Origin of the sequence: Pseudomonas sp. MPC6 (assembly GCF_006094435.1) — a bacterium.
Taxonomy (GTDB): Bacteria; Pseudomonadota; Gammaproteobacteria; order Pseudomonadales; family Pseudomonadaceae; genus Aquipseudomonas.
Genome location: NZ_CP034783.1, coordinates 5,823,434 through 6,054,119 on the forward strand (window position 1 = coordinate 5,823,434; position 230,686 = coordinate 6,054,119).

At 60.2% G+C, this 230,686-nt stretch carries 206 protein-coding genes, 3 tRNA genes and 6 pseudogenes (2 of these 215 cut by a window edge); 95 read left to right on the plus strand and 120 right to left on the minus strand.

Translation table 11 applies throughout. The features are described from left to right. From cyoE to ELQ88_RS29080, 6 genes are all read right to left on the minus strand, one after another. A protein-coding gene (cyoE, locus tag ELQ88_RS29050; RefSeq protein WP_128869974.1) for a heme o synthase crosses the window boundary here: on the minus strand, window positions 1-242 show its 5' end (the start). The gene continues 646 nt to the left of window position 1, outside the view; only the first 242 of its 888 coding nucleotides appear in the window; its start codon is at window positions 240-242; its stop codon lies off the left edge, out of view. 11 nt (window positions 243-253) lie between these two features. Beyond that, on the minus strand, window positions 254-589 hold the full coding sequence (gene cyoD / locus ELQ88_RS29055) for a cytochrome o ubiquinol oxidase subunit IV (RefSeq protein ID WP_128869975.1): 336 nt from the start codon (window positions 587-589) through the stop codon (window positions 254-256). Then, window positions 590-1,216, minus strand: a complete 627-nt coding sequence (locus ELQ88_RS29060; protein ID WP_128869976.1) for a cytochrome o ubiquinol oxidase subunit III — start codon at window positions 1,214-1,216, stop codon at window positions 590-592. 3 nt (window positions 1,217-1,219) lie between these two features. Next, on the minus strand, window positions 1,220-3,250 hold the full coding sequence (cyoB, locus tag ELQ88_RS29065) for a cytochrome o ubiquinol oxidase subunit I (RefSeq protein WP_138969053.1): 2,031 nt from the start codon (window positions 3,248-3,250) through the stop codon (window positions 1,220-1,222). 3 nt (window positions 3,251-3,253) lie between these two features. Then, on the minus strand, window positions 3,254-4,201 hold the full coding sequence (cyoA, locus tag ELQ88_RS29070) for a ubiquinol oxidase subunit II (RefSeq protein WP_128869977.1): 948 nt from the start codon (window positions 4,199-4,201) through the stop codon (window positions 3,254-3,256). Between the two features lie 826 nt (window positions 4,202-5,027). Further along, window positions 5,028-5,537, minus strand: a complete 510-nt coding sequence (locus tag ELQ88_RS29080) for a disulfide bond formation protein B (RefSeq protein ID WP_138969054.1) — start codon at window positions 5,535-5,537, stop codon at window positions 5,028-5,030. Between the two features lie 687 nt (window positions 5,538-6,224). Here ELQ88_RS29080 and ELQ88_RS29100 point away from each other — a divergent pair. Further along, window positions 6,225-7,579 (plus strand): IS3 family transposase gene (locus ELQ88_RS29100; protein WP_228761575.1). Its coding sequence is split into 2 segments (ribosomal slippage): window positions 6,225-6,695 and window positions 6,698-7,579, totalling 1,353 coding nucleotides; the frame shifts between segments, so codons are not numbered across the junction. A gap of 456 nt (window positions 7,580-8,035) precedes the next feature. On the opposite strand, the gene ELQ88_RS29115 is transcribed toward ELQ88_RS29100, so the two are convergent. The 8 genes from ELQ88_RS29115 to ELQ88_RS29170 form a co-directional block, all read right to left on the minus strand. After that, window positions 8,036-8,998 (minus strand): IS110 family transposase, encoded by a 963-nt coding sequence (locus ELQ88_RS29115; protein ID WP_138963519.1) that lies wholly within the window; start codon window positions 8,996-8,998, stop codon window positions 8,036-8,038. 179 nt (window positions 8,999-9,177) lie between these two features. Beyond that, window positions 9,178-10,077 (minus strand): hypothetical protein, encoded by a 900-nt coding sequence (locus ELQ88_RS34230; protein WP_161599994.1) that lies wholly within the window; start codon window positions 10,075-10,077, stop codon window positions 9,178-9,180. 91 nt (window positions 10,078-10,168) lie between these two features. Then, window positions 10,169-10,945 (minus strand): ABC transporter substrate-binding protein, encoded by a 777-nt coding sequence (locus tag ELQ88_RS29135; RefSeq protein WP_128869979.1) that lies wholly within the window; start codon window positions 10,943-10,945, stop codon window positions 10,169-10,171. Between the two features lie 320 nt (window positions 10,946-11,265). Next, window positions 11,266-11,718 (minus strand): molybdopterin synthase catalytic subunit MoaE, encoded by a 453-nt coding sequence (gene moaE / locus ELQ88_RS29145; protein WP_128869980.1) that lies wholly within the window; start codon window positions 11,716-11,718, stop codon window positions 11,266-11,268. Between the two features lie 3 nt (window positions 11,719-11,721). Then, entirely contained in the window at window positions 11,722-11,964 is a 243-nt protein-coding gene (locus ELQ88_RS29150) for a MoaD family protein (RefSeq protein ID WP_128869981.1), read from the minus strand. Further along, window positions 11,961-12,434 carry a cyclic pyranopterin monophosphate synthase MoaC gene (moaC, locus tag ELQ88_RS29155; RefSeq protein WP_064679623.1) on the minus strand — a complete coding sequence of 158 codons (474 nt, stop codon included), beginning with the start codon at window positions 12,432-12,434 and terminating at the stop codon, window positions 11,961-11,963. The genes ELQ88_RS29150 and moaC overlap by 4 nt, the downstream gene beginning before the upstream one ends. Window positions 12,435-12,675: 241 nt before the next feature. Continuing rightward, the gene (locus tag ELQ88_RS29165; protein WP_128870169.1) at window positions 12,676-14,070 is read right to left on the minus strand and encodes a PhoH family protein; all 1,395 of its coding nucleotides are present in this window, start codon (window positions 14,068-14,070) and stop codon (window positions 12,676-12,678) included. Window positions 14,071-14,406: 336 nt separating this feature from the next. Beyond that, window positions 14,407-15,531, minus strand: coding sequence for a polysaccharide deacetylase family protein (locus ELQ88_RS29170; RefSeq protein ID WP_138969056.1), 1,125 nt, complete (start codon window positions 15,529-15,531; stop codon window positions 14,407-14,409). 254 nt (window positions 15,532-15,785) lie between these two features. Between ELQ88_RS29170 and yaaA the strand changes: the two genes are divergently transcribed. The 16 genes from yaaA (at window position 15,786) to ELQ88_RS29260 (ending at window position 36,248) form a co-directional block, all read left to right on the plus strand. Next, on the plus strand, window positions 15,786-16,565 hold the full coding sequence (gene yaaA, locus ELQ88_RS29180) for a peroxide stress protein YaaA (protein WP_138969057.1): 780 nt from the start codon (window positions 15,786-15,788) through the stop codon (window positions 16,563-16,565). A gap of 821 nt (window positions 16,566-17,386) precedes the next feature. Next, window positions 17,387-18,703 carry a nucleotide sugar dehydrogenase gene (locus ELQ88_RS29185; protein ID WP_128870166.1) on the plus strand — a complete coding sequence of 439 codons (1,317 nt, stop codon included), beginning with the start codon at window positions 17,387-17,389 and terminating at the stop codon, window positions 18,701-18,703. Between the two features lie 166 nt (window positions 18,704-18,869). Next, entirely contained in the window at window positions 18,870-20,354 is a 1,485-nt protein-coding gene (gene alg8, locus ELQ88_RS29190; protein ID WP_168187316.1) for a mannuronan synthase, read from the plus strand. A gap of 35 nt (window positions 20,355-20,389) precedes the next feature. Further along, window positions 20,390-21,559, plus strand: a complete 1,170-nt coding sequence (locus ELQ88_RS29195; protein ID WP_128870164.1) for an alginate biosynthesis protein Alg44 — start codon at window positions 20,390-20,392, stop codon at window positions 21,557-21,559. Between the two features lie 9 nt (window positions 21,560-21,568). After that, window positions 21,569-23,080, plus strand: coding sequence for an alginate biosynthesis TPR repeat lipoprotein AlgK (gene algK / locus ELQ88_RS29205; protein ID WP_224790922.1), 1,512 nt, complete (start codon window positions 21,569-21,571; stop codon window positions 23,078-23,080). Then, entirely contained in the window at window positions 23,077-24,564 is a 1,488-nt protein-coding gene (locus tag ELQ88_RS29210) for an alginate export family protein (RefSeq protein WP_138969058.1), read from the plus strand. The genes algK and ELQ88_RS29210 overlap by 4 nt, the downstream gene beginning before the upstream one ends. Window positions 24,565-24,590: 26 nt before the next feature. After that, on the plus strand, window positions 24,591-26,177 hold the full coding sequence (gene algG / locus ELQ88_RS29215) for a mannuronan 5-epimerase AlgG (protein WP_128870161.1): 1,587 nt from the start codon (window positions 24,591-24,593) through the stop codon (window positions 26,175-26,177). A 10-nt stretch (window positions 26,178-26,187) separates the two neighbouring features. Next, window positions 26,188-27,636, plus strand: a complete 1,449-nt coding sequence (locus tag ELQ88_RS29220; RefSeq protein WP_138969059.1) for an alginate O-acetyltransferase — start codon at window positions 26,188-26,190, stop codon at window positions 27,634-27,636. An 11-nt stretch (window positions 27,637-27,647) separates the two neighbouring features. Further along, complete coding sequence (locus tag ELQ88_RS29225) at window positions 27,648-28,778, plus strand: mannuronate-specific alginate lyase (protein ID WP_138969060.1); 1,131 nt, start codon at window positions 27,648-27,650, stop codon at window positions 28,776-28,778. A gap of 212 nt (window positions 28,779-28,990) precedes the next feature. Next, window positions 28,991-30,556: an MBOAT family protein gene (locus ELQ88_RS29230; protein WP_128870158.1), complete on the plus strand. Its 1,566-nt coding sequence runs from the start codon at window positions 28,991-28,993 to the stop codon at window positions 30,554-30,556. 11 nt (window positions 30,557-30,567) lie between these two features. After that, window positions 30,568-31,743: an alginate O-acetyltransferase gene (locus ELQ88_RS29235; RefSeq protein WP_138969061.1), complete on the plus strand. Its 1,176-nt coding sequence runs from the start codon at window positions 30,568-30,570 to the stop codon at window positions 31,741-31,743. A 14-nt stretch (window positions 31,744-31,757) separates the two neighbouring features. Further along, entirely contained in the window at window positions 31,758-32,411 is a 654-nt protein-coding gene (locus ELQ88_RS29240) for an alginate O-acetyltransferase AlgF (RefSeq protein ID WP_128870156.1), read from the plus strand. Window positions 32,412-32,628: 217 nt separating this feature from the next. Beyond that, window positions 32,629-34,080 carry a mannose-1-phosphate guanylyltransferase/mannose-6-phosphate isomerase gene (locus ELQ88_RS29245; RefSeq protein ID WP_128870155.1) on the plus strand — a complete coding sequence of 484 codons (1,452 nt, stop codon included), beginning with the start codon at window positions 32,629-32,631 and terminating at the stop codon, window positions 34,078-34,080. Window positions 34,081-34,363: 283 nt separating this feature from the next. Then, entirely contained in the window at window positions 34,364-34,828 is a 465-nt protein-coding gene (locus tag ELQ88_RS29250) for a multidrug transporter (RefSeq protein ID WP_128870154.1), read from the plus strand. 78 nt (window positions 34,829-34,906) lie between these two features. Further along, window positions 34,907-35,731, plus strand: coding sequence for an SDR family oxidoreductase (locus ELQ88_RS29255; RefSeq protein ID WP_128870153.1), 825 nt, complete (start codon window positions 34,907-34,909; stop codon window positions 35,729-35,731). Between the two features lie 118 nt (window positions 35,732-35,849). Further along, entirely contained in the window at window positions 35,850-36,248 is a 399-nt protein-coding gene (locus tag ELQ88_RS29260; protein ID WP_128870152.1) for a DUF4440 domain-containing protein, read from the plus strand. Between the two features lie 42 nt (window positions 36,249-36,290). Here ELQ88_RS29260 and ELQ88_RS29265 read toward each other — a convergent pair whose 3' ends face one another. The 4 genes from ELQ88_RS29265 to ELQ88_RS29280 all read right to left on the minus strand — a co-directional run bounded on the left by ELQ88_RS29265 (window position 36,291) and on the right by ELQ88_RS29280 (window position 41,203). Further along, complete coding sequence (locus tag ELQ88_RS29265) at window positions 36,291-37,139, minus strand: HlyD family secretion protein (protein WP_128870151.1); 849 nt, start codon at window positions 37,137-37,139, stop codon at window positions 36,291-36,293. 25 nt (window positions 37,140-37,164) lie between these two features. Next, window positions 37,165-37,365: a DUF1656 domain-containing protein gene (locus ELQ88_RS29270; protein ID WP_128870150.1), complete on the minus strand. Its 201-nt coding sequence runs from the start codon at window positions 37,363-37,365 to the stop codon at window positions 37,165-37,167. Beyond that, the gene (locus ELQ88_RS29275; protein WP_128870149.1) at window positions 37,355-39,544 is read right to left on the minus strand and encodes an FUSC family protein; all 2,190 of its coding nucleotides are present in this window, start codon (window positions 39,542-39,544) and stop codon (window positions 37,355-37,357) included. Before ELQ88_RS29275 ends, ELQ88_RS29270 begins: the two co-directional genes overlap by 11 nt. Before the next feature lie 147 nt (window positions 39,545-39,691). Further along, the gene (locus tag ELQ88_RS29280) at window positions 39,692-41,203 is read right to left on the minus strand and encodes an efflux transporter outer membrane subunit (RefSeq protein ID WP_138969062.1); all 1,512 of its coding nucleotides are present in this window, start codon (window positions 41,201-41,203) and stop codon (window positions 39,692-39,694) included. A gap of 263 nt (window positions 41,204-41,466) precedes the next feature. Between ELQ88_RS29280 and ELQ88_RS29285 the strand changes: the two genes are divergently transcribed. The 4 genes from ELQ88_RS29285 (at window position 41,467) to ELQ88_RS29300 (ending at window position 45,211) form a co-directional block, all read left to right on the plus strand. Further along, window positions 41,467-42,435: a LysR family transcriptional regulator gene (locus ELQ88_RS29285; protein WP_138969063.1), complete on the plus strand. Its 969-nt coding sequence runs from the start codon at window positions 41,467-41,469 to the stop codon at window positions 42,433-42,435. A gap of 441 nt (window positions 42,436-42,876) precedes the next feature. Continuing rightward, on the plus strand, window positions 42,877-43,182 hold the full coding sequence (locus ELQ88_RS29290; RefSeq protein WP_128872941.1) for a DUF6124 family protein: 306 nt from the start codon (window positions 42,877-42,879) through the stop codon (window positions 43,180-43,182). 325 nt (window positions 43,183-43,507) lie between these two features. Further along, a complete protein-coding gene (locus ELQ88_RS29295) occupies window positions 43,508-44,482 on the plus strand; it encodes a D-glycerate dehydrogenase (RefSeq protein ID WP_128872942.1) in 975 nt (324 codons plus the stop codon). Between the two features lie 219 nt (window positions 44,483-44,701). Then, complete coding sequence (locus ELQ88_RS29300) at window positions 44,702-45,211, plus strand: DUF2165 family protein (RefSeq protein WP_138969064.1); 510 nt, start codon at window positions 44,702-44,704, stop codon at window positions 45,209-45,211. A gap of 9 nt (window positions 45,212-45,220) precedes the next feature. Here ELQ88_RS29300 and ELQ88_RS29305 read toward each other — a convergent pair whose 3' ends face one another. After that, the gene (locus tag ELQ88_RS29305; protein ID WP_138969065.1) at window positions 45,221-46,123 is read right to left on the minus strand and encodes a DMT family transporter; all 903 of its coding nucleotides are present in this window, start codon (window positions 46,121-46,123) and stop codon (window positions 45,221-45,223) included. 138 nt (window positions 46,124-46,261) lie between these two features. Here ELQ88_RS29305 and ELQ88_RS29310 point away from each other — a divergent pair, with 138 nt between their 5' ends. Continuing rightward, entirely contained in the window at window positions 46,262-47,152 is an 891-nt protein-coding gene (locus ELQ88_RS29310; protein WP_128872945.1) for an AraC family transcriptional regulator, read from the plus strand. A 128-nt stretch (window positions 47,153-47,280) separates the two neighbouring features. Here ELQ88_RS29310 and ELQ88_RS29315 read toward each other — a convergent pair whose 3' ends face one another. The 8 genes from ELQ88_RS29315 to ELQ88_RS29350 all read right to left on the minus strand — a co-directional run bounded on the left by ELQ88_RS29315 (window position 47,281) and on the right by ELQ88_RS29350 (window position 55,528). Further along, window positions 47,281-49,710 carry a TonB-dependent receptor gene (locus ELQ88_RS29315; protein WP_138969066.1) on the minus strand — a complete coding sequence of 810 codons (2,430 nt, stop codon included), beginning with the start codon at window positions 49,708-49,710 and terminating at the stop codon, window positions 47,281-47,283. A 277-nt stretch (window positions 49,711-49,987) separates the two neighbouring features. Further along, window positions 49,988-50,959 carry a FecR family protein gene (locus ELQ88_RS29320; protein ID WP_138969067.1) on the minus strand — a complete coding sequence of 324 codons (972 nt, stop codon included), beginning with the start codon at window positions 50,957-50,959 and terminating at the stop codon, window positions 49,988-49,990. After that, entirely contained in the window at window positions 50,956-51,519 is a 564-nt protein-coding gene (locus ELQ88_RS29325; RefSeq protein ID WP_128872948.1) for an RNA polymerase sigma factor, read from the minus strand. Before ELQ88_RS29325 ends, ELQ88_RS29320 begins: the two co-directional genes overlap by 4 nt. Before the next feature lie 4 nt (window positions 51,520-51,523). Beyond that, window positions 51,524-51,850 carry a DUF3325 domain-containing protein gene (locus ELQ88_RS29330; RefSeq protein ID WP_138969068.1) on the minus strand — a complete coding sequence of 109 codons (327 nt, stop codon included), beginning with the start codon at window positions 51,848-51,850 and terminating at the stop codon, window positions 51,524-51,526. After that, on the minus strand, window positions 51,850-53,433 hold the full coding sequence (locus ELQ88_RS29335; protein WP_138969069.1) for a PepSY-associated TM helix domain-containing protein: 1,584 nt from the start codon (window positions 53,431-53,433) through the stop codon (window positions 51,850-51,852). Before ELQ88_RS29335 ends, ELQ88_RS29330 begins: the two co-directional genes overlap by 1 nt. Next, window positions 53,433-53,729 (minus strand): DUF3649 domain-containing protein, encoded by a 297-nt coding sequence (locus ELQ88_RS29340; RefSeq protein WP_138969070.1) that lies wholly within the window; start codon window positions 53,727-53,729, stop codon window positions 53,433-53,435. The genes ELQ88_RS29335 and ELQ88_RS29340 overlap by 1 nt, the downstream gene beginning before the upstream one ends. Before the next feature lie 229 nt (window positions 53,730-53,958). After that, a complete protein-coding gene (locus tag ELQ88_RS29345; protein ID WP_128872950.1) occupies window positions 53,959-54,366 on the minus strand; it encodes an HPF/RaiA family ribosome-associated protein in 408 nt (135 codons plus the stop codon). Between the two features lie 214 nt (window positions 54,367-54,580). After that, window positions 54,581-55,528, minus strand: a complete 948-nt coding sequence (locus tag ELQ88_RS29350; protein WP_128872951.1) for a LysR substrate-binding domain-containing protein — start codon at window positions 55,526-55,528, stop codon at window positions 54,581-54,583. Window positions 55,529-55,663: 135 nt separating this feature from the next. Between ELQ88_RS29350 and ELQ88_RS29355 the strand changes: the two genes are divergently transcribed. The 3 genes from ELQ88_RS29355 to ELQ88_RS29365 all read left to right on the plus strand — a co-directional run bounded on the left by ELQ88_RS29355 (window position 55,664) and on the right by ELQ88_RS29365 (window position 59,033). Further along, entirely contained in the window at window positions 55,664-57,040 is a 1,377-nt protein-coding gene (locus tag ELQ88_RS29355) for an L-serine ammonia-lyase (protein ID WP_138969071.1), read from the plus strand. Between the two features lie 63 nt (window positions 57,041-57,103). Continuing rightward, window positions 57,104-58,405, plus strand: a complete 1,302-nt coding sequence (locus tag ELQ88_RS29360) for a serine/threonine transporter (protein ID WP_128872953.1) — start codon at window positions 57,104-57,106, stop codon at window positions 58,403-58,405. 310 nt (window positions 58,406-58,715) lie between these two features. Then, entirely contained in the window at window positions 58,716-59,033 is a 318-nt protein-coding gene (locus ELQ88_RS29365) for a DUF3509 domain-containing protein (protein WP_138969072.1), read from the plus strand. Here ELQ88_RS29365 and ELQ88_RS29370 read toward each other — a convergent pair. Then, a complete protein-coding gene (locus ELQ88_RS29370) occupies window positions 59,030-59,530 on the minus strand; it encodes a phosphate-starvation-inducible PsiE family protein (RefSeq protein ID WP_138969073.1) in 501 nt (166 codons plus the stop codon). The two genes, ELQ88_RS29365 and ELQ88_RS29370, sit on opposite strands and share 4 nt — an antisense overlap. Before the next feature lie 228 nt (window positions 59,531-59,758). Between ELQ88_RS29370 and ELQ88_RS34885 the strand changes: the two are divergent. After that, a pseudogene (locus ELQ88_RS34885) lies at window positions 59,759-59,998 on the plus strand (YebG family protein); the annotation flags it as partial. Window positions 59,999-60,318: 320 nt separating this feature from the next. Here ELQ88_RS34885 and ELQ88_RS29380 read toward each other — a convergent pair. After that, complete coding sequence (locus tag ELQ88_RS29380) at window positions 60,319-61,338, minus strand: Glu/Leu/Phe/Val dehydrogenase dimerization domain-containing protein (protein ID WP_138969074.1); 1,020 nt, start codon at window positions 61,336-61,338, stop codon at window positions 60,319-60,321. A gap of 183 nt (window positions 61,339-61,521) precedes the next feature. On the opposite strand from ELQ88_RS29380, the gene ELQ88_RS29385 reads away from it, so the two are divergent. Beyond that, window positions 61,522-62,325, plus strand: a complete 804-nt coding sequence (locus ELQ88_RS29385) for a transglutaminase family protein (protein WP_138969075.1) — start codon at window positions 61,522-61,524, stop codon at window positions 62,323-62,325. Window positions 62,326-62,441: 116 nt separating this feature from the next. Here the strand turns inward: ELQ88_RS29385 and maiA are convergent, their stop codons facing one another. The 3 genes from maiA to hmgA are packed head-to-tail and all read right to left on the minus strand — an operon-like array spanning window position 62,442 to window position 65,702. Next, on the minus strand, window positions 62,442-63,077 hold the full coding sequence (gene maiA, locus ELQ88_RS29390; RefSeq protein ID WP_138969076.1) for a maleylacetoacetate isomerase: 636 nt from the start codon (window positions 63,075-63,077) through the stop codon (window positions 62,442-62,444). Between the two features lie 12 nt (window positions 63,078-63,089). After that, complete coding sequence (fahA, locus tag ELQ88_RS29395; RefSeq protein ID WP_138969077.1) at window positions 63,090-64,394, minus strand: fumarylacetoacetase; 1,305 nt, start codon at window positions 64,392-64,394, stop codon at window positions 63,090-63,092. A gap of 3 nt (window positions 64,395-64,397) precedes the next feature. Then, window positions 64,398-65,702, minus strand: coding sequence for a homogentisate 1,2-dioxygenase (gene hmgA / locus ELQ88_RS29400; protein WP_128872960.1), 1,305 nt, complete (start codon window positions 65,700-65,702; stop codon window positions 64,398-64,400). A 163-nt stretch (window positions 65,703-65,865) separates the two neighbouring features. Between hmgA and ELQ88_RS29405 the strand changes: the two genes are divergently transcribed. Then, a complete protein-coding gene (locus tag ELQ88_RS29405) occupies window positions 65,866-66,657 on the plus strand; it encodes an IclR family transcriptional regulator (protein ID WP_138969078.1) in 792 nt (263 codons plus the stop codon). Here ELQ88_RS29405 and ELQ88_RS29410 read toward each other — a convergent pair. The 3 genes from ELQ88_RS29410 to ELQ88_RS29420 form a co-directional block, all read right to left on the minus strand. Further along, on the minus strand, window positions 66,650-69,205 hold the full coding sequence (locus tag ELQ88_RS29410) for a LuxR C-terminal-related transcriptional regulator (RefSeq protein WP_138969079.1): 2,556 nt from the start codon (window positions 69,203-69,205) through the stop codon (window positions 66,650-66,652). The genes ELQ88_RS29405 and ELQ88_RS29410 overlap by 8 nt on opposite strands. Window positions 69,206-69,345: 140 nt before the next feature. After that, entirely contained in the window at window positions 69,346-70,722 is a 1,377-nt protein-coding gene (locus tag ELQ88_RS29415) for a DUF1329 domain-containing protein (protein ID WP_178084718.1), read from the minus strand. Window positions 70,723-70,735: 13 nt separating this feature from the next. Continuing rightward, a complete protein-coding gene (locus ELQ88_RS29420; protein ID WP_138969081.1) occupies window positions 70,736-72,529 on the minus strand; it encodes a DUF1302 domain-containing protein in 1,794 nt (597 codons plus the stop codon). A 146-nt stretch (window positions 72,530-72,675) separates the two neighbouring features. On the opposite strand from ELQ88_RS29420, the gene ELQ88_RS34235 reads away from it, so the two are divergent. Both ELQ88_RS34235 and ELQ88_RS29425 read left to right on the plus strand, forming a co-directional pair. Further along, window positions 72,676-72,879 carry a hypothetical protein gene (locus tag ELQ88_RS34235; RefSeq protein ID WP_161599995.1) on the plus strand — a complete coding sequence of 68 codons (204 nt, stop codon included), beginning with the start codon at window positions 72,676-72,678 and terminating at the stop codon, window positions 72,877-72,879. A gap of 264 nt (window positions 72,880-73,143) precedes the next feature. Next, window positions 73,144-73,695: pseudogene (locus tag ELQ88_RS29425) on the plus strand (N-acetylmuramoyl-L-alanine amidase); the annotation flags it as partial. Window positions 73,696-73,790: 95 nt separating this feature from the next. Here ELQ88_RS29425 and ELQ88_RS29430 read toward each other — a convergent pair. The 3 genes from ELQ88_RS29430 to ELQ88_RS29440 form a co-directional block, all read right to left on the minus strand. Continuing rightward, entirely contained in the window at window positions 73,791-74,702 is a 912-nt protein-coding gene (locus ELQ88_RS29430; RefSeq protein ID WP_138969082.1) for an SDR family oxidoreductase, read from the minus strand. Between the two features lie 262 nt (window positions 74,703-74,964). Next, window positions 74,965-75,867, minus strand: coding sequence for an alpha/beta hydrolase (locus ELQ88_RS29435; protein WP_138969595.1), 903 nt, complete (start codon window positions 75,865-75,867; stop codon window positions 74,965-74,967). 260 nt (window positions 75,868-76,127) lie between these two features. Beyond that, window positions 76,128-76,583 (minus strand): flavodoxin, encoded by a 456-nt coding sequence (locus ELQ88_RS29440; protein WP_128872969.1) that lies wholly within the window; start codon window positions 76,581-76,583, stop codon window positions 76,128-76,130. 144 nt (window positions 76,584-76,727) lie between these two features. Between ELQ88_RS29440 and ELQ88_RS29445 the strand changes: the two genes are divergently transcribed. Further along, complete coding sequence (locus tag ELQ88_RS29445) at window positions 76,728-77,204, plus strand: PAS domain-containing protein (protein WP_138969083.1); 477 nt, start codon at window positions 76,728-76,730, stop codon at window positions 77,202-77,204. A gap of 54 nt (window positions 77,205-77,258) precedes the next feature. After that, complete coding sequence (locus tag ELQ88_RS29450; RefSeq protein WP_128872971.1) at window positions 77,259-77,864, plus strand: hypothetical protein; 606 nt, start codon at window positions 77,259-77,261, stop codon at window positions 77,862-77,864. A gap of 1 nt (window position 77,865) precedes the next feature. Here ELQ88_RS29450 and ELQ88_RS29455 read toward each other — a convergent pair whose 3' ends face one another. After that, window positions 77,866-78,843 (minus strand): MerR family transcriptional regulator, encoded by a 978-nt coding sequence (locus ELQ88_RS29455; protein ID WP_138969084.1) that lies wholly within the window; start codon window positions 78,841-78,843, stop codon window positions 77,866-77,868. Window positions 78,844-78,971: 128 nt separating this feature from the next. Here ELQ88_RS29455 and folM point away from each other — a divergent pair, with 128 nt between their 5' ends. The 10 genes from folM (at window position 78,972) to ELQ88_RS29505 (ending at window position 87,172) form a co-directional block, all read left to right on the plus strand. Continuing rightward, window positions 78,972-79,682, plus strand: coding sequence for a dihydromonapterin reductase (gene folM / locus ELQ88_RS29460; RefSeq protein WP_128872973.1), 711 nt, complete (start codon window positions 78,972-78,974; stop codon window positions 79,680-79,682). 21 nt (window positions 79,683-79,703) lie between these two features. Continuing rightward, window positions 79,704-80,264 carry a GTP cyclohydrolase I FolE gene (gene folE / locus ELQ88_RS29465; protein ID WP_128872974.1) on the plus strand — a complete coding sequence of 187 codons (561 nt, stop codon included), beginning with the start codon at window positions 79,704-79,706 and terminating at the stop codon, window positions 80,262-80,264. A 2-nt stretch (window positions 80,265-80,266) separates the two neighbouring features. Continuing rightward, on the plus strand, window positions 80,267-80,638 hold the full coding sequence (gene folX / locus ELQ88_RS29470) for a dihydroneopterin triphosphate 2'-epimerase (RefSeq protein WP_008026970.1): 372 nt from the start codon (window positions 80,267-80,269) through the stop codon (window positions 80,636-80,638). A 97-nt stretch (window positions 80,639-80,735) separates the two neighbouring features. Beyond that, a complete protein-coding gene (locus tag ELQ88_RS29475) occupies window positions 80,736-81,032 on the plus strand; it encodes a DUF1244 domain-containing protein (RefSeq protein ID WP_017336573.1) in 297 nt (98 codons plus the stop codon). Next, a complete protein-coding gene (locus ELQ88_RS29480; protein WP_128872975.1) occupies window positions 81,025-81,363 on the plus strand; it encodes a HopJ type III effector protein in 339 nt (112 codons plus the stop codon). Before ELQ88_RS29475 ends, ELQ88_RS29480 begins: the two co-directional genes overlap by 8 nt. A 236-nt stretch (window positions 81,364-81,599) precedes the next feature. Continuing rightward, window positions 81,600-82,850 (plus strand): aspartate aminotransferase family protein, encoded by a 1,251-nt coding sequence (locus ELQ88_RS29485; protein WP_138969085.1) that lies wholly within the window; start codon window positions 81,600-81,602, stop codon window positions 82,848-82,850. 252 nt (window positions 82,851-83,102) lie between these two features. After that, entirely contained in the window at window positions 83,103-84,077 is a 975-nt protein-coding gene (locus tag ELQ88_RS29490) for an amino acid ABC transporter permease (RefSeq protein WP_064679683.1), read from the plus strand. 7 nt (window positions 84,078-84,084) lie between these two features. Further along, on the plus strand, window positions 84,085-84,876 hold the full coding sequence (locus ELQ88_RS29495) for an amino acid ABC transporter ATP-binding protein (protein ID WP_275938799.1): 792 nt from the start codon (window positions 84,085-84,087) through the stop codon (window positions 84,874-84,876). 46 nt (window positions 84,877-84,922) lie between these two features. Continuing rightward, window positions 84,923-85,750 carry a transporter substrate-binding domain-containing protein gene (locus tag ELQ88_RS29500; RefSeq protein WP_128872977.1) on the plus strand — a complete coding sequence of 276 codons (828 nt, stop codon included), beginning with the start codon at window positions 84,923-84,925 and terminating at the stop codon, window positions 85,748-85,750. 138 nt (window positions 85,751-85,888) lie between these two features. Continuing rightward, a complete protein-coding gene (locus tag ELQ88_RS29505; protein WP_138969086.1) occupies window positions 85,889-87,172 on the plus strand; it encodes an FAD-binding oxidoreductase in 1,284 nt (427 codons plus the stop codon). Between the two features lie 207 nt (window positions 87,173-87,379). Here ELQ88_RS29505 and trxB read toward each other — a convergent pair whose 3' ends face one another. Continuing rightward, window positions 87,380-88,342: a thioredoxin-disulfide reductase gene (trxB, locus tag ELQ88_RS29510; RefSeq protein ID WP_138969087.1), complete on the minus strand. Its 963-nt coding sequence runs from the start codon at window positions 88,340-88,342 to the stop codon at window positions 87,380-87,382. Window positions 88,343-88,656: 314 nt separating this feature from the next. Here trxB and cysZ point away from each other — a divergent pair, with 314 nt between their 5' ends. Together cysZ and ELQ88_RS29525 are read left to right on the plus strand one after the other, a co-directional pair. After that, window positions 88,657-89,409 (plus strand): sulfate transporter CysZ, encoded by a 753-nt coding sequence (gene cysZ / locus ELQ88_RS29520; protein WP_138969088.1) that lies wholly within the window; start codon window positions 88,657-88,659, stop codon window positions 89,407-89,409. 40 nt (window positions 89,410-89,449) lie between these two features. Beyond that, window positions 89,450-90,649: a glycosyltransferase family 1 protein gene (locus ELQ88_RS29525; RefSeq protein WP_138969089.1), complete on the plus strand. Its 1,200-nt coding sequence runs from the start codon at window positions 89,450-89,452 to the stop codon at window positions 90,647-90,649. A 131-nt stretch (window positions 90,650-90,780) separates the two neighbouring features. Here ELQ88_RS29525 and ELQ88_RS29530 read toward each other — a convergent pair whose 3' ends face one another. From ELQ88_RS29530 to ELQ88_RS29545, 3 genes are all read right to left on the minus strand, one after another. Beyond that, the gene (locus tag ELQ88_RS29530; RefSeq protein ID WP_138969090.1) at window positions 90,781-91,884 is read right to left on the minus strand and encodes an NADH:flavin oxidoreductase; all 1,104 of its coding nucleotides are present in this window, start codon (window positions 91,882-91,884) and stop codon (window positions 90,781-90,783) included. 378 nt (window positions 91,885-92,262) lie between these two features. Further along, complete coding sequence (locus ELQ88_RS29540) at window positions 92,263-92,745, minus strand: glutathione peroxidase (RefSeq protein ID WP_138969091.1); 483 nt, start codon at window positions 92,743-92,745, stop codon at window positions 92,263-92,265. 121 nt (window positions 92,746-92,866) lie between these two features. Next, the gene (locus ELQ88_RS29545; protein ID WP_138969092.1) at window positions 92,867-93,352 is read right to left on the minus strand and encodes a peptidylprolyl isomerase; all 486 of its coding nucleotides are present in this window, start codon (window positions 93,350-93,352) and stop codon (window positions 92,867-92,869) included. Here ELQ88_RS29545 and ELQ88_RS29550 point away from each other — a divergent pair. Genes ELQ88_RS29550 through ELQ88_RS29560 form a run of 3 tightly spaced genes read left to right on the plus strand, consistent with a single transcriptional unit; the run spans window position 93,321 to window position 96,725 of the window. After that, window positions 93,321-93,659: a DUF3565 domain-containing protein gene (locus ELQ88_RS29550; RefSeq protein ID WP_128872984.1), complete on the plus strand. Its 339-nt coding sequence runs from the start codon at window positions 93,321-93,323 to the stop codon at window positions 93,657-93,659. The genes ELQ88_RS29545 and ELQ88_RS29550 overlap by 32 nt on opposite strands. Before the next feature lie 60 nt (window positions 93,660-93,719). Continuing rightward, window positions 93,720-95,819 (plus strand): phosphate acetyltransferase, encoded by a 2,100-nt coding sequence (pta, locus tag ELQ88_RS29555; RefSeq protein ID WP_128872985.1) that lies wholly within the window; start codon window positions 93,720-93,722, stop codon window positions 95,817-95,819. Further along, the gene (locus tag ELQ88_RS29560; RefSeq protein WP_138969093.1) at window positions 95,820-96,725 is read left to right on the plus strand and encodes an acyltransferase; all 906 of its coding nucleotides are present in this window, start codon (window positions 95,820-95,822) and stop codon (window positions 96,723-96,725) included. 105 nt (window positions 96,726-96,830) lie between these two features. On the opposite strand, the gene ELQ88_RS29565 is transcribed toward ELQ88_RS29560, so the two are convergent. The 5 genes from ELQ88_RS29565 to ELQ88_RS29585 all read right to left on the minus strand — a co-directional run bounded on the left by ELQ88_RS29565 (window position 96,831) and on the right by ELQ88_RS29585 (window position 102,472). Next, a complete protein-coding gene (locus ELQ88_RS29565) occupies window positions 96,831-97,412 on the minus strand; it encodes a hypothetical protein (RefSeq protein WP_138969094.1) in 582 nt (193 codons plus the stop codon). A gap of 79 nt (window positions 97,413-97,491) precedes the next feature. Beyond that, window positions 97,492-98,175, minus strand: a complete 684-nt coding sequence (locus ELQ88_RS29570; protein WP_138969095.1) for a hypothetical protein — start codon at window positions 98,173-98,175, stop codon at window positions 97,492-97,494. Between the two features lie 457 nt (window positions 98,176-98,632). Beyond that, window positions 98,633-100,531 (minus strand): sulfate adenylyltransferase subunit CysN, encoded by a 1,899-nt coding sequence (gene cysN, locus ELQ88_RS29575; RefSeq protein WP_128872990.1) that lies wholly within the window; start codon window positions 100,529-100,531, stop codon window positions 98,633-98,635. A gap of 9 nt (window positions 100,532-100,540) precedes the next feature. Next, the gene (gene cysD / locus ELQ88_RS29580) at window positions 100,541-101,458 is read right to left on the minus strand and encodes a sulfate adenylyltransferase subunit CysD (protein ID WP_064679702.1); all 918 of its coding nucleotides are present in this window, start codon (window positions 101,456-101,458) and stop codon (window positions 100,541-100,543) included. Window positions 101,459-101,713: 255 nt separating this feature from the next. Then, complete coding sequence (locus tag ELQ88_RS29585; RefSeq protein ID WP_128872991.1) at window positions 101,714-102,472, minus strand: Nif3-like dinuclear metal center hexameric protein; 759 nt, start codon at window positions 102,470-102,472, stop codon at window positions 101,714-101,716. A gap of 102 nt (window positions 102,473-102,574) precedes the next feature. Between ELQ88_RS29585 and algW the strand changes: the two genes are divergently transcribed. Continuing rightward, complete coding sequence (gene algW, locus ELQ88_RS29590; protein ID WP_138969096.1) at window positions 102,575-103,741, plus strand: Do family serine endopeptidase AlgW; 1,167 nt, start codon at window positions 102,575-102,577, stop codon at window positions 103,739-103,741. A gap of 124 nt (window positions 103,742-103,865) precedes the next feature. Here the strand turns inward: algW and hisC are convergent, their stop codons facing one another. From hisC to ELQ88_RS29640, 10 genes are all read right to left on the minus strand, one after another. After that, window positions 103,866-104,918 (minus strand): histidinol-phosphate transaminase, encoded by a 1,053-nt coding sequence (gene hisC / locus ELQ88_RS29595; RefSeq protein WP_128872993.1) that lies wholly within the window; start codon window positions 104,916-104,918, stop codon window positions 103,866-103,868. A 2-nt stretch (window positions 104,919-104,920) separates the two neighbouring features. Further along, window positions 104,921-106,258, minus strand: coding sequence for a histidinol dehydrogenase (gene hisD / locus ELQ88_RS29600; protein WP_128872994.1), 1,338 nt, complete (start codon window positions 106,256-106,258; stop codon window positions 104,921-104,923). Between the two features lie 124 nt (window positions 106,259-106,382). Next, a complete protein-coding gene (gene hisG, locus ELQ88_RS29605; protein WP_007901570.1) occupies window positions 106,383-107,018 on the minus strand; it encodes an ATP phosphoribosyltransferase in 636 nt (211 codons plus the stop codon). A gap of 128 nt (window positions 107,019-107,146) precedes the next feature. Continuing rightward, window positions 107,147-108,412: a UDP-N-acetylglucosamine 1-carboxyvinyltransferase gene (gene murA / locus ELQ88_RS29610; RefSeq protein ID WP_128872995.1), complete on the minus strand. Its 1,266-nt coding sequence runs from the start codon at window positions 108,410-108,412 to the stop codon at window positions 107,147-107,149. A 22-nt stretch (window positions 108,413-108,434) separates the two neighbouring features. Beyond that, entirely contained in the window at window positions 108,435-108,674 is a 240-nt protein-coding gene (locus ELQ88_RS29615; RefSeq protein ID WP_128872996.1) for a BolA family protein, read from the minus strand. Between the two features lie 114 nt (window positions 108,675-108,788). Next, a complete protein-coding gene (locus tag ELQ88_RS29620; RefSeq protein WP_128872997.1) occupies window positions 108,789-109,094 on the minus strand; it encodes an STAS domain-containing protein in 306 nt (101 codons plus the stop codon). Then, window positions 109,091-109,747, minus strand: a complete 657-nt coding sequence (locus ELQ88_RS29625) for an ABC transporter substrate-binding protein (protein WP_128872998.1) — start codon at window positions 109,745-109,747, stop codon at window positions 109,091-109,093. The genes ELQ88_RS29620 and ELQ88_RS29625 overlap by 4 nt, the downstream gene beginning before the upstream one ends. An 11-nt stretch (window positions 109,748-109,758) precedes the next feature. After that, a complete protein-coding gene (gene mlaD / locus ELQ88_RS29630; RefSeq protein ID WP_128872999.1) occupies window positions 109,759-110,226 on the minus strand; it encodes an outer membrane lipid asymmetry maintenance protein MlaD in 468 nt (155 codons plus the stop codon). Then, window positions 110,226-111,023 carry a lipid asymmetry maintenance ABC transporter permease subunit MlaE gene (gene mlaE / locus ELQ88_RS29635; protein WP_128873000.1) on the minus strand — a complete coding sequence of 266 codons (798 nt, stop codon included), beginning with the start codon at window positions 111,021-111,023 and terminating at the stop codon, window positions 110,226-110,228. The genes mlaD and mlaE overlap by 1 nt, the downstream gene beginning before the upstream one ends. Next, window positions 111,023-111,832: an ATP-binding cassette domain-containing protein gene (locus tag ELQ88_RS29640; protein ID WP_128873001.1), complete on the minus strand. Its 810-nt coding sequence runs from the start codon at window positions 111,830-111,832 to the stop codon at window positions 111,023-111,025. Before ELQ88_RS29640 ends, mlaE begins: the two co-directional genes overlap by 1 nt. Before the next feature lie 278 nt (window positions 111,833-112,110). On the opposite strand from ELQ88_RS29640, the gene ELQ88_RS29645 reads away from it, so the two are divergent. The 10 genes from ELQ88_RS29645 to ELQ88_RS29690 all read left to right on the plus strand — a co-directional run bounded on the left by ELQ88_RS29645 (window position 112,111) and on the right by ELQ88_RS29690 (window position 119,137). After that, on the plus strand, window positions 112,111-113,085 hold the full coding sequence (locus ELQ88_RS29645) for a KpsF/GutQ family sugar-phosphate isomerase (RefSeq protein ID WP_128873002.1): 975 nt from the start codon (window positions 112,111-112,113) through the stop codon (window positions 113,083-113,085). Continuing rightward, the gene (locus ELQ88_RS29650; RefSeq protein WP_128873003.1) at window positions 113,085-113,609 is read left to right on the plus strand and encodes an HAD family hydrolase; all 525 of its coding nucleotides are present in this window, start codon (window positions 113,085-113,087) and stop codon (window positions 113,607-113,609) included. The genes ELQ88_RS29645 and ELQ88_RS29650 overlap by 1 nt, the downstream gene beginning before the upstream one ends. A gap of 7 nt (window positions 113,610-113,616) precedes the next feature. Next, window positions 113,617-114,189 (plus strand): LPS export ABC transporter periplasmic protein LptC, encoded by a 573-nt coding sequence (gene lptC / locus ELQ88_RS29655; RefSeq protein ID WP_128873004.1) that lies wholly within the window; start codon window positions 113,617-113,619, stop codon window positions 114,187-114,189. Continuing rightward, the gene (gene lptA, locus ELQ88_RS29660; protein ID WP_128873005.1) at window positions 114,176-114,724 is read left to right on the plus strand and encodes a lipopolysaccharide transport periplasmic protein LptA; all 549 of its coding nucleotides are present in this window, start codon (window positions 114,176-114,178) and stop codon (window positions 114,722-114,724) included. Before lptC ends, lptA begins: the two co-directional genes overlap by 14 nt. Beyond that, the gene (lptB, locus tag ELQ88_RS29665) at window positions 114,724-115,449 is read left to right on the plus strand and encodes an LPS export ABC transporter ATP-binding protein (RefSeq protein ID WP_128873006.1); all 726 of its coding nucleotides are present in this window, start codon (window positions 114,724-114,726) and stop codon (window positions 115,447-115,449) included. The genes lptA and lptB overlap by 1 nt, the downstream gene beginning before the upstream one ends. Window positions 115,450-115,632: 183 nt before the next feature. Beyond that, window positions 115,633-117,126 (plus strand): RNA polymerase factor sigma-54, encoded by a 1,494-nt coding sequence (locus ELQ88_RS29670; protein WP_128873007.1) that lies wholly within the window; start codon window positions 115,633-115,635, stop codon window positions 117,124-117,126. Window positions 117,127-117,200: 74 nt separating this feature from the next. Beyond that, window positions 117,201-117,509, plus strand: a complete 309-nt coding sequence (gene raiA / locus ELQ88_RS29675) for a ribosome-associated translation inhibitor RaiA (RefSeq protein WP_007941242.1) — start codon at window positions 117,201-117,203, stop codon at window positions 117,507-117,509. Between the two features lie 12 nt (window positions 117,510-117,521). Continuing rightward, window positions 117,522-117,986 (plus strand): PTS IIA-like nitrogen regulatory protein PtsN, encoded by a 465-nt coding sequence (ptsN, locus tag ELQ88_RS29680; protein ID WP_128873008.1) that lies wholly within the window; start codon window positions 117,522-117,524, stop codon window positions 117,984-117,986. 2 nt (window positions 117,987-117,988) lie between these two features. After that, window positions 117,989-118,846, plus strand: coding sequence for an RNase adapter RapZ (rapZ, locus tag ELQ88_RS29685; RefSeq protein WP_128873009.1), 858 nt, complete (start codon window positions 117,989-117,991; stop codon window positions 118,844-118,846). Between the two features lie 15 nt (window positions 118,847-118,861). After that, the gene (locus ELQ88_RS29690) at window positions 118,862-119,137 is read left to right on the plus strand and encodes an HPr family phosphocarrier protein (RefSeq protein ID WP_128873010.1); all 276 of its coding nucleotides are present in this window, start codon (window positions 118,862-118,864) and stop codon (window positions 119,135-119,137) included. Window positions 119,138-119,219: 82 nt separating this feature from the next. Here the strand turns inward: ELQ88_RS29690 and ELQ88_RS29695 are convergent. The 6 genes and pseudogenes from ELQ88_RS29695 to pmbA all read right to left on the minus strand — a co-directional run bounded on the left by ELQ88_RS29695 (window position 119,220) and on the right by pmbA (window position 124,271). Continuing rightward, a pseudogene (locus ELQ88_RS29695) lies at window positions 119,220-119,950 on the minus strand (ZIP family metal transporter). 30 nt (window positions 119,951-119,980) lie between these two features. After that, on the minus strand, window positions 119,981-120,592 hold the full coding sequence (locus tag ELQ88_RS29700; RefSeq protein ID WP_138969097.1) for a superoxide dismutase: 612 nt from the start codon (window positions 120,590-120,592) through the stop codon (window positions 119,981-119,983). A 2-nt stretch (window positions 120,593-120,594) separates the two neighbouring features. Beyond that, window positions 120,595-120,881: pseudogene (locus ELQ88_RS29705) on the minus strand (hypothetical protein). Between the two features lie 26 nt (window positions 120,882-120,907). Then, window positions 120,908-122,284, minus strand: a complete 1,377-nt coding sequence (locus tag ELQ88_RS29710) for a class II fumarate hydratase (protein WP_138969098.1) — start codon at window positions 122,282-122,284, stop codon at window positions 120,908-120,910. Next, window positions 122,265-122,672 carry a FagA protein gene (locus tag ELQ88_RS29715; protein WP_138969099.1) on the minus strand — a complete coding sequence of 136 codons (408 nt, stop codon included), beginning with the start codon at window positions 122,670-122,672 and terminating at the stop codon, window positions 122,265-122,267. The genes ELQ88_RS29710 and ELQ88_RS29715 overlap by 20 nt, the downstream gene beginning before the upstream one ends. Before the next feature lie 252 nt (window positions 122,673-122,924). Beyond that, window positions 122,925-124,271, minus strand: a complete 1,347-nt coding sequence (pmbA, locus tag ELQ88_RS29725; protein WP_128873016.1) for a metalloprotease PmbA — start codon at window positions 124,269-124,271, stop codon at window positions 122,925-122,927. A 107-nt stretch (window positions 124,272-124,378) separates the two neighbouring features. Between pmbA and yjgA the strand changes: the two genes are divergently transcribed. After that, the gene (gene yjgA / locus ELQ88_RS29730) at window positions 124,379-124,903 is read left to right on the plus strand and encodes a ribosome biogenesis factor YjgA (RefSeq protein ID WP_128873017.1); all 525 of its coding nucleotides are present in this window, start codon (window positions 124,379-124,381) and stop codon (window positions 124,901-124,903) included. Window positions 124,904-124,962: 59 nt separating this feature from the next. On the opposite strand, the gene tldD is transcribed toward yjgA, so the two are convergent. From tldD to mreB, 8 genes are all read right to left on the minus strand, one after another. After that, window positions 124,963-126,405, minus strand: coding sequence for a metalloprotease TldD (tldD, locus tag ELQ88_RS29735; RefSeq protein ID WP_128873018.1), 1,443 nt, complete (start codon window positions 126,403-126,405; stop codon window positions 124,963-124,965). A 5-nt stretch (window positions 126,406-126,410) separates the two neighbouring features. Beyond that, the gene (locus ELQ88_RS29740; RefSeq protein ID WP_128873019.1) at window positions 126,411-127,271 is read right to left on the minus strand and encodes a carbon-nitrogen hydrolase family protein; all 861 of its coding nucleotides are present in this window, start codon (window positions 127,269-127,271) and stop codon (window positions 126,411-126,413) included. Window positions 127,272-127,439: 168 nt separating this feature from the next. Further along, complete coding sequence (locus ELQ88_RS29745) at window positions 127,440-131,243, minus strand: YhdP family protein (RefSeq protein ID WP_138969100.1); 3,804 nt, start codon at window positions 131,241-131,243, stop codon at window positions 127,440-127,442. Window positions 131,244-131,318: 75 nt separating this feature from the next. Then, complete coding sequence (gene rng / locus ELQ88_RS29750) at window positions 131,319-132,776, minus strand: ribonuclease G (RefSeq protein WP_064679733.1); 1,458 nt, start codon at window positions 132,774-132,776, stop codon at window positions 131,319-131,321. A gap of 57 nt (window positions 132,777-132,833) precedes the next feature. Then, complete coding sequence (locus tag ELQ88_RS29755; protein ID WP_138969101.1) at window positions 132,834-133,430, minus strand: nucleoside triphosphate pyrophosphatase; 597 nt, start codon at window positions 133,428-133,430, stop codon at window positions 132,834-132,836. An 82-nt stretch (window positions 133,431-133,512) separates the two neighbouring features. Further along, window positions 133,513-134,004, minus strand: a complete 492-nt coding sequence (gene mreD / locus ELQ88_RS29760) for a rod shape-determining protein MreD (RefSeq protein WP_064679735.1) — start codon at window positions 134,002-134,004, stop codon at window positions 133,513-133,515. Beyond that, window positions 134,004-135,125: a rod shape-determining protein MreC gene (gene mreC / locus ELQ88_RS29765; RefSeq protein WP_138969102.1), complete on the minus strand. Its 1,122-nt coding sequence runs from the start codon at window positions 135,123-135,125 to the stop codon at window positions 134,004-134,006. Before mreC ends, mreD begins: the two co-directional genes overlap by 1 nt. 137 nt (window positions 135,126-135,262) lie before the next feature. Next, window positions 135,263-136,300 (minus strand): rod shape-determining protein MreB, encoded by a 1,038-nt coding sequence (gene mreB, locus ELQ88_RS29770; protein ID WP_002555108.1) that lies wholly within the window; start codon window positions 136,298-136,300, stop codon window positions 135,263-135,265. Between the two features lie 211 nt (window positions 136,301-136,511). Here mreB and gatC point away from each other — a divergent pair, with 211 nt between their 5' ends. The 6 genes from gatC (at window position 136,512) to ELQ88_RS29800 (ending at window position 141,726) form a co-directional block, all read left to right on the plus strand. Further along, a complete protein-coding gene (gatC, locus tag ELQ88_RS29775; protein ID WP_045061473.1) occupies window positions 136,512-136,799 on the plus strand; it encodes an Asp-tRNA(Asn)/Glu-tRNA(Gln) amidotransferase subunit GatC in 288 nt (95 codons plus the stop codon). Between the two features lie 16 nt (window positions 136,800-136,815). Continuing rightward, a complete protein-coding gene (gatA, locus tag ELQ88_RS29780) occupies window positions 136,816-138,267 on the plus strand; it encodes an Asp-tRNA(Asn)/Glu-tRNA(Gln) amidotransferase subunit GatA (protein WP_128873022.1) in 1,452 nt (483 codons plus the stop codon). A 10-nt stretch (window positions 138,268-138,277) separates the two neighbouring features. Continuing rightward, window positions 138,278-139,723, plus strand: a complete 1,446-nt coding sequence (gene gatB, locus ELQ88_RS29785; RefSeq protein WP_138969103.1) for an Asp-tRNA(Asn)/Glu-tRNA(Gln) amidotransferase subunit GatB — start codon at window positions 138,278-138,280, stop codon at window positions 139,721-139,723. Window positions 139,724-139,865: 142 nt separating this feature from the next. Beyond that, window positions 139,866-140,237, plus strand: a complete 372-nt coding sequence (locus ELQ88_RS29790; protein ID WP_128873024.1) for a septal ring lytic transglycosylase RlpA family protein — start codon at window positions 139,866-139,868, stop codon at window positions 140,235-140,237. A 50-nt stretch (window positions 140,238-140,287) separates the two neighbouring features. Beyond that, window positions 140,288-141,349: a calcium/sodium antiporter gene (locus ELQ88_RS29795; protein WP_128873025.1), complete on the plus strand. Its 1,062-nt coding sequence runs from the start codon at window positions 140,288-140,290 to the stop codon at window positions 141,347-141,349. Further along, a complete protein-coding gene (locus tag ELQ88_RS29800; protein WP_128873026.1) occupies window positions 141,346-141,726 on the plus strand; it encodes a carboxymuconolactone decarboxylase family protein in 381 nt (126 codons plus the stop codon). The genes ELQ88_RS29795 and ELQ88_RS29800 overlap by 4 nt, the downstream gene beginning before the upstream one ends. A gap of 154 nt (window positions 141,727-141,880) precedes the next feature. Here the strand turns inward: ELQ88_RS29800 and ELQ88_RS29805 are convergent, their stop codons facing one another. The 9 genes from ELQ88_RS29805 to ELQ88_RS29845 all read right to left on the minus strand — a co-directional run bounded on the left by ELQ88_RS29805 (window position 141,881) and on the right by ELQ88_RS29845 (window position 153,566). Then, window positions 141,881-142,822, minus strand: a complete 942-nt coding sequence (locus tag ELQ88_RS29805; RefSeq protein WP_128873027.1) for an AEC family transporter — start codon at window positions 142,820-142,822, stop codon at window positions 141,881-141,883. Between the two features lie 181 nt (window positions 142,823-143,003). Continuing rightward, a complete protein-coding gene (gene garD, locus ELQ88_RS29810; protein ID WP_128873028.1) occupies window positions 143,004-144,557 on the minus strand; it encodes a galactarate dehydratase in 1,554 nt (517 codons plus the stop codon). 11 nt (window positions 144,558-144,568) lie between these two features. Further along, entirely contained in the window at window positions 144,569-145,942 is a 1,374-nt protein-coding gene (locus ELQ88_RS29815; RefSeq protein WP_346342827.1) for an MFS transporter, read from the minus strand. 179 nt (window positions 145,943-146,121) lie between these two features. Next, window positions 146,122-147,567: an aldehyde dehydrogenase family protein gene (locus tag ELQ88_RS29820; protein ID WP_138969105.1), complete on the minus strand. Its 1,446-nt coding sequence runs from the start codon at window positions 147,565-147,567 to the stop codon at window positions 146,122-146,124. A 75-nt stretch (window positions 147,568-147,642) separates the two neighbouring features. Then, on the minus strand, window positions 147,643-148,554 hold the full coding sequence (kdgD, locus tag ELQ88_RS29825; protein ID WP_128873031.1) for a 5-dehydro-4-deoxyglucarate dehydratase: 912 nt from the start codon (window positions 148,552-148,554) through the stop codon (window positions 147,643-147,645). A 438-nt stretch (window positions 148,555-148,992) separates the two neighbouring features. Then, a complete protein-coding gene (locus ELQ88_RS29830) occupies window positions 148,993-149,742 on the minus strand; it encodes a FadR/GntR family transcriptional regulator (RefSeq protein ID WP_178084719.1) in 750 nt (249 codons plus the stop codon). 178 nt (window positions 149,743-149,920) lie between these two features. Then, window positions 149,921-151,648: an ABC transporter ATP-binding protein/permease gene (locus ELQ88_RS29835; RefSeq protein ID WP_138969106.1), complete on the minus strand. Its 1,728-nt coding sequence runs from the start codon at window positions 151,646-151,648 to the stop codon at window positions 149,921-149,923. A gap of 96 nt (window positions 151,649-151,744) precedes the next feature. Beyond that, on the minus strand, window positions 151,745-152,311 hold the full coding sequence (locus ELQ88_RS29840) for a response regulator transcription factor (RefSeq protein ID WP_128873033.1): 567 nt from the start codon (window positions 152,309-152,311) through the stop codon (window positions 151,745-151,747). Next, window positions 152,304-153,566: an ATP-binding protein gene (locus ELQ88_RS29845; RefSeq protein ID WP_128873034.1), complete on the minus strand. Its 1,263-nt coding sequence runs from the start codon at window positions 153,564-153,566 to the stop codon at window positions 152,304-152,306. The genes ELQ88_RS29840 and ELQ88_RS29845 overlap by 8 nt, the downstream gene beginning before the upstream one ends. A 360-nt stretch (window positions 153,567-153,926) precedes the next feature. Between ELQ88_RS29845 and ELQ88_RS29850 the strand changes: the two genes are divergently transcribed. The 9 genes from ELQ88_RS29850 (at window position 153,927) to ELQ88_RS29890 (ending at window position 165,792) form a co-directional block, all read left to right on the plus strand. After that, the gene (locus tag ELQ88_RS29850; RefSeq protein ID WP_128873035.1) at window positions 153,927-154,643 is read left to right on the plus strand and encodes an SIMPL domain-containing protein; all 717 of its coding nucleotides are present in this window, start codon (window positions 153,927-153,929) and stop codon (window positions 154,641-154,643) included. Window positions 154,644-155,006: 363 nt separating this feature from the next. Further along, a complete protein-coding gene (locus tag ELQ88_RS29855) occupies window positions 155,007-156,632 on the plus strand; it encodes an ABC transporter substrate-binding protein (RefSeq protein ID WP_128873036.1) in 1,626 nt (541 codons plus the stop codon). Window positions 156,633-156,933: 301 nt separating this feature from the next. Next, window positions 156,934-158,535: an ABC transporter substrate-binding protein gene (locus tag ELQ88_RS29860; protein ID WP_138969107.1), complete on the plus strand. Its 1,602-nt coding sequence runs from the start codon at window positions 156,934-156,936 to the stop codon at window positions 158,533-158,535. Between the two features lie 170 nt (window positions 158,536-158,705). Further along, window positions 158,706-160,139, plus strand: a complete 1,434-nt coding sequence (locus ELQ88_RS29865) for an OprD family porin (protein WP_128873038.1) — start codon at window positions 158,706-158,708, stop codon at window positions 160,137-160,139. A gap of 76 nt (window positions 160,140-160,215) precedes the next feature. Next, on the plus strand, window positions 160,216-161,811 hold the full coding sequence (locus ELQ88_RS29870; RefSeq protein ID WP_138969108.1) for an ABC transporter substrate-binding protein: 1,596 nt from the start codon (window positions 160,216-160,218) through the stop codon (window positions 161,809-161,811). Window positions 161,812-161,885: 74 nt separating this feature from the next. Beyond that, the gene (locus tag ELQ88_RS29875) at window positions 161,886-162,896 is read left to right on the plus strand and encodes an ABC transporter permease subunit (protein WP_128873040.1); all 1,011 of its coding nucleotides are present in this window, start codon (window positions 161,886-161,888) and stop codon (window positions 162,894-162,896) included. A 13-nt stretch (window positions 162,897-162,909) separates the two neighbouring features. Further along, the gene (locus ELQ88_RS29880; RefSeq protein WP_138969597.1) at window positions 162,910-163,833 is read left to right on the plus strand and encodes an ABC transporter permease subunit; all 924 of its coding nucleotides are present in this window, start codon (window positions 162,910-162,912) and stop codon (window positions 163,831-163,833) included. A 10-nt stretch (window positions 163,834-163,843) separates the two neighbouring features. Then, window positions 163,844-164,812 carry an ABC transporter ATP-binding protein gene (locus ELQ88_RS29885; protein ID WP_128873041.1) on the plus strand — a complete coding sequence of 323 codons (969 nt, stop codon included), beginning with the start codon at window positions 163,844-163,846 and terminating at the stop codon, window positions 164,810-164,812. After that, the gene (locus tag ELQ88_RS29890; RefSeq protein WP_064679758.1) at window positions 164,812-165,792 is read left to right on the plus strand and encodes a peptide ABC transporter ATP-binding protein; all 981 of its coding nucleotides are present in this window, start codon (window positions 164,812-164,814) and stop codon (window positions 165,790-165,792) included. The genes ELQ88_RS29885 and ELQ88_RS29890 overlap by 1 nt, the downstream gene beginning before the upstream one ends. A gap of 214 nt (window positions 165,793-166,006) precedes the next feature. On the opposite strand, the gene ELQ88_RS29895 is transcribed toward ELQ88_RS29890, so the two are convergent. Beyond that, a complete protein-coding gene (locus ELQ88_RS29895) occupies window positions 166,007-166,249 on the minus strand; it encodes a hypothetical protein (RefSeq protein WP_138969109.1) in 243 nt (80 codons plus the stop codon). A 378-nt stretch (window positions 166,250-166,627) separates the two neighbouring features. Then, the gene (locus ELQ88_RS29900; RefSeq protein WP_131062973.1) at window positions 166,628-168,211 is read right to left on the minus strand and encodes a peptide chain release factor 3; all 1,584 of its coding nucleotides are present in this window, start codon (window positions 168,209-168,211) and stop codon (window positions 166,628-166,630) included. 446 nt (window positions 168,212-168,657) lie between these two features. Here ELQ88_RS29900 and ELQ88_RS29910 point away from each other — a divergent pair, with 446 nt between their 5' ends. From ELQ88_RS29910 to ELQ88_RS29930, 5 genes are all read left to right on the plus strand, one after another. Then, window positions 168,658-169,374, plus strand: coding sequence for an ABC transporter permease (locus tag ELQ88_RS29910; RefSeq protein WP_128871943.1), 717 nt, complete (start codon window positions 168,658-168,660; stop codon window positions 169,372-169,374). Window positions 169,375-169,394: 20 nt separating this feature from the next. Further along, a complete protein-coding gene (locus ELQ88_RS29915) occupies window positions 169,395-170,288 on the plus strand; it encodes a glycine betaine ABC transporter substrate-binding protein (protein ID WP_138969110.1) in 894 nt (297 codons plus the stop codon). Window positions 170,289-170,300: 12 nt separating this feature from the next. After that, window positions 170,301-170,954, plus strand: a complete 654-nt coding sequence (locus ELQ88_RS29920; protein ID WP_064679765.1) for an ABC transporter permease — start codon at window positions 170,301-170,303, stop codon at window positions 170,952-170,954. Then, on the plus strand, window positions 170,951-172,108 hold the full coding sequence (locus ELQ88_RS29925) for an ABC transporter ATP-binding protein (protein WP_138969111.1): 1,158 nt from the start codon (window positions 170,951-170,953) through the stop codon (window positions 172,106-172,108). Before ELQ88_RS29920 ends, ELQ88_RS29925 begins: the two co-directional genes overlap by 4 nt. 466 nt (window positions 172,109-172,574) lie before the next feature. Further along, window positions 172,575-173,738, plus strand: a complete 1,164-nt coding sequence (locus ELQ88_RS29930; RefSeq protein ID WP_064679767.1) for a type III PLP-dependent enzyme — start codon at window positions 172,575-172,577, stop codon at window positions 173,736-173,738. Between the two features lie 152 nt (window positions 173,739-173,890). Here the strand turns inward: ELQ88_RS29930 and ELQ88_RS29935 are convergent, their stop codons facing one another. Together ELQ88_RS29935 and ELQ88_RS29940 are read right to left on the minus strand one after the other, a co-directional pair. After that, window positions 173,891-174,658, minus strand: a complete 768-nt coding sequence (locus tag ELQ88_RS29935; RefSeq protein WP_138969112.1) for a tetratricopeptide repeat protein — start codon at window positions 174,656-174,658, stop codon at window positions 173,891-173,893. A gap of 3 nt (window positions 174,659-174,661) precedes the next feature. Next, the gene (locus ELQ88_RS29940; protein ID WP_138969113.1) at window positions 174,662-175,342 is read right to left on the minus strand and encodes a Fe2+-dependent dioxygenase; all 681 of its coding nucleotides are present in this window, start codon (window positions 175,340-175,342) and stop codon (window positions 174,662-174,664) included. A gap of 207 nt (window positions 175,343-175,549) precedes the next feature. Here ELQ88_RS29940 and ELQ88_RS29945 point away from each other — a divergent pair, with 207 nt between their 5' ends. Together ELQ88_RS29945 and ELQ88_RS29955 are read left to right on the plus strand one after the other, a co-directional pair. Continuing rightward, window positions 175,550-177,874: a TonB-dependent siderophore receptor gene (locus tag ELQ88_RS29945; RefSeq protein WP_138969114.1), complete on the plus strand. Its 2,325-nt coding sequence runs from the start codon at window positions 175,550-175,552 to the stop codon at window positions 177,872-177,874. Between the two features lie 239 nt (window positions 177,875-178,113). Then, window positions 178,114-180,642, plus strand: coding sequence for a sulfite reductase flavoprotein subunit alpha (locus ELQ88_RS29955; RefSeq protein WP_138969116.1), 2,529 nt, complete (start codon window positions 178,114-178,116; stop codon window positions 180,640-180,642). Window positions 180,643-180,770: 128 nt separating this feature from the next. Here ELQ88_RS29955 and ELQ88_RS29965 read toward each other — a convergent pair whose 3' ends face one another. Together ELQ88_RS29965 and ELQ88_RS29970 are read right to left on the minus strand one after the other, a co-directional pair. Then, a complete protein-coding gene (locus ELQ88_RS29965) occupies window positions 180,771-182,312 on the minus strand; it encodes an alkaline phosphatase D family protein (RefSeq protein WP_138969117.1) in 1,542 nt (513 codons plus the stop codon). A gap of 228 nt (window positions 182,313-182,540) precedes the next feature. Beyond that, the gene (locus ELQ88_RS29970) at window positions 182,541-182,900 is read right to left on the minus strand and encodes a DUF6124 family protein (protein WP_138969118.1); all 360 of its coding nucleotides are present in this window, start codon (window positions 182,898-182,900) and stop codon (window positions 182,541-182,543) included. A gap of 537 nt (window positions 182,901-183,437) precedes the next feature. Here ELQ88_RS29970 and ELQ88_RS29975 point away from each other — a divergent pair. From ELQ88_RS29975 to ELQ88_RS30010, 8 genes and pseudogenes are all read left to right on the plus strand, one after another. After that, on the plus strand, window positions 183,438-184,760 hold the full coding sequence (locus ELQ88_RS29975; protein ID WP_138969119.1) for an S-type pyocin domain-containing protein: 1,323 nt from the start codon (window positions 183,438-183,440) through the stop codon (window positions 184,758-184,760). After that, window positions 184,761-185,018, plus strand: coding sequence for a bacteriocin immunity protein (locus ELQ88_RS29980; RefSeq protein WP_138969120.1), 258 nt, complete (start codon window positions 184,761-184,763; stop codon window positions 185,016-185,018). Between the two features lie 276 nt (window positions 185,019-185,294). Further along, on the plus strand, window positions 185,295-185,465 hold the full coding sequence (locus tag ELQ88_RS35080) for an HNH endonuclease (RefSeq protein ID WP_138969121.1): 171 nt from the start codon (window positions 185,295-185,297) through the stop codon (window positions 185,463-185,465). Next, window positions 185,465-185,716 (plus strand): bacteriocin immunity protein, encoded by a 252-nt coding sequence (locus ELQ88_RS29990; RefSeq protein ID WP_138969122.1) that lies wholly within the window; start codon window positions 185,465-185,467, stop codon window positions 185,714-185,716. Before ELQ88_RS35080 ends, ELQ88_RS29990 begins: the two co-directional genes overlap by 1 nt. Continuing rightward, entirely contained in the window at window positions 185,673-185,978 is a 306-nt protein-coding gene (locus ELQ88_RS29995; RefSeq protein ID WP_138969123.1) for a bacteriocin immunity protein, read from the plus strand. Before ELQ88_RS29990 ends, ELQ88_RS29995 begins: the two co-directional genes overlap by 44 nt. A gap of 25 nt (window positions 185,979-186,003) precedes the next feature. Next, window positions 186,004-187,125 (plus strand): annotated as a pseudogene (locus ELQ88_RS30000) (S-type pyocin domain-containing protein); the annotation flags it as partial. Next, entirely contained in the window at window positions 187,122-187,373 is a 252-nt protein-coding gene (locus ELQ88_RS30005) for a bacteriocin immunity protein (protein WP_138969125.1), read from the plus strand. The pseudogene ELQ88_RS30000 and the gene ELQ88_RS30005, both read left to right, overlap by 4 nt. A gap of 8 nt (window positions 187,374-187,381) precedes the next feature. Further along, on the plus strand, window positions 187,382-187,477 hold the full coding sequence (locus tag ELQ88_RS30010) for a colicin E3/pyocin S6 family cytotoxin (protein ID WP_228761577.1): 96 nt from the start codon (window positions 187,382-187,384) through the stop codon (window positions 187,475-187,477). 231 nt (window positions 187,478-187,708) lie between these two features. On the opposite strand, the pseudogene ELQ88_RS30020 reads toward ELQ88_RS30010, so the two are convergent. From ELQ88_RS30020 to ptsP, 4 genes and pseudogenes are all read right to left on the minus strand, one after another. Further along, a pseudogene (locus ELQ88_RS30020) lies at window positions 187,709-187,909 on the minus strand (alkaline phosphatase); the annotation flags it as partial. 211 nt (window positions 187,910-188,120) lie between these two features. Then, complete coding sequence (locus ELQ88_RS30025) at window positions 188,121-189,860, minus strand: PTS fructose-like transporter subunit IIB (RefSeq protein WP_138969128.1); 1,740 nt, start codon at window positions 189,858-189,860, stop codon at window positions 188,121-188,123. An 11-nt stretch (window positions 189,861-189,871) separates the two neighbouring features. Then, the gene (pfkB, locus tag ELQ88_RS30030) at window positions 189,872-190,813 is read right to left on the minus strand and encodes a 1-phosphofructokinase (protein WP_138969129.1); all 942 of its coding nucleotides are present in this window, start codon (window positions 190,811-190,813) and stop codon (window positions 189,872-189,874) included. Beyond that, window positions 190,813-193,674: a phosphoenolpyruvate--protein phosphotransferase gene (gene ptsP, locus ELQ88_RS30035; protein ID WP_138969130.1), complete on the minus strand. Its 2,862-nt coding sequence runs from the start codon at window positions 193,672-193,674 to the stop codon at window positions 190,813-190,815. Before ptsP ends, pfkB begins: the two co-directional genes overlap by 1 nt. A 299-nt stretch (window positions 193,675-193,973) precedes the next feature. On the opposite strand from ptsP, the gene cra reads away from it, so the two are divergent. Both cra and ELQ88_RS30045 read left to right on the plus strand, forming a co-directional pair. Then, window positions 193,974-194,969 carry a catabolite repressor/activator gene (gene cra, locus ELQ88_RS30040; protein ID WP_128871932.1) on the plus strand — a complete coding sequence of 332 codons (996 nt, stop codon included), beginning with the start codon at window positions 193,974-193,976 and terminating at the stop codon, window positions 194,967-194,969. A 3-nt stretch (window positions 194,970-194,972) separates the two neighbouring features. Then, window positions 194,973-195,749, plus strand: a complete 777-nt coding sequence (locus ELQ88_RS30045; RefSeq protein WP_128871931.1) for a TatD family hydrolase — start codon at window positions 194,973-194,975, stop codon at window positions 195,747-195,749. A gap of 132 nt (window positions 195,750-195,881) precedes the next feature. Here ELQ88_RS30045 and ELQ88_RS30050 read toward each other — a convergent pair whose 3' ends face one another. The 3 genes from ELQ88_RS30050 to ampD all read right to left on the minus strand — a co-directional run bounded on the left by ELQ88_RS30050 (window position 195,882) and on the right by ampD (window position 199,633). Further along, a complete protein-coding gene (locus tag ELQ88_RS30050) occupies window positions 195,882-197,912 on the minus strand; it encodes a methyl-accepting chemotaxis protein (protein WP_138969131.1) in 2,031 nt (676 codons plus the stop codon). Between the two features lie 327 nt (window positions 197,913-198,239). Further along, complete coding sequence (ampE, locus tag ELQ88_RS30060) at window positions 198,240-199,076, minus strand: regulatory signaling modulator protein AmpE (protein WP_128871929.1); 837 nt, start codon at window positions 199,074-199,076, stop codon at window positions 198,240-198,242. Continuing rightward, window positions 199,073-199,633, minus strand: coding sequence for a 1,6-anhydro-N-acetylmuramyl-L-alanine amidase AmpD (ampD, locus tag ELQ88_RS30065; RefSeq protein ID WP_128871928.1), 561 nt, complete (start codon window positions 199,631-199,633; stop codon window positions 199,073-199,075). Before ampD ends, ampE begins: the two co-directional genes overlap by 4 nt. 232 nt (window positions 199,634-199,865) lie before the next feature. On the opposite strand from ampD, the gene nadC reads away from it, so the two are divergent. After that, window positions 199,866-200,714, plus strand: coding sequence for a carboxylating nicotinate-nucleotide diphosphorylase (nadC, locus tag ELQ88_RS30070; protein ID WP_128871927.1), 849 nt, complete (start codon window positions 199,866-199,868; stop codon window positions 200,712-200,714). A gap of 118 nt (window positions 200,715-200,832) precedes the next feature. Here nadC and ELQ88_RS30075 read toward each other — a convergent pair whose 3' ends face one another. From ELQ88_RS30075 to rlmE, 17 genes are all read right to left on the minus strand, one after another. Continuing rightward, window positions 200,833-201,138: a DUF6388 family protein gene (locus tag ELQ88_RS30075; RefSeq protein ID WP_128871926.1), complete on the minus strand. Its 306-nt coding sequence runs from the start codon at window positions 201,136-201,138 to the stop codon at window positions 200,833-200,835. Window positions 201,139-201,271: 133 nt separating this feature from the next. Next, window positions 201,272-201,347: transfer RNA gene (locus ELQ88_RS30080), tRNA-Thr, on the minus strand. Window positions 201,348-201,519: 172 nt separating this feature from the next. Further along, window positions 201,520-203,625: a polyribonucleotide nucleotidyltransferase gene (pnp, locus tag ELQ88_RS30085; protein WP_123365224.1), complete on the minus strand. Its 2,106-nt coding sequence runs from the start codon at window positions 203,623-203,625 to the stop codon at window positions 201,520-201,522. Between the two features lie 209 nt (window positions 203,626-203,834). Next, a complete protein-coding gene (rpsO, locus tag ELQ88_RS30090) occupies window positions 203,835-204,104 on the minus strand; it encodes a 30S ribosomal protein S15 (protein ID WP_003176135.1) in 270 nt (89 codons plus the stop codon). Between the two features lie 117 nt (window positions 204,105-204,221). Further along, the gene (gene truB, locus ELQ88_RS30095) at window positions 204,222-205,139 is read right to left on the minus strand and encodes a tRNA pseudouridine(55) synthase TruB (RefSeq protein ID WP_064679784.1); all 918 of its coding nucleotides are present in this window, start codon (window positions 205,137-205,139) and stop codon (window positions 204,222-204,224) included. Between the two features lie 3 nt (window positions 205,140-205,142). Then, a complete protein-coding gene (gene rbfA / locus ELQ88_RS30100; RefSeq protein WP_045060039.1) occupies window positions 205,143-205,544 on the minus strand; it encodes a 30S ribosome-binding factor RbfA in 402 nt (133 codons plus the stop codon). A gap of 159 nt (window positions 205,545-205,703) precedes the next feature. Beyond that, window positions 205,704-208,232 (minus strand): translation initiation factor IF-2, encoded by a 2,529-nt coding sequence (gene infB / locus ELQ88_RS30105; RefSeq protein ID WP_128871924.1) that lies wholly within the window; start codon window positions 208,230-208,232, stop codon window positions 205,704-205,706. Between the two features lie 27 nt (window positions 208,233-208,259). Beyond that, window positions 208,260-209,741 (minus strand): transcription termination factor NusA, encoded by a 1,482-nt coding sequence (nusA, locus tag ELQ88_RS30110; RefSeq protein WP_008024459.1) that lies wholly within the window; start codon window positions 209,739-209,741, stop codon window positions 208,260-208,262. A gap of 47 nt (window positions 209,742-209,788) precedes the next feature. Beyond that, entirely contained in the window at window positions 209,789-210,247 is a 459-nt protein-coding gene (gene rimP / locus ELQ88_RS30115) for a ribosome maturation factor RimP (protein ID WP_010463487.1), read from the minus strand. Between the two features lie 138 nt (window positions 210,248-210,385). Then, window positions 210,386-210,462, minus strand: a tRNA-Met gene (locus tag ELQ88_RS30120). Window positions 210,463-210,558: 96 nt separating this feature from the next. Then, window positions 210,559-210,644, minus strand: a tRNA-Leu gene (locus ELQ88_RS30125). Window positions 210,645-210,666: 22 nt separating this feature from the next. Then, window positions 210,667-211,050, minus strand: a complete 384-nt coding sequence (gene secG / locus ELQ88_RS30130; protein WP_017336473.1) for a preprotein translocase subunit SecG — start codon at window positions 211,048-211,050, stop codon at window positions 210,667-210,669. A gap of 4 nt (window positions 211,051-211,054) precedes the next feature. Continuing rightward, a complete protein-coding gene (gene tpiA / locus ELQ88_RS30135; RefSeq protein WP_138969132.1) occupies window positions 211,055-211,810 on the minus strand; it encodes a triose-phosphate isomerase in 756 nt (251 codons plus the stop codon). 66 nt (window positions 211,811-211,876) lie between these two features. Next, on the minus strand, window positions 211,877-213,214 hold the full coding sequence (glmM, locus tag ELQ88_RS30140; RefSeq protein ID WP_128871922.1) for a phosphoglucosamine mutase: 1,338 nt from the start codon (window positions 213,212-213,214) through the stop codon (window positions 211,877-211,879). A gap of 15 nt (window positions 213,215-213,229) precedes the next feature. Then, the gene (gene folP / locus ELQ88_RS30145; RefSeq protein WP_138969133.1) at window positions 213,230-214,081 is read right to left on the minus strand and encodes a dihydropteroate synthase; all 852 of its coding nucleotides are present in this window, start codon (window positions 214,079-214,081) and stop codon (window positions 213,230-213,232) included. An 8-nt stretch (window positions 214,082-214,089) separates the two neighbouring features. Then, on the minus strand, window positions 214,090-216,000 hold the full coding sequence (ftsH, locus tag ELQ88_RS30150) for an ATP-dependent zinc metalloprotease FtsH (protein ID WP_138969134.1): 1,911 nt from the start codon (window positions 215,998-216,000) through the stop codon (window positions 214,090-214,092). A 202-nt stretch (window positions 216,001-216,202) separates the two neighbouring features. After that, window positions 216,203-216,832: a 23S rRNA (uridine(2552)-2'-O)-methyltransferase RlmE gene (gene rlmE / locus ELQ88_RS30155; RefSeq protein WP_138969135.1), complete on the minus strand. Its 630-nt coding sequence runs from the start codon at window positions 216,830-216,832 to the stop codon at window positions 216,203-216,205. Between the two features lie 105 nt (window positions 216,833-216,937). On the opposite strand from rlmE, the gene ELQ88_RS30160 reads away from it, so the two are divergent. Further along, a complete protein-coding gene (locus ELQ88_RS30160; protein WP_008057408.1) occupies window positions 216,938-217,246 on the plus strand; it encodes a YhbY family RNA-binding protein in 309 nt (102 codons plus the stop codon). A gap of 9 nt (window positions 217,247-217,255) precedes the next feature. On the opposite strand, the gene ELQ88_RS30165 is transcribed toward ELQ88_RS30160, so the two are convergent. The 8 genes from ELQ88_RS30165 to grpE form a co-directional block, all read right to left on the minus strand. Next, complete coding sequence (locus ELQ88_RS30165) at window positions 217,256-217,660, minus strand: MFS transporter (RefSeq protein ID WP_138969598.1); 405 nt, start codon at window positions 217,658-217,660, stop codon at window positions 217,256-217,258. Between the two features lie 28 nt (window positions 217,661-217,688). Continuing rightward, window positions 217,689-218,165, minus strand: a complete 477-nt coding sequence (greA, locus tag ELQ88_RS30170) for a transcription elongation factor GreA (RefSeq protein WP_128871919.1) — start codon at window positions 218,163-218,165, stop codon at window positions 217,689-217,691. Next, window positions 218,162-221,383: a carbamoyl-phosphate synthase large subunit gene (gene carB / locus ELQ88_RS30175; RefSeq protein ID WP_128871918.1), complete on the minus strand. Its 3,222-nt coding sequence runs from the start codon at window positions 221,381-221,383 to the stop codon at window positions 218,162-218,164. The genes greA and carB overlap by 4 nt, the downstream gene beginning before the upstream one ends. 117 nt (window positions 221,384-221,500) lie before the next feature. Beyond that, complete coding sequence (carA, locus tag ELQ88_RS30180) at window positions 221,501-222,637, minus strand: glutamine-hydrolyzing carbamoyl-phosphate synthase small subunit (RefSeq protein WP_128871917.1); 1,137 nt, start codon at window positions 222,635-222,637, stop codon at window positions 221,501-221,503. A gap of 259 nt (window positions 222,638-222,896) precedes the next feature. Further along, the gene (dapB, locus tag ELQ88_RS30185) at window positions 222,897-223,700 is read right to left on the minus strand and encodes a 4-hydroxy-tetrahydrodipicolinate reductase (protein WP_138969136.1); all 804 of its coding nucleotides are present in this window, start codon (window positions 223,698-223,700) and stop codon (window positions 222,897-222,899) included. 10 nt (window positions 223,701-223,710) lie between these two features. Continuing rightward, the gene (gene dnaJ, locus ELQ88_RS30190; protein WP_128871915.1) at window positions 223,711-224,835 is read right to left on the minus strand and encodes a molecular chaperone DnaJ; all 1,125 of its coding nucleotides are present in this window, start codon (window positions 224,833-224,835) and stop codon (window positions 223,711-223,713) included. Window positions 224,836-225,132: 297 nt separating this feature from the next. Beyond that, window positions 225,133-227,049, minus strand: a complete 1,917-nt coding sequence (gene dnaK, locus ELQ88_RS30195; RefSeq protein WP_138969137.1) for a molecular chaperone DnaK — start codon at window positions 227,047-227,049, stop codon at window positions 225,133-225,135. A gap of 102 nt (window positions 227,050-227,151) precedes the next feature. Further along, window positions 227,152-227,715, minus strand: a complete 564-nt coding sequence (gene grpE, locus ELQ88_RS30200; protein WP_128871914.1) for a nucleotide exchange factor GrpE — start codon at window positions 227,713-227,715, stop codon at window positions 227,152-227,154. Between the two features lie 241 nt (window positions 227,716-227,956). On the opposite strand from grpE, the gene recN reads away from it, so the two are divergent. Further along, window positions 227,957-229,630 (plus strand): DNA repair protein RecN, encoded by a 1,674-nt coding sequence (recN, locus tag ELQ88_RS30205; RefSeq protein WP_128871913.1) that lies wholly within the window; start codon window positions 227,957-227,959, stop codon window positions 229,628-229,630. A gap of 75 nt (window positions 229,631-229,705) precedes the next feature. Here recN and fur read toward each other — a convergent pair whose 3' ends face one another. Further along, on the minus strand, window positions 229,706-230,110 hold the full coding sequence (fur, locus tag ELQ88_RS30210) for a ferric iron uptake transcriptional regulator (protein ID WP_138969138.1): 405 nt from the start codon (window positions 230,108-230,110) through the stop codon (window positions 229,706-229,708). Between the two features lie 97 nt (window positions 230,111-230,207). On the opposite strand from fur, the gene ELQ88_RS30215 reads away from it, so the two are divergent. Then, window positions 230,208-230,686 carry the 5' portion of an outer membrane protein assembly factor BamE gene (locus ELQ88_RS30215; protein WP_128871912.1) on the plus strand. 49 nt of this gene lie beyond the right edge of the window, so the window shows 479 of its 528 coding nt (coding positions 1-479); its start codon is at window positions 230,208-230,210; the stop codon falls past the right edge of the window.

Consider the following 230,686-nt stretch of genomic DNA (forward strand, 5'->3'; position numbering starts at 1 on the left):
ATCAAGCCCTGGACCAGCGCCCGGTTCTTGGTGCGTTCCATCTTCAGGTCGATGTCGCGGTCGATGCAGTTGTTGAACACGCAACCGGAAGCCACTACCAGGGACGTGCCGATCATCGCAGCCAGGAAGATGGCCAGATCGACATGCCCTTTGGAGGCCAGGAAAAATCCGCCTGCCACTGAAAGCACGTTACCGAAAATGATCCCCGGCTTGGTGATTTGGATAAAGTGCTTCAAGGACATCCGGACTTACCTCAGTGCGCCATCATGTTGGTGTGGATGCTGAACATGATCCACAGCGACAGGCCTACCAACAGGACGATTACCAATGCTGCGAAAACAAACGCGATCACGTTGTTACGCTGGGCGGCGGAGCGGTCCAGGTGGAGGAAGTACACCAGGTGCACCAGCACCTGGATGACTGCGAAAGCCAGCACGATCCACAGGGTCATGGCTTTCGGCAGCGACGGGTACATCACCAGGCCGAAAGGAATGACGGTCAGGATCACCGACAGGATGAAGCCGATCGCGTAGGACTTGACGCTGCCGTGGCTGGCGTCATGGGCGTCATGGGCGTGTGCGTTAGCCATTTACATAGTCCCCATCAGATAAACAACGGTGAATACGCAGATCCACACCACGTCCAGGAAGTGCCAGAACAGGCTCAGGCAGCTCAGACGGGTCTTGTTGGTGGCCGTCAGGCCGTTTTTCTGCACCTGGTACATCATGATCGCCATCCAGATCAGACCGCTGGTCACGTGCAGACCGTGGGTGCCGACCAGGGTGAAGAACCCGGACAGGAAGCCGGAACGACTAGGGCCGAAGCCTTCGGAGATCAGCAGGTGGAACTCGTTGATCTCCATGGCGATAAAGCCGGCGCCCAACAGGAAGGTCATGCCCAGCCAAGCCAGCACCTGATTCTTCTTGCCCTTGAACAACGCCAGCATGGCGAAGCCGTAGGTGATCGAACTGAACAACAGCAGAGCGGTTTCGCCCAGCACGTATGGCAGCTCGAAAATGTCGGCGCCCGACGGGCCGCCCGCTACGTTGTTAACCAGTACCGCGTACACCGCGAAGATCGACGCAAACAGAATGCAGTCGGTCATCAGGTAGAGCCAGAAACCGAATACGGTCATCTCGCCCGAGTCGTGGTGATGGTCATCATGCCCATGTCCATCGACATGGGTGTGTCCAGCATTGGTCACTAAGTTCGACATGGTTTAAGCCTGTTCCAACGAGGTTTCAACACGGGTGGCGGTGGCTGGGACTTTCCCGGCCGCTACCAGACGTTTGTGCTGCTCGGCTTCGATGCGCTCGATGACATCCACCGGCACCATGTAGCCCTGATCGTCTCGGGCGGCATGGATGGTGAAATACACCACGGTGCCAACCAGACCGACGATGGCCAGCCACCAGATGTGCCAGATCATCGCGAAACCGAACACGGTCAACAGCGCGCCCATGACCACACCGGTCGCGGTGTTGTTAGGCATGTGGATCGGCTCGTACTTGGCCGGAGCCTTGTACGCGGTGCCGTCTTCCTTGGCCTCGGTGAACGGGTCGATGCAGTCGGCTTTCGGCAGCACGGCAAAGTTGTAGAACGGTGGTGGCGACGAGGTCGACCATTCCAGGGTATGGGCATTCCACGGGTCACCGTGTTCGCACATGTTCTCTGGCTTGTTGCGGTCACGCACACTGACGTAGAGCTGGATCAGCTGGCAGGCGATACCGACGGCGATCATCACCGCACCGAACATGGCAACGTACAGGTACGGTACCCACTCAGGGTTGGTGGTGGCGTTCAGACGACGGGTCATGCCCATGAAGCCCAGGACATAGAGCGGCATGAACGCGACGAAGAAGCCGGTGATCCAGAACCAGAATGCAGCCTTGCCCCAGCCTTCGTGCAGCTTGAAGCCGAACGCTTTCGGGAAGTAGAACGCAAAGCCTGCGATGTAGCCGAATACCGCGCCGCCGATGATCACGTTATGGAAGTGCGCGATCACGAACAGGCTGTTGTGCAGCACGAAGTCAGCACCCGGGATGGCCAGCAGTACGCCGGTCATGCCGCCGATGGCGAAGGTCACCATGAAGCCCAGGGTCCACAGCACCTGGCTGGTGAAACGCAGACGGCCCTGGTAGATGGTGAACAGCCAGTTGAATAGCTTCACCCCCGTCGGGATCGAAATCAGCATCGTCGCCAGACCGAAGAAGGCGTTGACGCTGGCACCCGACCCCATGGTGAAGAAGTGGTGCAGCCAGACCATGAAGCCCAGGATCGAGATTGCGCCCGACGCGTAGACCATCGAGTGGTGGCCGAACAGTTTCTTGCCGGTGAAGGTCGAGATGACTTCCGAGAAAATGCCGAACGCCGGCAGGATCAGGATGTACACCTCGGGGTGACCCCAGGCCCAGAACAGGTTGACGTACATCATTGGATTGCCACCAAGTTCATTGGTGAAAATGTGGAAATCCATGTAACGGTCAAGCGTCAGCAGCGCCAGGGTAGCGGTCAGGATCGGGAACGAGGCTACGATCAGGACGTTGGCCCAGGTGCAGGTCCAGGTGAAGATCGGCATGTCCATCAGCTTCATGCCAGGGGTACGCATTTTCAGCACGGTGGCCAGGAAGTTGACCCCCGTCAGCGTCGTACCCAACCCGGATAGCTGGAGCGCCCAGATGTAGTAATCCATCCCCACGCCCGGACTGTATTGCAGCCCCGACAGCGGCGGATAGGCAACCCAACCGGTCTTGGCGAATTCGCCGACGCCCAGGGACAGGTTGATCAGCACCACGCCGGACACCAGCAGCCAGAAGCTCAGGGAGTTCAGGAACGGGTACGCAACGTCACGCGCGCCGATCTGCAGCGGCACTGCCAGGTTCATCAGGCCGGTGAAGAATGGCATCGCCATGAAGATGATCATGATCACACCGTGGGCGGTGAAGATCTGGTCATAGTGTTCAGGCGGCAGGTAGCCAGGCGAACCCTCGGTGGCCATGGCCAACTGGGTACGCATCATGATGGCGTCGGCAAAACCGCGCAGCAGCATGACCATGGCGACGATGATGTACATCACGCCGATTTTCTTGTGGTCGACCGACGTCAGCCACTCGGTCCACAGGTAGGTCCACTTCTTGAAGTAGGTGATTGCAGCGAACAGCGCCAGACCACCGAGCGCGATCATGGCGATGGTTATCATCACGATCGGTTCATGGAACGGGACCGCTTCCCAACTTAATTTACCAAACATCGTTTACTCCTCTGCCCCGGCAGCTGAATGCGAACTCATGTCCATCCCTTCCATGTTGTGGGCCACTTCTTTCTCTTTCTTCTCGTGGTGCATCGGCTTGCCCGGATTCATGCCTTCGTACTTGTCGACGATGATCTGGAACAGGTTCGGCGTGACCGAGGAGTAGAGTTCGACTGGGTTGTTCTGGCTTGGCTTGGAAAGGGCTTCGTATTCAGCTTTTTCCAGCTGTTTAGGTGCCTTTTTGACTTCGCTTACCCAGGCGTCGAAATTTTCCTGAGAAGTTGAGATCGCTTTGAATTTCATGCCGGTGAAACCTGCGCCGCTGTAGTTGGCGGAGATGCCTTCCATTTCAGCGTCACGGTTGGCAATCAGGTGCAACTTGGTCTGCATGCCGGCCATCGCGTAGATCTGGCCGCCCAGGCCCGGAATGAAGAACGAGTTCATTACCGAGTCCGACGTCACCTTGAAGTTGACCGGGGTATTCGTCGGGAACACGATCTTGTTGACCGTGGCGATGCCCTGCTCCGGGTAGATGAACACCCACTTCCAGTCCAGCGCGACCACTTCAATGGTGATCGGCTTGACGTCGGATTCCAGCGGCTTGTAAGGGTCCAGAGCGTGGGTCGACACGTAGGTGACGTAACCCAGGGCAATGATGATCAGCACTGGAACAGCCCACACCGCGATCTCGATCTTGGTGGAGTGCGACCACTTCGGCGTGTACACCGCGTCAGTGTTGGTCGCGCGGTATTTCCAGGCGAACAGGAAGGTCATGACGATGACCGGGACCACGACCAACAGCATCAGCAACGTTGCGGTGATGATCAGGTTGCGCTGCTCCAGGCCAACCTGGCCTGTTGGATTGAGCAAGGTCATGTTGCAGCCTGACAGCAGCAACGCGCCGATCAGCGGCAATAAGCCTAGTAGTCTGGGGTACCTGTTTTTACTCATCTCACGACCTCTAAAGCAGCTTGCGCAATGCAGTTGGGTTTTGATCGCCAACACTTCACCCTGCCAAGGGTTGGCATTTTTCTTGGATTGAATAAGGGCTGCCCGTCGCGCGTCAGACGCTGCTCGACAAATCCTGGGACAGCGGTGAGTTCTTATTCGAATTCGTGGTCAAAGGCCTTGTTACAGACCAATTCCATTTGGTGCGGATAGTGGAAGGCACCGACACCTGGGAGTCGCATGAAGCCATCCGGCCTCTCGACGCCCTATTCCTGCTCGTGCACCTGTGTAAGGGTGAGCAGTGCCGGGAATTCAGTGCGGGCGATTGTAGTGACGTAGCGATTCATAAACCATGTCTCATCCCGAAATAATTTTTATCCATTTCAGCAACAATCATTCACGAATTTCGCAAAAGTCCGGCATGTTATCGAAATTGATTCGCAACAAAAACACCAAAAATAGTAGGTCTACCGCGCTCAGTTCAGACAGTATCGAAGGCTCTACGTCGTCCTTCGACCCGCCCCTAACCCCTATGCGACAAGGGCTCCGGCAATTCGCCGAGCCCTGTTAAAACTGCCTGTTCGGGCGTTTCAAGGTCGCAGCCGCCGGCTGTTGAAAAACCGGCTTTTTGTTTCGTAGACTGGCGCGAATTCACGGTCTGGAAATGTCCTGCGACACTTGCGCTGTGACAACATGTCGCACACATGCCGCCGCCCGACTTGTCGCGCATCAAGGTCTTTTCGCCTGCCCTCTGCCATGCAAAACGCCCCGGCGCTCTTGACGAGGACCGGGGCGTTTTTGGCTTTTTACGCAGTAGGCGCAGCAGGGCTTAGCGCAACCCTCTGCGGTTACGCGAAGTGAGCAGCGGCACAAGAATGACCACCAGTACAAAGGCGACCAGCGCCCATTGGGCGAGGGACAGGCCGAGAATCGGCGGGTACGGCGTCGAGCAGAAGCCGTCGACCTGGAAGCCCAGCGGGAAAAGCTTCGCCAGCGGCAAACCGTCGACAATCGGTTGCAGCACATCGATGCCGCAGCTGACGGTCGGATAGAACTGGGTGTAGACGTGATGCCCGGCCACCCCGACGCCCGCCAGGGCGCTGATCACCACCAGGGTTTCGAACCCCGTGATGCTGCGGCGGGTGCGCATGGCCGCGCCGATGAAGGCGAAGATCGCAATCAGCAGCAAGGCGTAGCGTTGCAGGATGCACAGCGGGCACGGCGCCTCGCCCAGGACGATTTGCATGTACAGCGCGCCGCCGATCAGCGCCAGGCAGATGGCGCCGAGTAACACCAGATAGCGCCGTTCCCGGCCCAACCGCATTGTTTCCTCGCTCATTGCGTTTCCCTTCTGAATATCGATTGCCCAAAGTCTACACGCTGGCCCCGACCTTTGAGAGTCTGGCGCGCACGGGTGGGTATCGGGGAATAGACGACAGGCCGGTTAAGCAGGGATTAAAATTTCGGTGATGTCCTGAATTTTGAATAAGCCAAAGGCCTCTTCGCCGGAACGCCGCCCGGAGCCGGCTCACGCATTTTCTATTGGCTGTGTGTGCGTCGCAGCCCCCCCTGCAGGAGCTGGCTTGCCAGCGAAAGCGGTCTGTCAGCCAACACCTCTACTGAATGTACCGCCGTCTTCGCCAGCAAGCCGGCTCCTACACGGAATCCGCGTCGTTCAGCAACTTGGCGTTCCCTGAAGATCCCCTGTAGGAGCTGGCTTGCCAGCGAAAGCGGTCTGTCAGCCAACACCTCTACTGAATGTACCGCCGTCTTCGCCAGCAAGCCGGCTCCTACACGGAATCCGCGTCGTTCAGCAACTTGGCGCTCACTGAAGATCCCCTGTAGGAGCTGGCTTGCCAGCGAAAGCGGTCTGTCAGCCAACACCTCTACTGAATGTACCGCCGTCTTCGCCAGCAAGCCGGCTCCTACACGGAATCCGCGTCGTTCAGCAACTTGGCGCTCACTGAAGATCCCCTGAACTGCCCCCCAAAAGTTGGACACAGATCCTGACTTTTGGGGTGTTCCAATGGGCAAGTATTCCGTGCAGTTCAAAATCACAGCCGTTGAGGCCTACATCAACGGCGACGATGGGTTTCGAAAAATCGCCAATCGCTACTCGATTGATTGCAGTCTTCTGCGACGTTGGGTTGCCGCTTTTCAAGCCCGTGGCAGCGCGGGTCTGCGAGCGAATGGTCACCACTACAGTGCGGTGTTCAAGCTTTCGGTTGTTGAATGTATGCACAAAGAACGACTTTCCTGTCGCGAGGCCGCCACCCGGTTTGGGCTCGGACAGTCTTCGCAGGTGGGCATTTGGGAGCGCCAGTATTACAGTGGCGGTCTAGATGTACCCAAGAGAAAAAAGACTGTCTCCATGCCAAAAAAATCGCCTGTCCCACCCCAGTCCCCGTTTGTAGATGATGATTCGAAAAGTCGGGAACAATTCAAGGCTGAGCTTGAATACCTGCGCATGGAGAACGCCTATCTAAAAAAGCTCGAGGAAATAAGGGAGGCTCCGAACAGGAGCCGTCCCCCCAAGAAAAAACGCTCACCGTGATAGCGCTGCGCTCGAGGTTTCCTTTGGATGGTCTGCTCAAACTGGCCAATCTCGCGCGCAGTACCTTTTATTACCAAGTCGGCGCCCTCCAGAAACCTGACAAGCATGCTGACCTGAAAGCCACCATTCAGGGGCTCTATCATGAGCATGAGGGCCGTTACGGTTATAGACGCATTACCTTGGCGATCCGCAAAAAAGAGCCCGTCAACGAAAAAAGGGTACAGCGTTTGATGGAAGACATGAATCTGAAGTCGCTCGTGCGACCAAAAAGGTATCGTTCTTACAAAGGCCTGGTCGGCAAAATAGCGCCGAATCTGCTGGAGCGTAACTTTCTCGCGCAACGGCCCAACCAGAAGTGGGTGACCGATGTTACGGAATTTAAGGTCGGGCTGAAGAAGCTCTATTTGTCGCCCGTCATGGATCTCTACAACGGCGAGATCCTGGCCTACCAGATCGATACGCGACCGAGTTTTGCCTTGGTAACCGAGATGCTGGATAAGGCTATTGAGCAGCTGCAAGGCCCGGTCAATTTAGTGATCCACTCCGACCAGGGCTGGCAATACCAACAGCCCCGATACCGGCATGCACTGAAGGATCGAGGAATAAAGCAAAGCATGTCGAGAAAGGGGAACTGCTTGGACAATGCTGTGATCGAGAGCTTTTTCGGAACACTGAAGTCCGAGTTTTTCTACCTCAACCGTTTTGAAAGCATAGAAGAACTCCAGGCAGGCCTGGACAAATACATCCGTTACTACAACCATGACCGCATCAAATCGAAGCTCGGCGGACTGAGCCCTGTGGAATACAGAACACAATCCGCTGGCTAGCGACAAAAGACCGTCCAACATTTTGGGGTCAGTTCACCCCTGTAGGAGCTGGCTTGCCAGCGAAAGCGGTCTGTCAGCCAACACCTCTACTGAATGTACCGCCGTCTTCGCCAGCAAGCCGGCTCCTACACGGAATCCGCGTCGTTCAGCAACTTGGCGCTCACTGAAGATCCCCTGTAGGAGCTGGCTTGCCAGCGAAAGCGGTCTGTCAGTCACCACTTCTATCGACTGTGCCGCCGTCTTCGCCAGCAAGCCGGCTCCTACACGGAATCCGCGTCGTTCAGCAACTTGGCGTTCACTGAAGATCCCCTGTAGGAGCTGGCTTGCCAGCGAAAGCGGTCTGTCAGTCACCACCTCTACTGACTGTACCGCCGTCTTCGCCAGCAAGCCGGCTCCTACACGGAATCCGCGTCGTTCAGCAACTTGGCGTTCACTGAAGATCCCCTGTAGGAGATTCTATGTTTGGGGGGAAGCCCCAAAAACTGGATTTGGCTGATATTCGCTCTGGTTCTTCATCAGGGCGAATGCCACCCGTGCCAGCTTGCGAGCCAGGATGACCAGCACTTGAGTCGTCTTTAATCCCCGCTCCAGATAGCGTTCGTAAAACGGCTTCCAGGTCTTTGAGCGACTGGCAGCCATCGCCGCGTTATGCAGCAGGCGCCGTATCTCTGAGTCACCTTTCTTGGTCAGCTTTCGACGTCCGTTCATCTGCCCCGAATCAGAGACTCTCAAATCCATTCCAAGAAACGCGATATAGGCGTCACCACTGGCGAAATCGCCGCGTTGAAATGCCATCGTCAGTGCGGTGGCGGTAAGAAAACCGACCCCCTCTACGGCCTGGCAGCGTTTGACTTGCTCGAGCAGACCCGCCTCTTTTACGACGTCCAACAGCTTCTTCTGGATGAGTAAATCCAATCGGCCCATGGCAGCGATCTGTTGTTTGAATGCCGCTTTCAGCAGCGGTTCGTCGTTCCAGCTTTGAGTCAAACTGACACGCGCCTGGACCAATGTCGCTCGTCTTCGAAGCAGGCTTTGAAGCTTGGTATAGACCTTCGGCGGCGGGCTCCAAGGACGTAGCTCTTCCTCTTCGTTCTTCAAGTAACGCGCCAGTAAACGGGCGTCGCTGGCATCTGTTTTGGCGCGGCCACCCACTCCTTTGCGGTAATTACTCAAACGGAAGCCGTCGATGACATAGACGGTATGTCCCATTGCATGAGCCAGCTCAACCGTATCCAGGTGATAGATATTGGTGGCTTCAATAGCGATGGCGCTGTTTGCAGGTAACGTTTTCAGCCACTTTGTAAGAGACGGTTTATCGTTTGACACGGCCAACAGCAGATCCGTGTCGGCCTGATAGACCACCACTTCGGCCTTGGCGACATCCACTCCGACTACAGAACGCGAGACACTCATTGCCACAAAGAAAGCTCCGGGTTAGGGTTTAAAGGCTTGTCGGGGCTTCACCATTGCGCTGGCTTGCTTCTATCGTCGGTCATGGCCGATGCATTCCTTATCGGCGCTTTGGTGAAGGGGTGGGGCGAAGTCTCCCACGGTCTGTACTGGCTAGAGTCAGATGCTGGCTTTTAGTCCCACCACCCCTACAAGTCTAAACATACAAGCTGGCTTGCCAGCGAAAGCGGTCTGTCAGTCACCACTTCTATCGACTGTACCGCCGTCTTCGCCAGCAAGCCGGCTCCTACACGGAATCCGCGTCGTTCAGCAACTTGGCGTTCACTGAAGATCCCCTGTAGGAGCTGGCTTGCCAGCGAAAGCGGTCTGTCAGCCAACACCTCTACTGAATGTACCGCCGTCTTCGCCAGCAAGCCGGCTCCTACACGGAATCCGCGTCGTTCAGCAACTTGGCGCTCACTGAAGATCCCCTGTAGGAGCTGGCTTGCCAGCGAAAGCGGTCTGTCAGCCAACACCTCTACTGAATGTACCGCCGTCTTCGCCAGCAAGCCGGCTCCTACACGGAATCCGCGTCGTTCAGCAACTTGGCGTTCCCTGAAGATCCCCTGTAGGAGCTGGCTTGCCAGCGAAAGCGGTCTGTCAGTCACCACTTCTATCGACTGTGCCGCCGTCTTCGCCAGCAAGCCGGCTCCTACACGGAATCCGCGTCGTTCAGCAACTTGGCGCTCACTGAAGATCCCCTGTAGGAGCTGGCTTGCCAGCGAAAGCGGTCTGTCAGCCAACACCTCTACTGAATGTACCGCCGTCTTCGCCAGCAAGCCGGCTCCTACACGGAATCCGCGTCGTTCAGCAACTTGGCGCTCACTGAAGATCCCCTGTAGGAGCTGGCTTGCCAGCGAAAGCGGTCTGTCAGTCACCACTTCTATCGACTGTGCCGCCGTCTTCGCCAGCAAGCCGGCTCCTACACGGAATCCGCGTCGTTCAGCAACTTGGCGCTCACTGAAGATCCCCTGTAGGAGCTGGCTTGCCAGCGAAAGCGGTCTGTCAGTCACCACTTCTATCGACTGTACCGCCGTCTTCGCCAGCAAGCCGGCTCCTACACGGAATCCGCGTCGTTCAGCAACTTGGCGTTCACTGAAGATCCCCTGTAGGAGCCGGCTTGCTGGCGAAGGCGGTCTATCAGTCGCCGTAGATATCAGACTTGAAGTACTTCTCGGAAATCTTCTGGTATTCACCACTGGCGCGAATACCGTCGATGGCCGTGTTCAGTTGGGTGACCAATTCGGCGTTGCCTTTGCGCACCGCAATCCCGGCGCCCTCGCCCACGTATTTCGGATCCTTGAGCTCCGGCCCGACAAACGCATAGCCTTTGCCACGGGGCATCGTCAGGAAGTCATTCAGCGGAATGGTGTCGGCGAAAATCGCGTCGAGGCGACCGGCCGCCAGGTCCATGTAGATCTCTTCGTTGTTGCTGTAACGCTTGACGTTGACGCCTTTGGGCTCAAACACCTCGGTGGCGTAACGATCGGTGGTGGTTGCGCGTTGCACGCCGATTGTCTTGCCTTTGAGGCTGGCGTACTGGTCATCCACCACCGCCCCTTCCTTCATCACCAGGCGCGATGAGGTGAAGTAGTACTTGTGGGTGAAATCCACCGACTTCTTGCGGTCTTCGTTGATGGTCATGGACGACAGCGCCATGTCGATCTTCTTCACCTTCAAGGAAGGAATCAGGCCATCGAACTCGCCTTCGACCCACTGGCACTTGACCTGCATCTGCGCGCACAGGGCATTGCCGATGTCATAGTCGAAACCGACGATCTTGCCTTCGGCGTTTTTCGATGCGAACGGTGGATAGGCCGCCTCGATACCGATGCGCAGGGTTTTCTCGGCGGCAAACAGCGTGCTGCACGCCAACAGGCTCAGGGCCAGACCGGTGATGAGGGGGAATTTCTTCATGTTCGTTCTCTCGCGGGTTGTTGTTGGTTTGGCAAGACAGAAGAAAGAGCAGAAACGGGGGGGAGGCCTTTTTTGTACTTATAAATCCATACTGGACTTTTATGTATTAGGCGTCAATTGGGGGGAGTAAAGATGTGCCGGCCGGTGGTCGGGAGGTGGTCGGGAGGTGGGTCAGGCGGAAATCGGGTGTTGCGGATGGCCTCTTCGCTGGCAAGCCAGCTCCTACAGGTAGGGTGTCAATCGCATGATAGGTGGTGCACGACACAAAACCTGTAGGAGCTGGCTTGCCAGCGAAGGCGTACTGGAAAGCGCCACAGAACTTACTGCTTCCAGCGATCCGCCGCCGCATGATCACTGTCACGCCCTTCCACCCAACGCGCGCCATCGCTGGTGTGTTCCTTCTTCCAGAACGGCGCGCGGGTTTTCAGGTAGTCCATGACAAAGGCGCAGGCGTCGAATGCCGCCTGGCGGTGGGCGCTGGCGGCGCCGACGAAGACGATCGGCTCGCCCGGTTCCAGGGCGCCGATACGATGCAGCACTTCCAGCTTGAGCAACGGCCAGCGCTGCTGCGCCTCAACCGCGATCTTGCCGAGGGCTTTTTCGGTCATGCCGGGGTAGTGCTCCAGAAACATCCCGGCCACATCCAGCCCCTCATTGAAGTCGCGCACGTAGCCGACAAAACTCACCACCGCACCGACGCCGACATTGGCGGCATGCATGGCGTTGACTTCAGCACCCGGATCGAACGCCGTGGACTGCACGCGAATCGCCATGACTCAGCCTCCGGTTACCGTCGGGAAAAACGCCACTTCGTCGCCATCGCTCACCGGCTCGTCGAGCTGGCACAGGTCTTCGTTGCGCGCGCACATCAGGTTCTGCTCGCTCAGCACTTCGGCACCGTCACGCTGGACCAGCAGTGCGCGCACGTCATCAACGGTGGCGAAGTCGCCTTCAACCCTCACAGAGTCGACGCCCAGCGCTTCTCTATAACGAGCGAAAAACTTCACGGTGACGTTCATGGCTGATCCGCCTGGAAATGGCCGCTCTTGCCGCCGAGTTTCTCCAGCAAACGTACGCTTTCGATGGTCATGCCGCGATCCACGGCCTTGCACATGTCATAGATCGTCAGCGCCGCCACACTGGCGGCGGTCAGGGCTTCCATCTCGACGCCGGTCTGCCCGGACAACTTGCAGCGCGCGACGATGCGCACCGTATCGTCGCCTTCGGCACTGAGTTCGACCTTGACGCCGGTGAGCAGCAACGGATGACACAGGGGGATCAGATCGCTGGTTTTCTTCGCCGCCTGAATGCCGGCGATGCGCGCCACGGCAAACACATCACCCTTGGGATGACCGCCGCTGACGATCATTTGCAGGGTGTCGGGCAGCATGCGCACCAGCGCCTGGGCCGTGGCTTCGCGGAACGTCACGGCTTTTTCGGTGACGTCGACCATGTTGGCGCGACCTTGGGAATCGAGATGAGTCAGCACAGGGATACTCCTGATCAGGAGTCCCGATTGTAAACCTGTGGGTCAGATTTCCGCACCTTTGATTATCAGAGTCACCACCCCCCCTGTGGGAGCGGGCTTGCTCGCGAATGCGGTGTGTCAGTCGCCACAGATAGAGACTGTCACCCCGCATTCGCGAGCAAGCCCGCTCCCCCATTTCGATTTGAGTAAGGCATAAAAAAACCGGACGACCTGGAAGTCGCCCGGTTTTCGGGTTACGTGGTTACAAATGCGATTCGGCGTATTCGGCCAGAATCGAACGCGGCACCCCTTGCAGGGTGATGTGCACACCATTCGGGAAATCTTTGAAACGTTCGGTCAAGTACGTCAGCCCGGAGCTGGTCGCGGACAGGTAAGGGGTGTCGATCTGCGCCAGGTTGCCCAGGCACACCACTTTGGAACCGGCGCCGGCACGGGTGATGATGGTTTTCATCTGGTGCGGCGTGAGGTTCTGGCATTCATCGATCAGGATCAGGCTCTGCTGGAAGCTGCGACCCCGAATGTAGTTGAGGGATTTGAACTGCAGCGGCACCTTGCTGAGGATGTAGTCGACGCTGCCATGGGTGTTTTCGTCATCCATGTGCAAGGCTTCGAGGTTGTCGGTGATGGCGCCCAGCCAGGGCTCCATTTTTTCCGCTTCGGTGCCGGGCAGGAAACCGATCTCCTGGTCCAGGCCCTGCACGCTACGGGTCGCGATGATCCGGCGGTAGCGTTTGCTGACCATGGTCTGCTCGATCGCCGCCGCCAGGGCCAGGATGGTTTTACCCGAGCCGGCGGCCCCGGTCAGGTTGACCAGGTGGATATCCGGATCGAGCAAGGCGTACAGCGCCAGGCTCTGATAGATGTCACGCGGTTTCAGGCCCCAGGCTTCCTGGTGCAACAGGGGTTCCTGGTGCAGGTCGAGAATCAGCAGCCGGTCTTCCTCGATCTCCTTGATCCAGCCGACAAAGCCCTGTTCGTCGATGATGAACTCATTGATGTGCACCGCCGGCAGGTTGTCGATCAACTGCACCTGGTGCCAGGTGCGACCGTGGTCCTGACGGGTTTCGACATTCTTCACGCGGTCCCAGAACGAGCCGTCCATGTTGTGATAACCATTGGGCAGCAGCGAGACGTCGTCAACCAGTTGGTCGGTGCTGTAGTCCTCGGCCGCGATCCCGCACGCCCGGGCCTTGAGGCGCATGTTGATGTCTTTGGTGACCAGCACCACGGGCAGCTTGGGCTCGCGCGCGTGCAGGTCGATCAGCTGGTTGATGATGATGTTGTCGTTCAGGTGCTCGGGCAGAATGATGTTCGGTTCGGCGCGCTTGCTCATCAGGATCGACAGCAAACCCTTGGGCCCGCTTTTGCCCCGCTGGATCGGCACACCGAGCTCGACGTCTTCAGGGCTGGCGTCGCCCAGGGTCTTGTCGATCAGCCGAATGGCCTGGCGGCATTCCGCGGCCACGCTGTGATGCCCGCTCTTGAGCTTGTCCAGCTCTTCAAGCACGGTCATGGGGATGGCAACGTGGTGTTCTTCGAAATTAAGCAGGGCGTTTGGATCGTGGATCAATACGTTGGTATCGAGTACATAAAGGATTGGCTGGTTGGAGGAAAAACTACGTCCGTGATCATCCATACTCGGTCACCTTTGTGGGAGCCAGTCGACGCAATACCGTGACAGTGCTGCGCCTCGAAGTGGCCACCGAATTCACCTGCGAGGGTTCAAGTGAACTGCGAACAAGCTGGGTCTTGGAAGACGCCACCTGTGTTGCAGGTTTCGGCGGTCTGTCTTCGTAATACTCCAAAACCTGTGACAGTAAAAAGTACTTTGACGCTTTTTTGAAGTTTATTTTTCAGAGTGACGAATAGCCCTTGGCGTGCAGGCAATGTGCCGTTAAAGTCGGAAGTCCGCCTGCACCGAATTCCCTCCTGAAATCGCCCTCCGCCCAATGTTTACGGGATTTTGCCGTTTTCAGCGAAACCCGTCCTGACAGTCTTCCCAACCGATCCCGCTCTGCGCCGTTTGCGTGACGAGCCAGGGCATCGCTGTTTTCACGCCATCTTGCTTGACGTTGAAATTGATCACGCCGTGGCGCCACAACAGCATCAGGGTCAACACCCGTTGCGCGCTCTGGTCGGGCTTGAGCTTGCCCGCGCCGTCCTGGGCATCGATGTCCCACAGCGCCACTTGCAGGCCCTGGGCGTTGAAGAAGGTTTCGGCGTCCGCACGACGCTGACCGTCAGGCGGGCGGAACAGCGGCAGGTAATTCTCCGGCAGTTTGCCTTTGACCAGTTCGACGCTGCGTCGTACCGAGTCCTGCCAGTCCTGCCAGTGGCTGTGGGAACGGAACTCCCAGCCTTGCACGCCGATGCATTGCATTGAATAAGTGGCTTGCAGGCTGGCGACCGAACGCTCGGCCAGGCGCGCCTGGATGTCCTTGCCGAGGACGAAGAAGGTGCCGCTGATGTTCGACTTGCGCAGGTACTCGGTGACCCAGGCGGTGTTGTCCGGGGTGGCATTGGCGGCGCTGTCGAAGGTCAGCAGGAACAGCCGGTCATTCATCTGCTCGCCGTTGCGCTCATGCTCGCCAAAACGATCGACTTCGCTGCTGGTCTGAGGAAACAGTGCAGCCTTGCGCAATTGCTCGTCCAGGTAGCGGGCATGGAACAACCGACTCGGCTCGGCCCACTTGATGTAGTAGCTGTCGTCACTGACCTGAAACTTGGCCGCCTGCTGGCGCAAGGTGTCCAGGTCCTCGACCAGGAAACAGAAGGAGGCATCCTGATCGCAGCTTTGCTGGGCGAAGTTGTAGTTGCCCAGCAAGCGTTGCCACAGGCGCTGACGCAGGTGGTTGACCGACGCCAGGTTGATCGTGCGCAGGCCCAGGCGCTGGGCCAGGCTCGGTTCGTCCAGGGATTCGCTGGCCAGCAGGACGCTGGCGAACATCAGAATCTCGGCGCGCGAGGCGACGTCGAACAGGGTCGGGTTGTTGAGCTGTTCGGGCCAGGTAGTGCGATCCAGCGTCGCCGCCTCGCCCGGTGCCGCCAGGGCGCTGAAGCTCAAGAGCCAGGCCGAGAATAGAAAAGCGATGCGCAATGGGATGTCTCCATAACAAAACCCGGGCGGCACTATAGCTGATGCCGAGGGTGCCACGGCCTCCTGTGGGAGCGGGCTCGCTCGCGAAGGCGGCGTGTCAGTCGGCATCATCGGAAACTGACACACCGCCTTCGCGAGCAAGCCCGCTCCCACAAGGGGATAGCGGATAGCCACCGATCACCTATCACACCCATAGCTGGAGTCAACACGAACAACCCCCTAGAATCGCCCCCACGATTAAAGGAGACGACTTCATGCTGATGGTGATTTCCCCCGCCAAGACCCTCGACTACGAAACACCGCCGGCAACCCAGCGCTTCACCCAGCCGCAATACCTCGACCATTCCCAGGAGCTGATCCTGCAGTTGCGCGAGCTGAGCCCGATGCAGATCAGCGAGTTGATGCATGTCTCCGACAAGATCGGCGGGCTCAACGCCGCGCGTTTCGGCAGCTGGACGCCGGCCTTTACCCCCGCCAACGCCAAACAGGCACTGCTGGCATTCAAGGGTGACGTGTACACCGGGCTGAACGCGCAAACCTTCAGCGAAGCCGATTTCGATTATGCCCAGCAGCACCTGCGCATGCTGTCGGGCCTCTACGGCTTGTTGCGTCCACTCGACCTGATGCAACCGTATCGCCTGGAAATGGGCACCAAACTGGCCAATGCCCGCGGCAAGGACCTGTATGCGTTCTGGGGGACGCGGATCAGCGAATGGTTGAACGAAGCCCTGGCGGATCAAGGCGACGACGTGCTGCTGAACCTGGCCTCCAATGAGTATTTCAGCGCGGTCAAGCGCAACGCGCTGAACGCGCGCATCATCAATACCGAGTTCAAGGACCTGAAAAACGGCCAGTACAAGATCATCAGCTTCTACGCAAAAAAAGCCCGCGGAATGATGAGCCGGTTTGTCATTGAAGAGCGGGTCAACGACCCGGCTGCCCTCAAACAGTTCGACGTGCAGGGCTATCGCTACAGCGCCGAGCAGTCCTCAGCGAACAAGCTGGTCTTTCTGCGCGATCACGCGCCAGAGTAGTCACCCGGTCGGCGCACGACACTTCATGAGCCGTCATGCGCCGACGTCTGATCGTCGAACAATCCCCCGCCCACTTCGACGTCTTATTGACGTCAGAAATCCAGCGCTCATTTCTCTAACTTTAGTTTCACTCGACTTCGCCGATTTTTTTCCGTAGTGGCACCGAAAATTTTCAGCGGTAGTGGCACATTCCTATCTATTGCGCTCATAGCCCTATGTATCAAGGGTGAAACAGACGTTGCTAGCAATATGAAAGCAGTGCCATCTCAGTCAATATTTCAAGAAATTTCAGGATTCGCGATGAGCGGGCCGGAACTATGTCCAGATGCGTAGTTCATACCACCGGTAACGATTCTCACGGTGCATGTACGAGATAACTTACGCAGAACAGTGATTCACCCAGCGAAGTTGTCACATTAACTTCCGCGACTAATCCCTGATTTGCGCAATACCTGAAGGACAGGAGATAACGCATCAACACTATCCACTGTCAGGCCAAGGCCACGCCCCTATAAACGTGCTCGCCTGAGCACCCAACCGCTTGATTTACGGGCTATTTGCCTGGCATTGAGCGCGCAAGACCTTTGCACCCGTGACTTCCGCAGAGAAGCTCGGCTGCATGACAGGGCATATCATAATAACAAGGCCTAGTTCGCACATCCTGAGTGTACTTATTTAGACACTCGGAACTTATTTTGCCTGAGCGCTGCAGTATGGCGCCGATAAGGCCGCACTTGCGAGTGCACTACCGCTTAACACCATTAATTCCGGCCATGTAATGGCTTGATGAAACAGACTTGATTAACTGAGAGGTAAATGCGATGCGCATCAGCATATTTGGTTTGGGTTACGTCGGTGCAGTCTGTGCCGGATGCCTGTCTGCACGGGGCCATGACGTCGTTGGCGTCGATGTCGCCAAAGACAAGATCGATATGATCAATGCCGGCAAATCGCCGATCGTTGAACCGGGTCTGGGCGAATTGCTGCAGAAGGGTATCGAGACGGGCCGCCTGCGCGGCACGACCAACTTCGCCGAAGCGATTCGCGACACCGACTTGTCGATGATTTGCGTCGGCACGCCGAGCAAGAAGAACGGCGACCTGGAACTGAACTACATCGAAGCCGTGTGCCGCGAGATCGGTTTTGTCCTGCGTGACAAGACCACCCGCCACACCATCGTGGTTCGCAGCACCGTACTGCCGGGCACCGTGGCCAACGTCGTGATCCCGATCCTGGAAGACTGCTCCGGCAAGAAAGCCGGTGTCGATTTCGGTGTCGCGGTGAACCCTGAATTCCTGCGTGAAAGCACCGCGATCGCCGACTACGACCTGCCACCGATGACCGTCATCGGCGAGTTCGACAAAGCGTCGGGCGATGTCCTGCAATCGCTGTACGAAGAACTCGACGCACCGATCATCCGCAAGGACATCGCTGTCGCCGAGATGATCAAGTACACCTGCAACGTGTGGCACGCCACCAAGGTGACCTTCGCCAACGAAATCGGCAACATCGCCAAGGCTGTCGGCGTCGATGGTCGTGAAGTGATGGAAGTGGTCTGCCAGGACAAGACGCTGAACCTGTCCCAGTACTACATGCGCCCTGGCTTCGCGTTCGGCGGCTCCTGCCTGCCGAAAGACGTGCGCGCCCTGACCTACCGCGCCGGTTCCCTGGACGTGGAAGCGCCGCTGCTCAACTCGCTGATGCGCAGCAACGTGTCCCAGGTGCAGAACGCCTTCGACATCGTCTCCAGCCACGGCAAACGCAAAGTCGCCCTGCTGGGCCTGAGCTTCAAGGCCGGCACCGACGACCTGCGCGAAAGCCCGCTGGTTGACCTGGCGGAAATGCTGATCGGCAAGGGCTACGACCTGAGCATCTACGACAGCAACGTCGAATACGCCCGTGTTCACGGCGCGAACAAGGACTACATCGAGTCGAAGATCCCTCACGTCTCGTCCTTGCTCAACGCCGATTTCGACAGCGTGATCGACAACTGCGACGTGATCATCCTCGGCAACCGTGACGAGAAATTCCGCGCACTGGCGCAACAAGCGCCACAGGGCAAGCAAGTGATCGACCTGGTCGGTTTCATGTCCCAAGCCACCAGCGTCAGTGGCCGCACCGAAGGCATCTGCTGGTAACCGGCGGGTTGTAAGCGCTTCGCGCTGATCGCCAGCAAGCCGGCTCCTACGGGGGCCGGCTTACCCGCGAACGCGTTATCACGGGCGCCGCAACCTTCGGCATTTACGCCTGCCTTAACCCCATCGGGCCACCCCACAGGCTCGCCCGAGATCGAGACGGATGCAGATTATGCACAGGCTAAAGCACGGCCTACTTCAGGCCGCCGGTTGGCTGTTTTACCTAAGTTTATTGATGGGCATCGCCATGGCGTTGCCTGCGTCCACATTCGACTCCGAGTCGAGGGACTTTATCTTCCTGATCGGTATCGTCGGTATCTGGCGCTACTCGATGGGTGCCACGCACTTTCTGCGCGGCATGCTGTTTCTGTACGTGGTCTACCCGCACCTGCGGCGCAAAGTGCGCAAGCTGGGTAAAGCGGCAGACCCGTCCCATGTGTTCCTGATGGTCACCAGTTTTCGAATCGACGCGCTGACCACCGCCCAGGTCTACGCCTCGGTGATTCGCGAAGCGATCGACTGCGGCCTGCCGACCACCATGGTCTGCTCCATCGTGGAAATGTCCGATGAGAAGCTGGTGAAAAGCCTGTGGTCGCGGATGAACCCACCGGACCGCGTCAAGCTCGACTTCGTGCGCATTCCCGGCACCGGCAAGCGCGACGGCCTGGCCTACGGTTTCCGCGCCATCTCCCGCCACTTGCCGGACGACCGCGCCGTGGTTGCAGTGATCGATGGCGACACCGTGCTGGCCGAAGGCGTCGTGCTCAAGACCGTGCCGTGGTTCCAGCTGTTCGGCAATGTCGGCGGCCTGACCACCAACGAGTTCTGCGAAGTGCGCGGCGGCTACATCATGAGCGAATGGCACAAACTGCGCTTCGCCCAGCGCCACATCAACATGTGCTCGATGGCCTTGTCCAAGCGCGTACTGACCATGACCGGCCGGATGTCGGTATTCCGCGCCTCCGTGGTCACCAACCCGGACTTCATCGCCGACGTCGAAAGCGATTCGCTGCAACACTGGCGCCTGGGTCGCTTCAAGTTCCTCACCGGTGATGACAAGTCGAGCTGGTTCAGCCTGATGCGCCTGGGCTACGACACGTTCTACGTGCCGGATGCCGCGATCCACACCGTGGAACACCCGCCGGAAAAAAGCTTCATCAAGGCCAGCCGCAAACTGATGTTCCGCTGGTACGGCAACAACCTGCGCCAAAACTCCCGCGCCCTGGGCCTGGGGATGAAACGCCTCGGCCTGTTCACGTCGGTGGTGCTGTTCGACCAGCGTGTGTCGATGTGGACGTCGCTGCTTGGCCTGACGGTCGCGCTCATCGCCACCGTCAAGTACGGCGCCGCGTTCATCCTGGTTTACCTGCTGTGGATCGGCATTACCCGCCTGATCCTGACCGTGCTGCTGTCGTTGTCCGGTCACACGATCGGCCCGGCCTACCCGGCGATTCTCTATTACAACCAGATCGTCGGCGCACTGGTGAAGATCTACGTGTTCTTCCGCCTCGACCGACAGTCCTGGAGTCGCCAGCCCACTTCCCTGACCCGTGATCTCGCCAGCTTTCAAGGTTGGTTCAACACTTGGTCGTCTCGGACCATGACCTTCTCCGCCGGCAGCATTTTTGTTGCCGTGCTGCTGATGATGGTCTGACCGAACTCGCCTGAATTAACTAGGAAATCGTCTATATGAATACCGCCGTCAACGCCAACGTAGTGCATGAATCAGAAGCCCAGCGCCAACACGCCCGAGTGAAAATCCCGGCCAAGCTGCGTTTCTTCGGTCCTGACCGGACTCCGGTTGAAGCCCGGGTCATCGACCTCTCCGCTGGCGGCCTGGCCTTCAACGCCGGTCAGTTGCCACTCAAGGTCGGCGAGGTTTACAAGGCTCGCCTGCAATTCGTCATCGATAACCTCGGCCTGGCCATGGACGTGGAGCTGCAAGTGCGCTCCTTCGATCGCGAGACCGGCCGCGTCGGTTGCCAGTTCCAGAACCTGGAGCAGCAGGACATTTCCACCCTGCGCCACCTGATCACCTCGCACCTGGCCGGCGACATCGTCAGCGTCGGTGAGATGCTGGCGACCCTGCAGCGCGACAACTTCACCAAGGCGCGCAAGGTCAAGGATGGCGGCCACGGCATGACCCCGTTCGGCCGTCTGCGCGCAGTGACCTTCAGCCTGGCGATTTTCCTCGTCGGCCTGACGGCCTTCGGTTTCATCTTCAAGTCGGTGTACGGCATGTACTTCGTCAGCCACGCCCAGGCCGGCCTGGTCAGCGTGCCGGCGATGAACATCACCATGCCGCGCGACGGCACCGTGCAGAGCCTGGTCAAAGACGACGGCGTTGCTGCAAAAGGCGCCCCGCTGGCGACCTTCAGCACCAGCATGCTCGACGTGCTCAAGGGCCATCTGGACGACAACCAACTGCAGCCGGCCAAGGTTGAAGAGCTGTTCGGCAAGCAGATGACCGGCACCCTGACCTCGCCATGCGATTGCACCGTGGCGCAGCAACTGGTTGCCGACGGCCAGTACGCCAGCAAGGGTGACGTGATCTTCCAACTGGTGCCGCGTAACAGCGAAGCCAACGTCGAAGCGCGCTTCTCCTATCGCCAGTTCGGCGACGTGTTGCCAGGCAGCACTGTCAGCTTCCAGATCGCCGGCGAAGACAAAGTTCGCAGCGGCAAAATCGTCAGCAGCACCAGCCTGAACAGCGCCGACCTGTCGTCCGACATCCGCGTCCAGATCAAGCCTGACGAGCCGTTGAACAGTGCTTTCGCCGGTCGCCCGGTCGAAGTGAACAGCACCCGTGGTCCGAACCTGAACTGGCTGATCGACAAAGCCATGGCCGCCGGTCTTTAAGTCGAGGACATGCCTGTGATGACTCCAAACCTCAGAACACCGCAACCCCTGTGGGAGCGGGCTTGCTCGCGAATGCGGTTTAACATTCAGAATCAATGCTGGCTGACACACCGCTTTCGCGAGCAAGCCCGCTCCCACACTGGTTATGCGTTGTGCGCAATCGCGTTGGCAGTCAGCCTCAGCGGTTGCGCCGGCCTGCCCGACCAGCGCCTGGCCAACGAAGCCCTCAAGCGCGGCGATACCGCGCTGGCGGCGCAGAACTACAAGCAACTGGCAGACCTGGGCTACAGCGAAGCCCAGGTCGGCCTGGCTGATATCCAGGTCGACAGCCATGACCCGGCGCAGATGAAACAGGCCGAGGCGACTTACCGCGCCGCGGCCAGCGTCTCGCCGCGGGCCCAGGCGCGCCTGGGTCGTCTGTTGGTGGCCAAGCCCGGTGCCACCGAAGCCGAACAGCAGGAAGCCGAAGGCCTGTTGAAAAAAGCGTCCGCCGCCGGGGAACGCAATACCCTGATCCCGTTGGCGATGCTGTACCTGCAATTCCCCCACAGTTTCCCCAACGTCAATGCACAGCAGCAGATCAGCCAGTGGCGCGCCGAAGGCAAGCCGGAAGCGGGCCTGGCCCAGGTGCTGCTGTATCGCACCCAGGGCACTTACGACCAGCATCTGGACGAAGTGGAAAGCATCTGCAAGGCCGCGTTGGCCACCACCGACATCTGCTACGTCGAACTGGCCACGGTCTATCAGAAAAAAGCCGCGCCCGAGCAACAGGCCGAGCTGATCAAGCAGATGCAAGCCGCCCAGGCGCGCGGTGCAGTGTCCGCTCAGCGCGTGGACAGCGTCGCTCGCGTACTGGGTGATGCAACCCTGGGCGCGACCGACGAGAAAACCGCGCAGTCGCTGCTCGAAGGCATCGCACCCGGCTACCCCGCTTCCTGGGTCAGCCTGGCGCAATTGCTCTACGACTTCCCGGAACTCGGCGACGTCGACACCCTGATGAAGTACCTGGACAACGGCCGTGCCGCCGACCAGCCCCGCGCCGAACTGTTGCTGGGCAAGCTCTACTACGAAGGCAAGATAGTCCCGGCCGACGCCAAGGTCGCCGAAGAGCACTTCAAGAAAGCCGTCGGCCGTGAAGTGGCCGCCGACTACTACCTCGGCCAGATCTACCGCCGTGGCTACCTGGGCAAGGTTTACTCGCAAAAAGCGCTGGACCACCTGCTGACCGCTGCGCGCAACGGCCAGAACAGCGCGGACTTCGCCATCGCCCAATTGTTCTCCCAAGGCAAGGGCACCAAGCCCGACCCGCTTAACGCCTACGTCTTCAGCCAATTGGCCAAGGCCCAGAACACCCCGCAAGCCACCGAGCTTGCGCAAACACTCGAAGCCCAGCTGCCGCCTGCCCAGCTTGCCGAGGCCCAACGCCTGTTGAAACAAGAACAGGCCGTTCGTGGTGCCTTGAGCCAGAACACGCTGGAACTGCATGCCCTGGAAGAAGAAGACGGCGAGGAATCCCTATGAAGTTGAATCCATTCGTTAAGGCCGGTATCGGCCTGTCATTCGCCCTGTTGTGGTCGTGCCCGACCCTGGCGGCCCTGACCGAAAGCAAGAACTACGGCCTTGACGTAAAAATCACCGCCCAGTCCGAAGACGATACCGACCTGGGTACGGCGAGCGGCGGCGACGTCAATGGCGTCGGCCTTGACCTGCGTCCATGGATCTATGGCGAAAGCGGCGCGTGGAGCGGCTACGCCATGGGTCAGGCCGTGACGTCCACCGACATCATCGAGACCGACACCCTGCAGCAGTCCGACAGCGACGGCACCCTGGCCACCGAAAACGGTGATCGCAAGAGCAAGAAGAACTACCTGGCGATGCGTGAGTTCTGGGTCGGCTACAGCGGTCTGACGCCCTACCCCGGCGAGATCCTCAAGCTCGGTCGCCAGCGCCTGCGCAATGACGACGGCCAATGGCGCGACACCAACATCGAAGCCCTGAACTGGACCTTCGACACCACCCTGTTGCGCGCCAACGCCGGTGTGGCCGAACGCTTCAGCGAATACCGCACCGACCTCACCGAACTCGCGCCCAAGGACAAGGATCGCCTGCACGCCTACGCCGATGCGGCGTATCAGTGGAACCCGGGCAACTGGGTCGGCATTCGCGGGCATCACACCCACGATGACGGCAAGCTGGACTACGCGCAGCCGGGTGTGGCCGCCGATTCCCTGGACAAGAAAGAAAACGGCGACATCAGCTGGATCGGCCTCACCGCCGACAGCGATGCCTATAACTGGCGCAACACCAACACCGTCAATTACTGGGGCAGCATCACCGGCATGAGCGGCGACCGCGACCGGGTCAACCCGCTGAACGCCGACGGCACAGCGCCCGCACAAGCCAAGAACAGTGGCGATGTCGATGGCTGGGCCACTGACCTGGGCGTGCGCCTGCGCCTCGATCCGCAATGGCAAGTCGGTGCAGCCTATGCCCGTGCCAGCGCCGATTACGAACAGAACGGCCTGCAAAGCAACCGCTCGAACTACACCGGTACCCGCTCGCGGGTTCACCGTTATGGCGAGGCGTTCCGTGGCGAAATGAACAACATGCAGAGCGCTTCCCTGTTCGGCTCGTGGATGCTCAACGACGAATACGACGCCAGCGTGATCTACCACAAGTTCTGGCGCGTCGACGGCAACAAGCCGGTCGGCAGCAACGGCATCAACGCCGTGCAGAACGACACCGATGACGTGACCGGCGCCGTGCTCTCCAGCACCTCGCTGCCGCTGGAAGATGGCAACAAGGACCTCGGCCAGGAAATGGACGTGGTCGTCACCAAGTACTTCAAGCAGGGCCTGCTGCCCGCAGCCTTGAGTCAATCGATCGATGAGCCTTCGGCCCTGGTGCGTTTGCGTGGCGGTGTGTTCAAGCCGGGCGATGCCTACGGCAAAGGCGTCGACTCGTACATGCACCGTGCATTCATCGACGTGATCTGGCGCTTCTGATGCGAACAGCGAAGGGAGTTCCTTACATGAACAGTCCGAAGAGAGGCTCGATCACCTTGCTGGCCGGCGCGATGCTGCTGGCAAGCTCGGCGGCCTTCGCCAGCGTGGCACCGGCAACCCCTCAAACAGGGAAGCCGGCCACCGTGGCCAAGGAACTGCAACAGGCCAAGACCTATACCGTCAGCAGCGCACCCACCGCGCCCCTGGAGTTGGAAAAGCCGAAACTGCCGGACACCTCCGGCTACACCGCCGAAGCCATCGCCGCGAAAATCGTGCGCACCAAGCCCGGCAAAGTCAGCGTGCGCCGGATGATGCAGGAAGACGCCCTGAAGGACTTCATCGGCGGTGACAACAAGATGGCCGAATGGGTGGTGCGTCAGCACGGCATCCCGCAGGCGATCTTCATCGACGACGGCTACATGAACCTCAAGGACCTGGTCAAGAAGGTGCCCAAGCAGTACTTCAGCGAAACCTCGCCGGGCGTGTTCCTGGCGAAGTTGCCGATCGTGGTCGGGCACAAGGGCATCCTGGAAATCGACAAGCAGACCCAGGAATTGCGCCTGTCCCAGGAGGCCGGTTCGTTCCTGGTCAACGACGGCCAGCTGTTTGTGCGCGATACCAAGATCACCGGCTGGCGCGAGAAGGAAAACGGTCCGGCAACCTTTAAGTCGGCCAAGGAATTCCGTCCATTCCTGCTGTCCTGGGGCGGTACCGAGACCTATATCGCCAACAGCAAGATCGCCAGTTTCGGCTATGCCAACAGTAAGTCCTACGGCGTGAGTATTTCCCAGTACACGCCGAACATGGCCAAGGTGCTCAAGCGCCCGGAACCGACTGGCTGGATCGTCGGTTCCGAGTTCTCGGACATGTGGTACGGCTTCTACTGTTACGAAGCCGAAGACTTCGTGGTCAAGGGCAACACCTACAAAGACAACATCGTCTACGGCATCGACCCCCATGACCGTTCCCACGGCCTGATCATTGCCGACAACACGGTGTTCGGGACCAAGAAGAAGCACGGGATCATCATTTCCCGTGAGGTCAACGACAGCTTCATCTTCAACAACCGCAGCTACGACAACAAGCTCTCGGGCCTGGTGATCGACCGTAACAGCGTGAACAACGTGGTCGCCTACAACGAGATCTACAAGAACCACACCGACGGCATCACCCTCTACGAGAGTGGCAACAACCTGCTGTGGGGCAACAAGGTGATCAGCAACCGCCGCCACGGCATCCGGATTCGTAACAGCGTGAACATCCGCCTGTACGAAAACCTGGCCATGGCCAACGGCCTGACCGGTGTCTACGGCCACATCAAGGACCTGACCGACACCGACCGGGACATCGACCTCGATCCGTTCGACGCACAGGTTTCCCTGATCATCGTCGGTGGCGAACTGGCCGGCAACGGCAGCGGACCGCTGTCCATCGACTCGCCGCTGAGCGTCGAGTTGTATCGCGTGTCCATGCTCGCGCCGACCAAATCCAGCGGCATCAGCTTCAACGGGATTCTTGGCGAGCGCCAGGATGAAATTCTCGACCTGCTGGTGCGCCAGCAGAAAGCCGTGCTGATCGACCCGGTCGAACGCCAGACCGAAATGCAGGACTGAGGATAATTTTATGCGCCCACACTTGATCAAATTACTCAGCCTGTCGGCCCTGGCCGCCGGCATTCTCGCGGCCAGCGGCGGCGCTCGCGCGGACGAAGCCAAGGCGCCCTCTTTCAGCGCCGAGCCGTGCTGCAACCTGTGCCCCGAAGCCCACGACGCCAAGAACTACACCACGCGCTACCAGCAGAACTTCACCACGCTGGTACAGGCCCAGGGTGACTGGCTGTTCCGGACCCAGGAAGACTTGCGCACCGAATTCGATACCACCCCCGCCGGCTACAAACGCATGAAAGAGCTGCACGATGCGTTCAAGAGCAAAGGCGTGGAGCTCGTTGTTGTTTATCAACCCACTCGTGGCCTGGTGAACCGCAACAAGCTGAACCCGGAAGAAAAAGCCCAATTCGATTTCGACAAGGCGCTGAAGAACTACAAGACCATGCTCGGCCGTTTCGCGCAGATGGGTTACGTCGTTCCAGACCTGTCGCCACTGACCAACGAATCGCTGCCTGACACCCTGCCCGCCCACGACTTCTACTTCCGCGGCGACCAGCACTGGACACCGTATGGCGCCCAGCGCACGGCGAAGATCGTGGCCGAGAAGGTCAAGCAGATTCCGGGCTTCGCCGACATTCCCAAGCGTGAATTCGAGACCCATAAGTCGGGTCGCATGGGCAAGACCGGAACATTACACAATATGGCCGGTCAACTCTGTGGCACCAGCTACGCGATCCAGTACATGGATCAATTCACCACCGAGCCTAAAGGCGAAGCCGGCGATGGCGATCTGTTCAGTGATGCCGGGAATCCGGAGATCACCCTGGTCGGCACCAGCCACAGTGGCAAGAACTATAACTTCGCCGGTTTCCTCCAGGAGGCCATCGGCGCCGACATCCTCAACGTGGCGTTCCCCGGCGGTGGCCTGGAAGGTTCGATGCTGCAGTACCTGGGCAGCGAAGAGTTCCAGACCAAGCCGCCGAAGATTCTGATCTGGGAATTCTCGCCGCTCTATCGCCTCGACCAGGAAACCACCTACCGCCAGATGATGGCGCTGCTGGACAACGGTTGCGAAGGAAAGGATGCACAGATGACCGGCAGCACCACGTTGAAACCGGGCAAGAACGAATTGATGGTCAACAGCAAGAACCTGAACCTGCAGAACAGCAGCCACCAGGTTGATATCCGCTTCGCCGATCCGTCGGTGAAAACCCTGCAAGCCACCCTCTGGTACATGAACGGTCGCCACGAGGACATCAAGATCGAAAAACCGGAAACCTCCGACACCGACGGGCGTTTCGCCTTTGAGTTGCGCACGGACGAAGACTGGGGCTCGCAGAATCTGCTGGCCGTCGAAGTCCAGGGCCCTGAAGCAGGTGCCGCGCCGCAGAAAGTCGAAGCGAAAATCTGCAAACGCAACGTGTTCCCTGGCGTTGGGCAGCGTACCGCTCAAGCCGGGCAATGAGGCAACCTCTTATGAGATGCATGCAAACCCGAACTTTGAAAAGATTGATCGCACCGTCCCTGTTGACCCTGGCCATGTTTGCCGGGGCGACTCAGGCCGCCGCGCCCCTGCGTCCACCCCAGGGTTATTTCGCGCCGATCGAAAAAGTCAAAACCGGTGACAAGAGCGAAGGCTGTGACGCAATGCCGACGCCCTACACCGGCTCGCTGCAATTTCGCAGCAAGTACGAAGGCTCCGACAAGGCCCGTTCGACCCTGAACGAGGCCTCGGAAAAAGCCTTCCGCGAGACCACTGCCGACATCACCAAGATCGAGCGCGCCACCAGCAAGCACGTGATGCAGTACATGCGTGACGGTCGCCCGGAACAGCTGGAATGCACCCTGAACTGGTTGACCGCCTGGGCCAAGGCCGATGCCTTGATGTCCAAGGATTTCAACCACACCGGCAAGTCCATGCGCAAATGGGCGCTGGGCAGCATGGCATCGTCCTACGTCCGCCTGAAGTTCTCCGACTCTCATCCGTTGGCGAACCATCAGCAGGAATCGCAACTGATCGAAGCATGGTTCAGCAAGATGGCTGATCAAGTGGTCAGCGATTGGGACAACCTGCCGCTGGAAAAAACCAACAACCACTCGTACTGGTCCGCCTGGTCGGTGATGGCAACCTCCATCGCCACCAACCGCCGCGACTTGTTCGATTGGTCGGTGAAGGAATTCAAGGTCGGCGCCAATCAAATCGACGCCGAGGGTTTCCTGCCCAACGAGCTCAAGCGCAAGCAACGTGCCCTCGCCTACCACAACTATGCCCTGCCGCCGCTGGCGATGATCGCCAGTTTCGCCCAGGTCAACGGTGTGGATTTGCGCCAGGAAAACAACGGCGCGTTGAAACGTTTGGGTGACCGCGTGCTCGCCGGCGTTGAAGACCAGGACGAGTTCGAAGAGAAGAGCGGCAAGGAACAGGACATGACCGACCTCAAGGTCGACTCGAAATTCGCCTGGCTTGAACCGTTCTGCTCGCTCTACACCTGCTCGCCGGATGTGCTGGAGAAGAAGCACGAGATGCAGCCGTTCAAGACTTTCCGCCTCGGGGGTGACCTGACCAAGGTCTACGACCCGGCTTACGAGAAAGGCAAAGGCTCCTAGGACAAACGCAAAACCCCTGTAGGAGCTGGCTTGCCAGCGAAAGCGTCTGCACATCCGATAAAGATGTCGACTGACACACCGCTTTCGCGAGCAAGCCCGCTCCCACAGGGTCAGTGCAAGATTTGAGTTGAGTGATATTCCCCCGTTTTTTGGGTGGGGGGTTTGGGGGGGCCGTTGGCCTCTGACTGTTGGTTAAACACGGAGAGATCGGGATGGTATTTTCGTCCAATGTATTCCTGTTTTTGTTCTTGCCGATCTTTCTCGGCCTGTACTACCTGAGCGGAATACGTTATCGCAACCTGCTGCTGCTGCTCGCCAGCTATATGTTCTACGCCTGGTGGCGTGTGGACTTCCTGGCGCTGTTCGCCGCCGTCACGCTGTGGAACTACTGGATCGGCCTCAAAGTCGGTGCGGCAGGCGTCAGGACCAAACCGGCGCAGCGCTGGTTGCTCCTGGGCGTGGGCGTCGACCTGTGCATTCTCGGCTACTTCAAGTACGCCAACTTCGGCGTCGACAGCATCAACGCGATGATGACCTCGGTCGGCCTGTCGCCGTTCATCCTGACCCACGTGCTGTTGCCGATCGGGATCTCGTTCTACATCTTCGAGTCCATCAGCTACATCATCGACGTCTACCGCGGCGACACCCCGGCGACCCGCAACCTGATCGACTTTGCGGCATTCGTGGCGATCTTCCCGCACCTGATCGCCGGCCCGGTATTGCGTTTTCGCGACCTCGCCGATCAGTTCAACAACCGCACCCACACCCTCGACAAGTTCTCCGAGGGCTGCACGCGGTTCATGCAGGGTTTCATCAAGAAAGTCTTCATCGCCGACACCCTGGCGGTGGTGGCCGACCATTGCTTCGCCCTGCAGAACCCGACCACGGGCGATGCCTGGCTCGGGGCCCTGGCCTACACCGCGCAGCTGTATTTCGACTTCTCCGGTTACAGCGACATGGCCATCGGCCTGGGCTTGATGATGGGTTTCCGCTTCATGGAAAACTTCAAGCAGCCGTACATCAGCCAGTCGATCACCGAGTTCTGGCGGCGCTGGCACATCAGCCTGTCCACCTGGCTGCGTGACTACCTGTACATCACCCTCGGCGGTAACCGCAAGGGCACGCTGATGACCTATCGCAACCTGTTCCTGACCATGCTGCTCGGTGGCCTGTGGCACGGTGCGAACATCACCTACATCATCTGGGGTGCGTGGCACGGCATGTGGCTGGCGATCGAAAAGGCCCTGGGCCTGAACACTTCGCCACGCAGCATCAACCCGATCCGCTGGGCGCTGACCTTCCTGCTGGTGGTGATGGGCTGGGTGATCTTCCGCTCGGAAAACCTGCACGTCGCCGGCCGTATGTACGGCGCAATGTTCAGCTTCGGCGAATGGTCGCTGTCGGAACTCAACCAGGCCAGCCTGACCGGCCTGCAAGTGGCGACTCTGGTGGTGGCGTACGCAACCCTGGCGTTCTTCGGCATCCGCGATTTCTACAGCAACCTGCCACCGGAAAAAACCAAGCCTGCGGCGAACGTCGAGGCCAATGGCCCGGCCACTGCACAGCCAGGAATGATCAAGGCCGTACCGGGCGACGACCCGGCCAGCATCCATGAACCGGGCTACACCGTCGGCGTTGAAGCGACCGTGCAACCGGCCTACTGGACCGCCAACTGGTCGCGTTATGTGATGCGCGCCCTGGTACTGCTGCTGTTCATTGCCTCGATCCTGAAACTCTCGGCGCAAAGCTTCTCGCCGTTCCTTTACTTCCAGTTCTGAGGGATCTGACCATGACCCGCTCATTACGCATCTTCTACATCGCCCTGTTCATGCTGACCCTGACGGCATTGGGCCTGTGGTCTACGCGCAGCTTCCTCGGCTTCAGTACCAATGCCGATACGACGGTGCTCAACGGCCGCTGGTCCAAGGCCGTGGAAACGCACTACGACGAAGAGTTCCCGATCAAGCGCCTGGGCACCAACCTCTGGGCCGCGCTGGATTTCAAGCTGTTCAACGAAGGTCGTCCGGGCGTCGTGCTCGGTCGCGACCAGTGGTTGTACAGCGATGAGGAATTCAATCCGATCGTCAACGAAGAGCTGAACCTGCAAGGCAACTACGCGCTGGTCGAAGGCGTGCGCCAGACCCTGAAAGAGAAAGGCGTGAAACTGGTGATGGCGATCGTGCCGGCCAAGACTCGCCTGTACCCGGAACACCTGGGTGACGTGAAGCCTTCGAGCATCCACGCCAATCTCTATCAGGACTTCCACGCCCAGGTCGCGGCCAACAAGGTGATTGCCCCCGACCTGCTCGGCCCGATGCTCAAGGGCAAGCTGGACGGTCAGCAAGTGTTCTTGCGCACCGACACCCACTGGACTCCGGAAGGCGCGCAAATCGCTGCCCAGACCCTGGCCAAGACCATTGCCGACAAGACGCCGCTGAGCGGTGAGCCGCAAAACTTCGTGACCGAACCTGCGGAAAAGGTCACGCACAAGGGCGACTTGCGTCTGTTCCTGCCGCTGGATCCGCTGTTCGAAAACCTGATGCCGGCCACCGAGCCGTTGCAGAAGCGCAACACCGTGGTTGCTGATGGCCAGGCTGGCGGTGATGACGCGCTGTTTGCCAACACCGAAGTACCGGTAGCCCTGATCGGCACCAGCTACAGCGCCAACCCTAACTGGAACTTCGTCGGTGCGCTCAAAGAAGCGCTGCACAGCGACGTGGTCAATTACGCCGAAGACGGCCACGGCCCGATTCTGCCGATGCTCAGCTATCTGCAAAGCGATGCTTTCAAGAACAGCCCGCCACAGGTGCTGATCTGGGAGTTTCCTGAACGTTATCTGCCTGTGAACAACGAAATCGGTGACGCCGACCCGCAGTGGGTCGCAGAGCTCAAAGAAGCTGGCGTTCGCCAACAAAACGTAGCCGCAAACACTAAATCCGAGACGCCCGACCGGGCGCAAAACTGAAAGAGAGGTACACCATGACTTTCACTACTACTCCTCGCCGTCTCGCTAAGACTTTGGCTCTTGTTGCTGGCATGAGCGTGTTGTCCATGCAAGCCTTCGCCGGCGACGCCGCGCTCTACGGCCCGACCGCTCCAAAAGGCTCGAGCTTCGTGCGGGTCTACAACGCCGGTAACGCTGAAGTCAGCGCCACGGTTGGCACCACCAACCTGGCCGAAGTCGCGCCGCTGTCCAGCACCGACTTCAGCTTCATGCCCGGCGGCGACTACAGCGCCAAGGTCGGCAGCCAGTCCCTGCCGGTGAAACTGGCCGGTGATCACTATTACACCCTGGTCAACAACGCCAGCGGCGCGCCGCAACTGATCGAAGAGCCGCCGTTCAAGAACAAGCAGAAATCCCTGGTTCGCGTACAGAACCTGAGCGACAAGGCCCTGACCCTGAAAACCGCCGACGGCAAGACCGAAGTGGTGCCGAACGTGGCCGCCAAGGGCCGTGGCGAGCGTGAAATCAACCCAGTCAAAGTCAGCCTGGCGCTATACGATGGCGACAAGAAAGTCGGCGACGTGAAACCGGTTGCCCTGGAACGCGGTGAAGCCGCCGTGCTGTACGTCACCGGCAACGGCAGCAGCCTGTCGCCAGTCTGGGTAAAACGCCCGGTTTCGACGCGCTAAAACATTTGCCTGATTGCCGGGATTTCACCCACAGGACCGCTGAGTAAACGCGGTCCCCTGTAGGAGCTGGCTTGCCAGCGAAGGCGCCCTCAAGGACGCCATCGCCAGCAAGCCGGCTCCTACACAGGGCGAAGGCAATCCGGACACGAAACAAGAAAAAGAGTGAAACGACAGAACGCAGTAGCTCTGACCCATACGATTTTCAAGGAGTAACAAAATGATTCCGGTGATCTTGTCAGGTGGTAGCGGCTCACGTCTTTGGCCGCTTTCGCGCAAGCAGTTCCCCAAGCAATTCCTCGCCCTGACCGGCGAACACACGCTGTTCCAGCAAACCCTGGAACGCCTGGTGTTCGAAGGCATGGACACCCCGATCGTGGTCTGCAACAAGGACCATCGCTTTATCGTCAACGAGCAGCTGCTGGCCCGTAACCTGGACACCCAGCGCATCCTGATGGAACCTTTCGGTCGCAACACTGCGCCGGCGGTGGCCCTGACCGCGATGATGCTGGTCAATGAAGGTCGCGATGAATTGATGCTGGTCCTGCCGGCCGACCACGTGCTCGAAGACCAGAAAGCCCTGCAACGCGCCCTGGCCCTGGCCACCGTCGCCGCCGAAAACGGCGAAATGGTGCTGTTCGGCGTACCGGCCACCAAACCGGAAACCGGCTACGGCTACATCAAGTCGACCAACGACTCGCTGCTGCCCGAAGGCGTCAGCCGTGTGTCGCAGTTCGTCGAAAAACCGGACGTGAAACGCGCCACCGAGTTCGTCCAGTCCGGCGGTTACTTCTGGAACAGCGGCATGTTCCTGTTCCGCGCCAGCCGCTTCCTCGAAGAGCTGAAAAAACACGATCCGGACATCTACGACACCTGCGTCCTGACCCTGGAACGCAGCGAACAGGATGCCGACACCGTCGACATCGATTCTGCGACCTTCGCCTGCTGCCCGGACAACTCCATCGACTATTCGGTGATGGAAAAAACCCAGCGCGCCTGTGTCGTGCCACTGACTGCGGGCTGGAGCGATGTCGGCTGCTGGTCGTCGTTGTGGGAAGTGAACAAGAAAGATGCCAACGGCAACGTCACCAAAGGCGACGTGGTCATCCAGGACAGCAAGAACTGCATGATCCACGGCAACGGCAAGCTGGTGTCGGTGATCGGCCTGGAAAACATCGTGGTCGTCGAAACCAAGGACGCCATGATGATCGCCCACAAGGACTCGGTCCAGGGCGTGAAACAGATGGTCAACACCCTCAACGCGCAGGGCCGCAGCGAAACCCAGACCCACTGCGAAGTCTATCGTCCGTGGGGCTCCTACGACTCGGTGGACATGGGCGGCCGCTTCCAGGTCAAGCGCATCTCGGTCAAGCCGGGCGCCTGCCTGTCCTTGCAGATGCACCACCACCGCGCCGAACACTGGATCGTGGTCAGCGGCACCGCCGAAGTGACCTGCGACGAGAACGTGTTCCTGCTGACTGAAAACCAGTCGACCTACATCCCGATCGCTTCGGTTCACCGCTTGCGCAACCCGGGCAAGATTTCACTCGAGATCATCGAAGTGCAATCGGGCAGCTATTTGGGCGAAGACGATATCGAGCGGTTTGAAGATATCTACGGTCGTTCCAACCCGATCGAACGCGGCGTGTCGGTGAAAACCATCGCGCAGTAACGCTCGGTAATACAAAAGCCCCCATGCTATTCACTGCGTCCGCAGTGGGTTGGATGGGGGCTTTTTTTTGCCTGGATTTTTGTTGCCCCGGCTGGCCCCTTCGCGAGCAAGCCCGCTCACACAGGGGATGGGTGTTGCCACATGATTTATGATCGACGCAAATCCCTGTGGGAGCGAGCTAGCTCGCGAAGAGGCCCGTGAATCCACCGCCGAAATCAAGCCCATCGCCAATCCCCCTTGCGCTTAGGTAGGATGACCCTCTCTTCTCCCGAGGTTTCACGTCATGTTCATCGGCGTCCTGCTGGTCATCACCTGGCTGATCCTGTTGCTGCGTTACCCGGCCAAGGCCCTGCCCGTCTCCGTGGCGGCCGCCATAGGGTTGGGCGTGGTAGCCACCTGGGTGATCTGGATGGACAACCGCGAGGTCAAGCAACTGGCGCGCCTGGAGCTGCGCATCTCCTATGCGCCTGAACAATGCCCGGCGGACCGTCCGCTGAAGTTGACCATGAACAATGGCAACGACGTGCCGCTGACCGAGTTGCGCTGGCGTGTCGCGGCGTACGCACCGGGCGATACGGTGAACCTGGCCGACAATCAATACGCCGCGCCCCGCTATCGCGGCCCGGGCGAACTGCAGCCGGGTGCGAACTGGGACGACTGTTTACCGATGCCGCCGTTGCGCCCCGGTTATCGCCCGCAAACCCTGGAGTTTCGCGCCGAGCGCTTGCAGGGTAGTTTCTCTGACTGACCGCGTTATCGTTCATCGCGGGCAAGTCGTATCGCCCGCTCCTGCCATCACACCTTTTTATTGCACAAGGACCGCGCCATGCCCGTTGCGCTGATTACCGGATGTTCCAGCGGCATTGGCCGCGCCCTGGCCGATGCCTTTAAAAAGGCCGGTTACGACGTCTGGGCCAGCGCCCGCAGAACTGAAGACGTAGCGACGCTGGCGGCTGCCGGGTTCACCGCCGTGCAACTGGACGTCAACGATGGCGTGGCACTCGAACAGTTGAGCAAGCGAATCGACCAGCAACCGGGCGGTCTCGATGTACTCATCAACAACGCCGGTTATGGCGCGATGGGCCCACTGCTCGACGGTGGTGTGCCGGCCATGCAGCGCCAGTTCGAAACCAATGTGTTCGCCATCGTTGGCGTGACCCGGGCGCTGTTCCCGGCGTTGCGCCGGGCCAAAGGATTAGTCGTGAACATTGGCAGTGTGTCCGGGGTTCTGGTGACGCCATTCGCCGGTGCTTACTGTGCGTCGAAAGCCGCCGTGCACGCCTTGAGCGATGCCCTGCGCATGGAACTGGCGCCCTTCGGTATTCGCGTCATGGAAGTTCAGCCGGGGGCGATCGCCTCCAGTTTCGCCAGGAATGCCGGGCATGAGGCCGAGCAGTTGATCAGCGAACAATCGCCGTGGTGGCCGCTGCGTGAAGGCATTCGGGCGCGGGCCAAGGCGTCCCAGGACAACCCGACCCCGACCGGTGAATTTGCCGCCGGTTTGCTGAAAGCTGTGCAGCAAAGCAAACCGCCACGGTTGATCCGCCTGGGCAATGGCAGCCGGGCGTTGCCGTTGCTGGCGGGATTGTTACCCAAGGGATTGCTGGAGTCGGGGTTGATGAAGCGGTTCGGGTTGCGTGGGCAGCTCTAGGACCGGATCGACCCCATCGCGGGCAAGCCCACAGGGAAATGCATTTCAACTGTGAGCGCGAGACCGGCTTGCCGGCGCAGGCGTCTAAACTAACTCTGCAAAAATCTCAGGAAACAACATGACCGACTACAGCGAATACTTCGACGAAGTGATCCAGGCCCACATTGCCATCGAACAGTGGCTGGCCGAGCAACGGGATGCGTCCGAACTCCAACACCTGCTGACCCGTTTTTCCCCGCAGTTTTCCATGGTCTCGCCATTGGGCCGGGTGCTGGATTTCGACGGGTTGAACGAGTTGTTCCTGCTGGCGGGTGGCAGGAAACTCGGGTTCCGCATCGAGCTCAGCGAGTTGCGCGGCATCGCCCTGCACGACACTGGCGCCACGGTGAGTTACCGCGAGCAACAGACCGATGCGACCGGCCTGCACTCGGATCGACGCTCGACCGTGGTGTTCGAGAAACAGGCTGGCGGCAAGGTGGTGTGGCGGCATTTGCAGGAGACGTTTTGCCAGGCGTGAACCTTTGTCTTACTTCTGATAGACCGAGTCGCGGCCTTACGGTCAGTTAACAACCACCGTACAAGTAATCCCCGCCGCCAACAGCACCCCCTCCGGCACTTCATCGATGTGAATCCGCACCGGCACCCGTTGCGCCAGGCGCACCCAGTTAAAGGTCGGGTTCACATCCGCGATCAGTTCACGGCTCTCGGGGTTATCACGGTCATAGATACCGCGGGAAATACTCTCCACGTGCCCCTTGAGCACTTCGCCACTCATCAATTGCATGTCGGCCTTGTCGCCAACCCGCACATGGGGCAGTTTGGTTTCTTCGAAGAAGCCGTAGACCCAGAACGAGTTCATGTCGACCACGGCCATTTTCGCTTCGCCGATGCGCGCATAGTCGCCGCGATGCACGTTGAGGTTGGTCACGTAGCCATCCACCGCTGACCGTACTTCGGTGCGTTTGAGGTTCAGTTCGGCCGCTTCCAGCTGGGCCTGGGCATGCTGGTAATCGGCCAGGGCCGAGTCGGCGATGTTGCTGGCGTCGTCGCGGTTTTCCCTGGAGATCACCAGGTTGTCCATGTCGGCGCGGCGATGGGCGTTGACCTTGCGCATCTCCCATGTCGACTTGCGCGAGGCGACCAACGACTGCGCCTGCTTGACTGCAATACGATAGTGCTCGGGGTCGATGCGCATCAGCAGATCGCCCTTCTTCACCAGTTGGTTATCGCGCACCGGCACGTCCACCACTTCCCCGGTGACGTCGGCGGCGACGTTGATGATATCGGCGCGCACCCGGCCATCGCGGGTCCACGGCGTGTTCATGTAATGCACCCACAGGGTCCGTCCGATCCATAGCGCGAGGGCCAGTACCAGCAGGGTGGCGAGCAGGCTGAAAAGCTTTTTCATCAGGGCCTTCTTCAGTGATAGAGAGTCAGTGATAGACGGTCAGCGCCAGGGCGCCGAACAGACAGGTAAACAAACTCAGGCGCAGCAACGCCGGGTGCCAGAAGAAGCGGTACAGATCGTACCCGGACATAAATCGGTCAAGTGCCCAGGCCAGCGCCGCGGCAATGAAAAACATCAGCGTCATGGTCGGCATGTACACGCCGTGGAAGGCGATTTCACGGGGCATGTTCAAGTCCTTGAGGCTGCGTAGCGTAGGCCGCGAGTGGTGATTGCGGATCGAGCAGAGAGGTGCGGATGAAGTGCAGGTAGCTCTTCACCCGGCGCAATGCCGAGGTATCGAAGTGCGGGGCGAAGGGTTCATCGGTGGCTTGCACGCGACTGATGGCGTGATCCACGGCGATCAGCCCGCGCTGCAGATTGCTCTGGCTCGGCTGCAGAAACAGTCGCACCAGCGAGCGGCCCATCACCCGGATCGCCTGGCGCCACGGCTGCGATTCGGCGTAGGCCGGATGCACCGGCAGGATCGCCTGTTCCTTGCGCAACTCGATGATCGCGTGGCCGACTTCCAGCACCACGAACATCCAGCGCAGCAGGTCCCGCTGCACCTGCGGCTGGCCCGCGGCGAGACCGTAGGCCTGGTGCAGCAAATCCCGCGTGCGGCTTTCGAAACTCGATGCCAGGCCCTTGAGTTTGCCGCTGATGGCGTAGACCACCTGACCACGCAAGTCCTGCTCCAGCCGCCGCCATAACCAGCGGCTGTTGGGCGGCAGGATGATCGCCCCGGCCGCCGCGCACACCAGCATGCCGAGCACCATGGCGATGTAGTCGTTGATGAAGGCGTAGGGGTTGTAGACGGTGAGGTTGTCCGGCACCGAACCGGTGCTGAAGAAAATCAGCAAGCCAAGGCCGACCCCGGCGTATTGCGGGCGTGAGCTGAGGAACGAGCCGAGCACGATCACCGGCGCGAGCATCACGCAGAGCAATGGAAAGCCATCGATCCACGGGAAGATGAAAAACATCTCGACGAAGCCGATCAAGGCGCCCAGCAGGGTGCCGCAGGCCATCTGGAACGCCATGCGTTTCGGGTTCGGCGTGGCGGCTGAAAGGCCCACGGTGGCCGCGGCAATCAGGGTCATGGTCGCCCCGCTCGGCCATGCCGTGGCGACCCAATAGCTGCCCAGCGCCAGCAGAATGAACGCGGCACGAATCCCCGAGGCGGCTGATGCCAGCCAGTTGGTCTGCGGGGTGAACGGCTCGTCCCAGCGTTCCCGCTCGTGGCTGTGATCGGCCAGGGAGGCATGGGTCTGTGCATAACTGTGCAAGTCGTCGACGAAGCGATAGAGCAATTCGTAGGCGGTGTGGAAATCCAGCTGTTCGGCGTCGCTCGGATCGCTCTCTTCAAACGTCGCCCGCAGGTGGCGGACTGTCGCCGGCAAGTTGGCCTTATAAAGCGTCAATGCAGCTGTCAGCCGTGCGGCGTCGGGACTGGTCAGGGCGCGGCCGCTGAAACCGTCGAGCAATTCGGCAAGGTCCTGCAGCCCCGGCTTGATCGCCGCGACAACGTGATCGGTGCCATGGCTGCGCAAGCGTTCGAGCAATTGGTGCAAGGCGTTGAACCGCGTGGTGATGCCCATGAACTCGCTGTTCAGGCGACTGAGCCGACCGTTGCGCCGGCGCATGTGCGGGTCTTCGAACACCGTGACGCTGCGCAAGCCTTCCAGCCCCACGGCTTCAGCGATAAAGCGCACGTTGCTCGCTTCGAACGCATCGCGTTTGCTGCGGCCGCGCAACCCATCGGTGACGAACAACGCGAACACGCCGAAGCGCTGATACAGGGCGTTGCGCATCGCGGCGCTGGCGGTTTGCGGCAGGATCGCGGCGCTGACCACCGTGGCGCAAAGAATCCCCAAAGAGATTTCCAGCACCCGCCACACCGCGGCCATGAATGCGCCGTCCGGGTGAGCCAATGCAGGCAAGCCGACCATGGCGGCGGTGTACCCGGCGAGCACAAAACCATAAGCGCGAAAGTTGCGATAACGCGCCGCGCCAGCCGAACAAATGCCCACCCAGATCGCCAGCGAGCCGAGGAACAACTCGGTGTTCTGCGCGAACAAGGCAATCAGCGCAACCATCACCGCCGACCCGGTCAGGGTGCCGAGGAAGCGATAGAAACTCTTGGCGAACACCTGGCCGCTTTGCGGCTGCATGACGATGAACACGGTGATCATCGCCGTGCGCGGTTGCGGCAATTCCAGGCGCATCGCCAGCCACAAGGTCAGGAACGCGGCGAACAGCACTTTGAAAATGTAGACCCAGGTCACGCCGTCACTGCGTGCCCAGTCGAAAAAACCCCGGCGCCATTCCAGGGAATACAGCCAGCGCAAAGGTGCGGGCAAGGGAGTCATCAGATCCTGCTCAATTGTCGAAGGTGGTGCGGCGAAAACTGATCCCCTGTAGGAGCTGGCTTGCCAGCGAAGGCGGTGTGTCAGCTAATACATGTGTCGCCTGACACACCGCTTTCGCTGGCAAGCCAGCTCCTACAGGAGCGGTGTTCAATTCGAGAGGCTCGTGAGAATGGCCGGGGTTTTCGGTGCCTGGATCTGGCTGTCTGTCGGCACATCGTTGCCCGCGCCAAGTCCACCGCCGAGCGCCGTCACCAGTTCGGCATGAGCGCTCAGCCGCGCGGCCTGCACCTGTTGCTGCACTTGCTGCTGCTTGAACAACAGGGTCTGGGCGTTGAGCACGTTGAGGTAGTCGGTGAGGCCGCGCTGGTAGGCGATCATCGCGATGTCGTAGGTTTTCTGCGCGGTGGCGACGGACTCGGCGGCGAAGTGTTGCTGCTTGTCCATGGACTCGCGGCGGATCAACTGGTCGGAGATGTTTTTCAGCGCGTTGACCAGCGTCTGGTTGTACCTGGCCACGGCGATGTCATAACCGGCGGAGGCTTCGCCCAGTTCGGCACGCAAGCGACCGCCGTCGAAGATCGGCAAGGAGATCGCCGGGCCGACGTTGTAGTTGAGCTTCTTGCCAGTCAAAAACTCCAGCGCACCGCCGCCGGTGGCCATGTAGCCGAGGCTGCCGACCAGATCGACGTTGGGATAGAAGCCCGCGTGAGCGACATCGATTCCCCGCGCCAGCGCCGCCACTTGCCAGCGGCTGGCGACCACGTCCGGGCGTTGACCGAGCAGTTGCGCCGGCAGCGACGACGGCAATTTCAGCGCCGTGCCCAACGACAATGTCGGCCGTTGCAACTGCGCGCCCTCCCCCGGCCCCTTGCCGGCCAGCGCGGCGAGCTGGTTGCGACTCAGCGCGATCTCCTCGTCCAGCGCATCGATCTGGCGATGGGTTTCCGGCAAGGGCGTCTCGGCCTGGCTGACTTCGAAATGCGTGCCGATTCCGCCGTCGAGGCGCTTTTGCGCCAGGTCGAGAATTTGCTGTTGCTGCTTCAGGGTCGCGGCGACGATGTCCCGTTGCGCGTAGTGCAGCGAGAGCTCGATGTAGGCGCGCACCACGTTGTTCTGCAATTCGAGCTGGGCCAGGCGCGCTTCGGCGGCGCTCATGTGGGCCAGGTCCACGGCGCGTTCGGTGCTGTTGCTTTCGCGGCCCCAGAGGTCGAGGGCGTAGCTGAAGCCCAGCGCCGCATTGTTGTCCCAGGTGGTGGTGTTGGCCAGATCGCCAGGGCCGTAGAACGGGTCGGTGGGCCAGTTGTGGCGCTTGAGCGTGGACTCGGCATTGATCTGCAGTGACTCGGCGGATTGCGCGATGCCCGCCATGGATCTGGCCTGACGCACCCGGGCGGCGGCCATGGCGATGGTCGGGCTGCCTTGCACGGCGAGGTCGATCCAGCGGTTCAGTTGCGGGTCGCCATACGCCTGCCACCATTGAGCGGCGGGCCAGTGAGCGTCCTGCGCAGCGCTCTGGATGGCTTCGTCGGTGGCCAGTGAATCGGCCTCCAGTGCCTTGCCCTGTGGGGCAATGCCTGCGGTTCCGATGCAGCCGCTGATTGCCAGGGTTAAAACCAAAACACTGAGCGTCTTTAGCGCTCTGTTGATGCGACGCGGCACTGCTGAAAATTCCTTAAGGAAGGGGGCTGTAGGAGCCGGCTTGCCCGCGAACCAGACGCCGCGGTGCATCTGTTGCACCGCGTCATCGTTCTTCGCCGGCAAGCCTGGCTCCTACAGGGGTGCCAATTCTAGGGGTGAGCTTTGATGGCGATAAGCTGGGATTCCTGTGAATCTTTGTTACCGTTAACGCGATAATCCCTTCGTCGGGGTCACCGCCTCCGTAACTTCGTGTCACAATTTGCCATCGCCCTCGAGAGCACCCCATGGACACTTTGCAAAACATGCGCGCCTTCAGTTACGTGGCCGAGGCCGGCAGCTTCACCGCCGCCGCCGTGCAACTCGACACCACCACGGCCAACGTCTCACGCGCGGTCTCCAACCTGGAAGCCCACCTGCAAACCCGCCTGCTCAACCGCACCACCCGCCGCATCGCCCTGACCGAGGCCGGCAAGCGCTACCTGTTGCGCTGCGAGCAGATCCTGGCCTATGTCGAAGAAGCCGAAGCCGAAGCCAGCGACGCCCACGCACGCCCGGCCGGGCAACTCAAGGTGCACACCATGACCGGCATCGGCCAGCACTTCGTGATCGACGCCATCGCCCGCTACCGCAGGACCCACCCCGACGTCACCTTCGACCTGACCTTGGCCAACCGCGTACCGGACCTGCTGGACGAGGGCTACGACGTGTCCATAGTCCTGGCCAGCGAACTGCCGGATTCGGGTTTCGTCTCCCAGCGCCTGGGCATCACCTACAGCATCGTTTGCGCCTCGCCGGCCTATGTAAAAGCCAACGGCTGCGCGCATAAACCCAGCGACCTGCTCAATCACGCCTGCCTGCGCCTGGTGAGCCCGGTGATTCCCCTGGAAAAATGGGCCTTCGACGGCCCGGATGGCCAGGAAATGGTCACCATCAACAGCTCACCGTTCCTGGTGAACTCCGCCGACGCGATGACCACCGCGATCATCAGCGGCATGGGGGTTGGCGTGTTGCCGGTGTATGCAGCCATCGAAGGGCTGCGCAATGGCACGCTGGTGCGGGTGATGCCGAACTACCGCTCCCAGGAATTGAACCTCTATGCGATCTACCCGTCGCGCCAGTACCTGGATGCGAAGATCAAGACCTGGGTCGAATACTTGCGCGGTTCGCTGCCGGAGATATTGGCGGCGCATCAGGCGGAACTGGCGGCGTATGAGTTGAGTGGCAGTCTGGGTGGGGTGCGGTTGGCGAATTGACCACTGACTACAGACCACCGATTACTGTAGGAGCGAGCTTGCTCGCGATGGTCGTTAACGATAACGCTGTAAACCTGACACCCGGCGCTGGCCTCACGTTTTTCGCGAGCGAGCTCGCTCCTACTAAGGGTGTGGCGTCCTAGGATGTTTCCCACATGCTCTGTCGGTTGTCGTGTGGGAAGCGAAATAGGTAGGCTTTTGCGGTCGCTGAAAAATCAGCGACCGGGTCTGGAAACCCGAGGTTCAAGAGTATAGATGCCTGACTTCATGACATACTACGGCGCTTTTTTACCCGTTAGAACTTGTTATGGCGGCTGTGCGTGGGAGACCTTCGGGTCTGCCGGGTTTTACTCTTGCCTCGGTTTTCCAGCCCGCGCATAGCTGCCACCTTTTCGCCTGGAAACGAAAGATGGCGGCTCCGTCCAGCAAGAGGAATACGTCATGAAAAAGCCGTCGCCTAATCCGCCAGATGCAGAAATCACCTCGCCCCAAAAACCACTCACCCTGAAAACCTCCATCCCGCCCCACACCCCCAGCCATCTATTCGTCGTCGCCCCCAACATCAAAACCGAAACCCTATTGGTCCACGCCAGCGAGTCCCTCGCCTCGGCCAGTGTCATGGCCAGTGACCTCGCCGGATTCCTCGAAGGGCCGCATCGCAACACCATGCTGGGCATCCAGCAGGTCATCATGCTCGGCGAACTGGCCGTGAACCAGGCCCTGGATAACGTCGATCCGCAGGATTAAAAATCCGCCTGCCCTGTAGGAGCCGGCTTGCTGGCGATCGCTGCAACACGGTGTACCTGACACACCGCTTTCGCTGGCAAGCCAGCGCCTACAGGGATCACCGGTGTACCGATGGATTGTGGTCAACGCCGAACCCTGTAGGAGCTGGCTTGCCAGCGAAGACGGCGGCACATCCAGCATTGATGTGACTGACAGGACGCTTTCGCTGGCAAGCCAGCTCCTACAGGGGAACGCGTACATCCGAGGCATTCAGGGGCTCGCACAACCTCCGGGAAGAATGTTAGCGTGCTTGGCATTCACCCAAGCCCGACGAGCCCTTCCCCCCATGAAAAAGACCGTCCTCGCCTTCAGCCGCGTCACCCCCGAGATGATCGAACGCCTCAAGCAAGACTTCGACGTCATCGTGCCCAATCCGAAAAACGGCGACATCAACGCCCAGTTCAACGAAGCCCTGCCCCACGCCCACGGCCTGATCGGTGTCGGTCGCAAACTCGGGCGCGCGCAGCTGGAAAACGCCGCCAGACTGGAGGTCGTCTCCAGCGTCTCGGTCGGCTACGACAACTACGACGTCGGCTACTTCAACGAACGCGGGATCATGCTCACCAACACCCCCGACGTCCTCACCGAAAGCACCGCCGACCTGGCCTTCGCCTTGCTCATGGGCAGTGCCCGTCGCGTTGCGGAACTGGACGCCTGGACCAAGGCCGGCCAATGGCAAGCCACCGTTGGCGCGCCGTTGTTTGGCTGCGATGTACACGGCAAGACCCTGGGCATCGTCGGCATGGGCAACATTGGCGCCGCCATTGCCCGTCGCGGGCGCCTGGGCTTCAACATGCCGATCATCTACAGCGGTAACAGCCGCAAGACCGAACTGGAACACGAACTTGGCGCACAGTTGCGCAGCCTGGACCAATTGCTGGCCGAAGCCGACTTCGTCTGCCTGGTGGTGCCGCTCAGCGACAAGACCCGACACCTGATCAGCCACCGCGAACTGGCGCTGATGAAACCGAGCGCCATCCTGATCAACATCTCGCGTGGTCCGGTCGTCGACGAGCCGGCGTTGATCGAAGCCTTGCAGAACAACCGTATTCGCGGCGCCGGTCTGGACGTCTATGAGAAAGAACCGCTGGCCGAATCGCCGCTGTTCCAGTTGAAAAACGCTGTCACATTGCCGCACATCGGCTCAGCGACCCATGAAACCCGCGAAGCGATGGCCAATCGGGCCTTGAGCAATCTGCGTAGCGCCCTGCTGGGTGAGCGACCGCAGGACTTGGTCAACCCACAGGTCTGGAAGGGCTGAGTGCCCCACGGCACGTCGAGCGGACGTGCCGTGGCCCTGACGGCTGCATCAATAATCGGCAACTGATAACACCCCCGCCTTTTTCGATACTGCGCTATTTAGCCTGATTCACCCTGAATGACATAACTTGCAACTCAGTCGCTCGCCGGGGTTATTCACAAACGTTATAAACTTTAAAAAACCTGGAAGCACTACCAAACGGATTTGGAGAACACCTGGATGAATCAATTCACCGCCGTCTGCGCTATCAGGCGGAGCAAAGTCGTGATTGTCTTGATGGGGGCACTCTTCGGCATAGCCACCCTGATCAATAACTTTACCGATTACACGGCATACACCGAGTATATCGGGCGAATCATCAGCATGAGCCATACCGAAGGTAACGACTCCCGACGCTACCGGGCGGTCACTTCGACCCTGTTCCACCACCGGTTTTACTGGGCGATCATCACGCTCGAGATCATCTACACGTTCAGTTGCCTGTACGGGGCTTATCAGCTGTTTCGGAATCTGAATAAGTCGCGCAACGAATTTCACGAGGCCAAGAAATTCGCCATAGTGGGTTTGACCACCGCTATTTTTGTTTACTACGTCCTGTACGTTGTCGTATTGAATGAATGGTTCGACATGGAGTATTCCGCTCAGCAAAATGCCTTTGACTGGGCACGAAGTAATATTGAATACATGTTCTTCGCGCTGATATACCTGGTATTGGTGTATGACAAATGAACCACCCGTTCATGCCAACTTGCCCGCCACCGGTTTGATCCCGGCGCCGGGTTTGCGAAACACCAGCACATTACCCAGCATGACCAGCACCAGGCCTGCCAGCGCCGGGGCAGTCCACTGATAACCTTCGACAAAGGCCGACACGTTGAGCGCCACCACCGGGAACAACACCGTGCAATAGGCGGCCCGCTCCGGCCCCATGCGCCCGACCAGCGTCAGGTAGGCGGTAAACCCGATGACTGAACCGGGGATTACCAGATACAGCAACGAGCCGATATAACGGGCATTCCACTCCATGTCGAACGGAACGCCTTTGACCAGGCACCAGGCCGCGAGCATCGCCGCACCATAGGCCATGCCCCAGGCGTTGGTGGTCAGTGGCTTGAGGCCGGCTTTCTGCTGCAGGCTCGACAGCATGTTGCCGGCCGAAAAGCACAGGGTGCCGAGCAAGGCCAGTCCCAGCCCGAGCAAGGTTTCCGGGCTGGCGGTATGACCGGCGAGTTCGGGCCAGAACAACAGGCCGAGCCCGAGCAATCCCAGCGCTCCGCCCATCAGCACATTGCGCGCGATTTTCTGGCCGAAGAACACCCGCGCATTGAAGGCGTTCCACAGCGTGGCGGTGGAAAACACCACCGCCACCAGGCCGCTGGGGATCCACTGGCTGGCGGTGAGGAAGCACATGAAATTGATGCAGAACAGGCACAGCCCCTGCGCCACACAGATCAGATGCCCGCGGCGGTTCATCACTTGCAGCTTGCGGCTGAGCAGCAACATCACGAACAGCATCAGCGCGGCAAGGCCGAAGCGATAGACAATCGACACGGGGATGGCCACCACGCCCAGTTGCCATTTCAGGGCAATCCAGGTGGTGCCCCAGATCAACACGGTCAGCAAGTACAACGAAAGGTTCATGGCAAAGACTCCCTGGCAGGTGCCCAGTGTCCTGCGCCAAACCTTTTCGCACTTGCATAAACTTGCGCTTTTGTCGGCCGCCGGGCTGGCAGGCCAACGTCTACGGAGTAGGATGCAAGGCGTTGGAGAGAACCGATCATGCCCGCACTGGAAAGCCTGCAAGTGTTTCAAGCCCTCAACCGCTCGCCCAATGCTCGCCTCGAGCACAGCGCCGAGCTCGGTGACGGCATGGCTGCAGCCTTGTGGAGCAACCATCACGACGCCCAGGATTACGAAGCCCCGAGCCACCACACACTGTCCTGCTACATCGCCGGTGGCACCGGCACTTTTCGCCGCGACCGGCCCGGCACCAAAGGCGGCCCGGACAAGCTATGCATCCTGCCGGCCGAACACCGGTCAGCCTGGGTGATCAACGGCGACATTCGCCTCGCCCATGTCTATTTCAGCCCCGAACAATTTGCCCTCGGCTGCGTCACGTTGCTGGACCGGGAACCGCGCGAACTTCAATTACGTGAAAGCACCTTCCTCGATGACCCGCAGCAAGCCCGACGCTTCCGGCAGTTGATCACGCTCAATTGGCAAGAGCCCGGCGAACGTCTGCTCACCAGCAGCCTGGCGCATGAAATGCTCAGTCACGTGCTGCTCGGCCAGGTCGGAATGCGCGAGGGCTTGCGGCTCAAGGGTGGGTTGGCGGCGCATCAGCGTCGGCAGTTGGTCGAGTTCATCGACAGCCAGTTGGCGGAAGCCATCAGCCTGGGGCAATTGGCGGGGCTATGCGCGCTGTCCGAATATCATTTTGCGCGGATGTTCAGGGAGAGCTTTGGCTTGCCGCCGCATCAGTATGTGCTGGCGCGACGACTGAGCCAGGCGCGGGACTTGTTGCGCACAACATCACAGCCATTGGGCGACATCGCGTTGGCGTGCGGGTTTGCCAGTGCCAGTCACTTTACCAACCGGTTTCGTCAGGCGCTGGGCGGGACGCCTGGGGAGTATCGGCAGGCGTTTTTTACGCCAGGCCGGCATCTCTGAAAATGAAGGTGAACGGGATGCCGTCTTCGCGAGCAAGCCCGCTCCCACATTTAACCGCAATCTCCTGAAAGAACTGGGTCGAATGTGGGAGCGGGCTTGCTCGCGAAGAACGATGACTCGGTCTACCGTCAGAATTCCAGGGTGCTGGACAACGTCACCTGCCGCGAATCCCCCATCGACACAAAAAACCGGCTCGCCGCCGAGGTGTAGTAAGTACGATCAAACAGGTTCTTCACATTCAGCTGAAACTTGACCTTCTGCCCTTCAACTCTGGTCTCGTAGCTGGCGAACGCATCCGCCACGGTGTAGCTCGGCAGGTCGAAATCGTTCACCGCGTTACCCGCCCGCTCCCCCACATACCGCGCACCCGCGCCTACCCGCAGCTGGTCACCGCCGACGAGGGTGCCGAAGTCGTAGACCGCCGACAGCGAGCCGCTGTTTTTGGCGACGTTCTGCAGTTGCTTGCCTTTGTAGGTCGGGTCTTCAGTGACCTCGGCATCGGTGTAGGCATAGCTGCCGATCATGCTCCAGCGGTCGCTGAGCTGACCGGTCAAATCCACTTCCAGGCCACGGGAACGCACTTCGCCGGCCGCGCTGTAGAGCGTCACCGGGCCTTCGGAGTTGGCCACCAGCACGTTGCGCTTCTTGATGTCGAACAGCGCGACGTTACCGGTCACGCGGCCAGGGATATCGAGCTTGGCCCCCACCTCCCAGGACTTGGCTTCTTCCGGGGCGATGCTGCCGTCGAGCACGGTACTGCTGCCACTCAGCGGGGCGATGGTCGAGTTGGGCTTGAACGATTCGGTGTAACTGCCGTAGAACGACAACGCATCGGTGTAGCGATAGACCAGGCCGGCGCGCGGTACCCATTTCTGCCCGTTGCTGTCGGTGTTGGCCTGGAACGGCACGCCTTTGCCGGCGTACTGGTCGTATTCCTGGAAGCGTGCGCCAGCCACCAGGATCCACTGGTCGGTGAGGTGGATCGAGTCCTGCACAAACACCGAATCGCTGCGCAGTTTATCGGTCTGCGCGCTGTCGGCCGGGCTGACGGTGGTGCCGGCGACTTCGCGGCCGTAAACCGAGTTGGTGTAGCTGAAGGTGCTCAGGCTTTTCTGGCGGATCAGGTCTTCGCGGTAGATCTTGCGGTACTCGTCGTCGATGCCGAACACCAGGTCATGCTGCATGCCCCAGACATTGACCTTGCCTTCGAGACTGGCGGTGGTGAAGCGGTCGGTGCTGATGGCGTTCTGCGTGCCATCCATGCTCCGGGTCAGCGTGCCTGCATTGGTGTCGATGGCCGTGATGCGCACCTGGCTGGCATCGTAGGTTTCGCGGTTCCAGCTGTAGCCGAAGTGGGCGTTCCAGTCGTCGTTGAGCGCGTGGTCGGCCTCGAAACGATACAGGTCCGAGCGCCCTTCCATGTTGTTGAACGGCTCATCCAGGCGACGATCACGGGGGATGTCCAGCGGATGATTGTCACGCGGATCGATGATCGTGCCACGGTCGAAGGGGGTCAGGAACTCGCGGTGTTCATAGGCGAACAACAGCGTGGTGCTGTCACCGAACCAGGCCAGGGACGGCGCCACCAGGGTCTCGCGATGGGTGCCGAAATTGCGCCAGTAGTCTTCGTCTTCATGGTCGAGGACCATGCGATACGCCAGCCCGGAATCGCCCAGGGCACCGGTGCTGTCAAGACTGCCACCATTGCCGTTTTTGCCCTCGCCATAGGTCGAGCCACGCACGGTCACTGCGTTGTATTGCTCCAGCTCGGGCTTCTTGCTGACCATGTTCACCACACCGCCCGGGTCCTGGATGCCGTAGAGCAAGGAGGCCGGGCCCTTGAGCACTTCAATGCGCTCGACGCTGGCATTGAGGCCTCGGCCCTGTATCACCGGCATGCCGTCGCGCATGATCGAGCCGTTGCGGTTGTCGCCGAAGCCGCGGGTCATCACCGAATCCTGGGTGCTGCCCAGGGTATTGCCCTGGGTGATGCCGCTGACGTTGGCCAGCGCATCGTCCAGGTTGCGCGGTGCCTGGTCGCGAATGACCTGGGCCGGGATCACGTTGACGGTCTGGGGGATTTCCTGGAGCAAGGCCGAGGAGCGCATCACCGAACTGGTGGGCGGCGGCTGGTAGCTCGTGGCTTGATCCATCACCGAGGTGATGGTGGTCGCGCCCAGGTTCAAGGTGCCTGCGCCGGGCAACGGCTCCAGGACCAGGGTATGGCCGTCGGTGCGACGGAAGGTGAACCCCGAGCCGCTGAGCAAACGCTGCAGCGCCTGCTCGGCACTCATCTGCCCGCTGACGGCCGGGGCCGTGATGCCGTAGGGCGCCTCATCGGTGTAGACCACGCTGATGCCGGTGATCCGGCTGAAATCGCTCAAGGCCTGGGGCAATGGTTTGGCGGCCAGCGCAAAGCTGAACTGGGCACGCTGCTGGTCGGTGCCAGCCTCAGCCGCCAGCGCGATGCTCAACGGCAGCAACGCCAACGCCGAAAAGCTCAAGGCAGACACTTGCAACCATTGTTTGACCAAACCCGATTTTGCCCTGGACTTCATTGCTCATGACCTGTGTAGAACCTACGGGATGCGAATGAATCGCAGTTTCAGTCACTACACGGATGGGGATCGGGTTTACCTCACAAGAAAGTTGAAAATATTTTTATCGGGAGTGATGTGGTGTTTGACAGGCCGCCTTCGCTGGCAAGCCAGCTCCTACATTTGGAATGCATTCACCTGGCGACGGCGACACGGCGTCATGACGCGCGGTGGCGCCGTCGCAGCTGGAATGCAATCCCCTGTAGGAGCTGGCTTGCCAGCGAAGGCGCCCTATGCCTCACCGCAAAATAATCAGGTGCCCCAGAACCTGGTGCTGCTCAAACCCCAACACCCCCTGCAACGAACTCAACACCGCCTGCGGATCCTTGCTCGGAAAACTGCCACTGACCCGCCGTGCCGCCAGCTCATCGTTAAGCAACAGGATCCGCCCCGGGTAATACCGCCCCAGGTCCTGCACCACCTCGGCCAGTGTCGCCTTGTAGTAATTGAGCCAACCCTGACGCCAGGCCAACTGTGCTTCGCTGTCGACGCTGTGGAGTTTTTCCGCCAAGCCATCGCCATAAGCCACTTGCTGGCCGGCCGTGAGAATCTGTTGCCCGGCCTGTGCGTCCGCCGTGACGCCAACCCGCCCGGACAACACCGTGACCTGCGCGCCGCGGGGCTGCAGACGGACTTCGAACTGCGTGCCCAGCACCCGCGCCTGACCCATTTCAGCGTCCACCACAAACGGCTCGCCAGTGTGCGTCACGTTGAAAAAGCCGGCACCGCGACGCAATTGCACATGCCGCTCGCCGCGACTGAAATCCACGGCAATCGCGCTGTCGGCATCCAGGGTGACCTGCGACTGATCCGCCAGGGTGACGGTGCGGATTTCCCCCGGCGCCGACACGTAGTCCGCCCCCAGATCATCCACCCAGCGCGCCGGCTGCCAGCCGGCGCCGAAGCTGATCATCAGCACCAGGCACGCCGCCATTGCCAACGCCCCGGGCCGGCGCGAGCGGTTCATGGCGTTGAGGTAACCCTGCAGGGCCAGGGCTTCTTCATCGGCCAAGGTGCGCGCCGGTGCTTCGGTCAACTCCCACACCACTTGCGCCTGGGCATACGCCTCGGCGTGGGCGGGGTCCGCCTGTAACCAATGGCTGAAGGTGGCCTGATCGGCGCTGCTCGGCTGGTCATGCAACAGACTCAGCCAGGCCAATGCCGCCTGCTCCTGAGCCGGCGTCGGGGTGACGCGTTCAATGGTATTCACGGTGCTTTCCCTGGCGTGCGCGGTTGGGGTTCGCGAAGGCTGGCCTTGCAGGCTTCGAGGGCGCGCATCATATGTTTTTCCACGGCGCTTTGGGACAGCCCCATGGCCTTGGCGATTTCGGCATATTTGCGCCCGTGGATGCGGTTGAGCAAAAAGATCTGCCGCGTACGCTCGGGCAAGGCGCGCAACGCGGCTTCGACGTGGCGCAAATCGTTGCCCGCCTCGAGTGCCGCTTGCGGTTCACTGCCGTGACTGTCCGGCGCATCCGGCATCCAGCCTTCGTTGACCCGCACCCGCGTGCCTTCACTGCGCAAATGGTCGATGGCGATATTGCCGGCGCAGCGCAACAGGTAGGTGCTGAGTTCTTCGACCTGCACCAGCGGCCGGCGCCAGAAACGCAGGAACAAATCCTGCACCAGGTCCGCCGCGGTCGCTCGACAACCGACGCGCCGACTCACCAGCGCTTCCATTTGCGAACGCTGGGAAAGAAACACCTGGAGGAAATGCGCACGGGCGCCCCGATGCTCCTCATCGCGGGGTTCCGGGGGGCGGGGGATCATCCGGTCAGCACTGCGCGAACGCGGCAACGGGGCTGGCGAGCAGGCTCACCCCGGCCAATGCCAACGCCAGGCGCGGGCGATACGGCAGCAACAGCACCAGCAACAACGCACTGAGCATCAACACCGCAAACCATTGCACCAGCCCCACTCCCCAACCCGCCGCCGACACCGCCGCCCACAAGGACAAGGCCAACAGCAGCCAGCCACCGATGCGCATGCCTTGACGGCGCCGGGCCGAGGGCTTGCGGCCCAGCAGTTCGCCATGATGCCGATCCATCGACAAACAGAGCGCGGTGAACCCGCCATAGCAAAGCAACAAGCCCAGCAACATCAGGGCGCCCCTCGCTCAAGGGCGATCGATTGCCCACGCGGGGTTCGGGTAACGCTTCGAGCGTGCGCCGAACGCTGCATTTTCCACGCCGCCCAGGCGAGAAACACACCGCTGCCCAGGCATGTCAGTTCAAAGCCGGCCATGGCCCAGTCCCCCTGTGCCAAGGTGGCACCCAGGTGATAGGGCGTGGTCATGGCGTTCAACAGCGGCACCGCGCAAAACAGCAACGCAGCCAGCGCCAATTGATCGACCCACGCCGCACGACCACGGCGGAGCATGGCATGCAGCACGCTCAAGCCCCAGACGCTGAAGAAACTGCTCACCTCCCAGTCCGCGCGGCCGGCCATGTCGACCGGCAGCAGGCGATTGGCCCAGAAGTACGCCGCCACCGCGACCATCAACCCCGACATGCTGGCGATGTTCAGCACGTGCACCAGCCGCAGCTCGAACGGCATCACCGCGCTTTTCGCATGTTTGAGCTGACGCTTGCCAAGCCAGATCACCAGCCCGGTGCCGATCATCGCCGTGCCTGCCAGCCCGCAAATGAAGTACAGCCAGCGCAAGACCGGCCCCGCGAAATGGCCCATGTGCAAACCGTAGAAGGCCCCGGAAATCGCCATGGGCAAAGGCTGTTGCGCTGTTGTGCCGAGCAATTGGCCGGTGACGCCATTAAAGGTCACTGCACTGCCGAAGTCGTGGACCACCTGGTCGCTGCCATCACGGAAAAGCACCACCGAGGCGTTCACATCGCCCGGGTTGTTGACCGCCAGCCGCCCCACTCCACCGCCCGACCATAATTCCCGGGCCTGTTCCAGCAGCGGCGCCATCGGCGCCAACTGACCCGGTTGGCCGGCGGGCTCAGGCGTAGTGGAAGCCGGAAACACCTCATCGTAAAACACCCGGACATCGCCCTTGTACGAGGCCAGGATGCTCGCCGGCATCACCATCGACATGAAAATCACCAGGCTGCTGTAGGTGATCATCAGGTGGAACGGCAACACCAGCACGCCCACGGCGTTGTGCCCGTCGAGCCAGGAACGCTGGCCTTTGCGCGGGCGGAAGGTGAAGAAGTCCTTGAAAATTTTCTTGTGGATGATGATCCCGCTGATCAACGCGACAAACATCACCATGGCCGCGATGGTCGACAACCAGCGGCCCCACGGATACGGCATCTGCAGCTGGAAATGGAAGCGATAGAAGAAGTCGCCGCCCCGGGTTTCCCGGCCCTGCACTTCGGCGCCGGTTTGCGGGTCGAGCAGTTTCTCGGTGAATTGACCCCGCTCGCCACGCTTGGCCGGGGTTTGCTGCCACCGCACCGAAAGACCGGGCTCCCGCGCATCGGGCAGATCGATGAGCCAGCGCGAAGCCCCGGCTGCGTGCTGCTGCAGATAGTCCTGGGCCAGGCTCAGGCTGGCCTCGGAGGTAGCGGACCGGGCGGGAATTTCCGGCTGCATCCAGTGACTGATCTCGTCCTTGAAATAGGCCAGGGTGCCGGTCAGGAAAATGGCGAACAGCAGCCAGCCGAAGATCAGCCCGGCCCAGGTGTGCAGCCAGGCCATGGCCTGGCGAAAACCCTCTTTCATCAGTGGCCCACCCAGTACGCCAGCCCCGACAGTGCCGCCAGCACCAGGCTCGACACGATCAGCCCCCACCAGGCCTGCCATGCGCTGCGACAGGCAAAACACCACAGCACCGTGACGAGGTAGGCCAGAAACGAGGTCATCATCCCGGTCACCACGGCTTCGGCGCGGGCCATGGGCAACCACAGGCTCAGGCTGACACTGGCCAGCGCCGCCACGAGGTAACCGCCCAACACGGCAGCCAGCACCCGCGAGGTGACCGCCAGCCGATAGGAAACGGGGAGACTTTTGCCTTTCATGTTTCGACCTTGAAACGAGGGAGGGTCGCGTGAAGTCACGGGACCAGCAAGGTCGCAATATTAATGATAAATATTCGCATACGCAAAACGATCCGATGAGATCGTCACTGCCGATCAGGGGATCCATGCGTTTTGAAAGACACGTCACGATCATGCATGGCGCACAAACGCGAACGGGCCTGCATCAGCAGGCCCGTTCTATGTGGGACGGTAAAAAGTGAATCAGGCTTTAGCCGTTTTGCGCAGCCTGTTCGTTCTCGAGAAACTCATCTTCCAGCAGCGCATCGGCAGCAGGTCGCTCGAATGGCACTACAGCGGCACGTGGTTTGCCCCGCAGTTTGCCAAACAGGTGTTCCAGCGCGTGTTCGAGTTTTTCGGCCGCCCCGTCGATCGCCAGTTCCAGGGAGTCGGCTTTATGGGTTACAGAAATCGGTTGGTGGCCTTTTGGCCGCGCTTCCAGCTGGCAGCGCATGTCATGCGGTCCGGGCTTGTCGCCGTTTTCGTCCCGCAGATGAACCTCGACACGGGTCAGGTCCTCTTCATAACGTTCGAGCGTGCTCTCAATGGTAGTACGTACCCACTCCTCCAGTCGGATGCTGCTTTGAATATGGTTATCGCTGTTGACTTGGATTTGCATAGTTCATCCCTTATTTCAGCTAGCTCGCGAGAGGCGCATCGGCTGGCCCTTGGGCGTCATCACCGTGACCTCTTACTTACACAATCGGTGTGCGCGCGAAACAATTCAACCCCTGGATAAAGATAAATATGGATTTGCAAAAAAAGTCGGACAACCGGTAAAAGCGCTGTTAAGGTCGGGAGTTGGGTCGCCTCGCTCCGAGGTCCCGAACGGCTCACATCTGCCCCTCTCCCAGCGGGTGCAGGCTACGAAAGATCCCCGCCTCTTCCACCAGCCAGTCATGCACCGCACGCACGCCCGGATGACTCAGCGCGCCCGGCGCATAGAGCAGCACGTACCGCTTGTGATTGGGCACCGCCAGGCCAAACGGCACGATCAGCGTCCCGCGCTCCAGCTCATCGTTGAGCAGCGTTCGCCGCGCAATCGCTACGCCCATGCCGGCAATCGCCGCCTCGATGGTCAAGTGATTGCGATTGAAGGTATGCCCGCGCCGGACGTCCGCGCCTTCAAACCCGATGGCATTGAGATAGAACTCCCATTCCGCGTACTCATAACTGCCGCGCCAGGCGGTGATGTCGTGCAACAACGGGAAGTGCACCAGGTTCGCCGGACCATGCAGCGGCGGACGGCCACGCAACAGGCTCGGGGCACACACCGGAAAGATTTGCTCGTCGAGCAGCGTGGTGGATAACAAGCCGGGATAACTGCCGTCGTTCAGATCGATGGCCAGATCGAAGTCGCCCTCGTGCAAGGGCACGCTGCTGTCCTCGGCCACCAGGCGCAATTGGATATCCGGGAAACGCTGCTGCAAACGCGGCAGCCGCGGGGTCAGCCACTTGCTCAGGAAGGAAGGAATCGAGCGCAGCCGCAAAATCCCGCTGATCATGCCCGCGTCCAGTCGTCGTAATTCTGCATCGATGCTGCCGTAAGCCTCGTTGACCGTGATGGCCAGTCGCTGGCCTTCCGCGCTCAATTCCACCCCGCGCGCACGCCGATGGAACAGGCGAAAGCCCAGCCGTTCCTCCAGCTGCCGGATCTGCTGACTGACCGCACCCGGCGTGATGTGCAGTTCTTCGGCGCATCGGGTGAACGACAGGTGCCGCGCGGCACAGGAAAACACGTGCAGCCAGACGTAGGTCTGGGCGTGCAATTGACGACTCATCGTTTAGTCCTGCTAAAGGCTGTCTTAGAAAGTTTCGTTGGTCACGTAGGACCAAGGGAGGCAGTATCGCCGAGATTGCGCTTGTCCTACAAAAATGGCAGCGATTTCTCCTCCATTGCTTGTATAGGCTTTAGCATGGCTATCAGTGTTTTCGATCTTTTCAAAGTGGGCATCGGCCCGTCCAGTTCCCATACCGTCGGCCCGATGCGCGCCGCCGCGACCTTCGCCCAGGCCCTGATTGACCAACACCTGCTGGACGACGTACGGCGGGTGGAAATCCGCCTCTACGGCTCCCTGTCGGCGACCGGCGTCGGTCACGCCACCGACCGCGCCTGTGTCATGGGCCTGATGGGCGAATGGCCGGACAGCATCGATCCCGCGTCCATTGATAGCCGAATCCAGGCCCTGCGCGAAACCGGCGAGCTGAACCTGGCGGGCAAAACCACCATCGCCTTCAACTGGCAGCACGACCTCCTGCTGCTGGACGAGAGCCTGCCCTACCACCCCAACGCCATGTCCCTGAGCGCCTTCGGCGACACCGGTGAGTTGTGGGAGCAAACCTATTACTCGATCGGTGGCGGTTTCATTATCGAAGCGGCCGAAGCCGAGTCCGGCATTGCGCCAGCCAGCGACGTCGTGCTGCCCTACGACTTCTCCAGCGCCGCCGAACTGCTCAAGCTCTGCAACCAACATGGGATGCGGGTTTCCGAGTTGATGATGGCCAATGAACTGGCCTGGCGCAGCGAAAGCGAAATCCGCCAGGGCCTGCTGCACATCTGGTCGGTGATGCGCGAGTGCGTCGAGCAAGGCCTGGTGCATGAAGGCATCTTGCCCGGCGGGCTGAACGTTCCGCGTCGCGCGGCGAAATTGCACCGCAGCCTGCTGGAAATCGGCAAGCCGAATGTCATCACCTCGACCCTGTCGGCCATGGAGTGGGTCAACCTGTTCGCCCTCGCCGTGAACGAAGAAAACGCGGCCGGCGGACGCATGGTCACGGCTCCGACCAACGGCGCGGCCGGGATCATCCCGGCGGTGCTGCACTACTACATGAAATTCAACCCGGATGCGTCGGACGACGACGTGGTCGCGTTCTTTCTGGGTGCTGCCGCCGTCGGCATCCTCTGCAAGAAAAACGCTTCGATTTCCGGCGCCGAAGTCGGCTGCCAGGGCGAAGTCGGCTCGGCCTGCGCAATGGCCGCCGCCGGTCTGGCAGACGTGCTCGGCGCCACCCCGGAACAACTGGAAAACGCCGCCGAAATCGGCCTGGAACACAACCTCGGCCTGACGTGCGATCCGGTCGGCGGCCTGGTCCAGGTGCCCTGCATCGAGCGCAACGCAATTGCCGCGGTGAAGGCGATCAATGCCACGCAAATGGCCCTGCGCGGTGACGGCAAGCACTTCATTTCCCTGGACCGGGTGATCCGCACCATGCGCGATACCGGCGCCGACATGCATGACAAATACAAAGAGACTTCACGGGGCGGCCTGGCGGTGAGCTGGGTGGAGTGCTGAGGCGCATTCCCTGACCGTCCGCAACACGTGAGCCCGAGCAAGAACAATAACGAGGCCTGATCGATGACCGATGTACGTACACCTGCTGCCGATAATCCCGCGGCAGACCTGACACGCAATACCGAAATATCCCACAAGGGCTGGAGCAAACACGACACCACCTGGATGCTCGGCCTTTACGGCACGGCGATTGGCGCCGGTACGCTGTTCCTGCCGATCAACGCCGGCGTCGGTGGTTTCTGGCCCTTGCTGATCCTGGCCGTCCTGGCGTTTCCGATGACCTTTTTCGCCCACCGCGGCCTGACCCGTTTCGTGTTGTCCGGTCGCTCCGGGGACATCACCGACGTGGTGGAAGAGCACTTCGGCATCGGTGCCGGCAAGCTGATCACCTTGCTGTATTTCTTCGCGATCTTCCCGATTCTGCTGGTGTACAGCGTGGCGCTGACCAACACCCTCAGCAGTTTCATGGAGCATCAGTTGCACATCGCCCCGCCACCGCGGGCGATTCTGTCGCTGGGGTTGATCCTCGGCCTGATGGCCATCGTTCGTTGCGGCCAGGGCGTCATCGTCAAATGCATGAGCGTGCTGGTTTACCCCTTCGTCGCGGCGTTGCTGCTGCTCGGCCTGAGCCTGATCCCGAACTGGAACGGCGCCTTCTTCGCCACCGCCAGTGAAGGCATGCCGCTGCCGATGTTCTTCCAGACGCTGTGGCTGGCGATCCCGGTGATGGTGTTCTCGTTCAACCATTCGCCGATCATCTCTGCCTTCGCCGTCGATCAGAAACAACGCTATGGCGAACAGGCCGAGCGCAAGAGCAGCGGCATCCTGGCCATCGCCCACGGGATGATGGTCGTTACCGTGATGTTCTTCTGCTTCAGCTGCGTGCTGGCGCTGTCCCCGGCCGACCTGGCCGCGGCGAAGGCACAGAACATCTCGATCCTGTCGTACCTGGCCAACCACTTCCAGACCCCGGTCATTGCTTATGCGGCGCCGCTGATTGCGCTGGTGGCGATCACCAAATCCTTCCTCGGCCATTACATCGGCGCCAGCGAAGGCTTTCAGGGCCTGATCGTGAAAAGCCTGCGCGGCCGCGGCCGGGTGATGTCGGCGAGCTGGCTGAACCGCGCGACGGCGCTGTTCATGATCCTCAGCTGCTGGGCCGTGGCGACCTTCAACCCGAGCATCCTGGGCATGATCGAAACCCTCGGCGGCCCGATCATCGCGTGCCTGTTGTTCCTGATGCCGATGTACGCCATCCGCCGCGTACCAGCATTGCGCCAGTACTCGGGCCAGGCCTCGAACGTGTTCGTGGTGCTGATCGGTTTGATTGCACTGTCTGCGATCATTTATTCATTCATGCCCTGAAACGGGCAGCCCCCCTGGAGGAGCTGGCTTGCCAGCGAAGGCGGTGTATCAGTCGACACATGTTTTAACTGACACACCGCTTTCGCTGGCAAGCCAGCTCCTACAGATATCGGCCAACAGTCCTCCTGCCGTAATCAACGCTCGACGATCCTCCCGGCATGCCCCTTGCTTTGCGTATGTAGGAGCCGCCGCAGGCTCCTGCAAAAGCGATGATGGCGATATGGCTATGGGATGCCGATGGTCTGGTGTTGCGAACCAATCCGATCTCGTCCGGTCAACAACTGCACGTTCAATCAGGCGGTGACGCATCATGGACAACCCTTTTCAGCTCATTACCGATGCCTTCGCACCGGATTACCAGATCAACCTGAGCATTCAGGGGCTGGACGGCAGCATCATGCTGACCCTGTCCAACTGCGGCCACGTGGTCGCCAAACGGATGATCAGCACCGAACAACGCAATGACCCCAAACGCCTTAAACGCCTGGTGGAAAGCATTCAGTTCGGCATCGCCATCGAACAGGGCCACAGCGCCGTGGCCATCCTCGAAGCCATGACCGACGGCGACAATCGCAACCTGCCGCCACCCCAGGTCCAAAGCCACAGCCGGCCGGCCGTGGGGCTTTAAATCTCGCCCTTCTCCACTTCGGGATGTTCACCGGAACCCGCACCGATCTTGCGCTGCGGGTGTTCGATCTTCACCGAAGGGAATTGCGACGAGGCATAACGCACCACCAGAATCGAAAACGCCAGCAGCAGAATCCCGCCGCACAGGTAGATGATCCCTATATCCGGCGGATTGTGGTGCGATACGTTGGAGATCAGCAGCCGCGTCAGCGCGGTGATCGCCACATAGATCAGAAAGCGCACCGGCATGTGGTTGGTCTTGAAGTAAATCCCGACCATCGCCCCCAGTTCCAGGTAGATGAACAGCAGCAAGATGTCATCGATCTTGATGTGCCCTTCCTCGAGCATTCCCAGAAACTCCATCACCGCCGCCCACGCGGTCACCGCACCGATGGCGAACAGCGCCAGGTAGTGGAAGGTTTCGACGAACAGGTTGCCCAGGGACTCGGCCAGTTGGTGCACGTTCTGCCGCAGCTTCTCGGCCCAGTTTATTTTCACGATGATTCTTCCTTAGCTCGGTTCGAGCGGATGATGCGGGTTGGACGTGACGGTTGTTCTGCATGCAGAAAAAAGGCCAGAGGCCTTGGGTGAGATGATGGCTGCGGGAAATGAGGCACTACATTGAAAAGCCACTACCCAAAGCGAGCGGATTCGCTTATCCTTTCGCTGTATATAGATACAGTGGTCGATACAGACAACTTAATGTGAAGGCATGTGAGGTGGTGAATGGCCGTCGAAGTGGTATACCGCAGCAGCCGAGATCTGGAGCGCTTGTTCATGGATAAAGCCGAAGCTGACCGTCATGACAAAATGCTCGAACTGGCTGAGTTGCTGGCCGAAGTGTTGCAAAAAGCCGTTCCGTCCCTGACTGAACAGCAAGTGGAAGAAGCCGGGATCTACATGGCAAAAAATCGCGACGTATTTGCCAAGGCGTTCAAGAGCCAGCCGGACGCCTTGTCCGAACTGCTGAACGCGCCTGCTGAAGTCGTTGAGCCCGTTGCAGTGGCTGCACCTGTTAAAGCGGCTGCATCGGTTGCAGCGGCACCGGACGAAGCAGCACCGGTAGAGGCGCCGAGCGCTGCGCCGACCAAGCCAGCCAAAGCGGCCAAGACGCCGAAGTAAGCAACGCCCGAATTGAATAGGCCCTGAATGGAATGATTCAGGGCCTTTTTCATGTCCATAAAATCAAAGATCGCAGCCTCGCTCCGCGAGACAGCTCCTACATTGTGACGCGTAATCCTGTAGGAGCTGTCGAGTGCAACGAGGCTGCGATCTTTTGATCTGCTTCAGCGGTACAACACTCTCTCCGCCAACTCGTCCGCCACCCGCGCCGGGGAGCGTTTTTCCGCCTGTGCATGGGCGAAAACTTCGGTCAGGCGCGAGCTGATTTTCGACAGGTGTGCGGTGATGGTCGGCAGCGCTTCGCCGCGGTGCTTGAGCGAGACGTAGATCAGCCCGCCGGCATTGATCACATAGTCCGGCGCATACAGGATGCCCCGCCGCTCCAGTTGATCGGCAACGTCCAGGTGGATCAATTGGTTGTTGGCGGACCCGGCCACCGCCGCGCAGCGCAGTTGAGTCACACTGTTGCTGTTGAGCACGCCGCCCAGGCCGCAGGGCGCGAGAATGTCGCAGGGTGTACTGAGCAACGCATCGTTGGCGATCGGGTGAGCGCCCAGCTGCTCCATCGCCAATTGCACCTTGCCGTGATCGATGTCGCTGACCAGCAGTTCGGCACCGGCGGCATGCAGCTGTTCGGCAAGGGCGAAACCGACATTGCCCAGCCCTTGAATTGCCACGCGCAGGCCTTCGAGGTTATCGCTGCCCAGGCGGGCCATGGCGGTGGCACGTATGCCGGTGAACACGCCCATGGCCGCGTGGGGTGCAGGGTCGCCCGCCGATGTGGTGCTGGTGACATGCTGGGTCTGTTGGGCGATGCAATCCATGTCCGCTACCGAGGTGCCGCTGTCGATGGCCGTGATGTAGCGGCCGTCGAGCTGATTGATGCAGCGCCCGAAGGCCTCGAACAACGCGGCGCGGCTTTCCACATGCACCGGTCGGATGATCACCGCCACGCCGCCGCCCTGAGCCAGGCCAGCGAGCGCCGCCTTGTAACTCATGCCTTGCGCCAGTCGAACAGCATCCTCGACCGCGGACTCGTCGTCAGGATAGGCCAGGTAGCGACAGCCTCCCAGGGCCGGTCCGAGACGACTGTTATGAATGGCAATCACCGCCTTCAACCCGGTGACCGGGTCGACGCTCAAATGCAGCGATTCAAGGCGAGTGCTTTGCATGAGAGCGAACATCGCAGGGCTCCCGAATGACTACTCGTAGTCGCCAGTATAGGCTTGCGCTAAAAAATTGCAGAAGCGCGCCGGAATAAGCGCAGCCACCAAGCAGGCTTTCGGAAATAACCTGGAATGGCTGGCGCGGGGTACTGGACGAATGTCGCAGACGAGGCTAAAACGAGGCATACCCCGGAGATTTTGATGACGCCGCGCCAATGTTTCTTCGCCTGTCTGCAACGTTCACCGCCCGCGCTGTTCGACGCGGCGCTGTGGATCGCGGCCGAACACGACAAAGAGGTGAATCCGGAGGCGGTCCTGAAAGACTTCAAGGACCTGCAGCAGCGGGTCAGTTATGGTTTGCCGATGTTGCCGGTCAGCGAATTGGCCCAGCCGCTGTTGCGGCGCATGAATGACCTGGGCTTTGCCCAGGACGATTTCACGCCCTTGCGCCCGCACGTGGCCCTGGTCAACAAGGTGCTGGAACGCCGGCGCGGGCAGCCGCTGGCCCTGGGGTTGATTGCGCTGGAGCTGGCCAGGCGGCTGGAAATCCCCATGGTCGGGGTCAACTTTCCCGGGCATTTCCTGCTGCGCGTACCGGGTGCCGATCACCTGCTCGACCCCTGCGGTGGCCGTCGCCTGTACCCCAACGATTGCCGGGAACTGCTGCTGCGCCAGTATGGCCCGAACATGAAACTCAGCGCCGAGCACTTGCTGACCGCCGAGCCGGTGCAAATGCTGCAACGGCTGTCACGCAACCTGCGCCAGTTGCACCTCTCCAACGATGACTACATCGGTGCCCTGATAGATGCCGAACGGGTGTTGGAATTGGGCAATGCCAGCGCCGCCGATTACCTGGCCCGGGCCAGCCTGTACCAACGGCTGGACTGCCCGAACGCCGAGCGCTTCGACCTTGAGCATGCGTTGCTGCTCAGCGACGACCCGATCCAGCGGATACGCCTGACGGACCGGCTGGAACACCTTCCGCCCAACTCGATCGTGCATTGATCGCAGATCCCATGTAGGAGCGAGGCTTGCCCGCGAATGCGGTGTGTCAGCTAAATAGATACCGACTGACACCCCCTCTTCGCGGGCAAGCCTCGCTCCTACAGAGGTGTATGGCTTCAGGGGGTGTCGGGCTGGTTCGCCGGATGCGCCTTGATGAATGCCGGGTGTACCGCGGCGAGTGCCGCCACTCGGCGAATCCGCGGATACGCCTCGAGCGAAATGTTGAAGCGTTCGGCGGCGTAGAGCTGCGGGATCAGGTAGGTATCCGCCAGCCCGGGCTGCGGACCGAAGCAATAACCTTCATCGCCGATCAACTGCTCCACCGTCGCCAGCCCCTGGCTGATCCAGTGGCCGATCCATTCCACCACCTGGGGTTCATCGTGGCCCAGCTGCCGCAGCCGGTTGAGCACGCTGACGTTGTGCAGCGGGTGCACATCGCAACCGATCAGTGACGCGACGCCGCGTTCGCGGGCGCGTGCAGTCAGGTCCCTGGACAGCAGCGGCGCCTGTGGATAACGCTCCTCCAGGTACTCGATGATTGCCGGCGACTGGATCAACAGGTCACCGTCATCCGTGCGCAAGGCCGGCACCCGGCCCTGCGGGTTGATGCCCAGGTATGGCGGTTGCCGGTGCTCGCCACCCGGCGGCGCGATCAGGTTGATCGGCAGCGCCTGATAGTCCAGGCCCTTGAGGGCCAACGCGATCCGCACCCGATAGGACGACGTCGAACGGTAGTAGGTATAGAGCTCCATGAACCGATCCTCTCAACGTGCCGGCAGCACTGTGCCGCGGCATTCGCCGAAACCGATGGAGGCAAAACCCTCGCGGCTGCAACGGGCGCGCAGGATGATTTCGTCGCCGTCTTCGAGAAATTTACGCACCTCGCCCGACGCTAGTTCGATCGGCTTTTTACCGCCCTCGGTGATTTCCAGCAGGCTGCCGAACTGACCGTTTTCCGGTCCCGACAAGGTGCCCGAGCCGAACAGGTCGCCGGCCTGCAGCTGGCAGCCGTTGACACTGTGGTGGGCGACCAGTTGCGCCGCGGTCCAGTACATGTGCCGGGTGTTGCTCAGGGTCAGGCGATGGGCCGGCAGGTTCTGCTCGCGCATGGCTTCGGTGAGCAGCAGCACTTCCAGTTCGATGTCGAAGGCGCCCGCGGCCTGATCACGCTTGTCGAACAGGTACGGCAGCGGCTGCGGATCGCCTTCGGGACGGGCCGGTTGCGCGCGGCGGAACGGCTCCAGCGCTTCGGCGGTCACCACCCACGGCGAAATGCTGGTGATGAAGCTTTTCGACAGGAACGGCCCCAGTGGCTGGTATTCCCAGGCCTGGATGTCCCGCGCCGACCAGTCGTTGAGCAGGCAGAAACCGGCGATGTGATCGGCGGCGTCGCCGATGGCGATCGAGTCGCCCATCTCGTTGCCCTGGCCGATCCAGATGCCCAGTTCCAACTCGTAATCCAGGCGTGCGCAGGGGCCGAAGGTCGGCTCGGTCTGGCCGGCCGGCAGGGTCTGGCCTTTCGGCCGGCGCACGTCGGTGCCGGACGGGCGAATGGTCGAGGCGCGGCCGTGGTAGCCGATCGGCACGTACTTGTAGTTCGGCAGCAGCGGGTTGTCCGGGCGGAACAGTTTGCCGACGTTTTGCGCGTGCTCGATGCCGACGTAGAAGTCGGTGTAGTCATTGATTTTCGCCGGCAGGTGCAGCTCGCAATTCGCCGCCAGCGGCAGCAGTTTCGCGCCTTGGGCTTCGATCTTGCCGTGCAGGGTGCTGCCTTCGGTGAACAGTTCCAGCAGGCGCTCGCGCAGGGCGACACGCGCGTCGCGGCCCAATTCGAAGAACGCATTCAACTGACCGCCACGGGTGGCTTCGACTGCAGTCTTTGCCGCGCCGTCGAACAGACCGGCATCGAGTGCCGCTTCCAGGTCGAATATATGCTCGCCGATGGCCACCCCACTGCGGGGTGCCGAGCCCTTCACGCTGAACACGCCCAATGGCAGGTTCTGCAGCGGGAAATCAGCATGGCCGTTGGCGGAAGCAACCCAGCTACGAGTGATGGAAGTCTGAGTCATGGGTTATCTCCGGGTCGGGTCGAAAGTGGCGGGCAGCGTGGCCCAGCAGGCGTCGTAGGTGGTTTGCAATTGCGCGCAGTCCAGGGCGAAACGGCTCGGGCGCAGCACCTGGCAGGTCTCGAACATGAAGGCCATGGTGTTGTCGATTTTGCTCGGTGCCAGTTCGGCGTTGATCGCCCGGGTGCAGGTTTCGCCGTCCGGGCCGTGGGCGCTCATGCAGCTGTGCAACGACGCGCCGCCCGGCAGGAAGCCTTCAGCCTTGGCGTCGTATTCGCCCTGGATCAGGCCCATGAATTCGTTCATCAGGTTGCGGTGGAACCATGGTGGACGGAAGGTGTTCTCGGCCACCATCCAGCGTGGCGGGAAGATCACGAAGTCGAGGTTCGCCAGGCCGTGCACGCTGGTGGGCGAGGTCAGGACGGTGAAGATCGAGGGGTCCGGGTGATCGAAACTGACCGTGCCGATGGTGTTGAAGCGGCGCAGGTCATATTTGTACGGCACGTTATTACCGTGCCAGGCCACCACGTTCAGCGGCGAATGATCGAGCTCGCAGCCCCACAGCTCGCCAAGGAATTTCTGCACCAGGGTGGTCGGTTGCTTCAGGTTTTCGTACTGGGCGACCGGGGTCAGGAAGTCCCGTGCATTGGCCAGGCCGTTGCTGCCGATCGGCCCCAGGTCCGGCAGGCGCAGCGGGGCGCCGTGGTTCTCGGCGATGTAGCCGCGGGCTTGCGGATCGAGCAGTTCGACGCGGAATTTCAGGCCGCGCGGCAGTACCGCGATTTCCAGCGGCTCAAGATCCAGCACACCCAGTTCAGTGGCGATGCGCAGACGGCCCAGTTGCGGTACCAGCAGCAGCTCGCCGTCGGCGTTGAAAAACACCCGTTCCATGGAGCGGTTGGCGCGGTAGCTGTAGACGCTGATCCCGGCCGGCTTTTCCGCGCCCGAGTTGGCCGCCATGCTCACCAGCCCGTCGATGAAATCGGTGGGCTCGCTCGGGATCTCCAACGGATTCCAGCGCAGGCGGTTGGGGGTCACTTCACCCAAGGGGCCGCCGGCCAGTTGCCGGTCCAGTTTGACGAACGCCGGGTGGTTGGCCGACGGCTGAATGCGGTACATCCAGGTGCGCCGCGCTTCGCTGCGGGCCATGGTGAACGCGGTGCCGGAGAACAATTCGGTGTAGAGGCCATAGGGGGCTTTTTGCGGGGAGTTCTGGCCGACAGGCAACGCGCCGGGCAACGCCTCGCTGCTGAATTCGTTACCGAAGCCTGACTGATAAGCCAGCGCGGGCGCCGTTGGATCGAGGTTCATGGAGCCTCCTGAACAGGGAATAGGCAGTGGCCTTTCGCTCGGTTGGAGAGGTCATGGCACGCCCGGGTTATTTTTATCGTAATCCAATTACGCATAACGTAATTTGATTGGTAATGACCGTCAAGCTATAAAGACGCCCATTCGTCCCGGGATCACCGCTTCCATGGAAAAGCCAGACAGCAACGGCAAACAGAAAGTCCGCTCGGCCGAAGTCGGTACCGACATCCTCAAGGCCCTGGCCGAGTTGTCGCCATCGACCTCGTTATCGCGTCTGGCCGAACACGTGCAGATGCCGGCGAGCAAGGTTCACCGCTACCTGCAGGCCTTGATCGCCAGCGGCTTTGCCGAGCAGAACAGCACCACCAACCATTACGGCCTGGGCCGCGAAGCCTTGCGCGTCGGGCTGGCCGCCCTCAACAGTATGGACGTGCTCAAAGTCGCCGCCCTGCCCTTGGCCGAGTTGCGCGATGAACTGAACGAGACCTGCTTTCTGGCGGTGTGGGGCAATCAGGGCGCAACCGTGGTGCATATCGAGCCGGCGGTGCGCGCAGTGACGGTGGTCACGCAATTGGGCTCGGTGCTGCCATTGCTCAGCTCATCGACCGGGCTGGTATTCGGCGCATTCCTGCCCAAGCGGGAAACCGTGGATTTGCGCGAGCAGGAACTGCAAAACGACAGCGCGCACGCCCTCGCCGACGATCAGACCTATGAAACCCTGTTCGGGCAGATCCGTGACCGCGGCCTGCATCATGTGCATGGCTTGCTGATGCCCGGTGTCGATGCGCTGTCGGCACCGGTGTTCAACGCCGTCGGCCACGTGGCGGCAGTGATCACCATTGTCGGCCCGGCCTCGTTGTTCCATGCCGACGAAAACGGCCCGGCGGCCCGGCGATTGCTGGCGACGACGCAGGCCGTGAGTTGGCGGATGGGCTACGAGTCGCCCGCCGTCAAATGACAATGCCCAATGCCTTTGCCCTGGCCACCGCTTGAGTCCTGCGTTCCACCCCCAACTTGCCATTGATGCGTCGCGCATGGGTTTTCACCGTGTGCAACGAGATGAATAACAGATCGGCGATTTGCTGGTTCGAGTTGCCCTGTGCCACTAACGCGAGCACTTCGATTTCACGTTGACTCAACCGGCTCCCGGTGGCGGCCGTCACCTCGGGATCATGCCCCGGTTCGGCCCGTCCAATGGCCTGCGGCAACCGTGGCTGGCGCAACTGCAAATCGCGCAAGGCCTGTTGCAGGTGACAACGCTCGACCAGGGCCAGGCCTTCCTGCAACGATTGCCGGGCAACGGCCGGGTGGTCGGTCAGCCAGGCGACTTCGGCCAGCGCCAGGTGCAATTGCGCCTGCAGCCCCGACATCCCGCGCAGCCTGGCCCACTGCAATTGCGCCTCGAGCCGGGCCAACGGCTTGTGCGCCTGTTCCAGATAAACCTCGGTCAGTACCAGCAGATACTCCAGGACCGGAATCAGCTCCAGCGTCGCCGGCGGCGCCTGACGTGCGTGGGCCCCCTGATAGTGACGGAGCACCCGGGTCAGGGCTTCGTGCGCCAAGTGCGGCCGGCCTTGTTGCAGCCAGAAATGGCAACTCATTTGCAGCAGGACACTGCGGTACACCGTGTCTGGAATCCGTCGTTGCTGCATCAGCCGTTCGGCGTCCCGCAGCAGCACGAAAGCTTGAGCATAATCCAGCCGATTGGCCGCCAATTGGGCCAGGCCGAGGAACCCGTACAGCGCGCGTTTATCCTGGTTGCGCAGGCAGATCTGCAGGCCGCTCTCGAAATGCGCCGCGGCCTGCGCTTCTCGGCCCTGACTCAAGCTCAGGCGGCCACGATGCAGGGCCAGCCGTCCGAGCAAGGGTTCGGCCAGCGGTTGCTGCCGCAGGAGCAGGCCGTCCATGTTGGCGAGCAAGTGCTCGGCTCTGGCGCAAGCCCCCCGTTGCTCGAGCAACTGGGCGTGATCGAGTTCCAGCAGGCCTTCGAATACCAGCGAGCCTTGCGCCCGGGCCAGGCACAACGCCTCACGGTTGAGCGCCTGCGCCACCTCGAGTTCGCCCCGCACCAGGGCCTGTTGCGTCAAACCGGACAGGCACAGCAGCCGGACGGGCCAGAGCGCTGGCCCCAGCGCGTCAAGCGCCTCAAGCAGGTGTGCCCGCGAAGCGTCCATGCGCCCCTGCAAATGCAGCAACCAGCCTTGTTGCGCCTGCCAGCGCGCGATCAATTGCCGTTGATGGAACGCTGACGGTTGGGGCAGGAAGCGCGACAAATGGGCGATGCACTCCCCCGCCTGCTCGAAGCGTCCGGCAAACAACAAGGCCGCGGTGACCAGCCCGACCAGTTGCGGCGAACCGAGCATCAGTTCTTCGCCTTGTTGCTCGTGCAAACGCAACAGCAGCACCACGGTCTGCTCTTCGAACAGCTGCTCGAAATTGAAATGCTGCAACAGGCTGACGGCGACCTCGAACTCTTCGGCCAGCAAGGCCTGTTCGAACGCGGCCTTCCAGTCCCGTTCGGCGGCGAACCACTGACAGGCACGCCGATGCCAGGAGCGCCCGGCCGGCCATTGCTCGTCGCGCATCAAGCGGGTCAGGGGGGCGAAAATCCGCAGCCAGTCTGCCGAGTCTTGCCAGGGCTCGATGAAGCAGCCCAGTTCCTGCAGCGCATTCAAGTATTGAGCGCCCTCGCCCGCGCCGAACAGGTGATCGCAGAGCCGGGCATTGAAACGTGGCAAGTGGGCCAGCACCCGCCAGGCTTCGGCCAGCTCCGGGGTCAAGCTGGTGAAGAGCTCATGTTCCAGGTAATCGTGCAGGGTGTCCGGCCGACCGTGGAGCGTGTCGCTGCGTGACCCGTCGCATTTTTGCAGCAGCGCCACCCGTACCCCGGCGCACCAGCCACCCGTGCGCTGGAAAATCCACTCGGCAGCTTTCGTGGCCTGGGCCGGCTCCAGGTGATGCAGCAGGGGTTCGATTTCACCCTGGGTGAACGCCAGCGTGGAGCGTTCGCAATCGTACAATTCATCATCCAGCAGCAGGCGTGGCCAATTGCATTGCGGACGCCGCCGACCGCTCAGCCACCAGGTAACCTGCGGGCTGCTGATGGCCAGCAACCGGTCGAGCAACAGATCCAGTTGCGGCTGGGGCAACCGGCAATAGTCATCGAGAAACAGCCAGGTGGCTGTCTGCAATCGAGCCAGATGCGCCAGCAATGCGGGTTCATCCGATGCCGGCAACCCCAGGGTTTGCGCGAGGCGCTGGCGAAAATCGACCACACCGATCGCCTCCCCCGCCAACGGCAGCCAATGGACCTGACACTGTGCGGGCGCCTGCAGCAGGCATTCGATGAGCAGCGCACTCTTGCCGCTTCCCGCCGGTGCGCAGAGCAATTTCACCCGCGCCGTCGATGCCAGCAAGGGTTCGATCAACCGTTCGCGGGACTGGTGGTGGCAAGACAAACGGGGCAGGAGTCCAGGACGGTCCAGACACAGCGTCATGGCAGTCATAGTGGTGCGCCTTTTTATAATTGTGGCGCCACCCTAGCCCTGTCCCGCCAGCTTGTTGAAGAAGTATTCAACACACTGATCGCGCCCTATAAAAAAGGTGACCTTATGTCACCTTTTTCTGTAGGACGACTGTAGGAAAGCTACCTCACCCCTGTACTCCGCAAGGCTGCCGGCGTGTAGTCCCCTGCTTTGGCGACGACCCCGAACTCGAAGCTGCGCTTCTCCTCGTTCTTCATCCCCAGGGCAATGTAGCGACCGGCAATCAGGTCATACAGCGCTTCGACGGTATACGCCGGGACCTGGTGATCGTAGTAGAACTGCGCATGCCCTTCGGCGACGCGCCACAGCTGACCGCGACCGTCGTAGTGGTCGGCCAGTGCGACTTGCCAGCTGTCTTCATCGATGTACATGTGGCGCTTGGCATACACGTGCCGCTCGTTCGGCTTGACCGTCGCGACCACCTCCCAGACCCGGTGCAGCTCATACCGGGTCAGGTCCTGATTGATGTGCCCGGCCTGGATCACGTCGGTGTACTTGAGGTTGGGCGAATCGAGCTTGTAGCTGTTGTACGGGATGTACATTTCTTTCTTGCCGACCAGCTTCCAGTCGTAGCGATCCGGTGCCCCGGAAAACATGTCGAAGTTGTCGGTGGTCCGCAGCCCGTCGGACGAAGTGCCCACGCCGTCATAGGCGACTTGCGGCGCACGGCGCACACGGCGCTGGCCGGCGTTGTAGATCCAGGCCTTGCGCGGTTCCTGGACCTGATCGAGGGTCTCGTGCACCAGCAACACGTTGCCCGCCAGCCGCGCTGGCGCGGTGACTTCCTGCTTGAAATAACTGAGTACGTTCTCATCGCTGCCCGGTTTCAGATCCCCCAGCAGCGACGGCACGGCGACCTCGTCCTTGAAGCGGATGACGGTGAAATCCCCATTGGTCTGCGGTGTAGCCTGGGTGATGGTGCGGCGCAGGTTACCGCCGTGATAACGGGTGACGTGGTTCCAGATCACCTCGACGCCGTTCTTCGGAATCGGAAACGCGTAGTAGCGATTGCCGGTGAAATTGGCCAAGCCGTTGCCGTCATTGATCGGTGTCACGTTCAAGGCGCTGCGCTTGGCCGACTCATTGATCTCCGCTGGCACGGCCACGGTACGGTGGGTGGGGTAAACCGGGATCTTGTAAGTCTCCGGGTAGCGCTTGAACATTGCTATCTGGCCATCGGAGAGCTTGTCCTTGTACTTGTCCACCGTCGCCGCGGTGATGATGAACAACGGCTTTTCAGTGGCGAACGGGTCGGCCAGGAAACCCTTGCTGTCCACGGCTCCGGCGTTTTTCGGCAGGCCACCGGTCCAGGCCGGGATCGAGCCATCGGCGTTGCCGGCCTTCTCGCCGCCCAGCGGGGTCAGGCTGGTGCCGAGTTTGTTCGCCTCTTCCGGCGACACCGCGGCCATCACGTTGACAGCCAGCAAGCTCAGGGCCAGGGCGCCGCATTGCAGAATCATCTTGCGCATTGATTTCATCCTCTCAGCCAGATCAGAAGTTCACGCCAAAGCTCAGCGCCAGGAAGTCGCGGTCTTCCAGGGTGTTGTAGTCACCGCCGAAGAAATCGGTGTAACTCAAGCTCGCGGTATAGGTGTTGCGGTAGTCGGCATCGACACCGAGGCTGATCGCCTTGGCGCCTTCGTTGAACAGCCCGTTGGGGCCGTAACCGGCGACGTCATGGGACCAGGACAGGTTGGGTTTGAAATTGATCCCGGCGATGACGTTGTTGTAGTCGAGGATGGCGCGGGCGCGGTAGCCCCAGGAGGTCGACGTGACGAAGCCGTCGGTATCGCCGCCAAAACCGTATTGGCCGTACACCGAGTCGCGGCCGTAGCGCAACCTGGAGCGGCCCTCCAGCCCACCGACGTGGACAACGGCCGCTTCACCCACCAGGGTCAGCCGGTCCGCGCCCATCACCTGGTCGATGAAGTGGGTCAGGGTGCTCTGGATCTGCGTCACTTCCTTGCGGCGATAGCCTTTGTTGTCCGCGCCTGGCGTCGTCGCGATCGGCGATGCCGCGCCGCCGGCGATCGGGTTGAGCATCGCCAGCGTCAGGTCGGTGCTGTTGAGCTGCACCGGTGCGTTGGGGCGATAGCTGATCTCACCGGTCCATGCGGTGCCGGTAGGCAAGGTGGTCGAGAAGCTCGCACCGTAGAGTCGAATGTCTTCCGGGTACTCGAGGTAGTACTGGCCGCGACCGAGCATCACGCTCTGGGCCAGCGCCGATCCGGTGCCGGGCGCAATCGCGTTGGCGGTACCGACGATGGCCGGGATTTGCGACAACGTGCCCAGGCCGGCCGTCGTGGTGCCGACGTTCGGGGTGCGGCTGTGGTAGTTCATGAAGTACAGGCCGTATTCGGTGTCGTCGCCCAACCAGCGCAGCGCCGTGCCCCATTGCCCGGAGTCGCGGGCGTCGCGGTCACCGCCACGGGGCACAATCACCCCTTCCCTGCCGACCTGGAAGCCCTGGCCAAATGCGGCGGCAATCGGTTGCAACGGCGCGATGGCCGGGCTGGCGACTGTGTAGCCCGTGGTGCAACCGTCTGCTGCCACGTCACCGCCAAAGAAGGTGCCGCAGTTGTCGAGAACGGTCTGGTCCCACTCCAGTTGATAGAAGCCTTCTACCGTGAGTTTGTCGGTCAGGCCCTGGGAGGCGAACAGCATGTTCACCGGGATCAGGCCTTCCTTGATCTCGGCGCCAGGGCGGCGGAACGCCGACACATCGACCGGGTTGATGCTGTTGATCGAGTTGCCGATGAAGGTGCTTTCACCCCAGCTGACCACCTGCTTGCCTGCGCGTACAGTGCCCGGCAGCTCGGCGATGGAATAGTTGTGATAGACGAAGGCGTCGAGGACCTGCGCACCGGCAGACTTGGCACCTTCCTTGCGATTGTGATCGCTGATCGGCTTGAACTCGCGGTCTTCGTCCTTCAGTTCGAAGTCGTACCAATACTTGCCACGGACAAATACCCCGGTGTCGCCATACTTCAGCTCAAGATCGTGGATCCCCTTGAAGATCTTGGAGAAGGTTTCGCCCTTCTTGAAGTTCAGCCGCCCGTCGTCACCGGTCGACGCCTGACCAGTCCCGCCATTGACGGTGCCCACCAGCGCCTTGTCGGCATCGCGCATGCCCCAGCTCGCGCCGACGGACAGCGAGGAGTCGAAGGTCCCCTCGATTTCGCCGATGTTGAATGAAACGGCCTGCGCCTGGGCGCAACAACCCAAGGCCACCGCGGTGGCCAGGGCCTGCGGTGTGAAGATGGCGCGCATTGTTGTTTTTGTCATGCGTCTTCCCCGGTGAGTGACAGAAGGCCACACCCTACTGCTGCATGACGGGGGCGATAAGCGCACCAAGGAGGTATTCGTGGTGTCGCTCTTAAGGATGAATGGCGGCAGCGGGTGGGGTTCTGCCCGGGATATGGATGGGCTGGATGGAGGGTTATCAACGCAAGGCATGGCGCAGCGGCGAGCAAAAATCTACTGTTACCCAAACCGCAACAGTGCATGACCGAAATCACTATTTTTCCTTTGCGGCCAAAGGCTTATTCTTGTCGGGCTTTAACGGCAAACAGCCTGAAAGCATCAAACCAATGGCCTGTGATCAATCCATTCCATTGGCGACGGATTTCAGATGAATTGAAAATATTCGACTCGTCACCCTGTGTTCACTGACGTTGATTTGTTGCTCCTTGATCCAACGTCTTACTTTGGCCGCTGCGTTTGCAGCGGCCTTTTTTATGGGCGGCATTCACTGGTTTGGAGGCCACTGCATTTTCCAGCTTGGACACGATCCCTTGTAGGAGCCGGCTTGCTGGCGATGATCGTTAACGAAAACGCGTGCGGTCTGGGTAAACGCGGCGCACTTGAGTCCATCGCCAGCAAGCCGGCTCCTACAGGTCGAAACCAAGCTCGCCTGGCATGCGGGCGTCAGTCACTGGGGCGAGCGGAGCAATCTGAATGACGCTTCTATCGGTGTAGAAATTGTCAACCTCGCGTCCTTTAACCTGGGGAAGTTCACCTTACCTCCTTATCATCCAGCACAAATTGCAGCAGTTGAAGAGCTGGCGCTGGACATCCTTGAACGCTATCCGGGCATCAACCCCACCCGTGTTCTGGGCCACTGCGATATTGCGATCGGGCGCAAAAGTGACCCGGGGGCGCAATTTCCCTGGCATGCGCTTTACTTGAAAGGCATCGGTGCCTGGTTCGACGAGACCACTCGAAATGCCATTTAGCAGCAATATGTCGAGTCCGGCATTCCAGCCCGGTCCGAATTGCTGAAGTTGTTCAAGACTTACGGGTATGGCGTATCCGGCGCGACGACCGAACAAGGCTTCACCCAGCTTGTCCGGGCATTTCAGTTGCACTTTCGCCCGGAAAAATATGATGGGGTCATGGATGCGCAAACGGCAGCGAATCTGACGGCGTTGGTTCGTAAGTATTTTTCTTGATGAACGAAAGCCTACCAATTCGTCATGGAAAAACGCTACGTCGAGTAAAAAATGACACCCCAAGCCGCATCCAGCGGCTTGGGTCATGACATCCCTTAAAGCGAATACTTCTGCAAATTCCCCATCATCTCCTTCAACGCCTCAATATTATCCTTCGGATGCGCCGCCCCCTCGAAGTCACAGATCTGCTGCCAATGCGCCGCCACATCTTCCGGCGAGAACCCCACCCGCGGATCAAACCCGGCGCCCAGGCTGCGCTCCCAGCGGACCTTGCCCATCCAGCCGCCACCGACCTCGAACAGTCCGGAGGTTTCCTGGCAGTTCTCGCTGGCCAGGTACACCACCAGCGGGCTGACCAGTTCCGGTTTGAGTTGTTCGAACACTTGCGGCGGGATCAGGCCTTCGGTCATGCGGGTGCCGCCGGTGGGGGCGATGGCGTTGACCAGGATGTTGTTCTTGCGGCCTTCGATGGCCAGGGTACGGGTCAGGCCGTAGAGGCCGAGTTTGGCCATGCCGTAGTTGGACTGGCCGAAATTGCCGTAGATGCCCGAGGTCGAGGCGGTGAAGATCACCCGGCCGTAGTTCTGCTCGCGCAGGTGCGGCCAGGCGGCGCGGGTGACTTTGTAGGCGCCTTCGACGTGGACCCGGTACACCAGGTCCCAGTCGCCGTCGTCCATTTTATGGAAGGTCTTGTCCCGCAGGATCCCGGCGTTGTTGACCACGACGTCGACCCGACCGAATACATCGAGGGCGTGCTGGACGATTTTGTCGCCATCGGTGACGGAGTCATGGTTGGCCTCGGCAGTGCCGCCCGCCTCGCGAATTTCGGCCACCACACGGTCCGCCGCCGAAGCGTTTGCGCCTTCGCCCTGGGCCGAGCCGCCGAGGTCGTTGACCAGTACTTTGGCGCCCTGTTTGGCGAACAACAGCGCATGCGCCCGCCCCAGGCCGCCACCTGCACCCGTAATAATCACGACTTTATCTTCGAAGCGCACAGACTCGTTCATCGGGGGGACTCCAGCAGGCCAGGGACAGTGAGTCCGAGTGTCAGGCACGGCGATGCTGGTCACAATGAACACGGGGGAGGCTGAATAGTGTGCGATAAGGCTGGGGGATGATGAGTTGGAATTTGCGGTGGATGTTAAAAGATCGCAGCCTCGTTTCACTCGTCAGCTCCTACAGAGTGCGTGTACGCCGCAATGTCGCGGATGTACCCGGTTGGCGTAGGAGCTGACGAGTGAAACGAGGCTGCGATCTTTTCGGTGCGACTCAGGAACACGCCACCTTGCGCGGCGGCGAAACCTGCTGATCGCGGAACTCCAGATAGTGCTTGAGCACCAGCCCCGGCGCTTCGGTCTGCGGGTAGTGGCCGATGCCGGGCAACAGGACCGTATCCGGGTTGGGGATCAGCTCCCGATAGCGCTCGACCATGTGCGCACCGGAGACCGGATCGACCTCGCCGTCGATCACCCGCAACGGCACTTCACCGCGCTGCATCGCACCGACCCAGCGCTCGCGCTGCACTCGCCGCTCGGGGATATAGGCGATCAACTTGTGCATGACCCGTGTCCCGTTATTGCTCTCGATCAGGCTCCAGAAATCATCCATCTCGCTCTCGGTGGGGCGGCTCTGGGGACCGAAGATCTGCCGGAAACTCTTCACCAGCCCGTCACGGGAAAAGGCTCGCCCGATCATCCAGCCCAAGGGGCTGAGCAACAGTTTTTGCATCAGCACCGGGCGATGAGCTTCGGGGAACAGGCCACCGTTGAGGAATACGCAACTGGCAATATCGATGTGCGTTTCGTAATGCCTGGCCAACAGTTCCTGGGCGACGCTGTCACCATAATCGTGGGCGAGCACATGGACCGGCTGCTCGACATTCAAATGAGCCAGTAACGCCTGCTGCAGATCAGCTTGCTCGAGCAGGCTGTATTCATGGTCCTGCGGTTTGGCGGAGTCGCCAAAGCCGAGCATGTCACAGGCAATCACCCGATACCGCTGGATCAGGGGCTGCCACAGGTAATGCCAGTCCCAGCTGGCGGTCGGGAAGCCATGGATGAGCAACAGCGGCTCACCCTGCCCCGCCGTCCAGTAACGGATGGCCTGGCCACGAAATACGAACGTCTGGCCGCGCTTGCGCCAGACACACAGGGGGATCTCGGCGAGTGGCATCAGCATTTATAACCCGGGTCGAGTTTATCGAGTTTGCGCAGCAGCGCCGGCCCTTTGACACTGGAGGGTGAATGAACGGTGGTTACGCTCACGGCAAGGAACCTCGGCTTTTTATTATGGAGTGTTGCCAATGACTACCGAGTCTAGTCAGCCTCCAGAGATCGTGTAGTTGCATTGGCAGCCAGCTTGATGGCCTAGCGAGTCAGTGCGCCGCCAGGCTGGATCCCATCAAAGTCTCGCCTTGCCGCGCGAGCGGTCGATCAGCCCCGCAGGGTACTGACCAACTCCGCCAGCCAGGGCTCGGCGTCGGTTTCCGGGGTCACGCTTTCGCTGGCGTCCAGGCGCAGCATGGGCAGCACTTCGCGAATGCCCAGTTCGCCGAACAGTTCACGCATCAGCTCCCCGCCGCCACAGAAGGTGTCGCCGTAGCTCGCATCGCCCAGCCCGATCACGGCGCCCGGCAAGCCACGCCAGGCCGCTGGCAACTGGTCGCGTATGGCGAAATACATCGGTTGCAAGTTGTCCGGCAGCTCGCCCATGCCAGTGGTCGAGGTCACCGCCAGGAAGGCCTCGGGGCCAAAGGCCTGAACATCGGCGAGGCTCGCGCGCGGGTTATGGAAGGTGGCGAAGCCTGCGTTCTGCAAAATGCTCGCAGCGTGGCGGGCGACTTCTTCAGCCGTGCCGTACACCGAGCCGGAAAGGATGGCGACTTTCATCAATCTGATCCTGAATCTGAGTAAAAAAGAGGGGGGATATTAACAGCCACAGCAAAAAATCTGCGATTAGCTCTCATTTCGCATTGAGGGCCACTAGAGTTCTTTTTTAGAATGCTGCTCAATCAATCTGGAAAGGACCCTCCGATGATCAACGCACAACTGCTGCAAATGGTGATCAACGCTTCCAACGACGGCATCGTGATTGCCGAAAAGGAAGGCGAGCAGGACAACATTCTGATTTACGTCAACCCGGCATTCGAGCGGCTGACCGGTTATACCAGCGAAGAAATCCTCTATCAGGATTGCCGCTTCCTTCAGTCCGGGGACCGCGATCAGCAAGCCCTGCCATTGATTAGAGAGGCATTGCGCAGCGGCGGTTCCTGCCGGGAAATTCTGCGCAATTACCGCAAGGATGGCACGCCATTCTGGAACGAACTGTCGCTGTCGACGGTGAAAAATCCGCACGACGGGCAGACTTATTTTGTCGGCGTGCAGAAAGACGTCACCGTCCAGGTCAAGGCGCAGCAGCGGGTGGTGCAGCTGGAGGCGCAATTGGCTGAAGTCCAGGCCGAACTTGCCGCACTCAAAGCGACGAACGGCGAAAACAAAACCGCGAATTAATGGTCACTTACTACAATCACCGATGACTTTGTAACTATTTTCTTCGAGCCAATCATGCAGCGCGACGCACTCCTGACCCAGGATGAACTGGATTTTATCCAGACCATGCAGCATAACCCGCAACTCAATGTGCGGGATGCGACGTCGAGCCTGCTGGTCAACGGTGGTTCGCAGATCCGTGACTTGCTCACGCGCCTTGCCGCTCATGAGCAAGTCACCCTCCAGGCCACGTTCGAAAACCAGCAGATGACCTTCCCGCTGCAGCTGGTGGAAGACGAGTTTCATGCGCTGCATTTACGCCTCGGCGTACCCAGCATCTATGAAGACGGGCCGATGGTCCGGCCCTGGCGCCTGGTACTTGAGGAGCCGGTGGCGCTGGAAAATGCCAGTGGCCAGCCCGGCAGAATGTGGGTACACGAAGTGTCGTTCAAAGGGGTGTTGCTGGAAGTTCGCAACAAGACCAAACCCCCCAGGCATTTCGCCTTGTGGTTCAGCCCGTCAGGCTATGAGCGGATTGCGTTGCGCGGCACCCTCGAGAAAGAAACCGATAACGGCTTCCATGCCTATCAGCTGAACCAGGGCGACAAGGACGAAACCGAGCGTCTGCGCCAATTCATCCTGCAACAGCATCGGCTAACCCATCCCGCCCTGCATCTCTGACTCACGTATCGAGATTGCCGGCCAGGAACTGCTTCAACCGTTGGCGCATCACCATTGCCTCGCTCCCCAGACATCCGACCGACGATCCGGCCAGGCTCTCCTGCGCCAGATCCGACGCATCCCCTGCCAGCATCAACTGGCAATCCAGCCCCAAGGCCAGGCGATTCAAGCGTCGTGGCAACTCGGGTGCTGGCATATGATTGGAAAACAGCACCAGCGCCTGGGGCTTGACCCTTTCGCAGACCAGGGTCAATTCGTCGAAAGGCTGACCCAGCGCCAGCACTTGAATGGCCGAATCGACACTGCTCAGAAACAGCGCCGTGACCAGCACTTCGAGTTCACGGCACTGATCGTTCAGCGCGCAGACAATCACCCGTCGCGGCTGCATGACCCGCACCAGCAGCAGACGCTGCAACACCCGAGAACGCAGGAAGCCATCCAGAAACAGCCATTCGCTGGCCTGGCCATAGGCTTCCTGGCGCTGCAGCAACAGTTTCCACAGCGGCAGCAGGATGTTCTGAAACACCACCGTCAGCGGGTAACTGGCAAAGATCTGCCCATAGACCTGCTCCAGGCGAGGCTCGTCAAAGGCAACGACCGCCGCCTGGACTTGCTCCTGCCATTGCGCGTAATCCGCTTGCACCAGCTCATTCGGGATAATGGGCGACAGCGCCTGGAGCGGTGCAGCCCGAGCCAGAATCTTGCCGACCTTGCTGACCGCAACGCCGCGTTCGATCCAGCTGAGAATGCTGCGAATGCGCTCGATATCGTCCATCGAATACAGACGATGTCCACTGTCGGTGCGCATGGGCTGAATCAGCCCATAACGTCGTTCCCAGGCGCGTAGCGTGACCGGGTTGACGCCGGTCAGGCGCGCCACTTCACGAATCGGAAACAGCTCTTCCTGTCCGAGCGAAGCAGTGCCTTGCACAGTTGGGACATCGTCGGTCAACACAGGCATGTACATGTCTACGTCCATGTGAATTGGATCCTATTGTACCGCGCTTGCCCTATCGTTATTCAAGGCCTGCAGAAGACACGCGCGTAATAGGTGTAGGTCTCCCGTTCGCTGGTATAGTTTTGCTCTCACTGCGACGCGAGCCGTTCATGACCTCTTCATTCGCCCCGATCCTCATCACCGGCGCCGGCCAGCGTGTCGGCCTGCACTGTGCGCAGCGATTGCTCGAAGACGGCCACCCGGTGATCTTCAGCTACCGCAGCGAGCGCCCCGGTGTGCAAACCCTGCGCGACCTGGGGGCGACCGCGGTGTTTGCAGACTTCTCCACCGAGGCCGGGATCTTTGCCTTCATCCGCGAACTGAACACCCACACCGACAGCCTGCGGGCGATCGTCCATAACGCCTCCGAATGGCTGGCCGAAACCCCGGACACCGACGCCGCCGCCTTTACCCGCATGTTCAACGTGCATATGCTGGCGCCCTACCTGATCAACCTGCATTGTGCCGATTTGCTCGAACGCTCGTGCCCCGCCGACATCGTGCACATCAGCGATGACGTGACCCGCAAGGGCAGCAGCAAGCACATCGGCTATTGCGCCAGCAAAGCCGGGCTCGATAGCCTGACCCTGTCTTTCGCCGCCAAATACGCGCCGACCATCAAGGTCAACGGTATCGCGCCAGCCCTGCTACTGTTCAACCCCGACGACGACGCGGCGTACCGCGCCAAGGCATTGGCCAAGTCGGCCCTGGGCATCGAACCCGGCAGCGAAGTGATCTACCAGAGCTTGCGCTACCTGCTCGACAACCCTTATGTCACCGGCACCACCCTGACCGTCAACGGCGGACGGCACATCAAATAAGCGCCCCCGCGAGGATGTTCCATGACGTTATCCCTGCCCCAGAACTATCGCGAGATCCTCATCGGTCTCGGCGAAAACCCCGACCGCGAAGGCCTGCGCGACACCCCGGTGCGCGCCGCCAAGGCCATGCAGTACCTCTGCCATGGCTACGAGCAGAGTGTCGAAGCAATCGTCAACGGTGCGCTGTTCGCTTCCGACAACGATGAAATGATCATCGTCGACAACATCGAGCTGTACTCGCTTTGCGAACATCACATGCTGCCCTTCATCGGCAAGGCTCATGTGGCTTATATTCCAACGGGCAAGGTGCTGGGCCTGTCGAAGATTGCGCGGCTGGTGGACATGTTCGCCCGTCGCCTGCAGATCCAGGAAAACCTCACCCGGCAAATCGCCGATGCCGTGCAGCAAGTGACCGGTGCGGCGGGCGTCGCGGTGGTCATCGAAGCCCGGCACATGTGCATGATGATGCGCGGCGTCGAGAAACAGAATTCGACCATGAACACCTCGGTGATGCTCGGCGCCTTTCGCGAATCGAGCAACACCCGCCAGGAGTTTCTGCAATTGATCGGACGGAGCAAGTAGCAATGCCACAACTTCAACCAGGAATGGCGCGCATCCGGGTCAAGGACCTGTGCCTGCGCACCTTCATCGGGATCAACGAGGATGAAATCCTCAACAAGCAGGATGTGTTGATCAACCTGACCATCCTCTATGCCGCCCAGGAAGCGGTGCGTGACAACGACATCGATCACGCGCTGAACTACCGGACCATCACCAAGGCGATCATCGCCCACGTGGAGGGCAATCGCTTCGCCCTGCTCGAACGCCTGACCCAGGAAATTCTCGACCTGGTCATGGCCAACGAGTCGGTGCTGTATGCCGAGGTCGAAGTCGACAAGCCCCACGCCCTGCGTTTCGCCGAGTCGGTGTCGATTACGCTGGCGGCGAGCCGCTAAGCTTCAAGCCTCAAGTCGCAAGCTGTAAACTGACAGCCACCGCAATCCATCTTGCAGCTTGAAGCTTGCCGCTTGAAGCTGTCTCTCCGAGACCCCCATGAACGATCAACAACGCCTGGAACTTGAAGCCGCCGCCTTCCGCCGGCTGGTCGCCCACCTGGACAGCCGCAAGGATGTGCAGAACATCGACCTGATGAACCTCTCCGGTTTCTGCCGCAACTGCTTGTCCAAGTGGTACAAGGCCGCTGCCGACGAACGCCAGATCGAGGTCAGCCTCGATGACGCCCGCGAAGTGGTCTACGGCATGCCGTACGCCGAGTGGAAAGCCCAATACCAGCAGGAAGCCAGCGCCGAACAACAAGCGGCGTTCGCCAAAGGAAAACCCAATGAGTGATTTGAACACCCTGCGCGCCAGCCTCAAGAGTGGCGCACACGTATTCGCCGACACCCTGGCCTTCATCGCCGCCGGCTACGACTATCAGCCTCAGGCGTTCAGCAATGGCGGCGTGGAAAACGCCGCCGGGCAGAACGAAGGTTCGTGCAAGACCCTGGGCCTGGCACTGCTGGAAGGTCTGAGCGATGAGGAAGCGCTGTTGGCGTTTGGCGAGCATTATCGTTCGGTGGTGGCGACGCCTGAGGGCAGCGACCACGGCAATATCCGTGCGTTGATTGCCCATGGCCTGGCTGGCGTGAAGTTCACCCAGCAGCCACTGACCCGCCGATAACCCCCTGTAGGAGCTGGCTTGCCAGCGAAGGCGTCCTCAAGGGCGATACACGACTCGAGGGCCCCTTCGCTGGCAAGCCAGCGCCTACAAGGTTCTGCGTTGTCCGGATGATTTGCATAGCGCGCAAACCACATCCCGACTTTTAAGATTGACCCGGCGACTTTATTTCGTTTGCCGGGTACCGCTGCTCACGGCTTAGATAAAAAGAAGCATCCCTTCTTCAGAGTCAGGCATTCATGAGCAGCGAAACCATCAGCCGGTCGATCAACATCGTGCACCCCATCACCCTCAGCCACGGCAAGAACGCCGAGGTCTGGGACACCGACGGCAAACGCTACATCGACTTTGTCGGCGGCATCGGCGTACTGAACCTCGGCCATTGCCATCCGCGCATCGTCGAAGCCATCCGTGAACAGGCCACGCGACTGACCCACTACGCGTTCAACGCCGCGCCTCATGTTCCCTACATCGAACTGATGGATCGTCTCGCCGCGTTTATCCCGGTGGACTATCCGGTGAGCGGCATGCTGACCAACAGCGGCGCGGAAGCGGCGGAAAACGCCCTGAAGATCGTCCGTGGCGCCACCGGCCGCACCGCCATCATTGCTTTCGATGGCGCCTTCCATGGCCGCACGCTGGCCACGCTCAACCTCAACGGCAAAGTCGCGCCCTACAAACAGAAAGTCGGCGTGTTGCCGGGTCCGGTGTACCACCTGCCCTTCCCCAGTCAAGACAACGGCGTGAGCTGCGCCGAGGCCTTGAAAGCCATGGAGCGCCTGTTCAGCGTCGAAATCGACGTCGAGGACGTGGCCTGTTTTATCGTCGAACCGGTGCAGGGCGAAGCGGGCTTCCTGGCGATGGACGTGGAGTTCGCCCAGGTGCTGCGGCGCTTCTGTGATGACAAGAACATCCTGTTGATCGCCGATGAAATCCAGTCCGGCTTCGGTCGCACCGGGCAACGCTTTGCGTTCTCGCGACTGGGCATCGAGCCGGACCTGATCCTGCTGGGCAAAAGCATCGCCGGTGGCGTGCCGCTGGGGGCGGTGGTCGGGCGCAAGGCGCTGCTCGACACGTTGCCGAAGGGCGGACTGGGCGGCACATACTCGGGCAATCCCATTGCCTGCGCCGCGGCATTGGCGACGCTCGACGAAATGACCGACGCGCATCTGCACGCCTGGGGTGCGCAACAGGAAGAAGCGATTGTCAGCCGCTACCAAGCCTGGCGCACCCGCAAGCTGTCGCCGTATCTGGGTCGCCTGACCGGCGCCGGGGCGATGCGCGGCATCGAGCTGATCAATGCCGACGGCACTCCGGCATCGGCGCAGTTGACGCAACTGTTGGCGTTGGCGCGCGACGCGGGTTTGCTGCTGATGCCCAGCGGCAAGTCGCGCCACATCATCCGGCTCCTGGCACCGCTGACCACTGAAGCGGCGGTGCTGGAGGAAGGACTGGACATTCTTGAGGCATGCCTCGCCAGGCTTTCCTGAAAAGCAAACTACGATCAGGGACTGACGTAGCGAATTATGTTCGCTTGCGGTCCCTGAAAATGCGCCGCAATACTGGCTAAAGACCTTGCTGCAGGCGCTAGCAATGCGTCGATCCGACTTGGCGCAGGCGATCTTGGGGACGCCTTCGCCGGCAAGCCGGCTCCTACAAAAAGCAGATCACCTGAGCGTTTGGATCAGTCAACCCCCCGTTCATCAAGCGAGATCACTGCCACCTACACACCTGAGGTCGTCATGTATCACGACAATATAATTTATAAGAAAAAGTCCAACGATCCTCAATTCCTGCTTGGCGTCGCCGTGGTGCTGTTTCTCGGCTCCTACCTGATGAACCTGGGTAACAGCGCCCTCAGTCACTTCCTGCATCCGCTGCTGGGCAATGCCCCGGACAGCCTGACCGCACGCAATATCGCCATCGGCCTGGGCATCGCCGCACTGGGCACGCTGAACTTCCACGTCCTCGGGCGCTTGAAGTTCAAGGTGCAGACCACCGTGGTCTGGATCGAATTGTTGATCCTGTTCCTGGCGTTCTTCGACACCTTCGACCTGTCCTACAGTTTCATCCTCGACAAGATCGGCTTCCTGATCATCCAGGGCGCTGCCACCACGCTGTACATTTCCGCCATCGCGATTGTGATTGCCTTCGTCCTGGCATTGATCGGTGCCGTGGCCAAGCTGTCGAACAACGGCCTGGCCAATGCCATCGCCTCGTTCTACACCTCGTTCTTTCGCGGCGTGCCGTTGCTGATCCAGATCTACCTGATTTACCTGGGACTGCCGCAGCTCGGTTATGTGGTCGACGCGGTGCCGGCGGGCATTCTTGCGCTGTCGCTGTGTTACGGCGCCTACATGACCGAGATTTTTCGCGCAGGCATCCAGAGCATTCCGGTTGGCCAGTGGGAAGCTTCCCGGGCGCTGGGCATCAACCCGTTCAAGACCCTGAGCCGGGTGATCATGCCGCAAGCCTTGCGGGTGATCATCCCGCCCACCGGCAACCAGTTCATCGCCATGCTCAAGGACAGTTCGCTGGTGTCGGTGATCGGCGTCTGGGAACTGATGTACCTGGCCAAGACCCAGGGCCGCGCGGACTTCCGCCACCTGGAAATGCTGATCACCGCCGCGATGATTTACTGGGCGCTGTCGTTCATCCTTGAACGGGTGCAGGCGCGGATCGAAAAACGGGTCAATCGATCCATAGCAAGGGGTTGAATGGCTGATGACTCGGACCAATACCGCTGAACTGCCCGACCTGGTACCTGCTGCGCAGACCAGCCCTTCCATGATTTCCATCACTGGCCTGAACAAGTGGTACGGCAATTTTCACGCCTTGCGCGATGTCGACCTGACCGTCGCCACCGGAGAAATCCTGGTGGTGTGCGGCCCCTCGGGCTCAGGCAAGTCGACGATGATTCGCTGCATCAACCACCTGGAGAACTTCCAGAAAGGCCAGATTCAGGTCAACGGCATCACCCTCACCAGCGAGGCGGAAAGTGTCAGCGCCGTGCGCAGGGAAATCGGCATGGTGTTCCAGAGTTTCAACCTGTTCCCGCATTTGAGCGTGATGGACAACCTGACCCTGGCCCCGCAACTGGTGCAAGGCGTGTCGTCCGCCGAGGCGAAAAAACGCGCCCAGGTGTACCTGGAGCGGGTGCGCATAGCCGAGCATGCCGACAAATACCCGTCGCAATTGTCGGGGGGTCAGCAACAGCGCGTGGCGATTGCCCGGGCGCTGTGCATGAAACCCAAGGTCATGCTGTTCGATGAGCCGACCTCGGCCCTGGACCCGGAAATGGTCCACGAAGTGCTGGACGTGATGGGCGAATTGGCCACCGATGGCATGACCATGATTTGCGTGACCCACGAGATGGGTTTTGCCAGCAAGGTCGCCGACCGCGTGCTGTTCATGGACCAGGGCCAGGTTATCGAGCAAGCCACCCCCGCCGAATTTTTCAACAACCCGCAGACCGAACGCGCACAACAGTTCCTGTCACAGATCATTGGTCACTGAGCACCGCTTTGCCGCCCCAAAACAATAACGATAAGTGGAGATGGACATGATCAGCAAACAACACCTGTTAGCCGCCGCACTCTCGCTGGCGTTCATCGGCGCCGCCAACGCCGGCGCCGTCCTGGACAAGATCCAGAGCAGCAAGACCATGACCGTCGCCACGTCGGCGACCTGGCCACCCCAGGGTTTTATCAACGACAAGAATGAAATCGACGGGTTCGATATCGACGTCTCCAAGGAGATCGCCAAGCGTCTGGGGGTCGAGGTCAAATTCATCACCCCTGACTGGGACGTGATCACCGCGGGCAAGTGGAACGGGCGCTGGGACATGTCGGTGGGCTCGATGACCGCCACCAAAAGTCGCGCGCGGATCCTCGACTTCCCCGCGACCTATTACTACGTGCCGTATGTGTTTGCTGTCCATACCAAATCGGCGTTGACCGACCACAAAGCGCTCAATGACAAGACCATCGGCGTCGAAGGCGGCACCACCTCCGAGGACTATTTCAGCCAGGCGCTGGCCATCGAAACCACTGACGTGCCGCCTGTGGTTTATGACGTGCAGACCAAGAAAATGAAAACCTATGCCGGCTCCCTCGGCCCGCTGGATGACTTGCGTCTGGGCGACGGCGTTCGTCTTGATGGCATCCTCACGCAACGCAGCACCCTGGAAGCGGCGATCAAAAAGAATTACCCGCTGCGGGCCGTCGACAACAGCATCGTGTTCTACGAACCGCTGGCGATTGCTACCGACAAGGGTGACCCGGAGTTGAAGGCCAAGCTGAGTGAAATCATCGGCGCGATGCACAAGGACGGCACGCTGACCAAGCTGTCGAACAAGTGGTATGGCGTGGATTATTCAACCGTCAACTAAACACCTGCCCCCTGTAGGAGCGAGCCCGCTCGCGAAGGACGTCAACGATGACGCAGGCAGTCTGAATGCACGCGGCGCCCCTGCGTTTTTCGCGAGCGAGCTCGCTCCTACAAAAAAACAGTTTCTCAAGGATTGACCATGTCCTTCCCCACCACCTGGTATTCCCAAACCTCGCTGCCCCGCGCAACCAGGCCTGAACTGAACGCCGATCAAATCTGCGACGTCTGCATCATCGGCGCCGGGATTGCCGGCCTGACCGCCGCCCTGGAACTGAGTCGACGCGGCAAACGCGTGATCATCCTTGAAGCCCATCAAGTCGCCTGGGGCGCGTCCGGTCGAAACGGCGGGGTCGTCTCACCGGGCTGGGCCGAAGGTTCGGGGGCGATCCGCAAGAAACTTGGACTGAAACACGCAAAGGCGCTGTTCCAGATGTCGGTCGAAGGCGTGGAAATCGTCCGGCGCAACATTGCCGAACTGGCGCTGTCCGGTTGTGATCCATCCGCCGGTACGATTCGGGTCAAGCGCTACGACGACAGCGTTGGCGTGAAAAGCCATATCGATAGCATGCGCCGGGACTTCGGCTACTCGCTCAACTACCTCGACACCGCCCAAGTCCGCGAACGGGCGCACACTTCGCGCTATTTCCAGGGGGTCGAAGACCCCAATGCCCTGCACTTCCACCCGCTGAATTATTGCCTGGGCCTGGCCTTGGCCATCGAAGCGAGTGGGGGACGGATTTTCGAACAATCGAAAATGCTCGCCTGGCGTCGCGCAGGCGCCGACAAAATCGTCCAGACCGCCCACGGCACCGTGCACTGCCAGGACCTGGTGTTCTGCGCCGGTGGCTACGGCGGCCCGGAGCTGCAAAAACTCAGCCGCGCCTACCTGCCCATCGCGACCTACGTGGTGCTGACCGAACACCTGGGCGACTCGATCAAAACCATCCTCGACTCCGGTGCCGCGTTTTCCGACGACCGCCGCGCTTCGGACTACTACCGCATCGTCGAAGGCGATCGCCTGCTGTGGGGCGGACGCATCACCACCCGCAACGAACAGAACGAACACGCGCTGGCGGCGATGCTCAAGGCGGACATGGTTTCGGTCTATCCGCAATTGGCGCCGGTGAACATCGAACTGGCCTGGTCTGGCCTGATGGGTTACTCCACCAACAAAATGCCCAACCTGGGAATGCTCGAACCAGGCGTCTGGGCCTGCACCTCGTTTGGTGGCCATGGTTTGAACACCGGCTCGATTGGCGGCCGGGTGATTGCCGAGGCGGTGTGTGGGGAAACGGCGCGGCATGAGTTGTTCAAGCCGTACCTGCTGGACTGGAACGGGGGGCCATTCGGACGGGTTGCGGCGAATGCGATTTACCAATCGTTGAAGGTGATGGATTTTGTCCAGGAGCGGTTGCGCGGCTGAACGCAATCGACGCGGCCAACACAATCCGTGTAGGAGCTGGCTTGCCAGCGAAAGCGGTGGGTCAGCTGGAAAATTTTTCGACTGAACGGACGCCTTCGCTGCGGTGCGGCGATCCGACAAGCCAGCGCCTACAGGAGATGTGGTGGACGCGCACTTGTCGTGGATACAAAAAAACCGGCCGAAGCCGGTTTTTTCATGGCGACGAAATCAGAACTTGGCGTTCTGCAGATCATCGAGGTAACGCTCGGCATCCAGTGCCGCCATGCAGCCGGCGCCGGCCGAGGTGATGGCCTGACGGTAAACGTGGTCAGCCACGTCACCGGCGGCAAAGATACCTTCCAGGCTGGTGGCCGTCGCGTTGCCGTCACGGCCGCCCTGCACCACCAGGTAACCGTCTTTCAACGTCAGCTGGCCTTCGAACAACGACGTGTTCGGGGTGTGGCCGATGGCGATGAACACACCGTCGACAGTCAGCTCGTCGAAGCTGCCATCGTTGTTCTTCAGGCGAGCACCGGTCACGCCCATGTTGTCGCCCAGCACTTCGTCCAGGGTCGAGTTCAATTTCAGGACGATCTTGCCTTCGGCCACCCGGGCATTGAGCTTGTCGATCAGGATCTTCTCGGCGCGGAAGGTTTCGCGACGGTGGATCAAGGTCACAGTGCTGGCGATGTTCGCCAGGTACAGCGCTTCTTCGACAGCGGTGTTGCCGCCACCGACCACGGCCACTGGCTTGTTGCGATAGAAGAAACCGTCGCAGGTCGCGCAGGCCGAAACGCCTTTGCCCATGAACGCTTCTTCCGACGGCAAGCCGAGGTAACGGGCGCTGGCGCCAGTGGCGATGATCAGCGCGTCGCAGGTGTAGGTCGCGCTGTCGCCGGTCAGGGTGTATGGCTTGGCAGCGAAGTCCACGGCATTGATGTGATCGAAGACGATCTCGGTTTCAAAGCGCTCGGCGTGCTCTTTCATGCGCTCCATCAGCGCCGGGCCGGTCAGGCCATGGACATCGCCCGGCCAGTTGTCGACTTCGGTGGTGGTGGTCAATTGACCGCCGGCCTGCATGCCGGTGATCAGCAAAGGCTTGAGGTTGGCACGGGCGGCATAGACGGCGGCGCTGTAACCGGCAGGGCCGGAACCGAGAATAATCACTCGCGAATGACGGACTTCAGACATGACCTGCTCCTGTTGACCGGCCTGGAATACCTGGCGCGGAACGCCGGGTTGCCGGCGGGAATAAAAAAGGATCGTTGAAAGCACTTGGGGAAGGCTTGGCTCGACAATCCTGTAAAAAGAATGGGTGCAGCGTATCGAGGGGGCGAAGATTAAGGAAATACGGTTTAACAATCCAGCTCATAGGCGGTCTCTATCCAGTCACGGTGCAGATATAGACGCCTTTGTTACTGTTAATGTCGATGTCACCGCCACGCTTTCGCCTGTCAGGCAAAGCCGGTAAGGTCGGCGCGTTTCCCCTTTGCTCGGAGCTCGATATGCCCGCCCCCGTTCTGTCCGGCCCGCAATACCTGCGCGAAGGCCTCCGGCTGGTCCTCAGCCCCAGCCTGCGCTTGTTCGTCTTGTTGCCGCTGGCGATCAACCTGGTGCTGTTCGTCGGATTGATCTATTTGGCCAGCCATCAATTCAGCCTGTGGGTCGAGACCTTGATGCCGTCCCTGCCTGAATGGCTGAGCTTTCTCAGTTATGTCCTCTGGCCGCTGTTCGTGGTGCTGGTGGTGTTGATGGTGTTTTTCACCTTCACCATGCTCGCCAATGTCATCGCCGCGCCGTTCAACGGTTTCCTGGCGGAGAAAGTCGAAGTGGTGGTGCGCGGCACCGACGACTTCCCGGCCTTCAGTTGGGGTGAACTGATTGCCATGGTTCCCCGCACCCTCGCCCGGGAAATGCGCAAGCTGGGCTACTTCCTGCCCCGCGCCATCGGCTTGTTCATCCTCTCGTTCATCCCGGTGGTCAACATCATCGCCGCGCCGCTGTGGCTGTTGTTCGGGGTGTGGATGATGGCGATCCAGTACATCGACTACCCGGCGGATAACCACAAGCTGGGCTGGAACGAAATGCTCGCCTGGCTGCGGCAGAAACGCTGGCAGAGCATGAGTTTCGGCGGAAGCGTTTACCTGGTGCTGCTGATCCCGGTGGTCAACATCCTGATGATGCCGGCCGCCGTGGCGGGGGCGACGCTGTTCTGGGTCCGTGAGCGCGGCGCGGAAAACCTGGTGGTCCAGGGCTGAGCGGGTCACAAATCCATCATCAAACCGCCACAATGACGACATGGCCTCAGCCGATACTGGGGTCATGACGACAGCTCTGCATATCACTCTGATCACCGAAACCTTTCCTCCCGAAATCAACGGCGTGGCCAACACCCTCGGCCGCTTGTGCGACGGCCTGCGTGCGCGCGGGCACCAGGTGGAACTGGTGCGGCCGCGACAGGTGGGCGACGAGCAGCTGGGCAGCGACGATGAATTGCTGTTGTGCCGGGGCTGGCCGCTGCCGGGTTATCCCGGTTTGCAATGGGGGCAGTCATCGATGCACAAGTTGCTGCGCCGCTGGAAACGCCATCGGCCGGACGTGCTGTACATCGCCACGGAAGGACCGTTGGGACTGTCCGCATTGCGCGCGGCACGGCGCCTGGGGATCTCCGTAGTCAGCGGCTTTCACACCAATTTCCAGCAATACACCAGCCAGTACGGGCTGGGCTTGCTGACGCGCCTGCTGACCCACTACCTGCGCTGGTTTCACAACCGTTCGACCCTGACCCTGGTGCCAAGCATCAGCCAGCGCCTGGAGCTGGAACGTCGGCATTTCGAGCGCCTGGCGCTGTTGTCGCGAGGTGTCGACAGCCAGTTGTTTCATCCGGCCAAACGGCTGCAGTCACTGCGCGAACAGTGGGGACTGGCGGAGAACGACATCGCCGTCATCCACGTAGGACGCTTGGCACCGGAGAAGAATACCGGTTTGCTCAGGCGCAGTTTTGATGCGCTGAAAGCGGCTTATCCAAAGCGTACGATCAAGTTGATCGTGGTGGGTGACGGGCCGCAACGCGTGATTCTGGAGAAGGAACTGCCCGAGGCGATTTTCTGTGGCTCGCAACGCGGCGAAGCCTTGGCCAGTCACTATGCGTCGGCGGATCTTTTTCTGTTTCCGAGCCTGACCGAAACCTTCGGCAATGTGGTGCTTGAGGCGCTCGCTTCGGGGCTGGGGGTGGTGGCCTACGATATGGCCGCGGCCGCTCAGCATATTCGCCATGGCTACAACGGCGTACTGGCGATGCCGGGGGATGAAGAGGCGTTTTGCGATGCCGCGGTGTGGTTGCTCGAGGAGGAGGAGACCTTGCGCTGCGTGCGGCTCAATGCGCGGCAGCATGCGAGTCGCCAGGGATGGGCGGCGATTATCGAGCAGTTCGAGGGGCAGTTGCGGGGGGCTTGCGTGGGGGAGTTGGTGGTGCCTAATGCACCGACCATGCCCTGAATTTTTGCTGACATTAAGGCCGTCTTCGCTGGCAAGCCAGCTCTTACAGGATTGTGGCGACCACATGATATGTGAACACCCGGAACCCTGAGGAGCTGGCTTGCCAGCGAAGAGGCCCTTCCAGGCGCCGCTTAAACCAATGTCATCAACGCCTCACGACTGAACGGCAGGATGTCCTCTTCACGCCCGTCCCGCACTTTCTGCGCCCAATCCGGATCCACCAGCAGCGCACGCCCCACCGCCACCAGATCGAACTCATCATTGTTCAACCGCTCCAGCAGTTTTTCCAGACTGGCCGGCTGGGCGATCTTGTCGGTGTTGACCATGAACTGCAGGAACTCGCCATCCAGGCCGACACTCCCGACCGTGATGGTCGGCTTGCCGGTGAGCTTGCGCGTCCAGCCTGCCAGGTTCAGTTCGGAACCGTCGAATTCCGGCTCCCAGAAACGGCGCGTCGAGCAGTGGAAAATGTCCACGCCAGCGTCGGACAATGGCTTGAGGAACTCGCCCAGCGCTTGCGGGGTTTGCACCAGGCGCGCGGTGTAATCCTGCTGCTTCCACTGGGAGAAACGGAAGATGATCGGGAACCCTTCACCGACCGCTGCACGCACCGCCTGAATCAGTTCGATGGCGAAACGCGAACGGCTGGCCAGGCTACCGCCGTATTCGTCAGTGCGCTGGTTGCTGCCTTCCCAGAAGAACTGGTCGACCAGATAGCCGTGGGCACCATGGATTTCCACGCCGTCCATGCCGATGCTCTGCGCGTCTTTGGCCGCCTGGGCAAACGCAGCGATCACCTCCTGGATGTCCTGTTTGCTCATGCCGTGAACCACGACCTGACCGTCCTTGAGTTTTTCCGACGGACCGTAACCCGGCACGCTGGCATCCGGCTCGGTGCCGATGCGGCGCACACTGCCGACATGCCACAGCTGAGGCACGATCTTGCCGCCTTCGGCGTGGACTGCGTCGACGACTTTCTTCCAGCCGGCCAATGCTGCTTCACCGTAGAAGTGCGGTACGTTCGGGTAGCCGTTGGACGCCTTGTGCCCGACGGTGGTGCCTTCGGTGATGATCAACCCGACGCCGGCGGCGGCGCGACGACGGTAGTACTCGATCACTTTGGAATTGGGTACGCCGCCCGGCGAAAACGAGCGGGTCATCGGGGCCATGACGACCCGGGTCGGCAGTTCGAGGGTGCCGAGGTGGAACGGTTTGAACAGGGCTTTGACGGGCATGGGGGCGCTCCACGAGGAAATATTTTATGACGAGTATAATATTGAGCGCGCGACAGATTGAACAGCACTATTGATTGCGGTGATTAAGGTTCAAAAGGTATGAATAATGTAGGAGCGAGCTGCTCGCGATGGTCGTCAACGATAACGCTGTGAGCCTGATACTGCGCGGCGTTCTCAGGTACATCGCTGGCAAGCCAGCTCCTACACGCGATGGTCGTCAACGATAACGCTGCGAGCCTGATACTGCGCGGCGCTCTCAGGCACATCGCTGGCAAGCCAGCTCCTACACGCGATGGTCGTCAACGATAACGCTGCGAGCCTGATACTGCGCGGCGTTCTCAGGTACATCGCTGGCAAGCCAGCTCCTACAAAGAGATGTCAGCCCAGGGCTTTTTCGATCGCCTGGACGACCGCAGGATCATCCGGCGGTGTACGCGGCGAGAACCGCGCGAGCACGCGTCCATCCTTGCCGAGCAGGAATTTTTCGAAGTTCCAGGTGATGTCACCCGGGAACTCGGCGCCCTCGCCCGCCAGCAGACGGTACAACTGATGGCGATCGTGGCCGTTGACTTCCAGCTTGCTGGACAACGGAAAGGTCACGCCATAGTTGAGTTCGCAAAACGCCTGGATTTCTTGCTCGGTGCCCGGTTCCTGCCCGGCAAACTGGTTGCACGGCAAGCCCAGCACACTGAAACCCTTGGCTTCGTATTTCTGATAAAGGTTTTCCAGCGCCGCGTACTGTGGGGTCAAACCACATTTGGAGGCGACGTTGACCACAAGCACGACGCGCCCCTTGAGGGGTGCCAGCGGTAGCTCCTGACCATCCAGGGCTGTCAATTTAAGGTCGTGAAAAGCACTCATGACGAACTCCAGATTCCCGTTCTTCTCAAAACAGCCACTTGGCGGTGCCATCAAGGACAGCCGCGGACTAAAAAGGCGCCCTCGGGCGCCTCTCCAGTACTCGAAAGCTTAGCGCAGAAAATCAGTGATGATGGCCACCTTCGCCATGGACGTGGCCATGAGCGATTTCTTCCTGGCTGGCATCACGGATGTCGATGATCTTGACCTGGAAATTCAGGCGCTGACCGGCCAACGGGTGGTTGCCGTCGACGGTGACGTCGTCGCCATCCAGATCGCGAATGGTGACGATCTGCATCTGGCCGTCCGGCGCGGAAGCGTGGAACTGCATGCCCACTTCCAGTTCGTCGACGCCTTCGAACATGCTGCGGCTCAGGGTGCTGACCAGTTCGGCAGCGTACTCGCCGTAGGCATCTTCAGGTTCTACGGCGACCGTCAGTTCGTCACCGACTGCCTTGCCGTCCAGGGCCCGTTCCAGGCCTGGAATGATGTTGCCTGCGCCTTGCAGGTAGACCAGCGGCGCGCCGCCGGCGGAGCTGTCGATGACCTCACCAGCGTCGTTGGTCAGGGTATAGTCGATGGAGACAGCCTTATTGGCGGCGATCAGCATGGGGCGAGACCTTTTGCATAAGAATATTGAAAGACCCAGTTTAGCGAAGCAATCGCCCGAAAGCGAACACAACCCGGACAGACGGACCGCAGCGAAAGGCTCGACTGTTACAGGCTTCCATCAGGACGAAGACGGCCACTGGGTGGCCGAGCTTTCCTGCGGCCACACTCAGCACCTGCGCCACCAGCCACCGTGGCAGTCCCGGGCCTGGGTGCTGAACCCTTTGCTGCGCAATGAAAAAATAGGCCAGCCCTTTGCTTGCGGTTGGTGTGCACAAGGCTCTGTAAGCGATAACCTTGACGACTGAAATTCGGTAGACGACCCGTCATAAGTTGTCACCATTGCCATGCACCCCCAGAGAATTCGCATGCAGACTTTTTTTATCGCACCCACCGATTTTGGTGTGGGTCTGACCTCCATCAGCCTCGGGCTGGTGCGTACCCTTGAGCGGGCCGGCCTCAAGGTCGGCTTTTTCAAACCGATTGCCCAGCCCCATCCGGGTGATACCGGGCCTGAACGCTCCACCGAACTGGTGGCCCGCACCCACGGCTTGAAACCGCCGCAGCCCTTGGGCCTGGCCCATGTCGAGCGCATGCTCGGCGACGGCCAGCTCGACGAGCTGCTCGAAGAAATCATCACCCTGTATCAGCAGGCCGCCATCGGCAAGGACGTGCTGATCGTCGAAGGCATGGTCCCGACCCGTAGCGCCAGTTATGCCGCACGGGTCAATCTGCACTTGGCCAAAAGCCTCGACGCCGACGTGATCCTGGTCTCTGCCCCGGAAAACGAAGTGCTGGCCGAACTGTCCGGCCGGGTGGAACTGCAGGCGCAATTGTTCGGCGGACCGAAAGACCCGAAAGTCCTCGGCGTGATCCTCAACAAGGTCAAGACCGACGAAAGCATGGAAGCCTTCGCCGCGCGCATGAAGGAACACTCGCCTTTGCTGCGTAGCGGCGATTTCAGATTGCTCGGCTGCATTCCGTTCCAGCCGGAACTCAACGCGCCGCGCACCCGCGACGTCGCCGACCTGATGGGCGCGCAGATCCTCAATGCCGGTGATTACGAAACCCGGCGCATGACCAAAATCATCATCTGCGCCCGCACCATGCGCAACACCGTGGAGCTGCTCAAGCCCGGCGTGCTGGTGGTGACCCCCGGCGATCGCGACGACATCATCCTCGCCGTCAGCCTCGCGGCCATGAATGGCGTGCCCCTGGCCGGCCTGCTGCTGACCAGCGACACCCTGCCCGACCCGCGCATCATGGACCTGTGTCGCGGTGCGTTGCAGGCGGGCCTGCCGGTGTTGTCGGTGAGCACCGGTTCCTACGACACCGCCAACCAGCTGAACGGCCTGAACAAGGAAATCCCGATCGACGACCGCGAACGTGCGGAGATCATCACCGATTTCGTCGCCAGCCACCTGGACGCCAACTGGCTGCACCAGCGCTGCGGCACGCCACGGGAAATGCGCCTGTCGCCGGCGGTGTTCCGCTATCAACTGATCCAGCGCGCCCAGGCCGCCAACAAGCGCATCGTCCTGCCCGAAGGCAGCGAGCCGTTGACCGTGCAGGCCGCGGCGATCTGCCAGGCGCGCGGCATTGCCCGCTGCGTGTTGCTGGCCAAACCCGCGGACGTGGAAGCCGTGGCCCGCGCCCAGGGCATCGAGCTGCCGCCGGGGCTGGAGATTCTCGACCCGGACCTGATCCGCGAGCGGTACGTCGAGCCGATGGTGGCGCTGCGCAAGACCAAAAGCCTGAACGCGCCAATGGCCGAGCAACAACTGGAAGACACCGTGGTGATCGGCACCATGATGCTGGCGCTGGATGAAGTCGATGGCCTGGTGTCCGGGGTCATTCACTCCACCGCCAACACCATCCGCCCGGCCCTGCAGCTGATCAAGACCGCGCCGGGCTGCACCCTGGTGTCGTCGGTGTTCTTCATGCTGTTTCCCGAAGAGGTGCTGGTCTACGGCGACTGCGTGATGAACCCGCACCCGAGCGCCAGCGAACTGGCGGAGATCGCCCTGCAAAGCGCCGATTCGGCAGCCGCATTCGGCATCACCCCGCGCGTGGCGATGATCAGCTACTCCAGCGGGGAATCGGCCAGCGGCGAAGAAGTCGAGAAGGTGCGCGAGGCCACGTTGCTCGCCCATGAACAACAGCACTCGCTGCTGATCGACGGCCCGCTGCAATACGACGCCGCCGCCAACGAAACCGTCGCCCGGCAACTGGCGCCGAACAGCCAGGTGGCCGGTCGCGCCACGGTGTTCGTGTTCCCCGACCTCAACACCGGCAACACCACCCACAAGGCCGTGCAACGCAGCGCCGACTGCGTCAGCCTCGGGCCAATGCTGCAAGGCCTGCGCAAACCGGTGAACGACCTGCCCCGCGGCGCCCAGGTCGATGACATCGTCTACACCATCGCGTTGACCGCGATTCAAGCGGCCAACCGACCTGTGGACCTTTAAATGCTCGATTTCCTGCCTGCCGCCGTACGCGGCGTGATTGCATCGTTGTTGCTGGCACTCAATACCATCCTGCTGTGCTCGTTCCTGTTCTGCGTGGCGATCTTCAAGGTATTGCCCTTCGCCCTCGCCCAGCGCTTCACGCGCTGGCTGATGAGCCATACCCATGAAGCCTGGATCAGCAACAACAAAGCCTGGATGGACCTGGTCTGCCACACCCGCTGGCACCTCAGCGGTCTCGAAAGCCTGGACTATCGCCACTCGTACCTGATCACCAGCAATCATCAGAGCTGGGTCGACATCATGGTGCTGCAGTACGTGCTCAACCGGCGCATCCAGCCGCTGAAGTTCTTTCTCAAGCAGGAGCTGATCTGGGTCCCGGTGATTGGCCTGGCCTGGTGGACGCTGGGCTTTCCGTTCATGAAGCGCTACTCCAAGGCCTACCTGGAAAAGCACCCGGAGAAGAAAGGCAAGGACCTGGCAACCACGCGCAAGACCTGTGCGAAGTTCCGCCATGACTCGGTGGGCATTTTCAATTTCGTCGAAGGCACGCGCTTTACCGAAGCCAAACATGCGCAGCAGAAATCCCCGTTCAAGTACCTGCTCAAGCCCAAGGCCGGTGGCATCGCGTTTGTTCTGGATGCGATGGGCGAGCAGCTGGAGTCGATCGTCAACGTGACGATTCACTACCCGGGGGGACGTCCGGGGTATTGGGATTTGCTCTGCGGGAACGTGAAGGATGTGGTGGTGCACTTCCAGGAGGTGAAGATTCCGCCGGAGTTTATCGGCAAGAATTATGAGCAGGATGGGGAGTATCGATTGCAGTTTCAGGGGTGGATCAATCAGTTGTGGTTGGATAAGGATGCGCTGCTGGAGCAGATGCATCGGGAGTATCCGGTTCGGAAGTGAGTGAGGGTGAAATTCGCTCCTTCAGACTTGAAGGAGCGATACAGCGCAGCTCATGCTGACGGCAACCCCTGACCTCCGACAACACTCCATTTCACGCCTACTCGGCTATTTGTTCATGTCCTGCAGAAGCTCGGGTGAATGTCGTAGTCTGACGACCGCTGCGGAACCGAGCACTTGAATTTGTGCGAAATCGGCAGAGGCTGTCGTGAGAGTAAACATCATTCCACTCTTCGCGTTTGGAGCTGACCATTCGTATGAAATAGTTTTAATCTGTCCATTCACGATGGTTTGCCTTGTTTCATTCTTTAGCAGTTTCACTTTTATCGGAAATGGCGCACTTGCGGCCATTGAAGTAAACATTTTTATCGCAGCATCAGGGTCTGCCTTGCGGACATAAACTGCGCAGAAACTCTTCCCCTTCAGCAAGGTAAGTACGACTGTTGCGTATTTGTCTGGAACAGGCCAAGCATCCCCGGGTTTACCTGCCAGAAACAGTTCTGCCTTTTCAGGCGGAAGCTTTGGCATAGGTTTCAGCGTTTCTCTCAGTTCCTCAAGTTTGAAAAGATTCTTGAGGCAAAGCGACGAATAAATCTTGAAGAATGAGGCGGCTTGATCCTCACCTTCGCTGGCCATACAAATATTTGAAGCCAGAGCGAGCAGAAGCGTGGTGATAACTAATTTTTGCATGAGAATTTCCCTGCGAGTCGGCAGAACACTACAGTTTTGATTGTTAGTAACACGCGAAACAATTAATCATTGCCGCTACCTATCTAGCACCTGAACGCATTTCCGGAAGTACCGCTAAAAACACCCATGAAGCCGAAAACGACCCCTCGGCACGGTGCATGATAAGAGCTAGATAAAGAGTGTACGCTCGAGCCATATAGGGTTTTTCGCGAAAAAAACTCCTACACTCTGGGGTCACCAGTGAATATGTTAGCCCTCCATCGTTCTTTATTTTCTCCATTACTTCCTGAGCGGCTATTCGACGTCGCTCTACTGGAAGACGGCTCAATACCTCATTTTCTTTTATAATCGCTGTCGTTTCATAAACAGCAGGACAACCATCGTCAAACGATTCTACGCTTGGTTTGTATTTCTCGAAGAATTCGTCGACATCTTTGAGTATCATACCTGTACTTATCATCTGCAGATTGATCGCAGCAGCCTCCTGCACCATACATTCCCGAGTGTATTCCGTGCATGGCTGAAGTGCTCTCATGTCGTATACAATGTCTTGCTGAGGTCTCAGGCTCACAGCCCTGACATAAAGATCATCCGCTCCTGAAGGAGTGACACTCCAATCTCCAACAACTTCAATACCACCAAAACGCCTCATCACCTGATGTGCACTTCCAGCTTCAAAAGCAAGCCAACAAACCGCACAGACGACCAGGAGAAAACAGCCAATAATAAAAAAAATCGTGCACTTTATCCAAGCCTTGATCATGCATGAACCCCGCAAATGTCGGACAGATAGTTCTCTGTGTATGGCGCTGAAACAATTAGATCACTAGCGACCGACCACATGTAACCACCCATACTTCCCAAATTTTCGTAGGCCCTATCTGTTGTTTCTTTTTATTTGTAAGGCCGTCTGACACAAGGGCTTTCTAAAGGAACTTTCCTACAACTTCTTAATTTTCGGACTACTTCGATATGGGAAATATTGGCTTTGGGAGTAGAGGCGCTGTAAGTATGAGTTGGATTTTTTGTTTGGATTTACCGGCCTCTTCGCTGGCAAGCCAGCTCCTACAGGGTCCGCGTCGTACGATGAAGGTGCGACAACACGCATCCTGCGGGGACTGGCTTGTCGGATCGCCGCACCGCAGCGAAAGCGATATTACGGGCACAAAAAAACCCGCCGATGATCCCTCATCGGCGGGTGTTTTAAGTGCAGCTAGCGCTTAGATCGCGCCACGCTGACGCAGCAGGTCCAGCACCTGCTTGACGCTTTCTTCCAGCGACAGCGACTGGGTGTCGACCACGAGGTCGGCGTCCAGCGGCACGTCGTACGGGAAGGAGTCGCCCGGGATGTTGTCCCCGGCCGCCGCGTACAGGCCTTGCGGGTCACGCTCGGCACAGACCGTCGGCGAGGCCTGGACGTAGACCGTCAGCAGGCGCTCCTTGCCGATCAGTTCCCGGGCCTGTTCACGACCTTCGGCACTTGGCGCAACGAAGGCGGCCAGGGTCACCAGGCCGGCTTCGTTGAATTGACGCGCGACGTGCGCGGCACGACGCCAGTTCTCGGTACGCCCGGCGCGATCCTGTGGCAGACCTTTGTTCAGGTCGTGACGCAGGTTCTGGCCGTCGAGTACAAACACCGCACGGCCCATGTCGAACAGCTTGCGTTCAACAGCGTAAGCCAAAGTGCTTTTGCCCGCGCCCGACAAGCCGCTGAACAGCACGGTGGCCGGTTGCTGGCCGAAGCGCTGGGCGCGTTCTTCGGTGGCGACGTGCGCCAGTTTGCCGTGGTGGGTGCTGGTGCCATGGCTCAACGGCTGAGCGATGATCATGCCGGCTGCCACGGTGCCATTGGTCAGACGATCGATGACGATGAACGAACCGGTGGTGCGGTTGCTCGCGTAGCCATCCAGTGCGATGGCGGCGTCGAGGCTGACCTTGACCCGACCGATCTCGTTCAGGTTCAACGAACTGGCCGGACCTTCTTCCAGGGTGTTCACGTCAACGCGGTTGACGATGCTGGTGATCGAACCCGGCACGTAACTGGTGGCGCGCTTGATGTCGTATTTCTTGCCCGGCAGCATCGGCTCTTCGGCCATCCACACCAGCATGGCGTCGAAAGCGTCGGTCACCTGCGGCTGGTTGTCGGCGTGTACCAGCAAGTCGCCGCGGGAGATGTCGATCTCGTCTTCCATGGTCAGCGTCACCGCTTGGCCAGGACCTGCGTGTTCCAGTTCACCTTCGAAGGTGACGATGGATTTCACCCGGCTGCTCTTGCCCGACGGCAGCACCACGACTTCGTCGCCCTTGTGCACGACACCGCTGGCCAGGGTGCCGGCGAAACCACGGAAGTTCAGGTTCGGACGGTTGACGTACTGCACCGGGAAACGCAGGTCGGTGTAGTTGCGGTCGCTGGCGATTTCGACGGTTTCGAGAATTTCCATCAGCGACTGGCCGGTGTACCACGGCGAGCGCTCGGACTTGTTCACCACGTTGTCGCCCTTGAGCGCCGACATCGGCACGAAGGCCATGGTGGTCGGCTTGAAGGCGATGCCTTCGGCGAACTTCAGGTAATCGGCCTTGATCGACTCGAACACGCTTTGGTCAAAGCCATTGATGTCCATCTTGTTGACGGCCACCACAATGTGTTTGATCCCCAGCAACGACGCGATAAAGCTGTGGCGACGGGTCTGGGTCTGCACGCCGTAACGGGCGTCGATCAGGATGATCGCCAGGTCACAGGTGGACGCACCGGTGGCCATGTTGCGGGTGTACTGCTCATGGCCGGGGGTGTCGGCGATGATGAACTTGCGTTTGGCGGTGGAGAAATAGCGGTAGGCGACATCGATGGTGATGCCCTGCTCACGCTCGGCCTGCAGGCCGTCGACCAGCAAGGCCAGGTCGATGTCGTCACCGGTGGTGCCGACTTTTTTCGAGTCGCGGGTGATGGCTTCCAGGTGATCTTCGTAGATCATCTTGGAGTCGTGCAGCAGGCGCCCGATCAGGGTGCTCTTGCCGTCGTCGACGTTGCCACAGGTCAGAAAGCGCAGCATTTCCTTGCGTTCGTGCTGGCCCAGGTAGGCGAGGATGTCCTCGCTGATCAAATCAGATACGTGCGACATGACAACCCCTTAGAAATAACCCTGACGTTTCTTTTCTTCCATCGAGCCTGCGCCATCGTGGTCGATGACCCGGCCCTGGCGTTCGGAAGTTCGCGTCAGGAGCATTTCCTGAATGATGTCGGTCAGGCTGGTGGCCTCGGACTCGACCGCACCGGTCAGCGGGTAGTCGCCGAGCGTACGGAAGCGGACCTTTTTCTTGACGATGCGTGCCTTGTCTTCGTCGCTCAAGTGATTGAGCAGGCGTTCGTCGTCGATCATGATCCAGGTGCCGTTCATCTCGATGACGTCGCGTTCGGCGGCGAAATACAGCGGCACGATCGGGATGCCTTCGAGGTAGATGTACTGCCAGATGTCCAGTTCGGTCCAGTTCGACAGCGGGAATACGCGGATCGATTCGCCCTTGTTGACGTTGCCGTTGTAGACGTTCCACAACTCCGGGCGCTGGTTTTTCGGGTCCCAGCGGTGCTTGGTGTCACGGAAGGAGTACACGCGCTCTTTGGCCCGGGACTTCTCTTCATCGCGACGGGCACCGCCGAACGCGGCGTCGAAACCGTACTTGTCGAGAGCCTGCTTGAGGCCTTCGGTTTTCATGATATCGGTGTGCTTGGCGCTGCCGTGGGTCAGCGGGTTGATGCCCTGTGCCACGCCCTCGGGATTGACGTGCACCAGCAGGTCCAGGCCAAGTTCTTCGACCATGCGGTCGCGAAACGCGTACATTTCCTTGAACTTCCACTGGGTGTCGACGTGCATCACCGGGAACGGCAGTTTGCCCGGGAAGAATGCCTTGCGCGCGAGGTGCAGCATTACGGCGGAGTCTTTACCGACGGAGTACAGCATCACCGGGTTATCGAACTCGGCGGCGACCTCGCGGATGATGTGGATGCTTTCGGCCTCCAGCTGTTTCAGATGCGTCAGTTTGTCGACCATGGCTACTCACGAAAACGATCTTATGGACGGCCAGCGGGCCGTGTTCGAGCGAGGAATCCTAGCACAGCGACCTCTTCTAATCAGGACGCTAACTAGATCGAAAGGGTATATGAATATACCCCCTCGTTTGGGTGCTGCAGACCCCCTGTAGGAGCTGGCTTGCCAGCGAAAGCGGCCTTGAATCTTGCGGCGTTCTCAAGAACGTCTTCGCTGGCAAGCCAGCTCCTGCAGGGGTTCATATACCCGCAATCCGGGTTAGATCGGATTCGGGCAATCGATGAAGATATGTTCCAAGGCAAAACGCCGTGCCAGGTAATCGCCCAACGCCTGCACGCCATAGCGCTCGGTGGCATGGTGACCGGCGGCGATGAAGCTGATGTCGTTTTCCCGGGCGCTGTGAAAGGTTTGCTCGGAGGCTTCGCCGGACAGGTACAGGTCGACGCCGGCCAACACCGCCTGGTCAATGTAACCCTGGCCGCCACCGGTGCACCAACCCACCCGACGAATCATCTCGCTGCCTTCGATCAGCAATGGCTCGCGGCCCATGACTTCCTGCACGCGACGGGCGAAATCCCGCGGTGTCAGCGGTTCGTTCAAGGAGCCGACCAGGCCGACAACCTTGAGGTTGTCCGGGTCCAGCGGGCCTTCGACAGTGATGTCCAACTGACGAGCAAGCTGCACGTTGTTCCCGACTTCCGGGTGCAGATCCAGCGGCAGGTGGTAGGACAGCAGGCTGATATCGTGCTTGAGCAACGTCTTCAACCGACGCTGCTTCATGCCGGTGATGCACGGATTCTCGCCCTTCCAGAAATAGCCATGATGCACCAGCACCAGATCGGCGTTGGCCTCCACCGCGGCGTCGAGCAACGCCTGGCTGGCGGTGACGCCACTGACGATGCGCATCACCTGCGGCCGGCCTTCGACCTGCAAGCCGTTGGGGCAGTAATCGGCAATCTTGGCACTGTTCAGGTAACGGTCGGCTTCTTCGACCAGGGTGCTCAGGGCGACGGCCATAAAAGACTCCTAAATATCCCGTTCGGAGGCGCGCTTGGCCTCGTATAATGCGCGACATTATGGGCGGTCTCATACCGCCTGCAACCTTTCAGGACGTGCTTAATGCTCAAGGCGCTGCGTTTTTCCGGCTGGCCGCTGTTGGCCGGCGTGCTTATCGCTCTATTGATCATCCAGCGTTACCCGCAGTGGGTCGGGCTCCCGAGCCTCGACGTCAACCTGCAGCAAGCCCCACAAACCACCATCATGCAACAGGGCCCGGTGTCCTATGCCGATGCGGTGACCACGGCCGCGCCGTCGGTGGTCAACCTGTACACCACCAAGGTCATCAACAAACCGAACCATCCGCTGTTCGAGGATCCGCAGTTCCGGCGCTTTTTCGGCGACAACTCGCCCAAGCAGAAGCGCATGGAGTCGAGCCTCGGTTCGGGCGTGATCATGAGCCCGGAAGGCTACCTGCTGACCAACAACCATGTGACCAGCGGTGCCGACCAGATCGTGGTGGCGCTCAAGGATGGCCGGGAAACCCTGGCCCGGGTGATTGGCAGCGACCCGGAAACCGACCTCGCGGTGCTGAAGATCGACTTGAAGCATCTGCCCTCGATCACCGTCGGCCGTTCCGACAATATCCGCATCGGCGACGTGGCCCTGGCCATCGGCAACCCGTTCGGCGTCGGCCAGACCGTGACCATGGGCATCATCAGTGCCACCGGGCGTAATCAGCTGGGCTTGAACAACTACGAAGACTTCATCCAGACCGATGCGGCGATCAACCCGGGCAACTCCGGCGGCGCGCTGGTGGATGCCAACGGCAACCTGACCGGCATCAACACGGCGATCTTTTCCAAGTCCGGCGGTTCGCAAGGCATCGGTTTCGCGATTCCGGTCAAGTTGGCCATGGACGTGATGAAGTCGATCATCGAGCACGGCCAGGTGATCCGCGGCTGGCTGGGGATCGAAGTGCAGCCGTTGACCCAGGAACTGGCGGAGTCCTTTGGTCTGTCCGGGCGTCCGGGAATCGTAGTGGCGGGGATTTTCCGTGATGGCCCGGCGCAGAAGGCCGGCCTGCAACTGGGCGATGTGATCCTCGCCATCGATGGCGAACCGGCTGGCGATGGCCGTCGTTCGATGAACCAGGTGGCGCGGATCAAGCCGACCGACAAGGTCACGATTGAGGTGATGCGCAACGGCAAGGAGCTCAAGCTCGTGGCGGAAGTCGGACTGCGTCCGCCGCCTGCACCGGCGCCGGCCAAAGAGAAAGAAGAAGAGTAAGCAGCAACACAAATCCCTGTAGGAGCTGGCTTGCCAGCGAAGAGGCCATCAGATTCAACGATGATGTTGACTGGTAGAATGCCTTCGCGGGCAAGCCACGCTCCTACAGGGACCGCGGTGTGGTTTAGAGGTCGGCCAGGCCGTCGATCAGCGCCTGGTTCTGCTCAGGCGTACCAATGCTGATCCGCAGGAACTGGGCAATCCGCTCTTGCTTGAAGTGCCGCACGATCACACCCTGCTCGCGCAACTTCGCCGCCAGGCCCGCTGCATCGTGTTGCGGATGGCGAGCAAAAATGAAGTTCGCCGCTGACGGCAACACTTCAAAGCCCTTCGCTTGCAATTGCCCGACCACCTTGTCGCGACTCTCGATCACCCACCGGCACGTCTTGTCGAAGTGCTCGCGATCTTCGAATGCTGCCGTCGCGCCGACAATCGCCAGGCGATCCAGCGGATAGGAGTTGAAGCTGTTCTTGATCCGCTCCAGTGCCTCGATCAGGTCCGGATGGCCGACCGCCAGACCCACCCGCAGCCCGGCCAGAGAGCGGGACTTGGACAGGGTCTGAGTCACCAGCAGGTTCGGGTAACGGTCCACCAGCGTGATCGCCGTCTCGCCACCAAAATCGATATAAGCCTCATCCACCACGACCACCGAGTCCGGGCTGGCCTTGAGGATTTGCTCGACCGCTTCCAGCGCCAGCAGGCAGCCGGTCGGCGCGTTCGGGTTAGGGAAAATGATCCCGCCGTTCGGTTTGGCGTAGTCGGTCGGATTGATCTGGAACTGCGCGTCCAGCGGTACGGCGTCGAAGGCGATGCCGTACAACCCGCAGTAGACCGGGTAGAAGCTGTAGCTGATGTCCGGGAACAGCAGCGGCTGATCGTGTTGCAGCAGACCGTGGAAGATGTGCGCCAGGACTTCATCGGAACCGTTGCCGAGGAACACCTGATTGCTCTGTACCCCGTAGTACCTGGCGACTGCGTTTTTCAGCAGATCGCTGTTCGGGTCCGGGTACAGGCGCAAATTGTCGTTCAGTTCGGTCTGCATCGCCGCCAGGGCCTTGGGCGATGGACCGTACGGATTTTCATTGGTATTGAGCTTCACCAGCTTGGCCAGTTTCGGCTGCTCGCCCGGTACGTAAGGCACCAGATTCTTGACGAACGGGCTCCAGAATTTGCTCATGTTCAGTTCCCCTGCCCTTGTGGAAAGTCTTCGTCAACGATGCGGTATTCGGCGCTTCGCGCGTGGGCGGTCAACGACTCGCCACGGGCCAGCACGGAAGCGGTCTTGCCCAGCTCCGACGCACCCTGCTCGGAGCAGAAGATGATCGACGAGCGTTTCTGGAAGTCGTACACACCCAGCGGCGAGGAGAACCGTGCAGTGCCGGAAGTCGGCAGCACGTGGTTCGGACCGGCGCAGTAGTCGCCCAGGGCTTCCGAGGTGTGACGGCCCATGAAGATCGCGCCGGCGTGACGGATCTGCGGCAGCCAGGCTTGCGGATCGGCGACCGACAACTCCAGGTGTTCCGGCGCGATGCGGTTGGCCACTTCGATGGCCTGGTCCATGTCGCGGACCTTGATCAGCGCGCCGCGGCCGTTGATCGAGGTTTCGATGATCTCGGCGCGCTCCATGGTCGGCAGCAGTCTGGCGATGCTGGCGGCGACCTGGTCGAGGAACTCGGCGTCCGGGCTGACCAGGATCGCCTGGGCGTCTTCGTCGTGCTCGGCCTGGGAGAACAGGTCCATGGCGATCCAGTCCGGATCGGTCTTGCCGTCGCACACCACGAGGATTTCCGAGGGGCCGGCGATCATGTCGATACCGACCTGGCCGAACACGTGGCGCTTGGCGGTGGCGACATAGATGTTGCCCGGCCCGACCACCTTGTCGACCTTCGGCACGCTTTCGGTGCCATAAGCCAGCGCGGCGACCGCTTGCGCGCCACCGATGGTGAAGACGCGGTCGACACCGGCGATGCAGGCCGCGGCCAACACCAGCTCGTTGATTTCACCGCGGGGAGTCGGCACGACCATGACCACTTCGGTCACGCCGGCCACCTTGGCCGGAATCGCGTTCATCAGTACCGAGGACGGATACGACGCCTTGCCACCGGGTACGTACAGACCGGCGCGATCCAGCGGCGTGACCTTCTGGCCCAGCACCGTGCCATCGGCTTCGGTGTAGCTCCAGGAGTCCTGCTTCTGCTTTTCGTGGTAGCTGCGCACGCGGGACGCGGCTTTTTCCAGGGCTTCGCGCTGGGGCACGGTGATCCGCGTCAGGGCCAGTTCCAGGCGCTCGCGCGGCAGGATCAGGTCGGCCATGGAGGCAACGTCCAGGCCGTCGAACTGCCGGGTGTAGTCCACCAGCGCCGCATCGCCACGCTCACGCACGGTCTTGATGATGTCCAGCACGCGCTGATTGACCGAGTCGTCGGACACACTTTCCCAGCTCAGCAGATGATCCAGATGATGTGCGAAATCCGGGTCAGCAGCGTTGAGTCGGCGAATTGCAGTCGGTGCGGTCATAGCGAGAGCCTCATAGAATTGGCAAAAACTCAGGCGCCCGAAGCTAACATTCGATCCGCTTGGGCACCTGAGAATTCTGGCTATGAGGCGGATAGACGGCGCGACTCAGCGTCGCGCAGGTGAATCAGCCGCGGTGTCGAGACTCCACTGCCTTGCGCAGGGTGTCGATCAACGCCTGGATACGGGCGTGCTGCATTTTCATCGACGCCTTGTTGACGATCAGGCGAGAGCTGATGTCGGCAATGAAATCCTGCGGCTCCAGGCCGTTTGCGCGCAGGGTGTTGCCGGTGTCGACCACGTCGATGATCTTGTCCGCCAGACCGATCAGCGGAGCCAGTTCCATCGAGCCGTAGAGCTTGATGATGTCGACCTGACGGCCCTGTTCGGCATAGTAGCGCTTGGCAACGTTGACGAACTTGGTCGCCACCCGCAACCGGCCCTTGGGCTCGACATCGCCGACACGGCCAGCGGTCATCAGCTTGCAGAGGGCAATACGCAGATCCAGCGGCTCGTACAAACCCTGGCCGCCGTATTCCATCAGCACATCTTTACCGGCGACACCGAGGTCGGCGGCACCATGCTCGACGTAAGTCGGCACATCGGTGGCGCGCACGATCAGCAGGCGCACATCGGCCTGGGTCGTGGGAATGATCAGCTTGCGGCTCTTGTCCGGATTCTCGGTCGGCACGATGCCCGCTTCAGCCAGAAGCGGCAGGGTGTCGTCAAGGATGCGGCCCTTGGACAGTGCGATGGTCAACATGGGAAACGTCAGTCCTTATCAGGCTACTGATGCCCGGTCGCAAATGGCGCCGGACACACATCGAGCCTGAAACAGGCTCGACTTGAAACGAAACCAACGGGCACGTCCCTGTGCCCCTGCAGCAGAAACTAGCCCGGTACGCGGCGGATCTTGGCGCCGAGCATCTGCAGTTTCTCTTCGATGCACTCGTAACCACGGTCTATGTGGTAGATGCGGTCGATCAGGGTGTCGCCTTCGGCGATCAGCGCCGAGATGACCAGGCTGGCCGATGCACGCAGGTCGGTGGCCATCACTGGCGCGCCCTTGAGCTTCTCGGTACCGGTGACGATGGCGGTGTTGCCTTCGACCTGGATCTTGGCGCCCATGCGGTGCAGTTCGTAAACGTGCATGAAGCGGTTTTCGAAGATCGTCTCGATCACGGCACCGGTGCCTTCGGCAATGGCGTTGAGGGAGATGAACTGTGCCTGCATGTCGGTCGGGAACGCCGGGTACGGCGCCGTACGCACGTTGACCGCTTTTGGCCGCTTGCCGTGCATGTTCAGCTCGATCCAGTCTTCGCCGCAGGTGATTTCGGCACCCGATTCGCGGAGTTTTTCGAGGACGGCTTCAAGGATGGTCGGATCCGTGTCCTTGACCTTCACACGACCGCCGGTGACCGCTGCGGCCACCAGGTAGGTGCCGGTCTCGATACGGTCGGGCATCACCTTGTAAGTGGTCGGGTGCAGACGCTCGACGCCATCGATGGTGATGGTGTCGGTGCCGGCGCCAGTGATCTTGGCGCCCATGGCGTTCAGGAAGTTCGCCAGGTCGATGACTTCAGGTTCGCGAGCGGCGTTTGCCAGCACGCTGCGGCCCTTGGCCAGTGCGGCGGCCATCATGATGTTTTCGGTACCGGTCACGCTGACGGTATCGAAGAAGAAGTGCGCACCGCGCAGGCCGCCTTCAGGCGCCTTGGCCTTGATGTAGCCGCCTTCGACGTCGATGACTGCGCCCATGGCCTCAAGGCCGCGGATGTGCAGGTCAACCGGACGCGAACCGATGGCGCAACCGCCAGGCAGTGCGACTTCGGCTTCACCGAAACGGGCAACCATCGGGCCCAGCACCAGGATCGACGCACGCATGGTTTTAACCAGTTCGTACGGGGCGATCAGGGTCTTGATGGTGCGCGGGTCGATTTCGACGCTGAGCTTCTCGTCGATCACCGGCTCGATGCCCATGCGACCGAACAGCTCGATCATGGTGGTGATGTCGTGCAGGTGCGGCAGGTTGGCCACGGTCACCGGGCCATCGCACAGCAAGGTGGCAGCCAGGATCGGCAGGGCAGAGTTCTTTGCCCCGGAGATGCGGATTTCGCCATCAAGACGAACGCCACCGGTAATAATCAATTTATCCATAAGAATCTCGACGCCCTTGGGCTCAGGTGCGCTCGGCCCAGGCCGCGCTGCTGAAAAATTTCATAGTGACCGCATGGATGCTGCCATCGGTGATCCATGGGTTCAAATGGGCATAGATCTGCTGCTGACGCTTCACCGGGCTCAACGCCGCCAGTTCATCGCTAATCACGTTCAGCTGAAAGTTGCAGCCTTCGCCTTCAACTTCTACCAACGTTCCGGGCAGCTTTCCTTCAAGGAAGCTCTTTACTTCGGTGGCCTGCATGCTCAACCTCAATCGGCGCCCTGTGCGCGCGGGTCGGACATCATACAAAAAAGCCCCGCGCCTGCGAACCCCGCTAAGCAGGACTCTGACGGGGGGCTTGTTCATAGATGCTGGTTAGGGTTGCGCCAACAGCTCGGTCAATTCGCTGACCTGAGCGATTTCGCGCATGTCTTCCGGCATCCCACGGATGCTCCACGCCTTGCCGGCCGCCTCTGCATCGCGCATGAAGCATAGCAACAGCGACAAGCCGACACTGCTGGACTTCAACACCGCCGAGCAATCGACTACCAATGTAGCCGCCTTGCTGGACTTGATCAGCGCCTGGCCCTGCTTGCGCAGGCCGGGGCCGGTGCGGTAGTCCAGCATGCCGCTGAGCAGCAACTCGCCGGCGTTGTTCATGCGAATGGCCGACACACTCATTGGGCTTGCTTCGCCGGCGCTTGTTTCTCGGTGGCGACCTTGGCTTTGGCGACTTCACCGGCCCAATTATTGATGGTCTTGTCCAGGTCGTTGCCATTGCGCTGCATCGCGTCAGCGAACTGATCACGGAACAGCTTGCCGATGTTGATACCGTTGATGATCACGTTGCGCACTTTCCACTCGCCGTTGATTTTCTCGAGTGTGTAGGACACAGGATAGACCGAACCGCTGCTGCCCTTGACCGTCATGGCAACGCTTGTACGGTCGCCCGACTCATCCTTGGCAGGATCGACGGTGATGCCCTGGTTGTTGTATTCGAGCAAGGCATTGCCATAAAACTGGAACAGGCCTCTTTTGAAGTTTTCCTGAAACGTCTTCATTTGCTCGGGCGTGGCTTTGCGCGAGTACTTGACCGTCATGATGCTCTTGGAAATGCCCTCGGCATCCACAACGGGTCCCACGATAGTATTCAGTGCCGTATAAAAATCTGACGGATCCTGTTTGTACTTGTCTTTGTTGGCCGCCAGATCTGCCAGCATCCGGGTCGTGGTGTCCTTTATCAGATCGTGCGCCGACGGCGCCGCCACTGCGTTAGCCATCAACGGCAAGGCCGCAAGCAATATCAACAGGCCACGTCGCAAGGTAGAGATCATTCAAAAACTCCTCATTTGGCTTCTTTGCTAACGGTATTGAGCAGGAATTTACCGATCAGGTCCTCGAGCACCAGCGACGACTGGGTGTCGTGGATAGTTCCACCATCCTTGAGCAAGCCTTCTTCGCCGCCCACGCTGATACCGATGTACTTCTCGCCCAACAGGCCAGCGGTCAGGATAGATGCAGTGGAGTCGGTCGGCAGATTATCCACCGATTTTTCAAGCTGCATGGTCACTCTGCCGGTGAAACTGTCGCGGTCCAGATCGATCGCCGTGACCTTGCCGATGGTCACACCGGCCATGGTCACTTTAGCTCTGACCGTCAAACCGGCGATATTGTCGAAATAGGCATAAAGTTTATACGTATCGGTCGTTGCGCTCGGGGACAGGCCACTTACCCGCAACGCCAGCAACAGCAAAGCCAGGATGCCAGCCAGCAAGAAAAGGCCGACACCGATTTCCAGGGTGCGGTTTTGCATCAGAAATCTCCAAACATCAAGGCGGTCAGAATAAAGTCCAGGCCGAGCACTGCCAAAGAGGCATACACCACGGTCTTGGTAGTGGCACGACTGATCCCCTCGGAAGTGGGCTCGCAGTCATAGCCTTGGAATACGGCGATCCAGGTCACGACAAAGGCGAAGACGATGCTTTTGATGATGCCGTTGAGCACATCGTCGGCAAAGGTCACGCTGTTCTGCATGTTTGACCAGTAGGAGCCTTCATAGACCCCCAGCCAGTCGACGGCCACCCACGAACCACCCCAGATACCCACCACGCTGAAGATCATCGCCAGCACCGGCAGGGAAATGAAGCCGGCCCACAGGCGCGGGGCGATGATGTACTTGAGCGGATCGACACCGATCATTTCCAGGCTGGACAATTGCTCGGTGGACTTCATGTTGCCGATTTCGGCCGTCAGGGCCGAACCTGCGCGCCCGGCGAACAGCAAGGCGGTGACCACCGGCCCCAGTTCACGCAGCAACGTCAGCGCAACCATCTGCCCGACCGCCTGCTCCGATCCATAGCTGGACAGGATGTTGAACCCTTGCAGCGCCAGCACCATGCCGATGAACACCCCGGAGACCACGATGATCACCAGGGACATCACGCCCACCGAATGCAGTTGCTTGACCAGCAGCCCGAAACCGCCGCCGATACCGCCGCGGCCGAACAGGGCATGAAACAGGAATATCGCCGAACGGCCAAACACGGCCAGCACATCGATGCCGGAATGGCCGAAGCGGCGCACTCGTTCTAGCAGTGAAATCTTGCGCATCAACGCTTCCCCAGAAGATCTGCGCGGTAATCCGTCGCTGGAAAGTGATAGGCGACCGGTCCGTCAGGGTCCCCCGTCATGAACTGACGGATACGGGGTTCACTGGAATTCATCAGTTCGTCAGGCGTGCCCTGCCCCAATACCTGCCCGTCACCCACCACATAGATGTAGTCGGCAATGCTCGCTGTCTCGGCGAGGTCGTGGGACACCACGATACTGGTGATGCCCAGCGCATCGTTGAGCAGGCGGATCAGGCGCACCAGTACGCCCATGGCGATCGGGTCCTGACCGACAAAGGGCTCGTCATACATGAGGATCTGCGGATCGAGGGCAATCGCCCGGGCCAGCGCGACACGGCGCTTCATGCCGCCGGACAGTTCGTCGGGCATCAGGTCGATGGCGCCACGCAAGCCCACGGCCTGCAATTTGAGCAGTACAATGTCCCGGATCATTTCTTCCGGAAGCTCGGTATGAACCCGTAGCGGAAAGGCGACGTTCTCGAACACATCGAGATCGGTGAACAGCGCGCCGCTCTGGAACAGTACGCCCATGTGCTTGCGAGCATCGAACAGGTCGCTGCGCGACAGCTTCGGCAGGTTCTGGCCGTTGACCCAGACTTCGCCCTTGGTCGGGCGCAATTGGGCACCCATCAAACGCAACAGTGTGGTCTTGCCACACCCGGAAGGCCCCATGATGCCGGTGACCTTGCCGCGCGGTATACGGATATCGACGTTATTGAAAATGCTGCGCGCACCGCGCTTGAAGGTCAGTCCCTTCAGCTCGACCGCGTAGGCGTTATCGGCACTCATCTAAACTCCTTGCGATGCAGCCTCTCACTCGGACGCCTGGCTTTCTTGCGAAAGCACATGCCTCCCCGGGCAGGGCCGAACTGGCGGCGAACTATATCACTGCAAAGGCCAAGCGCCCAAGGCCCAAGCCGGTTCATGTTCAGCAACCCGGCAGGGTAAAAGCGTGTATTTGATGGGATTAAGTAACAGGGAGTGACAAAGCGCGACGAACTTGCGTGAGGGTTTCGATCATTACCGCTATAATCGCCGCCTTTTCATCAGGCTATACGATTTCCGACATGAGCCAATCCAGCGACCTGATTCAGTCTGCACAACGCACCATCCGCCTCGAACTGGAAGCCGTCACCGGCTTGTTGCCCCGTATCGACGCGGATTTCGTACGCGCTTGCGAGATGATTCTGGCCAGCAAAGGCCGCGTGGTCGTGGTCGGCATGGGCAAGTCAGGGCACATCGGCAACAAGATTGCCGCCACCCTGGCCAGCACCGGCACCACGGCTTTTTTCGTGCACCCGGCCGAAGCCAGCCACGGCGACATGGGCATGATCACCCGCGATGACATCATCCTGGCCCTGTCGAACTCCGGTTCGACCAATGAAATCGTGACCCTGCTGCCACTGATCAAGCGCCTGGGCATCCAACTGATCAGCATGACCGGCAACCCCGACTCGCCGCTGGCCAAGGCTGCCGAGGTCAACCTCAACGTGCACGTCGAGCACGAAGCCTGCCCGTTGAACCTGGCACCGACGTCGTCGACCACCGCGGCCCTGGTCATGGGCGATGCCCTGGCCGTCGCGCTGCTCGAAGCCCGCGGGTTTACCGCTGAAGATTTCGCCTTTTCCCACCCCGGCGGCGCCCTTGGCCGACGCCTGCTGCTGAAAGTCGAAAACGTCATGCACGCCGGACAGGAACTGCCGCAGGTCCAGCGCGGCACCCTGCTCAAGGACGCGCTGATGGAAATGACCCGCAAAGGCCTGGGCATGACCGTGATTCTCGAAGCCGATGGCAAACTCGCCGGGATCTTCACCGACGGCGATTTGCGCCGCACCCTGGACCGCGCCATCGACATCCATCACGCCACCATCGACCAGGTCATGACCGTTCACGGCAAGACCGCTCGCGCTGAAATGCTGGCCGCCGAAGCCCTGAAAATCATGGAAGACCATCGAATCAACGCACTGGTGGTGGTGGACAAGGAGGACCGTCCGATCGGCGCCTTCAACCTGTCCGATCTGCTGCGTGCAGGAGTAATGTAATGACGACCGACCTGCTGGAACGCGGCAAGCGCATCAAACTGGCGGTATTCGACGTCGACGGCGTACTGACCGACGGACGCCTGTACTTCCTGGAAGACGGCAGCGAATTCAAGACCTTCAACACGCTCGACGGCCAGGGCATCAAGATGTTGATGGCAGCCGGCGTGCAGACCGCTATCATCAGCGGGCGCACGACCCCGGTGGTCGAGCGACGCGCGAAGAACCTCGGCATTCCACACCTGTACCAGGGTCGCGAAGACAAACTGGTGGTGCTCGACGAGCTTCTTGCCAAACTCGGCCTAAGCTATGAACAGGTTGCCTACCTCGGCGACGACTTGCCGGACCTGCCGGTCATTCGCCGCGTCGGCCTGGGCATGGCGGTGGCCAGTGCCGCCAGTTTCGTGCGCGAACACGCCCACGGCATCACCCAGGCCCGTGGTGGCGAAGGTGCCGCTCGCGAATTCTGCGAATTGATCCTGCGCGCCCAGGACCGCCTCGATGCGGCCAACGCCGCGTACCTGTGAGCCCACTATGCTGAGCAAAAAGATTCGCAATTTCCTGGTGTTCGGCTGCATCGCCGCCCTTTTCGCGGCGGTCGGCTACTGGAACATCAGTCCGGAGCGGTTCCTCGACAAGCCGGTGGCCAAGGCCGATGAAACCCGGATCGACTGGTACGCGACCAACACCCATAGCGTGCAGTACCTGCCAGACGGCAAATTGCAGTACGACATGACGTCCGACAAGGTCGAACACCTCAAGGCCACTGATGTGACGCTGGTCAGCAAACCTGACCTGAACATGTTCCGCGGCACCGAGTTTCCGTGGCATGTGCAGAGCGAACGCGGCGAAGTCAATTCCGGCGGAACCGAAGTCGAACTGATCGACTCGGTACGTATCGCCCGCACCGACGAAAAAAAGCGCACGACCATTATCACCAGCAGTCGCATGACCGTGTTCCCGCAGCAGCAATATGCGCAGACCGTGCAACCCGTTAGAATCGACGGCGCTGGTGGCGTGTCGACCGGCACGGGCATGAAAGCGTATTTGAAAGAAAGCAGGATACACCTGCTATCGAACGTAAGAGGACAGTATGAGGCTCGTTAAAACCCTCCCTATTTTGCTCAGTCTGGGCGCAGCACTGGGAAGCGTGAGCGCCTGGGCTCTGCCGGACGATAGAAACCAGCCTATCCGCATTCAGGCCGACGACGCCCAACTGGACGACAAGCAAGGCATCGCCACCTACAAAGGCGATGTGATCATCACCCAGGGCACGATGAAGGTCACCGGCAACACCGTGACCATCACCCGCACCGCTTCCGGCGACGTCGACGTGGTGACCTCGGTGGGCAACCTGGCCTACTTCGAGCAGATGCAGACTGCCGGCGACGCCAAGCCGGTTCAGGGTTATGGCGTCACGATCCAGTACCATGCCTCGCAAGACCGCGTTGTGCTGATCGATCGCGCCAAAGTCATCGACAAGGACGGCAACGTCACCCAAGGCGAAAAAATCGTCTACGACACGGTCAAGAAACTGGCTAACGCTGGCCGCGCCACCGGCACCAAAGTCACCGAAGAACGCCCGCGCATCGACATGGTGATCCAGCCGAAAAAGAAATCCGACGAGCAAAAGGCCCAGTAATGGCAACTCTGAAAGCTCAGCATCTGGCCAAGAGCTACAAGAGCCGCCAGGTCGTGCGCGACGTCAGCCTGTCCATCGACAGCGGTCAGATCGTCGGCTTGCTTGGCCCTAACGGCGCCGGCAAAACCACCTGCTTCTACATGATTGTCGGCCTGGTACAGGCCGATCAGGGCCGCGTCCTGATCGACGACCTTGACGTCAGCCACCAGCCGATGCACGGTCGCGCGAAAGCCGGTATCGGCTATCTGCCGCAGGAAGCGTCGATCTTCCGCAAACTCTCGGTAGCCGATAACATCCTGGCGATCCTCGAGACCCGCAAGGAACTCGACAAGGCCGGTCGCCGCAAGGAGCTGGAAAGCCTGCTGCAGGAATTCCACATCCACCACATCCGCGACAACCTCGGCATGAGCCTGTCCGGTGGTGAACGCCGCCGCGTGGAAATCGCCCGGGCACTGGCCACCAACCCGAAATTCATCCTCCTCGACGAACCTTTCGCCGGCGTGGACCCGATTTCGGTGGGCGACATCAAACAGATCATCCACCACCTCAAGGCCAAGGGCATTGGCGTGCTGATCACGGACCACAACGTCCGCGAAACCCTGGATATCTGCGAAACCGCTTACATCGTCAACGATGGGCAACTGATCGCCGAAGGCGACTCTGCCACCATCCTGGCCAACGAACTGGTCAAGGAAGTGTATCTGGGCCATGAGTTCCGCCTGTAGCGTTGAGGTGTCCGCCTTGCCGCTCAAGCGCTTGTCTCGATAAAAAATCAACACTTTTTTATTGTTACAGCGCTCTAGGCAAACGCTAAAGTTTCGGGCATATAATTTGCTTATGTTTGGCGCTCCGGCGCCCTGTAGTGGATGGCGCATGTGCGCCGGCGAATAAGGTGTTAAGCCCCTGCCATGAAACCATCGCTAGTCTTGAGAATGGGCCAGCAGCTGACGATGACACCGCAGCTGCAACAGGCCATCCGCCTGCTCCAATTGTCGACCCTGGACCTGCAACAGGAAATCCAGGAGGCCCTGGAGTCCAATCCGATGCTCGAACGCCAGGAAGAAGGCGACGACTTCGATAACGCCGACCCCTTGGCCGACAAAGCCGAACAGCTCCCCAATGCCGACGTGTCGGAACCCTCCTACCAGGAAACCGCCCCGACGGTGGATAACCTCGAGGAAGGTGACTGGAACGAGCGCATTCCCAACGAACTGCCCGTCGATACCGCGTGGGAGGACGTTTACCAGACCAGCGCCAGCAGCCTGCCGAGCAACGATGACGACGAGTGGGACTTCACCACCCGTACATCGGCCGGTGAAAGCCTGCAAAGCCATCTGCTGTGGCAACTGAACCTGGCACCGATGTCCGACACCGATCGCCTGATTGCCGTGACCCTGATCGACTGCATCAACAATCAGGGTTACCTGGACGAAACCCTCGAGGAAATTCTCGAAGCCTTCGACCCGGAACTGGACATCGAACTGGACGAAATAGAAGCCGTCCTGCATCGCATCCAGCAATTCGAACCCGCCGGCATCGCCGCCCGCAACCTGGGCGAATGCCTGTTGCTGCAATTGCGCCAATTGCCCGCCAAGACCCCGTGGCTGGCCGAGGCCAAGCGTCTGGTCAGCGATTACATCGACCTGCTTGGCAGCCGCGACTACAGCCAGCTGATGCGCCGCATGAAGCTCAAGGAAGATGAACTGCGCCAGGTGATCGAACTGGTGCAGAGCCTCAACCCGCGGCCTGGCTCGCAGATCGAGTCCAGCGAAGCCGAATACGTCGTCCCCGATGTCATCGTGCGCAAGGACAACGAGCGCTGGCTGGTGGAGCTGAACCAGGAATCGGTGCCGCGGCTGCGGGTCAACGCCCAATACGCCGGTTTCGTGCGCCGCGCCGACACCAGTGCCGACAACACCTTCATGCGCAATCAGTTGCAAGAGGCCCGCTGGTTCATCAAGAGCCTACAGAGCCGCAACGAAACCCTGATGAAAGTGGCCACCCAGATCGTCGAGCATCAGCGCGGCTTCCTGGAGTACGGCGACGAAGCCATGAAACCGTTGGTGCTGCATGACATTGCCGAGGCGGTGGGCATGCACGAGTCGACGATTTCCCGGGTGACTACGCAGAAATTCATGCATACCCCCCGGGGCATCTATGAACTGAAATACTTTTTTTCCAGCCACGTCAGCACCTCGGAAGGCGGTGAATGCTCGTCCACGGCGATCCGCGCGATCATCAAAAAACTGGTTGCAGCGGAAAATCAGAAAAAGCCGTTGAGTGACAGCAAGATCGCTGGTTTACTGGAGGCACAAGGCATTCAGGTGGCTCGCCGCACCGTCGCCAAGTACCGCGAATCCCTCGGGATCGCGCCTTCGAGCGAACGCAAGCGGTTGATGTAGAGCCACGCCACAGCGTTCCAGTGGCAGGCATTTCTGCCTGCCGCTTTATGCACTGGCAACGAAGGAGAAGCTGTATGCAAGTCAACATCAGTGGACACCAACTGGAAGTGACCGAACCTCTTCGCACCTACATCGGCGAAAAGCTCGAACGATTGGAGAGGCATTTCGACAAGATCACCAACGTGCAGGTCACGATGACGGTCGAAAAGCTGAAGCAGAAAATCGAAGCCACGCTGCATATTCCCGGCAATGAAGTGGTCGCCAACGCGGAACATACCGATATGTACGCGGCGATCGACGCATTGACCGACAAGCTGGATAAACAACTCAAAAAGCATAAGGAAAAGACCCAAAGCCTCCTCCAGGGCGCGACCGGTCGTTAACACTCCCAACCCATGATCCGACTTGAAAGCATCCTGACCCCCGGCCGTTCCCTCGTGAACGTGCCGGGCGGCAGTAAAAAGAAAGCCCTCGAGCAAATTGCCAACCTCATCCATAAAGAAGTCCCGGATCTGGAGATGCAAGATGTCTTCGAGGCTCTGATTGCCCGTGAAAAACTCGGCTCGACCGGTTTTGGCAACGGCATCGCCATCCCCCACTGTCGCCTCAAGGGCTGTACCGCACCCGTCAGTGCCTTGATGCATCTGGACGCACCCATCGATTTCGACGCCATCGACGGTGCCCCGGTCGACCTGCTGTTCGTACTGCTGGTCCCGCAAGCCGCCACCGATGCGCACCTGGAGCTGCTGCGGCAGATCGCCAGCATGCTCGATCGCAAGGAAGTACGCGAAAAGCTGCGCAGCGCCCCGAGCAATGAAGCCTTGTATCAGGTTGTCCTGGACGAGCAAAACGGTCAGTAATCATGCGCTTGATCATCGTCAGTGGCCGTTCCGGCTCAGGTAAAAGTACCGCGCTCGATGTTCTCGAGGACAACGGCTTTTACTGCATCGACAACCTGCCTGCCGGGCTTTTGCCGGAACTGGCCGAACGTGCACTGATCCACACCGAACTGGCCCAGCCGCTGGTTGCCGTGTCGATCGACGCGCGCAACTTGCCGAGCCACCTGTCGCGCTTCCCCGAGCTGCTGGAAGAAGTCCGCAGCCGGCATATCCAGTGCGATGTCCTGTACCTGGACGCCGACGAAGAAACCTTGCTCAAACGTTTTTCGGAGACCCGCCGGCGTCACCCCCTGAGCAACGCCAACCGCTCACTGGCGGAAGCGATCAGCGATGAAACCACCCTGCTCGGGCCGATCGCCGACCTCGCCGATCTCAAGGTCAACACCACCAACCTGAACCTGTATCAGTTGCGCGATACCATCAAGCTGCGCCTGCTGAATCAACCGGAACCCGGTACGGCGTTCCTGGTGGAATCCTTCGGCTTCAAGCGCGGCATGCCGGTGGACGCCGACCTGGTGTTCGACGTGCGTTGCCTGCCGAACCCCTACTGGAAGCCGGAGTTGCGTGAACAGTCCGGGCTCGATAAGCCGGTCGCCGACTACCTGGCGGCACAGCCGGACGTCGAAGAAATGTTCCAGGACATTTCTACCTACCTGCTCAAGTGGCTGCCCCGCTTTGCGGCCAGCAATCGCGCTTATGTCACCATCGCCATTGGCTGCACCGGCGGGCATCACCGCTCCGTCTACCTGACCGAACGTCTGGGTCAGGCCCTGCAAAAAACCCTGAAGAACGTCCAGGTCCGCCACCGCGACCTCAGCTAAAGGATTCACATCGCGATGCCTGCTCTGGAAATCGAAATCATCAACAAGCTGGGCCTGCACGCCCGTGCGTCTGCAAAATTTGTCGGCGTCGCCGGTCAGTTCAAGGATTGCTCGATCAGGGTAGGACGTACGCCGGAATCTACGGTCGATGGCAAAAGCATCATGGCGATGATGATGCTCGCGGCTGGCAAGGGCACGAAAATTCATCTGAGCACGGAAGGCGAGCAGGAACAGGAAGCGCTGGATGCGCTGGTGGCGTTGATCAACAACTACTTCGATGAAGGCGAGTAAACGTCAACAGATCGCAGCCTCGTTGCACCTGTAGGAGCTGTCGAGTGCAACGAGGCTGCGATCTTTTGATCTTAAACTTTCTTCACGCCAACGCCGTATCCATCACCATCATCAAACAAAACCCGACCAGCAACCCCAGGCTGGCCAGCTTATCGTGACCATGCCGGCGCGACTCCGGAATTACTTCATGGGTAACCACCAACAGCATGGCCCCCGCCGCCAACGCCAACCCCAATGGCAGCAACATCTCGGCCAGGCTGACCAGCCAGGCGCATAACAGCGCGAAGACCGGCTCGACCAATCCTGACGCCGCACCGATCAGGAATGCCTTGACCCGCGACATCCCTGCCCCGGCCAGGACCAACGCAATCACCAGCCCTTCCGGCACATCCTGCAAGGCGATGCCCATGGCCAAACTGTCGGCATCCGGCATCCCGCCGCCGGCCGAGACGCCCACTGCCATGCCTTCCGGTATGTTGTGAGCGATGATGGCAAACACAAACAGCCAGATTCGCGGGGGAATCACCGGATGTTCAACGGTCCCCACGAGCATCACCCCGGCGCCGAAGCCCAGCAGCGTATCGCTGACCGCCTGGGGCATCTGCCGAATCACCAACACCGGCACCGCGCCCAACGCCGTACCCAGCGCGCAGATCGCCCCGCCTTGCAATGCGCGTAACAGTTTCGGCTCCAGGTCCAGCCACGCCAGCCCATGGACGACCAATAACGTCATGCCCGCGCCAGCAGCAACAGCGATCCCAACGCGTAACGAAACATTCGTCCACTTCCGATCGCCAGTGTTTCAGTGCCCATAATCAGCCTTGGATGGTTTTTATAGAAAACTCAAGCCAGCGCTGCCTGATAGCGCGCGCTGACTTGTGGCCAATTGATCACGTTGTAGAACGCATTGATGTATTCCGGACGGCGGTTCTGATACCGCAGGTAATAAGCGTGCTCCCAGACATCAAGGCCGAGAATTGGCGTATTGCCGCTCATCAACGGGCTGTCCTGATTGCCGCTGCTTTCAACGATCAACGTCTTTTGCGGCGTGACACTGAGCCATGCCCAGCCGCTGCCGAACCGGGTCAGCGCGGCCTTGGTGAAGGCCTCCTTGAACGTGTCCAGGCCACCCGGTTGCTCATCGATCGCCTTGGCCAGCGCACCGTCGGGATGACCGCCGCCATGAGGCGCCATCACTTCCCAGAACAGTGAATGATTGGCGTGGCCGCCGCCCTGATTGATCACCGCCGCGCGCAGTGTTTCCGGCAGTTGCTGGATGCTTGCCACCAGTTTCTCCACCGGCCACTCGGCATACTCGGTGCCTTCCACCGCGGCATTGAGGTTGTTGATGTAGGTCTGGTGGTGCTTGGTGTAATGGATTTCCATGGTCTGCGCATCGATGTGCGGTTCCAGGGCATCGTAGGCGTAGGGCAAGGCAGGCAGGGTAAAAGCCATGTTCAATGGACTCCATGATGAAGAGGTGCAGGTGAGGCGACATCCATGTCCAGTAAACGATGGCTGCGCGGGTACTCGCCGTGCTCGCTGATGAAACTCAGCAGCTCGACGTAGGTCTTGCTGCTCTGACGCCATGCCGCTTCACGCAAGGCCGGCGCCAGGCGCGGGTCCTGCGTGGTCTGCCCTGGGCCAGGGCCAATGCCTGCAAGTAAGCCTCGCGGGCATCGACCAGTTCGCCCAGCATGAAACAGCGATTGGCTCTTTCGATCGTGCGTTTCCAGTGCTCCATGGTGGGCTCCAAAGCGTTAACAGTGATTACACGCCGCCTGCGGTGAGTTTTTCCGGGTCAAGCAACACCTCAAGCTGGTCGCGTGTGAGGTCGGTGTGTTCCAGGGCGACATCGATCACCGGACGACCCTGCTGATAGGCCTTCTTGGCGATTTCAGCGGCTTTTTGGTAACCCATGATCGGGTTGAGTGCAGTGACCAGAATCGGGTTGCGCGACAGCGCTTCCTTGAGCCGGGCTTCGTTGACCTTGAAGCTGGCGATGGCCTTGTCCCCCAGCAGACGGCTGGAGTTGGCCAACAACTCGATGCTGCTCAACAGGTTCTGGGCGATGATCGGCAACATCACGTTCAGTTCGAAATTGCCCGACTGGCCGGCGATGGTGATCACCGTGTCGTTGCCGATCACTTGAGCCGCGACCATCGCCGTGGCTTCCGGAATCACCGGATTGACCTTGCCCGGCATGATCGAAGAACCCGGTTGCAAGGCTTCGAGCTCGATTTCACCGAGGCCGGCCAGGGGGCCGGAGTTCATCCAGCGCAGGTCATTGGCGATTTTCATCAACGAGACCGCCGTGGCTTTAAGCTGCCCGGACACCGCAACCGCAGTGTCCTGGGAACCGATCAGCGCAAACAGGTCTTTGCCCGGCGTGAACTGCACCTGGGTCAGCCGGGTCAGTTGCTGACTGAAACGCCCCGCAAACTCGGGGTGTGCGTTGATCCCGGTGCCCACCGCCGTGCCGCCCTGAGCCAGGGCTTGCAGGCTCGGCAGCAGATCCTGCAAATGACCGATGTTAGCCTTGAGCTGTTGCGCCCAACCATTGAGCACCTGGCTCATGCGCACCGGCATGGCGTCCATCAAGTGCGTGCGCCCGGTCTTGACGTGGTGATGAACGGCCTCGGCCTTGCGCTCGATCACTTGCACCAGATGCAGCAGCGCGGGGAGCAATTGCTCATGCAACGCCAACGCAGCGCTGACATGGATGGTGGTCGGGATAATGTCGTTGCTGCTCTGCCCGCAGTTGACGTGATCGTTAGGGTTCACCGGCTCGCCGAGCAGACGGCTGGCCAGGGTGGCGATCACTTCGTTGGCGTTCATGTTGGAACTGGTGCCGGAGCCGGTCTGGAAGATGTCCACCGGGAAGTGCTGCATGAAGTCAGCCTCGAGCAGGCCTTGGGCCGCATCGACAATGGCTTGGCCCTGGGCTTCGCTGATTTGCTTGAGCTCGACGTTGGCCCGGGCGGCGGCGGCCTTGGCCAGGATCAACGCGCGGATGAATTGCACGGGCATCGGTTTGCCGCTGATCGGGAAGTTATCCACCGCGCGTTGGGTCTGCGCGCCGTAAAGCGCGTCTACCGGGACCTGCAGCTCGCCCATGCTGTCGCGCTCAATACGTGTCTTGGTCATCTGAAAATCCTTGCACCAGTTCAATAAGAGGAATCGAGGGATGCAACTCGCAGGTCGCCAGTTGCCAGGTGTAGCTCTGCCAGCGCTTGAGGCGGCACTTGCACAGAGAGAGGCGTTCCAGTTCGCGCAGCGGACGCCAGGCCCGATCCAGGCAATAGGTCCGCCAGTGCCACGGCAGCGCGACGTCGGCGGCGGTATCGAGCAATAAACGGAAAGAAGTTTCGGCGATGGTCCAGGGCGAAGTTGCCGTGCAACATGCCAGATACCGGCCTTCGGCCAGGTAATGGTCGATCAGGCGCGGTTCGTCGGGGTCCATCGCGCAACGGATCTGGCGGCTCATCCAGCGCCAGTTTTCGAGGTAGGGCTGCTCGTGCAAGGCAGAACTCATAATCCGGGCTCATTCGGTAATGAGATTTATTATTATATGATAATGAGAAGCAAAACAACCCCGATGATGCAGGCAAGATCTTAAACTGCGGGAGCGAGCTTGCTCGCGATGGCGGTGTGACATTCGACATCTTTGTTGACTGGCATACCGCTTTCGCTGGCAAGCCAGCTCCTGCAGGGGACCGCGCCAGACGCATAAAAAAGGCGCGCCACCCAATCGGGAAGCGCGCCTTTTTTGTGTAACGGTCGGGGGTTAGCTACCCGCCACCATCATCTTCTCGATCAACACCGACCCGGTGCGAATGTTGCTGCGCAGTTCCAGATCATTGCCCACCGCGACGATCTGCTTGAACATGTCGCGCATGTTGCCGGCGATGGTCACTTCCTGGACCGCAAACTGGATTTCGCCGTTTTCGACCCAGTAACCCGCCGCTCCACGGGAGTAATCGCCGGTGACCATGTTCAGGCCCTGGCCCATCAGTTCGGTCACCAGCAGGCCGCGCCCCATGCGCCGCAGCAGGGCAGCCTGGTCTTCGTCGCCGTGGGTGACGAACAGGTTGTGCACGCCGCCGGCGTTGGCGGTGCTCGGCATGCCGAGTTTGCGACCGGAATAGGTGCCGAGGATGTAGGACACCAGCTCGCCTTTTTCGACGAACGGTTTGGCATAGGTCGCCAGGCCATCACCATCGAACGCCGCGCTGCCCAGTGCGCGCATCAAATGCGGACGCTCATCGATGGTCAGCCATTCCGGGAACAGTTTCTGCCCCAGCGTGCCCTCGAGGAAGGACGATTTGCGGTACAGGCTGCCGCCGGAAATTGCCGAGAGGAAACTGCCGAACAGACCACCGGCCAGTTCCGCGGAAAACAGCACCGGCACTTCGCAGGTCGGCACCGGACGCGCGCCCAGACGGCTGGCCGCCCGTTGCGCGGCATGCTGGCCAATGCTCACCGGGTCGGCCAGCAGGTTGCCCTGACGGTTCACGTCGTACCAGTAATCGCGCTGCATCTGGCCGTCGGCCTCGGCGATCATGACGCAGCTCAGACTGTGGCGAGTCGATGCGTAGCCACCGACAAACCCATGGCTATTGCCGTAAACGCGGCAACCCTGGTGGGTACTGAGGCTGGTGCCATCGGCGTTCTTGATCCGGCTGTCGGCGGCAAACGCCGCCGCTTCACAGGTCAAAGCCATCTCGATGGCTTGTTCCGGGGTGATGTCCCACTGGTGGAACAGGTCGAAATCGTGCAGATCCTTGGCCATCAGCGCGGCATCGGCCAGGCCTGCGGCTTCGTCTTCCGAGGTGTGCTTGGCGATGGCCAGCGCGGCAGCGACGGTCTCGCGAATCGCCTCGGGGCCACTGGCCGAAGTACTCGCCGAACCTTTGCGCTGGCCGACATACAGCGTGATGCCAAAACCCTGGTCGCGGTTGAATTCGACGGTTTCGACTTCACGCTGGCGCACGGTCGTGGACAGCCCCTGCTCCAGGGACACCGCCACTTCACAGGCACTGGCGCCCTGGCGCTTGGCTTCAGCGATGATCTGCTCGACTTGTTCTTGCAGTGCCGGCAACGCTTGTGGGCCGACGCTTTCAACTGCACTCATGCTGTTCTCCACTCAAATTCTGCTTTCGGTAAGGCCTTCGAGCGACCGGGCCGGACAAGCGGCCCCCGACTGGTTATCATGGCGGCGTTTCTTTGCGGACGGCCACCATGGTTGATTCTTACGACGACTCCCTCGATACGGGAGAAAAAAGCAAATCCCAGGTCAAACGCGAGCTGCATGCTCTGGTTGGCCTCGGCGAACGCCTTACAACGCTCAAGCCTGACTTGCTGGCAAAACTGCCATTGACCGACGCCATGCGCCGGGCCCTGGCCGATGCGCCCAAGCACACCGCGAATATCGCGCGTAAACGGCACCTCATGTTCATCGGCAAGCTGATGCGCGATCAGGACACTGACGCCATTCTGACTCTGCTCGATCAACTCGATGCCTCCACCCGGCAGTACAACGAACGTTTCCATGGCCTGGAACGCTGGCGCGATCGCTTGATCGCAGGCGACGACGGCGTCCTGGAGAAGTTCGTGCTCGACTACCCGGAGGCTGATCGTCAGCAATTGCGCTCCCTGATCCGTCAGGCCCAGCACGAACTGGCGACCAACAAGCCACCGGCCTCGAGCCGTAAGATCTTCAAGTACATCCGTGAGCTGGACGAGACTCAACGCGGTTTGCGCTGAGTCCCGAATCGGGTGGGTTGCCTCGCAACTCACCCGAAGCTTCACGTTTTCAGAGCCCCTTACGATCCTGTGCCACCCACAGTGATCGCATCGATTTTCAGCGTTGGCTGGCCGACACCCACCGGCACCGACTGCCCATCCTTGCCACACGTCCCCACGCCGCTGTCCAGCGCCAGGTCGTTACCGACCATCGACACTTTGCTCATGGCTTCCGGCCCATTGCCGATCAACGTCGCGCCTTTGACCGGGGCGGTAATCTTGCCGTCTTCGATCAGGTACGCCTCGCTGGTGGAGAACACGAACTTGCCGCTGGTGATGTCCACCTGACCACCGCCGAGGTTCGCGCAGTAAATGCCGCGTTTCACCGAGGCGATGATTTCCGCCGGATCGCTTTCGCCCGCCAGCATGTAGGTATTGGTCATGCGAGGCATCGGCAGGTGCGCGTAGGATTCACGGCGACCGTTACCGGTGCGGGCCACGCCCATCAGGCGGGCGTTGAGCTTGTCCTGCATGTAGCCTTTGAGCACGCCGTTTTCGATCAGCGTGGTGCACTCGGTCGGGGTGCCTTCATCGTCGACGCTCAGCGAGCCACGACGACCGGCCAGCGTGCCATCATCGACGATGGTGCAGAGTTTGGACGCAACCATCTCACCCATGCGCCCGCTGTAGGCGGAGCTGCCCTTGCGGTTGAAATCGCCTTCCAGACCGTGACCCACCGCTTCGTGCAGCAATACGCCGGACCAGCCCGAGCCCAGCACCACCGGCAAGGTACCGGCCGGCGCCGGAATGGCCTCAAGGTTGACCAGCGCCTGACGCAGGGCTTCACGGGCGTAGCCCATGGCGCGGTCTTCGCCGAGGAAATAACGGTAATCGGTACGCCCGCCACCGCCATGACCGCCGCGTTCGCGGCGACCGTTCTGCTCGACGATCACGCTGACGTTGAAGCGCACCAGCGGCCGCACATCCGCCGCCAGGCCGCCGTCGGTGGACGCCACCAGAATGCGCTCCCAGACCCCGGCCATGCTGACGGTGACTTGCTGGATACGCGGATCGAGGGCGCGGGTCGCGACGTCGATGCGCTTGAGCAACTCGACTTTCTCGGCGCGGGTCAGCACTTCCAGCGGGTTATCCGGCCCGTACAACTGGGCCACGTCCTGGGTGGTAAACGCCTGCACCGTGCCGTTCTGCCCGGCGCGGGAGATCGAACGGGCGGCGCGTGCCGCCGCCCCCAACGCTTCCAGGGTAATGGCGTTGCTGTAGGCAAATCCGGTTTTTTCACCCGATTGCGCCCGCACGCCGACACCCTGGTCGAGGTTGAAACTGCCTTCCTTGACGATGCCGTCTTCCAGCGCCCAGGACTCGGAAATCTGCCCCTGGAAATACAGGTCGGCCGCATCGATGCCTGGACCGGCCAGGTCGCCGAGCACCCCTTGCAGGCTCTCTATCGTTACGCCACCGGGCGCCAGGAGGTGTTCACTGACTGAGGACAACAACTCGCTCATATGCTTTACGCCTTAAATTCGTCGTTCCGGGCAGGTCGCTGTGCGCCCTGCGAGAAAAAGCGCCGGTGACTGGACACCGGCATCCGCGCCCTGATGGACGCCTGTTCGCTGCTATCGCGTTCGGCCAGCAGCACGGCCTCGCCTTGATCCTTTTGTGCCAATACCCGCCCCCAAGGGTCGATGATTGCGGCATGCCCCCAGGTTTCCCGTGGCCCCGGATGGGTCCCACCCTGGGCGGCCGCGAGCACGTAACATTGGGTCTCGATCGCTCGTGCGCGAATCAGCACGTCCCAATGGGCCGCGCCGGTCACCGCGGTAAAGGCCGACGGTGCGGTAATCAACTCCGCGCCGGCGGCACGCAATTCACTGTAAAGCTCTGGAAATCGCAAGTCGTAACACACCGTCAGGCCGACTCGACCGACGGGCGTGTCCGCCACCACCACACCACTGCCATAAGCATAGTCATCGGATTCGCGATAACGCCCGCGATTGTCCGCCACATCCACGTCGAACAAATGCAGCTTGTCGTAGCGCGCCACCGTTTCGCCCCGGTCGTTCACCAGCAACGAGCAGGCATGCACTTTCGCCGTCGGTTGATCCACCGGCGGCAGCGGCAATGTGCCGGCCACTATCCATAAGTTGAGGTCGCGTGCGGTCTGTTTCAACCATGGCAGGATCGGTCCTTCGCCCGCTGCCTCGGCGCGGCCGATGTCGGCAACGTCGCGACGCCCCATGGCGGCGAAATTTTCCGGCAGCACGGCCAGGCGCGCACCACCCGCGGCCGCTTCCTCGAGCAAGCGATGGGCCTGGGCCAGATTGGCCAGCACATCGCTCTGGCTGACCATTTGAATCACCGCTACAGACATGGTTTTTTCCTGATCTGGAGTTAACGCAGACCTTGTAGGAGCTGGCTTGCCAGCGAAGGCGGCCTCGAGCCTTGCACCGCCCATGAAGACGCCTTCGCCGGCAAGCCGGCTCCTACAGGGGATTGCGTCGCTACGGCCATGCTACTCCATCGGGCCAGGGACGGGATTTCAAAAAGGCTTGTCGAAGGTGATTTTCGGATCTTTCCACGGCCCCTTGACGCTGTATTGCACGCTGGCAAAACGTGCCACGCGATCACCGATCAGCTTGTCGATCAGGAAAAGCGCCCCGCCAATGGCCGGTGCGCCGACGATCAGTGCGGCGATCGGCAGGTTGTTGGTCACCGGCAAGGTCACCAGCAACTTGGCATCCACCCTGTCCCCTACCAGGTCCAGGGTGCCGTTGAGCTCAAGATTGCTCGACGGACCGGTCAACCGGATGGGTTCACGGGTGACGTACACGCCGTTGGTCGCCACCAGCAGGCCTTTGACCCGATCGTAACTCAGGCCTTTGCCAAACAGGTCGGAGAAGTCCAGGCGCAGGCGGCGGCCGATGGAGTTGAAATTCAGCAGTCCGAACACCCGCAATGCCTGGGCGCCGCCCTCGACTTCGACAAACTGGCCTTTATTCAACGAGGCGTCGAGGGTTCCGGAGAAGCGCTTGGTGGCCAGCCACGCCGGCGAACCAGGCCAGCGACCGTCGACGTCCATATGGAAATTTTCACTGGTGACGCTCGGTGCAAAGCCCCAGCCTTTGAGCACATCGGCGAGGTTCTTGCCACTGGCCCGGCCCTTGAACCAGCTGCTGGAGGAGCCTGGCGTGCCTTCCCAACCGCCGCTGCCCTGCAACAGAATCCCCTTGAGGCCCAGGTCCAGCGTATTGAAGGCGATGCCCTTGGCGGTCGGACGTACTTTCAGCGACCAGCCGCCCACCAGATCCTTGCCCTGGAACAGTTGATTGATGGTGATATCCAGCGCCGGGATTTTCGTCGGGTCTACCGCGGCCAGCGGATCAGGCGAGTTTTCGTCAGCCAGCACTGTCGGATCCGGCGCGGGTAAACGCACGTATTGCAGATTGACCGCAATCGGCGCGGCTTTGGCATCGGGAACGCTGGCGCCCCCTTTGACCTGCTGACTATCGAGTTGCAAGGCCCACGCGCTCGGTTTGCGGTTCAGCTGAATGTCAGCCTGATCGAGGGTGGTACCGACCCCGCTGAGCTTGCCTACCTTGAAGTCCACGCTGTTGAGCAACTGCTTGGCATTACCGCCCGGGTCCTGGCCGGCGTATTTGTCCAGCAGATCCTTCCACGGTCCGACATCCAGTTCCGGCAGCGCGCCACGCACCCGCAGGCCTTTGGCACCGGGCAGCACGGCATTGCCGCCACCGACGATCAACTCACCGCGACCGTCGGCAAAATTGCCGGGCGGCGCCGCGAAGGTGAAGTTGGCCAGCTCGCCGTGGTTGACCCAATAACGCCGCTGCGGACCTTGCAACGTCATACGAAAGGTAGTGTCACGCCCCACATCGGCGGCCAGGCCGAACGGCGCGGGCAAATCGAGCGCCACGCCCTTGAGGCTGGAACTGACCATCAATTGACTGTTGTCACCCTCAAGATTCAATTGCAGCTGATAGGGAATCAAGCCGGACACTGGTAGCGGCTGGGTGACGCTCAACCAGTCCGTGAGTTTCTTCACCTCGACCTGACCCGAGGCGGCAACGCGGGTCTTGAGGTTGCCCGGGCTGCCATCGGCGAAAATCTGCGCGCTGACCGGTTTGTCGAAGGCGCGAGCGCTGATGTTCTTCCCGCTCAAGCCCTTGGCGCTGTCGAAACGGAAATCGCCCTTGAGCTGGGTCAGTTCCAGGCTCGGCTCGGCCAGTTTCAGGCGGGCCTTGGCGGTCTTGAAATCGACGAGGATCTTCGGCTGTTCGCCTTTGGCCAAGGGGATATCCAGTTTCAGCTTGCCCTGCAGATCACCCTCGCCTTCCCAACCGGCAAAGGTCTGGGCGGTGCCGATCGGTGCTTGTTGCAGAATCTTCAGGCCATCGCCCAAGCCGCCGGCGAACGCGCCGTCGAGCAACAGGTGGCTGGTTTTGCCACTCGCTACGTGAGGGATATTGACGTAAATGTCGCGGACCTGGGTGTCGAGCAATTGGCCCTTGCTGGCCAGGATGCGCACGCCGCTGTCTTCGACGAACACGTCACCCGTGACCTTGCTGACATGTGGCCAGCCCGGCTGGAAGGCCAGCTCGGCATCGTGCACCTTGAAGAACAGGCTGATGCTGCGATCCGCGTCCGCCGCGCCCTTGTTCAACGAACCCTGATACTGGAAGAAGCCCTGGTCCACTGCGCCTTTGAGAATCGCCGTACGCAGCCATTCGTCCAGCGCCGGGCTGAGCATTGTCGGCAAGTACTTGGCGGTGTACTTGCCATCGCCGTCCACCAGGCCGACCCGCAGGTCCATATAATCTTCCTGCGTGCGATCGAAATGCAGGCGGATCAGGAAATCGCCGGCGATCTTGCCCTCTTCGCCCAGCACCTTGAGATAGGGCGCAATCAGGGTGAAGCCTTCTTTATCAAGCTTCCAGTTCAAGGTTGCGTTGGCCTGGAGGTATTGCCAGGGCTTGGCGAAGATCGGGTCCAGGTGCAGGGAAAAATCCTTGCTGTCCATGCGCAACTCACCGCGCCCAAGGTCACCGCTGATACTGCCGCTGACGTTACGCGCCGCTGGCGCGCCGTGATAGGCATCGAAGCCGACCCGATCGAGGTTGGCGGCAAAGCTGAACTTGCTGTCGTCGGTGGCGTTGGGCCGGAAATCGATCAGCACATTGCGCAAACCACCGGTCACCTTCAGCCGCTCCACCGCCGTGGAAACACCCTGGGGCAGTGGCCCCAAGGCATTCAGCAGAGGCGTGAGCGCGGTGAGGTCGAGGCGGTCGGCCTGCAGATGCCAGAGCTCTTCGGTCTTGTCGGTGGCCACGCTCCCCTTGAGTTGCAAACGCGACTCCCAGCGCGTCTCGCCAAGGTTCATGGCCAGGGAATCCAGGCTCGCGAGGAAGCCTTCGGCACTGCGCTGGAAATAACCGTTGAGTGCCAGATTGTTGATCTGGATCGGCTTGCGCTCGGCGTAGGCGCCCTTGAGTTGCGGCGCATTCAAACGCAGTGCGGCGCTTTGCAGGGCGCCCTTGCCCCAGTTCAGCCAGAGCTCGCCGCCCGCCTTGATCTCGGAGAAATTCCACTGCTGGGTCAGGCGCTCCGGCAGCCATTTCGACCAGTCGCTTTGCGGCAGGCTCAGGTAGGCGTCCGCCTCGCCGTCCTTCCACTCGCTGGCGCGAATACGCGTACGCAGACTCATGGCCACCGGTTGGCCGTCGGGCAGGGTCAGGCGGGCGTCGAGTCGCTGGCGGGAGGCACCGGTTGTCAGACTCAAGCCGACGTAAGTCAGGGTCAGCGGTGGCTGATCCAGTGGCTGCAAGGTGATCTGGCTGTCGAGCACTGACAGCTGCCGGACCATTTGCAGGCGATTGAGCAGCTGCTGCGGATCAAGCGGCTGATCCTGCTGTACCGGCAGACCTTCCAGCGCCCAGTGACCGTCCGCGCCTTCCTTGAGGCTGATTTTCAGGCCATCGAGCTCCAGGTGAGCGATGCGCACCTCCCGTGCCAGCAGGCTGGCCCAGAGATCCGGTACCGCACGCACCTGATCCAGACGCAGGGCATTGGCGCCCTCGCCGACCATCACGTCGTGAGCGAACAGAATCGGCGCGAAACCGCTCCAGTTGCCTTCCAGTTCGCCGATATGCAGCGGCATGCCCAACGCAGCACCGGCTTTGGTTTCGACTTCGGCGCGGTATTCGGCCACCAGGGGGGTCAACTCCCGGCCGAGGCTGACGTAAAGTGCCATCAGCACCAGGACCAACGCGCACAGGCCCAGACCCCAGCGGGTCAGTGCGGCCAGTATGCGTGTCAGACGGTCCATGTCAGTTGGCTCCCATGGCAAAGACAATGCAAAAAGCTGAGGCCAGCTGTTCCAGTAGGGTTAAAACACGACGATTCAGAGCAGCACCACGTCGTATTGTTCCTGCGAATACATGGTTTCCACCTGGAACCGAATGGTGCGTCCGATAAAACCTTCCAGCTCGGCGACATTGCCCGACTCCTCATCGAGCAAACGGTCGACGACTTTCTGGTTCGCCAATACACGATAGCCTTCGGCCTGATAAGCGCGCGCTTCGCGGAGGATTTCGCGGAAAATTTCGTAGCAAACGGTTTCCGGGGTCTTCAGCTTGCCGCGGCCCTGGCAACTGCTGCAGGGTTCGCACAGCACTTGCTCCAGACTTTCGCGGGTACGCTTGCGGGTCATCTGCACCAGGCCCAACTCGGTGATCCCGATGATGTTGGTCTTGGCGTGATCGCGCTCCAGCTGTTTCTCCAGGGTGCGCAGCACTTGGCGCTGATGCTCTTCGTCTTCCATGTCGATGAAGTCGATGATGATGATCCCGCCCAGATTGCGCAGGCGCAGCTGACGGGCGATGGCGGTGGCGGCTTCGAGGTTGGTCTTGAAGATGGTTTCTTCGAGGTTGCGATGACCGACGAAGGCCCCGGTGTTGACGTCGATGGTGCTCATGGCTTCCGCCGGATCCACCACCAGATAGCCGCCGGACTTCAGCGGCACTTTACGCTCGAGGGCTTTCTGGATTTCGTCTTCGACGCCGTACAGGTCGAAGATCGGTCGCTCGCCAGGGTAATGCTCCAGGCGATCGGCGATTTCCGGCATCAGTTCAGCAACGAATTGCGTGGTTTTCTGAAAGGTCTCGCGGGAATCGATGCGGATCTTCTCGATCTTCGGGCTGACCAGGTCACGCAGGGTGCGCAGCGCCAGGCCGAGGTCTTCGTAAATCACACTTGGCGCACTGATGGTCTTGATCTGGTCGTTGATCTGGTCCCAGAGCCGGCGCAGGTAGCGGATGTCCATGAGGATTTCATCGGCGCCGGCACCTTCGGCAGCGGTACGCAGGATGAAACCGCCGGCTTCCTTGATGCCCTCCGCGGCGACACAATCGGTGACCACTTGCTTGAGGCGATCGCGCTCGGCTTCGTCTTCGATCTTCAGCGAAATGCCGACGTGGGCAGTGCGCGGCATGTACACCAGGTAGCGCGATGGAATCGACAGCTGAGTGGTCAGGCGTGCGCCTTTGGAACCAATCGGGTCCTTGGTGACTTGCACCACCAGGCTCTGGCCTTCATGGACCAGCGCACTGATGCTCTCGACCGTCGGGCCTTCACGCAGGGAAATTTCCGAAGCGTGAATGAACGCGGCGCGGTCCAGGCCGATGTCGACGAAAGCCGCCTGCATGCCGGGCAATACCCGCACGACCTTACCTTTGTAAATGTTGCCGACGATGCCGCGCTTTTGCGTGCGTTCGACGTGAACCTCTTGCAGAACACCGTTTTCAACCACCGCCACGCGCGATTCCATCGGCGTGATGTTGATCAGGATCTCTTCACTCATGGCAGGGTCTCGTTCAGGCATATTCACGATAATGGCCGCATCTTGTCAGTACGACGCTCAGCGCGCGTTAAGGGTTTGCCAACAGGGTATGCCGAAATGGCCGAGCAGCTCCGAGGTTTCGCACAGCGGCAGTCCGACGACCGCCGAATAGCTTCCATTCAACTGGGCGACAAATACCGCGCCCAACCCTTGAATGCCGTAGCCGCCCGCCTTGTCCCGCGGTTCGCCGCTGGCCCAGTAGGCCAGCGCTTCCTCGCGGTCGATGGGGCGAAAACGCACCAGACTGCGCACCACCCGGGATTCGCAATGTTCACCCTCGAGCACCGCGATCGCCGTCAGCACTTCATGCTCATGTCCGGACAACATCATAAGCATGGCGCAAGCTTCAACTTCATCAACCGGCTTGCCGAGAATTTTCCCGTCCAGCACCACGGCGGTATCGGCACCGAGCACACAGCAATCTGCATCGGACACGACCAACCGGCGCCCGGCTTCAGCCTTGCCACGCGCGAGGCGTTCGACATAGGCCGACGGCGATTCAAGATTCAAAGGGGTTTCATCGATGTCCGCACTGATGACGGAGAACGGCACGCCGATCTGCGTGAGCAGTTCACGCCGACGCGGCGAGCCAGAGGCGAGGTACAGCTGTTTCATCAAGACATCTCCCTGTTTAGCGCCCTGCCGCACACATACTGTTCCTTGGCAGGGCACCGGTACGGGCCAATGCCTGACCGAATCAATTGATTCTGTAACGTCGACGCAATCCACGCAAACCGTAGCTGACCCAAGGCCAGAGCAACGCACTGACCAGTGCCGGCAAGACCAGCGCCAGCGTTGGCTGACGATTGCCGGTCAGGGCGCTGAGCCATAGCTGAACCAGCTGCGCGAGGCCGAAGATCACCAGGATCACCAGGCTCTGCTGCCACATCGGGAACATCCGCAGGCGCTGTTGCAGCGCCAGCACCAGGTAGGTGATGAGCGTCAGGATCAACGCATTCTGGCCCAGCAGCGTGCCATACAGCACGTCTTCGGCCAGGCCCAGGCACCACGCGGTCACCATGCCGACTTTCTGCGGCAAGGCCAACGCCCAGAACGCCAGCAGCAAGGCGAGCCACAGGGGGCGCAGGATTTCCATGAATTGCGGCAACGGCGAGACGCTGAGCAGCAGGCCGATGGCAAACGTCAGCCAGACTATCCAGCCGTTTCGGGAGGCGGTAATACCGACCATTATTCTCTTCCCCCAGGGGTAGCCGGCGCGGAGACAGGCGGTTTGGCGGCAGGCCTCACGGCAGCGGGTTGAGCTGTCGGTGGTTTGGCGGCGGGCGGCTTGGTGGCGGCAGGTTTGGTGGCGACCGGCTTGGCGGCGGCAGGCACAATCACCGGAGCAACCGGGGCGGCCGGAGCGACAACGGCAGACGGAATGACGGCAGCAGGTCTGGGCACGGTCGTGGGAATGATCGGTCCACCGCCGTGCTGATCCAGCGCTTCCTGGGCCTGGGCGGCATCGTTGGCGCGTTCTTCGGCGGTGCGGCTGTCACTGAACACCAGCAACAGATAACGGCTGCGGTTCAAGGCGGCGGTCGGTACGGCGCGAACAATGGCGAACGGCTGCCCTGAGTCGTGGATCACTTCCCTGACCGTGGCCACCGGGTAACCCGCCGGGAAACGCTGACCGAGACCGGAGCTGACCAGCAGATCGCCTTCCTTGATGTCGGCCGTGTCTGCCACGTGACGCAGTTCCAGGCGTTCCGGGTTGCCGGTGCCGCTGGCGATCGCCCGCAGGCCGTTGCGGTTCACTTGCACCGGGATGCTGTGCGTGGTGTCGGTCAGCAGCAGCACGCGGGAGGTGTAGGGCATCAATTCGACCACCTGGCCCATCAGGCCGCGGGCGTCGAGCACCGGCTGACCGAGCACGACACCGTCGCGCTCACCCTTGTTGATGATGATGCGATGGGTGAAGGGGTTGGGGTCCATGCCGATCAGCTCGGCGACTTCGACCTTCTCGTTGACCAGCGCCGAGGAGTTGAGCAACTCGCGCAGCCGCACGTTCTGCTCGGTCAAGGCGGCAAGCTTTTGCATGCGGCCCTGCAACAGCAGGTTTTCGGTCTTGAGTTTTTCGTTTTCCGCGACGAGTTCGGTACGGCTGCCAAACTGGCTGGCCACACCTTGCCATAGCCGCTGCGGCAGGTCGGTGATCCAGTAAGACTGCATCAGCACCAGCGACATTTGGCTACGCACCGGCTTGAGCAGTGTGAAGCGGGCATCGACCACCATCAGCGCGACCGATAGCACGACCAGCACCAACAAGCGCACGCCCAGTGAAGGCCCTTTGGTGAAAAGCGGTTTAATAAGCCGCTCCTCCCAGGCAAATGTTCTCGTTATTCATAGGCAGACCGGCCTGGATGCAGACTGACAGAAGATAAACGCAACAGGCAGCACTGCAAAGTGCTGCCTGCGCGCCAACAGCATAGATGCAACCGGCGATATCACTCGCTGGAAAGCAGGTCCATGGTGTGTTTATCCATCATTTCCAAGGCACGGCCACCGCCGCGAGCGACGCAGGTCAGCGGGTCTTCGGCAACGATCACCGGCAGGCCGGTTTCCTGGGCCAGCAACTTGTCGAGGTCGCGCAGCAAGGCGCCACCACCGGTCAGCACCAGGCCACGCTCGGCGATATCGGACGCCAGTTCCGGCGGCGATTGCTCCAGCGCACTTTTCACTGCCTGAACGATGGTGGCCAGGGACTCTTGCAGAGCTTCCAGCACTTCATTGGAGTTCAGGGTGAAGGCGCGTGGAACGCCTTCGGCCAGGTTACGGCCGCGAACGTCGACTTCACGAACTTCGCCACCCGGGTAGGCGGTACCGATTTCCTGCTTGATGCGCTCGGCGGTGGACTCGCCGATCAGGCTGCCGTAGTTGCGACGCACGTAAGTGATGATCGCTTCGTCGAAGCGGTCGCCGCCAACCCGTACGGATTCGGCGTACACCACACCGTTCAGGGAGATCAGCGCGATTTCAGTGGTACCGCCACCGATATCGACAACCATCGAGCCGCGAGCTTCTTCAACCGGCAAACCGGCACCGATCGCGGCCGCCATCGGCTCTTCGATCAGGAAGACTTCACGGGCACCGGCACCGAGGGCCGATTCACGGATGGCACGACGCTCAACCTGGGTGGATTTGCACGGGACGCAAATCAACACGCGAGGGCTGGGTTGCAAAAAACTGTTTTCGTGAACTTTGTTGATAAAATATTGCAGCATCTTTTCACAGACGCTGAAGTCGGCGATAACGCCGTCTTTCATCGGACGAATGGCAGCAATGTTACCTGGCGTACGGCCGAGCATGCGCTTGGCCTCGGTGCCGACGGCAACGACACTTTTCTGGTTACCGTGTGTCCGAATGGCCACAACCGATGGCTCATTCAGAACGATTCCGCGCTCGCGCACGTAAATAAGGGTGTTGGCAGTGCCCAGGTCAATGGAGAGATCGCTGGAAAACATGCCACGCAGTTTCTTGAACATGGGGAAAGGACCCTAGGCAACGCGTGGGTAAAAAAGTGCGGCAAACTCTAACAACGACAGGGATTTTGGGCAAGGCGCCAATATGTTAAATTGGCCGCTTTTCCGTGCACCAAACCCCACAATCGCGGCCTTATGACCGTAGAAATGCGGTAGTGTTCCGACCAATCTAACACACGGACGCCGTCCGTTCTGTTTTCCACTGGAGATTCCCATGGCGCTTGAACGCTCCGACGTGGAAAAAATCGCTCATCTGGCCTGCCTCGGCCTCAATGATGCCGATCTTCCACACATCACTTCGGCCCTGAACAGCATTCTCGGGCTGGTCGACGAAATGCAGGCGGTCAATACCGACGGTATCGAGCCGCTCGCCCACCCACTGGAAGCCAGCCAGCGCCTGCGCGCAGACGTCGTGACCGAGACCGATCATCGCGAGGCCTACCAGTCCATCGCACCAGCGGTCGAAAACGGCCTGTACCTGGTTCCGAAAGTCATCGACTAAAGGGAAAGAGCCTGCAATGCATCAATTGACTCTGGCCGAGATCGCCCGCGGTCTCGCCGACAAAAAGTTTTCTTCCGAAGAGCTGACCAAGGTCCTGCTGGCGCGCATTACCCAGCTCGATCCGCAGCTCAACAGCTTCATCAGCCTCACCGAAGACCTCGCGCTCCAGCAGGCCAAAGCCGCTGACGCCCGCCGGGCCAATGGCGAGAACGGTGCCCTGCTCGGCGCGCCGATCGCCCATAAAGACCTGTTCTGCACCCAGGGCATCCGCACCAGCTGCGGCTCGAAGATGCTCGATAACTTCAAGGCGCCGTACGACGCCACCGTGGTGGCCAAACTGGCCGCTGCCGGCGCCGTGACCCTGGGCAAGACCAACATGGACGAATTCGCCATGGGTTCGGCCAACGAGTCGAGCTACTACGGCCCGGTGAAAAACCCGTGGAACCTGGAGCACGTGCCGGGCGGTTCGTCCGGCGGTTCGGCGGCGGCGGTTGCCGCTCGTCTGTTGCCGGCGGCGACAGGCACCGACACCGGCGGTTCGATTCGTCAGCCCGCCGCGCTGACCAACCTCACCGGCCTGAAACCGACGTACGGTCGCGTTTCGCGCTGGGGCATGATCGCCTACGCCTCCAGCCTCGATCAGGGCGGCCCGTTGGCTCGCACGGCCGAAGACTGCGCGATCCTGCTGCAAGGCATGGCCGGTTTCGACCCGCAGGACTCCACCAGCATCGACGAGCCCGTGCCGGATTACAGCGCCAGCCTCAACGGTTCGCTGCAAGGCCTGCGCATCGGCGTGCCGAAGGAATACTTCGGTGCCGGCCTCGACCCGCGCATTGCCGAGCTGATCCACAACAGCGTCAAGGAGCTGGAAAAGCTCGGCGCCGTGGTCAAGGAAATCAGCCTGCCGAACATGCAGCACGCGATCCCTGCGTACTACGTGATCGCTCCGGCGGAAGCCTCCTCCAACCTGTCGCGTTTCGACGGCGTGCGTTTCGGCTACCGCTGTGAAGATCCGAAAAACCTGATCGACCTGTACAAGCGTTCCCGCGGCGAAGGGTTCGGCCCGGAAGTGCAGCGCCGGATCATGGTCGGTGCCTACGCGCTGTCGGCCGGTTACTACGACGCCTACTACCTGAAGGCGCAGAAGATTCGTCGCCTGATCAAGAACGATTTCATGGCCGCCTTCAACGAGGTCGACATCATCCTCGGCCCGACCACGCCGAACCCGGCCTGGAAGCTCGGCGCCAAGAACAGCGACCCGGTCGCTGCGTACCTGGAAGACGTCTACACCATCACCGCCAACCTCGCCGGCCTGCCGGGCTTGTCCATGCCTGCAGGTTTCGTCGACGGGCTGCCGGTCGGCGTGCAATTGCTCGCCCCGTATTTCCAGGAAGGTCGCCTGTTGAACGTTGCCCATCAGTATCAGTTGAACACTGACTGGCACACCCGCACCCCAACCGGCTTCTGAGGAGAAACACATGCAATGGGAAGTCGTGATCGGGCTGGAGATTCATACCCAGCTCACCACCCGGTCGAAAATTTTTTCCGGTAGTTCCACCACCTTCGGCTCCGAGCCGAACACCCAGGCCAGCCTGGTCGACCTGGGCATGCCCGGCGTACTGCCGGTGCTGAACCAGGAAGCGGTGCGCATGGCGGTGATGTTCGGCCTGGCGATCGACGCCGAGATCGGCCAGCACAACGTGTTCGCCCGCAAGAACTACTTCTACCCGGACCTGCCCAAGGGCTACCAGATCAGCCAGATGGAGTTGCCGATCGTTGGCAAGGGCCACCTGGACATCGCCCTTGAAGACGGCACGGTCAAGCGCGTCGGCATCACTCGCGCGCACCTTGAAGAAGACGCCGGCAAGAGCCTGCACGAAGAGTTCACCGGCGCCACCGGCATCGACCTGAACCGCGCCGGCACGCCGCTGCTGGAAATCGTCTCCGAACCGGACATGCGCAGCGCCAAGGAAGCCGTGGCTTACGTCAAGGCTGTCCACGCGCTGGTGCGTTACCTGGGCATTTGCGACGGCAACATGGCCGAAGGTTCGCTGCGCTGCGACTGCAACGTGTCGATCCGCCCGAAAGGCCAGGTTGAGTTCGGCACGCGCTGCGAGATCAAGAACGTCAACTCGTTCCGCTTCATCGAGAAGGCGATCAACACCGAAGTGCAACGCCAGATCGAACTGATCGAAGACGGCGGCAGGGTGATCCAGCAGACCCGCCTGTACGATCCGAACAAGGACGAAACCCGGCCGATGCGCAGCAAAGAGGAAGCCAACGACTACCGTTACTTCCCCGATCCGGATCTGCTGCCGGTGGTCATCGAGAACTCGTTCCTCGACGAGGTGCGCGCCACCCTGCCGGAATTGCCACCGCAGAAACGCGAGCGTTTCCAGGCGCAGTTCGGCCTGTCGGTCTACGACGCCAGCGTCCTGGCCACCAGCCGCGAGCAAGCCGATTACTTCGAAAAAGTCGTGGTCATCAGCGGCGACGCCAAGCTGGCGGCCAACTGGGTGATGGTCGAGTTGGGCAGCCTGTTGAACAAACAGGGCCTGGACATCGACCAGTCGCCGGTCTCGGCCGAGCAACTGGGCGGCATGCTGCTGCGCATCAAGGACAACACCATCTCCGGCAAGATCGCCAAGGTGGTGTTCGAAGCCATGGCCAACGGCGAAGGCAGCGCGGACGAGATCATCGACAAGCGCGGCCTCAAGCAAGTGACCGACAGCGGCGCCATCTCGGCAGTGCTGGACGAGATGCTCGCGGCCAATGCCGAACAGGTCGAGCAATACCGCGCGGCAGACGAAGCCAAACGCGGCAAGATGTTCGGCTTCTTCGTCGGCCAGGCCATGAAAGCGTCCAAAGGCAAGGCCAACCCGCAACAGGTCAATGAGCTGCTGAAAAGCAAGCTCGAAGGCTGATTGCAATGGAGCCAGCACTCAAGCCTGGCTCACCCCCCTGTAGGAGCAAGCTTGCTCGCGATGGAGTATCAGTCGACATCTTAGTAGCTGACACACCTTCGCGAGCAAGCTCGCTCCTACAGTTGCTTCGGGAAACCTTTGAATGAAACGTCTACTCAGTGCCTGCGCCCTGCTCTCCCTGCTGGCCGGTTGTTCCAGCAACGACATCATCGATCCACACGGCTACGACAAGACCGGCACCGCCTCCTATTACGGCGCCAGACACCAAGGCAAACGCACCGCCAGTGGCGAGCGCTTCAACAAAAATGCCCTGACCGCCGCTCACCGTCAGCTACCCTTTGGCACACGGGTGAAAGTCACCAACCTGAACAACGATAAATCCTGTGTAGTGCGCATCAACGATCGCGGGCCACATACCCGTGGGCGTCTGATCGATGTTTCACACGAGGCTGCCGAACGCCTGGGCATGCTCAGAAGCGGTACCGCACGGGTTCGTGTGCAAGCCCTCGACTGACCGACGGAGCCTCGACCATCTTCGGACTTGCCGATTTACCCCTGCTCAGCGTGATTGAACTGCTCAGCGGCCTGTTGTTACTGATCGCCGGCGCCGAACTGATGGTGCGCGCCGCCGTGCGCCTGGCCGCGCGGCTGCATGTTCGCCCGCTGATCATCGGCCTGACCATCGTCGCCCTCGGCAGCAGCGCGCCGCAGATGGCGGTCAGCCTGCAAGCGACCCTGGCGCACAACGCCGACATCGCCGTCGGCAGCGTGATCGGCAGCAGCATTTTCAACATCCTCGTCACCCTCGGGCTCTCGGCGCTGATTATCCCGCTGCGGGTGTCACGGCAACTGGTGCACCTGGATATTGCGCTGATGATCGGCGCCAGCCTGCTGGTGTTCATACTGGCGTGGAATGAAGAGCTGACCCGGGTCGACGGCGTGCTGCTGCTGGCAGCGCTGGTGCTGTATCTGGGCTTGCTGCTGCGCCAGTCGCGGCACTCGGCCCGTCCGCAATCGACTACCCAGGATGTGGCGCAAGCGCCGTGGTTCAGCAGCCTGCTGATGATCGTCGTCGGGCTGGCAATGCTGGTGTACGCCGGGCATCTGCTGTTGGGCGCCGCGGTGTCGGTCGCCACCGATCTTGGGCTTTCCGAGCGGATCATCGGCCTGACCATCGTTGCCGTCAGCACCTCCCTGCCGGAACTGGCCACCTCGTTGATCGCGGCGTTGCGCGGAGAACGTGAGATCGCCGTGGGCAACGTGGTCGGCAGCAACCTGTTCAATCTTCTGGGCGTGCTGGGCTTTACCGCGCTGATTGCGCCGTCGCCGCTGTCGGTGTCGCCCAATGCCCTGGATTTCGATTTGCCGGTCATGCTCGGCGTCGCAGCGCTGTGCCTGCCGGTGTTCTATTCCGGCTACCGGATGACCCGGGCCGAAGGCCTGCTATTTCTGGGCCTGTACCTGGCGTACGGCCTGCATGTGGTGTCGTTCACCACGGGTATGCCGTTGGCCGGCAAGCTTGAACACCTGATGCTGTTTTTCGTCCTGCCGGCACTGGTGGCGTATTTGCTGTTCACGTCGCTGCGCGCCTGGCGTCGCCAACACCACAAGAGGGAATTGCCGTGACCGATAATAAAAAGCCTGGCGTTGAAGTCCGCCGCCAAGTGATGGGCGACGCTTTCGTCGATCGCGCGCTGGGCAATGCCACCGAGTTCACCCAGCCCCTGCAGGACTTCGTCAACGAGCATGCCTGGGGCGGCGTCTGGAACCGCGAAGGCCTGCCACTGAAAACCCGCAGCCTGATCACCCTCGCCGCGCTGACGGCGTTGAAGTGTCCGCAGGAACTGAAAGGCCATGTGCGCGGTGCGCTGAACAACGGTTGCACCGTGGAGGAAATTCGCGAGGCGCTGCTGCATTGCGCGGTGTATGCCGGAGTGCCGGCGGCCATCGACGCGTTTCGGGCGGCGCAGGAAGTGATCGATAGCTACAAGAAGCCGGAGTAATCGTCGGTATTGGTGGTGATCGTTCGGCCGTCTTCGCGAGCAAGCCCGCTCCCACATTTGACCGAGTCGTACCCAAATTTTGTGTGGGTGGAGATCAAATGTGGGAGCGGGCTTGCTCGCGAAGAGGCCCGATAAAACACAACAAATCCGGAAGCTAGATCCACCCGCCCCACTGCAACAAAAAAATCCCGACGTTGGTGGTGACCGCCGCCATCAAGGTGGTGATCACGATGATCGCCGCCGCCAGTTCGTGATTGCCATTGGCCTGGCGGGCCATGACAAAGCTGGCCGCGGCGGTCGGACTGCCGAAGTACAGGAACAGAATGCCCAGTTCCGCCCCGCGAAACCCCCAGAGCCAGGCCCCCAGCGTCGCCAGGATCGGCAGGCTGATCATCTTCACCAGGCTTGAACTCAGCGCCATCGAGCCGCTTTTGCGCAGTGCCGCCAGCGACAGGGTGCCGCCGATGCAGATCAACGCCAAGGGCAAGGTGGTTTGCGCCAGGTACTGCCCCGAGGTCTCCAGCCAACCCGGCAAACCGATCTTGAAGTAGGCAAACGGCGCCGCCGTAAACACGCTGATGATCAGCGGGTTGATCATCACGCTTTTAAAGATGCTCCACGGGTCGGACTTGATCACCGGGCTGTACACCGCCAGCACGATGGTCGAAAGCGTGTTGTAGAGCAGGATCACCAGTGCCGCGAGAATCGCCCCCAGGGAAATCCCATAGTCACCGTACATGCTCGCTGCCAGCGCCAGGCCGATCACTCCATTGTTGCCGCGAAACGCACCCTGGGTGTAGATGCCCCGGTCTTCCCGTGGGCACTTCCAGATCGCCCAGCCCCAGGCAATGGCAAAACAGACCAGGGTGGCGATAGAGAAGTAGATCAGCAGTGCCGGTTGCAACGCGGCGTGCAGGTCGGCATGCAGGATGCCCAGGAACAGCAATGCCGGCATGGTGACGTTGAACACCAGGGCTGACGCGGTGTGAATGAAGTTGTCGTTGATCCAGTCGATGCGCTTGAGCAGCACCCCCAGAAACAGCATGGCAAACACCGGCGCGGTGATGTTCAGGGTTTCGAGGAAGATAGCCAGCATGCCGGGGGTCACCTTGGGTGGGCGTCGTCAGGGGGCGAATGATAAGCCACCTGGGACGTTGGCGTCTGGTAGAACGCCTTCGCTGGCAAGCCAGCTCCTACAGGTCCGCGTCGTACGCATATTTTGTGCTCGACGCAAATCCTGTAGGAGCTGGCTTGCCAGCGAAGCAGTCGACTCGGTCTTACGTGATCGGCGCCGGGTTGAACAAGGTAATGTCGTTATGCAGCTTGTGCCGCTCCGCCCACGTTTGCTTCTTGCCGCTGGCCACATCCAGGTAGTAGTGGAACAACTCCCACCCAAGGTCCTCGATCGAAGCCCGCCCGGTCGCGATCCGTCCGGCATCGATGTCGATCAGGTCCGGCCAGCGCTGCGCCAGTTCGGTCCGGGTCGAGACCTTCACCACCGGTGCCATCGCCAAACCATAAGGCGTGCCGCGACCGGTAGTGAACACATGCAAGTTCATCCCCGCCGCCAGTTGCAAGGTTCCGCAGACAAAATCACTGGCCGGCGTCGCGCAGAAAATCAGCCCTTTGCGCTTGAAGCGCTCGCCAGGGCCAAGCACCCCATTGATTGCACTGCTGCCGGACTTGACGATCGAGCCCAGTGACTTCTCGACGATGTTCGACAACCCGCCCTTCTTGTTGCCCGGCGTGGTGTTGGCGCTGCGATCCGCCTCGCCCTTGGCCAGGTAACGGTCGTACCAGTCCATTTCCCGCACCAGTTCCTGGGCGACTTCTTCGGTTTCGGCGCGGGACGTCAGCAGGTAAATGGCGTCGCGCACTTCAGTGACTTCGGAGAACATCACCGTCGCGCCAGCCCGCAGCAACAAGTCCGAGGCGTAGCCCAGCGCCGGGTTGGCGGTGATGCCGGAGAACGCATCGCTGCCACCGCACTGCATGCCGAGGATCAATTCTGACGCCGGCACGGTTTCCCGGCGACGCTGATCGAGCTTCTTCAAACGGGTCTCGGCCAGCGCCATGATCTGCTCGATCATCTCGCTGAAGCCATGACTGGAATCCTGCAAGCGGTACAGCCAGGGTTCGCTCAAATCCACCGAGCTGTCGTTCTCGTGCATCACCTGCCCGGCCTGCAACTTCTCGCACCCCAGGCTAATGACCAAGGCTTCGCCACCCAGGTTCGGGTTGCGCGCCAGGTTGCGCACGGTGCGGATCGGGATGTACGCGTCAGTCGCGGTAATCGCCACACCGCAGCCGTAGCTGTGGGTCAGCGCCACCACGTCATCGACGTTCGGGTACTTGGGCAGCAACTCGTCCTTGATGCGCTTGACCGCATGGTCCAGCACACCCGTGACGCACTGCACGGTCGTGGTAATCCCAAGAATGTTGCGCGTGCCGACGGTGCCGTCGGCGTTGCGGTACCCCTCGAACGTAAAGCCTTCCAGCGGCGCCTGTGCCGCCGGCACCTCGGTGGACAGCGGCAAGCTGTCCAGCGGTGGCGCGGTCGGCATGCGCAGTTGATCTTCCTTGACCCAGCTGCCGCGTGGAATCGGGTGTAACGCGTAGCCAATGGTCTGGCCGTAGCGAATCACCTGGCCGCCCTCGGGAATATCCTCCAGGGTGACCTTGTGGCTCTGCGGCACGAAGTCCAGGGTGACCAGGCCGTCCGCAAACTCGGTGCCGGCCGGCACCCCCTGATCGTTGACCACAATGACCACGTTGTCCCGCTCGTGCAGGCGGATGTAGCGCGGCGAGTCGGAATGTTCAATCAACTGCATGACGCCGCTCCTCAGGAATGCGCTTGGGATAGTTTGCTGTTGGTTTCAGGGCCGCTGACAGGCGGCTCTTTCAACACCACACGTTTGATCGGGCCAACGATCACCAGATAGCTGAACACTGCAACCAGTGCGTTGCAACCGACGAACACCAGCGCCCATTTGAACGAGCCGGTGGAACTGATGATGTAACCGATGACGATCGGGGTGGTGATGGAAGCGATGTTGCCGAACATGTTGAACAGGCCACCGCTCAAACCGGCGATCTGTTTCGGCGAGGTGTCGGACACGACCGCCCAGCCCAATGCGCCAACGCCTTTACCGAAGAAGGCCAAGGCCATGAAGCCGACCACCATCCATTCGACGTCCACGTAGTTACAGGCCACGATGCTGCTGGAGACCAGCAAACCGGCAATGATCGGCGCCTTGCGGGCGAAGGTCAGGGAATGGCCTCTGCGCAGCAGATAATCGGAAATCACCCCGCCCAGCACGCCACCAATGAAGCCGCAAATGGCCGGCAGCGAGGCAATGAAACCAGCCTTGAGGATGGTCATGCCGCGTTCCTGCACCAGATACACCGGGAACCAGGTCAGGAAGAAGTAGGTGATGCCGTTGATGCAATATTGGCCCAGATACACGCCGAGCATCATGCGGTTGGTCAGCAACTGGCGGATGTAGTCCCACTTCGGACCGTCGACCTTTTTGCCTTTGCCTTTGTCCTGGTCCATGTCGACCATGCCGCCGTTGTCGGCGATGTGCTTGAACTCGGCTTCATTGATCATCGGATGCTGGCGCGGGCTGTGGATAACTTTCAGCCAGATCCCCGAGAAAATGATGCCGATCACGCCCATGACGATAAACACGTGCTGCCAGCCGAAGCTGTAGACAATCCAGCCCATCAACGGTGCGAACAACACGGTGGCAAAGTACTGCGCCGAGTTGAAGATCGCCGACGCCGTGCCGCGTTCCGCCGTCGGGAACCAGGCCGCGACGATGCGTGCGTTACCGGGGAAGGATGGCGCTTCGGCCAGGCCTACCAAAAAGCGCAGCATGAACAGCGCAACCACCGCCGTAGACATGCCGAACTCGCCGACATAGCCCTGCAGCACGGTGAACAGCGACCAGGTGAAAATGCTCAGCGCGTAGATTTTTTTCGAACCGAAACGGTCCAGCAGCCAGCCACCGGGAATTTGCCCGGCCACGTAGGCCCAACCGAATGCGGAGAAGATATACCCGAGGGTGACCGCGTCGATGCCGAGGTCTTTTTGCAGGCTGGAACCCGCAATGGCGATAGTGGCCCGGTCGGCGTAGTTGATGGTGGTCACCAGGAACAGCATGAGCAAAATCAAATAGCGGACGTGGGTTGGCTTGGTCGCTTGCATGTAGATGTACTCCCACTGATTATTTTTATGCGGGGTGAAACGGGTGTGCCTCCTCTGTAGGAGCTGGCTTGCCAGCGAAAGCGGTGCGTCATTCAACAGTTGTGTCGACTGATACGCCGCCTTCGCTGGCAAGCCAGCTCCTACAGGGGGTCGCGGTATCGATGCCGATACCGCGGCGTTTCCTGTCAGGAACCGATGTAGCTGGTCTTCACGACCGTGTAGAACTCTTGCGCATAGCGACCTTGCTCGCGAGATCCATAGGATGAACCTTTACGCCCGCCGAATGGAACGTGGTAGTCCACGCCCGCCGTCGGCAGGTTGACCATCACCATCCCGGCCTGGGAGTGGCGCTTGAAGTGGTTGGCGTACTTCAGCGACGTGGTGGCGATGCCCGCCGACAGACCGAACTCGGTGTCGTTGGCCATTTCCAGCGCAGCGTCGTAATCGGCCACGCGCACGATGTTGGCCACCGGGCCGAAGATCTCTTCGCGGCTGATGCGCATGGCGGCTTCGCTGTCGGCAAACAGCGTTGGCGCAAGGTAGTAGCCTACGGTGTCGCAGGTCACCAGACCACCGCCGCTGACCAGACGCGCACCTTCGGACTGACCGATGTCGATGTACTTCAAGTCCTGTTCAAGCTGGGCTTGCGAGACGACCGGACCGATATCGGTGCCGGTTTTCAGCGCGTGGCCGACCTTGATCGACTTCATGCGCTCGGCCATGGCGTCGACGAACTTGTCGTGAATCCCGGCAGTGACGATGAAACGGCTCGAAGCGGTGCAACGCTGGCCGGTGGAGTAGAACGCACTCTGCACCGACAGTTCGACCGCTTGCTTGAGGTCGGCGTCGTCGAGAATGATCTGCGGGTTCTTGCCGCCCATTTCCAACTGCACCTTGGCCTGGCGCGACACGCAGTTGACGGCGATCTGACGACCGACACCCACCGAGCCGGTGAAGCTGATGCCGTCGACTTTAGGGCTCTGCACCAGCGCATCGCCCACCACTCGACCGCTGCCCATCACCAGGTTGAACACGCCGGCCGGGAAGCCGGCGCGGGAGATGATTTCCGCCAGCGCCCAGGCGCAACCCGGTACCAGGTCCGCCGGTTTCAGCACCACGCAGTTGCCGTAGGCCAGGGCCGGAGCGATTTTCCACGCCGGGATCGCGATCGGGAAGTTCCACGGGGTGATCAGACCGACCACGCCCAGCGCTTCGCGAGTGACTTCCACATTGACGCCCGGACGTACCGATGGCAGGTAGTCGCCGGACAGGCGCAGGCACTCACCGGCGAAGAACTTGAAGATGTTGCCGGCGCGGGTCACTTCGCCGATGGCTTCGGGCAGGGTCTTGCCCTCTTCCCGAGCCAGCAGAGTGCCAAGCTCTTCGCGGCGGGCGAGGATTTCAGTGCCGACTTTATCCAGTGAATCGTGGCGAGCCTGAATGCCCGAAGTGGACCAGGCCGGGAACGCGGCGCGAGCGGCGTCGATGGCAGCGTGGACCTGAGCCAGATCGGCCTTGGCGTATTCACCGATGGTATCGGTCAACTCCGATGGGTTGATGTTGGCGCTGTAGTCGGCACCGGTGACCCATTGGCCGTTGATGTAGTTATCGAAACGCTTTGTATCAGCCACAATCTTTCTCCTGAACATAAGAGTCCTGACGCAAAAGGCCGCTGATTGCTCAGCGGCCTTCCTCAATCGGTTTTTTTACTGGGCGCCCTGCTTGTCGATCAGCGCGGCCAGAGCTTCGTACTCTTCCGGCAGCAGATCGGTCAGCGGCGCACGCACAGGACCTGCGTCATAGCCGACAATTTTTGCCCCGGCCTTGACGATGCTCACCGCGTAACCGGCCTTGCGGTTACGGATGTCCAGGTACGGCAGGAAGAAGTCGTCGATGATCTTGCCGACAGTGGCGTGATCTTCCCGGGCAACGGCGTGATAGAAATCCATCGCGGTTTTCGGGATGAAGTTGAACACCGCGGACGAGTAAACCGGTACGCCCAGCGCCTTGTAGGCTGCGGCGTAGACTTCCGCGGTCGGCAGCCCGCCCAGGTAGCTGAAGCGATCGCCGAGGCGGCGACGGATCGACACCATCAACTCGATATCGCCCAGGCCATCCTTGTAGCCGATCAGGTTCGGGCAGCGCTCGGCCAGGCGTTCCAGCAGCGGCGCGGTCAGGCGGCAGACGTTACGGTTGTAAACCACCACGCCGATTTTCACCGATTTGCACACGGCTTCAACGTGGGCAGCCACGCCGTCCTGGCTGGCTTCGGTCAGGTAATGCGGCAACAGCAACAGGCCCTTGGCGCCCAGACGCTCGGCTTCTTGAGCGTATTCGATGGCTTGACGGGTCGAACCGCCGACACCGGCCAGAATCGGCACGCTGGTTTCGCAGGTGTCGACGGCGGTCTTGATGATTTCCGAGTATTCGCTGGCCGCCAGAGAGAAGAACTCACCGGTGCCGCCTGCGGCGAACAGTGCCGAGGCGCCGTATGGGGCCAGCCATTCGAGACGCTTGATGTAGCCCGCGCGATGGAAATCGCCCTGAGCATTGAAATCGGTAACCGGGAAAGACAGCAGACCGGAAGAGAGGATGGACTTCAGTTCTTGTGGATTCATTATTCGAACACCCTGGGTAGCGACGTTATGTGTGAGAAAAGCGTTCAGCCTGCGCCGAAGTTGTAGGTCATCGTACAACTTAAAAAATAACCGTCAACTGCATTTCATCGCCGAGGGTGAAAATTGTTCGACAAGATGGGCTGATGACTAATGCTTCAGGGCCTTTGCCGCAGAAAAAAAGCGTGCAAAAACACCGCACCCGATGGGGCGTTTAGGAGATACGTTGTCGGAAGAGGGAATGAGGGATTAGCGAGGGTAGCTTGTTTCAGCACAGCCCCAGAGAATTGCGGCAGGGCTGCGGCCCCCTTCGCGAGCAAGCCCGCTCCCACATGGGATCGAATATGAACACAGGGTTTGTGAACACTCGCAATTTATTGTGGGGAGCGGGCTTGCTCGCGAAGGCGGCCTGTCAGGCAATGGATTTACTGAGTCAAATGTTTACCCCCGCTGCGCCTCAGCCTCTTCATGGGCATGACGCAACCGCTCACGGCTGTTGGTCAGATGCAATCGCATCGCTGCACGAGCCGCATCGGAATCCTGGCGGGCAATCGCGTCGTAGATCTCTTCGTGCTCACGGCTCAGGCGATTCATGTAGTGCTGCTGGTCATCATGGGCCAGGCGTGCCGAGTTCAGTCGCGTACGCGGGATGATGCTGGTGCCCAGGTGGGTCATGATGTCCGTGAAGTAACGGTTGCCCGTCGCCAGGGCGATTTGCAGGTGGAACTGGAAGTCCGACGCCACGGCATCACTGGCGTGGGAGACACTTTCATTCAACGCGTCCAGCGCCGCTCGCATCAGCGCCAACTGCTCGGCGCTGCGACGCTGGGCGGCAAGGCCGGCGGATTCCACTTCCAGGCTGATGCGCAGTTCGAGAATCGCCAGCACGTCACGCAGGGTGACCACGGTCGCCGGGTCGATTCGAAAACCACTCGGGCTCGGGGTATCGAGCACGAAGGTGCCGATGCCATGACGGGTTTCAACCTGCCCTGCCGCCTGCAACCGCGAAATCGCCTCGCGCACCACCGTACGGCTGACGCCATGGGCCTCCATGATCGCCGACTCGGTGGGCAATTTGTCACCGCGCTTGAGGTGACCGTCGCGAATCTGCTCGGACAGCACCGTCACCAATTCCTGTGCGAGGCTGCGGCGCTTGCGAGGGAGGCGTGGCGTGTCGATCGGGTTTTCCATGGTGAACGTCATTCTCGAAAAATTCGGCTGAATCCGCATCATAGCTCAACGCGGTTGTACGATCACCCACCCCCCTTGTAGGAGCTGGCTTGCCAGCGAAAGCGGTGTGTCATTCAGCATCTCGCTGACTGATGCACCGCCTTCGCTGGCAAGCCAGCTCCTACAGGGATGGTGGTGTTCAGGCCGTCACGGCCTGGTCCACCAGATGCCCATTCTCGATACGAATGTGCCGTGGGTGGAAGCGTTTCAGGCTGCTGCGATGCCCGACGCTGACGATGCTCAAGCCCGGTATCTCATCGATCAACGCTTGATACAGCGACGCCTCATCCTCTTCATCCATCGCCGAAGTCGCTTCGTCCATGTACAGCCATTGCGGGGCATAGAGCAGCGCACGGGCAAAGGCCAGACGTTGCTGTTCACCCGGCGACAGCATGCGCTGCCAGTGATTGGCTTCGTCCAGTCGCGCCACCAGATGCGGCAGGCGGCAGGTTTCCAGCACATGAACGTAGCGCTCGTGCGGGTAGGTATCGCCGGCCTGTGGATAACTCAACGCCTCGCGCAGCGTGCCAATCGGCAGATAGGGTTTTTGCGGCAGGAACAGATACCGCGCCGCCGGCAGACGAATACTGCCGTGGCCCGCTGGCCACAAATGCCCCATTGCCCGCAGCAAGGTCGACTTGCCGCTGCCGGAACGGCCGCTGAGCATGACGCGCTCGCCCTCCTCCACGGTCATGTCGGCGCTGGTCAGCAGGTGACGACCGTCCGCCAGGTCGAGGCCCAGGTTGTGTACCTTCAACTTCGGGCCCGAATTCTGCACGTCGATCATCGGCGCGCGCTCTTCGTTATCGGTCATCGCCTGGCGGAAACTCAGCAGACGATCACAGGTAGCGCGCCAGGAGGCGAGGTTCTGGTACGCGCTGATGAACCAGCTGAAGCTCTCCTGCACGTTGCCGAACGCCGAGCTGATCTGCATCAGCTCACCCAGTTCGATCTTGCCCGCGAAGTAACGCGGCGCGGCGACCATGAATGGAAAGATGATGGCGGCCTGGCTGTAACCGGCTGTAAAGAACGTCAGGCGCTTGGACACCTTCATGATGTCCCAGAAGTTGTGCCAGACCAGGCCAAAACGACTGCTCAAGCGACGGTTTTCATTCGGCTCACCGTTATAGAGCGCGATGCTTTCGGCATTCTCGCGAATCCGCACCATGGAGAAACGCAGGTCAGCTTCGAAGCGTTGTTGCTGGTTGTTCAAGCCGATCAGGCGACGACCGATCAAATGCGTCAGCCAGCTGCCGATCACCGCATAGACCAGCACACACCAAAACATATATCCGGGAATGGTAAAACCGTAGACTTCAATACTGCCCGACACACCCCACAGGATGATCGAGAACGACACCAGGCTGACAATATTGCGCAGCAGTCCAATGCCCAGTTCCAGGGTGTTCGAGGTGAAGTTGTTGAGGTCTTCGGAGATCCGCTGATCCGGGTTATCGGTGTAACCGCCTTGCTCGAGCTGGTAGTAATTCTTGTTGCCTAACCAGCGGGCGAAATGCTTTTCGGTAAGCCATGCCCGCCAACGGATGGTCAGCATCTGGGTCAGGTACAGCCGGTATACCGCGCCGACAATCGCTACCGCCGCAATCACGCAGAAATACAGGATCAACCGCCAAAACGCAGCCTCATCCTTTTGTTGCAGGGCATTGTAGAAATCCTTGTACCAGGTGTTGAACCACACCGAAATGCCCACGCTGACCAGCGACAGTGCGATCACCGCGATCAGCAACGTCCAGGCCTTGCCCTTCTCTTCGCTGCGCCAGTAAGGCGTGATCATCGCCCAGACTTTGCGAAAGAACTGCCCGCGCACAGCATCATTGACCGCGGAATATTCAGCGTTCTGATTCATGGAAAAGGCTCATTGGAGAAAAGAACACACACGAACCGATCATAGATGATCAGTTCGTGTTGTAACGCGATGGGACAACAATTGTTCAGCACCGGTTCAGCGACGGACCGGGCGCTTCTGCAGTTTGCGCTGCAGCGTGCGGCGGTGCATGCCCAGGGCGCGGGCCGTGGCGGAGATGTTGCCTTCGTGTTCGGTCAGCACGCGCTGGATGTGTTCCCATTGCAGGCGGTCCACGGACATCGGGTTTTCCGGCACCAGGGTGTCGAGGTCGGCGTGCTCGGACAGCAAAGCCGCCAGCACGTCATCGGCGTCCGCCGGTTTGCACAGGTAATTGCAGGCGCCGCGCTTGATCGCCTCGACGGCGGTGGCGATGCTCGAGTAACCGGTGAGGATCACCACGCGCATTTCCGGGTCCAGCTCCAGCAGCTTGGGCAACAGCACCAGGCCGGAATCGCCGTCCATTTTCAGGTCCAGCGCCGCATAGTCCGGCAGATCGGCCTGGGCGATGATCAGGCCTTCTTCGGCGGAACCGGCAGTGCTGACGCGAAAGCCGCGACGGGCCATGGCACGGGCCATGACGCGGGTAAACGTTGCGTCGTCGTCTACCAGCAGCAAATGCGGCAGTTCTTCGCCTTCGCCTTCGACTTGAATCTCGTCACTCATGTTCGTCTCCTCGGGCGACACGGGGCAGGCGCAGCTCGGTGAGCGTGCCGCCTTCCTCATGACTGTAGAGTTTCACTGAGCCGCCGGCGCGTGTCACGCTGGCCTTGCTCAAAAACAGGCCCAGGCCGAAACCTTTGCCCTTGGTGGTAAAAAACGGCTTGCCGATCTGCTCGGCAATGGCCAGCGGCACACCGGCACCGTGGTCGCGGATGCTGATGGTCAAATCCTCGGCATTCCAGTCCAGCGTCACTTGCAGCCCTTCGGGGCAAGCATCGGCGGCGTTATTGAGCAAATTCAGCAGCGCCTGGGTCAGGTCCGGCGGTGGCGCCATGCGTGGCACGGTGCCCTGGCCCAGGCGCTGGAAGCGATAACTGGCTTCCGGACGCATCAGGTGCCAGCGGTTCAGGGCTTCGTCGAGCCAGTCGGTGACGTCCTGCATCTCCACCGCCAACCGGCGATTGGCCTCCGCTGCCCGAACCAGCTGCTGCAAGGTTTGCTTGCACAGCTTGACCTGATCCTGCAGCACACTCAGATCGTCCTGCAACATCGGGTCGTGGTGGTCCTGGCGCATTTCCTTGAGCAACACGCTCATGGTCGCCAATGGCGTGCCCAGTTCATGGGCGGCGCCGGCCGCCTGGGTCGCGACGGCCAGCAGCTGCTGGTCGCGCAGGCCCTCTTCGCGACGAATGGCACGCAGCTCTTCCTGACGGCGCAACTCCTCGGCCATGCGCGCGGCAAAAAAGGTAATGACCGCCGCGGCCAGGGCGAAACTCAGCCACATCCCGTACACCTGCAGATTTTCCCGAGCGATCGGGAAGGTTTGCAGCGGGTAGAAACGCGCCAGCAACAGGGTGTACATCGTCAACGCGATACCGGACAGAATCACCGAATACCGCCACGGCAAGGTCACCGCGGCAATGGTCAGCGGCACCAGGTAATAAGAGACGAAGGGGTTGGTCGAACCGCCGGAGAAATACAGCAAGGCACTGTGGATAAACAGGTCGCATGCCAGTTGCACGGCGTACTCAAGCTCGGTGACCGGCCACGAGGTACGCAGGCGAATCGCCGTGAACGCACACAACAGCATCGAGCAGCCGAGGGTCGCGGCCAGTTGAAACCAGGGCAGCGGCAGCAGCTCGAGCCAGTAAGCCAGGCCCACGGAACCGGCCTGGGCGGCCAGCACCAAAGTGCGGATGAACGTCAGCCGCCAGAGATTCTGGCGAGTCGCGGAAGTGATTTGAACGGGGGCGAGCATGAGCTCTCCTGATGAGCGCTCCAGGCGGATCGCAGGGAGTATAACCAAGCACGGGGGCTGGCAGGCGAAAGTGCGGCAAACGGCCACATGGCAGACCGAACCCTGACGCGCCCCCCTGTAGGAGCTGGCTTGCCAGCGAAGGTCGTCAACGATAACGCGTGCAGTCAGGATAAACGCGGCGCCTATGCGTCCTTCGCTGGCAAGCCAGCGCCTACAGCCAGCGCCTACAGAGAGACCGCGGCCACCGGCCAATCATCTGTATAGAAGTTGTAACTGTGCGAACCGGATCATTAAAGTTAGAGTCTGATGGTTTCACGCAGGCTCGGACCTTAACCCCTGCGCATCGTCCAAGGAGTTTTCATGCACAGTTTCCGCCGCAGCGCCGCCCTTCTTGCCCTTAGCGTTGGCACCGTCGCCAGCCTCCCGGCCCTGGCCGCCGACGAGCTGCATTACAATCAGATCGCCCTGCGCGCCGAAGTCAGTCAGGAAGTGGCCCGCGACCTGATGATCGTGACGCTCTACACCGAAGAACAGAACAGCGACCCGGCCAAACTTGCCGCCGACGTCAGCACCACCATGAACAAGGCGCTGGCCCAGGCCAAGCAGGTCAAGGACATCACCCTGCGCCAGGGCAGCCGCAACAGCTACCCGATCTACGACACCAAGGGCCAGAAAATCACCGGCTGGCGTGAACGCGCCGAACTGCGCCTGGAAAGCTCGGACTTCGCTGCCCTGTCGAAACTGACCGGCGAACTGCTCACCGACCTGAAAATGGGCGGCATGGACTTCGCCATCGCCACGCCAACCCGCAAGGCCAGCGAAGACGCGCTGCTCAAAGACGCGGTCACCGCCTTCAAGGCCCGCGCCCAACTGGCCACCGACGCGCTGGGCGGCAAGGGCTACAAGATCGTCAACCTGAACCTGAACAGCAACGGTTACCCACAGCCGTACATGCGTGGGCCGATGATGATGAAAGCCGCCAGCATGGATGCCGCCCCTGTGACCCCGGAAGTCGAAGCGGGCACCAGCCAGGTCAGCATGACGGCGGACGGGTCGATTGAAGTGTTGATGCCTTGATTCGTTGACCCGTACCAAAAACGGCGATCACCCACGTGATCGCCGTTTTTTTTGCCAGGCCAAAACCCGCTGAGTGCCTACAATATGAAGGTATAAATAAGTAACACCGCACCCCAACAGGGTGCGCCGATCACTCCGCGTGCCCTTTGCCAGTGCGCAGATTGCACCGAAAAAACCCTGCGCAAACGTTCAAATGCGCAGGTATTTATACATTTGCGACATTAAGGTACGTTCGTGCCACTGTTTAAGGCTTGTTGCTGTTCGGGAACTTGCATTGGGTATGGCCCCTGCATAAGTATCCGCAGGCACGACTCACGAGGTCGTCCTCTAATTCCAAAAATGACAACAAATCATGAGGCCACCATGCTTAAACACGCGGTCATTCCGTTTTTAGTCGGCGCGAGCTTGTTAGCCAGCGCACCCTTCGCCCAAGCCGCGACTAACCTGGTGTTCTGCTCCGAAGGGAGCCCGGCCGGTTTTGATCCTGGTCAGTACACCACCGGAACCGACTTCGACGCCTCTGCAGAAACCATGTTCAACCGCCTGACTCAATTCGAGCGCGGCGGCACCGCCGTTATTCCTGGCCTGGCGACCAGCTGGGACATTTCCCCGGACGTGCTGACCTACACCTTCCACCTGCGTGAAGGCGTCAAGTTCCACACCACCCCGTATTTCAAACCGACTCGTGAGTTCAACGCCGACGACGTGCTGTTCACCTTTAATCGCATGATTAACAAGGATGACCCGTTCCGCAAAGCGTACCCGACCGAATTCCCGTATTTCACCGACATGGCCATGGACACCAACATCGCCAAGGTCGAGAAGGTTGACGATCGCACGGTCAAATTCGTGCTCAACAGCGTTGATGCAGCCTTCATCCAGAACCTGGCCATGAGCTTCGCCTCCATCCAGTCCGCCGAGTACGCTGCCCAGCTGCTCAAGGATGGCAAGCCCGGCGACATCAACCAGAAGCCGATCGGCACTGGCCCGTTCGTGTTCAAGAGCTACCAGAAAGACTCCAACATCCGCTACACCGGGAACAAGGACTACTGGAAGCCTGAAGACGTCAAGATCGACAACCTGATCTTCGCCATCACCACCGACCCGTCGGTACGTATCCAGAAGCTGAAGAAAAACGAGTGCCAGATCACCTTGTTCCCTCGTCCTGCCGACCTCAAGGCACTGCGCGAAGACAAGACCCTGAAGCTGCCGGAACAGGCCGGGTTCAACCTGGGTTACATCGCCTATAACGTCATGCCCGTGCTCAAGGGCCGCACCGACAACAACCCGTTGGCCGACCTGCGGGTCCGTCAGGCGCTGGACATGTCGGTGAACAAGCCACAGATCATCGATTCGGTGTACCAGGGCGCCGGCCAGCTGGCCGTCAATGCCATGCCGCCCACCCAATGGTCCTATGACACCACCATCAAGGATGCCAAGTACGACCCTGAGAAAGCCAAGGAGCTGCTCAAGGAAGCCGGCATCAAGGAAGGGACCCAGATCACGCTGTGGGCCATGCCGGTTCAGCGTCCGTATAACCCGAACGCCAAACTGATGGCTGAAATGCTGCAGTCGGACTGGAAGAAAATCGGTCTGAACGTCAACATCGTCAGCTACGAATGGGGCGAGTACATCAAGCGCTCCAAGGGTGGCGAGAACCAGGCGATGATCATCGGCTGGAGCGGCGACAACGGTGACCCGGACAACTGGCTCAACGTGCTGTTCGGCTGCGACTCGCTGAGCGGCAACAACTTCTCCAAATGGTGCGACAAGGACTTTGACAAGCTGGTCAAAGAAGCCAAGAAGACACCTGACCAGGCCAAGCGCACCGAACTGTACAAGCAGGCGCAACACCTCCTCAAAGACCAGGTTCCCATGACACCTATCGCTCACTCGACGGTGTTCCAACCCATGCGCGCCAACGTGCAGGATTTCAAGATCAGCCCATTCGGCTTGAACTCCTTCTACGGCGTCAGCGTCAGCAAATAAAGGGTGCGCAACGGCGATTATTGAAGTCGCCGTTGCGTTATCTACCGAGAAAGTAGGAATTGGCCTACATCATGATCCGCTGCGTACTACAGCAGCGGTTTCGGACGTGTTGCCTTTTCCCACAAGCCTTTCGGAACCTTCGTATTTACTGCCGGACCCAAGGTTCATACCGTCGGGATCTGACCAGTTAGTCCGTGGGCTCTCGGTTATTGCTGCACGTCATGGCTTGGGATCAGTGGGGCCTCCTCGTTCCCGGACGGGCAACGTCTCATTATCAAAAACACTAAAAAGAGCGAGCGTCATGCGCCATTCCTTGATTTTTTCCGCATTGCTGGGCACCGGCCTGCTGGCCGCCACTTCCATCAGCCAGGCCGCCAGCAACAGCCTGGTGTTCTGCTCCGAAGGCAGCCCGGCGGGTTTCGATACCGCGCAGTACACCACCGCGACCGATAACGACGCGGCCGAGCCGCTGTACAACCGACTGGTAGAATTCGAAAAAGGCGCCACCAACGTAGTCCCGGGGCTGGCAACCCGTTGGGATATTTCCGAGGACGGCCTCAAGTACACTTTTCACCTACGCGAAGGGGTGAAATTTCACACCACTGCGTACTTCAAACCAACCCGCGACTTCAATGCCGATGACGTGCTGTTCACGTTCAATCGCATGCTCGATCCGCAGCAACCCTTCCGTAAGGCTTACCCGACTGAATTCCCGTATTTCAACGGGATGAGCCTGAACAAGAACATCGCCAAGGTCGAAAAAACCGGGCCGCTGACCGTGGTCATGACGCTTAACAGCGTGGACGCCGCGTTCATCCAGAACATCGCCATGAGTTTCGCCGCCATTCTTTCGGCCGAATACGCCGATCAGTTGCTGGCGTCCGGCAGGCCGAGCGACATCAACCAGAAGCCGGTCGGCACTGGCCCGTTCGCGTTCAAGAGCTACCAGAAAGATTCCAATATCCGCTACACCGGCAACAAACAGTACTGGGACCCGAGCCGGGTCAAGCTCGACAACCTGATCTTCGCCATCAACACCGACGCCTCGGTGCGGGTGCAGAAGCTCAAGGCCAACGAGTGCCAGATCACCCTGCATCCGCGCCCTGCCGACGTGACTGCGCTGAAGAACGACCCGAAGCTCAAGCTGATCGAGAAGCCTGGTTTCAACCTGGGCTACATCGCCTATAACGTGCGTCACAAGCCGTTCGACCAGCTCGAAGTGCGCCAGGCACTGGACATGGCGGTGAACAAGCAAGGCATTCTCAACGCCGTCTACCAGGGTGCCGGTCAACTGGCGGTCAACGCCATGCCGCCGACCCAGTGGTCCTACGATGAGACCATCAAGGACGTCGCCTACAACCCGGAAAAAGCCAAGGAATTGCTCAAGGCCGCCGGCGTCAAGGAAGGCACCGAGATCACCCTCTGGGCGATGCCGGTCCAGCGTCCTTATAACCCCAACGCCAAATTGATGGCCGAGATGCTCCAGGCCGACTGGGCGAAGATCGGTCTCAAGGTCAAGATTGTCAGCTACGAATGGGGCGAGTACATCAAGCGCACCAAGAATGGCGAACACGACGTCAGCCTGATCGGCTGGACCGGTGACAACGGTGACCCGGACAACTGGCTCGGCACGCTTTACAGCTGCGACGCCATTGGCGGCAACAACTACTCCATGTGGTGCGATCCGGCTTACGACAAGCTGATCAAGCAGGCCAAGGTCGTCACCGACCGCGACCAGCGCACCGTGCTCTACAAACAGGCTCAGCAATTGCTCAAGCAGCAAGTGCCGATCACGCCTGTCGCCCACTCGACGGTCAACCAGCCGTTAAGCGCCAAGGTCGAAGGATTCAAGGTGAGTCCTTTCGGCCGCAACGTGTTCTCGGGTGTCAGCCTGGAAAAATAACCGATTAGCCACAACCGCCGGGGGCGCTTGCGCCCTCACGCAAGCGTATTGCCGCAATTCGTCGAATTGACCTGCAGCAAACGTTTGCGATGCCTTGAAAGTGCTTAAACCAATAGCCGGATCACCAAAAAAAGACCGGCATAAAAAAAAGAAACCAAGGAGCTTCACCCATGAAACTGAGCAGCACCGCGTTATTGGCCCTGGCCATCAGCAGCGTCACCGCCACGGCCTACGCAGAATCCCAAAGCCAGGCGTTTACCCCGGTTACCGTGAAAGAGAAAAGTGCCCAAAGCGAAGCCACCGGCTTCGTTGAAGGTCAGTCGATCAGCGGCACCACGCGTAACTGGTATGCGAACGAGCAACTGAAACGGGGCGGCCAGTTCGCTTACAAGAAAAACGGCGTGTCGACCGATACGGATCGTCGGATCAACTGGGTGCAAGGCACCATCATCAAGTACAACTCCGGTTTCACCGAAGGCACCGTGGGCATCAGCACCGAAGTGGCGGCCTACAACGCCATTGCCCTGGATCGTGATCGCAAGGACCTGGCCTCCAACAACGGCGGCGCACCGGGCACGCGTCCAGGCGCAGGCAACAACCGGACCCTGACCGAAGAAGGCGGCGACGCCGTCGACCAGTGGAGCAAGCTGGGCCTGGCCAACGTCAAGGCCCGTGTCTCCAACACCACCCTGACGGCCGGTCGCCAGAACTTCAGCAGCCCGATGGTCGATGTGATCGGTAACCGCCCACTGCCTTCAAGCTTCGAGGGTGTGAGCCTGCACAGCGAAGAGCTGGAGAACCTGTCCTTCGATGTCGGCACCTTCGATCGCAACTCTCCGCGTACGGAACAGAGCCAGCGCAAGTTCCGCACCGAATATGCCAACGGCATCGTTGAAAGCGATCACGTCCACACCGCGGGCATCACCTACACCCCATTTGCCAGCCTGACCACCAGCCTCTGGGCCACCCAGGCCGAAGACATCTGGAACCAGTACTACTTCGGCGCCAGCCATGTACTGGGCGACAGCTCGATCCTGAGCCTGACCACCGGCCTGAACTACTACAAGACCCAGGAAGAAGGCAAAGCGCTGATCGGCAATATCGACAACGACACCTACTCCCTGTCGCTCGGCCTGACCCACCTGGCCCACAGCCTGACCTTCTCGTACCAGGAAATTAACGGTAACGAGTACTTCGACTACCTGCACGAAACCAACGGCATCTACCTGGCCAACTCCCTGCTGTCGGACTTCAACGGCCCGAACGAGAAATCCTTCCAGGTGGCCTACGGCCTGAACATGGCCGAATACGGCGTGCCGGGCCTGAAGTTCAACCTCTACAGCGCACGCGGCTGGGGGATCGACGGTACTCACTACAAGGGTAACGAAGGCGTGGCGGGCAAAGGCTACGACGGTATCCAGGCCCAGGATGGCGAACATCACCAGGAATACGGGATCGGCGCTGCGTACGCGGTGCAGAGCGGCCCGCTCAAAGCCACTGCGATCCGCGCGACCTACACCACGCACCGCGCCAGCGAAAACCAGGCGGATGGCAGCATCAACGAGTTCCGTCTCGTGACCACCATTCCGTTCAACATTCTGTAAAACGCCCGCCAGACGACTGACTCATCATGGTCGGCCGTCTGGCTTGGGTCCTTTAACCGATTGCAGAGGGTTCTTGATGAACATGCTCGCCCTACGTGCGGCCATCGCTGCCGCGTTGCTGAGTGCCGCTGTCGGCGTCTCGGCCAAGCCCCTGGTGGTTTGCACTGAAAACAGCCCGGAAGGCTTTGACACGGCCCTGTACACGACTGCAGTCACCGCCGATGCCGCAGCCGAAACCATCTTCAACCGCCTGGCCGACTTCAAGCCCGGCACCACCGAAGTGATTCCGGCGCTGGCCGAATCCTGGGACATCAGCGAGGACGGCCTGACCTACACCTTCCACCTGCGCAAAGGCGTCAAGTTTCACACCACCGACTACTTCAAGCCGACCCGCGACATGAATGCCGACGACGTGCTCTGGAGTTTCCAGCGGCAACTGGACCCGAATCACCCGTGGCACAAACAATCGAGCGTGGGCTTCCCGTACTTTGAAAGCATGGGCTTCAAGGAGCTGCTCAAGAGCGTCGAGAAAGTCGACGACACCACCGTCAAGTTCACCCTGACCCGCCGCGAAGCGCCGTTCCTGGCCGACATCGCCATGGCGTTCGCCTCGATCTACTCCGCCGAATACGCCGACCAGTTGCTCAAGGCCAACAAGACCGGCGACCTGAACAACAAACCGGTCGGTACCGGCCCCTTTGTTTTCCAGCGCTACAACAAGGACGCCCAGGTTCGCTTCAAGGCCAACCCGGACTACTTCCGTGGCAAACCGCCGGCAGACGCGCTGATCCTGGCGATCGCCACCGACAACAACGTGCGCCTGCAGAAACTCAAGGCCAACGAGTGCCAGGTTGCGCTGTATCCGAAGCCGGATGACATCCCGAGCATCAAGAAAGACAGCCACCTGAAGGTTGATGAACTGAACGCGATGACCGTTTCGTACATCGCCATGAACACCACTCACAAGTACATGAGCGATGTGCGGGTGCGCAAAGCCATCGACATCGCCTTCGACAAGGAAGCGGCGGTCAACGCCCTGTTCGGCAAGGGCAATGCCACGGTGGCAGTCAACCCGTACCCTGACACCTTGCTGGGCTACAACCACACATTGAGCAACCCGCCCCGCGACCTGGACAAGGCGCGCGCCTTGCTCAAGGAAGCCGGCGTACCGCAAGGCACGGTGTTTACCCTGTTCACCCGCAACGGTGGCGGGGCTACCAACCCGAACCCGATGCTCGCCGCGCAGATGATGCAGGCTGACCTGGCGAAGATCGGCCTCACGCTCGATATTCGCGTCATGGAATGGGGCGAGATGCTCAAGCGCGCGAAAAATGGCGAACACGACATGGTGGCGGCCGGATGGGCGGGCGATAACGGCGACCCGGATAACTTCCTGACGCCTATGCTCAGTTGCGAGGCGGCTAAAAACGGCGAAAACTACGCGCGCTGGTGCAACGAGAAGTTCCAGGCGTTGCTCGATGAAGCCCGGGCCACAGTGAACCCGGACGAACGCGCGGCGCTCTATGAGCAAGCCCAGGCGATTTTCAACCAGGACCAGCCATGGATCAGCATGGCGCATACCCGTATGTTTACCGCAATGCGCAACAACGTAGAGGGTTATCACATTAGCCCGCTCACCACGAATAACTTCGCCACCACTCAGGTGAAGTAGATAAGAAAATTCCCGGTGTCCCTGACCCCAGGGACGCCGGGCACGCCTAACCGGCTGATGAGGTACACCACACGATGTTTAGTTTTATTGCCCGCCGACTGGGGTTGTTGATCCCTACGTTCTTCGGCATCACCTTGCTGACTTTCGCGTTGATTCGCATGATTCCGGGCGACCCCGTGGAAGTGATGATGGGTGAACGTCGGGTCGACCCCGAAATGCATGCTCAGGCAATGGAACGCCTTGGTCTGAACAAACCCCTGTATGCCCAATACCTGGATTACATCGGCAAACTGGCCCAGGGCGATCTCGGCGAATCCCTGCGCACCCGGGAAAGCGTCTGGACCGAGTTCAGCTCGCTGTTCCCCGCGACCCTGGAACTGTCCATGGCCGCCCTGCTGTTCGCCGGCATCCTGGGCCTGCTGGCCGGGGTGATCGCGGCACTCAAGCGAGGATCCCTGTTCGACCACGGGGTGATGGGCATCTCCCTGGCGGGGTATTCGATGCCGATCTTCTGGTGGGGCCTGATCCTGATCATGTTCTTCTCGGTGTCCCTGGGCTGGACCCCGGTGTCCGGGCGGATCGACCTGCTCTACGACATCGAGCCGCGGACCGGCTTCATGCTCATCGACACCTTGCTGGCCGATGACATGGGCGCATTCCTGGATGCGTTGCATCACCTGATCCTGCCGGCCATCGTGCTCGGCACCATCCCGCTGGCGGTGATCGCGCGGATGACCCGTTCCTCGATGCTCGAAGTGCTGCGTGAGGACTACATCCGTACCGCCCGCGCCAAAGGCCTGTCGCCGTCGCGCGTGGTGTTCGTCCACGGCCTGCGCAACGCGCTGATTCCGGTGCTGACCGTGGTCGGCCTGCAAGTCGGCACGTTGCTGGCGGGTGCGGTCCTGACCGAAACCATCTTCTCCTGGCCCGGCATCGGCAAGTGGCTGATCGAAGCCATTGGCGCACGGGATTATCCCGTGGTGCAGAACGGCATCCTGTTAATCGCCTGCCTGGTGATTCTGGTCAACTTCGTGGTGGACATCCTCTACGGCTTTGCCAACCCACGCATTCGTCATCAGCGCTGAGATCATCATGACCATGACCACTCCAGCTTCAACTTCAAATCAAGCGGTAACAGTCGATCAAAGCCTGCTGTACCCGTCGCCGTACAAAGAATTCTGGCACGCCTTCTCCCGCAACAAAGGCGCCGTTGCCGGCCTGATGTTCATGCTGCTGATCATTTTCTGCGCGATCTTCGCGCCGTGGGTTGCCCCGCATAACCCGAGCGAGCAATACCGCGATTTCCTGCTGACCCCGCCGTCCTGGCTGGAAGGTGGGAAGATCCAGTTCCTGCTCGGCACCGATGAACTGGGGCGCGACCTGCTGTCGCGGCTGATCCACGGTTCGCGCCTGTCCCTGCTGATCGGCTTGTCGTCGGTGGTGATGTCGCTGATCCCCGGGATCCTGATGGGGCTGTTCGCCGGGTTCTTCCCGCGCATTCTGGGTCCGACCATCATGCGGCTGATGGACATCATGCTGGCCCTGCCGTCCCTGCTGCTGGCCGTGGCGATTGTCGCCATCCTCGGCCCTGGCCTGATCAACACCATCATCGCGATCGCCGTGGTTTCGTTGCCGTCCTATGTTCGTCTGACCCGCGCCGCGGTGATGGGCGAATTGAATCGCGACTACGTGACCGCCGCGCGCCTGGCCGGTGCCGGTCTGCCGCGCCTGATGTTCGTCACCGTGCTGCCCAACTGCATGGCGCCGCTGATCGTTCAGGCCACCTTGAGCTTCTCCTCGGCGATTCTCGATGCCGCGGCACTGGGCTTCCTCGGCCTTGGCGTACAACCGCCAACCCCTGAGTGGGGCACCATGCTGGCTTCGGCTCGCGACTATATCGAACGCGCCTGGTGGGTCGTCAGCCTGCCTGGCTTGACCATTTTGCTCAGCGTGCTGGCAATCAACTTGATGGGCGACGGCTTGCGCGATGCGCTGGACCCGAAACTCAAGAACGCCGCCTGAGGAGATTCACATGTCACTGTTGGAAATCAAGAATCTCAACGTTCGCTTCGGCGACAAGAACGCCGTTCCGGTGGTCGACGGGCTCGATATCACCGTGGACAAGGGCGAAGTGCTGGCCATCGTTGGCGAGTCGGGGTCCGGCAAGTCCGTGACCATGATGGCGTTGATGGGCCTGATCGAACATCCGGGGATCGTCACCGCCGACGCCCTGAATTTCGACGGCAAGAACATGCTCAAGCTCAGCAACCGCCAGCGTCGGCAAATCGTCGGCAAAGACCTGGCCATGGTCTTCCAGGACCCGATGACCGCGCTGAACCCGAGCTACACCGTCGGTTTCCAGATCGAAGAAGTGCTGCGCCTGCATTTGAAAATGTCCGGCAAGCAAGCCCGCGCCCGCGCCATCGAGCTGCTGGAAAAAGTTGAAATCCCGGGCGCCGCCAGCCGCATGAACGCCTACCCGCATCAACTGTCCGGCGGCATGAGCCAGCGCGTTGCGATCGCCATGGCGATTGCCGGCGAACCGAAACTGCTGATCGCAGACGAACCGACCACTGCGCTGGACGTGACCATTCAGGCGCAGATCATGGACCTGCTGCTGGCCCTGCAGAAAGAACAGAACATGGGCCTGGTGCTGATCACCCACGACCTCGCGGTCGTGGCCGAAACCGCCCAGCGTGTGTGCGTGATGTACGCGGGGCAAGCGGTCGAAGTCGGTCAGGTGCCACAGTTGTTCGACATCCCGGCCCACCCGTACAGCGAAGCGCTGCTCAAAGCGATTCCGGAACACAGCCTCGGGGCCGCGCGCCTGTCGACCCTGCCGGGCATCGTTCCCGGTCGTTACGACCGTCCGCAAGGCTGCCTGCTGTCGCCGCGCTGCCCGTACGTGCAGGACAACTGCCGCACGCAACGTCCGGGCCTTGACCCGAAAAGCAACAGCCTCGCCCGCTGCTTCTACCCGCTGAATCAGGAGGTGGCGTAATGGCCGTCGTACTTACCGCCCGCAACCTGACCCGTCACTACGAAGTGTCCCGGGGCCTGTTCAAGGGCCACGCCACCGTGCGTGCCCTGAACGGTGTGTCGTTCGAACTGGAAGCCGGCAAGACCCTCGCCGTCGTCGGCGAATCGGGTTGCGGCAAATCCACCCTGGCCCGTGCCCTGACCCTGATCGAGGAGCCGTCCTCCGGCTCCTTGAAAATCGCCGGGCAGGAAGTCGCCGGCGCCGACAAGGCCCAACGCAAGCAATTGCGCAAAGACGTGCAGATGGTGTTCCAGAGCCCGTACGCCTCGTTGAACCCGCGGCAGAAAGTCGGTGATCAGCTGGCCGAACCGCTGCTGATCAATACCAATCTTTCAGCGGCTGAGCGCCGTGAAAAAGTCCAGGCGATGATGAAGCAGGTGGGCTTGCGTCCCGAGCACTACCAGCGTTATCCGCACATGTTCTCTGGTGGTCAGCGCCAGCGGATCGCCCTGGCCCGGGCGATGATGCTGCAACCGAAAGTGCTGGTGGCGGACGAACCGACTTCGGCGCTGGACGTATCGATCCAGGCCCAGGTGCTGAACCTGTTCATGGACCTGCAGCAGGAGTTCAACACCGCTTACGTGTTCATCTCCCACAACCTGGCAGTGGTGCGACACGTGGCCGATCACGTGATGGTGATGTACCTCGGCCGTCCGGTGGAAATGGGCCCCAAGGAAGACATCTACACCCGTCCCCTGCACCCTTACACCCAGGCGCTGTTGTCGGCGACGCCGACCATCCACCCGGACCCGGACAAGCCGAAGATCAAGATCGTCGGCGAACTGCCCAACCCGCTGAACCCGCCGTCCGGCTGCGCCTTCCACAAGCGCTGCCCGTACGCGACCGAGCGCTGCAGCACTGAAGAGCCGGCCCTGCGCCTGCTGGACAGCCGGCAGGTAGCGTGCCACTACGCCGAGCAATTCCTCGACGGCGCGGCATAAGCAAATCTGGAATCGACACAAAAAAACTGTGGGAGCGAGCTTGCTTGCGAAGGTGGAGGATCAGTCAATGAAAGTATCGACTGAACATACCGCTTTCGCGAGCAAGCTCACTCCTACAGGGACTGCGTTTCACCTAGGGTCAAGGGTTAACCAAACCTCTTCCACCGCGATTGCACATCAGTCGAGGTAGAAGAGGTTTTCTTTTGCCTGCGTTTCACGTCTGGCTGTCGTCCTCGCCCTCGTCACCGTCCATCGAATCGTCATCGCCCGCGCTACCAGCCTGGCCCTGGTCACCGGGCTCAGATTCGGATTTGGCGATCATCGTCTCGCCCTGCGTGCCCTGCCAATTCCAGGCCTGCTTTTCATGGTCCTGACATTCCGCCCACGCCGCCGACGAACCGAGGGACAGCAGCACCAACACCTTCAGCAACAACACAACGCGTATAAACATGCCCATAGCCGATTCCCTCCTGCCCGCGGCGAACCCGGATGCCGTGGCGTTTGTGCGAGATTCAGTTGCGATCGAGCGGGTTCTCAGACCAGGACGTTGATGATCGCCGGGAAATGCCATGGATGCAGAGAATGGTTTTGCATAATCTCTATGGCGAATGGTTATTTAACAGGCGTTAGATGCCCCTGTAGGAGCGAGCTTGCTCGCGATGGTGGGTCAGTCAACATCTGCTTAGCTGACACTCCATCGCGAGCAAGCTTGCTCCTGCAAGATGTTCGCGATACCCCTGCGCTGCCGAAGGCTGCGATCTTTTGATCTTTTGTTTGCGACACAAAAAAACCCCGCAGTTTTCGCCACGGGGTTTTGGATGTAACCAATCAGCGCTTAGTGATGCTCACGCGTCGCGCGGAATTTCACGTCCGGCCAGCGCTCTTCCATCAATGCCAGGTTGACCCGGGTCGGGGCCAGGTAGGTCAGGTGACCGCCGCCGTCGATGGCGAGGTTTTCCACCGCCTTGATCTGGAACTCTTCGAGCTTCTTCTTATCGCTGCAATCGATCCAGCGCGCGGAATAGACAGTGATCGGCTCGTAGGAGCACTCGACCTTGTATTCCTCTTTCAAACGGCTGGCGACCACATCGAACTGCAGCACACCGACGGCGCCGAGGATGATGTCGTTGCTGCGCGTCGGGAAGAACACCTGCGTGGCGCCCTCTTCCGCCAGTTGCTGCAAACCCTGGCGCAGTTGCTTGGATTTCAGCGGGTCACGCAGGCGTACGCGACGGAACAGTTCCGGGGCGAAGTGCGGGATGCCGGTGAAGCCCAGGACTTCGCCTTCGGTGAAGGTGTCGCCGATCTGGATGGTGCCGTGGTTGTGCAGGCCGATGATGTCGCCAGCAAACGCTTCTTCCAGCTGCTCACGCTCGGAGGAGAAGAACGTCAGCGCGTCGCCGATCCGCACGTCTTTACCGGTGCGCACGTGGCGCATCTTCATGCCTTTTTCGTACTTGCCGGAGCAGATGCGCATGAAGGCGATACGGTCGCGGTGTTTCGGGTCCATGTTCGCCTGGATCTTGAACACGAAGCCGGCGAATTTCTCTTCAACCGGTTCCACGGTGCGCTCGTTGGCCACACGGGCCAGCGGTTTCGGCGCCCAGTTGACCACCGCGTCGAGCACGTGATCGACACCGAAGTTGCCCAATGCAGTACCGAAGAACACCGGGGTCAGTTGGCCATCGAGGAATTCCTGTTGATTGAATTCGTGGCAGGCGCCCTGTACCAGTTCCAGCTGATCGACGAAGCGATCGTACTCGTCGCCCAAGTGCGCGCGGGCTTCGTCGGAGTCGAGTTTCTCGATGATTTTCACATCGGTACGTTCGTGGCCGTGACCCGCGGTGTAGACGATGATGTAGTCGTCGGCGAGGTGATAAACGCCCTTGAAGTCGCGGTAGCAACCGATCGGCCAGGTGATCGGCGCCGCCTTGATCTTCAGGACCGCTTCGATTTCGTCGAGCAGTTCAATCGGGTCGCGGATGTCACGGTCGAGTTTGTTGATAAAGCTGACGATCGGAGTATCACGCAGACGGCAGACGTCCATCAGCGCAATCGTACGTGGCTCAACACCTTTACCGCCGTCGAGGACCATCAAGGCCGAGTCCACCGCCGTCAGGGTGCGGTAGGTATCTTCGGAGAAGTCTTCATGGCCCGGGGTGTCGAGCAGGTTGATCATGTGGTCGCGATACGGGAACTGCATGACCGACGTGGTAATGGAAATACCCCGTTGTTTTTCCATTTCCATCCAGTCGGAGGTGGCATGGCGGTCGGACTTGCGTGACTTCACCGTGCCAGCAATCGCAATCGCCTTGCCCATCAGCAAAAGCTTCTCGGTGATGGTGGTCTTACCGGCATCGGGGTGGGAAATAATGGCGAAAGTGCGGCGTTTCGCGACTTCGGCGGCCTGTTTGGTCATGGGAAATCGCCTGGCAGGTGATTCAAAAAAGGGCGCAGATTATAGCCCAACTTGAGTCAATAACCGAACCGTTGAGCACATTAGGGGTGGCCAAATGCTGCTTCAGATGGGAACCTTTCAGACCGTGGAGGCGTCCACTCCCCTGTTACGACTATTCGTCAGGGTTGAAAAATCAGCAAGTTAGCCTGACGAGGCTGCGCTTATGGCTCGATAAACCGTACGTTTTCCCCTCTGTAGGAGCGAGCTTGCTCGCGAAAAACGTCCAGACCAATGCGTTCATTCAGACCGAACGCGTCATCGTTGACGTCCTTCGCTGGCAAGCCAGCTCCTACAGGGGAAAGCGCTCGGCATGAAGAGCTGCTTCTCGCGAACGTTGTTTTCCCGGCAGCCAGGAATGGCATGCCACACGGGACTGCGTCCGCCGACTGAACAAAAGGAGTCCGCCTGTGGCTATTCGCTATGGCAAAGGGCTGATAGGAGGTGCGGTTGTCGTCGCCCTCCTGGCCCTGCTGGTCCATTGGATTGGCATCAACACGATCGAACATTACCGCGACGATTTGTTGTTTTACCTGCAAGCTCATTTGATTCTTGTCCTCGTTTCCATGCTGGCCGCCCTTGTTGTGGGCATACCCGCCGGCATTTTCCTCAGCCGCCCGACCATGGTTGGACGCGCCGAACGCTTCATGCAGATCTTCAACATCGGCAACACCGTGCCGCCTCTCGCCGTACTGGCCATCGCCCTGGGCATCCTCGGCATCGGCAGCGGCCCCGCGATCTTCGCCCTGTTCCTCGCCTCGCTGTTGCCGATCGTGCGCAACACCTATGAAGGCCTGAAAAACGTCCAGGGTTCGCTCAAGGAAGCGGCCGTCGGCATCGGCATGACACCGACCCAGGTGCTGTGGCGGGTCGAACTGCCGAACGCCGTGCCGATCATCATCGGTGGCGTGCGCGTGGCACTGGCGATCAACGTGGGGACCGCACCCCTGGCGTTCCTGATCGGCGCCAACAGCCTGGGCAGCCTGATTTTCCCTGGCATCGCCCTGAACAATCAGCCGCAACTGATGCTCGGCGCGGCCTGCACCGCCCTGCTGGCCTTGCTGCTCGACGGCCTGGTGACACTTGCCAGCCGCCTCTGGCTCGAACGCGGGCTGCGCCCGTCTTAAGCCTCGGCAAAGGAATAATCATGAAAAGACTTAGCTTGTTACTAGGCTGCGCCCTGCTGTTCGCAGGATTTGCCCAAGCCGCTGAAAAACCCGTGATCCGCATCGGCGCCCGGGTGTTCACCGAACAAACCCTGCTCGCCGAAATCACCTCCCAGTACCTGCGCACCAAGGGTTACGACACCCGGGTGACCGGCGGTCTGGGCAGCAACCTCGCCCGCAGCGCCCAGGAAAGCGGCCAACTGGACCTGATATGGGAATACACCGGCGTGTCGCTGGTGGCTTACAACCACATCACCGACAAACTCGACAGCGCTCAGTCCTACGCCCGGGTGAAAGAACTCGACGCGAAAAAAGGCCTGATCTGGCTCACCCCGTCGAAGTTCAGCAACACCTACGCCCTGGCATTGCCGGAAAGCACCGCGAAGGCTTATCCGCAGATCAACACCATCAGCGAGCTGAACACGGTGCTGCAGGCTGAGGCGAAGACCAACCACCTCGTCGCCCTGGACACCGAGTTCGCCAATCGTTCCGACGGCTTGGCCGGCATGGTCGACCTCTACGGCATGAACCTGACCCGTAAAAACACCCGCCAGATGGATGCCGGGCTGGTCTACACCGCCCTGCGCAATGGTCAGGTGTTTGCCGGCCTGGTCTATACCACCGACGGTCGCTTGAACGCGTTCAAGCTCAAGTTGCTGGAAGACGACAAGCATTACTTCCCGGACTACACCGCCGCACCGGTGGTGCGTCAGGCTTACCTCGACGCCCATCCGAAACTGGCGGAAGACATCAAACCGCTGGCCGAGCTGTTCGATGACGCCACCATGCGTGCGCTGAATGCACGGGTCGATGTCGGCCACGAAAGCCCTTCATCCGTTGCCGCAGATTTCCTGCGCCAGCACCCACTCAACTAAGGAGGAAAAGACATGGAATTTCTGAACGCCTTTTCCCATCTCGACTGGGCGCAGGTCGCGCAATTGACCTGGCAGCACATCACCCTGGTCGGCATCGCCGTGACCCTGGCGATTCTGGTCGGCGTGCCGCTGGGCATCCTGATGACGCGCTTCCCGACGCTCGCCGGCCCCTTGCAAGCCAGCGCCACCGTGCTGCTGACCGTGCCGTCGATTGCCCTGTTCGGCCTGCTGCTGCCGTTCTACTCGAAGTTCGGCCAGGGCCTGGGCCCGATGCCGGCGATCACCGCCGTGTTTTTGTACTCGCTGCTGCCGATCATGCGTAACACCTACCTCGCCCTGACCGGTGTAGAACCCGGCATTCGCGAAGCCGCCCGCGGCATCGGCATGACCTTTGGCCAGCGCCTGCGCATGGTCGAACTGCCGATTGCCGTGCCGGTGATCCTCGCCGGTGTGCGCACCGCCGTGGTCATGAACATTGGCGTCATGACCATCGCCGCGACCATCGGCGCCGGTGGCCTCGGTGTACTTATTCTCGCTTCAATCAGCCGCAGCGACATGTCGATGCTGATCGTCGGCGCCGTGCTGGTCAGTCTCCTGGCCATCTTCGCCGACCTGCTTCTGCAATGGCTGCAACGCACGCTGACTCCAAAAGGACTCCTGAAATGATCGAACTTCAAAACCTCAGCAAGACCTTCCAAAGCAACGGCAAAGATGTGAAAGCCGTGGACTCGGTCAGCCTGACCGTCAATGAAGGCGAGATTTGCGTGTTCCTCGGGCCATCGGGCTGCGGCAAAAGCACCACGCTGAAAATGATCAATCGCCTGATCAAGCCGACCTCGGGCAAGATCCTGATCAACGGCGAAGACACCACCGACCTCGACGCCGTGACCCTGCGCCGCAACATCGGTTATGTGATCCAGCAGATCGGTCTGTTCCCGAACATGACCATCGAGGAAAACATCACCATCGTTCCGCGCCTGTTGGGCTGGGACAAGCAGAAATGCCATGACCGTGCCCGCGAATTGATGAGCATGATCAAGCTGGAACCCAAGCAGTACCTGAATCGCTACCCGCGCGAACTGTCCGGCGGGCAGCAGCAGCGGATCGGCGTGATTCGTGCGCTGGCGGCCGATGCGCCGCTGTTGTTGATGGATGAACCGTTCGGCGCGGTCGACCCGATCAACCGCGAGATGATCCAGAACGAATTCTTCGAGATGCAACGGGCGCTGAACAAGACGGTGATCATGGTCAGCCATGACATCGACGAAGCGATCAAGCTGGGCGACAAGATCGCGATCTTCCGCGCTGGCAAGCTGCTGCAGATCGACCATCCGGACACCTTGCTCGCGCACCCGGCGGACGATTTTGTCAGCAACTTCGTCGGCCAGGACAGCACGCTCAAGCGCCTGTTGCTGGTGAAGGCCGAAGACGCAGCGGACAACGCCCCGTCGGTGAGCCCGGAAACCCCGGTGGCGGATGCGCTGGAACTGATGGATGAACTGGACCGTCGTTACGTGGTGGTGACTGATGCCGAGAACAAGGCGCTCGGTTATGTACGACGTCGCGACCTGCACCGTCAGACCGGCACTTGCGCGCAATACCGGCGCGAGTTCAACGCCACCGCGGCGTACGACGAACATTTGCGCATCCTGCTGTCGCGCATGTACGAGTTCAACCGTTCGTGGCTGCCGGTGATGGATGCCGAGCGGGTGTTCCTCGGTGAAGTGACCCAGGAATCGATTGCCGAGTACCTGAGCTCCGGTAAGTCCCGTGGCGGCAAGACCAGCATTGTTTCGCCTGCCGAGGCTGCGGTCGCCTGACCTGACGCCTTCGCGGGCAAGCCCGCTCCCACAGTGGTTCCGCCGTATACAAAATTTGTGTACACCAGAAACCCTGTGGGAGCGGGCTTGCTCGCGAATGGGGCACCACAAATCCCGCCTGAAACACCTCAAATCTCCCTCCTACGGGAACATCACACTGTCATGCAGGTCCGTTACATCAGTAGATGTCCGGGACCGCACGACGGAAGCGTGCAATAACGCGACATTTTTTGTTGATCTCGAGCCCCTCACGCCCTAAAGTTCGCGCCGAACGTCCATGCTGGAAACGATCCATCCGGCTCAAGTACTGACGACGAGACAGCAAGGCCAAGGGTAAGCACCGCCTCCCGTGGCCTTTTTTGCTTTCGGCGACATGCCTTGGGAAGTAGGCGAACCAAAGTGGGGATACGGAGGACGTTCATTTGCACCCATTGTTAATTTCAGTTTGCCCTTAGGAGTCTCCAGCATGTCGATCAACGTCGAAGATTATTTCGAGCGCGCCACCTTTGACAAAATGAAGGCGTTCGCCGACAAGCAAGAAACCCCGTTCGTGGTGATCGACACCGCGATGATCAGCCAGGCCTACGATGACCTGCGCGCCGGTTTCGAATTCGCCAAAGTCTATTACGCGGTAAAAGCCAACCCGGCTGTCGAGATCATTGACCTGTTGAAAGACAAGGGGTCGAGCTTCGACATCGCCTCGATCTATGAGCTGGACAAGGTGATGGACCGCGGCGTCAGCGCCGACCGTATCAGCTACGGCAACACCATCAAGAAATCCAAAGACATCCGTTATTTCTACGAGAAAGGCGTGCGCCTGTTCTCCACCGACTCCGAAGCCGACCTGCGCAACATCGCCAAGGCCGCACCGGGCTCGAAAGTCTACGTGCGCATCCTCACCGAAGGCTCGACGACCGCCGACTGGCCTCTGTCGCGCAAATTCGGCTGCCAGACCGACATGGCGATGGACCTGCTGATCCTCGCCCGTGACCTGGGCCTGGTGCCTTACGGCATCTCGTTCCACGTCGGCTCGCAACAGCGCGACATCAGCGTCTGGGACGCGGCGATCGCCAAGGTCAAAGTGATCTTCGAGCGCTTGAAGGAAGAAGACGGCATCGTACTCAAGCTGATCAACATGGGCGGCGGCTTTCCGGCCAACTACATCACCCGCACCAACAGCCTGGAAACCTACGCCGAAGAAATCATCCGTTTCCTCAAGGAAGACTTCGGTGACGACCTGCCGGAAATCATCCTGGAACCGGGCCGTTCGCTGATCGCCAACGCCGGCATACTGGTCAGCGAAGTGGTGCTGGTTGCGCGTAAATCCCGTACCGCCGTCGAGCGATGGGTGTACACGGATGTGGGCAAATTCTCCGGCCTGATCGAAACCATGGACGAAGCCATCAAGTTCCCGATCTGGACCGAGAAGAAAGGCGAAATGGAAGAAGTGGTTATCGCCGGCCCGACCTGCGACAGCGCCGACATCATGTACGAAAACTACAAGTACGGTTTGCCGCTGAACCTGGCCATTGGTGATCGTATGTACTGGTTGTCGACCGGTGCCTACACCACCAGTTACAGCGCGGTTGAATTCAACGGCTTCCCGCCGCTGAAATCGTTCTACGTGTAAGCGCTCTACGCTGGAATCAAAAAGCCCATGACGCGTCATGGGCTTTTTTATATCTGGAATACACCGCCGCCCCTGTAGGAGCTGGCTTGCCAGCGAAGGCGTCTTCAGGGGCGGTGCAAGACTCAAGGCCGCCTTCGCCGGCAAGCCGGCTCCTACAGGGGGTGGTGTTCTTGCTCGAGTTCGGCGTGGCGCCGGGCATAGTCGATTGCAAGGGCGCGAATCTGCTGATCGGTTGCGTTCAACAAAGCTTTGCTCGCGACCCGCAAAAAATTCAGATTGCCGCCCGCCAGCGCCTTGCGCAACCAGACCAGCGCCTCTTCAATCTGGCCTTCATCCGCCAGCACAGCGGCGTAACTGAACTGTCCCCGAAAATCACCGCCGATCGCCGAGCGTCGATACCAATCGCGTGCGGTCTGCGGATCTGCCGGACACACCTGCCCTTCTTCCAGGTATCGTCCCAACAGGTTCATCGACTTCGCATGGCCCAGCTCGGCCGCGTGGCGATACAGGTTCAGCGCTTGCAGCGGATCCTCGACCACTCCGCGTCCGGTCGCGAGCAGGTTGGCGTAGTTGTACATCGCCCAATCCAGTCCGGCTTCGGCGGCGGCACGATAATGCTTCGCGGCAGTCGAGGCGTCGGCGCTGCAACCCCAGCCATGTTCATGACAACGGCCGAGCATGTTGCGCGCCATCAAGTGCCCACGCTGCGCGGCAATCTCGAACCAGCGCACGGCCAGTGGCTGATCCTGCTCGATGCCTTGGCCGTCCAGGAGGATCTGCCCCAACAGCGCCTGGGCATCAAGCACACCTTCGCGGGCGGCGATCAGAATCGCCTGGGCCGCGCGTGCAGGACTTTCCTCCAGCATGGCTTTCAGCCGGTCGCCATCGAGCACTTCCTCCCGTCGCAATTGATAACTCATGACCTACACCTCAACCCAGCGGCGCAGCAGGTTGTGGTAAGTGCCGGTCAGGCGGATCAGCGAAGGATGGTCGGGCATGTCTTGCGTCAACTGCTGGATCGCCCCGTCCATCTCGAACAGCAAGGCGCGCTGGCTGTCTTCGCGGACCAGGCTTTGGGTCCAGAAGAACGAGGCAAAACGCGTACCGCGGGTGACGGCATTGACCTTGTGCAGACTGGTGCCGGGGTACAGCACCATATCGCCGGCGGGCAGCTTGACCCGTTGGGTGCCGAAGGTGTCCTGGATTTCCAGCTCGCCGCCGTCATAGTCGTCGGGCTCGCTGAAAAACAGCGTCGCCGACAGATCGGTGCGTACCCGCTCGATGCTGTTCTTTGGCTGGCGCACGGCGTTGTCGACATGGAAGTCGAAACTGCCGCCGGCCGTATAACAGTTCAGTAAGGGCGGAAAGACCTTGTGCGGTAACGCGGCCGACATGAACAGCGGATTTTTCCACAGCCGCTCCAGCATCGCCGCGCCCACTTCCTTGGCCAGTGGGTGCCCTTCAGGCAGCTGCAGATTGTGCTTGGCTTTTGCTGACTGATAACCGGCAGTGATCTTGCCATCCGCCCAATCGGCCTGCTCCAGAGCCTCGCGGATGCGCCGCACTTCTTCTTTAGCGAACAGCCCGGGAATGTGCAGCAACATGGGGGAAACACCTGAAGGCAAAAGGATGGCAATGGTATTGATTCTTATTGCCTGTGTAAAACCCTGGCGACGAATGAAACATCAAAAACCGTAAGGTTAAATTGTAAAGAATGTAAATTCAGTGCGAATAGTAATGTTTCGCAATTGATACAAATACCTGTTTACCCTATATTCCGCGGCCTCAAATCCTTGGGGAGGGGAATGTTCATGTCACGCCAATACTCACAATTACCGGTCAGTTCACCGCGTTTGCTCGCGTCTGCAATTGGCGTGGCGATCACTGCCGGCTCTGCTGGCCATATGGTTTTCGCTGCTGAGAAGACCGACGAGAAAGCGCCGAACAATGCGATTTCCCTGGATGCTACCGCCATTACCGGCGAGGCTCAGGACGCGACGTCCTACCAGGTCGAGAAAGCCTCCTCGCCCAAGTACACCGCGCCGCTGATAGACACCCCGCGCTCGGTCACTGTCATCCCGCAACAAGTCCTCAAGGACACCGGCGCCCTCAACATGCAGGACGCGCTGCGCACCGTTCCAGGCATCACCTTTGGTGCCGGTGAAGGCGGTAACCCCCAGGGTGACCGTCCATTCATTCGTGGTTTCGATGCCCAGGGCGATACCTACCTGGACGGCGTGCGCGATACCGGTTCGCAGAGCCGCGAGATCTTCGCCGTCGAGTCGATCGAAGTCAGCAAGGGCCCGAACTCCGCCATTGGCGGCCGTGGCGCCGCCGGTGGCAGCATCAACCTGGTCAGCAAGAAAGCACACCTGGGCGACTCGCTCGACGGTGGTTTCACCTGGGGCTCGGACCAGACCCAGCGCTACACCTTCGACGGCAACTACCAGTTCACCGACACCGCCGCCGGCCGTCTGAACCTGATGAGCCACGAAAGCAACGTCGCCGGCCGGGACAAGGTCGATTACGACCGTTGGGGCATCGCGCCATCCCTGGCGTTCGGCCTGGGCACCGACACTCGGGTGAACCTCGATTACTACCACCTGGAAAGTAACGACACGCCGGATTCGGGCATTCCGTACACCATTCCAACCGGCCTTGCTGCCGCCCGCACCAAGTCCAACCCGGACAAGCCTTACGCCGGTGGCGACGACAGCAACTTCTACGGTCTGGACCGCGATTTCCGCAAGGGCCGCACCGACACCGCGACCTTCGCCATCGAGCACGACCTGAACGACGCGCTGACCGTCAAGAACACCCTGCGCCACGGCAGCAGCATGCAGGATTACATCCTGACCCAGCCGGACGACAGCAAAGGCAACGTCAACAACGGCAGCGTGTGGCGCCGGGCCAACACCCGTGTCAGCAACACCGAGACCACCACCAACCAGACCGACCTGTTTGGTGAGTTTTACATCGCCGGCTTCAAGAACAACTTCTCCACCGGTATCGAGTTGAGCCACGAGGACAGCGAAAAATCCTCGTACAACGTCAACACCGACACCACGCCTGGCACCCCCGCAGTGGCCACGACCAATTGCACCCCGGCCCTGATCGGCGCGCCAAGCGGTTACAACTGCACCTCGTTGTCCAGTCCGAACCCGAACGACCCGTGGAACGGTGCTATTTCGCGCAACTACGCCGGCACCGACACCTCCAGCACCACCCGCGCGCTGTACGTGTTCGACACCCTGGAGTTGTCCAAGCAGTGGCTGGTGAACATGGGTCTGCGTTACGACCATTTCGACACCAAGTACAAAACCTACACCGCGGCCGGCAACACCACGGCCAAGGGCGACGACACCAGCGAATTCGTCACCGGGCAGTTCGGCGTGATCTACAAGCCTGCTGAAAACGGCAGCATCTATGCCTCGTTCGCCACTTCCGCCACACCACCGGGCAACACCCTGGGTGAAGGTCAGGAAGGCAACCCGCTGAGCGGCACTCCGGATCGCAGCGGCAACCTGCTGAGCAGCGACATGGAGCCGGAAACCACCAAGAACTACGAGATCGGCACCAAGTGGGACCTGCTGAACGATCGTCTGTCCCTGACTGCCGATATCTTCCGCACCGAGAAAGACAACGCCCGGGTACAAGTCGACACCACGTCCTTTGAAAACGCCGGCAAAACCCGCGTTCAAGGTATCGAACTGTCGGCCACCGGCAAGATCACCGACAAATGGCAAGTCTTCGCCGGTTATGCCTACATGGACAGCGAGCAAATCGATGGTGGCGACCTGCCGGCAAACAAAGCCAACGACGGCAACCAACTGCCTAACACGCCGAAAAACAGCGCCAGCCTCTGGACGACCTACCAGGTCACGCCGAAGCTGACCGTCGGTGGCGGTGCGTTCTACGTCGACGACGTATTCGGCAGCGTGGCCAACACCACCATGGTCGATGACTATGTTCGCTACGACGCCATGGTGGCCTACAAGCTGACCAAAAACGTCGACCTGCAGCTGAACGTGCAAAACCTGACCGACGAAACCTACTACGACAAAGCGTTCTCGACCCACTTCGCCAACCAGGCGGCAGGCCGTACCGCGTTGCTGAGCACCAACTTCCACTTCTGATAGAAACCTGTAGGAGCGAGCTTGCTCGCGAAGGTCGTCAACGATGACGCGGGAAACCTGATACCTCGCGTCGTCCTCGAGTTTGTCGCGAGCAAGCTCGCTCCTACAGTATCGGCGCTGGACCAGGCCCCGTTCATCCAGATGAACGGGGCCTTTGTGCGTAAAAAAGAATGCTTCTCGACAACCCACGGCATAATGCGCGCCGTGATGATTATTTTCGAACGAACAAGGCGAGCGACGTGTTGAAGAAAACCCTGTTCCAGTTGCACTGGTTTTTCGGCATCAGCGCCGGGCTGGTCCTGGCCCTGATGGGCGTCACCGGGGCGACGGTATCGTTTCAGGATGAAATCCTGAGCGTGCTGAACCCGACTGTGTTGCAGGTCGAGAAGCAGGTCGCCGGCGTCCTGCCACCCGCCGAGCTGGTGGAAAAAATCGAAGGCGCCTCGGGCAAGAAAGTCGCGATGATCTGGGTCGAGACCGACAGCGGCAATGCCGCGCGGGTGTCCTTTACCCCGCCGCCGGGCGAACGCCGTGGCGAGATGCGCTACTTCAACCCGTACACCGCCGAATTCATGGGCGACGTCACCGGCCAGGACTTCTTCGGCTTCATGCTGCAACTGCACCGCTTCCTCGCCATGGGTGACACCGGCCGGCAGATCACCGGCGCCTGCACGCTGATCCTGGTGTTCTTCTGCCTGTCCGGCCTCTACCTGCGGTGGCCGCGCCAGTGGAACAGCTGGCGTGCCTGGCTGACCCTCGACTGGAAGAAAAAAGGTCGCAGCTTCAATTGGGATTTGCACTCGGTGGCGGGCACCTGGTGCCTGGTGTTTTACCTCCTGGCGGCGCTGACCGGGTTGTCCTGGTCCTATGAGTGGTACAACAAGGGCCTGACGCGGCTGCTGTCCGATTCGCCACAAAACGAGCGTGTCCGCGGCGGCCGTGGTCCTGCACCCGCCGGCCCGGCGCCTACCGCCGATTACGCCGCGATGTGGAGCAGCATCTACAGCGCCGCCGGCCCGGCCCTGAGTACCTACAACATTCGTATGCCGCCAGTGGCCGGGCAACCGGCCACCGTGTTCTACCTGTTGAACAGTTCACCCCATGACCGGGCACTGAACCAGATCAGCCTCGATCCGGCCACCGGCATCGTCAAACGCCATGACCGCTACAGCGACAAGAGCCTCAAGGCGCAGTTGCTGACCAGCATTTATGCGCTGCACGTCGGCAGCTACTTCGGCATTGTCGGGCGGATCATCCTGACGCTCAGCGCGCTGACCATGCCGCTGTTCTTTGTCACGGGCTGGTTGCTGTACCTCGATCGTCGACGCAAGAAAAAGCAGATCAAGGACGCCCGCAAAGGCCTCGCGCAATCGGACAGCCATGCGCCGGCCTGGTTGATCGGCTTCGCCAGCCAGAGCGGGTTTGCCGAGCAATTGGCGTGGCAGACCGCCGGGCAATTGCAGGCCGCCGGCCTGCCGGTGAAGGTTCAGCCACTGGCGCAGGTCAGCGAGCAGGATCTGCGCGATTCCAGCAACGCGCTGTTCGTGGTCAGCACCTTCGGCGACGGTGAAGCGCCGGACAGCGCCCGGGGCTTCGAACGCAACGTGCTGGGCCAGGCGCCGAGCCTGGAGCGCCTGAACTATGCGGTGCTCGGTCTCGGTGATCGGCAGTACCAACACTTCTGCGGTTTCGCCCGACGCTTGCACACCTGGCTGGGCGAGCACGGCGGCAAGACCCTGTTCGCCCCGGTGGAAGTCGACAGCGGCGACCCTTACGCCTTGCGTCACTGGCAGCAGCAACTCGGCCTGGTGACCGGACAGGCGCCCATGGACACCTGGCAAGCGCCCGGCTATGACCACTGGACCCTGATCCGCCGGGAGTTGCTCAACCCTGACAGCAGCGCTTCGGGTGTGTACCTGTTGGGCCTCGCCGCCCCCACCACCAGCAGCTGGCTGGCCGGGGACCTGGTGGAAGTGCTGCCGCGCAATTGCCCGTGGGCGATCGAGCACTTCCTCGATGGCCTGGGCATCGACGGTCGAGCCACGGTGACGCTCGATGACCTGTCGCAACCGCTGGAGCAAGCCCTGGCCAGCCGCCAGTTGCCCCAGAACCGGGCCCATCTGGTCGGTCTGCACGCGCAAGCGCTGGTGGACGCCCTGGTGCCGTTGGCCATGCGCGAATACTCCATCGCCTCGATTGCCGCCGATGGCGTACTGGAACTGATCGTGCGCCAGGAACTGCACCCCGACGGCACGCTCGGCATCGGCTCCGGCTGGCTGACCGAACACGTGCCGGTGGGCAGCACTATCAGCCTGCGGGTACGGCGCAACAGCGGTTTCCATCTGCCGACCGAGCCGGTGCCGATGATTTTGCTGGGCAACGGCACCGGGCTGGCCGGGCTGCGCAGCCTGCTCAAGGCGCGCATCGCCGATGGGCAGCAGCGTCATTGGCTGTTGTTCGGCGAGCGCAATCGCGAGCATGACTATCTGTGTCGCGATGAGCTGGAAGAATGGTTGATTTCGGGGGATCTGGAGCGGCTGGACCTGGCGTTCTCGCGGGATCAGGCCGAGAAGATCTACGTGCAGGATCGACTGCGCGAGTCAGCCGAAGAGTTGAAGAAATGGCTGGCGGATGGCGCAGTCATCTACATCTGCGGCAGCTTGCAGGGGATGGCTTCAGGAGTGGATCACGTGCTCAACGAAGTGCTTGGAATCGAAGCGGTCGACCGCCTGATCGAGGCAGGCCGTTACCGCCGCGACGTCTACTGACACCCCACAATCCCTGTGGGAGCGGGCTTGCTCGCGAATACGGTTTAACATTCAACAGAGATGTTGACTGACCCACCGCATTCGCGAGCAAGCCCCACATTGATCCGGTGTCGGCTTGCTGATACCTCTCAGACTGGCTGCAGCTTCTGCTCAAACACACTCACCCCATCCAGATCCCGCAACACCACGCTCATCTCCCCCGTCTGCCCATCGATATTCACCTCGCCAAAAAACTGAAACCCGGCAAAGGGTGAGGCGTTCTGCGTCGGTGGTGCCTTTTCGAACACCACTTCCGGGCCAAAGGTTTTATCCAGTGGATCAGGGCCGAAACTCCCCGCATTCAACGGTCCGGCGACAAACTCCCAGAACGGCTCGAAGTCCTGAAACGCCGCGCGATCCGGGTGGTAGTGATGGGCCGCGCAGTAATGCACGTCCGCCGTCAGCCAGACCACATTGCGCACCTGCTGTACGCGCAGAGAACCCAGCAGTTCGGCAATTTCCAGTTCGCGCCCCTGGGCCGGTCCCGGATCGCCATTGGCCACCGCTTCCCAGCGCGAGACCCCTGGGCTGACTTCACCGTCAGAGACACCGAGGCCGATCGGCATGTCGGCGGCGATGACTTTCCACTGGGCACTGGAGCCTTTCAGTTCACGCTTGAGCCAATCCAGTTGTTCACGTCCAAGGAAGGGTTTGGCGGCACCCAGATTATCGTCGTTCGCCCCCCGATAACTGCGCATGTCGAGTACGAACACATCGAGCAACGGGCCGTAACCGAGCTTGCGATAAATCCGCCCACCGCCATCGGCGCCCTGCAACCGCATCGGCGCATATTCCAGCCAGGCCTGGCGCCCGCGACTCACCAGGCTGTGGATATCTTTGTGGTTGTAGCGCTGGTCCAACTGCTTGCCCGGTGACCAGTTGTTCACCACTTCGTGGTCGTCCCACTGCCATATTTGCGGCACTTCGGCGTTGAAGCGACGGATGTTTTCATCCATCAGGTTGTAGCGGTAATTGCCGCGATAGTCGTCGAGGGTCTCGGCGACTTTGCTCTTGGCTTCGCTGGTGAGATTGCGCCACACGCGCCCACTCTCAGTCATCAGCTGCGCCGGCACCGGGCCGTCGGCGTAGATGGAGTCGCCGCTGTGGATAAAAAAGTCCGGCAGGCGCAAACGCATGGCTTCGTAGATGCGCATGCCGCCGATGTCCGGGTTGATGCCGAACCCCTGGCCGACGGTGTCGCCGCTCCAGACGAAGCGGATGTCGCGGCGGGCCTGAGGGACACTGCGCAGGTGACCGAACCAGGGTTCGCTGGCGACACCGCTTTGGGCGTCTTCAAAATACACGCGATAGAAAATCGCCTGATCGGCGGGCAGGCCGCTGAGTTCGACCCGGGCGGTGAAATCGGTGCGGGCATCGGCCAAGGACGAGACGAATCGACGGGGGTTGCTGAACAGGCTGCGGGTGTCCCACTCCACCACCATCCGCGCAGGACGGTCGCTGCGGCTCCAGACCATCGCCCGGTCGCCCAGCAGGTCGCCGGACTGCACGCCATCGGTGAGTTGCGGACGGTCCTTGACCGAGGCGATTACCGCTGGCGCCAGGCCAGGCAATAACAGGCCGGCGCCGACGGCTTGCATGACACGACGGCGACCGAGGTCGAATTCGCTCATGGGGTTCTCCCTTTAAAAGGAAAACTAAAGCATGGCCGTGTGACCCACACATGACACAAAAACCTGCCAACACCGCAGATCCCTTGTGGGAGCAAGCCTACTCGCGAAGGCGCCGTGTCAGTCAACATCCACTTCACTGACAGGCCGCCTTCGCGAGCAGGCTCGCTCCCACAAGGGTTAGGTGTCTGACCTGGATGATCGTTCCCACGCGTGGGAACGATCGAGCGACTACTGAGGGTCTAGATTATCCAGCGCCCGGTTAACCGCCAACTCACCGAGCATGATGACTTGAGCGATGCCCAGCAGGGTATTGCGATGCGTCCCCTCCAGAAACCCTGCCAGATCACTGGCCATGACATTGGCCGAGGCCAGCGACTCGCAAGCGTGGGCCAACAGGGTTTCAGTATCGAGTTCCGGGTTGATGGTGAACAGGGTGCTGGGTTTTCGCGGCGTGGCCATGATGTTGGCGGACGGATTGAGGTAGTAATCGAGCGCACGCTCGGCGGCATCGTTGGTTTTTTTTGAATCGAGGCTTTCGTGCGGGGACGCCGGATCGGTGTCCGGCGGATTAGGTGTTGGTTTGAACATAGATGAAACTCCTCCCATCATAAAAAGGAGCCATCACCTTTCGCTACCAAACGAAGGTGGCGGCCATGCGCAGGTTGGTAGACCGGGATGCGAGGAACCGGCGCGCACAAAGGCGCCCTGTGCATGACCACCATAAAAGCAGAGACGAAAAATCACTGCAAATTATGGAGCTGTGCACTTCGCAAACTCGGGCTACCAAACCCGATCGCTGTTTTTCAGCGACCGGGAAACGATAGAACCCAGGCCCAAGGCGCACAAGCCGGCGGATTCTGGCGTAGTTGTAGGCAACGACGCAACGTCGTGTAGCCCTCAGGACAACGGCATTTTGATGCAAAGCATCGCGGTTTTCGGCGCCAAGTGCCGGCCCACAGCCGAACCCAAGCAATTACCCTCCCTCTCCAGCAACAACATGAAATAGGAAATTTCAGCGCCGTATTTCGGAAACGTCCTACCGCCAGCGCCTGAGCGATCCGGGTAAGGTCGTGGCAAAACCCGGCTACACGCTGGGATTGTCCAAGGACGAACAAAGAAGCGCTGATGAAAAAGCTCGGTTTCCCGGAATCCCCGGACTTTCTGCCCGCCCCAACGCGACAACCCACCAGGGAGCAGATCCAAGCCTTCCAGGACGCCAGTGCAGCGGTATCCGCCAAGAACAAAAAGCATGCACTGGACGCCAATGCCCGTTGGGAGAGACATCAAAAAAAACAACAGGACGCCATCGACACAAAGCCCGATTCGCAGCTTAACGGTTGCGTATTCGCCAAAAGCTGCAACCTCCCTGATGGCGTCATCAACCACCAAAATTCGACCGGGTTCGTCCCGCTCGAAAGACTGGCCGACTACGGATTGTGGGCCGTGCTGGGCACAGGCGCAGCGATCACCGCCGAAGGCATACCGCTCAAATGGGTGGCCGGTTCGGCCACGGGCGGCGCCCTCGCCCAACGGCTCGGCGGTTCGCTTGCCCTCGCTCTGATAGGCTCGGTGGCGGCTGGCACCGCGCTCGGGACAGTGACGCTATTAATGCCGAACACCAGCCTTTCGCCCGATAGCGCCTTCTACAAGAAAGAGCAGTACGCGGAGCTCGATGCGGGACGAACCCGTGTGCGCATCAATGTGAAGACACTGCCCGATGGTTCCGTCAGCGCTTACGGCTTCTACACCGGCGGGAAAAAGGACTGGGAATTCGTCCCGGTCATCCAGGCAACAAAGCAAGGTGAAAAGTTTGTCGCCGATATCGGCAACGGCATCGGCCTGACCTGGACGCCAGCAGCGAATCCTGACGATGTACCGGGAATCCCAGCACTGGAAGGCGCCCCGCCACTGCCGACGATATGGGTGTACCCGCCCACCGAACAAGCCAACAAGATACTGGTAAACCCCGAGCATCCGCCCGAGTATCAGGATGCAATCATCTGGTTTCCTGCCGATGCGGGGCTTGAGCCAATCTACATCGTGCTCAGCGCCCGGTATGACTCCGGGGTCGTCACAGGTGTGGGCGAAGATGTGTCGGGGGTCTGGCTTGCAGGGGCTGGCACCGGCCTAGGCGCCCCAATTCCAACGCGGATTGCGGATCAGTTAAGAGGACAAACGTTTAGAGACTTCGACGCTTTCAGGGCTGCGTTTTGGCTTGAAGTTTCGAACGACGCGGTACTACGAGATCAATTCTGTCTAGATAATCAAAGGAAAATCTCCCAAGGCAAAGCCCCGATAGCAATCGAATCCGAGCATGCAGGAGACCGAATGAGATTTGAGATTCACCATATTGAACACATCAAGAACGGTGGTGAGGTTTACAACGTAGATAACCTTTCAGTCATGACGCCAACACTACATATTCAAACCCATAATGAGAGCAAGTGAATGGAATTGAAGAGCAAGCTATCCGACTACACAGAAGCTGAATTCATCGAGTTCATCAATGAAATCAAATTCGGTTCCAATGATGAAGCGCAAGAGGACAAGCTTATCTTTCACTTCAAAAAAGTTGTTGGTCATCCAGCAGGATCAGACTTGATCTTTTACCCAGAAAACAACGTTGAAAATTCAGCGAAAGAAATCATTCAGATTCTCAAAGAATGGCGTGAAGCTCAGGGCTTGCCGGGTTTCAGAAGCGAGTGACCTCAAGTGGCAATATTGGCCCGGGTTGAGCTGAATGAGGATCTGGCGAAGTACAGGTGCGGGTTCAGTAAACGGGACAGCCCCCCACGCTAGCCAGACAAAGTAGTTTTGCCGGCTGCTGAGTGAGCTTCAGCTCCGAGTCGTTTTCCGCCGAAGAGACCCAAAGCCCTGAAGGAGTATATATATCCATCACCAATTCACAGGTAAAGGCTCACAAGCCGGCGAATTCTGGCGTAGTTGTAGGCAACGACGCAACGTCGTTTAGCCCTCAGGACAGTGAACGGCTTGGCCCCTGCCGCACCCAAAATCGAACATGCCGGAAAACGAGTTGCCTTCGGGCTACACCACATAGAACTAATCAAGGATGGTGGCGCCGTATACGATGTTGACAATCTGCGAGCTGTCACACCAAGGCGTCATATCGACCTACACAGAAAGACTGAGTAATGGAAATTAAGAGCAATCTTTCCGACTACACCAAACAGGAATTCATAGCCCTGATTGGTGCTATCAACAATGCCGGGACAGAAGAAGACCGGGGGGAGTTGGTGGAACACTTCAACAAGATCGTGCCGCACCCTTCGGGTAGCGATTTGTTGTTCTATCCAGAGGAAGGAGCAGATGATTCGCCGAAGGGAGTAGTGCAGATAATCAATGACTACTGCATTTCCAAAAACTTGCCGGGTTTTAGGGACTGATCTTGAAAAAAAGAACTTCACTGATTACACCGAAACTGAGTTCATTCAACTCATGCAAAAAATTCGGGCCGCGAACAAGAATGCACCGGACGAGACTTTCGATCCTTTGTTAAACCATTTTTGCGAGATTACAGAGCATCCTGATGGAACTGACCTCATTTACTATCCTGAAGAAGGCGCGGACAGCTCAAATGAAGGTATTACACAGACTGTGAAGAATTGGCGAGCGACTCAGGGACTGCCGGGATTCAAAGGCGAGTAGCCATGACAGACACACTTCTGAAAAGGGTTGCGTGTTCGCCAAAAGCTGCAACCTCCCTGATGGCGTCATCAACCACCAAAATTCGACCGGGTTCGTCCCGCTCGAAAGACTGGCCGACTACGGATTGTGGGCCGTGCTGGGCACCGGCGCAGCGATCACCGCCGAAGGCATACCGCTCAAATGGGTGGCCGGCTCGGCCACGGGCGGCGCCCTCGCCCAACGGCTTGGCGGTTCGCTTGCCCTCGCTCTGACAGGCTCGGTGGCGGCTGGCACCGCAGTCGGGACAGTGGCGCTATTGATGCCGAACACCAGCCTTTCGCCCGATAGCGCCTTCTACAAGAAAGAGCAGTACGCGGAGCTCGATGCGGGACGAACCCGTGTACGCATCAACATGAAGACACTGCCCGATGGTTCCGTCAGCGCTTACGGCGTCTACACCGGAGGGAAAAAAGACTGGGAATTCGTCCCGGTCATCCAGGCAACAAAGCAAGGTGAAAAGTTTGTCGCCGACATCGGCAACGGCATCGGCCTGACCTGGACGCCAGCGGCTAATCCTGACGATGTACCGAGAATCCCAGCACTGGAAGGCGCCCCGCCACTGCCGACGATATGGGTGTACCCGCCCACCGAACAAGCCAACAAGATACTGGTAAACCCCGAGCATCCGCCCGAGTATCAGGATGCAATCATCTGGTTTCCTGCCGATGCGGGGCTTGAGCCAATCTACATCGTGCTCAGCGCCCGGTATGACTCCGGGGTCGTCACAGGTGTGGGCGAAGATGTGTCGGGGGTCTGGCTTGCAGGGGCTGGCACCGGCCTAGGCGCCCCAATTCCAACGCGGATTGCGGATCAGTTAAGAGGACAAACGTTTAGAGACTTCGACGCTTTCAGGAAGGCATTTTGGACTGCCATTGGAAACGATCCCGAGTTGCTCCGCCAGTTCAAAACCACCAACCAAAGCTTCGTATTAAGTGGCAACTCGCCGTTTGCACCGAAGTCCGAACAGAACGGGGGGAATGCTCGCTACGAAATACATCACATTGAGCGTATCCAGCATGGCGGCGCTGTTTTCGATATTGATAACCTTCGCGTAATGACGCCCAAACGACACGTTGAAATACACAAGGAAGATCGGCAAAAACCATGAAAAACAAACTCAGTGATTACACAGAAAACGAATTCGTGGCTTTGCTTCAGAGCATCATCAGCCACGATGGGACTGAGAATGAAGTAGACACTTTAGTGTTCCACTTTGAAAAGATCAGTGAGCATCCGGCTGGATCAGACCTAATTTTCTACCCAGAAGACGGTGCTGATGAATCAGCTGAAGGCATCACACAGACTGTGAAGAAATGGCGGGCAGCTCAGGGCTTACCTGGATTTAAAGAAAGATGAAGCATGAAATGTACACCAAGCAAGGAAAACATCTTGGAGAGTACGACCCGAAAACAGGAGAGCAAACCAAGCCTGCCAACCCGTCAAGGAAAGTAGAAAAATGAAGCATGTCATAGAGGTCTTCGACAGACAGACTGAGGAACTTCTCCTGAGTGTGGAAGTACCTAACAGCCGTCACCAAGAGCTAGCAAAACTAATGAATTGGCAAACACCGGAGGATGAGTTTGATGGCTACGACCTTTCTCCAGAACAAGTGCAAACACTTGAAACCTGGACCGGCAAGATACTGAGAGACGCGAACCATATCGTGCAGTTGGTGTGCATTGAGTAACGTGCTCCACCACCATCCGCGCAGGACGGTCGCTGCGGCTCCAGACCATCGCCCGGTCACCCAGCAAGTCGCCGGACTGCACGCCATCGGTGAGTTGCGGACGGTCCTTGACCGAGGCGATCACCGCTGGCGCAAGGCCGGGAAGCAACAGCCCGGCGCCGACGGCTTGCATGACACGACGGCGACCGAGGTCGAATTCGCTCATGGGGTTCTCCCTGAAAAAGGAAAACTTAAGCATGCGCGCATGACACTGGCGTGAAATGCGATCCCTGTAGTAGCTGGCTTGCCAGCGAAAGCGGCGGGACAGTCAATATTGATGTCGCCTGACACACCGCTTTCGCTGGCAAGCCAGCTCCTACACTGTATCGGCGTCGTTCACCGATTTCATGTTCGCCGAAGCCCCCCTGCAGGGGGTGTCAGGCGTTGACGGGTTCTATGGCCATCTCCACCACTTCCGGCCGCTTGAGCAGCGCATACGCCACCGCCGTCAGCAGACTCCCGGCCACAATCGCCAGCAGATACAACATGGCATGATTGATCGCATTCGGAATCGCCAGCACGAACAACCCGCCGTGGGGCGCCATCAGTTTGCAGCCGAAGTACATCGACAAGGCGCCGGTCAGCGCACCACCGGCAATGCTCGCCGGGATCACCCGCAACGGGTCTTTCGCGGCAAACGGAATCGCGCCTTCGGAGATAAAGCACAGCCCCAGCACCAACGCCGCTTTACCGGCCTCGCGTTCAGTCTGGGCGAACTTGCGCCGGGCGATGAAGGTGGCGATACCGAGACCGATCGGCGGCACCATGCCGGCGGCCATGGTCGCGGCCATCGGTGCATAACTCTGCGACGCCAGCAGTCCCACCGAGAAGGCATAAGCGGCTTTGTTGATCGGTCCGCCGAGGTCGACGCACATCATGCCGCCGAGCAACACACCGAGCAGGATCGCGTTGGTGGTGCCCATGCTGTCGAGGAAGTGCGTGAGTCCGGTGAGCATCCCGGCCACCGGTTTGCCGACCACGTAGATCATCACCAGGCCGGTGAACAGGCTCGCCAGCAACGGGATGATCAGGATCGGCTTCAGCGCTTCGAGACTTTGCGGCAAGCGCGCGTAGCGATTGATCGCCTGCGCCGCATAACCGGCGATGAAGCCGGCAATGATCCCGCCGATGAAACCGGCGCCCAGGGTGCTGGCCAGCAGACCGCCGATCATCCCCGGTGCCAGGCCCGGACGGTCGGCGATCGAGTAGGCGATGTAACCCGCCAGCAATGGCACCATCAGCTTGAACGCGGTCTCGCCCCCGATCTGCATCAGGGCGGCCGCGAGCGTGCCCTCCTCCTTGAACGCGGTGATGCCGAACACGAACGACAAGGCAATCATCAGGCCGCCCGCCACCACCATCGGCAGCATGAACGACACCCCGGTCAGCAGGTGTTTATAGACGCCGGTCTTCTCTTGCTTGGCCGGGCCTTTGCCGCCGGTGGCAGCCGTTTCCTGCGTGCCTTCAGCCAGCGCCTTGTTCAGCGTCGCTTCGGCTTGCTTGAGCGCAATGCCGGTGCCGCACCGGTAAATCTTCTTGCCGGCGAACCGCTCGGTGGCGACTTCGATGTCCGCCGCCAGCAACACCACATCGGCATCGGCAATGGCGGCGGCGCTCAACGGATTGCGCGCGCCGACCGAGCCCTGGGTTTCCACTTGCAGGTCGTAACCCAGGCGCTTGGCTGCCTGCTGCAAGGCTTCGGCAGCCATGAAGGTGTGGGCGACGCCGGTCGGGCAGGCGGTCACTGCGACCAGCCGCGGGGCGTTTTTGATCACAGCCGCAGGCTCGGTGACCGTTTGCGGGGCGACGTATACCCGGGCTTCTTCAGCACCCCGGCGCAGCACCGCTTCGACATCTTGCAGGGCCTGGGCCGGCGTGCTCTGGAACACCCGCTTGCCGACGAATCGCGACAGGTCCACCGGTGCGCTGGTCACCAACAGTACCCACTCGGCGGCTTCGATCGTGGCCGCCGACAATTGACGCTCCGGATGCGCGGCATCGGTGACTTCGACGCTGGTGCTCCAGCCCTGACGCTGGGCTGCGGCATCGAGCAACCGCGCGCACAGCACACTGGTGACCATGCCGTTCGGGCAGGCCGTAACAATGGCTAACTTCATGACTAACCCTCTTATTGTTCTGTCAGGGGGCGTATGCGCACACCCTGTTCGAGCCGCGCCAATTGCGCGACGTCGCCGATGCCGAAACCGATCTGGGTGACCGCCATCGCGGCAATCGCCGTGGCGGTGCGCAGGGTCTGTTCAGGCGTGTCGGCGCTGAGCAGACCGTGAAGCATGCCGGCCAGTAGCGAATCGCCCGCACCCACGGTGCTGGCGACGCTGACCTTGGGCGGCGTGGCATGCAAGGCCGAACCGACACTGAACCAGTTCACCCCGTCGGCACCGTGGGAAATCACCACGTGTTCGATGCCTTGAGCGTGCAAGCGGCTCGCGGCCTCGGCCTGGGCAGTGACCGAAACCACCTCGCAACCGAGCACGTCGGCCAGCTCTTCGGTGTTGGGCTTGATCAGCCACGGCGCGGCCTTGAGCCCGGCACGCAAGGCTGCACCGCTGGAGTCCAGCGCCACGTTCAGCCCGAGGCTCTTCAACCGCACAATCAACGCCTGCAGCCATTCGGGGCTGATGCCTTGGGGCAGACTGCCGGCAACGACGACCGCATCATGACCGGGCGCCAGTTGCTCCAGGCGATCGAGCAACGCCTGCTGCGCCGCTTCACTGACCAGGGGTCCGGGACCATTGATGTCGGTAATGCGTCCATCGCTTTCCGCCAGTTTGATGTTGCTGCGCGTTTCGCCGGGGACGCGAATGAACGCGTCGATAAAACCGCGCTTGGCGAACAGTGCTTCGAACGCCTGGGGATTATCTTCGCCGAGAAAACCGCTGACCGTGAGCTGATGCCCAAGGTCCGCCAGCACCTGCGCCACGTTCACCCCTTTGCCGGCGGCGTGGGTGTGCATCTCGTCGCTGCGGTTGACCTGTCCGGGGTCCAGGCGCGGCAACTGGACGGTGAGGTCCAGTGCCGGATTAAGGGTCAGGGTCAAGATCTTGGCCATTACAGGGCCTCCACTAATGCGCGCACTTCATTCGCGCTGCCCACGGCCAGGGCCTGTTGGACAAGGGTTTGAGTCTGGGCCAGGCTGAGTTCGCGGATGCGCGCCTTGACCTCGGCAATGCTGCGGCCCGACACGCTGAGCTCATCCACCCCCAATCCGACCAGCACCGGCACCGCCAGCGGGTCGGCCGCCAACTCGCCGCACACGCCGACCCACTTGCCATGGGCATGAGCCGCCCGCACGGTGATGTCGATCAGTTGCAGCACCGCCGGGTGCAAGCCGTCAGCCTGGGCCGACAAGGTTGGATGGCCGCGGTCGATGGCCAGGGTGTATTGGGTCAGGTCGTTGGTGCCGACGCTGAAGAAGTCGACTTCCTTGGCCAGTACCGGCGCCAGCAAAGCCGCCGACGGCACTTCGATCATGATCCCCAATTGCAGATCGGCCACGGGGATTTCCAGGCGCAGGCGTTCGGTCATGTCCCGGGCCTGACGCCACTCATCGACGCTACCGACCATGGGAAACATGATGCGCAGCGGACGGTTATCCGCCGCACGGAGCAAGGCGCGCAATTGCGCCTCCATGATGTGCGGGCGTTGCAGGGTCAGGCGAATGCCGCGCACACCGAGGAACGGGTTTTCCTCTTTGGCGATCGGCCAATACGGCAGCGGTTTGTCGCCACCGACATCGAGGGTGCGCACCACCAGCGGCCGACCGGCCAGGCCATCGAGCACGCGACGGTATTCGACTTCCTGGGTGGCCTCGTCCGGCGCTTGCGAGTGGGCCATGAAAATCAGTTCGGTGCGCAGCAGGCCAATGCCTTCGGCGCCCTGCTCCACCGCGCTGGTGACGCCGGCGCTTTCGCCGATGTTGGCGAACACTTCCACGGCGTGGCCGTCGGTGGTCAATGCCGGTTGATGGCGTTGTTCGGCGGCGGCCTTGAGGCGTTGCTCGCGGGTGTCACGTTCTTCGGTGGCGCGCTGCAAGGTGGCCGCGTCGGCGTCCACGTGCAGGCGACCGCGTTGGCCATCGAGCAGCAACGGCGTGCCCGGCGCCAGCAGCAATACCGCCGCACCCGCGCCCACCAACGCTGGAATACCCAGGGCCCGGGCGACGATGGCGCTGTGAGCGGTGGCACCGCCACGGGCAGTGAGAATGCCGGCGACGCGAGTCGGGTCGAGACGGGCAACGTCCGACGGGCCGACTTCATCCATCACCAGAATGTACGGCTGCTCGGGCTCGCTCGGGGTTTCGACACCACAGAGTTGCGCCAGCACCCGCCGACCGATATCGCGCAAGTCGGCGGCACGTTCGGCGAGCAAGGCGTCCTGCAACGACTCCTGCTGTTTGGCAGCCGCTTCAATCACCGCCATCCACGCCGCTTCGGCGCTTTCCCCTTGCTTGAGGCGGGTGGCGACTTCATCGGTCAATTCCGGGTCGTCGAGCATTTCCTGGTGGGTGATGAAGATCTCGCGAATCGCCTTGGATTTGCTGCGCTCGATCAGTCCTTCGATGTCGCGACGCACCTGCGCCAGCGCCTGCTGGAGACGCTCGCGCTCGATGGCGGCGGACTCACCGCGCAGCGGGTATTCAATGGCTTGCAGCACTTGAATGTGCGCCGGGCCAATCGCGATGCCCGGTGCGGCGGCGATGGCCTGAACCAGACTGCCGGACGCTGGCGCAAGGATTACCTCGGCCACATCGGCGATCACTTCGCGCTGTTGGCTCACGGCTGGCAGCGGCTCGACTTCTTCACCGAGGCCTTCTTCGATGGCGGCCATCAAGGCTGGCAAGGCATCGGCGGCGATGCTCGGTTCGGCGACAAACTCCAGCACCTGACCGCGCCGGGCGCCGAGGCTGAGCAGCTTGCTCAAGCTCTTCACCGACACCGCGCTGTCCTGGCCATCGACGATGCGCACACGAATTTCGCCTTCGAAACTTTTCGCCAGTTGCGCGAGGATTTTTGCCGGACGCGCATGCAGTCCGTGGGCATTGGCCAGGGCGATACGCGCGCTCGGCCAGTCCGCCGGCAGTTCGCCACCGAGTACTTCGAGGACCTTGCGGCTGCTGGTGGCGCGACCCAACTCATGGCCACGACCTTCGATCAACAATGCACACAGCCGCTCCAGCAACGCCTGATGGGCTTCACCAAGGCTGGCCAGGCAGAACAGACCGCTCAATGGCTGGCCGAGATAACGCATCGGCTTGTCCGGGGTGACGAAGGCCAGGCCCGGACGCTTGACCGTTTGCTCACTGTGCAACCACCACAGGCCGTCGCCCAGCGGCAACGCTTCGACCTGCTGCAGCACCGCGGAGAAACCGTTGCTCACGCAGTCGGCCTGACGCAATAAACGCGCACCGCGCCAGACCAGCTCTTCGAAATCATCGGCAGACACACCGAGGCCGATCATCTGTGCATCCAGCGCCAGCTCCTGCGGCGCGCCTTGCAGCAGCTTCAGCAAGGCTTCGGCGGAACTGGCGCGGCGCAGGGCCTGGCCCAGGTCGGTCTCGCCAAGCGCTCGGGTCAGCAGTTGCAGCAGGCGCAGGTGTTCGTCGGATTTGGCCGCAATACCGATCGCCAGGTAGACGATCTGACCGTCGCCCCAATCCACGCCCTCGGGAAACTGCATGAGCCGCACCCCGGTGGAAAACACCTGGTCGCGGGTTTCCGGAGTACCGTGGGGGATCGCAATACCTTGACCGAGAAAGGTCGAGCCCTGGGCTTCGCGCGCCTGCAAGCCGGCGAGATACCCCTCGGCCACCAGGCCATCGGCGACCAGGTGCCGGGCCAGCAGGTTCAACGCCGTGGACTTGTCCACAGCCGATTGGCCCATGGAAATCTGCTCTATGGTGAGCTCGAGCATGCTTTCTCCTTTTTGGTGCCTGGGCACCAGGTATTGTTGTGAATGTTCAGCTTAGGCGCTGGGTACGAGCTTTTCAGAAGCCATTTGGCAGTTTCGCGGCAGAACCGGACAAATGCGCCTTAAACGTAGAAAATACGCCTGCTGAAACGTTTAATCTAGATTGATTGGCACGTTACTCGATAATGTCTCATCCTTGAAGCCCAACTTGTCGGATGCGTTGAGACAAGGGTCGCCTGCCTGAATCGGGTAGGATTGGCGAAAATGTCGCGGCACGCTCGAAAAAACAAGGAAATCCCGGGTTGAAACTCAGTGATATTGCACAGTTGGCCGGTGTGTCCGTTACCACCGCCAGTTATGTCATCAATGGCAAGGCCGAACAGCAACGCATCAGCAGTGCCACCGTCGAACGCGTGCGCGCGGTCGTCGAACAACATGGCTTCACGCCCAACCCCCAGGCCGCCGGACTGCGCAGTCGGCACACCCGCACCCTGGGCTTCATTCTGCCGGACCTGGAAAACCCCAGTTACGCGCGGATCGCCAAACTGCTGGAACAAGGCGCCCGGGCGCGCGGCTATCAATTGTTGATCGCCAGCTCCGACGATGCGCCGGACAGCGAACGGCAGTTGCTGCAACTGTTCCGCGCCCGACGCTGCGATGCACTGATCGTCGCCAGCTGCCTGCCGGCCGGTGATGACAGTTACCGTCAGTTGCAAGCCAAGGGCATTCCGATCATCGCCATCGACCGGGTGATGGAGCCTGAGCATTTCTGCTCGGTGATCAGCGATGACCGCGAGGCCAGCCTGCAGCTCACGCGCAGTCTGCTTGAGCCGTTGCCCAAGCAGATCGCGCTGATCGGCGCCCGCCCGGAACTGAGCATCAGCCAGGAGCGTGCGGCCGGTTTCAAACAGGCGTTGGCCGGGTTTGACGGCGACATCCTGATCGAACACGGCGAATCGTTCAGCCGCGAGTGCGGCAAACAGTTGATGGACGAATTGCTCCAGCGCCTGGGCCATTTACCGGATGCGCTGGTGACCACGTCCTATGTGCTGCTGCAGGGCGTGTTCGATGCCTTGCACGATTTCCCGCTGAAATCCCGCCCGCTGCGCCTCGGCACCTTTGGCGACACGCAGTTGCTGGACTTCCTGCCATTGCCGGTCAATGCCATGGCCCAACAGCATCAACTGATTGCCGACAAGGCCCTGGCGCTGGCGCTGGCCGCCATCGAGCAGTCCGACTACCAACCCGGCGTGCAGGCCATCGCGCGGACCTTCAAGCAGCGCATTCGCCAGGACTGAATCGTGGAGCTGATCGACAGCCACACTCATCTGGATTTCCCGGACTTCGACGAGGACCGCCAGGCGCTGCTGGCCGAAAGCCGCGCCCTGGGGGTGCGGCGGATGGTGGTGCTGGGCGTGTATCAGGGCAACTGGCAGCGGGTCTGGGCGCTGGTGCAAAGCGATCCCGACCTGCATGCGGCGTTCGGTTTGCACCCGGTGTATCTGGATGACCATCGCCCTGAAGACCTGAAAACACTCGGCGACTGGCTGACGCGGTTGGCCGGTCATCGACAGGTGTGTGCAGTGGGCGAGATCGGCCTGGATTACTTCATCGAGACCCTCGATCGCGAACGTCAGCAGGGGTTGTTCGAGGCGCAGCTTGGGCTGGCAAATGACTTCAATCTGCCCGCGCTGATCCATGTCCGGCGCAGCCACGCGGCGGTGATTGCCACGCTCAAACGGTTCAAGTTGCAACGCGCGGGGATCATCCACGCTTTCGCTGGCAGCAAGGAAGAGGCCCGCGAGTACATCAAGCTCGGTTTCAAACTCGGTCTCGGTGGCGCCGCGACCTGGCCACAGGCACTGCGCATGCACCGGGTCCTTGCCGAACTGCCGCTGGATTCGGTGGTACTGGAAACCGACTCACCGGACATGGCGCCCGCGATGTTTCCCGGGCAACGCAACAGCCCCGCGCATTTGCCGGCGATCTGCGAGGCGCTGGCGGGGATCATGGCGGTCAGCCCCGAACAACTGGCGGCTGCGAGCACCGCCAATGCCTGTGAGTTGTTCAACTGGTAACTCAGTTGTGCACACAATCCCTTGTGGGAGCGGGCTTGCTCGCGAAAGCGGCATGACAGTCGACATAGATGTTGAATATCAGTCAGCCTTCGCGAGCAAGCCCGCTCCCACATTTACTCGCGGTGTGTGGCACTACACCCGGAACGCGCTGATCAGCTGCTTGAGCTCCACCACCTGAGCCGACAACGCACGACTGGCATCCTCGGTCCGGCTCGCACCTTCGGCGGTCCGCTCGCCGGCGCGGTTGATCTCGACGATGTTCTGGTCGATGTCGTGAGCCACGGCGGTTTGCTGCTCCACTGCGGCTGCGATCTGCTGGTTCTGGTCAACGATCATGCCGACGGCACCGAGAATGTTTTCCAGCGCCTGCTGGACCTTTTCCGACTGCCCTACGGTGCCGCCGGCCATCTGATGGCTGGCGCCCATGGCCTTCACCGCAGCGCCGACACCGCTGTGCAGCCTGGCGATCATCTGCTCGATTTCTTCGGTCGATTGCTGAGTACGCTTGGCCAGGGTCCGGACCTCATCCGCCACCACCGCAAAACCCCGGCCCTGCTCACCGGCCCGGGCGGCTTCGATGGCGGCGTTGAGGGCCAGCAAATTGGTTTGCTCGGCGATGCTCTTGATCACTTCCAGGACGCGACTGATGGACTGGCTGTCGCTGGCCAGTTGATTGATCACCCGCACCGACTGATCGATTTCGTTGGCCAGTGCCGCGATGCTGCCCTGTTGGGACTCCACGAGCCCGCGACCGCTGATGGTCTCGTCGTTGACGCTGTGGGCGCTGCTGACCGCCGCAGCGGCACTGCGCGCCACCTCCAGAGAGGTCGCCGACATCTGGTTCATCGCCGTGGCGACCTGCTCGATCTGCGAACGCTGCCCTGCGACTGCCTGGCTACTCTGGGTGGAGACGTTTTCGACCTGCCCGGCCTGGCGCTCGACCTCGCCGACGGTCTGCCCCACCCGCTCGATCAAGTCATGGATTTTCTTCACGGTGCCGTTGAACACCTCGCCCAACTCGCCCAGTTCATCGCGACTGTTGGCATTGAAGGTCACCGTCATGTCACCGGCCGCCACCTTGTCCATCATCGCGCCCAGGTGTTTGAGCGTGGTGCGGGTCGACGCGTAGAAGCCGCCGTAAAGGTAAAAAATCAACACGAACACCACCGACAACGCCACAGCCTGCAACACCATGTGAGTGCGGTTCTGATCCAGCCGCTGCTGCAATTGAGTGCCCAGAAACGTCAGGGAGGCTTCGTTGAGTTGATAGGTCTGATCCATCAGGCCCGTGACCTGATCGTAAAAGGCCTGCCATGGCGCATCGAGGGTGTCGGCCATCACCACCTGCTCTTCGAACAGCTCGATGGCTTTTTTCAGCGACGCTTTACTGCTCTCCGCCTGGCCGGCCAGGGTTTGCTGTGCCGCGTTGCTTGAACCCAGCGCATCTTGCAACTTCAACCCGTATTCGGCGTGCAGTTTTTCGATCTGTGCCAGTAGCTCGTCGAAACGGGTGCTCGAGGATGAATTGAGAAAACCCTGCCCCAGGGAGTAAGCACCCATGGCTCGACCATCGCCCAGGGTCTGGGTGATGAGGGGTGTGACGTGGGTGATGAGTTCGCTCAGCTGTCGCATGTCGCTTTGGTTGTCGCGGCTGAGCCCGGCCTGACTGGCGATGATCTGGCTGAAGATTTGCGCATTGCCCAGCAACTTGCCGATCAGCGCACTTTTGCTTTGCATCGAGGTTTCCGCCTGCTGGGCCTTGAACGCAGCAATCATTTCATCGCGCTTGGCGTCGAATACGCTGATTTGCTCCGGATCGGTCGCCATCGCCGCCAACCCTTGCATACGCGCGAGGACGCTTTGCTCCAAGGCATTGATTTTGCCCTCGACATTGCTGGCCTTGCCGGATTGACCGAGCGTGACGTTGATCTGTACCAGGTTGTTCAGGGTCTCCAGGTCGCGCCGCAAGGTCAGGCTGCTGCCCAGCAGGTCGAGGCTTTGCAGTTCGACCCGGGTGCCCTGGAATTCGCGATAGGAATCGCGTACCAGATAGAAGTTGGTCACCAGCATCGGCACGAGGAACAGCACGCTGATCAGACTGAACTTCATCCCGAAACTCAGGCGGTTCATCAACGCGACGGCGGGATAGAGCAAGCTCTTCACGGATAGTCTCCCTTGGATTTCTTATTTTTATTCAGGCACGGATCGAGAGCAGATGGCCACTATTCGACGCTGTCTCTGTATAACTTAAATCGGCGGGAGGTTTTGTAACTTAAGGTTAACGGCGGGGCCTGTTCATCGGGCAGGTGATGTCTTTGGACGACTGAGACCTCTCGGGTGAGGGGAGGCTTGCCCCAATGATGTTCAGTTAAGCGTATGCGGCCTACTGTAGGAGCGAGCTTGCTCGCGATGGTCGTTAACGATAACGCTTGTTTACTGGGTAAACGCGGCGCACTTGAGCCCATCGCGAGCAAGCTCGCTCCTACAACGCTATGGCAACACGGTCCACAGCGCAAAACCCGCATACCAGAGCACTGCCGCGCGCAGCAGCAGTTCCCAGATCCGGTCGAGGCTGTTGATGCCATCCGGGCCGACCACCGGTGCCGGAATTTCACCCGCCACCAGTCCGACCTTCTCGATCAACCGGGCGGCGCTGATGTTCCAGTTCAGCAGCTCGTGCAACATCACCCGGCCGACCGCGACAAAGTTGCCGACCAAGGCAAAACTCGCCGCCAGCAACCGCACCGGCACCCAATCGAACGCGTGACGCAGTTGTGCCGCGCGCTCGACCACGGCCGGGTTCTGCCCGTGTTCTTCGGCCAGCGCCAGCAGTCGATAGCTCAGCGCGGCGACCGGCCCCAGCAGGAAATACCAGAAAATCACCGCAAAGAAGCTCTGGTAAGCCTCCCACAACAGATGCCCCTGGACCCGCTCCAGCAACTGGTCGGCGCTGTCGGCGCAGATTCCCAGGTCACGTTGCGCCACGTGGGCGGCGGCCTGCAGGTCTTCCCGACGCCAGGCATCGCGAAACGGGCCGAGACCGGCCAGCAGATCACCGCGGCCCAGGCTGTAAATCACCACCAGCAAATGCACGGGCAACGCCAGCAGACCGTAGGCCACCGGTTCCAGCACCAGCAACAGCAAGCCCAGCAGCGCCACGGGCAACAACACCAGCACCAGCAGGATCAGCCATGGCCGATTGACCAGACGTGCACTGGCCTCAAGCTTGTGCAGTTCGCGCACCCAACCGCCATCACGCTGGACCCGATGGCGCAGGGCCGAGAACTTCTCTATCCAGACCGCCAACAGCAACACCAGAAAACTCATTGTTGTTCCTCTTTTTCCAGAGCGGCGCGATAGCGTGCCCAGTCGAACGCTGGCCCCGGATCGGTTTTGCGGCCAGGGGCGATGTCGCTATGCCCGCAGATGCGTTGCGCGGTGATGGCTGTGAAGGTGCTTTGCAGCTGCCGGGTCAGGGCCGTCAACGCCTCATACTGCGCATCGGTGAACGGCAGATCATCCGTGCCTTCGAGCTCGATGCCCACGGAAAAATCGTTACAGGTTTCCCGACCTTCAAAACTCGAGACGCCGGCGTGCCAGGCGCGCTCGAGACACGAGACAAACTGAGTGACAGTGCCATCACGTTCGATCAGGAAGTGCGCCGACACGCGCAGGTCGGCGATTCCTGCAAAGTAGGGATGCTCCGTGACATCCAGACGATTCTGGAAAAATTCCTGCACCTTGCCGGTGGCGAACTGTGCCGGCGGCAGGCTGATGTTGTGGATCACCAGCAGGGAAATTTCGCCCGGGGGGCGCGCATTGAAGTTGGGCGATGGGCATACATTCACGCCCTGACACCAACCGCTCGCGGGGTCCAACTGCATACAGATTCCTTCAACGACGACTGTGTTGGCGCCCAGTATGCCGCGATAGACCCTCCGGGCGCGATCACTTGCCGCGATTGAGCCGTTGCAGGGTGCCGATCACCGACGCCAGGGTCGCTCGAACGGCGAATCGACCGGATGCAGGTCCCAGAGTGATGGGAAAGACGCTGATGCCTTGGGTTGCTCCCCGCCATGGCCCTATAATCGAACCACTTTGTTTGTGGAGTCTGTTATGCCGAATCTACGTCTCGCCGATCTGACCGCCGAAATCGAAGCCAACGTGCGCCGTGCGTTGCGCGAAGACATCGGCAGCGGCGACATCACCGCACAGCTGATCCCGGCCGAACGTCTGGCCAAAGCCACTATCATCACTCGCGACGCCGCCGTCATCGCCGGCACCGCATGGGTCGACGCGGTTTTCCGGCAACTGGACCCGCGGGTTGCCGTGCATTGGCAAGTGAACGATGGCGAACGGGTGAAACCCAATCAGGTGCTGTTCCACCTCGAGGGCCCGGCACGCTCGCTGCTGACCGGCGAACGCAGCGCGTTGAACTTCCTGCAATTGCTGTCGGGGGTTGCTACCCGTGCGCAGGACCTGGCGGATTTCGTGGCCCAGACTCAAGTGAAACTGCTGGACACCCGCAAGACCCTGCCCGGGCTGCGCCTGGCCCAGAAGTACGCCGTGACCTGCGGCGGTTGCCATAATCACCGCATTGGCCTGTATGACGCCTTCCTGATCAAGGAAAACCATATCGCCGCCTGCGGTGGCATTCCCGAGGCCATCAACGCCGCGCACAAGATTGCCCCGGGCAAACCGGTGGAGATCGAAGTGGAAAGCCTGGATGAGCTCAAAGAAGCGCTGGCGGCCGGTGCCGACATCATCATGCTCGATGAGTTGAGCCTGGATGACATGCGCGAAGCGGTGCGCCTGAACGGCGGCAAGGCGAAGCTGGAGGCCAGCGGCGGGATCAACGAAAGTACGCTGCTGCCGATTGCGCAGACCGGGGTGGATTACATTTCGATCGGCGCGATGACCAAGGATGTGAAGGCTGTCGATCTGTCGATGCGCTTGAGCCTTTGATCACACGACTGTGAAATGAATAACTGTAGGAGCTGGCTTGCCAGCGAAAGCGGTGGATCAGTCGACATCGTTATCGACTGAAAGGACGCCTTCGCTGGCAAGCCAGCTCCTACAGGGGTCAGACCACCAGATTATTCATCTCGCAGTACTCTTCCCACTCGACGCCCAATACCTCGGCCGCCTCCTTGTGCAGCACCAGGCGCGCCGCCTCGAACTCTTCAGGGCTCGAGGTGTACTTGAGCGTCAGCTCCCAAGGCTGCAAGCCCTGGGATTCCGCCTCATCCTCGAACGCCCACTGGATCTGGTCTTTCTGATCATCGGCGGGCAAGTCCTTGATCTCTTCAGCGAGCTGGGGGGATTCCAGCAAGTATTTCTTCAGCGCTTCTTCGTGCCGGGCTTCTTGAGTCAATTCTTTAACGGTCATGTCGTTCTCTCTGATCTTGGGGAATGGAAGATGGATCTGGATCATCAAGGATCTCTCTGACGCAAAAAACCGCGCAAACCCGGTTTATCTGGCCTTCAGAACCATTCGGGATCATCTGAAAACAAAGTGTCGCTGGTGCCCGAGACAGGAATCGAACCTGCGACCTTCGCGTTACGAGTGCGCTGCTCTACCGGCTGAGCTACACGGGCGGTGGGCTAAACCTAGCACTGACCATGGAGTCAGGCAACTTCGCTTACCGTAAAAGCAAAAGATCGCAGGCTGCGATCTTTTGATCTTTCTGTACAGAGCAAAAAAAAATGCCCCGCAGCTTTCACTGCGGGGCATTTCTACAACGTTGGAACGGTCAGGCGTTGGGCGTGATTAAACGCCCGAAGCCTTGGCCGCTGCCACGTCTTTGATGGACAGCTTGATACGGCCGCGGTTGTCCACGTCCAGTACCAGTACTTCCACTTCCTGGCCTTCTTTGAGGATGTCGGTCACTTTCTCAACGCGAGCGTCGCTCAGCATCGAGATGTGAACCAGACCGTCCTTGCCAGGCAGGATGTTGACGAATGCGCCGAAGTCGACGATGCGCTCAACCTTGCCGACGTAGATCTTGCCGATCTCGGCTTCAGCGGTGATGCCCAGAACGCGCTGACGTGCTGCTTCAGCCGCTTCCTTGGTTTCGCCGAAGATCTTGATCGAGCCGTCGTCTTCGATGTCGATCGAAGCCTTGGTCTCTTCACAGATCGCACGAATGGTCGCGCCGCCTTTACCGATGACATCACGGATTTTGTCGGTGTCGATTTTCATCGCGATCATGGTCGGAGCATTTTCCGACAGTTCGGTGCGGGACTGACCAATGATCTGGTTCATCTGACCGAGGATGTTCAGGCGCGCTTCCAGGGCTTGGCCCAGAGCGATTTCCATGATCTCTTCGGTGATGCCCTTGATCTTGATGTCCATCTGCAGCGCGGTAACACCTTTGGCGGTACCCGCTACTTTGAAGTCCATGTCGCCCAGGTGGTCTTCGTCACCCAGGATGTCGGTCAGGACGGCGAACTTCTCGCCTTCTTTAACCAGACCCATGGCGATACCGGCAACCGGTGCCTTCATCGGAACGCCAGCGTCCATCAGGGCCAGGGAAGCGCCGCAGACCGAAGCCATGGAGCTCGAACCGTTGGACTCGGTGATTTCCGACACCACACGGATGGTGTACGGGAACACGTCGGCAGCAGGCAGCATGGCTGCAATCGAACGACGGGCCAGACGGCCGTGACCGATTTCGCGACGACCGGCGCCACCCATGCGACCACATTCACCTACCGAGAACGGAGGGAAGTTGTAGTGCAGCATGAACGGGTCTTTTTTCTCGCCTTCCAGGGTATCCAGCAGCTGTGCGTCACGGGCGGTGCCCAGCGTCGCGACTACCAGGGCCTGGGTTTCGCCACGGGTGAACAGTGCCGAACCGTGGGTCTTTGGCAGAACACCGACTTCGATGTTCAACGGACGTACGGTCTTGGTGTCGCGGCCGTCGATACGTGGCTTGCCGTTTACGATGTTTTCGCGAACGGTGCGGTATTCGATTTCGCCGAAGGCAGCTTTCACTTCGCTGGAAGAAGGCTGGCCTTCTTCACCGGACAGCTTGGCAACCACCTGGTCTTTCAACTCACCCAGGCGAGCGTAACGGTCGGCCTTGATGGTGATGGTGTAAGCCTGGGAGATCGCGTCGCCGAACTCGGCACGGATAGCGCCCAGCAGAGCGGTGGCTTCAGGCGCAGGAGCCCAGGTCCAGGTTGGCTTGGCAGCTTCAGCGGCCAGTTCTTTAACGGCGTTGATCACCACCTGGAACTCGTCGTGAGCAAACAGTACCGCGCCCAGCATCTGGTCTTCGGTCAGCTCTTTGGCTTCCGATTCAACCATCAACACGGCTTCCGACGTACCGGCAACGACCATGTCCAGGCTCGAAGCTTTCTGTTGTTCGTAAGTCGGGTTCAACAGGTAGCCGGTGCTTTCGTGGAAGGCAACACGGGCAGCGCCGATCGGGCCATCGAAAGGAATGCCGGAGATGGCCAGTGCAGCCGAGGTACCGATCATCGCAGCGATGTCCGGATCGGTCTTCTTGCTGGTGGACACGACGGTGCAGACAACCTGCACTTCGTTCATGAAGCCTTCTGGGAACAGCGGACGGATCGGACGGTCGATCAGTCGGGAAGTCAGGGTTTCTTTCTCGGAAGGACGGCCTTCGCGCTTGAAGAAACCGCCAGGGATCTTACCGGCAGCGTAAGTCTTTTCCTGGTAGTGAACGGACAGGGGGAAGAAGCCCTTGCCTGGATCGGCTTGCTTGGCGCCGACCACAGTCACCAACACGCTGACGTCGTCGTCAACGGTGACCAATACTGCGCCGGAGGCCTGACGGGCGATACGGCCAGTCTCGAGGGTAACGGTCGACTGACCGAACTGGAATTTTTTGATTACCGGGTTCACGGTGTCCTACCTTCTTTGTGGCTCTTGGGGAACTTGTCTTCTTGCGAAATTCTTGGGCAACGCCGGGAATCGGCCCGACTGTCATTGTCCAGGTGCTGCGTTCAGGTAAAGCAGGTGTCCAGATAAAACTTGAGGCTGGGAGCCTGCCATGCGCCAGCGGGAAACCCGCTGACGAACGACAGACAACCAACCTCTAGCGCAATCGCTTATTAGCGACGCAGACCCAGGCGACCGATCAGAGCCTGGTAACGGCCCAGATCCTTGCCTTTCAGGTAGTCCAGCAGCTTACGACGCTGGTTTACCATGCGGATCAGACCACGACGGGAGTGGTGATCTTTACCGTTGGCCTTGAAGTGACCTTGCAGTTTGTTGATGTTGTGGGTCAGCAGTGCAACTTGCACTTCTGGCGAACCAGTGTCACCAACAGCTTGCTGGTAGTCAGCTACGATTTGAGCTTTTTCTTGAACGTCGAGAGCCATGAGGCAATCCTTTTATCAGGAAACTGTTTCAGAAAAACAGTTTCAACAGGCCAGGGACAAATCCCTGTATCTAAAAATGAGTAGTGACCGTGCCTGTTGACAGCCACCCTCGTCCGGTCATTCTGACCGAATCAGTCGACGCGGCGCGATGCGCCCGTCTTCGCTCACTTCACCGATACCGATGAAGCGACCGTTGTGATCCTGTACCCGTACCATGCCGAACTTCGGTGCATCCGGGGCGCGTACCGGCTGGCCGTTAAGCCAGTAGAACGAGCTGTGCTCCGAGAACTGCAACAGTGGCCAATCCAGCAGGCCGCTGTCCGATGGCATCAGGAAGCGATCGACCGCTTCGTTGCCGCCTTCGGCATGTACCGCTTCCAGCTCTTCCAGGGTGACCGTCTGCGCCAGGGTGAAAGGCCCGGCCTGGGTACGTCGCAATTCAGCAACGTAAGCGCCACAACCGAGTTGCTCACCGATATCCTCCACCAGGGTGCGGATATAGGTGCCTTTGCTGCAATCCACCGCCAGCCGCGCAGTATCACCTTCAAAGGCCAGCAATTCCAAGCGCGCAATAGTAACAGAACGCGGTTCGCGCTCCACTACTTCGCCTGCACGGGCCAGCTTGTACAGCGGCTGGCCATCACGCTTGAGCGCCGAGTACATCGGCGGTATCTGACTGATTTGCCCACGAAAACCGGGCAACACCGCTTCGACATCGGCGCGACCAACGGTCACCGGCCGCTCCAGCAAAACTTCACCTTCGGCATCGGCCGTGGTGGTGGTCTTGCCCAGCTGCGCCAGGGTTTCATAGGCTTTGTCGGAATCGAGCAGGTACTGCGAGAACTTTGTAGCCTCGCCGAAGCACAACGGCAACACGCCGGTGGCCAGCGGATCGAGACTGCCGGTATGCCCGGCCTTCTCGGCGTTCAGCAGCCAGCGAACCTTCTGCAACGCGGCGTTGGAGGTAAACCCCAGCGGTTTGTCGAGCAGAATGATGCCACTGACGTTACGACGGATGCGTTTGACCTGAGCCACCGATTACTCCTTGGCGTCTTCGGGTTCAGCGGCTACCGGGCGCTGACTGTCTTCAGCCACCGCACGCTCGATCAGGGCCGACAGGTGCGCGCCACGCACGACGCTTTCGTCGTAGTGGAAGTGCAACTGCGGAACGCTGCGCAACTTCATTTCGCGGGCCAACTGCATGCGCAGGAAACCGGCGGCGGAGTTGAGCACCTTGATGCTTTGCGCGATGTCTTCGGCGTTGTCCTGGCCCATCACGGTGATGAAAATCTTGGCGTGACCGACGTCACGGCTGACTTCAACAGCGGTAATGGTGACCAGGCCGACGCGCGGGTCTTTGACTTCACGACGGATCAGCTGTGCCAGCTCACGCTGCATCTGATCGCCGATACGTTGGGTACGGCTGTATTCTTTTGCCATGTCTTGTTACCTGTTACTGCCTCACGGTGAAACCCGTGTGGTCTGAAAGCGGCAAACGCCCGGCCTGACAGAAGCCAGACCGGGCGTTGCGTTTAGAGTCCGACTGATGCGCCGCGCAGTTGAACGCGGCGGGCCATCACGGCTCTTGAAGTGCGCGAGTTAGAGGCTGCGAGCAACCTGAACCTTCTCGAAGACTTCGATCTTGTCACCGACTTTGACGTCGTTGTAGCTCTTCACGCCGATACCGCATTCCATGCCGGCACGTACTTCGGAAGCGTCATCCTTGAAGCGGCGCAGGGATTCCAGCTCGCCTTCGAAGATAACGATGTCTTCACGCAGTACACGGATTGGACGGTTACGGTGAACAACACCTTCGATAACCATGCAACCGGCGATCGCGCCAAACTTCGGCGAACGGAACACGTCACGCACTTCAGCAGTACCCAGGATATTCTCGCGAACATCGCTGCCCAGCATACCGGTGAGGGCTTTCTTGACGTCTTCGATGATGTCGTAGATCACGTTGTAGTAACGCATATCCAGACCTTCCTGCTCGACGATCTTGCGAGCGCCAGCATCGGCACGCACGTTGAAGCCGAACAGTACAGCATTGGAGGCCAGTGCCAGGTTGGCGTCGGACTCGGTGATACCACCGACACCGCCACCGACAACACGCACTTGCACTTCGTCGTTACCCAGGCCGTTCAAGGCGCCGTTCAACGCTTCGAGGGAACCACGGACGTCGGATTTGAGGACGATGTTAAGCGTCTTCTTCTCTGCCTGACCCATGTTCTCGAAGATGTTTTCCAGCTTGCCGGCGTGAGCACGAGCCAGCTTGACTTCGCGGAACTTGCCTTGACGGAACAGAGCCACTTCACGGGCTTTCTTCTCGTCCGACAGCACGCTCATCTCGTCGCCAGCGTCCGGGGTACCGTCCAGGCCGAGGATCTCGACAGGGATGGAAGGACCGGCTTCCTTGATTGGCTTACCGTTCTCGTCGAGCATGGCACGTACACGGCCGTAGTTCGAACCGACCAGGACCATGTCGCCTTGGCGCAGGGTACCGTCTTGAACCAGAACGGTTGCAACCGGGCCACGACCCTTGTCGAGACGCGACTCAACCACAACACCGCGACCTGGGGCCGATGGGGTTGCTTTCAGTTCGAGTACTTCAGCTTGCAGCAGGACCGCTTCGAGCAGATCGTCTACGCCAGTACCGACTTTCGCCGAGACGGAAACGAACGGCGTATCACCGCCCCACTCTTCGGAAGTCACGCCGTGAACCGACAGTTCGCTGCGGATGCGATCGAGATCAGCGCCCGGCTTGTCGATTTTGTTCACTGCAACAACCAGTGGAACACCAGCGGCCTTGGCGTGCTGGACAGCTTCAATGGTCTGCGGCATCACGCCGTCGTCCGCTGCAACTACCAGGATCACGATGTCGGTCGCCTTGGCACCACGGGCACGCATTGCGGTAAACGCGGCGTGACCAGGGGTGTCGAGGAAGGTGACCATGCCGCGCTCGGTTTCAACGTGGTACGCACCGATGTGCTGGGTGATACCGCCGGCTTCGCCAGCAGCTACCTTGGCACGACGGATGTAGTCGAGCAGCGAAGTCTTACCATGGTCAACGTGGCCCATTACGGTCACAACTGGCGCACGGGAGAACGTCTCACCTTCAAACTTCAAGGACTCGGCCAGGGAATCTTCCAGGGCGGTGTCGCTGACCAGGGTCACTTTGTGGCCCAGTTCTTCGGCTACCAGCTGAGCAGTTTCCTGATCGAGCACCTGGTTGATGGTCGCTGGAGTACCCAGTTTGAACATGAACTTGATGATTTCAGCAGCCTTGACCGACATCTGATTGGCGAGATCGCCAACAGTGATGGTCTCGCCGATCTGCACATCACGCACGACAGGGCCGGTAGGGCTCTGGAAACCGTGAGCGTTGCGTTTCTTCAGCTTGGCCTTGCCGCGACCACCACGACGGAAGCTGTCGCTTTCTTCGTCGGTAGTACGTGGGGCAACGCGTGGAGCAGGCGCTTTTTCCTTGACCGAAGCACGATGCGGAGCGTTTTTGCGCTCGCCATCGCCACTGCCACGACGATTGTTATCGTCGGCGCGTGGTTTGTCCGGACGGCGCTGTTCGTTCTGCTTGTTGCGAACGTCAGCAGAAGGCGCTGGAGCAGCGGCTACAACCGGCGCGCTTTCGCGTACAGGTTCGGCAACTGCAGCAGGTGCTGCAGCGGCGTTGCCAGTAGCGGTTTGCGCAGCAGCAGGCTGGCGACGCGCTTCTTCTTCGGCGCGACGCTTGGCTTCTTCTTCAGCCTTCTGGCGTGCAGCATTTTCTACTGCGCGACGTTCTTCCAGTTCGCGTTTGCGCTCGGCTTCGATTTCTTCCGGGCTGCGCTGTACGAAGACTTTCTTCTTGCGTACTTCAACGCTGATGCTTTTGCTGCCAGCAACACGCAGGGTGCTGGTGGTTTTGCGCTGCAATGTAATCTTGCGCGGTTCTTCCACTTTCGCCTTGTGGCTGCTCTTCAAGTGAGTCAGCAAAGACTGCTTCTCACTATCGCTCACACCTTCATCGGCGGCGGTGTGCGGCAGACCTGCCTCACGCATCTGCTGCAACAGGCGCTCTACCGGTGTTTTGACCTCATCGGCCAGTTGTTTCACCGTGACTTGCGTCATGCACTTCTCTCCTCAGGCCGCGCCTAATTACTCGAACCAGTGGGCTCGGGCGGCCATGATCAACTTGCCGGCACGATCATCGTCAATGCCGTCGATGTCGAGCAGATCGTCAATAGACTGCTCGGCCAGGTCTTCGCGGGTAATTACGCCGCGCACCGCCAGTTCCATCGCCAAATCCTTGTCCATACCCTCAAGCGAGAGCAGGTCTTCGGCCGGATGGGCGTCTGCCAGCTTTTCCTCAGTAGCGATGGCTTTGGTCAACAAACGATCCTTGGCACGAGCACGAAGCTCGTTGACGGTTTCTTCGTCAAAGCCGTCGATGTTGAGCATTTCTTCCAACGGTACGTAGGCAATCTCTTCCAGGCTGGTGAAGCCTTCATCTACCAGCACCTGTGCCAGGTCTTCGTCGACTTCCAGCTCGTCGATGAAGTTGCGCAGGATATCGCCGGTTTCTGCTTGCTGCTTAGCCTGGATGTCCGATTCGGTCATCACGTTCAGGGTCCAGCCAGTCAACTGGCTGGCCAGACGCACGTTCTGACCTCCGCGACCGATGGCCTGAGCCAGATTGTCTGCGCCAACGGCGATGTCCATGGCATGGGCATCTTCGTCAACGATAATAGCCGCCACTTCAGCCGGCGACATTGCATTGATCACGAACTGAGCCGGGTTATCGTCCCACAGGACGATATCCACACGCTCACCGCCCAACTCACCCGACACTGCCTGGACGCGCGAACCGCGCATGCCGATGCAAGCGCCTTGCGGGTCGATGCGTTTGTCCTTGGAGCGGACCGCGATCTTGGCACGCGAACCCGGGTCCCGGGACGCCGCCATGACTTCGATCAGGCCTTCAGCGATTTCCGGCACTTCGATGCGGAACAACTCGATCAGCATTTCCGGCGCGGTACGCGACAGGATCAGCTGCGGGCCGCGGTTCTCGGTGCGGATTTCCTTGAGCAGCGCACGCAGGCGCACGCCAACCCGGAAGGTTTCGCGAGAGATGATGTCTTCACGGGCCAGCAACGCTTCAGCATTGTTGCCCAGGTCGACGATCACGTTGTCGCGGGTCACTTTCTTCACGGTGCCGGAAATGATCTCTCCCAGCCGCTCGCGATAGGCATCAACGACTTGAGCGCGTTCGGCTTCGCGAACTTTCTGCACGATGACTTGCTTGGCAGTCTGTGCAGCGATACGGCCGAACTCGATGGATTCGATCTTTTCTTCGACTACATCACCAACTTGGGCGCCCGGATGCGTTTCTGCAACCTTGCTCGGCCAGGTTTCGATGGCCGGATCGTCCAGGTCTGCTTCTTCGACGACCGTCCAGCGACGGAAGGTCTCGTAAGCGCCGGTGTGGCGATTGATTTCCACACGCAGATCGACTTCGTCCTCGAAACGTTTTTTGGTGGCAGTGGCCAGAGCAAGCTCCAGCGCTTCAAAAATTACGTTTGCCGGTACGCCCTTTTCATTGGATACCGACTCAACAACCAGCAGTACTTCTTTGCTCATCGTACGCCTCGCCTTTCGCAAGCCATTGGATCCGCGGGATCCGCGTCTCAGTCAAAACTGGGAATAATGTTGGCCTTGTCGATCATATCGATCGGCAACAGGAACTCATGGTCTTCAACCTGCACCACGACGTCCTGCTCTTCTACACCGCGCAGAAGGCCCTGAAAGTTGCGTCGCCCTTCAAAAGGCGAGCGCAGCTTGATCTTCACTTGTTCACCGGCAAATTTTGCAAACTGCTCAATAGTGAACAGCGGGCGTTCCATGCCAGGCGAGGAAACTTCAAGGGTGTATTCAACGGCGATCGGATCTTCAACATCCAGGACACCGCTGATCTGACGGCTGACGATGGCGCAATCGTCCACCAACACGCCGCCTTCTTTATCGATATAAACGCGCAACATTGAGTGACGACCCTGAGCCGAAAACTCAATACCCCAGCATTCATAGCCCAGGGCCACGACCACCGGGGCCAACAAGGCCTGCAACTCTTCTAGCTTGCTCGACACCTGAACCCCCTCGTGCATGTATGTGCATGCTATGCAAAATAAAAAAATGGGCGAAACGCCCATCCTTGAAACGCCGTCGAACAGCGGCGTAGAAAGTGTCCAGCTAACAAAAAGCCCCTGAAAAGGGGCTCCTGAAACTGGTTGCGGGGGCCGGATTTGAACCGACGACCTTCGGGTTATGAGCCCGACGAGCTACCAGACTGCTCCACCCCGCGACAAAGCTGGGGCGGAAGTATACGACCGATCCCTGACAGGGTCAATGTAACCTTCCACCTACAAAAAAGCCCGCAACAGCGGGCTCTTCTGATAATTGGTACCGAGAAGGGGACTCGAACCCCTACACCCTATGGGCACAACCACCTCAAGGTTGCGTGTCTACCAATTCCACCACCTCGGCAATACTGCGTTTGAAACCCTTCTTACTTTTGCTCTTGAGCTGGAGGCACGTCAGTCGCTGGAGTAGCCGACTTTTGCTCTTGAAGCACCGGGACATCATCAGAAGCCGGTTGTTGCTTTGGAACTTCCAACACCGCTGGATTTGGCAAACCTACTTGAGTCAGCTGGTGAGCTTTCTCTTTAGCAAAGTAACCTAACCCTAAGCTGGTTATGAAGAAACCTGCGGCAAGTATAGCAGTAAACTTACTAAGAAAGGTAGAGGAACCTTGGCTTCCGAACACAGTATTTGAAGCACCTGCTCCGAAAGACGCGCCAGCATCCGCACCTTTACCCTGCTGCAGCAAAACCAGAGCAACTACGCCCAATGCACCCAGCAGATGAAAAACGACTACGACTGTTTCCAGCATTTTTTCAGTTTCCCGCGGCGCGAATAATCGCACCGAACTCATCTGCATTCAGGGACGCTCCACCAATGAGCCCCCCATCGATATCCGGCATGCCGAACAGTTCGACCGCATTGGCCGCCTTCACGCTGCCGCCGTATAGAAGCCGCACACCTTGTGCGACCTCAGAATTCTTTGCCGCCAACTGGGCGCGAATGGCTGCGTGCACATCCTGCGCCTGTTGCGGCGAAGCCGTCAGCCCGGTGCCTATGGCCCAGACCGGCTCGTAAGCGATGACCGCCCTGGCAAAGACACCGACACCCAGCTCCTCGATGATGCTGTCCAGCTGACGCCCGACAACCTCAAGAGTTTTACCGGCTTCGCGCTGCTCAAGGGTTTCCCCTATGCACAACACCGGAATCAAGCCACATGCCTGTGCCGCTGCGAACTTGCGGATCAGCATTCCGTCCTGCTCGCCCATGATCTGGCGGCGTTCGGAGTGCCCGACAAGCACCAGGGAACAACCTGCATCCACCAACTGACTCGGTGCAACTTCACCGGTCAATGCGCCTTGCATGGATTCCACCGCAGAGTTCTGCGCGCCGATCGAAATCGGCTGGCCTTTCAAGCCATCAATCACTTGATTGATATGCAGGCAAGGCGGGAATACCGCAACGTCAACACCGCTCGGCAAGTCCAGACGACCAAGGCCGTCGATCAGCTCAGCGACGCTGGTGCGGGTACCGTGCATCTTCCAGTTACCAGCTACCATAGGGCGACGCATGCTGTACCTCGTCGGTCAAAGTGGGCGCAGATGTTACCCAACACAATCATGGCTGGCAAGCCGAATTCAGGCAGAAACTTCAGTAACGAGGTTTGCCAGCTCTTCGGCGTGGCCGCGAACCTGTGTTTCGTCTTCGCCTTCGACCATTACCCGCACCAACGGCTCCGTCCCGGACTTGCGCAACAGCACCCGCCCGCGCCCGGCCATGGCCTGGGTAACACGCTCGCTGGCCGCCTTGACCGCCGGATGATCGAGGGGGCTTGCACCACCACCGAACCGTACGTTGATCAGCACCTGCGGGCACTTGCGCAACGCCTGACGCGATTGCGCGAGCCCTTCGGTGCGCCTCTTCAGCGACATCAGTACCTGCAGGGCAGCAATGATCGCGTCACCGGTGGTGGTGTGGCTGAAGCAGACAATGTGCCCCGAGTTTTCACCACCCACCAGCCAATCGCGCTCCTGCAGCTCGGAGATGACGTAACGGTCGCCGACATTGGCCCGCACAAAAGGAATGCCCAGGTCCGCCAGGGCCAGTTCCAGCCCCAGGTTACTCATCAGCGTACCTACCACACCGCCCTGCAACTTGCCGCGCTCATGCAGATCGCGAGCGATGATGAACAGCAATTCGTCACCGTCGACGACAGCACCGGTGTGATCAACCATCTGCACCCGGTCGCCATCACCATCAAAGGCGATGCCCAAATCGGCGTGCTCGGCCAATACGGCAGCCTGCAGCGGCTCCATATGGGTCGAACCGCAGTTGTCATTGATGTTCAGGCCGTTGGGATGGGCAGAAAGCACGACGACTTCGGCACCCAGCTCACGGAACACACTCGGCGCCACCTTGTAGGTCGCACCATGAGCGCAGTCGAGCACGATCTTCAGGCCCGCGAAGCTGGTGCCGGTCGGGACGCTGCTCTTGCAGAATTCGATGTAGCGGCCCGACGCGTCGTTGATGCGCGAGACCTTGCCGATCTTGCTCGACTCGACCACGGTCATCGGGGTGTCGAGCAATTCTTCGATCATATGCTCGACTTCGTCCGGCAGCTTGGTGCCCTTTCCGGAGAAAAACTTGATGCCGTTATCGTCGTGCGGATTGTGCGAAGCGCTGATCACGATGCCTGCTTCGGCATGGAAGGTGCGCGTCAGATAGGCGATGGCCGGTGTCGGCATCGGGCCCAGGAGCATCACGTCGGCACCCGCCGACGTCAGTCCGGCCTCGAGTGCCGATTCGAACATGTAGCCGGAGATCCGGGTGTCCTTGCCCACCAGCACTTTGCAGGCGCCCATTTTGCGGAACGCCATACCCGCAGCCCAACCGAGCTTGAGCATGAAATCAGGCGTGATCGGGTATTCGCCGACGCGACCACGAATGCCGTCGGTACCAAAGTATTTTTTAGTCATAAGCGCTCCATCATCTTATTTGGCTGATTCCACTGCGGCAATCATCCGCAGTACATCGACTGTTTCGGCCACATCATGGACGCGCAATATACGCGCTCCCTTGAATGAGGCCAGCGCCGCGAGCGCCAGACCGCCATACAGGCGTTCTCCGACCGGGCGATTCAAGGCCTGACCTATCATGCTCTTTCGCGAAACCCCGACCAGCAGGGGCCGCCCCAAGGCATGCAAGGCTTCCATATGCTTGAACAAGCTTAGATTGTGTTGCAGGTTTTTGGCGAAACCGAAACCCGGATCCAGAATGATCCGCTCGGCGGGAATCCCTGCCGCTGCACATTGCGCCATGCGCCCGGCAAGAAACTCGCCCACTTCCCGGGTCACATCCTGATATTGCGGATTATCCTGCATGTCGCCCGGCTCACCGAGCATATGCATCAGGCAGACCGGCAAGCCGGTGGCCGCGGCCGCATCGAGCGCGCCATCGCGTTGCAGCGAACGCACGTCATTGATCAACCCTGCCCCAAGCCGTGCGGTTTCGCGCATGACGGCCGGGGTAGAGGTATCAACCGAGATGATCACATCCAGCTCGCGATGAATGCGCTCGACGATGGGCGCTACACGCTCGAGTTCCTCCAGCGGCGAAACCGCCCTGGCACCCGGCCGGGTCGATTCGCCACCGACATCGATCAGCGTCGCGCCGGCGGCCACCATGGCTTCGGCGTGGCGCATGGCCGCATCGAGCTGGCTGTATTGGCCACCATCGGAAAAGGAATCGGGAGTGACATTGAGAATACCCATGACATGCGCCAGGGCCAAATCAAGAACCCGGTTGCCGCAAGGCAACCGGGTCGAGGACTGAACAGAAGTCATTTCAAACCTTAAACGTCAGCAGCCGGACCGCCGATAGGTGTTTCCGGACGCTCGCCCTGCGCCACCGGAGGTGTTCCGGAAGTACCGGTACCACCCGACCAGTCGCGAGGTTCGCGAGGCGTACGACCGGCCATGATGTCATCGATTTGATCGGCATCGATCGTTTCGTACTTCATCAAGGCATCGGCCATGGCGTCGAGCTTGTCACGGTTATCCGTGAGAATCTGCTTGGCGGTACCGTAGCACTGGTCAATGATGCTGCGCACTTCGGAGTCGATCAGCTTGGCCGTCTCACCGGAGAAGCTGGTGCCTTGACCACCGCCGCCGCGACCGAGGAACACTTCACCCTCTTCTTCGGCGTACATCAGCGGACCGAGTTTTTCCGACAGGCCCCATTTGGTCACCATGTTCCGTGCGATCTGGCTGGCACGCATGATGTCGTTGGAGGCACCAGTGGTCACACCGTCGAAGCCAAGGGTCATTTCTTCAGCGATACGGCCGCCGTACAGCGAGCAGATCTGGCTGATCAACGCACGCTTGGACAGGCTGTAGCGATCTTCTTCCGGCAGGAACATGGTCACGCCCAGCGCACGACCGCGCGGGATGATCGACACCTTGTAGACCGGGTCATGCTCGGGCACGACGCGACCGACAATGGCGTGGCCGGCTTCGTGATAAGCGGTGTTCTGCTTCTCTTTCTCGGACATGACCATGGATTTGCGCTCGGCGCCCATCATGATCTTGTCTTTCGCCAGTTCGAACTCTTTCATTTCAACGATGCGCTTGCCGGCACGGGCGGCGAACAGCGACGCCTCGTTCACCAGGTTCGCCAGATCGGCACCGGAGAAACCAGGGGTACCACGGGCGATCACGGCCGGAGCGACATCGTCACCCATTGGCACTTTGCGCATGTGGACCTTGAGAATCTGCTCGCGACCACGGATATCCGGCAGGCCGACCACCACCTGACGGTCGAAACGGCCCGGACGCAGCAGCGCCGGGTCCAGTACGTCCGGACGGTTGGTAGCCGCGATGACGATGATGCCGTCATTCATTTCGAAGCCGTCCATCTCTACCAGCAACTGGTTGAGAGTCTGCTCGCGCTCGTCGTGACCGCCACCCATGCCGGCGCCACGGTGGCGACCGACGGCGTCGATTTCATCGATGAAGATGATGCATGGCGCGTGTTTCTTGGCCTGCTCGAACATGTCGCGAACACGGCTGGCACCGACACCGACGAACATTTCGACGAAATCGGAACCGGAAATGGTGAAGAACGGCACTTTGGCTTCGCCGGCAATCGCCTTGGCGAGCAAGGTTTTACCGGTACCCGGAGGACCGACCATCAACACGCCGCGGGGAATGCGACCGCCCAGGCGCTGGAACTTGCCCGGGTCACGCAGGAACTCGACCAGCTCGCCGACTTCTTCCTTGGCTTCGTCGCAGCCCGCAACGTCACCCAGGGTGGTTTTCACCTGGTCTTCGGAGAGCAGGCGCGCCTTGCTCTTGCCGAAGCTCATCGGCCCGCCCTTGCCACCGGCTCCGCCCTGCATCTGCCGCATGAAGAACATGAACACGGCGATGATCACCAGGATCGGGAAGCTGGCGACCAGGAGCTGGGTCCAGATGCTTTGCTGTTCAGGCTGCTTGCCTTCGACCACGACGTGGTTGTCCACGAGGTCGCCGATCAGACCGTTATCCTGGATTGCCGGACGGATGGTCTTGAAGCTGTCACCATCGTTGCGCTTGCCGGTAATCACATAGCCATCGACGGCTACGCGCTCGACCTTGCCATCCTTGACCTGCTGGATGAAGTCGGAATAGTTGAGGGTCTGCGGCTCGTTAGGGCTGGAGAAGTTGTTCATCACCGTCACCAGGACTGCCGCGATGATCAACCACAGGATCAGATTCTTTGCCATATCGTTCAATTAACTACCCTCTGAAGCAAGCGCCGCTGATGGCGCGCGCTTCGCATGATATTCACCGGCCTAACTTACTACATTACCTACGACTCTGGCAGGCGCCGTCTGTAACCCTTTGTGAAACACTTTCTACACAATATTCGCTAATGCTCACAGGGCGAAATACGAAAATCCTATCGACCCGCAAAAAAACCTCGATTTACTCGCTACGGGCGCGGTAGCCCCAAGCCAGCATGTATTGCTCGCGGGAACTGCCACGGGAAGAGTCCGGCTTGATCATCTGGACCTTGTCGAATTTCTGACGAGCGTCCTTCACGTAAGCATCAAACCCTTCGCCCTGAAACACCTTGATCACGAAATTACCACCCGGCTTGAGTATCCGAGCCGCCAGATCAAGAGCCAGCTCACATAGAAACATGGCTTTTGGCATGTCCACCTCAGGCGTACCACTCATATTGGGGGCCATATCGGAAATCACAAGGTCCACCTGCGAATTACCCACGGCTTCAAGGATCTGAGCGAGCACTTCGTCCTGGGTGAAGTCACCCTGGATGAAAGTCACGTCCGGAATGCTGTCCATTTCCAGAATGTCCGAGGCGATCAGACGCCCCTGACCACCGATCAGCCGACTAGTGACCTGCGACCAGCCGCCGGGCGCCGCACCCAGGTCGACAACGCTCATACCTGGACGGATCAGTTTGTACTTCTCCTGAACCTCCAGAAGCTTGTAACTCGCACGCGAACGGTAACCATCCTTCTGCGCCTGCTTCACATAGGGATCATTAACATGTCTTTGCAGCCACTTAAGGCTTGTCTTGGAACGGGCCACGGGCCACCTCGAAAATAAAACGGGTCGTGATTAACTGGGCGGTCCCGGACTCGCTCGGGTAAACTGGCCGCCGCTTTTTACAAGATCAGACGCAGGGGTCAGATTATGCCGCTCACTCAAGAGCAGAAGAAACAGTACAAATCCATTGGCCACCATCTGAAACCAGTTTTGATCGTGGCTGACAACGGTTTGACTGAAGGTGTGTTAGCCGAACTTGAACGCGCGCTAGCGGATCACGAGCTGATCAAAATCAAGCTCAACATCCTCGATCGCGAGTCGCGCCTGGCGAACATTGCAGAACTGTGCAAGGTCGGTAAAGCGGACCTGGTTCAGGTCATCGGCAAGATGGCACTGATTTACCGCAAGAACTTCAGCGTCAACAAGCAGCTGTCGAACGTTCATCGCTTCAAGTGATGGCAAGGGTCAGGGGTGTGCTTCGCGCACCCTGCCACTCCATCCCGGCACCGGTTGCAATACCAGCACCAAGCCGGAAAACCCCAGCACCAGATAGCTGAACACGTGCCAGCGCACCGCCTCCGGCCAGCCGAAGCGCACCGCGAAGTACATCGCACACGCATACAGCGCCGTCATCAGCAGTTGCCCGCGAATATCGCGCCATAGACTGGCAAGGCCCTCGGCCTGAACCAGCACCAAAGCCTGAAAAATCACACACACTGCGGCGAATCCCACCATCAGTGTATTAAGCATGCCCACGATTTCGTCGATCAGCAGCGGTGCCAGGCCGATATGACCCAGCACCGGCAGCAGACCGATATGCAACAGCCACAGGCCGCCCACCCATAACATCTGGTTCAGCTGCCAAAGCATGGCGCCCGCATGCAGCGGGCGCCTTCTTTCAGATGTGACGAACTTCGACAATCTCGTACTCGATAACGCCGCCTGGCGTTTTCACGGCGACCACGTCACCCTCTTCCTTGGCAATCAAGGCGCGAGCCAGTGGCGAACCCACCGAAATCTTGCCGAGTTTGAAGTCAGCCTCATCCTCACCCACGATGTGGTAAGTGACGCGTTCATCCGTCTCGACATTGGCGATTTCAACGGTGGTGCCGAAAATCACTTTGCCGGTGTGAGGAATGGTCGTGACATCGATGATGACCTGGTTCTGAATCCGGCCTTCGATGTCACGAATCCGCGCCTCGACCATCCCCTGCTGCTCGCGGGCAGCGTGGTATTCGGCGTTTTCCTTCAAGTCACCCAGTTCGCGGGCCGTGCCGATGTCCTGGCTGAGCTTCGGACGGATGACCTTGGTCAGGTGAGCGTGTTCTTCTTCCAGGGCTTTGGCACCCTGGACAGTCATTGGGTACTTGATCATGCCTTCAATCCTGCGTGTAGATCCTGCAAGCGACGTACGGTCTTCTCGGGACCGAACTTGAGCGCTTCGCAGATGGCTTCGCCTGCAGCAATGGTGGTGGTGCAGTAGATCTTGTGCTGCAAGGCATTGCGACGAATGGAATACGAATCCGCGATCGACTGACGACCTTCGGTGGTGTTGATGATCAAGGTGACTTCGTCGTTCTTGATCATGTCGACCACGTGCGGACGACCTTCGGTCACCTTGTTCACACGACGCACTTTCAGGCCTGCGGCTTCGATCAGCCTGGCAGTACCGGCAGTGGCGACCACTTCAAAGCCCAAGTTGATCAGATCACGTGCCACGCCTGCAACCAGTGGCTTGTCATCGTCACGTACGCTGATGAACGCGGTACCGCCGGTCGGCAGCACTTCGCTGGCGCCCATCTGGGCCTTGGCGAATGCTTCACCGAAAGTGTCGCCCACGCCCATCACTTCACCGGTGGACTTCATCTCAGGGCCCAGGATCGGGTCCACACCAGGGAATTTGGCGAATGGGAACACCGCCTCTTTCACGCTGTAGAAGTTCGGGATGATTTCCTTGGTGAAGCCGATTTCCTTCAGGGTTTTACCCGCCATCACGCGCGCAGCGATCATGGCCAGGGAAACACCGATGCACTTGGACACGAACGGTACGGTCCGGGAAGCGCGCGGGTTGACTTCGATGACGTAGATGTCTTCGCCTTGCAACGCCAGCTGCACGTTCATCAAGCCGACCACGCCCAGTTCCAGGGCCATTTTCTTGACCTGTTCGCGCATTTCGTCCTGGATGTGCGCAGGCAGCGAGTACGGCGGCAGGGAGCAGGCGGAGTCACCGGAGTGCACGCCGGCCTGTTCGATGTGCTGCATGATCGCGCCGATCACCACGTCGGTGCCGTCGCAGACCGCATCCACGTCCATTTCGATGGCGCAGTTGAGGAAGTGGTCCAGCAGCACGGGGCTGTCGTTGGACACTTTCACTGCATCGCGCAGGTAGCGCTTGAGTTCTTCTTCTTCGTAGACGATTTCCATCGCACGACCGCCCAGTACGTAGGACGGACGCACCACCAGCGGGTAACCGATCTTGCTGGCGGCACGAATCGCTTCGTCTTCGCTGCGCACAGTGGCGTTTGGCGGCTGACGCAGGTTCAGGCGCTCGACCATCTGCTGGAAGCGCTCACGGTCTTCGGCACGGTCGATGGCATCAGGGCTGGTACCGATGATCGGCACGCCGGCTTCTTCCAGGGCACGCGCCAGTTTCAGCGGGGTCTGGCCGCCGTACTGGACGATCACGCCTTTCGGTTTTTCGACGCGGCAGATTTCCAGCACGTCTTCCAGGGTCACTGGCTCGAAGTACAGGCGATCGGAGGTGTCGTAGTCGGTGGACACGGTTTCCGGGTTGCAGTTGACCATGATGGTCTCGTAACCGTCTTCGCGCAGGGCCAGTGCCGCGTGTACGCAGCAGTAGTCGAACTCGATGCCCTGACCGATACGGTTTGGACCGCCGCCGAGGATCATGATCTTGTCGCGGCCCGACGGCGCGGCTTCGCACTCTTCCTCGTAAGTGGAGTACATGTAAGCGGTATCGGTGGCGAACTCGGCCGCGCAGGTATCAACGCGCTTGTAGACCGGATACACGTCGAGCTTGTGACGGTGGCGACGCAGGCTCTTCTCGGTCACGCCCAGCAGCTTGGCCAGACGCATGTCGGAGAAGCCTTTGCGCTTGAGCTTGAACATCATGTCGCGGTCGATGCTGGACAGACCCAGGGTCTTGACCTTCTCTTCTTCCTTGATCAGATCTTCGATCTGCACCAGGAACCACGGGTCGATCATGTTCATGCCGAAGATGTCTTCGACCGACAGGCCGGCGCGGAAGGCGTCAGCCACGTACCAGATGCGCTCGGCACCCGGCACGGTCAGTTCGCGCTTGAGGATGCTCATGCTTTCCGGGTTGCCCAGGTCGAGCTTCTCGTCCAGGCCGCAAACGCCCACTTCCAGGCCGCGCAGGGCTTTCTGCAGGGATTCCTGGAAGGTCCGGCCGATGGCCATGACTTCACCGACCGACTTCATTTGCGTGGTCAGGCGCGCGTCGGCTTTCGGGAATTTCTCGAAGGCAAAACGTGGCAGCTTGGTGACGACGTAGTCGATCGACGGCTCGAAGGATGCAGGCGTAGCGCCGCCGGTGATTTCGTTTTGCAGCTCGTCCAGGGTGTAGCCGATCGCCAGCTTGGCAGCGATACGCGCAATCGGGAAACCAGTGGCTTTCGAGGCCAGTGCCGAAGAGCGGGATACACGCGGGTTCATCTCGATCACGACCATACGGCCAGTGTCCGGGCAGATGCCGAACTGAACGTTGGAGCCGCCGGTTTCCACGCCGATCTCACGCAGTACCGCCAACGAGGCGTTACGCATGATCTGGTATTCCTTGTCCGTCAGGGTCTGTGCCGGAGCAACGGTGATCGAGTCACCGGTGTGCACGCCCATCGGGTCAAAGTTTTCGATCGAGCAGACGATGATGCAGTTATCCTTCTTATCGCGGACAACCTCCATCTCGTACTCTTTCCAGCCGATCAGCGATTCGTCGATCAGCAGCTCTTTGGTCGGCGACAGGTCCAGGCCGCGAGCGCAGATTTCTTCGAATTCTTCACGGTTGTAAGCGATGCCGCCACCGGTGCCGCCCATGGTGAAGGACGGACGGATGATGCACGGGAAGCCGAGCTTTTCGAGGACCGCGTTGGCCTCTTCCATGCTGTGGGCGATACCCGAGCGCGGGCAGTCCAGGCCGATGGATTTCATCGCCTTGTCGAAGCGCGAACGGTCTTCAGCCTTGTCGATGGTGTCGGCATTGGCGCCGATCATCTCTACGCCGAACTTCTCCAGAACGCCTTCGCGCTCCAGGTCCAGTGCGCAGTTCAAAGCGGTCTGGCCGCCCATGGTCGGCAGCAGCGCGTCCGGACGCTCTTTCTCGATGATCTTGGCAACGGTCTGCCATTTGATCGGCTCGATGTACGTGGCGTCGGCCATGTCCGGGTCGGTCATGATGGTCGCCGGGTTGGAGTTCACCAGGATGACGCGGTAGCCCTCCTCGCGCAGGGCTTTACAGGCCTGGGCGCCGGAGTAGTCGAATTCGCAGGCCTGGCCGATCACGATCGGGCCAGCGCCGAGAATCAGGATGCTTTTAATGTCTGTACGTTTTGGCATGGGTTGTCACTCAAATCCGCAGGTCAGTCGGCAAGCCGTCTTGTTCAATCTGTGAAGGCCTGAGGGGGTCGCCGGTGTCGGGACCGCCCTCAAGCTTTGCTGCATCAAGGCGAGCGATCAGCGTCGCTTGGCCATTTCGTTGATGAAGCGATCGAACAATGGCGCTACGTCGTTCGGGCCAGGGCTGGCTTCAGGGTGACCCTGGAAGCTGAAGGCGCTCTTGTCGGTAAGCTCGATGCCTTGCAGTGTGCCGTCGAACAGCGATTTGTGGATCGCGCGGACGTTGCCTGGCAGGGTCGCGTCGTCTACCGCGAAGCCGTGGTTCTGACTGGTGATCATCACCACACCGCTGTCCAGGTCCTGGACCGGGTGGTTGGCGCCGTGGTGGCCGTGCCCCATTTTCAGGGTCTTGGCGCCGGCGGCCAGGGCCAGCAGCTGGTGACCGAGGCAGATGCCGAACACCGGGATGTCGGTTTCCAGCACGTCCTTGATCGCCTGGATCGCGTAGTCGCAAGGCTCGGGGTCACCGGGGCCGTTGGACAGGAACACGCCATCCGGATTGAGCGCCAACACGTCAGCCGCTGGCGTTTGCGCCGGCACCACGGTTACGCGGCAACCGCGCGCCACCAGCATGCGCAGGATGTTCAGCTTGACGCCGTAGTCGTAGGCAACCACGTGGTACGGCAGCTCGGAGGCATCGATGGTCGCATGGCTGTCGGTTTTCAGATCCCAGACCGTCGAGCGCCATTCGTATTGCTCTTTGGTGCTGACGACTTTCGCCAGGTCCATGCCCTTGAGGCCAGGGAAACCTTGCGCGGCGGCGATGGCCGCTTCTTCGGAAATGTTGTCACCGGCCATGATGCAGCCGTTCTGCGCGCCTTTCTCACGCAGGATGCGCGTCAGTCGGCGAGTGTCGATACCGGCGATTGCCACCACATTGTTGGCTTTCAGGTAATCGGACAGCGACAGCTTGTTACGCCAGTTGCTCGCCACCAGTGGCAGGTCACGGATGACCAGGCCAGCGGACCAGACGCGATCGGACTCGGCGTCTTCCGGCGTGGTGCCGGTATTGCCGATGTGCGGGTAAGTCAGGGTAACGATCTGTTGGGCGTAGGAAGGATCGGTAAGGATTTCCTGATAGCCGGTCATGGCGGTGTTGAACACCACCTCACCAACGGTTTGACCGTCGGCTCCAATGGCTTCGCCGCGAAAAATGCTGCCATCAGCAAGGGCGAGTATGGCTGGCTTAGTCAAGAAGACCTCCCGTAAATAAAGCCTGAAAGGGCGATCGCAGGTTGTAAAAAAGCGGAGTGACGTATGGACACGTCACCCCGCTTCTTCACCGAATAATTCTGCGCGCTTTTAGTGGACACACTAAAGCTGTAGCTTACAGAAAAAGGCATTTTTGGTCTACCGCCAATGAGCCAAAAAGGCCGGAGAATGCGACAGGACGTCGCTTGGCGGGGTAAAACCGGGTCCAAACGCTGAGTCCGGACCCGATTTCGGGCGCATCTTACCGCAGGTCGAGCACGTCTTGCATGTCGTAAAGGCCTGGACCGCGTCCGTCCAGCCACAATGCAGCACGAACCGCACCCTTGGCGAACGTCATGCGACTGGAAGCCTTGTGCGTGATCTCGACACGCTCACCGTCGGCGGCGAACAGCACGGTGTGATCGCCAACGATGTCACCGGCACGCACTGTGGCGAAGCCAATGGTTTCGCGAGCACGGGCACCGGTCTGACCTTCACGGCCGTACACCGCCACCTTCTTCAAGTCGCGACCCAACGCATCGGCAATCACTTCCCCCATGCGCACGGCAGTCCCCGACGGCGCGTCGACTTTATGCCGGTGGTGGGCTTCGGAGATTTCGATATCGACGTCGTCACCCAACACACGGGCAGCCGTGTCGAGCAGCTTCAGGCACAGGTTGACGCCGACACTGAAGTTGGCGGCGAAGACGATAGGAATGTCCTTGCCCGCCTCGGCCAGCAACTGCTTCTCTTCAACGCTGAAGCCGGTGGTGCCGATGATCATCGACTTCCCGTGCTTGCGGCAGAACGCGAGGTTCTTCAGGGTCACCGTCGGGTGTGTGAAGTCGATCAGCACGTCGAACTCGTCGACCACCCGCCCCAGATCACCGGACAGCGGCACGCCGATACGACCCAACGCCGCCAACTCGCCGGCATCGGCACCGACCAGTGAGCTGTCCGGGCGATCCACCGCCGCCGTCAGACCGGCACCCGGCGTTTGCTGCACGGCTTCGACCAGGGTTTTGCCCATGCGCCCGGCGGCGCCCATCACTGCAATACGTCGCATGCCTGTCTCCTTACAAATCGCCGAAGAAGCGCTTTACGCCTTCGAACCAACCAGTGGTTTTCGGCGAATGACTGTTATCGTCCGCCAGCGAGCTACGGAACTCTTCCAGCAGTTCGCGCTGGCGACGCCCCAGGTTGACCGGGGTTTCGACCGCCACGCGACACATCAGGTCACCGGCACCGCCGCCTCGCACTGGCGCGACGCCTTTGCCGCGGACTCGGAACTGCTTGCCGGTCTGAGTGCCCTCGGGGATCTTCAGTTTGACCCGACCATCGAGGGTCGGAATCTCCAGTTCGCCACCCAGCGCCGCGTCGACAAAGCTGATCGGCACTTCGCAGAACAGGTGTTTGCCGTCACGCTGGAAGATCGCGTGCTCGCGCACATTGATCACCACGTACAGGTCGCCGGTCGGGCCACCCTGTGCACCCGCCTCGCCTTCGCCGGACAGGCGAATGCGATCACCGGTATCGACGCCGGCCGGCACTTTCACCGAGAGCGTCTTGTACTCTTCGACACGGCCTTCGCCGTTGCAGGAATCGCACGGGTCGGAAATGATCTTGCCCTGGCCATGGCAGCGCGGGCAGGTCTGCTGCACCGAGAAGAAGCCCTGCTGCATGCGGACCTGGCCGATACCGCCACAGGTCGGGCACGTGACAGGCGAAGAGCCTTTCTTGGCGCCCGAGCCGTCGCACGGCTTGCAGTTGACCAGTGTCGGAACGCGGATATTCACGGTGGTACCGCGCACCGCCTCTTCCAGGTTCAGCTCCAGGGTATAACGCAGGTCGCTGCCGCGCTGAGCGCCGCCACGAGAACCGCCGCGACCGCCACCGAAGAAGTCGCTGAAGACATCACCAAAGATGTCGGAGAAGTTCTGGCCGCCAAACCCGGCACCGCCGCCGCCCATGCTTGGATCGACACCGGCATGGCCGTACTGGTCGTACGCCGCGCGCTTGCTGGAATCGGACAGCACTTCGTAGGCCTCGTTGGCCTCCTTGAACATCTCTTCCGACGCTTTGTCATCGGGATTACGGTCCGGGTGGTGCTTCATCGCCAGGCGACGGTAGGCCTTCTTCAGGTCCGCTTCGCTTGAGCCGCGCTCAACACCCAATACTTCGTAATAGTCACGCTTTGCCATAAGTCTTTGCACTCTTAAGGACGTTCGGCAAACCCCTCCTGAGCCTCGCCAAACTCGTTGAGCCCCAATACAGGCCCGGACCCAACTCACGTCAATTCAACGATCCTGGTCTTTGATTCGATGCGGTACTTGCGGCTCGAAAAGCAGGAGCATCCTCGGCCATACCATCAGCGTCCGAACGTTGTCGCACGCTGTAAAAATTCGCTAACTCCAGACACGCCAACGCGGGAGCAAGCTCCCGCGCGGCGACATCCTACCAGTCACCGCCTGAAGGCAGTCAACCGGGCGACCAACAACTTACTTGTGGTCTTTGACTTCTTCGAACTCGGCATCCACGACGTCGTCGGCTTTTTCAGCTTTTTCGTCGTTCGGTGCCGCGCCTTCAGCCGGCTGAGCCTGCTCGGCGTACATTTTCTGAGCCACTGGCGCGGAGACTTTGGACAGCTCTTCAACCTTGGCGTCGATAGCAGCCTTGTCGTCGCCTTTGATGGCGGCTTCCAGGGCAACTACTGCAGCTTCGATAGCAGTCTTCTCTTCAGCGGTCACTTTGTCGCCGGCATCAGCGACCATTTTACGCGTCGAGTGCACCAGGGCGTCGCCCTGGTTGCGGGCACTGGCCAGCTCTTCGAACTTGCGGTCTTCCTCGGCGTTCACTTCAGCATCACGAACCATCTGCTGAATTTCTTCCTCGGACAGACCGGAGTTGGCCTTGATCACGATCGACTGAGTCTTGCCGGTGGCCTTGTCTTTCGCGCCGACGTGCAGGATGCCGTTGGCGTCGATGTCGAAGGTCACTTCGATTTGTGGCACGCCACGTGGTGCTGGTGGAATCTCGGCCAGGTCGAACTTGCCCAGGGACTTGTTCTGGGCGGCTTGCTTGCGCTCACCTTGCAGCACGTGAATGGTCACCGCGCCCTGGTTGTCGTCGGCCGTCGAGAACACTTGCGATTTCTTGGTAGGAATCGTGGTGTTTTTCTCGATCAGCGCAGTCATCACGCCACCCATGGTTTCGATACCCAGGGTCAGCGGGCTGACGTCGAGCAGCAGCACGTCTTTCACGTCGCCGGCCAATACCGCACCCTGGATAGCAGCACCCATGGCAACGGCTTCGTCAGGGTTGACGTCTTTACGTGCTTCTTTACCGAAGAAATCGGTAACCAGCTTCTGAACCAGTGGCATACGGGTCTGACCGCCGACCAGGATCACGTCGTTGATCGCGCCAATTTCGATACCGGCGTCTTTCATTGCAATGCGGCAAGGTTCGATGGTGCGTTGAACCAGGTCTTCAACCAGCGCTTCCAGCTTGGAACGCGAGATTTTCACGTTCAAGTGCTTTGGACCGGTCGCGTCTGCGGTGATGTACGGCAGGTTCACGTCGGTCGACTGGCTCGAGGACAGTTCGATCTTGGCTTTTTCAGCCGCTTCTTTCAGGCGCTGCATCGCCAGCGGATCACCTTTGAGGTTCATGCCGCTTTCTTTCTTGAATTCGTCGACGAGGTAGTCGATCAGACGAATGTCAAAGTCTTCACCGCCCAGGAACGTGTCGCCGTTGGTGGCCAACACTTCGAACTGGTGCTCGCCATCGACTTCAGCGATTTCGATCACGGAAACGTCGAAAGTACCGCCGCCCAAGTCATAAACGATCACGGTGTGATCGCCCTTGGCCTTGTCCATACCGTAAGCCAGCGCAGCTGCGGTCGGTTCGTTGATGATACGTTTAACGTCCAGGCCCGCGATGCGGCCGGCATCCTTGGTGGCTTGACGCTGGCTGTCGTTGAAGTAGGCCGGAACGGTGATCACCGCTTCAGTCACTGGCTCGCCGAGGTAGTCTTCGGCGGTCTTCTTCATCTTCTTCAGAATTTCAGCCGAGATTTGTGGCGGTGCCATTTTCTGGCCGTTCACTTCAACCCAGGCGTCGTTGTTGTCAGCCTTGACGATCTTGTAAGGGACCATCTGGATGTCTTTCTGCACGACTTCTTCGTCGAAACGACGACCGATCAAACGCTTCACCGCATACAGGGTGTTGTGCGGATTGGTCACTGCCTGACGCTTGGCGGACTGGCCAACCAGGATTTCGCCATCGTTGGCATACGCCACGATCGAAGGGGTGGTACGCGTGCCTTCGGCGTTTTCGATGACTTTGGCTTTGCCGTTTTCAAGAATGGAGACGCAGGAGTTGGTAGTCCCCAGGTCGATACCGATAATTTTGCCCATGTTCACTCTCCCGAAATTTTGGATTTGGATGCCGCAGCAGTGGTGGCTAACTGCGGTAGCACTTAAACGCTTGACTTCTAAATGGGGGCCTTGCGGCTAATTTCAAGCCTGCTCGTCAATAGAAGGCGAAACTGGCGCAGGCACTTTGCTGACCACAACCATGGCCGGGCGCAGCAGGCGGCCGTTGAGCTGATAGCCCTTCTGAAACACCTTGAGCACGCTGTTCGGCTCGACGTCGGCGCTTTCCTGCATGGCCATTGCCTGATGCTGCGATGCATTGAAGGGCTCGCCTTCAGGGTCGATCACTTCCAGCTGATAACGCTTCAGGGTGTCCTGGAACATTTTCAGGGTCAGTTCGATACCTTCACGCATCGGACGAATGTTTTCGTCGTCAGGGCTGGACAACTCCAGGCCACGCTCGAGGCTGTCGATGATCGGCAGCAGGTCACCGGCGAATTTCTCCAGGGCGAACTTGTGAGCCTTCTCTACATCCTGCTCGGCGCGACGGCGGACGTTCTGCAGATCAGCCGCTACACGCAAAGCCTGATCATGCGCACCAGCCAATTGCTCTTCGAGCACTTGTACACGAGCCGCCAGCTCATCACCCTCCTGGGCAGCCTGGTCGGCGTCTAGATTTTGCGTATCCACTGTCTGTTCGTCAGCCATAGATTTCTCCTTTCAATATCGTCCGCGAGCTCAACTCGCGCTTCTGTCCCGGTATATGGGGCCGCAAATTCGAGCTTCAAGGGCCGCTCACTGATTAACCCTACAAAAAACAGCTGCATTGTCATTCCCGGTCGCACTAAGGATTTCGTCGGTCCAAGCAAATCGAGCTAACGAGGGCCATTGTCAGCCAGAATCAAAACACTGTATAAATAACCAGACCTAATGCCTGGGAGCGGCCTTTATGCTGGTGCACCTGTCCGTACACAACTACGCCATCGTTGAACATCTCGATCTCGAACTCGATCGCGGGATGAGCGTGATCACAGGGGAAACCGGCGCCGGCAAGTCGATCATGCTCGACGCCCTGGGCCTGACCCTGGGCGATCGCGCCGACAGCGGCGTGGTCCGCCCCGGCGCCGACAAGGCCGATATCCTGGCCACCTTCGACCTGGTCGACATTCCGGAAGCCAGCACCTGGCTGGCCGAGCGCGACCTGGAGAGCGACGGCCCGTGCATCCTGCGCCGGGTGATCACTGCCGAAGGACGCTCGCGGGGCTACATCAACGGCACCCCCTGCCCGCTTGGCGACCTCAAGGCCCTGGGCGAGTTGCTGATCGATATCCACAGCCAGCACGAACACCAGTCCTTGCTCAAGACCGACACCCACCGCCGCCTGCTCGACGAGTACGCCGGCGCGACGGACCTTGCCCGCCAGGTGCAACTGGCCGCCCAACGCTGGCGCCAGACGCGCCAGGAACGGGATCGCCTGTCCAACTCCGGCGACGAGCAGCGCGCTCGTCACCAGCTGCTCAGTTATCAACTCGAGGAGCTGGAAAACCTCGGCCTCGGTGAAAACGAGCTGGAGCAACTCGAGCAAGAGCACAAGAACCTGACCAACGCCGAGACGCTGCTGGGCATCTGCCGGCAGGTGGTCGAACAATGCAGCGAAAGTGATTCAGGCAATGTCCTGAACGCGCTCACCGCCAGCCTCAACCGCCTGTCGAGCGTGAACAACTCGATCGGCGCCCTGGGTGAAGCCAGCAGCCTGCTGACCAGCGCACAGATCCAGGTCGAGGAAGCCGTGGGTGAACTGAACCGCTTCCTGGATAACTTCGACGCCGACCCGGCGCGTCTTCAGTACCTGGAAGAACGGCTCGACGCGATTTACACCATGGCGCGCAAACATCGCATTCAACCGACCGAGGTCGCGGAGATGCAACAGCGCCTGCTGGATGAAATCGAAACCCTGAATGCCAACGACGAATCCATCGAACGACTGAGCGATGAGCTGGCGTCCTACGCCCGTCATTATCAGGAGAAGGCCCGGGAACTGAGCGACCTGCGCCATCAAGCCTCAAGCAGCCTGGCCAGCGCCGTGGAGCAGGAAATCCAGCGACTGGGCATGCCGGGGGGGCGCTTTACCATCGAACTGCGGCCCAACAGCAGCGATGAATTGCTGCCCAACGGTCTCGAACAGGTAGAACTGCTGGTGAGCGCCAACCCGGGGCAGCCGCTCAAAGCCCTGGCAAAAGTGGCCTCCGGTGGCGAGCTGTCACGAATCAGCCTGGCGATTCAGGTCATCACCGCGCAAACCTCGCGCGTACCGACCCTGGTCTTCGACGAAGTGGACGTGGGTATTGGCGGCCCGACTGCCGAGATTGTCGGCCAGTTGCTGCGTCGTCTCGGTGAACGTGGGCAGGTGCTGACAGTGACCCACTTGCCGCAGGTAGCGGCGCAAGGTCATCAACATCTATTCGTGCACAAGGTGCGCGGCGAGGACGCAACCCGCACGGCGGTCTCCAAGCTGAACAAGAATGATCGTATCGAAGAAGTGGCGCGAATGCTGGGCGGTATCGATCTGACCAAGGAATCCTTGGCTCACGCGAAAAAAATGGTCGTCATTGCAAAGATTTAGCCATGGCAGATAGCACGAAGGCGACCCTGGGGTCGCCTTCGTTCGTTTCGCGAACCTCAAGTTCGCGCGACATGCTTACTTTTTCTTGCGCACGTACAGTACAAGGTTGTGATCAACCATCTCGAAGCCATACTTGTCGACGATTGCCTTCTGCAGTCGCTCGATTTCTTCATCGAAGAATTCGATCACTTCGCTGGTTTCGACGTTGACCATATGGTCGTGATGCTTGCCGTCATCCAGCTCGAAGACCGCATGGCCTCCGTCGAAGTTGTGCCGCACCACAAGGCCAGCTGCCTCGAACTGGGTCAGAACACGGTAAACCGTGGCCAGACCGACGTCCTCACCAGCTTCCATCAGTGCCTTGTAGACGTCCTCGGCACTCATGTGGCGTTGCTCGGTGGAATCGAGCATTTGCAGAATCTTGACCCGTGGAAGGGTCACTTTGAGGCCGGCTTTGCGTAGTTCGCTATTTTCAACCATGGTCAGCTTTCTCGCGATGCTGCTTCGCAGCTTCTCTTAATGCGGGTATGATCGGCGTTTACGTTGTCCCAGCCAAGATAGTGGAAGTCGCCCACCGATGCAAAACACCAAGCTCTTGCTAACCAGTTTCACCTTTGTGGGACTGCTCGCACTCGCCGGTTGTTCATTCCCCGGGGTTTACAAAATCGACATCCAGCAGGGCAATGTCGTCACGCAGGACATGATAGACCAGTTACGCCCGGGAATGACCCGTCGGCAAGTACGGTTTATCATGGGCAACCCTCTGCTGACTGACACGTTCCATGCCGATCGCTGGGATTATCTCTATAGCCTGCAACCGGGTGGCGGTGAACGCCAACAGGAACGCATTAGCGTTATCTTCAACCCAAATGACCAACTTGTCAGCCTCTCCGGTGATTTCATGCCGGGCATGAGCCGAGACGAAGCCATTCTTGGCAAGGACAGCGGCACCAGCGTGACCGCACCTGCAGAAAATGCCGAGAAGCCGAAACCGGAAAAACCAGTCAAGCCAGGCTCGTTGCTGGATCAGATCCAGAAGGACGTCGACGGCGTAGA

Excerpts from the sequence above, each read along its gene's own strand:
- ELQ88_RS29840 (WP_128873033.1), bottom strand. The coding sequence starts at position 152,311 with ATGAGTGACGAGATTCAAGTCGAAGGCGAAGGCGAAGAACTGCCGCAT.
- ELQ88_RS29380 (WP_138969074.1), bottom strand. The coding sequence starts at position 61,338 with ATGTTCGCTCTCATGCAAAGCACTCGCCTTGAATCGCTGCATTTGAGC.
- carB (WP_128871918.1), bottom strand. The coding sequence starts at position 221,383 with ATGCCAAAACGTACAGACATTAAAAGCATCCTGATTCTCGGCGCTGGC.
- ELQ88_RS29270 (WP_128870150.1), bottom strand. The coding sequence starts at position 37,365 with ATGCCCCGTGAAATCGCCTTCCACGGCGTGTACATGCCGACCATGACG.
- maiA (WP_138969076.1), bottom strand. The coding sequence starts at position 63,077 with ATGGAGCTCTATACCTACTACCGTTCGACGTCGTCCTATCGGGTGCGG.
- ELQ88_RS29970 (WP_138969118.1), bottom strand. The coding sequence starts at position 182,900 with ATGTTCAAACCAACACCTAATCCGCCGGACACCGATCCGGCGTCCCCG.
- ELQ88_RS30025 (WP_138969128.1), bottom strand. The coding sequence starts at position 189,860 with ATGAAGTTAGCCATTGTTACGGCCTGCCCGAACGGCATGGTCACCAGT.
- ELQ88_RS29980 (WP_138969120.1), top strand. The coding sequence starts at position 184,761 with ATGGAATTGAAGAGCAAGCTATCCGACTACACAGAAGCTGAATTCATC.
- ELQ88_RS29385 (WP_138969075.1), top strand. The coding sequence starts at position 61,522 with ATGACGCCGCGCCAATGTTTCTTCGCCTGTCTGCAACGTTCACCGCCC.
- ELQ88_RS29150 (WP_128869981.1), bottom strand. The coding sequence starts at position 11,964 with ATGAACGTCACCGTGAAGTTTTTCGCTCGTTATAGAGAAGCGCTGGGC.
- ELQ88_RS29135 (WP_128869979.1), bottom strand. The coding sequence starts at position 10,945 with ATGAAGAAATTCCCCCTCATCACCGGTCTGGCCCTGAGCCTGTTGGCG.
- ELQ88_RS29550 (WP_128872984.1), top strand. The coding sequence starts at position 93,321 with ATGGAGACAGCCTTATTGGCGGCGATCAGCATGGGGCGAGACCTTTTG.
- ELQ88_RS29290 (WP_128872941.1), top strand. The coding sequence starts at position 42,877 with ATGAAAAAGCCGTCGCCTAATCCGCCAGATGCAGAAATCACCTCGCCC.
- cysN (WP_128872990.1), bottom strand. The coding sequence starts at position 100,531 with ATGTCGCACGTATCTGATTTGATCAGCGAGGACATCCTCGCCTACCTG.
- ELQ88_RS29300 (WP_138969064.1), top strand. The coding sequence starts at position 44,702 with ATGAATCAATTCACCGCCGTCTGCGCTATCAGGCGGAGCAAAGTCGTG.
- ELQ88_RS29545 (WP_138969092.1), bottom strand. The coding sequence starts at position 93,352 with ATGCTGATCGCCGCCAATAAGGCTGTCTCCATCGACTATACCCTGACC.
- folM (WP_128872973.1), top strand. The coding sequence starts at position 78,972 with ATGACCTCTTCATTCGCCCCGATCCTCATCACCGGCGCCGGCCAGCGT.
- ELQ88_RS29080 (WP_138969054.1), bottom strand. The coding sequence starts at position 5,537 with ATGAGCGAGGAAACAATGCGGTTGGGCCGGGAACGGCGCTATCTGGTG.
- ELQ88_RS29250 (WP_128870154.1), top strand. The coding sequence starts at position 34,364 with ATGTTCATCGGCGTCCTGCTGGTCATCACCTGGCTGATCCTGTTGCTG.
- ELQ88_RS29745 (WP_138969100.1), bottom strand. The coding sequence starts at position 131,243 with ATGGACCGTCTGACACGCATACTGGCCGCACTGACCCGCTGGGGTCTG.
- ELQ88_RS29805 (WP_128873027.1), bottom strand. The coding sequence starts at position 142,822 with ATGCTGGCTATCTTCCTCGAAACCCTGAACATCACCGCGCCGGTGTTT.
- tpiA (WP_138969132.1), bottom strand. The coding sequence starts at position 211,810 with ATGCGTCGCCCTATGGTAGCTGGTAACTGGAAGATGCACGGTACCCGC.
- ELQ88_RS29275 (WP_128870149.1), bottom strand. The coding sequence starts at position 39,544 with ATGACTCCCTTGCCCGCACCTTTGCGCTGGCTGTATTCCCTGGAATGG.
- ampD (WP_128871928.1), bottom strand. The coding sequence starts at position 199,633 with ATGCAGTTGGACCCCGCGAGCGGTTGGTGTCAGGGCGTGAATGTATGC.
- ELQ88_RS29870 (WP_138969108.1), top strand. The coding sequence starts at position 160,216 with ATGAACATGCTCGCCCTACGTGCGGCCATCGCTGCCGCGTTGCTGAGT.
- ELQ88_RS29415 (WP_178084718.1), bottom strand. The coding sequence starts at position 70,722 with ATGAAATCAATGCGCAAGATGATTCTGCAATGCGGCGCCCTGGCCCTG.
- ELQ88_RS29975 (WP_138969119.1), top strand. The coding sequence starts at position 183,438 with ATGAAAAAGCTCGGTTTCCCGGAATCCCCGGACTTTCTGCCCGCCCCA.
- lptA (WP_128873005.1), top strand. The coding sequence starts at position 114,176 with ATGAGGCTCGTTAAAACCCTCCCTATTTTGCTCAGTCTGGGCGCAGCA.
- ELQ88_RS34235 (WP_161599995.1), top strand. The coding sequence starts at position 72,676 with ATGGAGGGTTATCAACGCAAGGCATGGCGCAGCGGCGAGCAAAAATCT.
- ELQ88_RS29585 (WP_128872991.1), bottom strand. The coding sequence starts at position 102,472 with ATGGCCGTCGCCCTGAGCACCCTGGTCGAAGAAGCCGACCGTTACCTG.
- infB (WP_128871924.1), bottom strand. The coding sequence starts at position 208,232 with ATGACGCAAGTCACGGTGAAACAACTGGCCGATGAGGTCAAAACACCG.
- ELQ88_RS29060 (WP_128869976.1), bottom strand. The coding sequence starts at position 1,216 with ATGTCGAACTTAGTGACCAATGCTGGACACACCCATGTCGATGGACAT.
- ELQ88_RS29495 (WP_275938799.1), top strand. The coding sequence starts at position 84,085 with ATGACTCGGACCAATACCGCTGAACTGCCCGACCTGGTACCTGCTGCG.
- dapB (WP_138969136.1), bottom strand. The coding sequence starts at position 223,700 with ATGCGACGTATTGCAGTGATGGGCGCCGCCGGGCGCATGGGCAAAACC.
- rbfA (WP_045060039.1), bottom strand. The coding sequence starts at position 205,544 with ATGGCAAAAGAATACAGCCGTACCCAACGTATCGGCGATCAGATGCAG.
- trxB (WP_138969087.1), bottom strand. The coding sequence starts at position 88,342 with ATGTCTGAAGTCCGTCATTCGCGAGTGATTATTCTCGGTTCCGGCCCT.
- ELQ88_RS29715 (WP_138969099.1), bottom strand. The coding sequence starts at position 122,672 with ATGAGTTCTGCCTTGCACGAGCAGCCCTACCTCGAAAACTGGCGCTGG.
- secG (WP_017336473.1), bottom strand. The coding sequence starts at position 211,050 with ATGCTGGAAACAGTCGTAGTCGTTTTTCATCTGCTGGGTGCATTGGGC.
- ELQ88_RS29350 (WP_128872951.1), bottom strand. The coding sequence starts at position 55,528 with ATGAGTCGTCAATTGCACGCCCAGACCTACGTCTGGCTGCACGTGTTT.
- ELQ88_RS29445 (WP_138969083.1), top strand. The coding sequence starts at position 76,728 with ATGATCAACGCACAACTGCTGCAAATGGTGATCAACGCTTCCAACGAC.
- ELQ88_RS29895 (WP_138969109.1), bottom strand. The coding sequence starts at position 166,249 with ATGGGCATGTTTATACGCGTTGTGTTGTTGCTGAAGGTGTTGGTGCTG.
- hisD (WP_128872994.1), bottom strand. The coding sequence starts at position 106,258 with ATGACCGCACCGACTGCAATTCGCCGACTCAACGCTGCTGACCCGGAT.
- ELQ88_RS29935 (WP_138969112.1), bottom strand. The coding sequence starts at position 174,658 with ATGAGTTATCAATTGCGACGGGAGGAAGTGCTCGATGGCGACCGGCTG.
- mlaD (WP_128872999.1), bottom strand. The coding sequence starts at position 110,226 with ATGCAAAACCGCACCCTGGAAATCGGTGTCGGCCTTTTCTTGCTGGCT.
- pta (WP_128872985.1), top strand. The coding sequence starts at position 93,720 with ATGCAGACTTTTTTTATCGCACCCACCGATTTTGGTGTGGGTCTGACC.
- ELQ88_RS29195 (WP_128870164.1), top strand. The coding sequence starts at position 20,390 with ATGAATACCGCCGTCAACGCCAACGTAGTGCATGAATCAGAAGCCCAG.
- algK (WP_224790922.1), top strand. The coding sequence starts at position 21,569 with ATGCCTGTGATGACTCCAAACCTCAGAACACCGCAACCCCTGTGGGAG.
- ELQ88_RS29560 (WP_138969093.1), top strand. The coding sequence starts at position 95,820 with ATGCTCGATTTCCTGCCTGCCGCCGTACGCGGCGTGATTGCATCGTTG.
- ELQ88_RS30005 (WP_138969125.1), top strand. The coding sequence starts at position 187,122 with ATGAAAAACAAACTCAGTGATTACACAGAAAACGAATTCGTGGCTTTG.
- ELQ88_RS29860 (WP_138969107.1), top strand. The coding sequence starts at position 156,934 with ATGCGCCATTCCTTGATTTTTTCCGCATTGCTGGGCACCGGCCTGCTG.
- ELQ88_RS29430 (WP_138969082.1), bottom strand. The coding sequence starts at position 74,702 with ATGAACGAGTCTGTGCGCTTCGAAGATAAAGTCGTGATTATTACGGGT.
- cyoD (WP_128869975.1), bottom strand. The coding sequence starts at position 589 with ATGGCTAACGCACACGCCCATGACGCCCATGACGCCAGCCACGGCAGC.
- algW (WP_138969096.1), top strand. The coding sequence starts at position 102,575 with ATGCTCAAGGCGCTGCGTTTTTCCGGCTGGCCGCTGTTGGCCGGCGTG.
- lptC (WP_128873004.1), top strand. The coding sequence starts at position 113,617 with ATGCTGAGCAAAAAGATTCGCAATTTCCTGGTGTTCGGCTGCATCGCC.
- ELQ88_RS29255 (WP_128870153.1), top strand. The coding sequence starts at position 34,907 with ATGCCCGTTGCGCTGATTACCGGATGTTCCAGCGGCATTGGCCGCGCC.
- raiA (WP_007941242.1), top strand. The coding sequence starts at position 117,201 with ATGCAAGTCAACATCAGTGGACACCAACTGGAAGTGACCGAACCTCTT.
- mreD (WP_064679735.1), bottom strand. The coding sequence starts at position 134,004 with ATGGTCGGTATTACCGCCTCCCGAAACGGCTGGATAGTCTGGCTGACG.
- ELQ88_RS29830 (WP_178084719.1), bottom strand. The coding sequence starts at position 149,742 with ATGGAAAACCCGATCGACACGCCACGCCTCCCTCGCAAGCGCCGCAGC.
- ELQ88_RS29845 (WP_128873034.1), bottom strand. The coding sequence starts at position 153,566 with ATGCTCGCCCCCGTTCAAATCACTTCCGCGACTCGCCAGAATCTCTGG.
- gatC (WP_045061473.1), top strand. The coding sequence starts at position 136,512 with ATGGCGCTTGAACGCTCCGACGTGGAAAAAATCGCTCATCTGGCCTGC.
- ELQ88_RS29835 (WP_138969106.1), bottom strand. The coding sequence starts at position 151,648 with ATGAATCAGAACGCTGAATATTCCGCGGTCAATGATGCTGTGCGCGGG.
- ELQ88_RS29790 (WP_128873024.1), top strand. The coding sequence starts at position 139,866 with ATGAAACGTCTACTCAGTGCCTGCGCCCTGCTCTCCCTGCTGGCCGGT.
- hmgA (WP_128872960.1), bottom strand. The coding sequence starts at position 65,702 with ATGAACCTCGATCCAACGGCGCCCGCGCTGGCTTATCAGTCAGGCTTC.
- ELQ88_RS29265 (WP_128870151.1), bottom strand. The coding sequence starts at position 37,139 with ATGAAAAAGCTTTTCAGCCTGCTCGCCACCCTGCTGGTACTGGCCCTC.
- yaaA (WP_138969057.1), top strand. The coding sequence starts at position 15,786 with ATGCTGATGGTGATTTCCCCCGCCAAGACCCTCGACTACGAAACACCG.
- ELQ88_RS29450 (WP_128872971.1), top strand. The coding sequence starts at position 77,259 with ATGCAGCGCGACGCACTCCTGACCCAGGATGAACTGGATTTTATCCAG.
- ELQ88_RS29700 (WP_138969097.1), bottom strand. The coding sequence starts at position 120,592 with ATGGCTTTTACCCTGCCTGCCTTGCCCTACGCCTACGATGCCCTGGAA.
- cysD (WP_064679702.1), bottom strand. The coding sequence starts at position 101,458 with ATGGTCGACAAACTGACGCATCTGAAACAGCTGGAGGCCGAAAGCATC.
- ELQ88_RS29360 (WP_128872953.1), top strand. The coding sequence starts at position 57,104 with ATGACCGATGTACGTACACCTGCTGCCGATAATCCCGCGGCAGACCTG.
- ELQ88_RS29740 (WP_128873019.1), bottom strand. The coding sequence starts at position 127,271 with ATGTCTGTAGCGGTGATTCAAATGGTCAGCCAGAGCGATGTGCTGGCC.
- ELQ88_RS29850 (WP_128873035.1), top strand. The coding sequence starts at position 153,927 with ATGCACAGTTTCCGCCGCAGCGCCGCCCTTCTTGCCCTTAGCGTTGGC.
- kdgD (WP_128873031.1), bottom strand. The coding sequence starts at position 148,554 with ATGAATCCACAAGAACTGAAGTCCATCCTCTCTTCCGGTCTGCTGTCT.
- ELQ88_RS29650 (WP_128873003.1), top strand. The coding sequence starts at position 113,085 with ATGACGACCGACCTGCTGGAACGCGGCAAGCGCATCAAACTGGCGGTA.
- ELQ88_RS29305 (WP_138969065.1), bottom strand. The coding sequence starts at position 46,123 with ATGAACCTTTCGTTGTACTTGCTGACCGTGTTGATCTGGGGCACCACC.
- ELQ88_RS29285 (WP_138969063.1), top strand. The coding sequence starts at position 41,467 with ATGGACACTTTGCAAAACATGCGCGCCTTCAGTTACGTGGCCGAGGCC.
- ELQ88_RS29235 (WP_138969061.1), top strand. The coding sequence starts at position 30,568 with ATGACCCGCTCATTACGCATCTTCTACATCGCCCTGTTCATGCTGACC.
- ELQ88_RS29330 (WP_138969068.1), bottom strand. The coding sequence starts at position 51,850 with ATGTTGCTGGGCTTGTTGCTTTGCTATGGCGGGTTCACCGCGCTCTGT.
- ELQ88_RS29855 (WP_128873036.1), top strand. The coding sequence starts at position 155,007 with ATGCTTAAACACGCGGTCATTCCGTTTTTAGTCGGCGCGAGCTTGTTA.
- ELQ88_RS29930 (WP_064679767.1), top strand. The coding sequence starts at position 172,575 with ATGTCGATCAACGTCGAAGATTATTTCGAGCGCGCCACCTTTGACAAA.
- ELQ88_RS29210 (WP_138969058.1), top strand. The coding sequence starts at position 23,077 with ATGAAGTTGAATCCATTCGTTAAGGCCGGTATCGGCCTGTCATTCGCC.
- fahA (WP_138969077.1), bottom strand. The coding sequence starts at position 64,394 with ATGACTCAGACTTCCATCACTCGTAGCTGGGTTGCTTCCGCCAACGGC.
- ftsH (WP_138969134.1), bottom strand. The coding sequence starts at position 216,000 with ATGGCAAAGAATCTGATCCTGTGGTTGATCATCGCGGCAGTCCTGGTG.
- ELQ88_RS29925 (WP_138969111.1), top strand. The coding sequence starts at position 170,951 with ATGATCGAACTTCAAAACCTCAGCAAGACCTTCCAAAGCAACGGCAAA.
- dnaK (WP_138969137.1), bottom strand. The coding sequence starts at position 227,049 with ATGGGCAAAATTATCGGTATCGACCTGGGGACTACCAACTCCTGCGTC.
- rpsO (WP_003176135.1), bottom strand. The coding sequence starts at position 204,104 with ATGGCTCTCGACGTTCAAGAAAAAGCTCAAATCGTAGCTGACTACCAG.
- ELQ88_RS29875 (WP_128873040.1), top strand. The coding sequence starts at position 161,886 with ATGTTTAGTTTTATTGCCCGCCGACTGGGGTTGTTGATCCCTACGTTC.
- ELQ88_RS29690 (WP_128873010.1), top strand. The coding sequence starts at position 118,862 with ATGCCTGCTCTGGAAATCGAAATCATCAACAAGCTGGGCCTGCACGCC.
- ELQ88_RS29420 (WP_138969081.1), bottom strand. The coding sequence starts at position 72,529 with ATGACAAAAACAACAATGCGCGCCATCTTCACACCGCAGGCCCTGGCC.
- lptB (WP_128873006.1), top strand. The coding sequence starts at position 114,724 with ATGGCAACTCTGAAAGCTCAGCATCTGGCCAAGAGCTACAAGAGCCGC.
- ELQ88_RS29335 (WP_138969069.1), bottom strand. The coding sequence starts at position 53,433 with ATGAAAGAGGGTTTTCGCCAGGCCATGGCCTGGCTGCACACCTGGGCC.
- cyoB (WP_138969053.1), bottom strand. The coding sequence starts at position 3,250 with ATGTTTGGTAAATTAAGTTGGGAAGCGGTCCCGTTCCATGAACCGATC.
- ELQ88_RS29865 (WP_128873038.1), top strand. The coding sequence starts at position 158,706 with ATGAAACTGAGCAGCACCGCGTTATTGGCCCTGGCCATCAGCAGCGTC.
- moaE (WP_128869980.1), bottom strand. The coding sequence starts at position 11,718 with ATGGCGATTCGCGTGCAGTCCACGGCGTTCGATCCGGGTGCTGAAGTC.
- mreB (WP_002555108.1), bottom strand. The coding sequence starts at position 136,300 with ATGTTCAAGAAACTGCGTGGCATGTTTTCCAGCGATCTCTCCATTGAC.
- ELQ88_RS29945 (WP_138969114.1), top strand. The coding sequence starts at position 175,550 with ATGTCACGCCAATACTCACAATTACCGGTCAGTTCACCGCGTTTGCTC.
- yjgA (WP_128873017.1), top strand. The coding sequence starts at position 124,379 with ATGGTTGATTCTTACGACGACTCCCTCGATACGGGAGAAAAAAGCAAA.
- ELQ88_RS29220 (WP_138969059.1), top strand. The coding sequence starts at position 26,188 with ATGCGCCCACACTTGATCAAATTACTCAGCCTGTCGGCCCTGGCCGCC.
- ELQ88_RS29530 (WP_138969090.1), bottom strand. The coding sequence starts at position 91,884 with ATGCCCGTCAAAGCCCTGTTCAAACCGTTCCACCTCGGCACCCTCGAA.
- ELQ88_RS29490 (WP_064679683.1), top strand. The coding sequence starts at position 83,103 with ATGTATCACGACAATATAATTTATAAGAAAAAGTCCAACGATCCTCAA.
- folX (WP_008026970.1), top strand. The coding sequence starts at position 80,267 with ATGCCACAACTTCAACCAGGAATGGCGCGCATCCGGGTCAAGGACCTG.
- ELQ88_RS29645 (WP_128873002.1), top strand. The coding sequence starts at position 112,111 with ATGAGCCAATCCAGCGACCTGATTCAGTCTGCACAACGCACCATCCGC.
- greA (WP_128871919.1), bottom strand. The coding sequence starts at position 218,165 with ATGATCAAGTACCCAATGACTGTCCAGGGTGCCAAAGCCCTGGAAGAA.
- tldD (WP_128873018.1), bottom strand. The coding sequence starts at position 126,405 with ATGAGCGAGTTGTTGTCCTCAGTCAGTGAACACCTCCTGGCGCCCGGT.
- ELQ88_RS29310 (WP_128872945.1), top strand. The coding sequence starts at position 46,262 with ATGCCCGCACTGGAAAGCCTGCAAGTGTTTCAAGCCCTCAACCGCTCG.
- murA (WP_128872995.1), bottom strand. The coding sequence starts at position 108,412 with ATGGATAAATTGATTATTACCGGTGGCGTTCGTCTTGATGGCGAAATC.
- pfkB (WP_138969129.1), bottom strand. The coding sequence starts at position 190,813 with ATGGCCAAGATCTTGACCCTGACCCTTAATCCGGCACTGGACCTCACC.
- gatB (WP_138969103.1), top strand. The coding sequence starts at position 138,278 with ATGCAATGGGAAGTCGTGATCGGGCTGGAGATTCATACCCAGCTCACC.
- rng (WP_064679733.1), bottom strand. The coding sequence starts at position 132,776 with ATGAGTGAAGAGATCCTGATCAACATCACGCCGATGGAATCGCGCGTG.
- ELQ88_RS29315 (WP_138969066.1), bottom strand. The coding sequence starts at position 49,710 with ATGAAGTCCAGGGCAAAATCGGGTTTGGTCAAACAATGGTTGCAAGTG.
- ELQ88_RS29640 (WP_128873001.1), bottom strand. The coding sequence starts at position 111,832 with ATGAGTGCCGATAACGCCTACGCGGTCGAGCTGAAGGGACTGACCTTC.
- ELQ88_RS29615 (WP_128872996.1), bottom strand. The coding sequence starts at position 108,674 with ATGCAGGCCACCGAAGTAAAGAGCTTCCTTGAAGGAAAGCTGCCCGGA.
- ELQ88_RS29480 (WP_128872975.1), top strand. The coding sequence starts at position 81,025 with ATGAGTGATTTGAACACCCTGCGCGCCAGCCTCAAGAGTGGCGCACAC.
- ELQ88_RS29900 (WP_131062973.1), bottom strand. The coding sequence starts at position 168,211 with ATGACCAAACAGGCCGCCGAAGTCGCGAAACGCCGCACTTTCGCCATT.
- ELQ88_RS29880 (WP_138969597.1), top strand. The coding sequence starts at position 162,910 with ATGACCACTCCAGCTTCAACTTCAAATCAAGCGGTAACAGTCGATCAA.
- hisC (WP_128872993.1), bottom strand. The coding sequence starts at position 104,918 with ATGAGCAAATTCTGGAGCCCGTTCGTCAAGAATCTGGTGCCTTACGTA.
- grpE (WP_128871914.1), bottom strand. The coding sequence starts at position 227,715 with ATGGCTGACGAACAGACAGTGGATACGCAAAATCTAGACGCCGACCAG.
- fur (WP_138969138.1), bottom strand. The coding sequence starts at position 230,110 with ATGGTTGAAAATAGCGAACTACGCAAAGCCGGCCTCAAAGTGACCCTT.
- ptsP (WP_138969130.1), bottom strand. The coding sequence starts at position 193,674 with ATGCTCGAGCTCACCATAGAGCAGATTTCCATGGGCCAATCGGCTGTG.
- ELQ88_RS29920 (WP_064679765.1), top strand. The coding sequence starts at position 170,301 with ATGGAATTTCTGAACGCCTTTTCCCATCTCGACTGGGCGCAGGTCGCG.
- ELQ88_RS30165 (WP_138969598.1), bottom strand. The coding sequence starts at position 217,660 with ATGCTTTGGCAGCTGAACCAGATGTTATGGGTGGGCGGCCTGTGGCTG.
- ELQ88_RS29990 (WP_138969122.1), top strand. The coding sequence starts at position 185,465 with ATGGAAATTAAGAGCAATCTTTCCGACTACACCAAACAGGAATTCATA.
- ELQ88_RS29505 (WP_138969086.1), top strand. The coding sequence starts at position 85,889 with ATGTCCTTCCCCACCACCTGGTATTCCCAAACCTCGCTGCCCCGCGCA.
- ELQ88_RS29485 (WP_138969085.1), top strand. The coding sequence starts at position 81,600 with ATGAGCAGCGAAACCATCAGCCGGTCGATCAACATCGTGCACCCCATC.
- garD (WP_128873028.1), bottom strand. The coding sequence starts at position 144,557 with ATGCAGTTGATTGAACATTCCGACTCGCCGCGCTACATCCGCCTGCAC.
- ELQ88_RS29410 (WP_138969079.1), bottom strand. The coding sequence starts at position 69,205 with ATGACTGCCATGACGCTGTGTCTGGACCGTCCTGGACTCCTGCCCCGT.
- dnaJ (WP_128871915.1), bottom strand. The coding sequence starts at position 224,835 with ATGGCAAAGCGTGACTATTACGAAGTATTGGGTGTTGAGCGCGGCTCA.
- ELQ88_RS29355 (WP_138969071.1), top strand. The coding sequence starts at position 55,664 with ATGGCTATCAGTGTTTTCGATCTTTTCAAAGTGGGCATCGGCCCGTCC.
- nadC (WP_128871927.1), top strand. The coding sequence starts at position 199,866 with ATGCCGAATCTACGTCTCGCCGATCTGACCGCCGAAATCGAAGCCAAC.
- ELQ88_RS30075 (WP_128871926.1), bottom strand. The coding sequence starts at position 201,138 with ATGACCGTTAAAGAATTGACTCAAGAAGCCCGGCACGAAGAAGCGCTG.
- ELQ88_RS29405 (WP_138969078.1), top strand. The coding sequence starts at position 65,866 with ATGGAAAAGCCAGACAGCAACGGCAAACAGAAAGTCCGCTCGGCCGAA.
- ELQ88_RS29915 (WP_138969110.1), top strand. The coding sequence starts at position 169,395 with ATGAAAAGACTTAGCTTGTTACTAGGCTGCGCCCTGCTGTTCGCAGGA.
- glmM (WP_128871922.1), bottom strand. The coding sequence starts at position 213,214 with ATGACTAAAAAATACTTTGGTACCGACGGCATTCGTGGTCGCGTCGGC.
- folE (WP_128872974.1), top strand. The coding sequence starts at position 79,704 with ATGACGTTATCCCTGCCCCAGAACTATCGCGAGATCCTCATCGGTCTC.
- ELQ88_RS29965 (WP_138969117.1), bottom strand. The coding sequence starts at position 182,312 with ATGAGCGAATTCGACCTCGGTCGCCGTCGTGTCATGCAAGCCGTCGGC.
- mlaE (WP_128873000.1), bottom strand. The coding sequence starts at position 111,023 with ATGCGCAAGATTTCACTGCTAGAACGAGTGCGCCGCTTCGGCCATTCC.
- ELQ88_RS30160 (WP_008057408.1), top strand. The coding sequence starts at position 216,938 with ATGCCGCTCACTCAAGAGCAGAAGAAACAGTACAAATCCATTGGCCAC.
- ELQ88_RS29365 (WP_138969072.1), top strand. The coding sequence starts at position 58,716 with ATGGACAACCCTTTTCAGCTCATTACCGATGCCTTCGCACCGGATTAC.
- ELQ88_RS30010 (WP_228761577.1), top strand. The coding sequence starts at position 187,382 with ATGTACACCAAGCAAGGAAAACATCTTGGAGAGTACGACCCGAAAACA.
- ELQ88_RS29230 (WP_128870158.1), top strand. The coding sequence starts at position 28,991 with ATGGTATTTTCGTCCAATGTATTCCTGTTTTTGTTCTTGCCGATCTTT.
- ELQ88_RS29325 (WP_128872948.1), bottom strand. The coding sequence starts at position 51,519 with ATGATCCCCCGCCCCCCGGAACCCCGCGATGAGGAGCATCGGGGCGCC.
- ptsN (WP_128873008.1), top strand. The coding sequence starts at position 117,522 with ATGATCCGACTTGAAAGCATCCTGACCCCCGGCCGTTCCCTCGTGAAC.
- ELQ88_RS29620 (WP_128872997.1), bottom strand. The coding sequence starts at position 109,094 with ATGAGTGTGTCGGCCATTCGCATGAACAACGCCGGCGAGTTGCTGCTC.
- ELQ88_RS29295 (WP_128872942.1), top strand. The coding sequence starts at position 43,508 with ATGAAAAAGACCGTCCTCGCCTTCAGCCGCGTCACCCCCGAGATGATC.
- rapZ (WP_128873009.1), top strand. The coding sequence starts at position 117,989 with ATGCGCTTGATCATCGTCAGTGGCCGTTCCGGCTCAGGTAAAAGTACC.
- cysZ (WP_138969088.1), top strand. The coding sequence starts at position 88,657 with ATGCCCGCCCCCGTTCTGTCCGGCCCGCAATACCTGCGCGAAGGCCTC.
- ELQ88_RS29995 (WP_138969123.1), top strand. The coding sequence starts at position 185,673 with ATGACTACTGCATTTCCAAAAACTTGCCGGGTTTTAGGGACTGATCTT.
- folP (WP_138969133.1), bottom strand. The coding sequence starts at position 214,081 with ATGACTTCTGTTCAGTCCTCGACCCGGTTGCCTTGCGGCAACCGGGTT.
- pmbA (WP_128873016.1), bottom strand. The coding sequence starts at position 124,271 with ATGAGTGCAGTTGAAAGCGTCGGCCCACAAGCGTTGCCGGCACTGCAA.
- ELQ88_RS29890 (WP_064679758.1), top strand. The coding sequence starts at position 164,812 with ATGGCCGTCGTACTTACCGCCCGCAACCTGACCCGTCACTACGAAGTG.
- cyoA (WP_128869977.1), bottom strand. The coding sequence starts at position 4,201 with ATGAGTAAAAACAGGTACCCCAGACTACTAGGCTTATTGCCGCTGATC.
- ELQ88_RS29710 (WP_138969098.1), bottom strand. The coding sequence starts at position 122,284 with ATGACCAAGACACGTATTGAGCGCGACAGCATGGGCGAGCTGCAGGTC.
- ELQ88_RS29525 (WP_138969089.1), top strand. The coding sequence starts at position 89,450 with ATGGCCTCAGCCGATACTGGGGTCATGACGACAGCTCTGCATATCACT.
- ELQ88_RS29345 (WP_128872950.1), bottom strand. The coding sequence starts at position 54,366 with ATGCAAATCCAAGTCAACAGCGATAACCATATTCAAAGCAGCATCCGA.
- ELQ88_RS29475 (WP_017336573.1), top strand. The coding sequence starts at position 80,736 with ATGAACGATCAACAACGCCTGGAACTTGAAGCCGCCGCCTTCCGCCGG.
- ELQ88_RS29570 (WP_138969095.1), bottom strand. The coding sequence starts at position 98,175 with ATGATCAAGGCTTGGATAAAGTGCACGATTTTTTTTATTATTGGCTGT.
- hisG (WP_007901570.1), bottom strand. The coding sequence starts at position 107,018 with ATGTTGACCATCGCACTGTCCAAGGGCCGCATCCTTGACGACACCCTG.
- ELQ88_RS29435 (WP_138969595.1), bottom strand. The coding sequence starts at position 75,867 with ATGCCACTCGCCGAGATCCCCCTGTGTGTCTGGCGCAAGCGCGGCCAG.
- gatA (WP_128873022.1), top strand. The coding sequence starts at position 136,816 with ATGCATCAATTGACTCTGGCCGAGATCGCCCGCGGTCTCGCCGACAAA.
- ELQ88_RS29755 (WP_138969101.1), bottom strand. The coding sequence starts at position 133,430 with ATGAAACAGCTGTACCTCGCCTCTGGCTCGCCGCGTCGGCGTGAACTG.
- ELQ88_RS29240 (WP_128870156.1), top strand. The coding sequence starts at position 31,758 with ATGACTTTCACTACTACTCCTCGCCGTCTCGCTAAGACTTTGGCTCTT.
- ELQ88_RS29165 (WP_128870169.1), bottom strand. The coding sequence starts at position 14,070 with ATGGATGATCACGGACGTAGTTTTTCCTCCAACCAGCCAATCCTTTAT.
- ELQ88_RS29340 (WP_138969070.1), bottom strand. The coding sequence starts at position 53,729 with ATGAAAGGCAAAAGTCTCCCCGTTTCCTATCGGCTGGCGGTCACCTCG.
- ELQ88_RS29225 (WP_138969060.1), top strand. The coding sequence starts at position 27,648 with ATGAGATGCATGCAAACCCGAACTTTGAAAAGATTGATCGCACCGTCC.
- ELQ88_RS29625 (WP_128872998.1), bottom strand. The coding sequence starts at position 109,747 with ATGATCTCTACCTTGCGACGTGGCCTGTTGATATTGCTTGCGGCCTTG.
- recN (WP_128871913.1), top strand. The coding sequence starts at position 227,957 with ATGCTGGTGCACCTGTCCGTACACAACTACGCCATCGTTGAACATCTC.
- nusA (WP_008024459.1), bottom strand. The coding sequence starts at position 209,741 with ATGAGCAAAGAAGTACTGCTGGTTGTTGAGTCGGTATCCAATGAAAAG.
- ampE (WP_128871929.1), bottom strand. The coding sequence starts at position 199,076 with ATGAGTTTTCTGGTGTTGCTGTTGGCGGTCTGGATAGAGAAGTTCTCG.
- ELQ88_RS29455 (WP_138969084.1), bottom strand. The coding sequence starts at position 78,843 with ATGGACGTAGACATGTACATGCCTGTGTTGACCGACGATGTCCCAACT.
- ELQ88_RS29260 (WP_128870152.1), top strand. The coding sequence starts at position 35,850 with ATGACCGACTACAGCGAATACTTCGACGAAGTGATCCAGGCCCACATT.
- ELQ88_RS29245 (WP_128870155.1), top strand. The coding sequence starts at position 32,629 with ATGATTCCGGTGATCTTGTCAGGTGGTAGCGGCTCACGTCTTTGGCCG.
- algG (WP_128870161.1), top strand. The coding sequence starts at position 24,591 with ATGAACAGTCCGAAGAGAGGCTCGATCACCTTGCTGGCCGGCGCGATG.
- ELQ88_RS29185 (WP_128870166.1), top strand. The coding sequence starts at position 17,387 with ATGCGCATCAGCATATTTGGTTTGGGTTACGTCGGTGCAGTCTGTGCC.
- ELQ88_RS29940 (WP_138969113.1), bottom strand. The coding sequence starts at position 175,342 with ATGTTGCTGCACATTCCCGGGCTGTTCGCTAAAGAAGAAGTGCGGCGC.
- ELQ88_RS29500 (WP_128872977.1), top strand. The coding sequence starts at position 84,923 with ATGATCAGCAAACAACACCTGTTAGCCGCCGCACTCTCGCTGGCGTTC.
- ELQ88_RS29540 (WP_138969091.1), bottom strand. The coding sequence starts at position 92,745 with ATGAGTGCTTTTCACGACCTTAAATTGACAGCCCTGGATGGTCAGGAG.
- ELQ88_RS29440 (WP_128872969.1), bottom strand. The coding sequence starts at position 76,583 with ATGAAAGTCGCCATCCTTTCCGGCTCGGTGTACGGCACGGCTGAAGAA.
- ELQ88_RS29885 (WP_128873041.1), top strand. The coding sequence starts at position 163,844 with ATGTCACTGTTGGAAATCAAGAATCTCAACGTTCGCTTCGGCGACAAG.
- ELQ88_RS29565 (WP_138969094.1), bottom strand. The coding sequence starts at position 97,412 with ATGCAAAAATTAGTTATCACCACGCTTCTGCTCGCTCTGGCTTCAAAT.
- ELQ88_RS29670 (WP_128873007.1), top strand. The coding sequence starts at position 115,633 with ATGAAACCATCGCTAGTCTTGAGAATGGGCCAGCAGCTGACGATGACA.